Origin of the sequence: Paenibacillus antarcticus (genome assembly GCF_001637225.1) — a bacterium.
Taxonomy (GTDB): Bacteria; Bacillota; Bacilli; order Paenibacillales; family Paenibacillaceae; genus Paenibacillus_AQ; species Paenibacillus_AQ antarcticus.
Window position 1 is genome coordinate 1 of the sequence record NZ_LVJI01000016.1, and the last position, 230,686, is coordinate 230,686.

Here is a 230,686-nt window from a genome sequence, read left to right on the forward strand (position 1 = left end):
GTATAACAACTGGGGGATTGCTTTAAAGAATTTGGCTAAGAGCAAGGAAGGGAAGGAAGCAGAAAAACTGTATCAGCAAGCCTTTGAGAAATACGCAAAGGCCGTTGAAATCAAACCGGACAAGCACGAAGCGTATAACAACTGGGGGATTGCTTTAAGGGATTTGGCTAAGAGCAAGGAAGGGAAGGAAGCAGAAAAACTGTATCAGCAAGCCTCTGAGAAATACGCAAAGGCCGTTAAAATCAAACCGGACAAGCACGAAGCGTATTACAACTGGGGGATTGATTTGATGAATTGGGCTAAGAGTAAGGAAGGAAAGGAAGCAGAAAAACTGTATCAGCAAGCCTTTGAGAAATACGCAAAGGCCGTTGAAATCAAACCGGATAAGCACGAAGCGTATATCAATTGGGGGAATGCGTTAAGGGAAATGGCCAAGAGCAAGGATGGGGAGGAAGCGGGAGAGCTCAATCAGCAAGCATCTGAGAAATACCAAAAGGCAGCTGAAATAAAATCTAGTTAAGATCGAATTAGAAAAGAGTAATTTGGAGAGTAATTCGCAGAATAATATAAATATGTAGGTGAATCAAGATGAATATTTTCTTTGCCCCTGCCGATGAATTTAAAGGGCAATTAATTGGTATTGTCGTAGCTGTATTATTGTTTGGACTTATACCTGCTTATAGCATGCGAAAAAGAGAAGGATACTGGGAGCCTATTGGACTTGTCGTTGACTTTATGAAAGTGATTTTCTATGGTTTGCTTACCTTTCTTACACTTTACTTGCAATATGATGAAGCTACAAAATCATTTAGTTTAAGCCTGATTGATAGAAAACTATCTCTAGGTGAGATATTGGTAATACTATTGGCAGCATTTGAAGTCATAGCAAATATTATAAGTATAAGGATTGGGTTTGGAAATATATCCAAATCCAATACAAATCATATTATAAAAATATTAGAAGATATAGAAAAAGATAGAGAGGAAGAGAATTGTCAAAAAGTATTACAAATAGAAATGGAAATGGAAATGGAAATTAAAAGGAAACTTGAAGAAAAACAATATAAAGAAAAACTCATTGCAATTAGGAATGAAAGATTAAATAAAATTAAAGATAAAAAATACAAGTACATCTGAACTGTAAGAATATACATGGAGGGTATTGCCCCGTTCTTGAACTCGCCATTCGGTAAAATAAGGAGAGCTAGTAGGCTCTATGGAAGGATCGAAATAAGAAGTTAAATGTATCGGGCCATTCGGCCATCGGTCCGGTAGAAATTTTGGAAATAGTGAGAAAAAATATGGGGTCAAGGCTACAATGAAGCATTTCTTGAAAACTCAATTAGTAGCAGCACCGTACCTTGCTAGTATTGCATTTTTCTTTTATTTTACGGAGCAAAGACCAGGGAATCTAGTAATAGCAGGTTTATTTTTCTTTTTATTTGTTTCTATTATTTTAACCGCCTATGTATCTGAAGCGAGATGGATTACTATTGTATACTCATTAATAAATTTTATTATAGACACCTTTCTTTTATATTTTATCTGGTTATTCTTTCTTAGGGAAATTATAGATGGTAATAGCTCAGTTGGATTATTGATTATTATTACGTATCCTATAACCATTTTTGAACTTATATTCGGTGGTGTAATTGGTATTGCAATAAGTATGGATCTCATTGAGAAGAAAAATGAGAAACTAAACCTTAATTCAGAAGTGAATGAATAGTTAAGAATGAAAAAGTGCTGGAAGCCAAGCAGAAATCTCTGCCAACTCCCAACACTTTTCATTTCCCTCTTAATAATCACACAAACGCTCAGTGGTTCCTACTTCCACACTAAAAAACCGCAACAATTCGATCCAATATCCCCGTAATATCAAGAAAAACAACAATAATAACTAACGGAATAACGAACCTCATAATGAAAAACCATATATTAAATGCCGTAGCCCCTAACCGAGAATGCTGTAATAGCTCTTCCCGCAAGGTACTTTTCTTTATCTTAAGGGGTACGAAGATAGAGATTAATAACACGCCTAGTGGCATTAATATATTACTTACTAAGTAATCGGCGGAATCAAATAAATTCTTCGAGAAGATTAGAATATCACTAAAAACACTATAGGATAAGGCAGAGGGGATTCCCACCGCAAAGATTAGAACACCAACAATATATGCATGTTTCTTTCTCTTCCCATCTTGTCCTTTAACAGTAGAAGCTACAATGATTTCTAACATTGAGAACGCCGAAGTTAATGTGGCAAATAGGAATAATGCTAAGAAACATAATAAGAACACTTCTCCAAATATAATCTGATCAAACACAGCAGGCAATACAACGAACAACAACCCAGGTCCTTCAGCGGGTTCTAAACCTAGTGAGAATACAGCTGGGAAGATTGCTAATCCCGCCAATAAGGCGATCAATAAATTCATGGCGACGATTGAAATCGCCGGTTGGATTAAGCTTTCTTTTTTGGAAAGATATGAACTATAGGTAACCATTACAGATACTCCGACACTTAAAGCGAAGAAAGCTTGACCCATCGCATACAGAATATTCTGAGATGTGATACGCGAGAAATCAGGTGCTAGAAAGAATTTCACACCTTCCATCGCGTTATCGAGTGTAAGTGAGCGAATGATTAGTACAATGAATAGTACGAATAACGTGGGCATTAAGATTTTACTGACTTTTTCAATGCCATTCTGAATCCCTTTAGCCACAACTAATACGGTAACAGCCAGAAATACGAATTGAGCCCCAATTACCAGGATTGGATTGCCTATCGTTACGTTAAAGACCGATCCATAATCCGCGCCTTCACTAATGATTCCACCGAACAATCCTTTTACGAAATAGATAACGATCCAACCACCAATGACACTATAGAAAGACAATAGTAGGAAACAGGTGAACACCCCTAACTTTCCGATCCAATGCCACTGCGTATGAGGAGCTAGACTACGATAAGCGCTAATGGCTTCTTTTTGCGTGCTTCTACCAATAATGAACTCTGCTAATAACAAGGGGAAACCCATAAATAAAGAGAACATAATAAATAGAAGGAAGAATGCACCGCCCCCACTGATACCCGTAACATAAGGAAGCTTCCATATGGCGCCTACCCCTATTGCTGAACCTGCTGCTGATAAAATAAAACCGATTTTCGATGACCATTGCTCTGTCTCTGTTGTTTGCACGCTTATCAATCCAATCTATATTTATTATGTCTTCTATATAATGAAAAAGACAAAAAAGCCACATCTCTATCTTTAACGATAGGGACGTGGCTATTCACGCGGTACCACCCTAATTGGAAACAATACGTGTCTCCCACTTGGTTAAAATAACGGTTTAATCCGTTTCTATACTCATTTCAATTAAGATACAGTATAAAAAAAGCTCCAAGAATGAAATTCACCTAATCTTTGTATCAGTTCGCACCAACCACTGATTCTCTGTTCACAGGGAGACCGGCTTAATAATGTTCTTGTCGTCGCTCATTGCATATTCATAATAATAAACGAAATTATAGTATGCTAGCACCGTAGAGGTCAAGCTCTTTAATCATAGTAATATAATGGTAGTATCGAATGTCCGATTGAACGTCAGGAATGTGTAATTTTGAAAGTGTATTAGCCTAATATCGTTATAATCAATCTTTCCATGTTGTTGCGTTAAATAAGTATGGTAAGTTAGTTGAGAATATTAAAACCATATTTACCCAAAGGAGTGACTTGAGTGGATATTAATCTCCAAGAATGGATTGTAGAAGCAGATATGAGGAGCATGCAAGCGGCTATGGAATCAGGTGCTATAAGTTCGGAAGATTTAGTACAAGCATACTTAGATAGAATACATAAGTACGATACAGATATTAATTCAATATTAGAAATCAATCCAGATGCGATACAAATTGCGAGGGATTTAGATAAAGAACGCCAAGAAACGGGAAGTCGTGGGAAGTTACATGGTATTCCGATTCTATTGAAAGATAATTTGGACACAGGCGATAACATGCATACGAGTGCGGGTTCCTTAGCTTTAGCTGAATCTTTTGCTGCAAAGGATTCATTCGTGGCATCTAAGCTCCGAGCAGCAGGTGCGGTTATACTTGGGAAAGCAAATATGTCCGAATGGTCGAATTTTATGTCGAGTTCTATGCCAGCAGGCTACAGTTCACGAGGAGGACTCGTGCTCAATCCCTATGGGCCAGGTGAGGTATTCATTAGTGGATCGAGTTCGGGATCAGCGGCAGCTGTAGCATCGAACTTTGCAGCGGCGGCAATCGGTACGGAAACGGCTGGATCTATTGTGGGTCCTGCATGCCAAAGTTTCCTTGTAGGGATCAAGCCGACGGTGGGACTTGTTAGCAGAGCGGGGGTCATTCCTATTTCGGCGAGCCAAGATACGCCGGGACCCATTGCTAGGACCGTTACGGATGCGGCTATGATGTTAGGAGCATTAACGGGCATTGACGACAAAGATAATGAGACACGTTCGAGCGAAGGGCGTTCTTACGGCGACTATACCCCTTTCTTAGATGCTGACTTTATAAGGCAAGCAAGAATAGGTATTCCTAGACATTATTATATGCATTTAGACGAAGAAAGATTGGCTATAATGGAAGCAGCGATACTGACATTGAGAAATGCGGGTGCTACGATTGTAGATCCCGTTAGTCTTCACATAGAACATAACCATTGGAATAATGACGTAATCTGTTATGAATTTAAAACAGGTCTCGATCAATATTTATCGCAATTATCGGATTCCGTACCGGTTCACTCTTTGGAGGAACTAATCGAATATAATGAGAACCATGCCGAGGTTGCTTTGAAATATGGGCAGGATACGCTGATCAGGTCAGCAGCAACCACATTGACTGAGCAAGAGTATCGTCAGAAGAAACAAAAATATGATGCGCTAGCGCTTACTCAGGGTATAGATTATGTGTTAGAACAACACCATTTAGATGCATTAATGTTACCTGGAGATGTGGATGGGATGTATATCGCCGCACGATTGGGATATCCGTTGATTACGGTTCCGGCAGGGTATTCAACAACAGGAGTCGTTGATTCCGATGGTGATTCAACGAAGGGTCCTTTTGGCGTTGTATTTTCTGGCAAAGCATTTAGTGAACCTACGTTGATCCAAATTGCATACGGCTTCGAACAGACAACGAAGTATCGCTATCCACCTGAGCTTGGTTAGAATCTTATTCAAACCATACAGATAGTTAACCTTAATAATCCTAATAACTCTAATAACGAATGATAAAAGTAGCTTCAGTAACCCCGGAGCTACTTTTAATGGGTTGTTCCACGCCATTCACTAGGATAATAGTTGCCAATTACTAGATAAGCTATTAAGATAGGTTAAGGAATTTCGACTGAAGCTACCTTCTCTATATTCGCAATATGTAATATCTCCTATAACAACTCTTTTAGAAAGACTTTAAGGACATCCTTGTAATAAGTAAATGGATGAATGGAATACCGTTTTTTGAGTGCTAATCGATGTTGGTGCTTCCAATGTATTCCTTACTTTAATGAGTAAGGTATTTTTGAGTGCAATTTTAATGATGAGGTGAGACAGATGAGAAAGAAGTTAGTTGGAGTTATTGTATTAATTGCTGTATCCGCTTTAATGTTAGTAGGTTGTAATTCATCCAAGCCAGTTCCGTCTGAGGTTGGGAATAGCGTGAGTAGTCAAGAGAAAAAGGACGAGTTGGTGTTAGCTTTTGATTCTGAACCAGAGACAGGGTTTGACCCAACAACAGGCTGGGGGCGATATGGCTCACCACTATTCCAAAGTACTCTCTTAAAAAGAGATGACAAGCTTAATATTGTAAATGATCTTGCAACAAGTTATGAAGTAAGTCAGGATGGTAAGGTTTGGACAGTGAAACTCCGTGAAGATGTGAAGTTCTCGGATGGACAACCTTTAACGGCTGCGGATGTTGTCTTTACATATGAAACAGCGACTAACAATGGGTCAGTTGTTGATCTTAATAGTATGAGTAAAGTAGAAGCCTTAGATGATTACACCGTTAGATTTACGTTGAAAGAACCCCAATCCACCTTTGTTAATACCATTATAGGAACAGGTATAATCCCACAACATGCCTATGGTAAAGATTACGCTGAGAATCCGATAGGTTCTGGACCTTATCAACTCGTACAATGGGACAAGGGCCAACAGGTGATTATCAAAGCGAATCCGGAATATTATGATAAACAGTCGTATTTCAAGAAGATCACTTTTCTATTCTTAAACGAGGATGCATCGTTTGCTGCGGCACAAGCAGGAACCGTTGACCTTGCCTATATACCGGCTGCATTTAGTAAACAGAAGGTACCCGGTATGCGGTTAGAATCCATTCAGACCGTGGATAACAGAGGTATCGCATTTCCATTTGTGAAATCAGGAAGTGTTACGAAAGATGGCTTACCTATCGGTAATGATGTAACAGCAGATCCAGCGATTCGCCATGCTATTAATATCGCGGTAGATCGTCAAGCCCTTGTCGATGGGATCTTAGAAGGACAGGGAACGAAAGCTTATACTTCTGTAGATGGACTTCCTTGGTGGAATCCAGAGACTGTCATTGCAGATGGTGATATAGACGGTGCGAAGAAGGTATTAGAGAATGCCGGTTGGAAGGATACAGATGGGGATGGAATCGTTGAGAAGGGTAGCTTGAAGGCGGAGTTCACCTTGTATTATTTAGCGAATGATGCGATTAGACAATCTCTTGCGATTACGGTTGCTGATATGATGAAACCGTTAGGAATAAATATCAAAATTGAAGGTGGGAGCTGGGATATTCTTTCTCAGAAAATGCATGCCAATCCCGTTCTTCTAGGTTGGGGAAGCCATGATCCTCATGAAATATATAATATATATAGTACGGAGACGGCTGGAATTGAGTACTACAACACCGGTTTTTATTCGAATAAGACGGTCGATGGATATTTCGAACAAGCCCTTCAAGCAAGGACGGAAGCAGAAGCTAATGAGTTTTGGAAAAAGGCACAATGGGATGGTGTAACGGGTCTTAGTGCAAAAGGTGATGCTGCATGGGCTTGGTTGGTCAATATTAATCATTTGTATTTCGTGAAAGATGAACTTGATATCGGCGATCAAAGAATCCACGTTCATGGGCACGGGTGGCCTGCAACAGATAATATCGTGGAATGGAAATGGGCGGAATAATGTGCGTAAATGGATAGATCGTAAGCTTGTATTATTTATATTGTGGAAAGGATTACGGATGGCTACGTTATTAGTTGCCATCTGTTTTATATCCTTTTTGTTAGTGAAGAACTCTCCGATTGATCCCATTCAAGCCTACATCGGTGCGGATATGTTGAAGGTAGGGCCTGAGCAACGGGCCAAAATCGCTGAATATTGGGGAGTAGACCAGCCGATCATGGTGCAGTTCATGCATTGGGGTTCTGCTGTCCTGTCCGGTGATTTAGGAACCTCCATGATCTATCGTCGCCCGGTGATTGATGTTATTGGTGAACGATTCTTGAACTCCCTAGCTCTCATGTTATCCGCTTGGGTTGTATCAGGCGTGATTGGCTTTGTGATGGGTGTTGTCGCAGCTATGAAAAAAGGGACTTGGGTAGATCGTATCATCAAATGGTATTGCTTCACCTTAGCTTCTACGCCTACCTTCTGGATGGGGCTTCTTATCCTCATTGTATTTGCTGTGTGGCTGCAATGGTTCCCTGTTGGAATGGGGGTTCCAGCTGGCGTCTTGGCCGAAGATGTTACGCTCATGGATCGAATTCAGCATCTCATTCTGCCCGCTCTGACACTTAGTATTGTTGGTGTTGCCAATGTGGCTCTCCATACACGGCAAAAGATGATTGATGTTCTTGCAAGTGACTATGTTTTATTCGCTAGAGCAAGAGGAGAACAAGGATTTATGTTGTTTTGGAGACATGGATTACGCAATGTTGCATTGCCAGCAATTACGCTTCAGTTCGCAGCATTCAGTGAATTGTTTGGTGGAGCGGTATTGGCTGAGCAAGTATTCTCGTACCCTGGTCTTGGACAGGCTACGGTTGACGCAGGACTAAGAGGGGATGTTCCTCTATTACTCGGAATCGTAATCTTTACTACGATGTTTGTGTTTGTAGGGAATTTACTTGCTGATATTAGCTATCGTGTATTAGATCCGAGAACGAGGGAGGGGAGGAAGGCATGACATCAATCCTAAAGAAATTCCCTCTGAATCGTAAGCAATGGGCACTCATGAAGGTGTTGATCTCCGTTAGTGTTATTATCATTGTCATATTAGGTGGTTTATTTCTGGATGAGGGTAGAATTGTAACGAATCTTACGAATCGAAATTCGCCACCGTCCATAGATAACCTCTTTGGTACGGATTGGTTAGGAAGAGACATGTTCACACGTACGGTCATGGGACTCACTTTAAGTATAGGCGTCGGACTAATTGGGGCTATTGGAAGTGCGTTCATTGCGCTGATCTTAGGGATGGCGGCTGCTACAATGGGGAGAACGGCGGATCGTATTATTTCATGGCTGATTGATCTATTTCTGAGTGTCCCTCACCTCGTAACCCTAATTCTAATCGCTTTTACATTAGGGGGAGGGTTTAAAGGGATCGTGATTGGATTAACGTTAACCCATTGGCCAACGCTTGCTAGACTCATTCGGGCAGAAGTGATGCAAATAAGGTCTGCTGATTTTGTTCAGGTATCTCAAAGAATGGGGAAACCTAGATGGTGGATTGCTGTGCATCATATTCTTCCACATATCGTACCGCAATTTCTAATTGGTTTTATGCTACTGTTTCCCCATGTTATTTTGCATGAGGCGGCCGTTACGTTTATAGGATTAGGTCTGTCCCCGCATGAGCCCGCGATTGGAATTATTCTATCTGAATCGATGAAATACTTATCTTCAGGCATGTGGTGGCTGGCCTTCTTCCCAGGACTTTGTTTGCTAATGATTGTGAGAATGTTTGATTCTATTGGAGACAATCTAAGGTTGCTCACAGACCCTAATGGCAATCGCGATTAAGGAGTATACTGCGTTCGATAGGAAGAGGAGTTAACGAATGTCTATTCTTGAAGTGAAAAATTTATCAGTCTCATTTAAACAATATACAGCTGGACTTAAACAGACCAATCATAAGGTAATATCCAGTCTGAATGTAACCCTTGAGGCAGGTGAGATTCTTGCCGTTGTGGGTGCAAGTGGATCAGGGAAAAGTTTACTCGCACATGCGATTCTAGGAATACTCCCAAGCAATGCAAGTGTCAGTGGCGTGATTACATTTGAGGGAGAAGAGCTTACATCTGCTCGTCAAAAGGCGGTAAGAGGTAAGGAGATTGCACTTGTCCCTCAATCCGTGAACTTTCTAGATCCACTGATGCACGTTGGCAGTCAAGTCCGGACATCTGTGAAGAAAGGCGATGCCGTGAAAGCGCAACGGGCGGTCTTTGAACGCCTCCACCTGAGACAAGAGGTTGAACAGATGTATCCATTTCAACTTTCTGGAGGTATGGCAAGGAGGACACTACTATCGACGGCTATGGTAAGTGGAGTAAAGGTTATTATTGCGGATGAGCCTACACCAGGCCTTGATCCTGTTGTCATCAAGGAAGCACTAGATCAGTTTAGAGAGTTCGCAAACCAAGGTTGTGCAGTCATGTTAATCACGCATGATATTGAATCGGCGCTGCAAATTGCTGATAAAATTGCCGTGTTTTATGCAGGAACGACAGTTGAGATTGCAAAGGTGGAGGATTTCCTAGGGCAGAGTGAAGCTATAAGGCATCCATATAGTAAGGCTTTGTGGCGAGCATTGCCTCAGAATGATTTCATTCCTATTCCAGGATCGCAACCTCATCCTAGCGCATTACCAACGGGCTGTCTGTTTGCACCACGATGTGAAATGGCTACACCTGAATGTTGGGAGGCCCAACCGGACATACGGAATCTTAGGGATGGAATGGTGAGGTGTATTCATGCAACTTGAAGCAAAGGATATCGGGTTTCGATATGATGATGGACCGTGGTTATTTCGTGGTGTGAATTTATCGGTAGAACCAGGAGAAGTAGTGGGTATTACCGGCCCGAGTGGCCGAGGGAAAACAACCTTGTGCCGAATTCTATCGAGTTATGAGACCCCTTTGGAGGGAACAGTGACCTATAATGGTGCTCCGATCCCTAAGAAAGGGTATCATCCTGTCCAAATGGTCCTTCAGCATCCGGAGAAAGCGATTAATCCAAGGTGGAAAATGCATAAGATACTTCATGAAGGATATCATCCTGACGAAGAATTGTTAGCATTATTAGGAATTGAACAAGAGTGGTTAACACGCTGGCCCCATGAACTATCGGGGGGAGAGATGCAGCGCTTTTGTGTAGCCCGGGCGTTGGGACAGAATACTCGATTTCTCATTGCAGATGAAATGACAACGATGCTTGATGCCATCACACAAGCTCAAATCTGGCACGCTGTCAGTGAAATTGCTAAGAAGCGAGAGATGGGGATTATTGTTGTCACGCATGAGGTGAAGCTGATGCAAAGGCTTTGTCATCGCATCATTGACTTTAGTGGATAACAAAGAAGGCCGTAACGAGAATGTATTCTCGAACGGCCTTCTTTGTTTTTATTTATTGGAGAGTTACACGAGGGCTATAATACTAAATTACTCTGGATTTTCTTTATTATTGAGTTCATGTTGCGCTACTTTTTCATGGATTTCAGATTCCATGACTTGTACAAGATCGTCTTCAAGCTTTTGCTGAGGTTGAGGATGAAACCATTGGATGTCTCCCTTGTGAACAAAACCTTTGTATTCTGCTCCCTGCACTTGAAGAGAGAATTGCTGACGCTCATGTGCAGTATCTTCAAACATTGGTTTTATGGTAAGGCCTTGAATTTCTTTCGAAATTCCATAATGCCTCATTAATGAGTGTATGGTAGATTCAATCTTATCTACTTTAATCACACCAATCATTTGTTTCGGGTGAGGGTTAAGCCACAGAATCTCATCGTTATGAAAGTGTCCCTTGAATTCCTCGCCTTCAACCTTAAAAGTGAACGCAAGTCGTTCATGCACACGATTCTCAAACAATGTTTCAACCTCGAAATCCTCAAGTAAAGGATCAGCATTCTTATCTTCAGTCATATTGTATCTCCTCTCATGAAAGTATCTACTTAACCATCTTTTCGGTTATCGAACCATCATAACACGTAGCGATTCGGTTGTTCCTTGGCATAATAGGACAATATGAAATTTGTATTAATATTTACGTAAAGAACTTGGAGGACGATTATTCCACTTTTCGCTGATGATGGTATGACATTGGTTTAATATTCGCTCGATGGTCTGGGTAGCGTTCGCCTGAATTCGTAGGCTGAATCCAGGTATAGCTAAATTGGATATCCCAAATGAAAAATCTGCTTCTTCTGCTTGAATCATTTCATACAGCGCATCGAGGAGTACATTATCCATTTGGTCACTCACTGCAATCATAGAACCTAGATGTGTATAGCCTTCCATGAATCCAAGCCCAGTTATATTCTGTTGCTTCGGTACTAACTTGATGTGGTCAAATACGCCAAGTTTACCGTCCCAATAAATTTCTGTCACTAACTGAATGGTATCGTAACTGAATTTCTCTCCACTCGGAGACCATCCAGGCGTGAGAATATCTGTATACAGGAACGTTGCTCCACGCTCCATATGAACAATATTTCTCTGCTTATAGTGAGCATTCTCATAAGCGATCAACGGATCGGGGAGATATTCCAAATAGCTACCCTTTTTCAAGTTGATTTCGGCTTCTTGATACGCATAACTTGTTGGTGTTTTATATACTTTCGTCGCTGATTGTGTCGTTAAAGTAACTTTGGATCCTTCATCGGCTGATATTTCCATTTTGTATCGATCACCGTCTAAATAACCGCCACCAGGATTAAGAAGGTAATAGCAGACTTGTCCAGAATCATCAGCGTAAATCGGCCGCATCACTTTGAATGCACCTTGAAAGTACACGCGTTTTGCAACCGTTTTTCCTAGTCGATCCTCCAAGTCTAAAGATAAAGATCCAGTCCAATCTGTCATATTACTCTAACCCTTTTAGCAAAGCATGCTGCCTAATCCAGTCCATGACTTCGGACAGTCCCGTTTCATCCTTCAAGTTAGTGAAGAAGAAAGGTTTATTACCGCGGAATACTTTCGTGTCCTCCGCCATAACTTCGAGGCTGGCACCCACATAGGGAGCAAGGTCGGTCTTATTAATGATGAATAAGTCAGATTTAATCATACCTTGTCCACCTTTACGAGGGATTTTCTCCCCTTGTGCGACATCAATAATATAAATGGAGAAGTCAACAAGTTCAGGGCTGAACGTAGCTGCAAGATTATCGCCACCACTTTCAACAAAGATAAGTTCAACATCAGGGTGACGCTCAATCAATTGATCAATGGCCGCAAAGTTCATTGAAGCATCTTCACGAATGGCAGTGTGAGGACAACCCCCTGTTTCTACCCCAATGATCCGGTCCTCAGGAAGAACGCCGTTTTGAATGAGAAATTTCGCGTCTTCTTTCGTGTAAATATCGTTAGTGACAACTGCCATTTTAATTTCGTTCTCAAGATGGCGAGTCAATTTTTCTACAAGCATCGTTTTACCTGCGCCAACAGGTCCTCCAACACCGATTCTGATGGGATTCATGTAAACACTTCCTTATATGAAATTTCTGTAAATTAAGACATGAATATTCGTAGATGAACACGTTCGTGCTTCATTTGAGATAGCTCAATACCTGGAGACACCATTCCGAAATCATCATAGGAAAGTGCCATGATTGTCTCTACAGCTTGGGTTAATTCGGGTATAGATTGATGAGTAATGGTTTGACCTGCTGTTTGTCCAAGAGGGATGGCGCGTACTGCATTTTGGACTTGACTAGAAATAGCAGAGTACAAATAGTAGAGGATCGTATCTTGTTTACTTACATGAAGCCCATGAGCTACCATCGAGAACACAATAGCAGGGTGACCGAAAGCATTCTTACTTTTCACTTCTTCTCTATATTGAGAAAGTATAGGCAGACCGTATAGGGTCTCCGTCAGTTTAAGCATCCGATCCCCAATCATCTGAGTTCCTTCTCGGGTTTCTCTCGGCAAGTTCTGGACTGTTAATAGGCGATCGAGTCGCCAAATCTCCTGTATATTGTTATCTACGAGGGCTTCATACACGAGACGTGAGGCGAGCCCGTCTGAATAGACGAGCTGCTCATGCAAATACACTTTGAGCCAACCAAGAAATGTCTCCTGATTATGAACCTTATCTTCCTGAATATAACTCTCTAGTCCAAAAGAATGGCTAAATGACCCGATAGGAAAGTTAGAATCGCATAGCTGAAATAAAGAGAGGAGATTGTTATTCATGACTATGGCCGATATGACGGAATGCTTGTTTAACTTTTCGTTCCTCTCTCTTAAAAGGGATTCCAAGTTGTTGAAGTAATTCTTCAACTAAATAATCATATTGAACCAACATATCGTTATCTTCAAATTGCGCTGGAAGATGGCGATTACCAAGTTGATGAGCGATGGTTCCCATTTCTAGAATACTCCTTGGTTGAATGACTAGGAGATCATCTGATGTGACATCAATGATGATCATATTATGATCATCCATGTACAATACATCACCAGCTACCAGATCTCGATGATCACTTAAGCGTATGCCCAGTTCGTTGCCATGATCTGTTGTTACACGTTGGATGCGCTTCATTAAATGTGCGCTTTCTAGGTATACTTTTTCAATATGGCGTTTTTCAATTTCCGCTTTATCCATTTTATCTAAGTTGGTTACAATTTTATCAATAATCATGTTCTTTCACCTCAGAATAGGAAATATCGCTGGCCCATCGGTACGATATCGACCGGATCACATGTCAGCAATTCTCCATTTACTTTTACTTCATAAGTTTGTGGATCTACCGTAATATCAGGTGTTTCTGAATTTAATTTCATACTTTTCTTCGTTAATGTACGAATACCACCAACAGGCAGAATTATTTTCTCAAGTCCAAGTTTGTGGTGTACTCCAGCGTCAAAAGCTGCTTGCGAGATGAAGGTTGCAGAACTGCTTGCTAGCGCTTTGCCGAATTGAGCATACATAGGACGATAAATATATGGCTGTGGTGTTGGGATTGAAGCATTGCCGTCGCCCATTAATCCAATAACAGCAAGACCATTTTTAAGCACCATTTCTGGCTTTACGCCGAAAAACTTCGGATTCCATATGACTAAATCGGCCATTTTACCAACTTCGATAGAGCCTACATGTTCTGAGATGCCGTGCGTGATGGCTGGGTTTATCGTGTACTTGGCGATATAGCGCTTCGCACGGTTATTATCTGCATATTGGCTATCTCCTTCAAGGAGACCACGTTGTTTCTTCATCTTGTCAGCTACTTGCCATGTGCGCAGGACAACTTCGCCTACACGACCCATGGCTTGGGAATCCGAACTAACCATACTGAATACACCCATATCGTGAAGGATATCTTCAGCTGCGATGGTTTCTTTTCGAATTCTAGAATCGGCAAAAGCGATATCTTCGGGTACAGAAGGATTTAAATGATGACAAACCATAACCATATCAAGGTGTTCATCGATCGTATTAATCGTATAGGGTAGCGTGGGGTTCGTTGAAGAAGGCAGAATGTTCATATAACCAGCTGATTTGATTAAATCAGGTGCATGTCCACCGCCTGCGCCTTCCGTATGGTACATGTGAAGGACTCGATCTTTCACAGCAGCCATCGTATTTTCCATGAAGCCACTTTCATTTAATGTATCTGCGTGAAGGGCTACTTGAATGTCGTACTCATCTGCTACTTGCAGAGCGTAATCTAGGGATGATCCGGTAGCGCCCCAGTCTTCATGGACTTTTAGACCGATCACGCCAGCTCTGACTTGTTCGGCTAATGGTTCGATGGATGCAGCATGTCCTTTACCTGTAAATCCAATATTAATAGGCAAGCCTTCAGCGGCTTCAAGCATTCGGTGTATGTTCCATTCACCCGGAGTAACCGTCGTAGCTTTAGATCCCGCAGCAGGCCCTGTACCACCACCGATTAGTGTCGTCGTACCCGACGATAATGCGATTTCTACTTGCTTCGGGTTAATGAAATGTACATGGGTATCGATCGCTCCAGCGGTTACAATTAAGCCTTCTCCAGCAATGATTTCGGTTGCAGTACCAATGATAATATCGATGTTATCGGTAATGAGAGGGTTTCCACTTTTACCAATACCAAATATTTTACCATCTCGAATTGCGAGATCCGCTTTGCAAATGCCTGTGTAATCTAAAATAATGACATTGGTTATGACGGTGTCTGCTACACCTTCTTTACGGGTTGCAAGAGGGTGCTGACCCATGCCATCTCGGATCACTTTGCCTCCGCCAAATACAACTTCTTCACCATAAGAAGTGTGGTCTTTCTCAATTTGAATAAATATATCTGTATCCGCAAGGCGGATCGAATCACCTGTTGTTGGGCCATACATTTCAGCATATTGCTTTCGGGACATTCTAAAACTCATACGGAAACCTCACCTTCTAATTTTCCATCGACTTTATTATTGAACCCGTAAACACGGCGTTCTCCTGAAAAATTAATAAGCTGTATTTCCTTCCCGTCTCCGGGTTCAAAACGAACGGCCGCTCCAGCAGGGACATTGAGCCGTTTGCCGTAAGCTTCTTCTCGATTGAATTGAAGCGCTTCATTTACTTCATAAAAGTGAAAATGTGATCCGACCTGAATAGGACGGTCCCCTATGTTCGTAACGGAAATCGTAAATATTTCGCGGCCCTCATTACAAACAATGTCTTCGTCTTTTAAAATATATTCTCCTGGTATCATATAAGGCTCCTTTCTAGTTAGCGTATCGGGCTATGAACGGTCACTAATTTGGTTCCATCAGGAAAGGTGGCTTCTACTTGGATGTCATCAATCATTTCAGGAATCCCTTCCATGACATCATCTCGAGTCAGAATAGAAGCTCCGTACTCCATCAATTCGGCAACTCTTTTTCCGTCACGCGCACCTTCTATGATTTCATAAGTGATAAGGGCGACAGCTTCGGGGTGATTTAATTTCAAGCCCCTATCTTTCCGGCGCCTAGCTAGATCTGCTGCGACCACGATCATAAGCTTGTCAATTTCCCGCGGCAATAAATGCATAGTTACATCCTCCTAAATAATCACAAACGACAAGAACCCTCCATTCAGTGAGAAAGGAGGGTTCTTGATTTGAAAAATATATAAAATCTTTATATAATTTCTCCTAAAACCTGATAGATTAACTTTCCCCTAGAGTCACAGTTATTTAAGCCCAACTAAACTATTCTATCATAAATAGAAGCCAAGATGAAGATTATTACAATTATTTTTTTGGAATTTCGAGAAAAAATAAGGACTGCACGACGATATAATACCTTCGGATAGTCGCGCTTGAAATAAGTGCTTTAAACTAGTCAGAGCGGATTATGTTAAGATAGTTAAGACTCCCAATAAGACAACTAAAGACCATATTTTACTAGGGGTTGGCTTAAGTGGAACTTATAATAGGTACATATCGCAATCGACTTGAGCTAGTGTAGGATCGATTCAGTATTACCGAGAACTTGATTTCAGAATTCAAGAAAAGAATTGGACGATTGAATTAATAGACGCGTAAAGGAGCAACAGCTTAGATGATTAAGAATTTATACGAAACGCATTTACAAGTTAAGGATCTCAAAACCTCTATTTCATTCTTTGAGAAGCTAGGATTAGAGCGTGCGTTAGTCATCAGTGAAAGAAAAATGGCTTTCTTCTACATTGGGAAGGGTAGACAACTATTAGGGATTCGGGAAGTTCCAACCGGAGTTGAAGTGAGTAAACGGCATTTCGCTTTTGGTGTTGATCTGAGTGATTTAATGAAAGCTATGGAATGGCTTACGGAGAGAGGGATACAACCTTTAAACTCCGTGGGTAAAGAGGCTGTTGAGCCAGTCGTTCATACGTGGATGCCCGCAGCTGCTGTTTATTTCAATGACCCTGATGGAAATGAATTGGAATTTATATGTTTGCTAGAAGACGAACCACAGGATATTGGATATGTACCGTATCTAAGTGAATGGAATGAACTGAATAATAGTAATAAATAAAGAGAGATTAAAGATTATTGTAATCGAATAGAGCTTGACCAAGTGGGTAGCTCTAGTCCATAAAGGTGAGTACAACCCGCCAACGGGTAGTTGGACCTAAAGAGATGCAGGGCCATATCTTAGTAATAACTAATTAGCCCAGTATTGTAACAAGAGTGCGACAGCATGCAATTAGGGAGTATTCGATTACTGTAACTACCATGTACTGATTTATGGATTAGGGTGGGCAAGGGGATTTGTGGTTAATACTTGAAGATAATATATGACCTGACTTATGATAGGAGTACTATCTTAGGCTGGGTCATTTTTTAGAAGGAATCGAACATACGTTACATCTCAACTCACCACAATTTCCATATATAATTCATATAGGTCTTGATAGGGAGGAACCCATCGTGGAAGTGAATTCGAATAATATACAAGAGAGTGATTTGCCAATAGGATTGGCTAAACCAGCGTTACGTGCACTTGCTAATCGTGGTCTATCAAGATTGGAGCAGGTTGCGAAGCTTAGTGAAAAGGAACTTAAGGAACTACATGGCATAGGTCCGAATGCAATTAAACAAATTCGTCTCGCGCTAGATGTTAAAGGTCTTACTTTCTCAGATAAATAACAAATATTGAACTGGAAGATTAACTCGAAACGAGATAGGAGGCCCTATGAATAAGGAACTAGCACCGTCAGGAGAAGCCATTTATCGGGACTAGTGGATCTGAAGATAAAGAGTGTTTGTAAGGCATCCTTTTGAAGTTTTAAAAGGGAGGCGCCAAGTAATAGAAGACAGATTGCTCTAAGGAGCAGTATGTCTTTTTTTGTTGCCTGAACTTCTTACAATGTCATGGGATATTATGGAGTATAATAGAGGGGTAACACGCAATACTAAATCTAAGAGAGCAATATGCAGAGGTGTGAAATGCAACCACGTTCAGAGACTATAAAGAGTAAAAGTGAAAGTGAAATGAAAAGGGAAACTAACGTTAAAAGCGAAATTAAAAATAAAAAACAAAGTGAAAGGCATTATTTCGAGATATTCGTATGTGTCATTTCAGCTATTATTTTCGGTATGTTTTTTGCTATACAAATAATAAGTAGAGTAGATATAAGTGAATTTATCCAAACATTTGTGCAAGTGAACATTACCTCCACCTTATCTATTGCAGCATTAGTTGCAAGTGTGGGAGCTTTCAGATGGGAACATTATATAAAAGGACTTACTCATGCAGGACATAGGGATAAATATGAACGTCGTGAATATATTCTTGAACACGCAAAAAAACCATTGTATGGGGTAATAAAGCTAAATAGCATATTTATTATTGTGAACTTAATTACTTTGCAATCGGCATCAATTAAGTTGGAAGAGATTACACTTGCATGGTTTACAGTGCCTTTGTTAGTAATTAATTATAGTTTGATTGCTATATGTTTGATTATGGGACTTATTTTAATATATTCATCTATGCTTTATATGAAAGAGCTTATTTTTAAATGACGGACAGAACGTAATATATTATCTGTGGAATGGGATTAGGAGCAGAAATAATTGAACCGTCATTTGCTTAGTTTAGAGAATCCGAGATATGTTAACATGAAAATTAAGGGATTTATTTCTGATGAAGTCTGCTAGAAATATAACGAATTGAGAGGATCAATAAATGACCCTTATTGCTGTAATAGATTGAAGAAGAACTAGAACAATTTATAGAATTAGAATCGGATGATATAGATAAAAAGAAGAATTAGTAGTTGCCAAAATTATTATTATGGAGGGGAATCTTCTTTATGAAGATAAGAGTCCTTACACTATTATTTATGATTAATATGTTACTAGTATGGTCTTCAACTGCAATGGCGCAGCCAAATGTAGAAATTGAGTTGAATGGGACCAACGTTACATCTAAATTCTCACCGAGGGTAGTGGGTAATACTGTATTTGTTCCTGTACAATCTTTGAACTTCAATCCGGAACTGAAATTTGGATTCTTGGAGGGTGCGATTCCAAATCTGATTATTCTTGAAAGTAATAAATATACGATTTATTTAACCATCGGTAGCGCTACAATGAAGAAGAATGGTGAAACTATCGAATTGAAAAGTCCCCCGTTCTTTAAAGATGGAGTAACTTGGGTACCCCTGAGGGCTATAGCTGAAGGATTTGATTCAAAGGTAGTGTGGGATCAACAATCTAACGTGGTAGGTGTGATAACCAGCGGAGAATTTGAAAAATAATAATGAATATATCATTCGAATAACCATAAAATAAATGTATAGCTTAGAGATCAAACAAGAGGTGATAACAATGCAGGATATTACTCAATTAGTAACGGAGAATATATATGCTTTTATTATTATATTGTTTATATTCCCGATCATAATGATGGTATGTCTGCTTGTTATATTCAAAAAGCTATTTAGAAGGAAATCATAAATAGATAGGTATCTAAGGAATTAATGCCTGCCCCCTTAAGTAGCGGAGGTAGGTGTTTTTTCATTAGAATAGACGCGAAAGAAATTTCGAGATGGGTAGATATCGAACAATCCGAAATATTAGTGCTAATGCCTTCATATAAAGAAGGATTAAGTAGAATTGTAAGAGAAAACATGGAAGTGGATTATTTTGATGAAGGAATTATGTGAGATTATAAAGAACGGACAGAACTAGAAAAGAGGGAATCATGATGGGAATTCAAATTATTAATTTAGCAGATAGAATGGAATACTATGAAACTGTTTGCCAGTGGATTTGGAAGCAGTGGGCTAGTGACAAGCCAATCGAGAATGTTAGATATGCCGTATCACATAATTCTCAGACAGATCGTGTACCTATGACTTTTGTGGCGCTTGAAGGTGAAGAAGCTGTAGGAACAGTATCTTTTTGGATGAATGACCTATCCTTCAGACAGGATCTTTCCCCTTGGTTAGCATGCCTATATGTAAGCGAAGAGCATAGGGGTAAGGGAATACCAAGAGAACTGCAAAATCGTGTCATAGAAGAAGCGAAGAAATTAGGATATAACGAGTTGTATTTAATTACGACTCATGATGATTATTATGAAAGATCTGGATGGGATTTTATAGAGAGAGCACCGAAGCCTAGCGGAGATTTCACCAAAATATATCGGAAAGATCTAACAATATGACCATAAAGATCGTTGAGGTATCATCCAATCATGCAGATTTAGCCATCATTATAAAGAAGCTAGATGAATATCTGTTACAGAAATATCCAGCAGAAGAGATCTTCGGTGTTGATTTCTCTGAGCCCAAGGTAAATGACATTACTTTTATTGTTGCATATTTAAATGAGGTGCCAGTTGGTTGTGGAGCAATTAGAGAGATAGACAAGGAAAGTACGGAGTTGAAGAGATTTTTCGTGGAACAAGATTTTAGAAATAGAGGCATTGCATATGAGATATTAATGGAGCTCGAGCTTAGAGCTAAGACATTGGGATATACATGTATTAAATTAGAAGCGGGTGAACCGCAAACGGAAGCCTTATCATTTTATAGAAAGAATGGGTACTATCAAATAGATAGATTTGGAGAATATGTGGCTTGTGAATCCAGTATATGCTATGAAAAGAAATTGAAAGTATAAATCTCAATTGTATATAGGAGGTAACGATGACAAGAATTCTAATGATAAGTGATATTCATGGATGTTTGGATCCATTTAATGAATTGTTGGAATTTGTTAATTACCAATCGTCTAATGATCAATTGATTGTATTAGGTGATTATGTGGATAGAGGACCAAAGAGTAGGGAAACCGTCGATAGAGTAATAGACTTAGTCAAGAACCATCATGTGATTGCTTTACGTGGTAATCATGATCAGAGATTGGTTGATCTCATAAGAACAGATAACCCGATAGTGAAGTCGAAGTTTCTAGAACATGGAGGGTTACAGACCCTTCAAAGTTATTGTGATTTCATCAATAGTTCAATGGATGAGAGTCAATTTCAAGAAGCTATAGATTTTATCAGAAGCCACTTTATTACACATATTGATTTTCTTGAATCGTTACCTTTATATCATGAGGATAAAGAGCATATATATGTACATGCGGGTCTAAACCCTAAATATAATAATTGGAAGAGCAGTCAGCGCATGATTTCATGTATATTAAGTCGGAATTCCACCGCTGGAAGTCTACTGCTGACAAGACAGTTATCTTTGGACATACCAGAACGATTGAACTTCAGAAATCCGCAGACATCTGGTTTGATCAAGATAAGATTGGGATAGATGGCGGGTGTGCTTATGGATTGCAGTTGAATTGTCTGATATTTAAAGATGGATCTTATGAGTCAGAACATATTAAGAATTTGAAGTGAATAACAATAAATTACGGCTGAACAAGAGCCAAGAGATCAAAGGAAAGCGATTCATAGTGTAGATCAGCATTGTCGTCATTTCATATCATCTGAAAGGGGCATAGAATCAATCTCGCGTTGCTATTCGTAGCTATATGATTAGACAACTATCCTTTTGATTTGCTAACTACGTTAGAATTGATTATATTCTTATGCTTATAGCTGTTGGTCTGACAGTGTTCTCTGGATTCAACTATATTATAAGGAATTTCAAAGTACTTCGGTTGGGGAGGATGACATGACTACGTTAACACTTGTATGGTTATTCATCATTGCCTTTGTGCTTCATGATTTAGAGGAAATAATATGGGTTGAAGTGTGGATTAAGAAAAACAGAAATCATGTCATGAATACGGTGCCTAGAAGGATAAGAAAGAGGCTAGGAAAGCTACTTAATATTACGAGTGGCCAATTTGCAGTTGCTGTATTACTTGAGTTAATTCTATTTATTCCATTTACTTTTATAGCAGCAGAGCAAGGAAAGTTGTTTATCTTCTTATCTTTTAACACGTTGTTTTTAATACACGTATTTACGCATGTAGGGCAATCCATCTATATGAAGATGTATACGCCAGGGGTAGTAAGTGCTGTGCTCATTGTACTGCCTTATACGTTGTATCTGTTAAATAGATTGATTAATGAGGGGTTAGTAACATGGGGAGAGGTTTGGTTGAGTATACCTGTGGGAGTGATGTTGCTACCAATCGTCTTATTAGGTCATGAATTAGGAAGAAGGATTGTGAAATAAAATATAATAGGTATTCGGATAACAAAGGAATATCGCTACCTTTATTTTGTTTTCTGAATGTCTGAAGTATCCTCATGAAACAGTTAAACTACACATGAACCGGTCTAAGATAGAAACTTATCTGAGGTCGGGTCATGTTGTTAATAGGGCAAGTAAGATGAAATCATATAAGGGGTGACTTCTATGGCAAAAGTAATGCCAGGTAGATTTGCAGCTGAAATGGAGGGTCCGTTTGTAGTTTTTATTATCGGGATGAGAATTAATCGATTATTTGCGTTGCATAAATGGATTCCTGTAGCTTCAGCAATGGGGCCTATGATTAAAGAGTTATACCAGAATCCTGAGATTGGATTTATTAGTACAGAATTCCTTTTGAATTGGAGAGGAATCACACTTATACAATACTGGAGAACATACGAACAGCTTGAGACGTATGCAAGGGGCGGGACGCATCTTACAACATGGAAGAAATTCAATACATCTGTTGGAACAGATGGGACTGTAGGAATTTATCATGAGACATATAGAGTTCAACCTGAACAGTATGAAGCTGTTTATGTGAACATGCCTAAATCAGGATTAGCCAAAGCAGGAGTGATTGTACCAGCAGTTGGAACAAGAGAGACATCTAGAAGGAGAATGGGTGGGGATAATAATCCCGCTGTTCCGACGCCTACTAATCCAGAATAGGATTTGAATTTATAACATGGCTAGGACAAGCCGATAAAGTTAAAAACATCAGCAATCTTTGCGATTCCTAGTCGGTCACGAAAGGATGAGAAATATTCTAAAAGCGATAATATTCGACCTTGATGGTACCTTACTCAATCGTGATCTTTCATTAAAGAATTTCGTTGAACATCAATATGACCGTTATGACGCATTTCAACATGTAAAAAAAGAAGTGTGGGTTCAACGTTTTATTGAATTAGATGAAAGAGGTTATGTGTGGAAAGATCGTGTGTATCAATCTCTAATTGATGAATTTGAGGTCAAGTTAGACCGGCAAGTTCTATTGGATGATTATATTGAAGGCTTTCAGTACCATTGTGTTGGATTTCCTGGGATGGTTGAAATGCTGAATTACTTAAAAGAAAAGAATTTGAAATTGGGTGTGATCACAAATGGATATGAGAGATTTCAGGATAATAATATACAATCCTTGAAAATCAGTCATTATTTTGAAGTGATTCTGATATCAGAACGTGAAGGAATAAGAAAGCCGAATCCAGAAATATTCTTAAGGGCTGCGAATGAGCTTGGCGTGAAGCCTGAAGAGTCCATATATGTAGGAGATCACCCTAATAATGATATTGAAGCCTGCCTTAATGTGGGTATGAGATCAATTTGGAAAAAAGATGAATTGTATAATCAACCTATGGATTCAACATGGACGATTAAAGAGTTAAGTGAGATAAGAGATATTGTTGCGAGATTGGAACTCAAGAAATATGATTAAATATCAATTCGTTCTTGATGTTGCAGGAGTCATCGTAACCAATCTTTTGCCAACATATTGGGTGGAGATGTCTGCATTAGCGGGCGTTTCTTATGAGTTCTTACATAATCAATTTAAGCATGAAATACGCGAGTTACTTTGGACGGGAAAGATAAGTGAGGAAGCGTTTTGGGAATGGATAATTAGACAATGTCCATCGCTTGAAATCCATGAAGCCCAATCTATGTTGTATAAACACTTGAGGACTTTACCAGCATTCGATGATATTCCTTGTTGGAGTGAAGTAGCCGACATTCATCTTCTTAGTAATCATCGTAGAGAATGGCTAGATCCCTTGCTAGAACCTATACGACCCTATATCAAGAGCATTACAATATCAAGTTCAGTTGGATTGTGCAAACCAGATCCTGAGGTCTATACAATCGTTAATGCTAAATTGAACCCGGTGCTACAGGTGATGTACATAGATGATCAGAACAAGAATATGGAACCTGCCAAGGAACTCTCTTGGAATACATTAATCGCGGACACAGAAGGACGATGGATTGAAAAGGTAAAACGAATGTTATATTCCAATTAAAGGATTTTATATAGAATCTAGGGATCGGAGGGGCACCTTAGAATTTCTCGGATTTGACAAGAAGGGAGAGATAATCATGTCTAATATCATTCTAATTGGTCCAGTTGGAACAGGTAAGTCAACGTTAGCAGACATTTTATCGCAACAATTAGGACGTCCTCGATGTTGTGTGGATGATGTACGATGGAAATTTTATGAGGAACTAGGATATAGCAAGGATAAAGAAAGAGTCATTAGAAGTAACTTTGGTTTTGAAGGTGTCTATAAGTATTGGAAGCCTTTTGAAGCGCATGCTGTTGTGAGGATTGTTCAGGAATACAAAGATCATGTCATAGATTTCGGTGGTGGACATTCTGTATATGAAGATCCAACACTATTCTCGATCATAGAGCATGTATTACAAGATGAGAAGAACATATTCTTAATTTTACCTTCTCAAGATCAGGCTGAGTCACTAAGAATTCTAAATGAAAGAGAAAGCCTCGACATCAACACTCATTTTGTAGAGCATGAATCTAATTATATACTGGCTAAGCATATTATTTATACCAAAGATAAGACTCCTCATGAGAGTGCAGAAGAAATTATTTCACTTGTCTGCTAATGATCATAATATTTGAAAAGAGGTAGTCTCGTTATGGATACTGAAAAGGAAATCGAGAAAATTAAAGATAGATTAATGGTACTAGAAATGAAAGCAAGAAGTAGTAGAAATTATTATATAAGGTTTGCTGTTATTATTCTTATATGTGTTCTTGTATATTTCTTGGTAGGCGTTTATGGTATGAATTTTGGAAATATTCCCGAGTTAAAGTGGTAAATATCAATAAATCAAGTCATAAGGAGCGGGTTATATGTATAACACCATTATTTTGGATGTTGATGGGACATTAATAGACACAGAAAAAGCGGTACTCAAATCACTTCAGAAAATGCTAGCGATAGAATACAACATAACAAAGGAAGTTGAGGAATTAGAATTCGTATGGGGAATTCCAGGTTCTAGCTCATTACCCTTATTAGGTATAGAAGATACTGAAAAGGGAGATATTCTTTGGAATGTGTATATGAAGGAGTTCATGGACTCCATCAGTGTCTTCTCAGGAATCAGAGAATTGCTAAGCACACTTCATGAACGAAATATTCAAATCGGAATTGTAACATCAAAGACTAAGATTGAATTAGAAGATGACTTCATGCCTTTTGGCTTGATGAAATATCTATCTTTTGTCGTGTGCGCGGATGATACTGTATTACATAAGCCGAATCCAGAACCGATTCAGAAGTTTCTAGAGATTTCGGGTGCAGACCCAAGTAGCTCTATTTACATCGGAGATACGACATATGATTATCAATGTGCCAGAGATGCGGGGGTATCGTTTGGATTAGCTGTATGGGGTGCTAAGAAAAATCATGGAATCGATGCTAAACATTTGTTTAATCATCCTAATGAAGTGCTAGAATTTGTTACTGAATAAGTTGATAAAGCGATTACGTATTGATAATCAACAGATTACGGTAGGCGTGGGTTATTCTTGCTTGTCTCAAATGGCATCTTCTTCGGAATGATCTCTGGTTCTACTACTTCTAGGTATTATGAAGGGACAGGTAGTTAAGAATAACAATAATGTAGAAACCGTGATATCGCCAGAAAGTTAGTACCGGATAACAGTATCTACTCTTTTTTCTTGCATATGCATAAACAGTGATAAGTAAATTACCTAACGGGAGTTGTATAGGGTGGGGGGCTATTGTTACAATGGATATAAGAAGAGAAGGAGTGATCCGTATGGAGGAACAAATTCACGAGTCTACGTCACATGAGTCATGCGGCACCGATGGGAGAAAAAGTCACCATTCCGATAAAACAAAAAGTAATATCATTAGCAGGCTTAACCGGATTGAGGGTCAAATTCGTGGCGTTAAGGGATTGATCGAAAAGGATACCTATTGCGATGACGTTCTGAATCAGATTTCTTCGGTCCAGTCGGCCTTAAATGGTGTAGGAAAGCTACTTCTTGAACACCATATGAAGAGCTGTGTCATGGATCGTATCCAAGAAGGCGATGATGAAGTGATTGATGAACTGTTGAAGACGATTAATAAACTAATGAAATAAGTGATGAATGAAGGATTCGTAAGAATCCTTTTTTTTGTATGGAATTTAATATGGTAATCGAGGAAATAATACATCTAAGTATTGACACATTATAGGGTAGGGGGGTATACTAATATTAAGAAGTTAAACAAACGACTTTAGGTATGACCTGAATACGTCGATAATGGCAATCGGCTATAGATTAATCGATCATATTCGATATAGAAAATGAGGTGTGCATCATGGAAACAACCCAGTTAAAAACAGAGCAAACATCTTTAGATATTACAGGCATGACGTGTGCTGCTTGTGCTAATCGAATCGAAAAGGGTCTGAATAAATTGGATGGCGTAACAGAAGCAAATGTGAACTTTGCAATGGAACGCGCAACCGTAACATACGATCCAAGTAAGATCAAGGTTACGCAAATGGAACAGAATGTTCAGAAGCTCGGTTACGGTGTGGCGAAAGAAGTCGTTGATTTAGATCTCGTAGGTATGTTCTGTGCCGCTTGTGCGGTTAAGATTGAAAAAGTACTGAACAAAACGCCTGGTGTCACAAACGCCGTCGTTAACTTCGCGATGGAGACAGCCCGAGTGGAATACAACAAGTTGGATGTATCCATTACCGACATTCAACAGCGAGTAGAAAAGCTGGGTTACAAAGCGGTTACCAAGCAAGAAGATGGAGATCCTTCGGAACATCGAGAGAAAGCGATAAGTGCGCAAAAGCGTAAGTTGCTAATTTCTGCGATTCTTTCCCTGCCGTTACTATGGTCTATGGTCAGTCACTTTTCCTTCTTATCTTGGATCTGGATGCCAGATTTATTCATGAATCCTTGGTTCCAGCTAGCACTTGCGACACCTGTTCAATTCTACATCGGTAAGCAGTTCTACGTCGGGGCATATAAATCCCTTCGTAACAAAAGCGGTAATATGGATGTACTTATCTCGCTTGGAACGTCCGCGGCCTACTTCTATAGTCTCTACTTAACCATTGAATGGGCTTTGAATGGCGGAAGTATTCATCATGGTCCAGCGATGTACTACGAAACAAGTGCCGTGTTGATTACATTGGTCATTCTCGGCAAGTTGTTTGAGTCATTAGCCAAAGGTCGTACGTCTGAAGCGATCAAAACGCTGATGGGTCTGCAAGCGAAGACAGCGTTGGTCATCCGTGACGGGCAGGAAATAACGATCCCAGTCGAAGAAGTGCTCGCAGGTGATGTGGTGGTTGTGAAACCGGGTGAGAAGATTCCGGTGGATGGTGAAGTGCTTGAAGGAACTTCAGCTGTAGATGAGTCTATGCTGACGGGAGAGAGTATTCCTGTCGATAAGAAGGCAGGAGACAACGTTATTGGCGCTACGATTAATAAGAACGGTAGATTGAAAGTAAAAGCGACCAAGGTCGGTAAGGAAACGGCGCTTGCGCAGATTATTAAAGTCGTAGAAGAAGCACAAGGCTCGAAAGCTCCTATTCAACGTGTAGCTGATGTGATTTCTGGTATATTCGTTCCAATCGTAGTAGGGATAGCCGTCTTGGCTTTCGTCGTGTGGTTCTTCTGGGTCACACCTGGGGAGTTCGCAAATGCATTGGAAAAAGCAATTGCTATTCTGGTTATTGCCTGCCCATGTGCGCTTGGACTTGCGACACCTACATCCATTATGGCGGGATCGGGTCGTGCAGCTGAACTTGGGGTATTATTTAAAGGTGGGGAACATCTGGAATCCACACATAAGATTGATACCATCATTCTAGATAAAACGGGTACCGTTACTAATGGTAAACCAGTACTTACAGATGTCCTAGTTGAAAATAATATCGACGAAGGTACGTTCCTCCGCTTTGTTGGTGCTGCTGAGAAGGACTCAGAGCATCCACTAGCAGAAGCGATTGTATCTGGAATTGTAGCCAAAGGCATCGAGATTCCTGCAACGGAACAATTCGAAGCCATTCCAGGGTTCGGAATTCGTGCAGTCGTTGAAGGCAAGGAAGTTCTAGCAGGGACGCGCAAGCTGATGGCTAGATTCAACGTTCAAGTGGAGCACGCTTTAGAGCGTATGACGCAGATGGAGTTGGATGGTAAGACAGCGATGCTGATCGCGGTTGACGGTCAGTATGCTGGATTGGTTGCAGTTGCCGATACGATCAAAGAAACGTCCAAAGAGGCAGTTACTCGCTTGAAACAAATGGGCATCGAGGTCATTATGATTACAGGTGACAACGAACGCACAGCCATGGCAATCGCTAAAGAAGTAGGAATTGAGCACGTTCGGGCCGAAGTACTTCCAGAAGGCAAAGCTGAAGAAGTGAAGAAGCTACAAGCGCAAGGTAAGAAAGTAGCAATGGTTGGGGATGGCATCAATGATGCACCAGCACTAGCTATGGCGGATATCGGAATGGCTATCGGAACGGGAACGGATGTCGCGATGGAAGCGGCGGATGTAACCTTGATGCGTGGCGATTTGAACAGCATCCCAGATGCGATATACATGAGCCGCAAGACGATGACTAATATCCGACAGAACTTGTTCTGGGCACTTGGTTATAATACGTTAGGTATTCCAATTGCGGCACTTGGGCTATTAGCACCTTGGGTTGCGGGAGCAGCTATGGCACTGAGTTCCGTGTCCGTTGTGTTGAATGCACTTCGTCTTCAGCGGATGAAGGTTTAGGTAATAGACCATCAGAAGCTAATGAAATAACAATACAATTATATTAAAAATGAGAGTTCAAAAAGGAGAATGATTATTATGACAAACGTAACATTAAAAGTAGAAGGTATGTCTTGTGGACACTGTGTCAATTCCGTTGAAAGTGCTATGAAAACACTAGGTGCTACCGGAAAAGTAGATTTGAAAGACAAGTCTGTAGCTGTTTCCTATGACGAGAAGAAGTTGACACTAGAAGCTATAAAAGAAGCAATTGAAGAACAAGGATACGATGTAGTCTAGAAGGAAGTTAGATGTGTTAGATGGGAGAGTGAGTCCATTGGGCTTGAAAAAATTTGCCGTAACACCTGGATTTGAGGTGGGAGGTACCCTATTTAAACCTGAGCAACTGGCCATTCTAGGAGCAGTAGTTGGTGAGGATGCCAACATTGAAATGACGACGTTCAAGCAACTATACGTGGAGATGCAAGAAGAGCGTATAACCGAAGTGCAAGATGCACTCAGAGAAGTTGGCCTTCAGATTCATCCCGCGGGATTCTTCACTAAGAGCTTAATCGCTTGTAATTTCTGTAAGGGTGCCGAGGATGCCGGACTAGAAATAGCTAAAGTCTTAGACGAAGCTATTGCAGGTCATGAGGTACCCCATCCTTTAAAGATTGGATATGCAGGATGCGCACTTGGGACAAGTGAGCCCTTGATTAAGGATATTGCAGTCGTTAAAATGCGGGATACCTTCGATATCTATGTAGGTGGGGAATCCAAAGGCTTGAAGGCTAAATTAGCACAGAGACTCCTGTCTGGCATTACGGAAGAACAGCTTGTACCGATCGTCACGCAATTAATTGCACAATTTCAAGAATTGGGGAAAAAGAAAGAGAAGTATAGCAGATTTATTGATCGAATGACGATGGAGACACTGCGGGAAGGCTTTAGCGTTGCATAAATGCTCTTCAGTTAACCAATAGGATAATGCAATATATATAGATATTAGGCTGCCAGCATCATGGCAGTCTTTTTTCTCATCTAAAGAGAGTTATATGCAACAAATAAGGGGATTGTTCGTCTATATTTATAATGGTAATAACTGGAGGTGTTGGAGTGGGGCGCTTATGTTCATTGTTATTTGTACTATTATTAATAATTACAGGTTGTAGTAAGGACGTAAAGATAAATACAAATACAATGCCGCAATCATTACCCGCAGATTTCGATTTCATGGTTAGTTTTGGTTATGGAGAAGTGACTAAGAATGAAATTAATACCTATCAAGATACGGTTGTGAAAGATTTGGTAATAAACGGCACTGCAACGGCGAACATGACTTTTACTGTGGATGAGATGCGAATCATTTATGAGAAGATGAGAGAGATAAACATCATGGGTACGAAAGACTTAGTCCCAACTAACCAGAATTGCGGTAAAAAACCATTTAGTAAAGACCGTTGGAAAATTAGTGTGAATGGAGTAACTAAAGAACTTACTTGGTCAGAAGAATATTGTGACGTTACAAGCGATGCGCAAGAACTATTGGAATTGCGAACATTCATTCAAGATATAGTGGCGGATAAAGACGCTTATAAAGAATTACCCCAAGCAGAGGGTGGTTATGATTGATAGACCCATTCATCAATAACATTACGATTTAAAAAAGAAATGAGTTGATCACATGAAGAGCAAGGTTGTTTTAGCTGGAGGTACGGGCTTTATTGGACAATACTTAGAGGAGAAGTTCAATAATCTTGGCTATGACGTGAAGATCATTTCAAGACAAGTAGGTCATATTTCTTGGAATAATAATACGGAGATCGTAGAAGCTATAAATCATTCGGAGCTACTCATTAATCTTGCAGGGAAGTCAGTAGACTGCCGTTACAATGCAAAGAATAAGCAAGAGATTATGAAATCAAGAACAGAGACAACCAACATCCTTGGCAACGCCATATTAGCATGCGATAACCCACCAACACTATGGATCAATTCGAGTACAGCGACGATTTATAGACATGCTGAGGATCGGCCGATGACAGAGGACAATGGAGAGATTGGATCAGGGTTCTCCGTTGACGTAGCCAAAGCGTGGGAGAATGCACTCTTTTCTTTTGACTTACCTAGCACGAGAAAAGTTGCCTTAAGAATCGCTATTGTATTAGGTGAGAATGGTGGGGTTATGACGCCTTTCAAAAACCTCGTTCGATTTGGACTTGGAGGTCCTCAAGGGCCGGGTACTCAACGATTCAGTTGGATTCATATCGAAGATGTATATCAAATTATGCTCTTTCTTAAAGACCACGAGGAATTAAGCGGCGTATTTAATTGTTCTGCTCCTAATCCAGTCACCAATCGGGAGTTAATGAGTCATTTGCGACAGGTGATGAATGTGAAAGTAGGATTACCATCTCCTAAATGGCTGCTTGAATTGGGTTCAGTCATCATTAAGACAGAAACGGAATTGATTCTGAAGAGTCGATGGGTTATACCAGAGAGGTTGGAAAGGGAAGGCTATAAATTTAGATTTAGTACATTGGATACTGCGCTTCAACAGATATTAAAGAAATCATAATAACTACTACTTTTTGCAGTTCAGAAGAGTTAAATGTATGATCATACAGGGGCAGGTCAAATTGATTATAATTTGTCTGTCCCCTAATCTTTTGTTAAGGAGTATACCATGAACATACTAATTGCAGATGACGATCCGGACATGCTTAGAATCTTAGTCGCTTATTTTAAAAAAGGAGGGTTTCAAATATTCACTGCCCACGACGGAGAAGAAGCCCTGGATATTGGTATGAACCACAAAATAGATTTGGCGATACTCGATTGGATGATGCCCAAAGTGAGTGGTATCGAAGTATGCAAACAATTAAAGAAGCAGCAGTTCTCCAAAGTGTTGATGTTAACCGCAAAAGGCGAACAGGAAGATGAATTGAAGGCGCTAGAGATAGGGGCTGACGATTACGTACGCAAACCTTTTGTACCTCGTATCTTGATTCTAAGAGCCAAGAAACTACTCCATATAGAGGAAGATATCACGTTCGGGGGGTTGCGAGTAAATATGCCAGGCGGAAAGATCTATCGGGATGGATTGGATCTAGAAGTTACGAATAAGGAATTCCATTTGATGAAGTGCCTACTTGAACACAAAGGGCATATATTGAGCAGAAAAGTGTTACTGGATCAAGTATGGGGATTCGATTATATCGGAGAAGAAAGAACAGTGGATACCCATATTCGAAGACTTAGGGAGAAAGTGGGAGAAGGGTTAATTAAGACATACCGAGGCAGTGGATATAGTCTGGAAATTCCGCATGAGTAAGCTGAGTCGTAAGTTATTTTGGCGGATTGCATGCATGATGTGTTTGGTGTTTGCGGTCTCATTTTTAGTGAATACATTTTTTCTGCCAAAATATATTCTGTATCAGCAAAAGGTGAATTTAGCGCAACTGACTAACTTTATGAGCAACGAAACGGTAGAATCCCTCATCCAAACCGAGGGGGAGCTGGAACAGCAGTATAATGTAACGATTGTAAGTACAGAATTTGTGACTAATCCGAATGTTTTGAATGATATTATTCGAACTGAATTGAATAGGAAAGGTATTACGCTTGCGAAATTTTGGGTCATGGAAGAGAGTATTCAAGATCTTGAACATGGGAAGACGGTATACAATTTGTATAGTCAGAAGAAGCTTAACACCAGCTTTCTTGTCACGATCTTTGCAAAGGACAATACGGTCTTCGTCGTCGGGGACTCCATTGCACATACAGATCAGTCGATTCGAGCAGTTAATAAGTTCAATTTGTATATTGCCATAAGCACGATGTTCTTAACGCTTGGGTTAGCGTGGCTGATCGCCAGACAAATCATTCGTCCAATTAAAGAGTTGGCAAATAACGCCGAAGATATCTCCAATCTGAAGTTCCGTACAACGAACATTAAGACAGGTGATGAGATTGAACTGTTGGCGGCAAGCATTAATCGGATGAGCAACAAACTGGAGGAAGCACATTTAGCTCTGGAAGAGAAGAATCAGAACTTACGGAACTTTATTTCCGATATTTCTCATGAGTTAAAAACACCGATTGCTCTAATAAAAGCTTATTCCTCAGGCATTAGAGACGAAATGGACGACGGGACATTCCTAAGTGTTATTGATAAGAAAACCGATGAAATGTCCCAGTTAGTGGACAAGTTATTGCACTTAGCCAAGCTTCAGAATGAGATTTATGAGGTGGAACATTTTGATTTCAAAGCGTTACTTGGTGATGTGCTAGATAATTTGGAAGTGGCAATACAGAAAGAGCAGAAGATCATTCAGGTAGATGATAACCAACTTCATCATCCTATTGTTCGAGGAGATCAACAGAAGATCAGGATCGTTCTAGATAATTTCATAACCAATGCACTGAAATATGCCAGTGGGCCACAGATAGATATATCACTAATGAACGAAAGAGAACGGTTGGTATTCACCATTCGAAATGGCATTCGAACGTTGGATGAACAGGATGTGAATCACATATGGCAGCCTTTCTTCGTACTAGATCACTCAAGGAATAAGCAGCTTAGTGGATCGGGGTTGGGACTGTCCATCGTGCAAGTTATCTTGGATAAACATGAGGCGCCTCATGGAATTCATACAGAGGACCAAGAGATTTCATTTTATTTCTCCTTGGCTGTGGGACAGAATAATGGAGAAACGGATATGCGTCCTTGAGGGACGAGTATCCGTTTCTTTTTTGTTTGTCATATTGGCGTAACATAGATAGAATATGCTTATTTTCGAGGTGATTCACACAATGAAGCAGTTAAGAAAAAAAGATAGATGGTCAATCATAAGAAATAGTGTACTTATATCGACCATTCTAGCACTTGTTGCAGGATGCAGTACCAACGCAGCTGTACCTTTAGAAGAGAAAGAACAGAATAGTAGCCAAATTGAGAAAGTAGATATCAATGCATGGAAGATGGATTATTGGAATGAACAGCGAAAAGGCTCTAATTTCATGAATTCCACATCGTTACCAGACAATTACGCAGCAGCTAAGGAACAGGGAATCGAGTTTATTCGGCTAGCACCTGACAAGTGGGGCAAGGATCGAGATTTCTTGTTTAACGATAAATCAGATACCAAACCTAATGAAGAATTTCTGATGGGTAGCGCGGATAGCTATGAAGGCATCGTGGAAGAGGATTTCGCAAGACTCTTAGCAGATTTAGATGCAGCTGAAGCCAAAGGCATGAAGGTCATCTTAACCGTACTTAGCCTACCTGGAGATCGATGGAGGCAGTTTAACGGGCAGAAGAATGATGATCGCATATGGCAAGAGCGTGACTATCATAGTCAAGCAGCCCTTTTCTGGAGGGATCTTGCCACTCGATTGAAGAATCACCCTGCTATTATTGGCTACAATCTTATTAATGAGCCACACCCAGAGACAGCAACGGGCTTTAATGACTTCTGGACACAGGATTACACTGCTTGGTACAAGAAAGTAGAGAATACTTCAGCAGATTTAAATGTCCTCTATGATGCAATGATCACAGGGGTTAGGTCAGTTGATACGACGACACCGATTATTATTGATTCTGGACTCTATGCAACACCGTGGGCATTCAGTTATTTGAAACCGATTGATGATCCTAACGTGCTATACGCGTTCCATATGTATGAGCCGTATGAATTGACTAGCCAAAATAAGAATAAGGGATTCACTTACTCTTATCCGGGAATGGTAAAAGTTGGAAATGACGAGAAAGAAATGAAGTTTGATAAGCAAGCTCTTAAACAATTCATGGAACCCGTTGTGAAGTGGGCAACCGATAATAATATTCCTGCGAATCGGATTATAGCGTCAGAATTCGGAACGAATCGAATGGTCAAGGGGGCAGATCTATACATGAGTGATCTTATTTCTCTATTTGATGAACAGGGTTGGCACTGGTCATTCTACGCATTTCGCGAAGATACTTGGGATGGGATGGATTACGAATTTGGGAGTGAAAAGTTAAGTTACAAATACTGGGATGCGAGAGATAAAGGGGAGACTTACATTCCAGCAACATCGGACAATCCGATTTGGAATGCGATAAAGAAAGGCCTTGGTCATAGATTGTGAGAATGATCCTGATTGGATTATGCACGAACATCCTCTTTATCTTAGCAAACGGGTTCTATGCCACAGAGATTGAGCCGAAGGCGCTGTCCGTGACGCGAATCGAGATTGAGAATAAATACGTTCAGAAGTCATTTGATGGCAAGACGATCATTCAATTCTCGGACACGCACTTAGGTCCCGATTATTCAGTTGATCAGCTTCAATCGTTAGTTGATCGGATGAATATTCTTAAACCCGATATGGTGGTATTTACAGGTGATCTATTCGATAATTACGCAGAGTACGGTTCTGAGAATAGAAAGTTAGCCCAAAAGGTGTTAGCGAAGATAGAAGCTCCCCTTGGTAAATATGCTGTATATGGTAATCACGATAGAGGAGGGGGAGGGAGCCGAGTATACAAGGAGTACATGGAGGAAGCTGGGTTTATGGTACTCGTGAATGAGGTTCACACCATTACATCTGCTAACGGTGAAAGGCTGACCATAACTGGGCTTGACGATTTCTTGTTGGGCAGACCGATGATTGAAAGTACGCTTCAATCTCTCCGTCCTCAGGATTTCAATCTACTGCTCGTGCATCAACCTGATGTTTCTGACCGATTCACCGATTATCCGGTTGACCTACAGCTCTCCGGACATAGTCATGGCGGGCAAGTTCGTATCCCGTTCTTGAAACCACTGATTACAACGTCATTAGGTAATAAATATATTGAAGGATTGTATTCACTTGAAGGCAAGATCAGACCTCTGACGCTGTATGTGAATCGAGGAATCGGGACAACCCGATTGCCTATACGCTTATTCGAAAAACCTGAGTTGACCGTTATTCGATTGAAGAATCAATAGTAGATCCAGGGAGTCCCACGTTATGCGAAGCATGGCATAACGTGGGGTTTTCTTTTTGAGCATATAAAAAAGCATAAGTTGTGTCTACTTGATTAGAACAAATAGTTGCTGAATTGATTAATCAATTCAGAGCGATGGCGTTCTTTATTCGTCACGGCATAAACATAGCGGTCTATCAGGTTACCGGGGATGGGGCGCATTTGGAGCAGTCCGCGCTGAACCTCGCTATGGACGGCCATTCGGGATACGAAGGATACATGCGTTCCAAGTATAACCGCTTGTTTAATAGCTTCAAGGGAATCTAGCTCCAAATAAGAAGGTAGACGCTGTGCGTGGTTTTCTAGCCATGTATCTGTCATTCTTCGGGTGCTGGATTCTTTGCCATGAAGAACAAAGGATGCAGAGGTAATCAGTTCAGGTGTTACATTTTCTAGGAAGGCTATGGAATGAGTTGGAGCATAAATGAGCACCAATTCGTCTTTACATATTGCTTGAGCAAGCAATGCAGGAGCTGCGAATGGTTCGGTTGAGATAATGCCGATATCGATTTCATGACGTTCTAGCATATCATTTACGACGGGAGCGGTTTTGACAAATAGGGACATCTGGATTCCCGGATATTCCTTACCAAATCGATGTAACACAGCGGGAAGTACATAAGTAGCAGGAACATAACTAGCTCCGATACGGATACTCCCCCTACGGAGCGTGTCGAACTCCAAGACGACACGCTCCGCTTCGGCAGCGAGCGCATTGATTTTGACGGCATAATGGAGCAGGGCATAGCCCGCATCTGTCAGAATGATTCTACCCATTCGCGCTTCGAACAGTTTGACTCCGTAGTCGCGTTCCATGTTTTTCATATGAAAGGTGACGGTTGGTTGTTTTAATTCAAGGATGTCTGCGACAGATGTGATTTTCTTATGCTTTTCGAGCAACTCCACAATGCGTAATTTTAATAGATTCAGGTTCATCATCATAGCTCACTTTCGATGTTGTGTCTTATCTATAGATTCTATCTATAAATGTTAACAGTATTCATTGAAATAATTAATTGTACCTTTACATTCATTTAACACGGGTATTGTACTTCACAGCTAGACTAATAAATGTAAGTAAAGATTCAATACATAAAGCCAAAGCATACAAGGATGGTAATCATATGGATTTGAACATACGAGGGCTTGGTAAAGCCTTTGGTGGAACTATTGCCTTGCATCCAACGAATTTGACTGTACGTCAGGGAAGCTTTACGACACTACTAGGTCCTTCAGGCTGTGGGAAAACAACAATTCTGCGCATGATTGCAGGGTTAGAAACACCGGATATGGGTACGATCTCGATGGGGGAAGAGGTGATCTTTTCGGGGGCAAGTAAGAAGGTGGTACCGACACACCAACGTGGCTTCGGCATGGTATTTCAAGATTTTGCATTGTGGCCGCATATGACGGTATTCGAAAATGTTGCCTTTGGCCTTCGAGCGGGTAAGCGTACTTCAAGAATACGTGAAACCGTGATGGAAGCGTTGGACAAGGTTAAGTTGACAGGGATGCATGATAGATACCCTCACCAACTGTCTGGTGGACAGCAGCAACGTGTAGCTTTTGCACGCGCTGTTGCTATAACACCACGTCTTGTGTTGTTCGATGAACCGCTAAGTGCATTGGATGCCGTACTACGTGAAGACATGCGTGTGGAAATGATGTCATTGGTTCGTGATTTGGGGCTTACAGCTCTGTATGTCACACATGATCAGATTGAGGCGATGTCCATGTCTGATGAAGTGGTGGTTATGAATAGTGGTCGAATCTTACAATCAGGAACACCGGAAGAGGTTTATGGTGAACCTTCAGATGCCTTTGTTGCACGCTTTATCGGCAAATCGAACTGGCTTGTGCCAGACCACACGATGTTCCGTCCAGAGCACCTGTTATGGGATCGGACAGGAGAAGATTGCCACTCTTTTGTAGTAGAGATTACACATGTCAGCTACGTAGGAGAGCGATATGAATTCAGAGTCAAAGCGGAGGCGTATGGGGAGCAATGGACTGCTTATCACCATACTCGACTGGCTGTAGGTACGAAGACTGAGGTTTATTTACCGCATCATCGCCTTCATCACTTGAACGAATCTAAATAAAGGGAGAGATTAAATTATGAATAATTTCACGACGAATAAGACAGGATGGAACAAGGGAACGTCACTTACATTGGCTCTGGCACTAGGTTTAACGTTGGCAGGCTGCGGCACTAATTCTAATTCTAATTCTAATTCAACTGCCAAGGAGGCTTCGCCTTCAGCGAATAACAGCGTGACAAACACCCAAGCTGCCGATCAAAAGCTCGTTGTATATAGTGCGGGACCAGAAGGTCTCGCTTACAAGATAATTGAAGGATATGAAGCCCAAACAGGGGTGAAGGTCGAAATGTTCCAAGGAACAACAGGTAAAATTCTAGCTCGTATGGAGGCAGAGAAATCCAACCCAGTTGTTGACGTTGTGATTCTAGCATCACTACCTTCTGCACAAGGGTTGAAGAACGATGGGCTGACACTACCTTACCCGGAAGCCCACAATGCAGACAAGCTTAACCCTGATTGGTCAGATAAAGAAGGGAACTATTTCAGCAGTAGTGCTTCTGCTCTAGGTATTGCTTATAATACAAAGCTTGTTACAACACCGCCGACTTCTTGGGAAGACTTAACTAAGCCAGAATACAAGGGACAAATCAACATTCCTGATCCTTCGTTATCGGGTTCGGCGCTTGATTTCATAACAGGTTATCTCAGTGACAAAGGAGAGAGTGGCTGGTCCTTGTTCGAGCAATTTAATAATAACGACGTAGCTGTTGCAGGAGCCAATCAGGAAGCACTGGATCCAGTTATCACCGGTGCTAAAAGCATGGTAGTTGCTGCGGTTGACTACATGACATATAAAGCAAAAGCAAAGGGAGAACCGGTTGATATCGTGTATCCGAAGGAAGGTACAGTGATTAGTCCACGTCCCGCAGCGATTATGAAATCAACCAAGCATGAAGAGAATGCTAAATCGTTCATTGACTATCTACTATCAGATGAAGCCCAGAAGCTGGTATCCAATGCGGCCCTCCTCCCAGGTCGTACAGATATTAAGGCTGAGAATCGTGCCAATCTAGATGAGATTCCGCTACTCAAAGCTGATTGGGTATGGATGAATGAAAATGGAGCAGATGTGACGGATAAGTTCACGAAACTATTTAAATAATCATGAGAAACTCTTCATCTTTGCGACACATTCGAGCATGGTCGATTGCCCTAGCTTTACTTGTACTGACGATAATGATTGTTGTCCCTTTAGTTGAAATATTTATTCAAAGCGTATATCGGGATGGGGAGCTGCAGTGGGCAGCACCGTTGCGTACTTTGGCCGATGCTGAGCTCATCAAAGTTCTACTTGGCTCAATCTGGCTAGGGATTTGCGTTATAGCAGGTACAACCATACTCGCACTACCCCTCGCTTGGATCATGGTGAATACCCGGCTTGCTCGGTGGCGCTGGCTAGATATCGTCTTTTTGATCCCCTTCATGACACCACCTTATATTGGGTCTATGGGTTGGATTCTGTTTATGCAAAAGAACGGGTATCTGGAGCAACTTGTACCTGGGCTTGCATCAGTGACACCGGTCTTCTTCACCTTTGGAGGCATGGTCACGATTATGAGTCTACACTTGTTCCCATTTCTGTACTTGCTACTGCGAGGAGCGCTTGAGCGGATAGGCGGTAGCCTTGAAGAAGCGGGAGCTGTGCTTGGCGCGCCTTTCACATATAGGTTTCGGCGTATCATTGCACCGTTATTGCTCTCTGCGTACGGAATGGGAGCTATGCTCATCTTCGTTAAAACGATCGCCGAGTTCGGAACGCCCGTCACGTTCGGAAAACGTATTGGGTATGAAGTAATGACCTCGGAGATTCACAAATATATATCTAGCTGGCCGATTGATTTTGGCAAGGCGACATCGCTAGCCTCCGTGCTACTTACGGCATGTTTGCTGATTTGGTATGCGCAGTCGGTTCTAAGCCGACGATTCACTTATAGTTTAGTAGGTGGTAAGGGGATGCGTCGTTCTTCCTTGCATTCACAAGGCCGAGGGACATGGATTTATGTTATCTTTGTCACGTTAGTGTTACTTCTGTCTATTGGGGTACCCTATTTCTCAATCATTGCAGCTTCAACCATGAAGCTGCGGGGAGTAGGACTTGCTTGGAATAACTTTACGCAGGATTATTACAAGGAATTACTGACCTGGGGTTCTACGAGCATGAGATCGCTGATGAACAGTGTGCTACTATCACTAGCGGCTTCAACAATTGCCGTAATACTTGGCACTTGGTTTGCTATTGTCATTGGGAGATCACGTACCCGTATGGAGAGAACGACGGACTTATTCAGTCTATTACCGAATACGGTGCCGGGAATTGTTATGGTCGTTGGATTGATTCTGCTGTGGAACTCACCGTGGATGCCGATTCCGCTGTACAACACATATGGTATGGTCATTTTGACGTATATCATTTTGTTTGTTCCATATACCGTGCAATATGTAAAAAGCGCCTTTGGCCAGATTGACCCCTCGTTGTTTCAAGCGGGACAAGTATTTGGCGGGAAACCACACTATGTTTTTCGCCGCGTATTGCTGCCCTTAATAGTACCCGGTATGATGGCTGGATGGATGATGACATTCACCATCGCCTCGCGGGAATTAGTGGGTTCGCTATTAATTTTGCCACCGTCCGTTCAAACCTCAGCAACGTATATATTTGCTCAATTTGAACAAGGGCAAGTATCCTTGGGCATGGCGATGGCCGTCGTATCTGTAGGGCTCACCACCATGATGCTTGTAATTATTGAGAGCCTGGGCTCCAAAAGAAAGTGGAATGCTTGATGATAAAACTAAAGGTTTGGGGTGGAGCGGGCGAACATGGCCGCTCCTGTTATGTCTTCTCCGGAGAACAGAACCGGATTATGTTGGACTGTGGTGTCAAAAAAGAGGGGGTAGGGATTTACCCGCTTATTGATGCCGATGAAGTATCACAGTTAACCGCTGTTTTTTTGTCACATGCACATGAGGATCATTCCATAGGACTTCCGTTATTATATAAACATGGATACAAGGGAGATATATGGACAACAAGGGCAACTTCGGAACAACTCGGAAGCTATTTCGAAAGTTGGCGTAGATATGTGAACAGACGCGGGGGAGAGCTTCCGTACGAAGAGAAGCATATAGAAGTGATGACGTACCGTTATCTTGAGGATTATGCTTTACCTGATGAATGGTTCGAACTGAGTAAGGACTTGAGAATAAAGTGGGGAAGAAGCGGGCATCTTGCTGGTTCTGTATGGTTATTGCTAGAGATGGAGGAACGTAAGGTATTCTTCTCCGGGGACTACAGTCGTGAGTCCCAATTGTTGGGCGTGGATTCACCTAAAAGTTCAATAGTCGATATGTCTATAATTGATAATGCATATGGTATGGAGGCCGACCCACAGCAAGTAAAGCTGGATCAACTTACACAGGCAGCAAAGCGTATTCTTGGTGCAGGGGGTCACTTGCTATTGCCGGTTCCGGCGCTTGGCCGAGGTCAGGAATTACTCATTTGGTCGTCAGAACTATTTTCCGAATACAGAATAATAGTAGAACAAGAGATTTGGCTTGGACTTGAGCGAATGAGAAAATGGTCAGAATGGCTCCGTTCAGGGGCTCTACAGCGGATTGAAGAACTATTGAATAGCAACAAAGTGGTTATTCCGATCGATGATCAGGAACGTATTTCTTTGTTGGAAAGTGACATGCCTAGCATAATATTTACCGGGGACGGGATGATGGAATCTCCACGAGCGCGTTGGTATTATAATCAATTATCACATTCGGAGAAACATGCAGTTATTTTGACAGGTCATACGGCACGAGGTTCATTTGGAAGGAAAGTATTAAATAAAGGAACGCTACCATCGGGATGCAGTGTGCAGCACATATGCTATAAAGTTCATCAAGGTCTACCCGATGTGAGCATGATGTTGAATGAAGTACCAAGCAATCAAGCGGTTTTGGTGCATGCGCCTAAAGAAGAAACTGATCTTGTGGTCGCGAGATTGCTTGCTGAAGGACATAAGGGTTTGTATTCATTACAACCAGGTACAGAAATGAACTTACGTTAGAAGCACGCTAACCCGCATATAAATGCGGGTTTTTTGACATATACGAAACCGTCAGGATTTTCTTAGTATTAGAGAGAACTAAACAAGGGATTAACGTATTACTACCGAATTATGAATGTACTACTTGTAAGATAATAGAGAGAATTCTCTTATGGAATCAACCAAAATAGAAAGGATGATGATAATGTCGAATCTATTACTTGAATTAGCCAAACCAGAAGGTGGAATGCTTCGCCCTGAAATGCTAGAACAGCTAACAATTGTTTCCGGAGAAATAGTTGCTTGTGATCCTCTCATATCTCATAGCAATCCCTTTGAACAAACGATCCAGCCGGGTACGTATTCGGTCGTAGCATGGTGGCATGAGGAAGAAGAACGTATCGCTGCAGCTGAACTGAAATTGTCTGATGGACGACCCATTCGGTGGGAGATGGCTGTAAGACCAGGACAGAACGTGAACGAACTGAAGGATGGAAGCATATACGGATATCCGGTGGATACGGGGCTAGGATGCTTCGCGGATGTAGAGGCGATCCATAAGCTCGAGGAAATGGAAGCTAGATTGCAACGAGAACTCGGAGATGACTTTATCAGTCTATATGACAACCTAATCGATGATGTGTTGAGCGAACATGAGGATAATTGGGGAAGTGTGATCGTATGTGAGAATACCGGACTTAATGTAGTTATGTTCAGTTCTGGTTACGGCGATGGCTTCTATGCTTCTTATTGGGGATTTGATGCTGACGACAACGTAGTCTGTCTTCTTACGGATTTCAATGTACTCATGTAATCGTAATACGGGGTAGTAATATACTGAATTTATGATTTAGAGGGTGGTGTAGTGGAGATGAGATTAATCGAAGCTTACAAGCCATGAGCAATAGAAAGGAATGAGTCTGCAAATAAGTGAACTTTACAAGACACCTTTTGGTGTCCTATAATTAATAAGACAACAAAAGGTGTCTTATTGGTTATTGTGATTATAATCAGTGACATTACAGGAAATATTAATGAAAAGGTGGGGGTGATTTTGACCGAAAAGGGCCAAGTAAGGGATGTTTATGATGCTGTTGCCGATCCAACAAGGCGCAAATTACTTCGAATGTTGGCAGATGTTGAAGAATTACCCCTACATGAAATAACGGTTCATTTTCAAATGGGTCGTACAGCAGTTTCTAAGCATTTGGCTATTCTTAAAGAAGCTGATCTCGTAATTACTCGTAAGGTTGGTAGAGAAACGAGATATCGGTTGAATGTCGCTCCGCTCCAAGAAATTCAAGATTGGGTATCTTTTTACGAAGGATTCTGGAAACAAAGAATTGTGAAATTAAATCTATTATTGGAGGAAAAACAATGAAATCAGATGTATCATTAGATTTTCAATTTACAAGTTCAATCGAGCAGGTGTGGAATGCTTTAACTGATTCGGATACGCTTGCGAAATGGATATGGAAAAATGACTTTAAACCAATCGTAGGACATAAGTTTCAATTCCGGGCTGAGCCAAATGAATGGTGGGATGGAATTGTAGATAGTGAAGTGCTCGAAGTAGACGAGCCTCATACAGTATCTTACACTTGGGTAAGTGCCGGGGAAAGCACTACGGTTACATGGACTTTGAAAAAAGGTTCAGATGGAACTACCCATCTACATTTCGATCAAACTGGATTTAGTGAAGAAACCAAAGCCCGCGAAGGAGCCATCGAAGGAGCTAAATATGCTTGGACGAACATGGGTGGTCAGCTCGAAAAAGTGTTAGCGGAATTGTAAATTATTAATATAAATCTTCTCATACAAATATACCATTCTTCAAATAGGGTGCAATTCTGTAGTAAGAATTGTGCTCTTTATTTATGAGAAGGGCGCTCTTTTGGAACACGGATAGCATCATTATTAATGGGATGGAGGAATATGAGTTTGTTGATTCGAAAAAACAATAAATTCATTTGAAGTTTTGCTAACATGGCAATGCTATATAAAGAGGATGGAGAGGATACCACTATGAAAATAAATCAATTAATTGCGAACAATATTAATAAATTAGATGCAGTACTACCCGTAGATAAGTCGCTAGGAATTGCTGGTTTGTCTGGATCTGGTAAAACAACGTTTTCCCAAACCATTGGTGAAGAATCCAAGAAGCGTCTCGTTTCCTTATTGCCAAAGGCTGAATATCAGTATTTATTTCCTAATATTATGGAAACCAATTTCAGTGCCATCAAGATGGAAGAAATGCCACTGGTACTTTTTCTGGGAAGATCATCGATTTCTTCTAATCCGCGTTCAACTATTGGTACACATACTGGCGTGTTTACAGAGATTCGTGTTGCTTTTGCCGAAAAATATAATCTTTCTCCGGAAGTTTTCTCATTTAATAATGAATTAGGTTGGTGTGCAGATTGTAAAGGTCGCGGAACGACTAAAAACATCGAATGTAAAAAATGTAAGGGTAGTCGCTATAATCAAGAAATTGAACAATATAAAATCGAATTATATGATAAAGCACAGCGAATTTCCGATATCAATGACCTAAGTATTGAATCCATTCTCTCATTAGCTGAGGTTCTACATATTAGTGAAGCGAAGCAGAATATTCTCCAGAATATAATCAATATGAATATTGGTTACTTAACCTTAAATCGCATTATGGGCACATTGTCAGGTGGGGAATTAACACGACTTTACTTGGCGGAATTTATGTCTTCAAGTGAAAATACAATTATTATAATTGATGAAATCTCCGTGGGTCTTGATCACCAGACATTATTGAAAATTTTGGAACAGATTAAACATTTGGGCTATAAGAATCAAATATGGGTCATTGATCATTCTGACACGGTACTCGACACAACAGACGAGCAATTGTTCTTTGGACCAGGTAGTGGTAAATACGGTGGGAAAATTGTTGAAGAATCACCACGTCCTGGGCCAATCAGCTGGGAACGAAATCAGGCAGCGCCAACAGAATACTATCAATTTCATGATCTTTACTGTCGTAATATCCAAATAGCCGAAATTCAGATTCCTCACAATAGACTTGTAACGTTTACGGGTGAGTCTGGATGTGGTAAATCTACACTCGTCAATGAGTGTATGGCCAAAGATTTTCTGAATCGATATCCTAAAGATAAACTGGTAATCGTCGGGCAAGATCGAAACCAATCGATTACCAGTCGGTCAACTGTTGCGACTTTTCTTGATATTAAAAGAAAACTCACAAAATATAGTGAAGATATTGATGATATTTTTGAGCGTTCAATTGAAGATATTATTGATGAACTGCCAAATGAAGACATTGCTCATAAACGCTTGAGCCTATTGATCAAACTTGGACTTGGTTATTTGACGTTGGAAAGAAAAACACAGTCCTTATCGACTGGTGAATTTCAATGTGTCCATTTAGTTTCTGAGCTGTTTGGGGGATCAAGAAACCCACATACGCTTTTTATTTTTGACGAGCCTTCAAAAGGTTTATCACAAAATATTTTGAATCAGTTTATTGATAGTGTTAGGGTCATTCTACAGGATGAGTCTGTATCAATTATGATGATTGAGCATAATTCGTATATGCTGGAAAGCTCTGATTTTATCGTTGATTTTGGTAAAAGACAGCTTGCACCTGTGGAGCGCCTTAATGTTGTTAGTCATAATGATTATTATCGTCAAGAAAACAGTGCGGATAGTATGGCACCGTTGCATATTTCTTCAACACGAAAGTCACAACATGGAATTGACTACTTAAAAGAAAATCAGATTTCCTATTTTAAAAATGCGGAAAACGTCTATAAGGGTGGTATTCTAAAGAGCTTATCGTCCATGGCCCGTCTGATTTATGGTGAATACGAATCTGAAATAATAGCACCCGTCATCGCCATTGATATGGAAAGACATTTGTATAGTCAATATACTTTTCTCTATGAAATTGGTGGATTGATCAACCATATTGTGGCGGCGCATCCTACCAATAAAGATACGAATAGCTTCGATTTCTATCATCAAGACAATCATTGCCCATGCTGCAAGGGGCGCAGGATGATTGAACAATTTGATTTTGATATTGTTATTCAGGATAAAACCGTGCCATTCTGGGATGGATTGTTGCATCCAGATGCGATGGAGATTTTAAAATTCTATAAATTTGAAAAAATACAATTCATCTTTGATGAGATTAAGAATGAGCTCGGTCAGGATATAAGCAAAAGTTATAACGAGATGACAGAAGCAGAAAAGCATACCTTTTTATACGGGTATTGGGAGAAGTCATTCTATGATAAAGCAGGCAAGGCATCGAGGACTTGGGAAGGATTTAATCACATCATTGGGAACTATATGGTCATATCGAAATCGATTATTAAAGAGCATATAAAAGAATCGAAAAAAATGATTACCTGTCCAATCTGTGAAGGAACCGTACTAAATCATCATAAAAAGCTGAAATTTGGCGACACCGATATTCGTGAGATTATTGGACAGCCTCTTAATCAAGTCATAACAACCGTTGGAAAGTTACAGGTACTAGAAAAAATGAAGGTCATTGTAGGCGACGATATGGTTTTGACAGCGGATGTCTCTCTATTGCCTAGGGAAATACAAGTCGCTCTGAAAGTGCTTGAACTAGAGCTGGCAAGCTTTGCGCACTATGAAATGGTCTTGCAAAATGTCCTACCATTCTGGGGCAGTATAGCTCGTAGTATCGAATCCATTAGCATAAATAATCGAATTACCATCTGTGATTTTGCGAATATCACCGAAACAAGAGAAACGATTATTGATAAGTATTTCACCAATGGAAAATACAAAAAACTGACTTATGTCTATGAAGCGTTTGGTTACAAAAAAATTATCACCTTAATTAATAAGATTAAAGCAAGTCATCCATGTCCATTCTGTAAAGGGAAGAAAGTAATATCGGAAGATGGGCTTCATGATGGTGTGTATAAATTAACGATACCTTGTGTTAGTTGTTATGCAAGTGGCATCAACGATGAAGGACGCATGGAAATCGTCGAAGGCGTAGACGTGCAAAGATGGCTAACGGGCAAAGTAAGTGAGGTTGCTAGTGAAAGCTTAAATCTTGAGGCTGTCGCAGATATTCCAATTTTTAATCGTATTCGTGAGCTAAACAAACAAGAAATGATGGCAATTCACCAATTTCTTGAGCAAAATAATTAAATTAGAAAACTCATTTGCAGTAATGAATTGTAGATGAGTTTTTGTTTTATTCTGAAGCGAAGATTAACTTAAATATGAATTTGAACAATTAGTAGATAACAATTGATTATAGTTTTATTTTACTTATGAAATAGATTATATATGTGATACCCTTATTTGTAGTTATAGTAAAAATATACCATCGCTTCAATAGGTATGTATCGAAAGGGGTATTACTTTGGGGGAATCGTTTCAGATGTTAGGTGAGATTGAAATACGAAATTTTCAAGAAGGTGACATGCCGTTACTTGGCGAGTTGTACAACTCAGTAACTTCTAGAGAGAATGCTACCTTTTGGTGGGTAGGCGACCCGGATAATTGGGTTAATGTATTTTGTGCTTTTGAACAAGGGGAAATGGTGGCTAAGGGGCAAGTGAGTATTATCAATATTGTTCCGTCGAGTCGTTCTGCTGACAGCAAACATGAAATTTTTCTTAATTTAAAGACCATCCCAGAAAGAGAAGCTGATCTCAATCTATTAGAACAACTCTACCCCTATCTATATTCACGTGCCATTGAGTTAGGAGAGTCTTTGCCGCAAGAATACGAAACATTACTGTGTGTAGGTAACGATTCGTCAGAGATTGCCAATAGTCAATTCTTCATTCAGCAGAAGAGTTTCAGGCATAAGGAAAGCTTATTCACAATGGAACGTGATCTTAAGCAGCCTATGATAGAGTTATCAATAAGCGATGGTCTTCAATGTACACCTTGGACAATGGATTCTTCTCAAGAAGAAAGTGAGTATTTAGAGTTAGAAGCAGAGATTTGGCCAGATACACCACTAGGAATGGAAAGACTCTCACAATACAAACAAAATCCACTGTGGACAGCGATAGTTGTGCGTGAAGTAGATACGATTGTGGGTAGCTTAATGGCATGGCGGGAAGAAGATAAAGGAGTTATAGAAGATGTCTTCGTACGTGAACCATGGAGAAATACTGGCATTGCGAAATATATGCTGACACAAGCGCTGACCTATTTAAGAGGAAATGGGCTAGAATCTGCTGAATTAATGGTATTAACTACGAATAACTCTGCGTTGTCACTATACGGATCGGTTGGATTTAAGAGGGTCAAAGAGGAAGCAAGATATTGTGTAGAGCTTAGTAGATAGATTGTTTAACAAGGATTGCTTAATGATCTAAGGTGCATGCTAGCCTCAGAAAACTTGTCTGTGCAGTCCATCAGGAGGTATAGCTATGATAACAGAATTAAATAAACATGAATTTTATACAATAAAACATCTCACCGACCCGTGTAACAATATTGAAGTGAGAGCTGTGGTCAATGGAAATAGTCCTGGTTGGGTCTACGTGGATCATAGAATAAGGCCTACGGCTGCATTATTATGGATTCAGGGTCAGGAAGGTTTCCACATTATTGGAAATGAACACAGTGAGTCTTTTCGGATAGGGCTGGAAGCATATATGACACAATATATTGAACCCAGACTACAGGAGCTTGGTGTGAATTGGGTCGAGATCAGTGGTGAAACGGATTCATGGGCTGATACAATCCAAGAGATTTTCACTACCCGCGACATTTCTAGTGATATTCAGCATGTGTTTACCCTTAAGGGAAATAGTGACGCTTGTGAGTACATAGAAGATAAGATTATGATTCGAAGAATAGATGAGAACTTATTGAATTCTAGGAGATTGGATAATCATTCATTCTTAGAAGAGAAAATTAATCGCTTTTGGAATTCCATAGATACTTTCTTACCAGTAGGGTTTGGCTATATTGTGGAGCATAATAACAACGTCTTGAGTGCATGCCTCTCTTCATTTGTGGACAAAGAGACTCATGCTATCGATATAGAGACTTTAGAAGGATATAAAAGAAATAAATATGGCACAGCAGTAGCTAGAGCATTTATTGATGAATGCAAACAAAGAGGGATATCTCCGTATTGGGATTGTTCTCCGGAAAATATGGGATCAATATCGGTAGCTAGAAGTCTTGGATTGACACCTTGTTTTGACTATAAGATATTCTGGTATGAATGCAGGACAATAATGCCCAAAACAACTTGATGTAACCGGTAGAGATCCATATTGCTTAATCGCGAATAAGGATCTCTATTTCTCTTATTCTTATGCTGTTGCCATAGGAATTAAATTTCCTCACGACTTCGGTAACTTGGACTCTGATATCACAATAGTCTGTGAAATTTGCTTCTCCCAGTCGAATACCTTCTGTAGAGAAGAATGAATAATTACCATTTGATCATACATAAGTGTGATATCAGTAGCTGCTGTAACAGCGTCACCTTGTTTCACACTAACTCTATAACTACTCTCCGCTGCCGAATAGATTTTTTTTGCTGCAGTAATCGTCTTATTCTCAGCTGTAATCTTCTTTTTGAAATTCCGTACAGGAACTAGGGAATCTTTAACTATCTTCACTTTACTTGCACGTTGCTTCTTCGCACTTGAGAGCGCTGCTTTCTTTGCTTTAATATCGGCACGCGCGACTTCCACTGAAGTACGTATCTTATTGCGTTGTAGATCGAGAAGATCAGCTATTTTCTTATTTTTTTGTTCTTTGGCGGCAGTAGCCTGTTTACTTAGTCCTGTGTATCGTTCTAATAGTGGAGAGTGCTCCCGTAAGGCCTGATTATATTTTATTTGTAGTTTTTTTATCCATTCCACATCTATGGCGTTGATTTTTATATTCAAGAGCTTCAAAACATCATTATTCTTTGTACGTTGTTCTTGAATATGTTGAGTTACTGATAGTGTGGTTCCTTTGAGCGTTGTAACATTATCGTAAACGATATCGACATGTGCCAACGCAGTATCCCAACGATCAGCTGCACTTACCTGAGGTACATTTACTTGTAATGCAGTCCATACACAGAAAATCATAATCAACCTACACCAATGAGCTCTTCTACTTACATCCTTCATTAATGACTTCAACCCCCATCTACAAGAATAGTAACGCAAACACAAAAAAGCACCTCTCAAGAAAGGCTGTTACGCCTGATCTTGCGAGGTGCTTCGCTCGCTACAATGTTTAATTTCCATTCAACATACCCCACAATATGTAAGTTGTCAACAATTAATCGAACATACGTTTGATTCCTCATATCTCACCTGGTATACCATACATCTCCTAAATAGGGTTTAACATTAGAACATGCCCATCTTGCATATGCTTTAACTAATGCTTAATTGGGAGGGGAACGAATGTCAGACCGATTTGTCGCGCAGTCTTTAGATGAAGTCAGCTTTTGGTCCAGAATTATGAAAGAACATTCATTTTTTTTAGGGTTGGGTTTCCGTTGTGAGGATACCGTACTTAAGAAAGAAGCAGATCATTTCTATCGCGTGTTTGAAGACATTGAAAGGCGGGTACACTGCTTCACCCTTGATGTGGATCCCAATACGATTAAAGAATTTAATAAAGAAGTACATTCCGCGGTGTGTCACATTTGGGCATTCAAAAGAAAAGTCCTCGGCTTAATACTGAATTGTAAACTGCCTGGTCAAACGAACTTTCCCCTTCTGGTCGATCATGTGAGTAGGGAAGCTAATTACTTTCGCAATCGCTTAGAAGAGCTAAATAGAGGTCAATTAGAACCACTATATGATTCAATTATTGATGAGAATGTATTCTTCCTGAGAATTATGGGCGAACATGCCCAGTTTATTGGACACTTATTAGATCCATCGGAACGCAAGCTTGTTGAGCAAGCCCGAGATTTTAGTAATGATTTTGACCAGTTACTAGTCCAAGCGAGGGATATTGACTCGATGAGACCTCAATCTCAGACGGTTCCTATATTAGATCAGTTTCTGGATCAAAATAGAGTATCTGTTAAGTCATTACGAGATTTCAAGAAAACCGCTCGTGATCTAATAGATCAATGTAAGATTAAGAGCATTATTCATCCCCTACTTGCGGATCATGTGTTCCGTGAGGCAGAAAGATTCCTGGAGATTATTGATATGTTCGAGAACTCGCTAAAAGGGAAAGGGAGGACAAATGAGATTATTCATCATTAAATAAGCCGATGTTAAAAAGACTTTTAGACCCTTGATCATAGGGTTGAAAGTCTTTTTTTGTTATAGTTAGAGTAGGATACACTTATAGTTAAAGTTACTTGCTTAAAGGAGCACGATGGAAATGAAACGTATCACGATTCTAATAGCGGATGATGAGGCGGAGATTGCGAATCTCATTGCGTTACATTTGGAAAAAGAGGGCTACCATATTATCAAAGTATATGATGGGCGAGAAGCCATTCAAGCTATCCAATCACACACGATTGATTTAGCGATATTAGACATTATGATGCCAGGAATCGATGGTTACGAAGTGACCCGTCAGATTCGAGAAAAGTATCACATGCCCATTATTTTTTTGAGTGCCAAAACGTCTGATCTAGATAAGATCACGGGACTGGTCATGGGGGCCGATGATTATATGACCAAGCCTTTTAACCCCATGGAATTGGTTGCCCGTGTGAATGCTCAGCTACGACGTTCTATGCAGTTGAATACATCGACAACAGAGGAGCAATCCATCTTGGAAGTCGGGGGATTAACGATTGATCCTGAACAACGCACGGTTACGTTATATGGTGAAGACATTATTTTAACACCGAAAGAATTCGATATTCTGTATCTACTTGCCGGTCATTCGAGGAAAGTATTCAGCGCAGAGAATATATTCGAACACGTGTGGGGCGAAGCCTACTTTGAAAGTGGGAATACGGTCATGGTGCATATTCGCACCCTACGGAAGAAGCTTGGAGAAGATAAGACTAAAAACAAATGGATTAAAACCATTTGGGGGGTTGGATATACATTCAATGGCTAACATGATACGAAGTTTTCGATCTAAAATGATCGTATTATTAGGGTTGAGTATGTTGTTTTCTGGTACGATCACTTTTATAATCTATAAAGCTCTCCAGCGTTATTATGTGAAGGTTCGGTTGGAAGATCCATTAGCTCAAGTTCGCCAAGTCATAAATAACTTTGGGGATCTCAATTTCTTTTTGATCCTATTCATTCCACTTGCGATTCTATTTTTCTTTTTTCTCACGAAGCCCTACGCAACCTATTTCAAGGAAATTTCTACAGGAATTCATTGTCTCGCCAATGGTGACTTTAATAATCGTGTTCAAATATCATCGAATGATGAGTTCAAAGATATTGCAGAAGACATAAATTTGGCAAGTCAAAAGCTACAAGAAGCGGTTGTACGAGGGGATTTTGCAGAGAGTAGTAAGGATCAGTTAGTCTTAAATTTAGCACATGATTTACGTACGCCATTGACTTCAGTGTTAGGTTATCTAGATCTGATTCTTCAAGATGATCAGTTAACAACAGAACAGGTTAAACATTATTCGACGATTGCTTTCACCAAATCTCAGCGGTTAGAGAAACTCATTGATTCACTATTTGAGATCACTAGAATGAACTACGGGATGATTTCCATTGATAAGCAATCCATCGATCTAAGCGAGCTACTCCACCAATTGAACGAGGAATTATATCCTGTCTTTGAGAGGAATAATCTAATCGCTAGATTAAATGTGACTGCAAATGTAAATATTTTGGGCGATGGAGAGTTATTGGCACGTGTATTTGAGAATCTATTGACCAATGCCACCCGATATGGAAAGGACGGGCAGTTTGTAGATATGAACTGTCACCTCGAGGGGGGAGATGTCGTGGTTCAAGTGATCAATTATGGTAATTGTATTCCTGAGAAAGAGCTACCTCATATCTTTGAGATGTTTTATACCGGTGATCAAGCCAGAACGCATCAAGAAGGTGGCACGGGTCTGGGTTTGCTTATTGCGAAGAATATTGTGGAGCAACATGACGGAATCATATCCGTTCAAAGTAGTGTGATTCGTACTATGTTTGAGGTGAGATTACCACAATGAGGGAATAAATTTAAGAAAAACTTTATATTTGCCCGACTTCTTTTTAAACAAGGTCCTTTATTCTTAATGAATGGATGGTTAAGGAGGAACTTAATATGAAGAAGTGGGCTTTTTTACTTGTTATTGTACTTTTACTATTTGGGTTTGAAGTCATGAAGCAGGAGCCAGAAGTGGCGAGCAATAATCAATCGCTAGAAGAAGATCTTGCTCCAGATAAGATAGATCAAGATAACAATCATTCGATAGAAGTTGGAATGGATCATATCTACCAGGGCGATCTCTTGTTAGTGAATAGTCAGTATCCTGTACATCCAATGGGTGTAACACCCGATGTGGTGAATTTGTTTCAGAATAAGGAACTCGTACAAGGATATGGGTTGTTAGATAATACGATTCAATTGTCGCGACGTGTGGTGCAACAATTCAAAGTGATGATCGATAAGGCAGCTCGAGATGGCGTACGTCATTTCTTAATAAGTAGTGGTTATCGAGGTGACGAAGATCAGAATCGGCTTTATGAAGAAATGGGTGCAGATTACGCCTTACCAGCGGGCTATAGCGAACATAACGTAGGATTATCCCTTGATATTGGATCTACTAAAATGGCAATGAATCAAGCGGATGAAGGACAATGGTTACAGAAACACGCCTCTACATATGGGTTTATTTTACGATATCCCAAGAACAAATCAGCAATCACAGGCATTCAGTATGAACCTTGGCATTACCGCTATGTGGGATTACCACACAGTGTGATTATGCAGGAGAAGAACTTTACGTTGGAACAATATTTGGATTTCCTGAAAGAACAAAAAACCTATACTACGAGTATAGATCATAAAGAATATGAGATTTCCTATTATCCTATTGTTAAGAATACGATGATACTCATGCCGACGGATCGTCGTTATGAGGTATCGGGTAACAATATAGATGGCGTCATTGTAACATTATATCCCTGATGAACATGGACATATCTCAAGAAGGTGAGCGTGCGGTATGAAACTAACGAAATTAATCAATGGCATCATGGTACCGATACTATTCGCTGGGTATATGTATGTATTAATCAAAGTTATCTTATTTAAATTTGGGACAATGGATGTGAACTTTTTAAGGGGTCAAATGCAGAGGAATCTACGAAACCCGGAGAATATGATTGAACGATTGCAATCAGGCAATTTAAGTCCGATGAAGGAAATATCCAGAAATATGTATCATTTATCGGGCCATGGTCTAATCAATTTGGTTGGAAATATTGCATTATTCATACCGTTTGGTATTTTTCTTCTACTTATGTCTACAAGAATGACATTCATACGCGTATTTCTTCTATCACTTGGTTTAAGTTTAAGTTTGGAGTGCGCACAAGTCCTATTTGAAATAGGAACTTTTGATGTAGATGATCTTATACTAAACGTGTCGGGTGGGTTAATTGGTTTTGTAATTTTTAAAGTTTGTCTCAAGTGTAAGGGTGGAAGAAAAATAAAGAATAGGTAGTCTCATAGTGAAGCTACCTATTCTTTATTTCCATTCATATGCTATCTAGATTTGAGAAACGAGCTGGGGCGTAAACAAGTATTTATATTATTTATATTTTAAAAATACCAATTGTTTTAATTTGTTGTAAGATACACTGATTTCTTTGTTAGTAGTAATGATGTCCCATTTATTTATCTTGTTGTAATTAACGCCATTTATCTGTTTCGTTTTTGGTAAGTATCTGGCCATTGGTATCTACCTGATTAGTAGGGAATTTCCCGAAATACGTAGATTTAGGTAGGAAACTAATAGCTTCATTACCTTTGTATATATAATTATCGGGGACCTGTAAATGATCAAGGAATACAATATATTCTTCTCCTTCATCCATAATCTGATACCCACCAAAAGATAAGTAATTAGATCCAAAAAAATAGAAGAGAAAGACTCGCATATCCTAGTTAGGATACTGCGAGTCTTTCTCTTTCGTTTCCTAATAATAATTCTGAGTAAAGAAATCTATCTCTTTGACTCAGCGAATTGCAACATAATTCTCATATTCCTATTTTGCTCTAGATGAAATATAAACCATACATATAAGGTAATGCTATCGTCTGTAGCTTGGTATCTGCTGGTTGCTCTATCGTTGAATGGGGATCGAACAAGAGCGACACTAGCTCGGTATTACCACCAATAACGGATGATCCATGTGGTGTATGTAACTCATAACATCCATCTGGAAGAACGGAGATTGTGATGTTGTCGGGATGAGACTTACCATAACCAGATTGAGCAATCAATGCTTCCCCATCGATAACAAGGACCGTTCCAACATTACTTTGTCGCTCAACAGAGGTATTGGCAGCTTGAAGAAGATTGGCAAGTTCAATATCTTGCCACGGTAATGTTACGCTTAGGGAAGTTAGTTGGAACTGAGTGAGAGCATTAGACAGAAGTGCTGCTACAGCAGAGGGTAACCCGGCTTGTTCTATAAGCATGCCAACGCTATTTGTAGAGTCGTTTCTCGGTACAGCGAATACAGCAACGCCAACGATCTCTTGTTCCGATGTTCTCGCAATAAGGATATGCTGATCCATTTTGTGAATATTGGCCAGGGGACTTGCACCAATGAATTGGGCAATATCTGAGAGACCCCATTGAATACCAGCGGTCTTATGTATCATTAAGGAATGGACAGCAAACATATCCTTGGGTTCCATTTCAGAGAATGACCAATGAGATGTATCAATCTTAAGTTGTTCTGCAGTCAGAGCTTCAAGTATATATTTATTGGATTTACCAAACGTTACACTACCTGCTCTAGTGTATAAAGAGCGATCTCCAGAGATGAACATCAATGAAGCACTTGAATCTTTGGCGTGTTGCTGACAAAGAGTAAATAACTCGCCTGCAAGTCCTTGTCCTCGATATGCTGGGTCTGTACAGACCGCACCGATCGAATACGCATGTAGATGTACATCACCAGATTGAATAATGAAGGGAACCATTCCGATGAAGGATACAATCTTTCCTTGATCATTGAAGGCAGCATAAGAATGGCTCACACCCGGACGAAATAAGGTTGGAAAGGAGAATTCCATAAACCGCTCTCCGTTTGTACTAAATACTTCTTCTGCTAATAGCGCGGCTTCTTTTAGTTCTTTTTCTTTAATGAGTCGGAATTCCATGACTAAATGCCTCCTGTTGCATAACGTGATAAATTATCCGTTCTGTGGAAGCGGATATGGTAATTAGTATAACTCTAATGAGTGGTATTTGTTAGTTTTATGAAATACAAGGAGAAATTTCGCTATTTATAGTGGAATTTTGTATTGTAAATACTAGTAATATAGGAGACAATTGTATTTGAATAATATTGTTAAAGACGATACCAACCGTCAACGAGGTGTGATTCCATTTGACCATTAATATGATCAAGCTCCTATATGTACCCTTAATCTGTGTTCTTATTAGTATATCTTCTGTATTACTGGGTAAGTCGCCGAATGTTATAGTCACAGTGATAACAGCTGTACTGCTAATTCTAAGTGTCATGTTGGATCGCAAATATACTTGGCTTAAATATATTCAATTTATTCTGTTAGGAGCATTCCATTATTCTAGTCATTTAAATTGGTGCATTTTATTGTATTTCATAACGACTATCAACGTGATAGAGCATAAGGTAAGACATCGAGATACCACGCTAGTTGCACTCTTGTTCATCCTCCAATACACACTCATAAGGCTTTCCTATGTTCCCATTACGACCTACAATATGTTAGTTTCTATTTACGATGTGATCACATCATTAGTCACTGTTCTATTCTTTCATGTCATCTTACGTAGTGAATCCGAGAAGAGGCGATTGGTGAAGAAGAACGAATATCTTATCAACTATGACACTCTTACAGGGTTTAATAATTACTCTGGGTATATCAAAACAGTCCAACATCATATTGAACTTAACAAAGAATTTCAATTTGTGCTGTTTGATATTAGCCATGTTGCAGCTAAAAATTTTGAAGAAATCCTAGTAAGTTTCTCTCGTACGCTGAAAGAGTATTTCCCGAATCACCTCGGTGCATGCCGATATGCTGGAGATAACTTTGGAATCATGTTATCGGCTAGAGAGAATTTTGACGTTCTAAAGATATGCGAGAAATCCGGAATTAAGGTGACGAGTAGCATCACGCGCTTCCCAGAGGAAGGAAGTAACTTCCAAGATTTATTCCAAATAGGCGAAGAAAGAATTCTTGAAATGAAGCAAGGGAATCGCCATAAACGGGAAGAAGATCAGCTACGTTCAGAAAAAATGCAGATGGTTGGGCAATTAGCAGCTGGTATGGCACACGAAATCCGTAATCCGTTAACATCCATTCAAGGATTTATCCAGCTATCTAAGAAATCGGGGTATAATATTGAGCCATGGTATGACGTTATTATGAGCGAAATCACAAGGGTTGGTGAACTAACAGTAGAGTTCTTGCAATTCTCCAAGCCTCATGAAAGTCAGATGAAGGTTGAAGTGCTGGCTAAATGCATGGCAAAAGTGTATTCATTGTGTGAATCAGAGGTTACATCATACGGTCATATCCTCGAAATGGAGTCTTCAGACGAAGGTATTATGTTATTAATGGATCGGGACAAGATTACACAAGTGTTAATCAATCTGATTCGTAACGCCTTTCAGGCTATGGAACAAGCTGGTCATATCCAATTCATACTGAGCAGAGAAGGGGAGATGGCCGTAATTCAAGTCCGTGATAACGGAAAGGGCATCCCACAAAGCGAAATCAACAAGATATTTGACCCTTTTTATACAACTAAGGAAGAAGGAACGGGCTTAGGGCTATCCTTATGCAGTAAAATTATTGAAGATCATGATGGTTTCATTTCAGTAGAAAGTGAAGTGGGTTCGGGAACAGTGTTTACTGTGAAATTACCGATGTATCCGGCTAATAATTGATCCGTGGAGGTTACGTTATGATGAATTCATACATACTACGTCCGTCCTTTTGGGGTAGAGAAGTCAAACATAGATACATTCACAACGATTCTGCATCATTAGTTGTTATTTTTCCTGGAAAGAATTATTCCTGTGAGTTACCTCTCCTTTATTATGCGAGCCAAAGTGCTATTGAGCATAACCACGATATATTACTACTAGAATACGGCTACCAAAGTGCAAGAGTGGAATTGGAATTTGAAGCATTGAGTGTCCTTGTTGATGAGTGTACACAAGCAATTATCCAGATCATGGCAAGCTATGATAACCTGATTTTTGTTAGTAAAAGTCTAGGGACGATTGTGGCGGGGCAAGTGGCTGAAGCGATAGACAATAAAGGAATTAGACATGTTTATTTAACACCATTGGATGAAACAGTTCCATATATTCAGCATGCTAGGGGTATTGTTGTTTACGGAACGCAAGATCGATTATTTAGCAAGCAGAGTATCCAAGCTATAGAAGGACTTAATAACATAGAAGTTCACGCTATTGAAGAGGGAACACATGCCTTAGAAGTGGGCACGGTTAGAGGTTCGTTAATTATAATGAATGCAATCGTGGACATATATGATTCTTTTTTTCAGAGTGAATGATAGCGAGAGTAAATATTAAGGGAGATCACGATGAAGAAATATACCCAGGTGCAGTAAAAAATAGCTACAACATAAAACCTAAGGGAGATATTAATCTACCATAGGTTTTTTATGACTTTATTTTGTCGAAGCCCATTCTTCTGCACGAGAAAGTGCATGATTCGGTTCTCACAAATGCAAGGATATAACGAGATTGTATATATTGGAGGAGCCGAAATATGGTTGTATACACTTAACTATTTATATGTAGTACCAATAGGTGGTACTGTTGTAATGGTGTAGCAACATTTCAACATCTATCTCGTCTTAAATGGCAGGGGGTGTTGAATATACGAAGTATACTTCTGCCCAGTTGACAGCAATTGTAATGATCGTTAGTGTGCTGGCCGGGATCCTGTACGTTCTATGGCATCTGTAGCGTGCAAGGAAGTAGACTCTTTTCCAAGACTAATGATGCAATTTCAAGTAGGATATTAAGAAGCTTGTATTCCTAGTGAATACAAGCTTCCGCAAATGATTAACCATGAAGGAGTAGTGACAATGAAAATTGAAGAGATTAGATTATATGCTGAACGTTTAGATGCCTTGAAAGAATTCTATTCCGTCCATCTAGAATTTCCAATCATCGATTCTTCGAATACATCGATTACCTTTTCAGTAGGATCATCTCGGCTTACATTTGTACAAAGTGATTGTGTAGCTACTCCCTTTTACCATTTTGCTTTTAACATCGTAGAGACTAAGAACGAATTGGCAATCGAATGGTTAAAGAGCAAAGGAATTAACATTAATCAAGTCGATGACCATGATGAAAGTTATTTTGAATCTTGGAATTGTCATTCTATTTATTTCTATGATCCTGCAGGCAATATCGTAGAATTCATTGCAAGACATAATCAAGAACATGAATCAGATTCGGAATTTAGTACGAAAGATATTATAAATATAAGTGAGATCGGCCTCCCATCGGAAGATGTCATAGAGCTCTCAACATATATTCAAGAAGAGTATAATGAGCAAATTTATCTTTCAGGAAGTCCTACATTTACACCCATAGGTGATGAAGAAGGTTTAGTGATATTATCTTCTCTTCAACGTATTTGGTTAGGATCTAATAAGGAATCTGAGATATTCCCTGTAGAGATTGTGATTAATAAAGGGGAATCGGGAACGAAGCAATTATTACAATATCCATACAAAGTAACAACAATATAACGATCAAATCGCGAAGTCATCACAAAAGGTATAGTTACAATATGAACGCTACACATAAGCAATGTAACCGCTTTTTTATTATTGACGTCTGTTCTATAAAAGATTAGAATGCAATGTAAGAACGTGCCATAGGCTATATGCAACAGGAGTGAATTCTAAGTATGACCACGATTTATGATATCGCTAAGAAGACAGGGTATTCACCTACCACAGTCTCGAAAGTATTCAATAACTACACAGATGTAAAGGATCAGACGCGTCAGACGATTTTGCAAGCAGCCAAAGAACTCGGTTATTGGCCTAATGCTCATGCACGAACGCTGACAACGAAGAAGTCTTGGACCATTGGTGTGTTATTTGTTGAATCCTCTGGCATTGGTATGCAGCACCCTTTCTTTAGTGCAGTTATCGAAAGCTTCAAGCAAGTGGCAGTAGCTAAGGGATACGCACTTATGTTTATTTCTAAAGATGTAGGTGGTAAGCAGAGCGGGTATCTGGAGAATTGCAAAATTCGTGGTGTCGACGGGGTAGTCGTCATTCTATCCGATTATGAAGATCCTTATTTCAAAGAACTTCTGGATAGTGACATACCGTGCGTCGTCTTGGACTATGAAACATCGCAAGCTCATACCTTGTACTCAGACAACTTTGAAGGAAGTCTTCTAGCTGTGGAGTATTTATATTCACTTGGACACCGCAAGATCGCTCATATTTCTGGAGGAATAAATACATTCGCTGGCTCTAAGCGCGTGCAGGGATATGAATTAGCAATGACCCGTCTGAATCTAGAGACAAAAGAGTCTTATATCGTCGACAGCGCATATTATTCCATTGAGAGCGGATATGCCGCAATGATGCAGATCTTAGATCTGCAAGAACGTCCAACTGCTGTGTTTGTAGCGGGTGACCATTTAGCACTTGGCGCTATGAGAGCCGCTAGGGAACGAGGACTTCGTATTCCTAACGACCTATCTATTGTAGGATTTGATAATATTGAGCTATCTCAATATATTACACCTGCTTTAACAACCATTGCACAAGATACAGCGCTTATGGGGAGTAAAGCCGCAGATATATTGATTCAGTCTATTGATGATCCTTCACAGGTTCTGGAATCAGTGGTGTTACCTGTAAGGCTGATCGTTAGGGATTCATGTAGCAGTGTGACCAACACAACATAAGAACCAACACAATGAGCAGTAATTTCTTTTTTTTATCTTATTTCGAAACCGGTTTCGAACTATATTAAATAAGGAGTTGTTCACAAATGAAACAAGTGAAAATGATCGTCACAGCTAAGGATTCAGGAGAACGTTTAAGCGATAAGGGGAGTCTGTCTTTTCTAACTCGGGATGCGGGAGTTGTGGCAGATATTGAACTTGATCCAAATACAACGTATCAAAGTATCTTTGGATTTGGCGGCGCATTCACAGAAGCTGCTGCATATACCTTGTCTCGTGTAAGCGATGAGAAACGAGCTGAGGTCATTCGTAGTTATTTCGATCCTACCGAAGGATTGGGCTATAACATAGGGAGAGTACATATTCATAGCTGTGATTTCGCCCTTGGTAACTATACGTATGTGGAAGATAACGATACAGCATTAGCGACCTTTGATATAGCGCATGATCATAAGTGGGTGTTACCGCTAATTCAGGATGCGATGAAGGTAAAAGGTGGCGAGTTCACCATGCTAGCTTCGCCTTGGAGTCCTCCGGCTTGGATGAAGACAAATGGGGAAATGAATAATGGGGGCCAATTGAAACCGGAATACGCAGCAGTATGGGCACGTTATTACACTAAATTTATTGAAGCTTATGGCAAGGAAGGCGTTCCAATCTGGGGGATTACGGTACAGAATGAGCCAGCTGCCGTGCAAGTATGGGATTCTTGTATTTACAGTGCCGAAGAGGAACGTGATTTCATTAAAGATCATTTGGGTCCAATCATGCACCAAGAGGGTCATGAAGATGTGAAAATCTTAATCTGGGATCATAATCGTGACATCATCGTAGAAAGAGCATCCGTTGTTCTATCTGATCCAGAAGCAGCTAAGTACGTGTGGGGTACAGGAGTACACTGGTACGTAAGTGAAGAATTTGAGAAGGTGGGTCAGGTGCATGATTTGTTCCCTGATAAGCATCTACTATTCACAGAGGGATGCCAAGAAGGTGGCGTGAAGTTAGGTGAATGGTTCACAGGTGAGAGATACGGTAGAAATATGATTGGTGATTTGAATAACTGGATCGAGGGTTACTTGGATTGGAATATCGTACTGGACGAGACAGGTGGACCTAACCATGTAGGTAACTTATGCGATGCCCCAATCATAGCGGATACGTTGACGGACACTATCCATTACAATAGCTCTTATTATTACATTGGACATTTCAGTAAGTATATTGCTCAAGGTGCTGTACGTATTGGACAGAACTCCAAAGTAGATATCTTGCTCTCTACAGCGTTCTTAAATCCTGACGGTACGATAGTAGTGGTTGTCCAGAATGAGACGGATGAGGTACAAAAAGCAACGATCGGTCTAGGAGAAAGCATGTTGGTAGCTGAGTTACAACCGCATTCCATTGCAACTTACATTATGTCTAAATAGGAGTGGATCGATATGTCTAAATACTATTATGAGAACAATATGTTTGTAATTGAGCAATTCGACCAAGCTAAACCATTCTCAAGCTTCCTACCAGGTATGGCAGGATTGAAGGGCATTCCGATGTGGACGTTCTACGTCAATCGTGGTCAAGGGGTATGTAGCTTCGGGATTCGGGATAAGAATTCAGCGATCATGGAATTCTCACCTGCTAGTATTACTTACAAGAACGTTGCAGCTAATGGATTTCGGACGTTTGTCAAAATCCAAGGACAAGACAACATATACGAGCCGTTTCAAACAGCTCGTCCTGATACACAAGCTTCTCGCGTGATGAGAATTTCTCCGAATGGACTCACCATCGAAGAGACGCATGCAGCACATAGTCTTAAGACAGTCGTAAATTACTTCAATTTACCTAATGATGATTATGCCGGGTTAGTACGTCAGGTAGAAATTATTAATATTAGTGATAAATCTATTTCATTAGAACTGCTAGATGGAATGCCAGAAATTCTTCCATACGGTGTGGAGAACGGTGGGTTCAAAGAGATTGGTAATCTACTACGCAGTTGGATGGAAGTCTACAATCTAGAGAATGGCATACCGTTCTATCATGTGCGTTCCAGTACGGCAGATGAGGCGCAAGTTAGCGAAGTTACGAGTGGACATTTCTACTTATCCTTTACAGGAGAAGGGGAGAGAATCGCACCGATTGTAGACTTTGAAGTTGTATTTGGTGGAAATACATCCTTGATGTACCCGGATAACTTCGCCACTGCTTCGCTAGCGGAGCTTAATCAACAGCCACAATATCCGTTCAATAAGGTGCCATGTGGTTTCAGCGGGGTAGCGAAGAGCATTACACCAGGCGAGAGTCTAACTGTGAACACCATTATCGGTCATGTGAATGATATTGAGAAGATCAATGCCAAGGCAGATCGTTTATGCACGGCGGAATACATTACTCGTAAGCGGAAAGAGGCGGATAGCTTAGTTGAAGATTTGACGTCAGATATTGCGACGCATACGTCTTCTGAACTATTTGATGCCTACGCTAAGCAGTCTTATATGGATAATTTCCTTCGTGGAGGCTATCCGTTTATATTTGATAATGAGGGAGAAGGCTTTGTTGTCCATCTCTACTCACGCAAGCATGGCGACTTAGAGCGGGATTACAATTTCTTCTCATTGGCCCCGGAATATTACTCTCAAGGTAACGGTAACTTCCGGGATATGAATCAGAACCGCCGTAACGATGTGTTCTTTAACCCGAAGGTAGGTACTTTTAACATCAAAATGTTCTTCAGTCTGATGCAAGCAGACGGATATAATCCGCTTAGCGTTCAGGGATGTAGCTTTAACGTCGTGTTGGAGAATAGAAACAAGCTTAAGGAATTGCTCAGTAGCTCAATTGCAGATCATCATGAGGAATTAAGCGTGTTGTGTACTGGGAAATTCACGCCAGGGAAAGTTATTAATTACTTAGCTGATTATGCTGTACAACTTCATGTCAGTGAAGAACGTTTGCTAAGTGGCATACTGGCTCTTTCGCAGCAGAATATCGAAGCCGGTTTCGGTGAAGGATTCTGGTCAGACCATTGGACTTACAATATGGACTTAGTAGACGGCTACCTCGACATATTCCCGGATAAGAAGGAAGAGCTTCTCTTCGCAGATGAGACATATGCTTTTTACGATAGTGCTGCTTATGTTCAACCTCGATCTAAGAAATATGTTGTGCTTCATGACGAAGTTCGGCAGTATGATGCACTGATCGAGGATGATGATAAGTTAGAGCGTCTTGGACGGAGAATAAATGATACGAATTGGTTACAAATAGAGGGGGGCAAGGGCAAGATTTATCAGACCAATCTGTTTGTCAAAATCGTATCGTTAGCCTTAAATAAATTCGCTACGTTAGATCCGTATGGTATGGGTGTGGAAATGGAAGCTAACAAGCCAGGATGGAATGATGCGATGAACGGACTCCCGGGGTTGTTTGGCTCAGGTATGAGTGAGACATTTGAATTGAAGCGTATGGTGATTTTCTTGTTAGCAAGTGCGAAGGAATTCGGTGAGAAGTCTGTCCGCTTACCAGAAGAAATGGCTGGTTTGTTCCATGAGGTTCATCGTGCGGTCATACTCTATCAACAAAATAAGCTAGATTCATTCGCATATTGGGATATTGTAGCTTTCGCTCGGGAAGATTATCGTGATCGGGTTCGGTATGGAATTACTGGAGTAGAGCACGAAGTATCCTTGAACGTGATCGAAGAAGTATTCTCCGCATTTTTAGTTAAGCTAGATGAAGGCATTGCGAAGGCTATAGAACTAGGTGATGGCATTACGCCTACGTATTTCCGGTTTGAAGCCACGGCGTTTGAGAGAATAGTAGACGAGAATGGACAACCAGATTTGAATAGTGGCGGGCTTCCTAGAGCTAGAGTACTGCATTTTGAAGCGTCCGCATTACCGCATTTCCTTGAAGGCCCTACACGTTGGATGAAGACGTTGAATGATCCACAACAGGCCCAAGAACTCTATGACCGTATTAAGAAGACAGAGTTGTATGATAAGACGACCCAAATGTATCAAACGTCCGTTAGTCTCGACTCCGAAGGTCATGAAATTGGACGTATGCGTGCTTTTACACCAGGTTGGTTAGAACGAGAATCCAATTTCCTTCATATGACGTATAAATATTTGTTAGGACTATTGAAAGCGGGTCTTTATGAACAGTATTTCGAGGAATTAAAGACATCGCTAGTGCCTTTCCTTGATCCGGCTGTGTATGGACGCAGTACGCTAGAGAATTCCTCATTTATTGCTACGGGTGGGAATCCAGATCCTGCGGTACATGGAAGAGGGTTCGTAGCTAGATTGAGTGGATCTACAGCAGAATTCCTAAGTATGTGGAGGATGATGATGGCAGGTTCGAAGGTCTTCACTGTGAGTAATGGAGAATTAACCCTTACCCTTACTCCAGCATTACCAAGTTGGTTATTTGATGAGTCAGGAAAGGTATCCTTTACGTTCCTAGGAAGCACACAAGTGAGATATTACAATGCTCGTCGAGCAGATACATTTGGTAAGAATGCTGCCAAAATATCTAGGATGAAAGTGCTTAAACGTGATGGTAGTACTGTCGAATACGATGGGGCTGTCATAAGAGGCGTAGAGGCGTTAGCCGTACGTGATGGTGAAGCAGCATCCATAGAAATCTTTATGGATTAGCACGAGTAATCAGCAGATATAACTGAGATGTCGGATGACTATGATATGTCCTGGTAGCGTAAATTTTTTTGTACATGTAAGGCAAAGCCGTGATAAGCGGCTTTTTTTCCCATAATACGAACGTGCAGACAAGATGAAGTAAAAAAGACTAGTAGTTTGTTAGACATTTTTCAATGTGAAGGGGGAACTTGACACATGAGTGATTCTAAGGATATTGTAGATACAATAAGTCTGTAATTGAGGTGGAGCTATGAAATTTACAAAAGCAACGAATTATGCACTACACACCATGCTCATGCTCGTTGCCGCTTCTCCGGTTAAACCGATAGGCGTTCAGCAGTTGGCTGAAACCCAAGGTGTATCGCCAACCTATCTTTCCAAGATTTTAACAAGGCTCGTGAAAGCAGGAATGATCGAATCGGTATCAGGAGCTAACGGAGGTTATCGTTTATTCCGCAATAAAGAGGATATAACGTTTTTGGATATTATCCACGCCATAGAGGGCACCACTTCTTTATTTGAATGTAATTTTGTCCACGGAGACGAATGCTCGATTCAAGCTGTCATGAAGGAAGCAGAGGAGAAAATGGAGCTGCATCTCAGGAATACGAAGTTAATGGACTTAGCCCCAATGCAAACGAAAGTTTAATAAGAACCACTGTATGTTGTTATCTTCTTGAGTGTAGATTCCCATCCACTGAACGATTGGATCAATTCTTAATAGACCTAAACGAGCATGCCAATTATAAATTATCAATTGTTATTAATTAATAGTGAATGGGTATATTGCGATTATAAGAGAAAAGGCTGCCAGGTGGCAGCCTTTTCTCTTATTAATAGACAGTAATGTTGAAGTGGTCTCGCTACTATTTATTTCTCCATAGGAAATCTAAGCGTTACCGTGAATGATAGCATTTTCAATCAAAGGTTGAAGCATTAAGTTTGGCATATGATAGATGAGAATCGATTCATTAATGAACGAGCTGAATAGAAATTTTGATCAATGACATTGACCAACTGTTCGTACATTTCAAACGTACTGGTATACGTATGATTAATGTTTGAAAGAGCTTGACATGTTGACTCCATTTGGTCGCTAATCTTACCAGGGACTGTGCCTATAGTAAATGTCATTTTGCTTATGAATGCATTTCGTGCGGCACCGAAGCCATTGGAGGAAGCTGCAACGATAGACGGAGCTTCACAGTGGACGATATTGCTTCGTATTTATCTTCCAGAGGTTATGCTGTTTACAATCGTTGGGCATTGGAATGACTATTTCGGAGCTTTGGTGTATATTAATCAAGCTGCCAATTATCCTTTGCAAACCTATATCCAGCAGCTTAGCGTAGAAGTTCAGAATATAACAGATCCTGCTATATTGATGGAATTGGCCAAAATTTCTGATAAAATATTCAATGCAGCTAAGATAGTCGTGTCCACATTGCCATTACTTTTGATTTATCCTTTTATGCAGAAGTATTTCATATCAGGGATCGTAGTTGGATCTGTTAAGGAATAAGCTATTGATGAAAGAATAGAACATATTTAAAGTGCCGCTATGAAAGTTCATAGCGGCCTCGTATTTAAATTCAGTCATTGATATACATTGAATTTAGGCAGATATTAATCGCAGATGAGAGAGGTTTGAAAGACAATGAAAAAGACAAAAAAGACATGGTGGAAAGAAGCAATAGGTTATCAAGTGTATCCAAGAAGTTTTATGGATTCTAATGGAGACGGAATCGGCGATATACAAGGTATGATATCGAAGCTGGATTATATTAAGGATCTAGGAATTGATGTTATTTGGATTTGTCCGATGTATAAATCCCCGAATGATGATAATGGATATGATATTAGTGATTATCAAGACATCATGGATGAGTTCGGAACGATGGAAGATTTCGATACTTTACTATCGGAAGTTCATAAAAGAGAAATGAAGTTAATTATTGACCTTGTTATCAATCATACGAGTGATGAACATCCATGGTTTGTTGAATCACGCTCTTCGAAGGATAATCCAAAGCGGGACTGGTATATCTGGAAAGATGGCAAGCAAGGTGGGGAACCTAACAATTGGGAGAGCATTTTCAGTGGTTCAGCATGGAAACATGATGAAGTGACCGATCAATATTATCTTCATATTTTCTCTGAGAAACAGCCTGATCTGAACTGGAGTAATCAAGAGGTTAGACAATCGATTTACCAAATGATTAATTGGTGGTTAGATAAAGGAATTGACGGCTTCCGCGTAGATGCTATCAGCCATATTCATAAAGAAGAGGGCTTGCAGGATATGCTTAATCCAGAAGGTCTGAAATACGTTGCCTCCTTTGATAAACATATGAACGTGAAGGGAATACAACAATATTTACATGAATTGAAAGAGGAGACATTCTCTAAATACAATATTATGACGGTTGGGGAAGCCAATGGCGTGAGTACAGATGATCCTGAAGATTTGGTCGAATGGATCTGTGAGGAGAAAGGCAAATTTAATATGGTATTCCAATTCGAGCACATGGGGTTATGGGACCATACAGGCGAAGGCAGAAATCTTGATGTTGTAGGTTTGAAGAGAACATTAACGAAGTGGCAGAAATCGCTTGAGGGCATTGGTTGGAATGCATTGTTTATTGAGAATCATGACCAAGCTAGAAGAGTCTCTGTGTGGGGAAATGACGATAAGTATTGGTATGAAAGTGCAACGGCTCTTGCAGCCATGTATTTCTTTATGCAAGGAACTCCATTTATCTATCAAGGTCAAGAACTTGGGATGACGAACGTCCAGTTCCAGACGATTGAGGAATATGATGATGTTGCTGATCGGAATATGTACCTGTTGAAGAGAGAAGCAGGCGTTCCTCACGAAGAAATTATGAAGATCATTTGGGCCTCAAGCCGAGATAATTCAAGAACCCCTATGCAGTGGAATTCGGAAGACAATGCAGGCTTCACAACAGGCAAGCCTTGGATGGGTGTCAATCCTAACTATCGACACATTAATGTTCAAGATCAGCTTCAAGATGAAGGTTCCGTTCTGAATTTCTATAAAACAATGATCAAGATGAAGAAAGAAACTGATATTTTCACATATGGTATCTATGATCTTCTGTTACCGGAACATCCAACCGTATTTGCTTATACCCGTACATTAGACGATGAACAGGTGCTGGTCATCACGAACTTGTCTAATAATACCGTAGAACTGAATGAGAAAGATTGTAATCTAGCACATGCGAAGTTAATTCTCGCTAACCATGCAGATTGTGATAATAGCTTATCCTTGCGTCCTTATGAAGCAAGAGTATATCAAATACAATCATAGAATTGTGATATGGGAGGTTAATACGAATGAATATCAGATGAATACATCCATCTTGGATGACATGAAAATATTCGTACCCATCGAAGCTATTCACGCGGTCTCTTTCACGAATAAAGATGCTAATCATAATGTAGTTAAGGAGACCTGTGTATCCAAATCTACATTACGTGCCCAGCAAGATAAGCGGAATAACGAGTTGTTAAAGGATGTTGCTTTCGCAACGCCATTAAGTTTAGACCATCATGCAGTTATTAAGTTATAAAATAGAAGAATCAAATAAAGACGACTTTTCATTCAGCTCTGAATGGAAAGTCGTCTTTATTTGTATTGTTATCTATCTTCACCCGAAAAATGAGACCCTAAATACGAAATCTGAAGCCTTATGTCTGTGAGAAAAAGGACGTACTATAAAGATAATAAATGTAAGTGCTTTCAACATAGAGAAAAAGAATCAACATGGAGGTCGAAGTCATGGAAATGAAACCTACTATAAACAGAGAAATCGCTTCAAAAGGAAGGCTAGTAAACTCGCCCTCATCTAGGCGTAAATGGTTGAGGAAATTATACACCCAAAGGCATCTTCAGACCATGGCGTTACTTGGAGTCGTATGGATGATTATATTCAACTACATTCCAATGTATGGTGTGATCATTGCCTTTAAAGAATTCGATATCATAGGTACGATATCCGAGGCACCTTGGGTCGGGTTAGAGCATTTCAGAGCGTTTCTGGAAGATGAGAATCTAGTGAATGTCATCAAGAATACGCTAGGAATTAGTTTCATTAAGTTAATTGTAGGATTCCCATTACCTATTATTTTCGCTCTATTTCTGAATGAAATACGATCCGTTCGTTTCAAGAAATTTGTACAGACCATTTCTTACCTACCACACTTTCTCTCATGGGTTGTATTGGGAGGAATTCTAGCGACTTGGTTAGCAGACGTTGGAATTATTAATAACATATTACTCATGTTACATATTATCGATCAACCGATTACGTATTTGGCTGAACCTAGCTATTTCTGGACCATTATTATTAGCTCCGATATATGGAAGGAGTTAGGATGGTCTGCGATCATCTATCTGGCTGCGATTTCGAGTGTGTCTCCTGAAATGTATGAAGCAGCGACGATTGATGGTGCGGGACGTTTTCAGAAAATGTGGTATATTACACTACCGTCAATTAAATCTACAATTAGTATTCTATTCATACTGGCCGTCAGTGGTGTGCTTAACTCAAATTTCGATCAGATTCTAGTCTTACGTAACTCGCTTAATGACAGTGCAAGTAATGTTATTGATTACTATGTATATCAAACTGGATTAATCTCGGCTCGGTATTCGTATTCTGCTGCTATTGGATTGATTAAGTCAGTCATAGCAATGATTTTACTACTTGTTGCGAATGGAATAACTAAAAAACTCAACGATACGTCATTGTTTTAGATAAGGAGGCTCATACACTATGTTTACTCTTCAACGCAGAACGAAAGGTGAGACCCTTTTTGATCTAATCAACACGATCGGTATGGTTCTTATCTGTTTCGTCACTTTATATCCAATATGGTATGTCTTAGTAAATGCTTTCAACAATGGTTCGGACGCCATGCGAGGTGGAATCTACTGGTGGCCGAGAATGTTCAGTCTGGAAAATTTCATAGCAGTATTCGAAAGCCCGGGGATTATGACCGCGATGGGAGTTACGGTAGCTAAGACAGCGATCGGAACTGTGGTGCATGTATTTTTTACGGCGATGGTCGCATATGCCTTTTCAAGAAAGGGACTTATTGGTGGGAAAATATATATTCTAATTGGTACAGTTACGCTATTCTTCGCAGGCTCATTAATCCCATACTTCTTACTGATTAGAAATATTCATTTACTAGATAATTTCCTTGTATATATCATTCCTGCCATGTTCAGTTTCTTCGATCTTATCATCTTTATGACGTTCTTTCGTGAAATTCCAGAAGAACTGGAGGAAGCGGCTAGAATTGATGGAGCGAATGATTGGACCATCTTTATGAGAGTGGTTCTTCCTGTATCGATGCCTGTTCTTGCGACGATTGCATTATTCCATGGTGTATTTCAGTGGAACGATTATTTCACAGGCATGATTTTTATTAACAATACAGATCTTCAGCCTATTCAGACTTATTTATATCGCGTTGTCGCACAATCGAGTTCTAGTCAAATGGTCGCTGCGGTACAAGGAAGTTCTGGAGCGAAGACAGTAACATCCCAATCGATCAAACTCGCGACCATGGTCGTCACTACACTTCCTATTGTGTTCGTATATCCTTTCTTACAAAAGTACTTTGTTAAAGGTATGATGATTGGTTCGATCAAAGGGTAATCCATAATTTCTAGATATTCCTCCTCGCCACCCATTGGTGGTAAGGGTTGTAATATGAAGTGTGATATACTAACGATCATCGAAAAGGGGTAAAGAAAATGAACATGAAGTATTTGAAGCGTAGCTTACTAATGACTGCAGCATTGGTCGTAGTAGTCTCTACAACTGCCTGTTCCTCCGGTACTAATAACGAGAAGAACAAAGCTGCTAACAAAGTAGAAGACAAGCCAGCTGTGACGTTAACTGCAGATCAACCAGGTTGGAAAGAAGACATTTCTCCAATTACATTTGATTGGTATCTAAACTTCTCTTGGTTTGCGAACAAGTGGGGTGTAGACCCAACGTCGCAATACATTACGAAAAAGACAGGCGTAGATATTAACTTTATCGTTCCTGCAGGTAATGAAAATGAGAAGTTGAATACATTAATCGCATCTGGGAATCTTCCCGATTTCATCACACTGGATAAAGGTGAAGGTGCCATCCAAAAAATGATTGACGGTGAATTGGTACTTCCGTTGAATAAACTAGCTGATGAGTATGATCCATACTTCTTTACATCATCAGATGCAGCTAAATTATCATGGTATACAAAGCCTGATGGTAATGTTTATGCGTATCCAAACGCATCTTCTTCTCCGAAAGATTATGAAAAATATGGGGATACGTACATCTCAAACCAAACATTCCTCGTACGTAAAGACATGTATGAAGCTCTTGGTAGTCCAGAAATGAGAACACCAGAAGGATTTCTGAAAGCGCTACAATTGGCGAAAGATAAATTTGGCACGGTAAACGGACAACCATTAATTCCGCTTGGATTACATGAATTTACTGAAAATGGCAACGCTTCGCTGGAATGGTTTATCCAGAATTTGCTAGCCATTCCAAAAGCTAAGGATGGCCAAATATATGATCGCTCTACGGATCCTGAATATGTGAAATGGCTTAAAACAATACGTCAAGCGAATCAAGAAGGACTACTATCTAAAGACGTCTTTATTGACAAACGTCCGCAAATGGAAGAGAAACTTGCTCAAGGTCGTTATTTCGCATTGATCTATCAAGGTAAAGATATGGAGGCACAATTAAGTTCACTGTATGCGAAAGATCCAAATTCGGTCTATATCGCTGTTGATGGACCAGCTAACTCTAATTTAGATACACCAACATTGGACGGTCCTGGTATTTCAGGTTGGACAGTAACCTTGATTTCTAAGAATGTAAAAGACAAAGCGCGTGCTATTCGTTTCATGAGTTATTTGAACAGTGAAGAAGGAAATAAGGACTTATTCTTAGGTGAAAAAGGGTTCAGTTATGATACAATTGATGGGGTAGATCAGTATAAACCTGAGCAATTAGCACTGCTAAATTCAGACCGGTCTGCATTTGATAAACAGAATGGGTCATCCTTCACATTCTGGATGCTGATGAATACGAACATCACAGATCAATGGGCACCGAAAGCCGTAGAACCCTTCAAATCCATACAAGATTGGACAAGAGGGAAGACGGTGAGTGCATCCGAGTTCGAGTTATTGAATCCGACAGGGAATTCTCCAGAAGGTATCATTAATACGAAGCTTGCACTGCAGTTTGGTAAAACACTTCCTAAGCTACTGATGTCCAGTTCCGATGCTGAGTTCGATACCATTTGGAATGAGTATCAAGAAAAACGTAAAAAAGATGGATTGGATAAAGTGACTGCATTCCAACAAGCGCAATATGAGCAGAATCTGAAGAAACTACAAGAATTCATGAAATAATCATATAGATCTTAGAGCCCCGAACCCGTAATTGAGGGGGTTCGGGGCTGTTTCAAGGAGAATAGGAGTGCTTTAGGAAATGAAGTGGACACCGAAGTATTTACAATCATTGATATATTGGTGGGATCGTAGATCGTTACAGAGTCGCCTCATGTCAGCGTATATCTTAATTATTTTGGTGCCTAGTCTATTTGTCTCTATCCGTTCATTCAATTCGATCAATGAAACCTATATTAAAGATACGATAAGTAAGAATAATAATTTACTTGAAATGGAGAAATTACAGATTCTGAATCAGATCGAATCGATGGAGCGGTCTGCTCAAATTGTTGATTCTGATAAAGATGTGAGAAATTATTTAACGAGTCAGATGGAACTCGAATTAGGTGAACTTGTTGAATTTAATATGAATACATTTGTTAATTTGAATCGAATCCAGTTTACTAATCCTAATATAGAGCACTTACGGTTATTCTCGTCTAGTAAGTATTTCCATGAAATTTGGCCTATCTTTTTTCGGGAGGATAGGATTAAGCAGGAACCATGGTATAAGGAGACAGTTGGACTCGGAAATCAATTAAAGTGGTACTTGCAAGACTATGACCTCGATGTGATGGAGGGTTCAAAACCAGAAAACAATCCTAAAGTCTCCTTACTTCGGGAGATCAGTGTCCCTACCGGTGTACATTCGGGCATTATTCAAGTGGATATGTTGTTATCTAAATTCTCACCGAGGACATTCTCGAAAATGCAGGATGATCAATCACAATTGTTTCTATTAGATGATGAATTGAAGCTGTTCACAAGACAGAATGATTCCTTCCTTGAAGATAATGAAGAAATGAATCAGGCGATTCAGGAGCGTTTTGTATCTCTCCAGCAAGGGGAAGTATGGGACACAGAGTACCGTGAGAACGGTAATTCATTCTTGTTCATCCAAGTTCCCCTTGAAAGTATGAACGCATATTTGCTAAATGTGGTCTCTATGGAGGGTGTATCGAAGGAGATTTCCGTTATCCGTAACAAGACAATTGGAACCAATGTGTTGTTTATCGTGTTATTCACGGTGATCGCATATATACTTAATTCTTTTATTCTGAAGAATTTAGTGAGACTTACTGAAGCGATGAAGAAAGCTCGTAGAGGTGAACTCTACACAGGAATTACGATTCGTGGTGGTGGAGAGATTGCGGAGTTAGCGCACCATTTCAATAAACTGATGTATAAGATCAACGAACTGGTTGCTGTGGCTGTTCGAAAGCAGGCATTGACCAAGGAAGCAGAACTACGAACGTTACATAATCAGATTGACTCTCACTTTCTCTATAATACGTTAGAGAATATTAAAATGTTGGCAGAAATAGATAACAATCGCACGATATCTGATGCGCTGACATCTCTTGGTGGGATGATGCGTTATAATTTCAAATGGTCGGGAGAGTATGTCAAATTAAAGGATGAGATTAGACATATTCAGAATTATATCGATGTCATGAACATTCGGTTTGAAGAACCCATTTCACTAGACTTAGATATTTCATCTCAATATATGGAGCTAGAGGTATTGAAAATGTCTCTTCAGCCTCTCATAGAGAACAGTGTCAAGCATGGGTGGTCAGATTCAATAAATGAAGGCGTAGACAAGAAAATCCGTATCGTAGTAGAGGACGTGGAGGATGATATCTGTATATCCATTACGGACAATGGCGATGGGATGAGTCAGGATCAACTGCTAGAACTAAATAAAGGAATACAAGAAGATAGATTTGATGATAAGAATATACTGGATCGAGACAAACAAGACCATATAAGAGCAGGAGCGGGTATCGGATTACACAATGTACATCAGAGAATGCGGATCTTTTATGGCAAGGACTATGGTTTGGTTATTACAAGTGTGGAAGGCGTGTATACGAAGGTACTAATAACTTTACCTAGAGTTCTGTTGACAGGAGGTAGTACTGATGAATCGAACGCTATTGATCGTAGACGATGAGAAGAATATTCGAGTTGGATTGAAGACGATGATTGAGCGAGAGTTCTCAGATAGGTATTGTATTCATATGGCGAGTAATGGACAGAGCGCATTGGATATTTACCGGGAGACACGTGCTGATATTGTGATCACGGATATACGGATGCCTATTATGGACGGCATTCGCCTTATAACCGAATTAGCCAACGTGAGCAGTGGGGAAGGACCAGCAGTTGTCATTCTAAGTGGATTTGATGATTTCGAATATGCCAAGACGGCCATCAAATATAAAGTGAAAGATTACTTATTAAAGCCAATTCGTCGGGAAGAATTGTTTGATCTTCTGAATCGTATGGAGAAGGACTTAACCAAACAAGAAGCAATCGATCGACAACGGGAAGAAGAGATTGAACTTTTCCATAAGGGGATTCGTGCTAGTCGTATCCAGCAATTGTTGTTGCAAGAGAGTCCATTGTCTGAAGAAGACGTGGAGGAATATAGTCGTACGATTAGATTTCAACAGTTCGAGAAGCCATATACAGTAGCTGTTGTGAATTTTCGATATGACGATGGATCTAGAATGTCCCCAAGTGAGACGGAGAGCTTGGTAGAACGGCTGTCGCATTCCTTGGAAGGGAATATTGAAGTCATGACTTCGGATTACGAAGGAAGACTCGTGCTTATCGGGAGCCCTAGAAGTTGGTTTGAAGAGTTATCGAAACAGGCGGAACTCAAAGGCTGGCATGGTCTGCGTATGGGAATCAGCAGCATTGAGGGCCATCAGTTAATGGATATTAGAACGCAATATATGGAAGCTATAACAGCATTGAAATATACTTTTTTGTATCCGCAGACCTATGCCATTGAATATGATGCGATCAAGGGGGAACGCCAAAGCTACGCTTATCCTCAGGAAGATATTCGTAAATTGGGGAACATGCTCGGGACAGATCATGAGAAAGAGATGCTCGTTCTGTTAGGTTCCATATTTCAGATCGAACATTTGAATCAGATGGACATCTCATATTTGGAGCGGGTCAGTCGATTGGTAAATGAGCAAGTACTCGATGAGGTGTTCCTTGTATACGGAGAGTCTTCCGTTGAAGTGCTTAAGTTATACAAGAAGGTGGGCAATATGTCTAACTTTCAGAGCTTTCATGATTACTATCGTAAGTTGGAACATCTACTGATCAGCGTGAATGCCTATGTTACACAGGTTCGATCAGCGTATACGGAACATGGAGATATGAAAGAAGCGGTAGCTTTTATAGAAGAGTTCTATTCCCGTGCGTTGAATATGGCGATGGTAAGCAATCATGTATCCTTGAATTACTCCTATTTTAGTGAGGCATTTAAAGCACATACGGGGGAGAATTTCGTTCTATATTTGAAAAAGGTACGGATTCGAAAGGCCAAGGAGTTATTGTTAAGCAGTCCGGTTAAGCTTTCAATGATAGGGGAATCCGTTGGGTTTGAGAATAGTAAGCAATTCTCTCGCGTGTTTAAAGAACTAGAAGGTGTTACTCCTCATGAGTACCGCATAAAGGTTCAAGCTGATGAACGACTCAAGGTGTGTGAATGAATATTTAATACCAAATAATGGGTGAATTAATTATTGTCGCCTAAAAGGAATACCATAACAAAGCTCCTATCCTACTTATCATAGGCTGGGAGCTTTGTTATGGTGATGAATAATTAGCTAGGTTAATAATATACACATTATTACATTAATGCATGGTTAGGGACACATATATAATCTAACATAATTGACCTAAGAAGAAGATCACACTATACTCTTAATATACCCATACGGGTATAAGTATTATTGAATACTAACATGTGTTTTGGATATTAATGATAGCCAAATAACTGGCAAGAATCATCGTGAACAAAGAACAATTATTCATTCTCGATGTTCGCAATGAGAGTGATCTCATGGACTGGAAAGTAGAAGGCGAGGGTATTGAAGCACTCAATATTCCTTATTTCGACTTGTTGGATGGCGTGAAGGGGGTATGAAGTCTTGGAGTGAACATTTGGAACCTGTTAGAATATGTGATCTCTCGGATGGGGGTTCAATTTATCAGTTCGTATGCATAGGTAAAGGGTGTCTTTCATCCATGATCATATCTAATGGAGAAGCAGCGATTGTTAGCGAAGAAAAGTGGACGCAACCTACTGGTTACCTCCAAAGGATGCAACGGAAGTTGTGTTCCATTATGCTATGCTTGAAGAGGGCCAGACCTTGACAGTTGGGAACACTAAGATTAACATACAACCGGTATACTCTCCGGGACATATGATTGGGAGTACATCATTGATCGTACATGATCGGTATCTATTAACTGGAGATATTTTGTTCATGGAGTCGATTTGTCGTTCGGATTTGGCAGGAAGTAACTAATCATTTACCGCCTCAACCGAATGCTTATCAAGAGATTCAGAAGATCAATATGGGTAAGATTCAACGGATTGATGAAGAACAACGTGAGATGGAAATTGGGCCGGATCGGTGTGCAATTCTTGACTAATCAGGGTAATGAGTAGTGTCGTAGACAATTTTCACTCCAAGGGAATGGTAGGTTTCTTCCTTATAGTGACCTTGTGAGCAAGTTTTTATTAAGTGTAAGTTCGTATTATCGCAGGTAAGTAATTCATTACACGTCGGGCATCGGCTTTCAAACAAGCTTTTTAATTTATTCAGCATAATAATCACCTAATTCATATGAATTTACTTGGTTTTATTATACCTTTACGCCTCCCTAATGTATAGGGATTAATTAGATTATTATTGCGAAGCTCAATGGATGTAACAGTCTATTGGGCTAGCGGTATGAGGGTGGGTCTATGGACATATTTCTTTCTATTATTATGATCATTCTTGGTTTTGTGGGTTCCTTCTTTTCTGGATTGTTGGGTATTGGTGGAGCTATCATTAATTATCCCTTGTTACTATTTATTCCTTCAAGTCTTGGTGTAGCTAACTTTACAGCACAAGAGGTATCCGGAATTAGTATGTTTCAGGTATTCTTTGCATCATTAGCGGGCGTTATAGCTTATAAAGCGAGAAGCAAGAAAAGTGAAGCAGCCTCATTAATCCATAAGGGACTCGTTCTCAATATGGGCGTTAGTATTTTGCTAGGAAGCCTTATCGGAGGATACGTTTCCAGATTTTTAGTTGGAGATGAGATTAACGTTATTTATGGTGTATTAGCGATTATTGCTGTTGTGCTTATGGTTATTCCGAATAAAGGCAAACAACAGGATGATTCGAGTGAAATAAGGTATAACAGAATGATTGCCATTGTAGCGGCATTTCTAACCGGTATTGTCTCGGGTATTGTTGGAGCAGGTGGAGCTTTTATTCTTATTCCGATTATGTTAACTGTGTTAAAAATCCCAACAAGAACGACAATAGCCTCTTCCCTTGCCATTGTATTTATTTCTGCCATAGGCGGTGTACTTGGTAAAATAACAGGAGGACATATTCCGATCATGCCAACGCTGTTTACGGTTATTGGTAGCATATTAGGTGCTCCACTTGGATCGCGGATCAGTGCAAGAATGAATGTGAAATATTTGCGATATGCTTTAATCGTTTTAATATCATTTACGGCCGTTAAAGTATGGATGTCGATTTTATAATGGACATGATATATCAGGAACTTAAATAAAGGAGAGAAATGAAATGGCCTTTAAAATACCGAGAGAAATCACGCCCGAGGCGCTCGCTGCACGTCTGAATAACGGCGAGTCCCTTATGATTATAGACGTAAGAGAACCACAAGAATGGATGGAAGGACATATTGCGGGTGCTACACATATTCAACTTGGACAACTGTTAGAAAGAAAACATGAGTTAGATCCAGCACAGGAAATGTTCATGGTCTGTAGAAGTGGAGGCCGGAGTGGCTTAGCATGTGAGATGTTAAGTGAGAGAGGTTTTAATGTCGTTAATATGACGGGCGGTCTTTTGGATTGGACAGGTGAACTAGTAGGAGTATGATTTACCCCGTCATCCTTGTCGTTGTTATGTGGTATGTATTTAACCGATTTGGAACGAGTAAGAAGGTAAGAAGTCTAAAGGATGCGGATTTCCGCAACGAGATGAAGAATAGTCCAACACCGATGTTGATCGATGTACGTGAACCCCATGAATTTCAAGGTGGGTATATTCCAGGGGCTAAGAATATTCCTCTCTCTCAGTTCGGCCAACGTCTTTCGGAAATTCCAAAGGACCGCCATTTACTCCTCTATTGCAGAAGTGGTATAAGAAGTGGTAAAGCCGGAGGTATTCTTATGAAAAAAGGGTATACCCAACTAACGCATTTACAAGGTGGCATCGGCACTTGGAAAGGGAAGATTTCGAAGTAATATAACACTATAAAAAGAACCCGAATCTGATATTTAGGGTTCTTTTTGCGTATGATGTTACCACTGTGAAACCATCGGTTTTTAGATAAAAAGTGATATAATCTAATCAAGGTATGTATTCGTGAATTTGAACCTCGATGACGTCGAAGGATGTATTTATAGCGTGTGAAGAGAAGTGCATTTTTTTATGCAAAAGACTAGGGAAGGAGGGGGAATTATTTCAATGATTGATAATGGGGAAGATGGAATTATTGTTGATGCTCAGATGTGTGAAGCATATCAAGCGGCTGAGCTTGTACTGGAAGGATATTCAGAAGTGAACAATGGTGTAGGCCAAGCCTACGCTATTCCTGTGTTGACGGTAGGAGCTCATCGCCTCAAGGCAGCTGAAGTCTCGCGGAGTATTAAGCCAGATGGGTCCCTTGTGCCTGTTCTTGATGGTTATATTTCGGTGGATACCCTAAGGCAAGCTGGGGTAGGTCCAATGGGCAGAACCATTCATGGGGCCGTATTGGACAGACCTTATCAACTCCTTCCGGTGGAGATTATTGCTCGTGGAAGTGAGAGGATGCAAGGTGCGTGGAATCGAGTTATCTTTCCTGATCTAGTGTGGCCCCACGGAGGAACATACCCAGTCTACGAACATTTGAAGTTTCTGGCGCAGTGGGGCTTGAATGGGGGTGCTCGGGGTGGAGCATTCAAACATGCAGACCAAATACGGATGTATATGAATGATACAATACATCGTTATCCGGACACGAAGATCCTTGTGGTAGGAAAAAAGATATTATTGGACAAGCTGAGGGAGAGTTGGATTGAGCTGGATGCGATGTGGCTTACTGCTGGTGGGAAAGAGCAGATGTTTCAAGAGATTCTCCCCAGTGGGATTATGATTGCGACACCTAATGTAGCGAAGCAACAACAAGTACAGACAATGTCTTTTGATATCATAATTATGCTTGAACCCGATGACTTAACGAAAAGTAGTACGACTCAAATATATAAGCAATTGAAGAAGATGAAGTCGCGTCTGAAGCTCGCAATCTATGCAGAAGAAGATTATATTTCACAATCTTATGTATCGACTACTCATATGAATTTGTTGAAGATCAATGAATATACGGTTTCTCAATACGTGATCTATAATCCTAAGAACCCGAGAAAAGAATTGCCAAGACCCTATCGGAGGATGGTACGGCCATCCATAATTACGCAATCCGCCTCGCTTCATATGACGGAGATGGAACTTGAAGGAGAGCGTGGTGAGAAGGGGACACCTATTCCCCGTAGAGAAGATAGGGGACAATCTATTCCATCAGGGTTAACGCCATGGCCAGTACCTGAACGACACGCCTCTGTTCATATGGAACAAGCGCAAAATACGCCGATCTTGTCTGAGGTAGTAGGCATTCCGGCATCGGTATCTGGGAGCGAACCGAAATCGCCGTTCGATCTTAAACTGCATTCTGAAATCGATTCTCTATTTCCACTACAGCCGAGATCAGCTAGGGGGCTTGATTCTTCTACTACCTTATTTCCTACCAGGGGAATTGTGGGAGACGCAAGTGAACATCGGTTTACCAAAAGAGCTAGATTGTTAGAGAATACAACGGAGTCATCTGCTGAGTTTGTACCTTTTATGAACTACTGGCCTACCTATGATAGCATGACAGCTTCGCAAACCAGATGGTATTTCTACTGGAGAGGTGAAGTGAGAGGGCAGCGTTATCCGGATACAGATCTTTCTTATCTGTTTCTATATGTGTATGAATTGATCAACGGGATCGGATGGAAGGAACCGCTGCAAGGTTATCACATGATGGTCGATGTGTGGATGGCTTATCGCGAACGTCATAGGAAACTGACGTCGCACTTATTAGAATGGATGACCGACTTCGCTTTGGTACATCAGCTTCCAATTTCTCTTCATGATGCATTCAGATATGCTCCACATGAACTTTCCGGTGATTTGTTAGAGATGGAATTGAAGTATAGTTTCGAGACAGAACCGCTCGATATTCCCTTATCTCTGTTGCTACGATTGTCCGATGTTGATGTATCCAAGAGCAAGTTCTATACCGAGGGCGGGGAACAATCCATGAAGGAATATGTCCCTAAGGTATTTGCGCTAGTGGATGCTTATTTAGCGAAACAACAAGGGTTGCGACTCATTGAGATGTTCTATCCGGGACCGATGCCGGAAAAGGAAAGACCTCTGTTTCAAAGTGCGATGTACGATGAATCTCAACATGGTCGATCGGTTGTGATACAGGTATCCAGGATTAGTGAACATGTACCTCTAAGGGAGTTCGCGACACAATTGATTCGTCTAACGGAGAATAAGCTTCGAGAGAAATTGAATTTCAAGGGAAGACTCCGTGGCATTGAATTAGAATCTGAGATTGAGACACTTGTGTCTCGTTACATGGATCGAATGTTCATGACAACGCCCGTGCAAGAGCGAACCGGACCGGCTGTTGTTATCGATGAAAGGAAACTTGCTCAGCTTCAGCAAGATTCGGAATTCGTTCGTGATATTCTTACTGTGAATCTAGAAGAAGTGGAAGATGCTGAGTTTGTTGTGAATCACGAAGATGAAGGCTCACAAGGGGCTGATGATGGGGATGAAGATACAGCCTTATGTCCAAATTTGTCGCAGCATAACTTACAAGGGATTGAAGAAGCTGAAGTTGACGGTCAGCCTCCTGAATCCTACATAACATGGGATGTCACCGGACTGCCAGAAGAGTGGGTGGAATTCGCGGACGCACTCAGTGCAATTCAACTCGAAGCTATATATGTACTGAAAGAGGGACACGATCTGTCAGGACTACAGAATATTGCCGATGAAGCGGGAACAATGCCAGAACTGTTACTAGATGATATTAACCAAATCGCTATGGATACCCTAGGTGATTTAATGATAGATGGTGAAGAATTGACGGAAGAATATGTGCCAATGTTGGCTCAATTAAAGAAGATAATTTCATGAGAAGAGTAAGAGGTGATAACCATGAGTGAATTGAAAATTCCCAAAAGAATGACGACAGCCCTTGTGAATTCTTTAACCGCAGGCGTGGTGCCCAGAATTGGGTTGGAGCATATCGCAGTAGGACGTAAGTTTGAAATTGAAGCTATTCTTCGGGATATGGATAACGTCTCTGAGGGCGGCGCAACATTCAAGCTGATTACAGGACGATATGGTAGTGGCAAAAGCTTTCTGTTACAAATGATACGCAATTATGCGATGGATCGAGAATTTGTAGTGGCAGATGCTGATCTGTCGCCAGAACGACGATTAGTTGGAACCAAGGGGCAAGGATTAGCGACGTACCGTGAGCTGATGACGCACCTCTCTACACGTACGCGTCCAGATGGAGGAGCACTCGAAGTTATTTTACAGAAGTGGATTGCCTCTATTCAGCAAGCTGCTATGAAGGAGCTAGGTCTTCGACCAAATGATCTTGCTTTGAATCAGGAAGTGGAGCTTCGAATATTTGCCATTACATCAGAAATGCAGAACATGGTACATGGGTTCGAATTCGCTAAGGTACTCGCAGCCTATTGGAACAGTTATAAGTTAGCAGACGATGAGGGAAAACAAGCTGCACTTCGTTGGTTACGTGGTGAATATGCGACCAAGACCGAGGCGCGTAAATCGATAGATGTTGGCGTAATTATCGATGATAGCAACTGGTACGACTATATGAAGTTATGGTCGGAATTCGTAGCTCGAATTGGATATAAGGGATTGCTCCTGTTCATTGATGAAGGGGTTAATCTATATAAAATAACCAATAGCATCTCTCGTCAAAGTAACTATGAGAAGTTACTCATGATGTTCAATGACACCATGCAAGGTAAAGCAGAACATCTTGGCATATTCTTGGGTGGTACGCCTCAGTTTGTAGAAGATCCAAGACGAGGATTGTTTAGCTACGAAGCGCTTAGATCTCGATTGGTTGAGGGACGTTATGGTGCAGAGGGCTTGAAGAATTACACAGGACCGATGCTTCGCTTGAACATGTTATCTCATGAAGAGATCTTAATTCTATTACAGAAGCTTAGTCAGATTCATGCAATGCACTATAGTTATGAGTCATCTTTAACCGATGCACAACTTGTACAATTTATGGAACTTGCAGTGGGTCGATTGGGGGCAGATGAACTTCTTACGACACGTGAAATTGTGAGAGATTTCATGGATTTACTCAATACACTTCATCAGAATCCAGAGAAGACATTCGGTGACCTTCTCGGGGAGCATCATGTAGCACCAGCTGCGGCTGATCCGGATGATGTGGATGACTTCCTTGCGGAGTTCGAGCTATGAGTAGCAATCCTTTCTATCGATTAGCTCCGTTCATTCAAGAATTTATATATCGCAAAAGATGGGATGAATTACGTGAAGCACAAGTAGAAGCTTGTCGTGTATTATTTGATACGGACAATCACTTACTTATTGCTTCGGGGACAGCTTCTGGCAAGACGGAAGCTGTCTTCTTTCCAGCATTGACGGAGTTACATGTTAGGCCGTCTACATCGGTGGGTATCCTGTATATTAGTCCACTGAAGGCGTTAATTAATGATCAATTTGAACGATTGAATGAACTGCTGAGAGAAGGCGGAATACCGGTATGGCATTGGCATGGCGATGTTCCTCAAGCTGAGAAAACGAAGCTTATGAAGAAACCTTCAGGTGTGCTACAAATTACGCCTGAATCTCTTGAAGGTCTCCTTATGAATAGACCGAATGCGATTCCAGCGTTATTTCATGATCTCAGGTACATTATCATTGATGAAGTGCATGCTTTCATGGGATCTGACCGAGGTATTCAAGTGTTATGTCAGCTCTCTAGAATTGAACGAATGGCCTACTGTAAGCCGCGTAGAATTGGTCTATCGGCCACGCTTAGTGACTATGATTCCGCAACCGAGTGGATTAGTGCAGGCACAGACAAAAAGACGGAGATTGTGTCTCCACAGGGTGGACGCAAGCTGAAGTTGAGTGTAGAGCATTTCTCATTTCCTGATGCACGTAATGAAGAAGAGGCAAAGATGTTGGAACATGCGAAGCAAGCGTATCACGACTACATATACGATCATACACATCATAAGAAAGCCCTAGTGTTCACTAATAGTCGTTCAGATGCGGAATTAATGACATTGGAGCTTCGACGCATCGCGCATAAGCGACACGAACCAGATGTATTCTATGTCCATCATGGAAGTATTTCCGCGATGTTACGTGAAGAAGCAGAAGCGGCACTCCGTACGGGATACGGACCAGCCGTTGCAGCAGCAACCTTGACGCTCGAGCTAGGAATCGATCTGGGTGAACTGGAAAGAGTGGTTCAACTTGGAGCACCTTACAGCAGTTCGAGCTTTGTCCAAAGACTAGGACGATCAGGACGTCGTGGTAATGCAGCATCGGAAATGTTATTCGTATGCCCTGAAGAAGAGGATGAAGAAGCAGAGTTGCCCGCACGGATGCCATGGATGTTACTGCGAGCGATTGCTGTTATCGAGTTATACGTTCGAGAGAAATGGGTTGAACCCCTACATGTTCGTCAAATGCCAATGGGACTGCTGTATCATCAGACGATGAGTACGCTTAAGAGCCTTGGTGAGGCAGCACCTGCAGATCTAGCAAGAGCGGTGCTCACGTTACCTTCTTTTAGAGAGATTCAGCCAGATGATTACAAGGTATTTCTAAATTATTTACTTCAGACGGACCACATTCAACGTACAGAAGTAGGTACCTTCATTATTGGATTGATGGGGGAGCGAATCGTGAATAACTTCCGCTTCTATGCCGTATTTAAAGATGATGACGAACATGTTGTATATAACGGAACGGAGGAGATTGGTTCCATTACAACGGTTCCGCCTCCTGGATATTGTTTCACATTGGCAGGTAAGCTATGGAAGGTTGAAGAGGTAGATACGAAACATCAGGCTGTCTATGTGAAATCTTCTCGCGGTAAGGTGGACACGCTCTGGTTGGGAGCGGGAGGAGATGTACATACCCGTGTTGTGCAGAAGATGCGTGAGATATTGGCGGACGATGGTATCTACTCCTACTTAGCACCCAATGCCGTGAATCGTCTCGAACGTGCTCGCCGCCTTGTGCGAGAAAGCGGGATGTTACGTAGTTCTGTCATGCCTGCTGGCGGCGATTCTTTCTTCATTATGCCTTGGGTAGGAAGCAAGCAGTTCCGAACCTTGGAACGATTAATTAAGAATAACCTAAAGGATAAGTTGGGCCTACGCTCCGTTGTCCCTATGGAGCCTTATTACATGGTCGTATCGGGAAAGGCCAATGCGCAGACTCTCCTTGACCATATTCTAGCGGAAACCTCTAACTGCGAGGATCCGATCACCCTTTTATCAACTGATGAAGCGCCGTATCTAGGGAAGTACGATGAGTTCATCCCGCCTGAATTGGTTCGAAGAGCTTTTGCAGTAGATGGTCTTGATGTTAAAGGACTGGCTAAGGAATTAGGGAAACATGAATACAGATCAGCATTAAATAATAACCCCATAAACGAGATCTAATGTGATCCCCTTTAAGAGACCCTCATAAATACCTCATGTTATCGTGGAGTAATGAGTGATTTTGGAGGGGTTATTTCTATGAGGAAAAAGTACATATACTTTTTCATAAATACAAGAAAGTTCAAAATGGTATCGGTGCAAGCATTTGTTGAGGAGATCTGAGTGGATACCCGGCATCCTAGTATGTTTGTATAAAATAAATGGGACAGATTTGATTTTGTCCATTGATTTAGTATGCCGATATCCGTACTCTACTTATAGAGAATGATTATCATTATCTATAACTATAAAACAAATAGAATAGTGGGGTAGAGAGATTATGAAGAAAGCAAGATATATGGTTGTAGTAATAGCACTAATTTCCCTAATGGGGGTTATGTTACTTGGATGCACTGGTGCTAGCAAGGATGACAATATAGCCAGTGAACCCTTGAATGGAAATAGTGCGGACATCAAAACGGATGCAGCGAAGGAGAGTTCAGATGTCTCAGAGAATGAAGTATCACGTTCGTACACTGACTATAGGGGGCATGTGGTGGATATCCCGACAGCACCACAGCGTGTCATATTTGCGGGTGAAACAACAGGTGATCTACTGGAGATAGGCATTCAGCCGATTGGCGCGCTCGGAGTCTCCGTTAAAGATACATTATATGAGAATGAGCTTACCCAAGTCGAGGATGTGGGGTTTCCCATTAATCTTGAGAAGGTTATTTCTCTAAATCCCGATCTGATTCTGGTTGCAGACACTGATGAGAAAGGCTATGAAAGTCTTTCAAAAATAGCCCCAACGATTATGTTTGATACATTTGCTTCGCTTGATGAACGAATGATCGAGTTGGGTGACATCTTTAGTAAACAGCAGGAGGCAACAGACTGGCTTAATATCTACAATGCAAAGGCAGAGGAAATCTGGAAGCAACTTTACGACAAGGTACTTAAGCCAGGAGAGACGGCATCTGTATTTACGTATTATCCTGGGGATCGGCTGTTCATTATGGCTCAAGCTGGCCTTCCACAGTTATTGTATGGCAAGGGTGGTATGAAACCGACGGATCCGATTCAAGAGGTTCTAGATGAAGGGGAAGGATTTAGACAAATCTCAGCAGAAGAGATTGGTAAATTTGCAGGAGACTATATTTTTATTCTCAATCCTATAGACCAAGAAGCAAAGAAATCAACAGAAGAAATGCTGGCAAGTCCGATTTGGAAGGGTCTTCCTGCAGTAAAGAACGGACATGTTTACCGTTTGGATATTAATAAAGCTAGTTCGGACGCCTTTACCCGTGATTATATGCTGAATGAGCTATCGAAATTACTGGGTAACTAAGAGAACAAGGGCTGAGATAAATAGATAAAGATAGCGTTCACTCTTAAGTAAGCTATTCAATCTTACGGTTGAAAAGCTTACCTTTTTTCTATACAATGAGAACTATTCTCATTTAAAGGAGCCGTTCAATATGAATAAGAATTCCATTCCTATATCAACAACCCAATCACTACTCTTTCATTTGGATGCAGTCAGATTGTGTCAGTTGCCTTCTGGAGGAGAAACGGCAAAGGAACGAACTTCATTACATACACTGATTGTTGTAACACAGGGTCAAGCGGGGGTCATGACAGACGATTATAGGCGGTTTCACTTGGTTCCGGGTAGGGCATTCTTAGTGTGTCCCCAAAGTGGATACCAGCTTCAGAATGAAACGGAATGTACCCTTATATATTACCGGCTGTCTTTTTCTGCTATACAGATGAGAGGAATGCATCCTCAATTATACGATGGCGAGCTAGTATCTAGGTTAGGGGAGCTGACTGCCCATCCACTGACTCGGATCCTACGTCTTGTGAAGTTGATGGAAGAAGCAGAGACAACCTCTGGCGTACTAGGAGATTACAAGCGACAGCTTTGCTTTCAAGAACTAATGGTGCTTCTTCTTCAGCATAACCTTCATCCTGAGAGCGTAAATGTAGATGGAACCAAGCTTGTTGAGGATACTCTTACCTATATTCATAGTCACTATATGGACCGTATAAGCGTCCGGCAACTTGCAGAACTAGCGGGGGTTATGTACCAACAGTATACTCGGATTTTTCAACAACTGACTGGTAAGAAACCACTGGATTATCTGAATGAGTTGCGGATTGAGAGATCTAAAGAGTGGTTGCGAAACTCAGATGCACCGCTGCGGGAGATTGCTCATCTGGTCGGCTTTCGGGATGAGTATTATTTCAACCGTCGCTTTCGCCAGATGACGGGTCAAGCGCCAAGACAGTATTCAAAGTCAACACTTGGACATGTCCACGTCCGGGACTGGCTTGGTTATAGTGTCGAGATTCCGCAGAATCCGAGACGAATCGTATATCACGGAGAGACATTTGGCGATTTAGTGGCACTTGGCGTTGATGCAGTAGGGGGTAGTGTATTCCTAGAAGAACGTATCCCGGTTGGAGAGCAAGTATGCAATGAGGTGGATGTCAGATTCTTAATCGATGTTGCTAAGCTTGGAAGGTTGGAGCCCGATTTAATTATTCTGGCGAGCAGTGATGAGGAACAGTACAACAAGGCGATAGGGATCGCTCCAACAGTAACATTTGATTCATTTGCGCCCCTTGAAGAACGGATGCACACGCTAGGAAATTTGTTGGGCATTCGTGTGGTTGCTGAACAATGGATGGAGAATTATAAGGAACGCACGGATCAGATGTGGATGCGGTTGAGTGAGGAGCTACGACCGGGTGAGAGTGCTTCGGTGTTCATTACTGATCGCGGTGGACGTTTTTTTGTAATGGGAACAATCGGACTTCCGGCTACGTTATATCATAAGTCGGGTTTTCAGGCGCCTTCCAGTATTGGGCAGCTACTTGACCGAGGAATGAGCTACATGGAAATTTCCATAGATGATCTGACCCTTTTCGCTGGAGATCGAATATTTATGGTTCTGACGAAGGAGGCTTCATCTCGACAGGCTGCCTATGAATTAGCTGAAAGTAAGGTGTGGAAAGGGCTACCCGCTGTACGAAATGGCCATGCTTACTGGGTAGAGGATTGTGAGTGGAATTATGGGGATGCCCTGACGAGTATTCACATTCTGGACATGCTTCCAGCCTTGCTCACAAGTTCTTCCTAAATATTCGTGATTTGAGAATTCAGCTCTTGCACTAGATACGACAGATCATATGGCAAGAAAAAGAGACATTAGAGCGTAATGCTCTAACGTCCCAAGATAATTTTTGTATCAAGTACCTATATACGATCATGGAGATCGTTTAGGCAATAATTTCACATATTTATCTGATAATTTCATAAGTGACAAGATATAATCATAGTCCTTACGGTAGGCACTCACATCTTGAACAGGTTGGAGTGTTTTTAGCGAGGTGGCTGTTCCATCCTCAAATCCAGTACCAGGAACGAACATGACATCGTTATTAAAGAAAGAACCTGTGGGTAAGTAATATCGCATTCCGACAACATTATGGTCCGTATTCAGAAGGTCGCGTCCGAATGCAGTGAACTTCTTATCCTCAAGGGATAGACCCAGGAGATTAGCCACTGTCGGCATAATATCAAGTTGTCCACCTGTAACTTCTACAACTTTACCTTCTTTTTGTTTGGGAACATGAATCAGGAATGGAATATTGAATCGACTGATCTGATTATCGTATGGAATACCTAGTTTGGCTGTTATCTCATCCCCAGCGATCTCTTTCGGGTTAAGACCAAAGTGATCTCCATAAACGACCAACATCGTGTTATCCCATAGGCCATTCTCTTTTAACTGATCGATAAGTGTTCCTAATGCATAATCAGTATAGTTCACAGCTGTCAAATAGTTACCGAGTTGCGATCCCTCCATATCGGCGGGCACCGTAATTCTTCGTTTATCTTCAGGAATAACAAAGGGAGCATGACTAGATGTTGTTACGAACTGTGCATAAAAAGGCTTCTTCTCAGAGGACGTCTCTGTAATTTTCTCAATACCAACACGATACATTTCTTCATCTGAAGCTCCGAAATCATTGAACATATCATTCACATAGTAGGGTTTGTCATAATAATGATCGAACCCAAGCCCCGGATATAATAAGTTTCGACTCCAAAAGGTTACATCATTAATATGAAAAGTTGCCGATGTATATTGCTGTTCATGTAATAGCCGTGAGAGGCTTGGTAGCTCCCTGTTTCCAAATCCGGCTGACATCGCTTCGGTTCCTGTTGGATAAATGGATGTGTTGGACATGAATTCAGCATCCGATGTATTACCTTGACCAATCTGCTGATAAAAGTATGGGAAATAGTAGCTTTCCTTCGCAAGTTGGTTAAGCACAGGTGTGACTTCTTGTTGTGCTAGATTGAGGTGAATCGGGAAATTCTGAAAAGCTTCCATTTGTACAACGATGACATTCATGCCTTTAGCAGAACCGAACTGAGTAGGTGGTACAGCGTTATTATTGCGATAAGGGTAGGTTGACTGTAGCACCTTCACTTCTGCTTTGGTTTCTTGTAAATTCCCACTAGCGATCATGTTGCTCTCTTGTTTACTCTTAAGTGCAGCAGCCACTTGATAATTTAGAAATCCAAGGTTCTCAGCTTGTACAAGTTCATTATCGATGTGCAGAGAACGGTTAATAACAAGACTTGAACAACCAATACTTAGTACTAATGTTAATGCTACAACGATGTTCCACTTTCTTGTTCCATCCTTGTGATTGCGAGTAGAACTCATGATATGACCTAAGGTGTACATACGATGACTCTTGCGACGGACAACGATGCTAACAAGTATAAATATTAGCCCGATGGCAAAATCTACAAAGAAGAGGAAATGGATGGGTTTGATCAAAGTAGTAATACTGGAACGAATTTGACCTACTTGTCCTATTTCTGTGAGTGTCGTATACGTTGGTACTGAACCAAAATGAATCTGATACAAAGTTGCAGCAAACAGCGTAAGCGAAACAATAAGATTAACACTCCAGAATACGCTTCGTTTTGCTTTGACGGGTGTGATGAGATCGAATAAACACATGACTACAAGAATGGACAATGTGTCGGCGATTATTCCTGCTCCCGTAACTTCTTTGAAAAAGAAAAAGCGAAGAAGACAAAATTTAGCTATTAATAGTAGCGTAATACCGATCAAAGTGGGTAGTTTGTTTGCTTTCCAATTCATGGACATTTCTTATTTCACTTCTTTTCTTTTATTGAAAAATTAATAATTAGTGTAACGTAAAAAACGAAAAAAGACAAAGAAATGGCAGTTATTAGTGATTAGGCAATCGACTGTTAATCTGTTAGATTTGTGGACATAATAACCAAGAGCTTCGCCTTCGCGAGAACTTTCTCCAGCGGCATTGCCATCAATGTGCATCAGGGTTTAATCATATATCACCATAAACAGGATATCACTTTAATCCATCTCAGTTTGAGATCGGTTTTATAATGTGTTATCATTTTAGTAACAGTATGCGAAAGGGGAGATGAGATATGATCAGAATACAACAGGTAATTCGTTTTTTTATGTTGCTTGGTATAGCTTTGGTTCTATCCTTCTCCTTTCCAGTGTCTTCTAATGAAGAGCGTACGAGTGAGAATGAAACATACCAGCGAACGATTTCTTCAGAAGTACATATGATTAGACCACTTCTTCGTCAAACCGCACCAGTGTACTCAAGGCTTACTATAGTCGCGCAATTATTACCCCTTTTATTCATGGTGTATTTTCTAACCATCCTACGAGTATTTTTATTATCAAATCCCTTTAAACGTTGTATTCCTTTATTATTACGTCGCTTATTTCTTGACCCCATTAAATACACCTCCACTTATGTGAGCAGAGCTAATTTGCCTGTGCTCTAATTTAATTCACCCTTTTATACGTAAGCCATTCCTAATAACAATTTTTATAATGTTATACTTATCCATGAACAAATAGAGACGGACACTGTTCTTTTTTAAGGAGCAATGTAATCGTTCTATTTAAATATTCAGAATAATTGGAGGTATTTTAATAATGAATGTACGCGAGATAGATTTACCAGGTATTGGGAAGAAATTTCATATTATGACACGTAGTGGGGATAAGTTAGTGGTCATTATTCATGATGATGGAAGAAGAGAAATGTATCATTTTGACTATGAGGATCCGGATGACAGTGTTTCTATGATTTCGATGGATGACGATGAGGCACGTGTGATTGCAGCGATTGTAGGTGGAATGACTTATGTCCCTAAAGCACTTGAGAAAGTGGATATGGCATTCGATGAACTAATTATTGAATGGTACAAAATTGACAGTAGCTATAAATCCATCGGTAAATCGATTGGTGAACTTGATGTGCGCCAGAATTCGGGAGCTATGATTATCGCCATTATTGAGAAAGATCACTCGAAGCACGTGAATCCAGGTCCAGAATTCGTGATTACGAAGGAGTCTACGCTGGTTGTTGTAGGAGAACGTGAACAGCAGAAGTTATTCAAACAAATTTTACTGAACGGAAGTGGTTGAATAGATGGATTATATTGTTTTTGAAGTAGGGTTGGCCATTGCTTTAATCGCTGCAGCGGGACTGATAGCGACCAAGATTAGATTTTCCGTTATACCCTTTTATATATTGATTGGTATGGCCGTTGGGCCTCACGCAATGAACTTTTGGCATTTTGATTTCCGATTCATAGAGAGCGCCCCCTTTATTGACCTTTTAGGTCGCATTGGGGTACTGTTCCTCTTGTTCTATTTGGGTATTGAATTCTCGATAGGGCGGTTGATCAAGTCAGGTAAGTCGATTGTGACGGGCGGATCGATATACATTGGAATTAACTTTACTTTGGGACTTATATTGGGATGGTTAGCGGGGTTTCCGATTTCGGAAATTCTCGTTATTGCAGGGATTACAACCATCTCCTCGAGTGCCATTGTAGCCAAAGTCCTTGTAGATCTGAAGCGTACAGCTAACGCAGAGACGGAAATGGTCCTTGGAATAACCATGTTTGAAGATGTATTTCTTGCTGTATATTTATCTATCCTCTCAGGAATTGTCCTCAGTGACTCCTCTAGTGTGTGGGGAGTACTATTGACCGCATCCATAGCCTTGGGATTCATGTTATTGATGATTATTATTGGACGAAAGGCGGTCCCACTGTTAAATAAGCTGCTCAATATTCGTTCTAATGAACTATTTGTCCTTGTTGTGTTTGGTTCATTATTTCTAGTGGCGGGCTTTGCAGAAACGATTCATGTAGCTGAAGCTATAGGAGCGTTACTCTTTGGACTTGTACTCGCGGATACGGACCATGCGAAACGCATTGAGCATCTTATTTTACCCTTTAGGGACTTTTTCGGAGCTATCTTCTTCTTTAGTTTTGGGCTATCCATTAATCCGTTAGAAATGTTTGGTGCGGTATGGTTATCTCTTGCAGCTGTTCTTCTAACGCTTGTTGGGAATTTCGTTGCAGGAATGATAGCAGGTAGAAATGCAGGATTGTCCACTAAGGCATCATTTAACATCGGATTCACAATCATGGGTCGTGGGGAATTCTCCATTATCATGGCTAACTTAGGAAAAGCAGGGGGCCTTATGCCCATACTACAGTCCTTTACAGCTCTGTATGTATTAATTATGGCCATCCTAGGGCCTTTGCTATCTAAAGAGTCTAAGCATATTTATAACTTCATGGATAACATATTCAAATTCAAAGATTCTAAGAGAAGAGATAAAGGTGAGGTTAAGGTGAAACCTAAGCTGCCAGAGGAAAGTGGAACGTAAACGTTTATAATCCACGCCTGAAATGCTGTCCAGAACCGTCTGTCATGATAGGTAAACTCTATTGCAGAGGAGGAGGATTTGCACTGAAACTACTTAGAGCTTCTTTAGAATCAACGCACTCATATGAGCGCGGTGAATTTAAACGCTGGTGTACTCGAATTTTGTTTGTTGTTATAGGTAGTGTGTTAGCCTCAGTAGGGTTGGAATTGTTCTTAATTCCAAATCAGATTATTGTCGGTGGGATGACAGGGATTTCTGCTCTATTCGCTCATATGACAGAGATGAGATTAGGATTATTTCTTCTTTTATTGAATGTACCCTTTATAGGTATGAACTACAGACACATTCGAAGAGAGTTTGTCATCCTGACGGTACTGGGATTGATCGTATTCTCATTAAGTGCCATCTTTCTTCATCATACTCCTGCATTGATCGAGCATCCATTATCGGCTGCAATGGTTGGGGGAGTCTCATTGGGACTTGGAGTGGGTACAGTTGTTCGATATGGCGGAGCATTGGATACGCTGGAACTTTCTGAACGTTCTCATTGGAGAAATGGATTACCTGTGGATAACATCATGATGTTGATTAATTGTATGGTGTTGAGCACCGCTGGTGTTATATTCGGATGGGATCAAGCGATGTATTCTGTTATTGCCTATCTTCTAGCGTACGAGATGATTCATATCACCATTAGAGGATTCGCATTATACAGGACGATGTATGTTCAGAGCGCCAGACATGACGAGATTGAACAGGTTCTTTCTTTGAGGCTTAGTCTTACGAATATATCGCCGAATGAGATGAATTCCGACCTTGAACACCGTAATAAGGTAGTCAAACCGTTAGAATATAAGGTTCATATAGCTGAAAAGGCACGATTTAGAGTTCTGGTGAGATCCATAGACCCAGAAGCAGATATTTCAAGTCATGATACAAGAACCACGCCAAATTATTTTAATAGAAAATAAATATCATTCTTATGAAAAATGCCAAAAAGCAGGAGTTGAAATTCTTGCTTTCTGGCATTTTTATTTTAATTTTTCTATGGTTACGATAGTGCGGATGCTGGATTATCCGTTCATCACACTACCACCGTTGGCTCCAAGAACTTGTCCGGTATAAATGCTACCGTCATCTGAGGCAAGGAATAGAACGGATCTTGCGATCTCCCGAGGGAATGCGAGTCTATTCAATAAATAACGTGCGTCATTCTTATCTTGGGTCTCCTCAAGAGAGGAACGGATATCGGTGAATGTACCACCTGGTGCTACGGCATTAACTAACACGTATGGAGCTAGTTCCCTTGCGAGCGATTTAGTAAATGCAGTAATGCCGCCTTTAGCTGCTGCATAATGTGCAAATTCAGCACCACCTTGGGTTACAAGGTCAGATGTAACGTTAATGATTCTCCCTGATTTCTGCTCCCACATTCGACGAGCTGCTTCACGAGAGGTATAGAAGGTACCATACATATGTATTTTGATCATTCTGTCCCATTGCTCGTCTGTCATTTCTCTGACGGATACTGCTTGGGCAATCCCAGCATTATTGACTAGAATATCAATTCTTCCGAACAGACTGTCCATCGCTGTGAATAAATCCTTTACCTGAACAGGGTCGCTGACATCTGCATGAAAAATTTCAGCCCGAACGCCGTAAGTTTCTGCTTGATTCTTAACATCCAGTGCTTCCTTATCGTCACCGAAATAGTTAATCATGACATGGATACCTGCTTTGGCAAATTCCAAAGCGACTGCCTTTCCGATGCCTCTACTAGAACCAGTGACTAAAGCGCATTTTACGGTTGATTCCATACCCATCTTGTTTAGTCTCTCCTTTGATAAAGATAAGTGATAGGGTTTTCATTAATAGGAACACAAAAGACAAAGAAAAAATGTTTAAGTTAATATATCAAATTAGATAATTTAAATCCATAGATTACCATGCATTAAGTGGGGTAATAAGGGATAATGTTACAAAATAGCAAACTAAATACACGTCGTTTATTATCAAGATGACGTGTATTTAGTCATATATTGTAAGAAAATAAGGTTTGCTTAATGTGTGTGAAATACCTTTAAGACATACGTTTACTTTCTTTTTGCAGCTTTTTGAATAAGCTGAATGACTTGATCTATCGTACTCGACTGATCATGTTTAGTCATGTTGTCTACGATCTGTTGGCGGTTATATAACAAGAGTTCTAGCGATTGAATGAAGGATTCATCGGTCAACTCCTCTTCCAATAGAACCTCAGCATATCCTGCTTTCTGAAAAGATTGTGCGTTTAATATTTGATCTCCTCGACTTGCTGCTCTTGATAGAGGAATCAATAACATGGGTTTGTGAAGGGCAAGAAATTCGAATATTGAATTGGAACCAGCCCTTGTTACGACAACATCAGCGGAAGCAATGACATCCGAGAGCTCATCTTGAATGTATTCGAACTGTTGATATCCATCGAGATGGATGGATGGGTCGATTTGGCCTTTCCCGCAGATATGTACCACTTGGTATTGTTTCAAGAGTTGGGGTAGATTGTTACGAATGGTCCCGTTTATTTTTTTGGAACCTAAGCTACCTCCCATTACGAGAATGATGGGTTTACTGTCAACGAACTTAAGTAGGCTTCGTCCACGGGTGGCATTGCCAGTACGAAGCTCATCACGAATAATAGCTCCAACATAAGTGGCTTTGTCACTCTTGATATGATCCAACGTTTCAGGGAATGTCACGCACACCTTAGTTGCAAGAGGAAGAGCAATTTTATTAGCGAGACCCGGCGTGATATCTGATTCATGAATAATGATAGGAACATTGTTTAATTTGGCGCCAATGACGACGGGAACAGAGACGAAGCCACCCTTTGAGAACACAACATCAGGTTTTATTTTTCGAATTAGGGAGTAAGCTTCAAATACTCCTTTGACGATGCGAAAGGGATCTTTGAAATTCTCAACACTCATATATCGTCGAAGTTTACCTGTTGAAATCCCGTGATAATCGACATGATCAACGTTCGAAATGAGCTCAGATTCAATACCCTTGATCGAGCCTATATATGAAACATCCCAGCCTGATGCAACAAACCTTGGAATGAGAGCTACATTCACAGTGACATGTCCTGCAGATCCGCCACCAGTAAATAAAATACGTTTGGACATTTGTTAAACCTCACAGTTGTTCTGGTCACTTTCGTGTCCCAGTTATTCTAACTTGCTTGTACATGGATTTAAAAGTAAGTAGCTATCGGTAACACTCAGATTTTCGCAATCACCCTTTATAGAGGGTTTACCTGAACCATGGCTTGTTTCCCGCTGAGTTGTATCCCCGTTTGTTTACTCCCAACGTCTACAACATCTTTTAGTAACCGTTCTAACAATTCCTTCGCTTTAGGACCTTCTTTACCTTGAATACGAACAACGAGTAGCACAGCTTTTCCTGTTTGTAAAAGCTTATGAGCCTGATTTTTCTTCGTATCATAATCATGATCTTCAATTTGAGGAGTTAAGCGTATTTCCTTTACCTTAGCATTTTGTTCTTGCTTGCCGCTCTTGGGCTTGGCTTTCTGTACTTCTTCCTTAGCAGTTCCAGCTTTCATTAATCGGCAGGGTGGTGGGCTACTAAAGAGGGATGTACAGATCAGGTCCACTTTGAGCTTTTTGGCCATGGATAGTGCCTCAACAGTGGAGATCACACCTAAGTCTTCTCCATGAATACCGGTCAAATGAACCTCGGAGGCTCTAATTTTTTCGTTTTTGATCATTCTTTACACACCTAGACTTTCACTTGGGATAATGACCCCATGTTAGCGTGTAGGAAGAGAAATATCAACCTCTGTATGTGAGAGGATGGACGTTTCTCACGAACAGTCATTTTAATGCATCTTAGACTCCAGACGCCGAGCAATAATAGAAAGGGTGTAATTCACAATAAAATATAGCGCAGCTGCAAGTATGAGTGCTGGAATAATATAATTGAAGTTTTGTCCTCCAAGAATTTGAACATTGTGCATGATTTCAGGCAGAGAGATGATAATGGCAAGCGACGTATCCTTAAGTAAGGAGATGAATTGACTAACCATGGGTGGAGACATCCGACGTAATCCTTGTGGGAGTATGATGTTCCAGAAGGTCTGCATATAACTGAGTCCAGAAGACCGTGAAGCTTCAATCTGTCCTTTATCAATGGAATTTAAGCCACTTCTTACAATCTCAGAGATCATGGCTCCCTCAAATAGAGTCAACCCCACGACAGTAGACCAGAAGGGGGACATGCTGATACCGATTTGCGGAAGTACAATCTTCATGAAAAAAATAATGAGTAATAGAGGTAAGTTACGTATGATATCAACGACAATGGCAGTCAGGCGCGCTACAACAGGAATTCGAGTGTATCTCAAGGTTCCTAACAGTGTCCCTAAAAGGAAACTTAGAATGATTGAAATAAAGGCTACTTCTAAGGTGATCAGAAAACCTTTCAGAATAAAAGTCAGATTAGGAATGGAGTACGCGCCTATAAAATCCATATATTACTCACTCCTTTTCCAATGAAATAGGCGTCATTTATTGTCAGCGATGTTAAAACGTCTTTCCATATAAAGAACGGCGTAGCTGAGTGGAACAGTAAGTACTAAGTAGAAGAGAGCCACAAATGTATACACCGTTAGAGGTAAGAATGTATCTGAATTAATGAGATCTGCATAATACATCAAATCCATTCCAGCGACGACAGCAAGGATAGATGAGTTCTTAACCAGATTAATGAACTGATTTCCTATAGCGGGAAGTACGATTTTAATCGCTTGTGGCAGAATGATATGGATCATCGTTTGAAGATAGGAAAGACCGGTAGCTCTGGCTGCTTCTGACTGACCTGTTGGGACTGCCTGAATACCTGCACGTATGGCTTCTGCAATGAAAGCTGCTGTATATACCGTCAGACCTAATGTACCTGATACAAATCCATCTAATGCGATGCCGAGTGATGGTAACCCTAAATAGAAGAAGAAAACCACGATCAAAAGCGGAATATTACGAATAACTTCTACATATGCCGTTCCGAACCAATTTAGAGGTTTAAATGGAGCAATTCGAAATATGGCAATGATGGCCCCCAGTATGAAGCTTCCAATGAGAGCAATGATGCTAACCTGAATAGTGTTTATGAATCCATCCATATAACGATCCCAATGGTCAAACACAAGTGTGACATCGAAGTTGCCCATAACTGGTCTTTAGATCCTCCATTTCCTCCGCGAAATAAAAAAAGGAAGAGAGGCGCGGAATAGCCACTCCTCCAATCTCATGAACGATTAGATTAACTATTCAGGTTTAACACCCATCCATTCTTCATACAGTTTGTCGTAAGTGCCGTCATCCTTTAGTTCTTTTAGTAAATCGTTAACCGTAGATACAAATTCACTATCACCTTTGCGAATAGCTATACCATAAGGCTCATCTGTGAAGGTACCACCAACGAGAACATAACCAGGGTCTTGTTTTTGCATACCAAGTAGAATGGCGTTATCTGTGGTGAGTGCGTCACCCTTACCTGCTTTTAGCGCTGTGAAAGCATCTTGATAATTCTCGAATTCAAGGACTTCTGTAGCAGGAGCCTTTTCGCGAATGTTAGTGGCGGAAGTAGATCCTTTCACTGCGAGTACTTTAGTGTCTTTTGTAAGACTTTCGAGTCCTTGAATAGCACTTCCTTTTTTAACGAGTAGGGATTGGCCTGCTTTGAAATAAACATCACTGAAATCGACTTGCTCTTTACGTTCCTCAGTGATTGTCATCGTAGCAATAATGAGGTCAATCTCTCCGTTCTGGAGTAGGGGAATACGAGTCTTGGAAGTGACTTCTTTAAGTTCAATCTTCGTTTCATCACCTAACACTTTTTTGGCTAGCGCCTTGGCGATATCAATATCGAATCCTTCTACTTTTCCTGTAGCAGGGTCTTTAAGTCCGAATAGCTTGGTATCATATTTAACCCCTACAATTACTTTTCCGCGGTCTTTGATCGCGCCTAGTGTGGTATCTTTCTTAGAACTACAACCTGTAAATACGACAGCAACAACTACGATTAGTATGAGAAGTAAATGAGACCTTAGCATTTTGTTCATCTTTAATGTTCCCCTTTCGAATCATAGGATAAGTTAATGGTTAATCAGTCGACTGAGAAAAAGACGTGCACGGTCTTCACGTGGACTTTCAAAAAAGTCTGAAGATGTAGCGACCTCTAGAATCTGACCTTCATCCATAAATACGACCCTATCAGCAACTTCACGTGCAAATCCCATTTCATGTGTAACAATCACCATAGTCATACCGTTATGAGCCAAAGACCTTATGACATCGAGAACTTCGCCAATCATTTCAGGATCAAGTGCAGAAGTAGGTTCGTCAAACAACATGATCTTGGGATTCATTACAAGTCCGCGAGCAATAGCAACACGTTGTTGTTGTCCACCTGACAGTTGGGAGGGGAAGTTGTCTGCCTTTTCTTCTATACCAACCCGTTTGAGGTAGTACATGGCTGTTTTTTTGGCATCTTCTTTTTTAAGGCGTTGAACTTTCATAGGCGCGAGAATAATATTATCGATGACTTTTTTGTGGGGATAAAGATTGAAGTGTTGAAACACAATACCTATATCACGACGAAATTGATTGATATTAACTTTCTTGTCGTGTAGAGGTGTCTCATTCACGGTCAATTCACCGTCTGATATGGTCTCTAGGCGATTAATGCAACGGAGTAGTGTACTTTTACCTGATCCTGATGGACCGATGATTACAACTACCTCTCCTTCTTGGATTTGAAGGTCAATGTTTTTAAGTACGTGAAAAGGTCCAAAGTACTTGTTAACTTTCTTGAATTGAATCACGGTCACGCCCCCTCGCCAATGAGAAAAGAATAAAAGAAGGTTTAGCGAATCTTGTTCATCATATGAGGAGAGAAATAATACAATGCCTTATTGTTATAAAACAATGATGGTTTGGATATAATAAATAGAGTGGTGGGAAATACGTTGTTAGATGCATATAATTTTTGTATCGAATATATAGGGCTTAATAATTGATTTCACCTCATCCTTGCGTTTAGTATTGGCCTGTGATACAATTACCTTAGTTAGAAAACAACAACAGCAAGAACACATTGATCGCTTTCACGTATTGAAAAGCGGATTCAGTAAAAATGGAACTCTTTTCAATGTGTGAAACTTTTTTATATGTAAGTGTAAAAAAAGATCAGCATTAAATTAACTTTTTGGAGGAATTACAAATGCAAACAGGTACAGTAAAATGGTTTAACGCAGACAAAGGTTTCGGTTTCATCGAAGTTGAAGGTGGAAGCGACGTTTTCGTTCACTTCTCCGCTATCACTGGCGACGGATTCAAAACTTTGGACGAAGGCCAACGCGTACAGTTCAACGTAGTTGAAGGAAACCGTGGACCACAAGCAGAAAACGTAGTTAAACTTTAATTAACTCAAGACTGCCCTTAACGTCTGTTAAGGGCGGTTTTTTCTATACTATGATATTTAAGAACGTAAAGGTATGATCTATCTTGCGGATGCCGCTATTCTAAGTTAGGTATCCGTCTATACTTGTTTGGTTTTTTAAAGTCTTAGAAGGAGGTTGAGTATGAACTATCGCAAAAAATCGTTAGAGGAAATTCCAGAGGAAGATACTTCGATTTGGTCCTGTACGGACGAGAGCTGTAAGGGATGGATGCGTGATAATTTCGCATTTGAACATGAACCGACTTGTCGGTTGTGCAATTCCCCTATGGTGAGGGCTAGCAAGATGCTTCCTATACTTAACAATTCCAATGGTGACTTGAAGGCAATCAAGAAGGGCGTTCAGATTGATTAAATAACATCTAGGAAGAACTTCCATCGGTGGATGTTGCCTTCTAATACAAATAGAAACAGACCGTAATCCTAAAGGACTACGGTCTGTTTCTATTTGTATTATGAAGTCTGTCTAATTAGACTTTAGTCTTTTCTCTTGTTGAGAGCCACAAATAAAGCTGCTATCGAAAAGGCTAAGGCTGCAAGAGAGAAGATCGTAGTAGCGATACCTACGCCTGAGGTGGAAGTAGTTGTATTTGTATTGGATGAATCCGGCATATCTGAATGGTCGTGATCATCTGCAACTGGAACTGTAGGTGTTGTTGTTCCAGAGGTCTCGTCATGACCTTCATTGCTATTGTTAGATGGTTCCTCGGATGCTGAAGCAGCTGCAATGACAGTGATAGAATGGGGTGATTCTGAACCTTCATCTCCAGTCCACTCTACAATATTTCCGTCTTTGTAGTATTGATAAGCGTCCCATGCTAAAGATGCATCCGCTTCTGGATTCTGAACTACGAAGTTAAAGGTTTGAAATTCGCCTGTAGCAATTCCGTTGCCTGTAGCGGTCCAAGTAATGGAACTGACTTTGCCTGAAGTATCTTTCGTTGTGCTAGTTTGCCAATCAGGTACAGGTTGATATTGTTTGAAATCTACGCCAGTCGGAATTTTTAACGTTACCTTTGTGGTTGGTATGTCTCTTTCAACGGGAATTTTAATAGTATAGGTTTCCCATGCACCTGGTGTAGATGCCGTAGGTTTAACGGTAACATGAGCGCTTGCGACACCAGCGAACATCATGATACATGTGGCAACTGAAATGAACATGACAGATAATTTAGATCTTTTAAACAAAGTAAATCCCTCTTCTCAATTATAGTGTGAAACGTCTTACTCGGTCCCGACCCTAATGTTAAATTCAGTATCTAAAGTATCCAGCGAATCAGTTAGGATATGAACTTGGATATTCCACCGACCAGCCATGCTGATGAGATCTTCGGCAGCAAAGGTGGAACCTGGTTGATATGGAATGAGGATTTCATATTTGTTCATATCCATATCAAGGGAAGTGAGCGTAAGTTTAATTTGTTGAATGTTAAGTACTTCTTTTTGATTAGCATCCTGTACTTGGATTTCAAATTGGTTCTTTCCGATTGTATTGGGACTAACCTGAAGTGAAATATTTTCCCCGGTCTCTAACGTATTACTCAGATCAACAGGACCTGGTGAAGACATGGCTGTCGGTAAATTACTAAGGAGTGCGGCAAGCACAAGTGTGATCACGCCGACGCTTAATTCGAACCATACCGTTCTGCCAATGGATTTATTGTGTCTACCACGTAACATGTTGAAGGCTGCGAACCCTAGCATAATGAGGACAAGACCACATTTGAGTAGCAACACTTGCCCATATATTGTGTTGAATAATGAATACATGGTTGGTACATATTTCAGGCTAGCATACGTTCCGCTTAGGATAAGGATCGTTACAAGTCCTGTTCCCCAATAAGAGAACGTGCGAATAACGCGGAAAATCATCCTTTTTCGTTCTTCGGGGGAAGAAGGAAGTGAGGCCTCACCTGGTAGAATAGCAGCTAGAGCAAGTAATGAACCTAACCAGATACAGCTAGCGGACAAGTGTAGGAAGTTCATCGATATAGATAGAACCTTTAATTCAGATGCAGCAGCATGACCTATAAATGACTTAGATAAAAGAATTCCGAGTCCTAGAAGTAGAGCTGCGAAGTGATACATGCCCCGTGAGTAACTTCTCGTTGAGGCGCGATTAGCAATATATATAACGCCTCCGAGGATAACGACCATAACCAATTGAATTAACCAGATTGTACTAAAGCTCGTTCGCATCATTTGTTCAATCCAAGGCGTCGTCCATAACTCCGACCATTGTAAACGCGCTTCGATCGTAGCTTGTAAGGGAAGACTTAAGAAAATGCTTGCAACTATACCCCCATAAGATATCCATAACATCATACGGCTACGCTTTGGCAATCGATGTTTGGCTTTGGCATTGGATGGATACATGAATAGATAGAAGCTGAGAATACCCATTAAGAAAGCCATGCTTAAGTAAAGTAACCACCGAATCACAATCAAATCTAATCCAGGATAATACCCTGTAGAGGTTGCTGTAGGAACATTAGTTGAACTACTAGTGCTGTTCCCAATTTGGAAAGGAATGTTCCCTTCTAGTGGATGACCATCCCCTGAAATGATCTTCCAGCCAATGATATATTGCCCATCTGGCAGATTGGGTTGGACACTTCCCTCAAGTATCTTCGGCTGATTGTCTACGATGTAGCTGTCATCAAGATCTACACGTTCTCCTTCTGAATTCGTAACCTGAATGGAATGAAATGCAGGCTGGATCGATTCATTGAATTGAAGTGTAATCTTGGAGGGCGAACCTACGATTATCTCGTTGGCTGAAGGCGTGGATTGTTGAAGATATGCATGTGCATATATAGATGAGGGAAATAGAAATATACATACAAATGAAAGGATCAATCCAAGTCCAAATGTCTTTTTAATCACGTGCAAATGTTTTCACCTACTGACTCTCTGTTGTAATAGATCTATTCTACCGTGCTGTTCTTTAAATTGTAATGACTCTAATGGGCTATAGAGCATAGTTAGCAAGGAAGATGGAGCATGAGGGAGGATATCTATGACTAAGGATGGTCAGAACCTCTCTTCAAAGTGTATCCTGTATTTCAAGGTGTGAGTCATCGTCAGCCAGTTTCCATAATTGCACATCATTCTTTATACTTAAAGTAGAACTTTTAACGCAGTTCAAAAACAAGTCAGGAGTGATTTCGTTAATGAACCATGCTATGTTGGAGCGTCGTAGTGAGATATTGAAGAAGAATATTCACCAAATGATTATGCAAGATAATCAGTATGGAATTAGTGATCAGCAGAATATGCTCATGCAGCATATGATTAAGGAGCTACATCAGACATCTCACGAAATGAATTTAACGGATAAAGATTGAGATGACAACATTTAAGCTAAGATGATGACATGAGAACATTAAATCATTAAATAACCCGCTAGTTCGAAAGTTATCGAACTAGCGGGTTATTCATATTTCAAGAGAAATAAGCCGAGATGATATGAACAGTAATATGGAGGTTAGAATTGTGAAATAGGGAATTCTGTCGTTCCAACGAATTTATTTTCAATGTAAGCGATGAATAGCTCTGTCAGAGTTGGATCGAATTGAGAACCAGCACATGCCCGAATTTCTGTAATAGCTTCAAATAATGTCTTCGTTTTCTGATAGGGTCTTTCTGATGTCATAGCATCGAAGGAATCGATAATGGTCAGCATGCGGCATAGCATTGGAATTTCCTCTCCCTTGAAACCATGGGGATATCCTTTGCCGTCGTAGTGTTCGTGATGGAGTTCGATTAAAGGGGATAAATCTTTGAACCGCTCTTGACTCAAAATGATTTGTTTACCCCATGTGACATGGCTTTTGATCATGTTCCATTCATCCGAAGTAAGTTTCTTGGTCATTTGAAGGAGCTCTCGAGGGAGTTCTATCTTACCAATATCATGAATGAGAGCTCCTAAGACGAATTTCCTATAATGTATAGCATCCAACTGTAGAATTTGGCTCATGTCGACGGCATATTGAAATACTCGCTTAGAGTGGGTATAGGTTGTAATATCTTTATACAAGAAAAGGCTTAGCTGTTGTTCGAGGTCTCTCACATCTTGAGAAATATCAATATCAGATTTTAGATTAGTTGTAGACCCATGGATGTAGACCGTGTTCTTTCCTTGATGTTTAGCTTGAGATAGTGCTTGAGTTGCGCGATCAACGAGATCTGATTTGTGATGTATATCTAGTTGTACTGTTGAAATACCTGCAGAGAAAGAGAGACAACTATGAGGAAATACCTCAACTCCCTCGAAATAAGTATCATTTAGGTTTTTGCGAAGGCGGTTTATAAAGAGAGAAGCTTGGTGTGAATCATAACCGGGCATAAGAATTGTGAATTCTTCATTTATACTTCGAGAGGCAATAGCATCGATCGCTTCCGACTCAACTCTAAGATTCTTTCCAACCAAGGCTAGCAGTTGGTCAGCTAAGAGATGACCATGATGATCCTTATATATTTTGAAATCATCGATGTGGATCATTGCAAGGGATAAGTTAGTAGTATTTAAGATGCAAATATGGAGTTCTTTTTCGAGAATACGCTCAAAAAAATTATGGTTATAAAGTCCTGTGTGAGTATCTTTAATTGCTCGCTCTTCAACTTGTAGATATAGGTTATACATTTTAATATAAGATCGCGAGAGAAGGATGCTAAGACCTGTAAACAATAATAGTCCTACAATGCCGTTATAGACAACCAATACAGTAAGGACGATAGATAGGATCAAGGTGCATATATATATCGTTAAGGATGCCTTGAACTGGTTCTTTAGTGTGTCTCGAAGACGATTACCGAAGTCCAGAAAGTAAAATATACTAATACATAAGATATTTACAGTGAAATACACCGTTAATGCGAGCGTATATGCAAATAGGTGCTTATTATCTAAGGCCCCTGTGGAACCTCCTGCCCAGTGATATATAGCCGAAGAACTGATGACCATATTGGAATAAATACAGAAATTAATTAGATGCTTTCTCAGCGCAACTTTTCTTTGGTAGATTGTAAAGACAAGTGCATTTAAGAATAGTACGGTTAGAGCAAATGAAACGTCGTAGATAAACATGCAAGCCAGATAAACTGCAGAGTCCATCGATTGTTTACTTCCGTCGGGTGGTAACTGAAATGTGAAAAAGTAAAGTACAAAAGAGGTACCGAGCATCGATGTTAATAATATCCACTCTGAGGATGAATACTCGAACAAAGAGGGCTTATATACTATGCCGAATAAGCTAATCCCAAGGAGGCATAGTAACATTGGGTAAATCTGACGCCATGTTATACCGTTGATCCGTAGTGAGGTAAACATGGATAACCTTCTTTCTTCTTTCTATAGAGAGATTATTGATGGGTTATGAAATTTAGTTGTGGTAATTTATCTATTTATGATTCGTCAAAAAAAAAAAAATTCCTTTATTTTATAACATTTTTATCATAAAAATTACCATAAATACAAAGGATTACGACAATCTATTAAGAAGCCTGTTGTTGTAGACCACAAGGGAAGTTGTGTCGTTGAAAGAAGCGTAGCAGGTGAACGTGATGTTATTGCCGAATTGTTGATAAATCGACTTGGGTATGATTGTGAGGCGGCTGGGGTAAAAGGGGGGGACGTCGATGGTATCATCAAATAAATCTGAAGAGCACAAGACAACGTTACAAATTACGGGTATGACATGCTCGGCATGTGCAACGCGGATTGAGAAGGGTCTTAGCAGAATGACGGGGATCTCTCAAGTGAATGTGAATCTTGCTTTGGAAACGGCTCATGTCGTGTATTTACCAAGCAACATAACGGTGAAAGAGATGACTAGTAAAGTGGAACAACTTGGATATAAAGCTTTACCGAAACAGAAAGCTCAAGATACAGCACAGCTTCGACAACAGGAAATTGATCGAAAAAAGTGGATGTGGTTGTTCGCCGCAACGCTTTCGCTTCCTTTATTGTGGGCTATGGTATCACATTTCTCATTTACATCATGGATTCCTGTTCCTTCCTTATTTATGAACCCGTGGTTCCAACTGATCTTAAGCACGCCAGTACAGTTTATTATTGGAGGGCAATTCTATGCGGGAGCCTATAAAGCACTTCGTAATGGTAGTGCCAATATGGATGTGTTGGTCGCCTTAGGTACATCGGCAGCTTACTTCTACAGTGTATATCTTACAATTCAGTCAATCAGTATGGAGATAATGGAACACAGGATTGAAATGTACTACGAGACAAGTAGTATGCTAATTACATTGATTCTGGTAGGGAAATGGTTTGAAGCATTGGCCAAAGGTCGTTCATCAGAGGCTATTAAGAGTCTGATGGGATTGCAGGCTAAGACCGCGTTAGTTGTGCGTAATGGAGAAGAAGTTAGCATTCCAATAGATGATGTTATGGTTGGTGATGTGATTATCGTTAAACCTGGAGACAAGATTCCCGTAGATGGACAAGTTATTCATGGGCAATCTTCTGTAGACGAGTCGATGCTTACAGGGGAGAGCATTCCTATAGAGAAACAGATTGGAGATAAGATAATAGGTGCAACACTGAACAAGAATGGTGTCCTTCACATCGAAGCCACGAAGATTGGTAAAGATACAACGCTAGCGCAGATCATCCACGTGGTAGAAGCAGCACAAGGTTCAAAAGCACCTATACAGCGGATTGCAGATGTGATTTCTGGCATTTTTGTACCTATTGTGGTAGGAATTGCGGTGATTACGTTCATTGTGTGGTATTTCGTTGTGGAGCCAAGCCAATTCGCTAGTGCCTTGGAAAAAGCCATTGCTGTACTCGTCATTGCTTGCCCATGTGCGCTTGGTCTTGCGACGCCAACGTCAATTATGGCGGGATCGGGTCGTGCTGCAGAACTCGGAATTCTGTTCAAGGGAGGAGAGTATTTGGAGTCTGCACAACGGATAGAAGTTGTTGTGTTAGATAAGACTGGTACCGTGACTAACGGCAAGCCTGTATTGACAAACGTTCTTCCCGTAGCGCCGATGACTGCAAGCTCATTACTCAGAATGACCGCTGCTGTTGAGAAGTACTCAGAGCATCCACTTGCGGATGCTATTGTGAGTGCGGCGATAGATCGAAGTAAAGGGTTACCACTTCCTGCTGCTAAACATTTTGAGAATATTCCTGGGTATGGTGTCATGGCATGGGTGGATGGTAGGAAGATGCTCATCGGTACACGTAAGCTAATGTCTGAGAATGGAATGGATATAGGTATTGCCCATGAAGATATGAATTACCTTGAAGAATCGGGAAAGACGGCCATGCTTGTTGCTGTTGATGGTAAATATGCAGGTATTGTAGCTGTTGCGGACACCATCAAAGAGACTTCTAGAGAAGCGGTTAAGCGATTGCAAGATATGGGGATTGATGTCATCATGATTACCGGTGACAACAAGCGTACGGCTAAAGCGATTGCCAAGCAGGCGGGTATCTTAAGCGTGTTAGCTGAGGTGCTTCCCGAAGGAAAAGCAGAGGAAGTGAAGAAGTTACAGCAGGCGGGCAAAGTCATTGCCATGGTTGGAGATGGGATTAATGACGCACCAGCCTTAGCTACGGCGGATATTGGTATGGCAGTCGGGACAGGAACTGACGTCGCTATGGAAGCTGCCAATGTTACGCTAATGAGAGGCGATCTGAACGCCGTTGCGGACGCTGTTATGATGAGCAGAAGAACAATGAGTAATATTAAGCAGAATTTGTTCTGGGCTCTAGCATACAATGCAATAGGTATTCCAATAGCTGCTTTGGGTTTCTTAGCTCCTTGGCTTGCCGGCGCAGCGATGGCGTTTAGCTCAGTCTCCGTCGTCCTTAATGCACTACGATTACAACGTATAAAGCTATGAAATATTTGAATTTATAAATTGAAAATCCATTTAAGGTGGGGATTTACACCATGTACAACTAACCTAGGGAAGGTAACTTTCTTAGGTTTCTTTTTATTTAAGGGATTGACAGTATGCCTATAATTGCATATCATATCTAAACAAACGTTTAATTTAAATAAGTGTTTAAATATGATGTATAGGAGATGATAACGATGGCTCACGCACTACAAGCTTATTTTAAGAAGCCACATACGATTATTGCAATTGTGATAGCTATTGCCTTTCAGTTAATCTTTAGCGCGATATGGATGACGGCTTATGATGGGGTGACTGAACGGGTTAATAACTTTAGAATCGCTTTAGTGAATCAGGATAAGACGACGGGGACAATGATAGAGAAACAACTTGTTGGTAAACTTCCCTTTAAAGTCTACCCTTGGATCAAGAAGAGGCACAAAGACAGTTAGATGGACGTGATATACAGATGATTGTTCAGATTCCAGAAAGTTTCAGCCAACAAGTGCAGACTTCAGGGGAAAAGGCTTCGCTAATCTATACAATTAACGAATCAAATGCGGCTTCAATTAAGAGTATTATGCAAACCGTAGCAACCACAATCACAGAAATGGTGAATCAGAATATATCCACACAGGGAACTCAAGCTGTGCTAGAACAGTTGCAAATGCCATCTGCCCAAGCGACTGGTACGGCACAATCACTCGTGGGGAAGGTAGAATCAGAAATGATCTATACTCATCCAGTCAATGGGATGAATAATCAGATGGTGCCATTAATGCTTGTATTGGCTTCCTTTGTTGGAAGTATGATTATGGGACAGAACTTACATCAGTCAACACTGTTACTGGCAGGTACGCTTTCCAAATGGAATAGCTTTCGTGCGCGGTTGGTAATCAATTTCATTTCGGCACCTTTGATTTCTTTCATAGGGTCAGTCATGGTATTGGTACTTGGGGGACAAATGGAGCATGGATTTCTAGCACTATGGATGTTCCAAATGCTATTAATATTAGCCTTCATGTTCTTTAGTCAAATGTTTATTAACGTGTTAGGCATGAGCGGGATGATCATAAATATTGTCATGATGTCTTTGCAGCTTGTGACCTCAGGTGCAATGGTACCACGACTCATGTTAAATACCTTTTATAAATGGCTAGGAGAGTTTTTACCTGCAACATATGGGGTTCAAGGGATAATGGCGCTTCAGTTCGGAGGACCTGGAATAGGTTCGAGTGTATGGGGACTTATTATTATTACTGTAATATGTTTGTTAGTTAGTTTACTGACTGTGGCACTTAAGAAAGAGAAAGTTGCTATGGTGATTCATCAAGAAGGAAATATTCCGGTATCTGTAGCAAGTCAACGCTAACTTGCACATGCAATTCTTAAGATTCATAATAAGAATTAGTAATCTTAAGGGGACGAACGAATGGAACATTCGGAACTAGACAATAAAATGCGTATTTTGTTATCAGCTAAGAAGCTGTTTGCAAAACAAGGATATGATGGGACGAGTGTCCGTCAGATATGTGAGGAAGCTAATGCCAACATTGCTCTTGTATCCTATCACTTTGGGGGTAAAGAGAAGGTATTTGAAGCTTTATTTCTAAATCTTTTTCCGGCTAAAAAGTTGTTGGAAATGAATGATTTGCTTCAAGACCCAGTGGAAGGTATGAGAACGATGATTCATGGGATAATTAAATTTACTATTGCAGATAAAGAGCTTAGCGATATTGTTCAACAGGAGATTATGCTCGAATCTAACCGGATGAGGATTGTGTTAGAGTTCGTGAATCCCATGTGGTCCAAGGTCAAGCAGTTATTGGAAAAGGGAAAAGAAGAAGGTGTCTTTCACTTTACTTCTTTGCCCCAAGCTCTGCTAATGGTAATCAATTTATCTCTTGCTCATAAGAAGACTTGTTTAATTGAAAAGTTCTTTCCAAATGATGATATTATACCAGATATTCTTGCGGAACAGACGGTTGAATTTATACTAAGAGGATTGGGAGCGGTAGAGAGATGAGCAATGTAAATACAGTAAATGAGACAGTTTCTCTATTAATGAATCATAGATCTGTTCGTCAATTTACAGATACGCAGGTCACAGAGGAACAGTTGAATACGATTATTTCCACGGCACAAAGGGCTTCAACTTCTAGTAATGTGCAAGCCTATAGTGTCATTGCTATAACGGAACCGGAACTTAAAGGCAAGCTAGCTGCATTTGCGGGAAATCAAGCGTATGTTGAGCAGTGTTCCGTATTCCTAGTCTGGTGTGCAGATTTACATCGCCTGAAGCAAGTAACGGCACCGCATTTAGGAGATAAACCTTCCTACGAAGACTCGATGGAAAACTTAATTGTGGCGACGATAGATGTGACTTTAGCGGCTCAGAATGCAGCAATTGCTGCGGAATCATTAGGGCTTGGAATTGTGTATATTGGCGGTATTCGTAACCAGATTGCAGAGGTCTCACAACTTCTTGGTTTACCTGAATTAGTGTATCCTGTATTCGGCATGTGTATTGGATATCCAGAACAAGAGAATGAGTTGAAACCACGATTACCCATTGAAGCGGTACTTCATAAGAACGGATATAACAAAGAACAAAGCGTAGAACAGGTGAAAGCTTATGATATGACTACGAAACAATATATGCTTGAAAGAACAGAGGGAAAGAACGATACTCCATGGTCACAAGTAATGGCTACTCGTTTGGCACTGCCACATCGATTACACATGAAGAAATTTCTGGAGAGTAAAGGGTTTATGAAAAAGTAGTTCATATGACCTCATGTTATTCCATAAAATAGTTTAGTATTGGAGTAGATCATCTCACGGGCTTCTACTACATTCATGTTGTGTATCTGGCTCCAAGCATGAATCACATCAGCAATCATACGGGGATGGGTCATTTGACCAGAGAAGGGCCCTTCGAAAGGCCAGGGACCATCCGTTTCCACCATGATTTGATGGATTGGATAGAGTCGAGCTAGCTCTTGAATCTCGGCTTCATATACAAGATCGGGTGTGAAAGAAATATAATATCCGTTATTTGCCATCCTCTTTATTGTGTCTCGTGAACCCTTGAACCAATGAAAATGTGCACGAGTTACGTTATAATGTTCAAGTAAGTTACACACGATATCGGCGTCTTCATAAACAGCATGGAGTACGATAGGCTTATTATGAATGGCAGCGAAAGAAATAAACTTCTCTAATAGGTCGATGTGGGGCAATAGATCAAATGGATGTCCGTGCTCTTTGGCTTCACAGTGAGCATAATAAGGAAGTCCCACTTCACCAACAGCAACCATATCCTGAAGATGGTTCTCCATCCATGAGAATAGTTGTGCAGTCTCCTGTAGGGATGGCAAGGGTTGTTCGGGATGAAAACCGAAGGCTGGGTGAACAATAGTAGGGTGTATTTTTGAGATTTCTAGGTTTCGTTTACTAGACGCTAAGTCCATAGATACAGCAATTACACCTGTGACGTTGTCATTGCACAACGATTCAAGGTGTAAGGGGTGCTGTTCAGTATAGGAATCAAGATGTATATGAGAATCAATGAGTGGCGTGTTTACTGAAAGATTCATGTTGATCGACTCTCCTATCTTGAATTTTTTTGATTAATTACAGAAGTATGGAATGGAGTCGGTCGTCTTTATGACAAATTTAATGGATCAAGTCATTGAATGGCTTCTGAATTTTACAGGCTTAGAGGGTATTGGGATCATCCTCCTTACGACAATGCTTGCAATTATTCAGGGCATATTAGGTCTGTTTCCATTTGCAACACTAATTGTGCTTCACATATCTATTCTAGGATTGGAAGTTGGATTATTGGCTAGTTGGTTAGTTGGCTCTGTGGCTGCCATTTTAGTGTTTACGATGTGTAGATATTTTTTCTACAATTGGTTCAACAGAAGATGGGGTAAACGTTTGGAACGTTATGAAAAGTGGCAACATGGTATGGATAAATACGGAGGATGGTCTATTATCTTTCTGCGTACGATACCTGTTATGCCTAACAACCTCATTTCCTTTATGTCTGCCTTATCCCCGATAAAGTCTTCCACGTATGCCTGGGCATCTATCGTAGGTACACTTTCACATATTTGGTTGTTCGGTATTATCAGCTCATCCATTATCATGCCAGATATGAATATTAAAGGGATGACGCTGTCGTATGTCCTGTTTTGTATTGTTCTTATTTCCATATTCATAGCTAATAACTATAAAAGCTTTGGAAAAAGCAGGGGATAAGGTTGTGTATCTACCGTAAAATCTGCATTTTACGTTGTTCTTCCTTCATTAACGCTGATAGTTCTCGTTTCAACCCTAAGAATGTAGGATCTTCAGTCATTGTCTCTTGACGTGGTCGAGAGAAAGGTACTTCAATCTCTTGTAGAACGGTACCGGGTCGACTTGAGAATACGTAAATTCGGTTGGAGAGGAGTAACGCTTCCTCTATATTATGTGTAATGAGTAGGATAGAGCGACGATTCTCTTCCCACATATCTAGTAGCCAGCGTTGCATATCACTTCTAGTAAGTGCATCTAGCGCACTGAAAGGCTCGTCTAAGCACATGAGTTCTTCAGGACTCAGTAATGCTCGTAGAAATGCAGCGCGCTGCTGCATACCACCAGATAACATATGAGGGTATGCTTTCTCAAATCCAGAGAGACCCACCTTCGCGATCCACTCTCGTGCATCCATACGTGCTTCCCTCTTGGAAATCCCCTTTACTTCCTGTGCGAGAATCACATTATCTTCAATGGTTCGCCACGGAAATAGAGCGGGTTGTTGAGGCATAAAGCTGATATGACCACGTTCTCCAGTTACTTCTTGTCCGTTCATCCATACTTCGCCGGAATCCGGTTGAACTAACCCTCCAATAATATGAAATAGCGTGCTCTTCCCACATCCAGAGGGACCTACAATAGATACAAATTCACCTTGTTCTACCCTAAGTGTTACCCCTTCAAGAACGGATAGTCCAAGACGTCGTCTGTTGAAACTTTTATGAATATTGGTAACTTGTAAGGCGGGAGATACAGAAGTAGCTACGCCGTCAGGGTTACGATCATGCTGTGTAGGTAATTCCAACAATGCTAACACACCCTTTATTATTTGATTGAATTCTTGGAGAAAAGGATCATTAGCTTACTGCCGTTGATTCCAGCGTGCGAACCATTTCTCGAGCAGGGCTATCATAGCGAACATGGTCAGACTAAGAACAACGATAATGGCTATTGCAATAAACATGCGGTCTGTACGGTAGCTAGATTTCTGAAGCATCATATAATAACCAATACCTTTATCGGAGCCAATCCATTCAGCAATGACTGCACCCATCACGCTATACGTTGCTGCAATCTTAATACCTGAGAAAAGTGAAGGTAGTGCATGTGGAAGTTCTAACTTAAGGAATATTTGCCTATTACTTGCACCGATCATACGCATATAGCTAAGCATAATTGGATCGGTTTGTCGTAACCCACCCATCATAGCGATAGCGACCGGAAAGAAACAAACAAGGGTAATCACGATCACCTTGGGTAGAAGGCCGAACCCAAACCAAATCATAAGTAGTGGAGCAAGAGCTATAGTAGGTACATTTTGACTGAGAATAAGTAGAGGATATAGGGCTGATTTAAGAAAAGGAATACGGTGCAACACAATGGCAATAAGAAGACCTACTGACGTTCCAATCGTGAAGCCTACACCTGTTAACCTCACTGTTGCTAAAGTGTGTTGCCACAATCCAGCCGACCCCGATATCGCTTCACGGGCAATATTTATCGGAGAGGGGAGAATCCATTTCTCAATCTCAAAGAGTGAGGTACATAGTTGCCATATCCCCAATAAAAAGAGGACCGCCACGAGGGGCGGCCAAATTTTGTTCCACCACAACCTCATGGACGATATTTCTCCGTTAATTTATCCATGCTGATACCCTTTGGATTGTGTGCTATTTTGATCTGAGAAATGACACTAGGGCTACCAGCTGCGACAAGAGCTTCATGCATATTCTTCACGATGTCTAATAGCTCACTAAGTTCGCCTTCCATAGTAGTCTCCAGTGGATGAACCTCGTGTTTCACGCCGGATTGTTGAATGACCTCGATAGCACGATCTACATAAGGAATGGAGTCTTCATTTCCAGGTGTCTTCGGAATAACTTGAATGCTCAATAGTGTGTTTGCCATAATTATATGTTCATCCTTTCAAGATGGGTTTGAGTGATTTGTTAATTTGCTAAAAAGTCATTGGTATAGGCTTGATTGATATCAATCTTTTTATCTAGAAGCTTATGGTTTAACATCCAATCCGTATAACCCTGCCATACTTCTTTCTTCTGCTCACCCCAACGAGGCGCATCATCAGTATAACGTGGACTAAGCCATTTCTGACTTGCTAGGACTAGATCTTTATCTAACTCAGGAACTGCTTTACTAAGGATACTCGCTGCTTCTTCTGGATTGTCAATAGCGAGCTGATACCCTTTAGCTGTTGCTTTAAGGAAGGCTCTTACGAGTTCTGGGTCATCCTTGATCTGCTTCTCATTCGTTACGATGACCGGGGTATAGTAATCAAGCTCAGGTGCGTAATCTTTCACATATAACATATCGAGTGGTTGTTTACGTAGTTCAGCTTCGATACCCGTCCAAGCATAGAATATCCAAGCGAAATCGATATCACGCTTAACCGCTGTGAAGAAATCAGCATCACCCATATTGATGATCTTAACCTTCTTAACATCGCCTTTTTCTTTCTCCATGATGGAACTCATCACGGCTTCTTCAACAGGAGAACCCCAACCGCCATACGTCTTGCCTTCGAAATCTGTAGGAGATTTAATATTCCGTTCTATTGGTGCTGCGAATCCGGAGGTATTATGCTGAATTACTGCTGCAATAGATACGAGAGGTACATCTTGTGTTCTTGCTTGCGTGACGCCCTCCTGATAACTAATTCCAAAAGGAACAGCTCCTGATGCGACCATTGTATCGGCTCCACCCTCACCGGGTTGGATGATCTCAACGTTGAGTCCTTCTGCTTCATAATAACCTTGATCCTGTGCTACATAGAGTCCGGTATGATTGGTATTAGGAGTCCAGTCCAACACCACCTTGATGTCTCGTAATTTCTTAGGTTCTGTTGAATTTACGTCTGTCGTCTTGTCGGCGGGCTGATTGCTAGGGTCTGTTGCTTGTGCATTCTTGTTACCTCCACAACCTGCTATTACGATTAATAGCACGCACATTAGAAGTAATGACATCTGATTTCTCTTTCTCATCGTCTCTCTCCTTTTCGTAGAACATGTCATTCGATAAGTTCTATTAGTATTCGACAAAAAAGCGCCCCGTAATCGGGACGCATGTGGGCGCAAGATAGATATGTACAGAAATCATATCGGTTACGTTCCTACGCTGGCATTACCCAGATCAGGTATAAGGGTCAGTGTCATGTGGGACACACTCTCAGCCGGCCATTATTCCAGCACCCCTGGTACTTATGAAGTTAGGGTATTTCTACATGAATTATAATCCAGTACTGTTGAGGTGTCTAGTAACAAAGATAATAATATTGAGAACGGTATTGTATTTCGGCATTTTTGTTACGGATTAAGCTTGTTCTTGATCATACTTACGCTGAACTCGGAACGCAGCTATGCTGAGGATACATAACCCGACAGTGAACATGGCAAGCATTCCGGCGGATTGGTTAACGACTAAGTGGTCCATGCTCCAGCCTGTGATTAGCGGAAGAATAGCGCCTCCGATGCCACCAGAAGCGATTAGAATGCTAGTCGTTGATTCCTCAGTACCAGGCATGAGCTTATTGGCAAACACTAATGTAATAGAGAATATCCCCGACATGAACAAACCAAGTAACGTAATAACCGCGAAAGCGGACCAGACATGGTTCGTTAAGGGGAAGAGACTTAACATCAATAGCGTAGCTAAGCTACTAAAAAGGACATAGGATTTATAATGAATTTTCTCAGCAAGATAACCCGCAAATAACCTGCCACATGACATTGCAATCCAAAAGAAAGTAACGCTAAGTGCGGCACCTGCTTTATCCATTCCCATCTTCTCTATGAGCATGGATGGCATGAAATTAGCTAAGCTCATTTCTACACCGACATAGAGAAAGAAGAAGAGTATAAATACGATTAGCGTTCGCATCTGATTCTTCGTATATACGACAGCCTTTTGCTTTCTTGAGGTTTGATCGCGTGCATTTAGCATGGCATCTAATGTTCCGAAGGAACCCCTTGCCCAGAATATAAACGTGATTAGGGCAAAGGCAGATACGACAAGAAACGACCATCGCCACCATCCCAATGAGATCATACCACTAGCGACCAATGGCATGAGCATAGCACCTATCCCGAAAAAAACTTCTAGTCTACTCATAGCTACTGCAGTCTTTTCAGTTATCGCTGCGATGATGATCGTTCCGATCACGGCCTCTATCATACCAAACCCGAATCCGGCAATGACACCGGTAACATACATCCATTCCCAAGGAGGGAGAGTTGTATATACTAGCTCAGCCGCAAATAACAGACCAATGGCGAGCATCAATCCCCCTCGTTTTCCAAGACGGCGGTTAATCGTTGATGAGAGCATCACACCTCCCAAAAAGCCCGCGAACTGTGCAAAGATTAGTGTACCTCCTTCGCTATACTCTCGATCATAATGCTCCAAGATGACAGGAAGTACTGAACCTAACACAACATGTGCTAATCCGATTAAGAAATAAGACAAACATCCAATCCATATTATCCGTTTCATTAAGATATATAACTCCTTCTTTGAGTGTAGTTCGTCTTTGTTGTGACGTTCCTATCATACTTCAACGATCACAAGGAGTCATTCATAAAAATAGTGGATTCGATAAACCATTCCCAACTGAATTTTATAAGTGGAGGTGGGTACACTTAAGTGGTATATGTTGTTTATCAAATAAATATGAGAAAGGAAATAATATTCATATGGAAAGAACCTTAACAGAGCAGGAAATATCGAAGGCCTTAGATCGTAATAAGCTATGTTCTCTAGCAACGATTGAGGGGAATAAACCAAAACAGAGATATATGGTGCTATATAATGAAGGGTTGAGCATTTATTTAGCGACCAACCGAAGAACACATAAGGTTGAGGAATTGGAAGATAATCCACACGTATCATTGCTGATTGGGTATGAGATCGGTGGAAGTAAAGAAGATATCGTTATTGAAGGAACTTGCTCCATCTGCACTGACGATAGATTAAAGGAGAAAGTGTGGAACGATGATCTGGAAAATTGGTTTAAAGGACCTGAAGATCCTGACTATGTCATTCTAGATATTCGACCTACACATATTCTTTATACGGAGAAGGATGGCCACCAAAGGGAATGGCTTGCATAGACCATAAGTGTAAGTCTGGGACAATGTCTCAGACTTTTTCTAGTGCAATAAATTTAACACCTAAAAACTGGTTGTCGTGGTATAATGAATTCAACATTTTTCGTCAATATATGCAAGGAGGATGTTCATGAGTTGCAGCGGATGTACCCTCATACAACCAATAGAAAATCAAGGAATCGTACGGATCAAGCCCGTTAATACAACACTTATGAATAGCTTACTAGAACAAGGAATGGGTGCGGAAGTTATCGCTGATTGTACGGTGGTACCTTACAGAAAGAAAGAGGAGATACTCAATCTGTTGCATTTTTTACGAATACTTCCAAAGAAAGACCGAACTTACATGAAAATCTCTATAACGGGACTAGGGGAATATGCTATGTATAGTCCATGGATCCCTGTAATTCAGATGGAGGCTAAGGTGGAAAATCAAAGTGTTATCGATATCATTAGACTTGAGAAATTCGCTAGCCATATGCAACCTATAGTAGATACGAATGAACAGATCATGGGGTTCGAATTTTTGCTGAGACCAGAACAAGGGGATCATTCTTTTCAACCGTATCAGTTATTTGAGGTAGCTCGAGAGACAGGATTACATTCGTTTCTTGATCGTGCAGCACAGATTACCGCCATCAAGACGAGTGCACTTTGGGTACCAAATGGTTTTAAAAGATTCATTAATTTCTTGCCTTCAACAATATATGATCCAAAGTATTGTCTGATTGAGACATTTGAGACGATTGATCGTTTGAATTTGGATCCTAAGGATTTTGTTTTTGAAGTTGTAGAGACGGAAAATATAGAGCATATACCACAATTGTTACGTATATTTGATCTTTATCGTGAGAAGGGTATATCTGTTGCATTAGATGATGTAGGTGCTGGCTACTCTACAGTGGAATTAATGTCAGATTTGAAGCCTGACTATGTCAAGATTGACCGTAGCCTCATTGATCACTGTGATCAAGATCCGATTAAGCAACGGGAAATTACTCGAATAACTGAAGCTGCATTTCAATTTAAGGGTCAGGTATTAGCTGAGGGAATAGAGCGATATGAAGATTTTCAATTTTGTAAAAATGCGGGTATAAATCTGGCCCAGGGTTATTTATTCGGAAAGCCTTCTGAGCGCCCACCACTTGATATGGTGATTTAGCAGATATTAGAATATATTGAATGATTAGAGACGACGAATACATAAATGGAGACCCCACACCTTTGGTTAGGTGTGGGGTCTTTTTTTTGTAGTGGATGACTATAGGCTAACTTTAATTTGACTCAGTCCGTTAACGGTATAATCATTTCCGTATACATTGACGTTAATGGAGGTTTCAGTCTCATTGCTGACAGTTACATCATGCTCACCAACAGTAACTTTAAGGCGTGAGTTCCGGAACATCACTTTGAAAGAAAATGATTTCCAATGGCCAGGGTTGAATGGATTCAAGCAAAGTGCACCATTCTTAACACGTAAGCCCCCAAAACCTTGTACAACAGACATCCATGTTCCTGCCATACTCGTTGTATGACAACCATCTTCGGTATCGTTGTTATAATTGTCTAGATCTAGACGAGAAGTACGTAGATACATTTCATAAGCCTTTTCTTTGTAACCCAACTCGCAAGCGAGAATGGAATGTACACATGGAGAAAGGGAAGACTCATGTACCGTAAGTGGTTCATAGAAATCAAAGTTACGTTTCACGGTAGCTAGATCGAATTGGTCTCTTAGTGTGAAAATCCCTTGTAATACATCCGCTTGTTTAATATATGCGGAACGAAGGATACGATCCCAAGACCATTGTTGATTCAATGGTAAATTGGAAGGGTCTAGTTCTTTCACTGGCGTTAGATCTTTATCTAAGAATCCATCTTGTTGTAAGAATATCTGACGTTCTTCATCATGAGGATAGTACATTTTGGCAATGATATCGCACCACTTGGACGTTTCATCTTCAGTAAGATTCATTTTATTAATAAGTTCGTCGTATAATGCCGGTTCATTCTTTTGTAGATCATTCAGAACTTCCAAGGTGTATTTCATGGTCCATACCGCGATACTATTCGTATACCAATTGTTATTGACGTTGTTCTCGTATTCATTCGGCCCAGTAACACCTAACATCATATATTGATCTTTAGCAGGGACATAATTGACACGTTCTTCCCAGAATCGTGATATTTCAGTAAGGACCTCAAGACCATATTGACCTAGGTAAGCTGTATCCCCAGTATAATTAACATAATTATAAATAGCATAAGCGATGGCACCGTTACGGTGGATTTCTTCAAAAGTAATTTCCCATTCGTTATGGCATTCTTCCCCGTTCATGGTCACCATAGGGTATAATGCGCCTTTGCTGAATCCGAGCTTGCGAGCATTTTCTTTTGCTTTCTCAAGGTGCTTGTAACGATAGATCAAGAGATTACGCGCAATGGATGCATCTGCTGTACTGAGATAGAAAGGAAGGCAATAGGCTTCAGTGTCCCAATACGTGCTTCCACCGTATTTCTCTCCTGTAAATCCTTTGGGTCCAATGTTAAGACGGTCATCTTCGCCAGTGTAGGTCTGATTAAGCTGGAAAATATTAAAACGAATCGCCTGCTGTGCAGCTACATCTCCTTCGATGACAATATCACTTTCACGCCATTTCACATCCCACGCAGTAAGATGTTCTTGCAGGAGTGCTTCGAACCCTAGCTCCATAGCAGATGTCAGATGTGTACGTCCTACGGTTATTAATTGATCACAATCATGATCACGGGAAGTTACATTTGCAACATATTTGTAGAGGACGACCTGATCATTCTCTTGTACCTCGAGTTGTAACTGATGAGCTACATATTTATCTTGATGGATCATTTCAGGTGTTACGGTAAGCGGTTCGCCGTTCTTAAGTAGGCTGTATGCCATGACCGATGTGATGTGGAAGTCAAGTTTCTTCGTCTTCATTGTTAGCGCAGCATCATCCGGCGTGACTTCTTTGAACACTTCTAACCAGAACTTCTCATCGTAGTTGGAGTCTTTGTTAGATACATCTCCATCTAAGTATGGAGTCAGCGAAAGTGAACCACTGAAATTAAGTGCCGTTACTGCGTAACGAATAGCTCCAATTTCTTTGTGAGCAATGCTAATAAAGCGCAAAGCTTCAATTTTTACGATTTTGCCTTCTGGCGTCTGCGCAATAAAGCTACGAGACAGTGTTCCTTCTTTCATATTAAGTACACGTACAAATTCTGTAACCTTGCATACGGCTAGATCAAGAGTTTCGCCATCAATAAGGACATTAATCCCAATCCAGTTGGTAGCGTTTAATACTTTGGCGAAGTATTCTGGATAGCCGTTCTTCCACCATCCTACACGTGTTTTATCCGGATAATATACACCGGCCATATAACTACCTTGAAGTGATGAGCCGCTATAGACTTCTTCAAAATTAGCCCGTTGTCCCATATAACCGTTACCAATACTAAATACACTTTCTGATATTTCATGATGATGAGGATCGAATCCTTCTTCAATAATGTTCCATGGATCCAGTTGTAGATATTGCTTCACATGAATCGTCTCCTTCAGAAGTTATGATTTAAGTATGTGTATATGATTAATGTTTGGTCATGATACGTTGTAATTTCTCAACAGACATTTCTTCAAGCGAAGATACGACATGTTCTGCGTGAATGAGTGTTCCTTGTGCTCCAATTCCGATACTACGCATGCCTGCACGAGTAGCTGCCTCAATACCAGCTTCAGCATCTTCGAACACAACACAATGTTCTGGAGATACTTGAACGCCTTTTGCACCCAGTATAAATACTTCAGGGTCAGGTTTGGCATTGGATGTTGTAGTTCCGTCAATAATGACATCGAAGTAAGGAACCAAGTGGGCATTGTTTAATATCATCATGGCATTTTTACTAGCGGAACCTAGTGCTACTTTAATCCCATGTTGTTTGAGCTCCTTAAGAAAGGAGAGGGATCCGGGTAAAATTTCTGACTCATCCATCGATGAAATGTAGTCTACGTACCATTTGTTCTTCTTTTCAGCGAGTGCAATCTTGCTTGTTTCATCGAGTTGAAGGTTGCCAACTTCAAGTAAGATTTCTAAGGAAGCCATACGGCTAACACCCTTCAGTCTTTCATTATCTTCCTCAGTAAATTCAAATCCTAATTCATCGGCGAGTCGTTTCCAGGCCAAAAAATGATATTTGGCAGTGTCAACGAGTACGCCGTCTAGATCGAATAAACATGCTTGTATAGGGGAGTTTGTAGAGTTCATAGGGGTTCCTCCTTATTTGTGCAAACGTTTGTACTGGCTTTAAAAATATATGAAGCAATGACTTGCTTCAGAGATATTACTTTAAAAAATATGCTGAAGCAAGTTCTTGCTTCAGAGATATTACTTCGTTCAATATAAATGAAGCAAGTTCTTGCTTCATTGGTAGTATGCCTAAATTTGGTGAGTTTGATCAACCATAGAGAACATAGAAGACTCCCGTACTACGAGTCGATGTGGGATAATGTGTCTTTTCTGAAATTGTGGCTCTCCCTGATGTTGAATCGATTGAATTAATGCCTGTGAAGCAGTGTACCCAAGATTATATATACCAATATCGATACTGCTTATTGGTGGATTAGAGAGTTCTGCAATGGATATATTATTAAAGCTGACAATACTTAGATCATCAGGAACTTTATATCCAAGCTCATGTAAACCGCGTAGTACACCGAATGATACAATATCATCTACCACAACTAATGCCGTAGGGCGTTCGGGTAAATTCATAAAGAATGACATAGCCCGATATCCACTTTCTTGAAGAAACTCTCCTTCAACAATCCAGTCCTTACGCATATCAATGCCACTTTCCTCAAGAGCTTTTTGATATCCCTTAAGTCGATCTACTGATAGAACGTGATTAGGTGGTCCGCTAACGAATCCAATTCGTTTATGTCCGAATGAAATCATATGCTTGGTAGCATCATAAGCTGCCTGAACATTATCATTATCCACAGATAGCAAGTTGGGATATTTATCGCTTCGCCCAATCAAGACGAAGGGGTGATGGTTACTTTGTAGAAATTCAACAACAGAGTCATCTTTACGCGAATAAAGCAGTATTGCTCCATCAACTCGTTTCCCATTAATTAAACGGGATACAACATCGATTTCCTCCTGTTCACTTCCTCCAGAACTAAGTACTACATCATAGCCAGAACGGTTAGCTTGTGTCACGATACCTCGGACTAACTCCATGAAAAATGAATTCAAGAATAACTCTTCAGCTGACTTAGGAAGAATCACGCAAATGCTATTTGTTGTTTTGGAAACTAAGCTCTGAGCCATGATATTAGGGTGATATCCCATTTCTTCTAGAATAATCTTTACTTTACGAGAAGTTTCACGACTAATCCTAGGGTGATTTGATAGCACGCGGGAAACCGTAGAGGGAGAGACGCCAGCTTTTTTAGCAACATCTTTAATCGTTACAGACATATTAACCTCCCGGATGATACCGTTTGCGTAAATCCTTAAATCAAACAAACGAATTATTTATTTTTACAATTGATATCTTAATCTAATGTTAACGGCTTGTAAATGACAAACCTTTCATGCTGAATCTGATTATAACAAAAATAGGAACCAATTGTTGGATTTAAAAATTAAAAAAAGAAGGAATAGCAAGATACAGCCTATATTATCTTCTCTAAATCAACGAATTATACAGAATACAGATATCATCCCATTTGGACTGTAAGGATTTCTCCGTTATGATAATATCCACAAAGTACCAAAATTTATAATAAAGGAGTAGTTGTTATGGATAATTGTAAATCAAACAGACATACCAAACGACTTAATATTGGATTAATCGGGATAATTCTTCTTGGGAATATACTGGCTGGCTGTAACAAAGATAATCTTAATGTAACACAACCAGAGGAGAACAAACAAAAAACTTCTTTACCCATGTCCACTTCACAGAATAAGTTTCCATCCAATTCGACATCTGTTGATCTGATTGATGAACAACCTTCAACGGTCTATTATGAGCTGTTTGTTCGTTCTTTTTATGATTCTAATGGGGATGGTATTGGAGATTTGCGTGGTGTAATTGAAAAGCTCGATTATTTGAATGATGGGAACCCATCTACGACGGATGATCTTGGTGTAGGTGGGATTTGGCTTATGCCGATTCAATCTTCGCCAAGCTATCACGGATATGATGTAACCGATTATAGAAGTATAAATCCTGAATACGGGACAATGGCAGATATGAAAACATTGGTTGATGAAGCACACAAACGTGGTATGAAGGTTATCATGGACCTGGTTGTTAATCATACAAGTAAGGAACATTTGTGGTTTAAGGAATCTGCAGAAAGCAAGCTTAGTCCTTATCGAGATTGGTATGTATGGGCAGAGGATCAGAAGCGCGAGCCTAATGGAACGAGTGCGGCATCGGGTGCTAACCCCTGGTACGAAATGAATGGTAATCACTATTTGGCGGGTTTCTGGGATGGCATGCCTGATCTTAATTTCGACAATGAAGCTGTACGAAGTGAAATGAAAGATGTGGGTCAATACTGGTTGAAATTAGGTCTGGATGGATTTCGACTCGATGCAGCAAAACATATCTTTGAAGATCTAATAACGGATAAAAACAAGGAGGTAGAAGCTAAGAATGTTGCTTGGTGGCAAGAATTTCGAAGTAGTATGAATGAAATTAATACTGAAGCCTACATCGTAGGAGAAGTATGGGAGAATTCGGTTACTTCAGTGGCTCCATACTTGGATAAAGCCTTTGATTCTGGATTTAATTTCAGTCTCGCTGAATCAATTATTAGCAGTGTGAAAAGTGAAAGAGACAGCAATATGGCATTTACGCTAGAGCGAACATATAAGCTATTCAATGCTAAATCTGAGGGGAATTTTATTGATGCCGTATTCTTGACGAACCACGATCAGAATCGTGTAATGAGTCAACTTGATAGGAATATGGAACATGCGAAGATGGCAGCTTCTATTCTTCTGACCTTACCAGGAAACCCATTTATATATTATGGTGAAGAGATTGGGATGTTAGGTGCAAAACCAGATGAACAAATTCGTGAACCGATGATCTGGTACAAGGATGGAGGGAAAGGCAAGGGCCAGACAACCTGGGAAGAACCTGTTCTCAACACTGGAGTACATATCGGAAGTGTTGAATCACAAATGAACGAGAAGGATTCTTTATTGGCTCATTATCAGGAGCTACTGAGATGGAGAAATGAAATTACAGCCATTCATGATGGGAATATTCAATATTATGATACAGGTAATATCCAGATTATATCTTATGTTCGGCATACGAACACTGAAGAAGTTCTTGTTGTGCATAATGTATCATCTGAGGAGCAGCAAATCGTACTTGAGGGAGAAGGAGAAGAGCATAAATACACTGATATTTTGAAATCAACGAACCGAAATACAAATATTAACTCTAATTTCTTACTAATATCCCCATATACATCAGTTGTTTTGAAGTAAATGGTAGCGATACTGTGTTATTTTGTAAAAAACGGAGATAAAGGGGTGAATACCTTTGGAATTGGTATAATATAACCATAATTAGACTGTGCAAACGTTTTTACAAAACAAAATCTATTGTGTATGATAAACCCATGAATTAAGCGCTTACATAACTTGTATTATGATTTACAACCAGATAATCACATATCAATACGGGAATCTAAGCGAATTTGTGAAATCGTTTGCGCATAATTCTTGAGTCAAGTAATTCAATGTTAAACCATTTACGAGAGGGGTTAATTTAAAGATGAGAATAAACAAAGTAATGACGTTAGGTGCGGCCTTAACTTTAGCTTTTTCAATTACAGCTTGTGGTTCTAATAACAACGCACAGACGAATAATGCAGAGCCTACACCAGCTCCAAGTACGGAAGTGGTTGCTACACCAGAGGAAGTTGTTGATCCAGGACTTCAACCAGAAGATGGTGCAACATTGATCGTATGGGAAAGTAGAGAAGAACGGGCGTTTACTGATGAAATAGCAAAGCAATTTGAAGAGAAATACAATGTTACTGTCAAAGTTGAAGAAGTACCTGCTACTGACCAAGTTACGAAGTTAACACAAGATGGACCTTCAGGGTTGGGTGCCGATATTGTCATGTTCCCACATGATAACCTAGGTAGAGCAGTAGTTGCAGGTTTGCTATTAGAGAATGATGTATTTGGAGAAGAAACGATTAAGAACAACACTGAGGCATCCATTCAAGGGGTAACGGTTGATGGCAAATTATACGGATACCCAAGAGCGGCTGAAACGTATGCTCTTTTCTATAATAAGGATCTAGTAAAGGAAGCACCGAAGTCATTTGATGATGTTATTGCCTTCAGTAAAACGTTCACAGATAAATCGAAGAACAGATACGGAATTATGTGGGAAACAGGCAATATGTATTTCAACTATCCGTTTATAGCCACTGACGGTGGATATATCTTTGGTGAAAAGGGTACGAAGAAAGATGACATCGGGATTAATAATGATGGTGCTATTGCCGGATTACAAACATTTGTGAAACTTAAAGAGGCACTTCCTATTAAGAGTGGTGATATCACGCCAGACATTAAACGTAGTTTGTTCAATGCAGGTGATGTAGCTATGGATATTACGGGGCCTTGGGAACTTGCTGGTTACAAAGAAGCACTAGGAGATAAGCTTGGAATCGCTCCAATACCAACGATTAATGGTAAGCCTGCTATTTCATTCTCGGGTATTAAAGCATTCTATGTAAACTCCTTCACACAATACCCAAATGCAGCTAAACTATTCGCTAATTTTGCATCTTCGAAGGAAGCACAATTGATTCTAAATGAAAAAGTAGGTTCAGTACCGACGAATTTAGAAGCATTAGAAGCAGATCAGATTAAGAATGATCCACTGGTAGCTGGATTTGCACTGCAAGTTATTAACTCTAACCCTATGCCCATTATTCCAGAAATGAATAATACATGGACTCCAGTTGGTGCTGCCTTGACTGAAATTTGGGATAACAATAAAGACCCTAAAGAAATGATGGATAAAGCAGCGCAACAAATTAAAGATCTGAATGATGGCGTAACGAAGTAATCGTTGGACTGTTCGAGGATTACAGTTAGAAATTACCCGCCGCAGGTTGCGGCGGGTAATTCCTTGGTTTTCCTAGGAAGGAGAGAGCACTATGGACCGACATCGAAACAAAGCAACCCTACTGTCGATTATAAGCATGGGACTGGGACAAATATATAACCGTCAGTTTATTAAAGGGATTATATTCCTGTTAATCGAAATCTCTGGAATCATATATTTCGGAAGTAATCTTTATAGATCTGTATGGGGTGTTGTTACATTAGGAGAGACGATAAGAAACACTACAGTCAAACCGCCCATTGTCGGGGATAATTCGATTATTATCTTAATTCAAAGTTTAATCACACTGCTATTTTTAGCGCTCTTCATCATTCTTTATATTATGAATATCAGAGATGCACGCCAAACTGCCGTAAGAAGAGAAGACGGAGTGCAGCCTAATAATTTCCGACAAACGATTAGGTATACGTTGGATTATAAATTTGCACAAGCATTTTTGACATTACCTGCTATAGGTATTCTATTTTTTACTATCTTGCCTATTATTTTTATGATCATGCTTGCCTTTACGAACTATTCTTCTCCGAACCATATTCCTCCGGCTAGATTAGTCGATTGGGTTGGTTTTAATACTTTTAAAGAATTGTTAACGCTCAAGACATGGAGTCATACGTTCTTCGGGGTTCTAATCTGGACGATCATCTGGGCGGTTCTTTCTACGGTTACCACTTATTTCGGAGGATTACTTGTTGCATTACTTATTAATCAACAAGGAATTAGATTTAAGGGGCTTTGGAGAACACTGCTAATTATTCCTTACGCCATTCCGCAACTCATCTCGCTACTTGTGATGAGAAATATGTTCAACGGTCAATTCGGACCTATTAACCAATATCTCGGCTATTTCGGCTTAGGAGGACTTCCTTGGTTGACTGATCCAATGTGGGCGAAGGTTACCGTTATTATTGTTAACATGTGGGTTGGTATTCCCGTCTCTATGATATTGATTATGGGGGTCTTAACAACGATTCCTCGGGATATGTATGAAGCTGCTGAGGTTGATGGTGCAAGTGGCTATCAGAAATTTCGAATTGTGACTTTGCCTATGGTACTCTTCTCAACTGCACCTATACTCATCATGCAGTTTGCAGGTAATATCAATAACTTTAACGCTATATTCCTACTTACGAGTGGGAATCCAGTCGTGGGTGATTACCAATATGCCGGGGCTACGGATCTACTTGTTACCTGGTTGTACAAATTAACACTGGATCAGAATAAGTATAATATGGCTTCTGCTATAGGAATCATTATTTTCCTAATTATCGCCTCGTTCTCGATTTATAACTATCGTAGAACGAAGTCATTCAAAGAGGAGGATATGATCCAATGAGTGGACGTAAAACAAAGAGAATAATTCGATTGTCGTTAAGTTATCTTACCCTCATCATCATGGTGATTGGTGCAATATATCCGGCATTGTGGGTTATCATGGGATCTGTTCGGCCTGGAAAGTCACTGTATAGCAAGACGCTAATCCCAGATCAGTTCACGCTAGATCATTACCGTGAGTTATTCACATCTAAAAGTTATTTGTTCGGACAATGGTATATGAATACGTTGAAAATTTCGATTGCATCCATGTTAATAGGGATTGTATTAACGCTATTAACCAGCTATGCAGTATCACGCTTTCGCTTCCGTGGACGGCAGACAGCGCTATCCATCGTATTGATTCTAGGAATGTTCCCGGGGTTCATGAGTATGATTGCCATCTTCCTATTGCTCAAAGAATTCCGTATGCTCGATACACATCTTGCCCTTATTATTGTATATGCAGCAGGTGCGCCTCTATTAGGGACCTTTGTTGCTAAGGGATTCTTGGATACAATTCCACGATCACTAGATGAGGCAGCGAGAATTGATGGTGCAAGTAACTTTAAGATATTCACGCGCATTATCCTTCCGCTATCTAGACCTATGATCACCTATATGGCCCTGACGCAATTTGTGGGTCCATGGGTAGACTTTATCTTTGCCAAGATGGTACTTCGCTCTAAGGAACAATGGACAGTAGCCGTAGGGTTGTATGAAATGGTGAGTTCGAATACGAATAGTAATTTCACGATATTTGCAGCAGGTGCAGTAATGATCGCTGTTCCAATTACAATTCTGTTCATGTTCCTTCAACGCCTTCTGGTGGAGGGGTTAACATCTGGAGCAAGTAAAGGTTAGGAGAACGAAGGAGTGACATGCCCTAATTTATATGATATGGCATATTCATCTTAGCTTTTAAACATATTTAGTATGACAACTGGGTACAACTCTGCATTAGGTAGGGTTGTACCGTTTTTTTTATAGTACAACATGATGAACGTTGAAAGGGGAATCATATCCTTGAGAAAAATACGTATTCTTCGGTTTAAATCAATTGGAATGAAATTGTTCGTGATATTGTTCTGTGGCATTGTTGCATTATCTACAATACTCGGTCTTTCATCCTATCAGTTATCTAAAGGAATCATTAAAGACGAAGTCTCCTTGGCGTCATCACAAGCTATTGTACAAGCTGCTGATAAACTCGATTTCTTATTCTTACAATACGAAGCGTTATCTAAACAGCTAGCTGTAGATTCAGATTTGAAACACGATTTAGAGACCATTAATCAAGCAGGGATTGGAACGTTAGAGAAGCGTAATTTAGAAGAGGGGATACGTAGCAAGCTTAGTTCTATTTCAGGGTCTGATAGTAGGCTTCTAGGTGTACGTTTAGTAAAAGAAAACTTAGTTGAAGTAGACTCATATAAATCTACGGGTATAAGTGGTGTCCGAAGCGATGATGATATTCAAGCGAAAATGAAAGAGATCGAGGAAGCGAAGGGTCAAATTGTATGGTTCCCGACAAGTCGGAAAGGATTTTTTAATTCGTATGCTGAACCCGCTCTCACCATGGGAAGATTGCTTCGAAATATGAATCATCCCGAGGCAGAATATATATTGTTATTTGAAATCAAGGAGAAGTCCATCGCAGAAATGCTATCAAATCTCCAAATTGGAGTGAGTGGTCAAGTTGAAGTCATAACAGACAGCAATAGAATTGTTCATGCGAAAGATAATAGTCTTCTAGAATTACAGTCTTTTATTCACATTAATAAGGAAAGTGCAGGAGGTGAAACAACATTTACAGCGGATGATGAGGAAGGCATAGAGCAGCTAGTTGTATACAAAACATTGAAAACAACCAAATGGACCATGATGGGTTATGCTCCTATTAGTGATTTCGTAAAAGGTACTAATCAGCTGCTGTATGTTACTTTGATCGTGATCCTCTTGTCAGTGATGTTTGCATTATTTATTGGATATTATGTCTTCTTGAATGTAGGTAGACCGCTTGCGAAATTGTGCAACTTAATGGAGGAGGGGGAGCGAGGTAATCTTCAGGTGCGTACCACTTTCCAAAGTGAGGATGAGATTGGTCGGTTAGGTTCCAGTTTTAATCAAATGATGCATCAGATAGGAATGCTTGTAGATCAGACAAATCGCTCGGCTCAAGAGGTATTGGAGACTGCGGATGAGTTAACGAAAGTCTCGAAGAGCACGTCTTTATCAGCTGGGGAGATTGCGGATGCCTCGCGAGAAATTGCTGTAGGAGCCTCTAATCTGGCTATGGAAGCCGAAAGTGAGAGTATGTTGGCAGAACATATCGCTGAGAAAATCCATAAAGTATCCACTTCAAATTATGCTATGGAACAATTAGCTCATCGCGTATTACAAGTAAGTGGACAAGGGTCGGATTATATGGATCAGTTAGTACATAAAACGGATGGTATCGTGGGTATGAACAGAGCGATTGTTAGTCAGGCAGAGGTACTGAAGAAAAGCACAGCCTCTATACAAAAAATATTGGAACTGATGAGTAACTTGACTCAGCAAACCAATATTCTATCAATGAATGCTACGATTGAGGCGGCCAGAGCTGGTGAAGCAGGACGAGGATTTATGGTGGTGGCGAATGAGATTAGAAATCTTGCAGACAGTTCGAAGCAATCCATACAAACGGTAGCTGAAATAACGGACGAGATCAGACGTGGAATTGAACACACCACAGCATCTTTAAATGCTGTTTCTCCTGTGATGGCTGAGCAATTGGTGTCGGTTAAGGAAGCGTCTACTATGTTTCAGAATGTGAAGCAAGAAATGGATGATTTTCTCACCGAGATTGATAACTCTTCCATTGCTGTTAAAGAGTTAATTGAATCGCAACGGCTTTTATCGGTGTCTATTACTTGTATTAGTGCAGTAGTCGAAGAGACGAGTGCTTCGACGGAGGAAGTGGCTTCTATGTCTTCGCAGCAGTATGTTGTCAGTGAAAAGTTGGTGGGTTTATCGAATAGACTTGAAGAGATGTCAGAGACATTTAAGCATGTATTGGTGAAATTTAAAACATGATGTGAATGCTTGCAATACCCAATTCGAGATTGAGACTGGATGACAAGTGGCTAAGGATTAATATCCTTAGCCGCTTTGTTGAAATATAAGAAAGTATAAGCTTCACTTGATACACTACTTCTTTATATTTAAGAAGAGACGGATATCCCTTCTTGGGGGGGATCCGTCTCTTCTTGTTTTATTAATACTAATAAGGGTTGTAGGATGCTACTCTTTAATAACTTTGTATATCATTGAGGTAAATGGAGATAATTCTACGTTCAGTGTACCGTTCTTAATATTATAGGCCTTACCCGTGTGAATATGCTCTAATTGAGTCTCCGCTAAAGACAGCTCGATGGACTGCTGCTTACTGTCGTTATTCATGAGAATAATAAATTTATCCTTCTCATCCTCACGTGAATATGCAAGTGTCGTACTTCCTGCTTGAGCAGACAGGAATGTGAGTGTACCTGTACGAAGAGCGCTATGGTCCAATCGCAACTTAATTAGTTCTTGGTAGAACGTGAATAGGTCATGATCTTGCTTCTCAGGGGCCCATTCCATACACTTACGGCAGTCTGGATCATGGGCGCCTGTTATGCCTATTTCATCACCGTAATAAATACATGGGGTGCCTGTATAGGTGAATAGGAATAGCACAGCTAGCTTCATTTTACGTTTGTCGTCTTTACATAGTGTGATTAGACGCGCTGTATCATGGCTGTCGAGTAGGTTGAAAGCAACTTCATTTGCTTGACGTGGGTAAAGGGCTACCTGCTTGCCAATGGCTTGTGAGAATTGTTCTGCATCTGTCGAACCTTCTATAAAGAAATCGAGTGTGGCATTAGTGAATGGATAATTCATGACAGCATCAAACTGATCACCTTGTAGCCAATTGGAGGAATCATGCCATATTTCCCCTAGAATATAAGCGTCTGGTTTTGCCTTCTTAATCACTTGTCTGAATTCTCTCCAGAACTGGTGATCCACTTCATTGGCTACATCTAGTCTCCATCCATCAATATCAACTTCTTTAATCCAATATTCTGCGACATGAAGAAGATAAGCTTTAACTTCTGGATTCTCCGTGTTGAGTTTCGGCATCAATGGTTCAAAAGCGAAAGTCTCATACGTTGGAATGCCTTCCTCAACACGAATTGGGAACTTGGAAATATGGAACCAATCCTTGTAACGTGAAGATTCTCCATTCTTCTGCACATCAACAAACGGTGCGAATGTTCTGCCAGAATGGTTAAATACGGCGTCCATAATGACTCGTATTCCATGCCCATGACAGAGGGCAACTAATTTCTTCAATAAGGTGATATCACCGAACTGGGAATCAATCTGAAGGTAATCTTCAGTATCGTATTTATGGTTGGTTGTTGCAGTGAATAATGGTGTGAAATAGAGAGCATTGATACCTAAATTACTAAGGTGATCGATGTGATCAATAACACCTTGTATATCCCCACCAAAGAAGTTATCACTTTGTGGAGTTCCTCCCCATGGTAACGTACCTGAAGGGTCAATACTTGAATCTCCATTGGCGAACCGTTCGGGGAATATTTGATAGAATACTGCGTCTTTGACCCAATCAGGGGTCTTGAACACATCGATCATATTGATATAAGGGAATTCGAACAATCGATTGGGATCGCTTGGTTGTTCATTCAAGAAAGCGAATTCCGTCATCCATAGCTTCTGATCGCCTTTATGCAGCAAGAATCCATATCTTAAGCGTCGGTATGGAGGAACAACCTCGCATTCCCAGTAATCAAATAATTCATCAGACGATAGGATCGACATTGGCACATACGTGAGCGTGCGGTCCCAAGCGTATTTATCTCCAGTTATTGCATCTATAGAAGTGATATCGTTTCTCTTGGTACGGATTCTAATATGTATCGTGTTCCCGTTATAAGCATAACACCAATTTTGTTTCGGGCGATGATAGATAGCTTCTAATAACATTATGATCTCCTCCTCCAATTTCCTCATACAAAAAAAGGTACAACACAAGACTAAGAAACAGCCGAGGTTGTACCTTTAGGTATAGGGTAGCATTGCCTTTTGGTTAGATAATAATTCATTTTAAGAAATAAGAAAGTATACGTTTCATTTGATATGACACTTCTTATATTTCCAAAGAGACGGTGTAATCCGTTCCTTCTTAATAATATCCTAAATATACCATAAAACACTTGAATTGTACATTGTTATAAGTGTGTACCTTCTAAAGATTAACTCTAATTCATGTTGTCATTTGACTGGATAATGTGCTTGTATTCCTTATACATGAACAATCGCCAACGAACAATCATTCCAAATGCTAATAGGAAGAATAAAGCGCCTGTCTGGGCAATAGAAACATACTGTTCAATAATTTGATGGAGCAACGTACGCACTATAAGTAATGCAAACAAGATAACAATGAAACTTCGAGAGCGCTCGGCATAGACTTGTCCGTCGACGATCTTGAAATGAGTGCTTCGGATGAGAGGGTAAGAGAACAGAAACCATCCTATCACAAAAGCACCTGCAGCCCACCACAAAGGAATATGCGTGAAAGGTGCAACAAACATGAGAAATCCTGTAGACATACCTAAAGGTGGAATAAGAATCTTCTTAATTGTGACTGGTGAACTGCTTGCTTTGAGTCTAATGAAAATGGTAAGTAACGCAATGAGGATAGTCCCAATCGTAGTACCGATTTGAAGATATGAGGGACTGATATGAGGCACATTGAGAACCCCTCTCTATAATTAGTATACTATTTACGAATGATCAATCCCGTTGTTCTTAATTTGATCATCTGTCAGTTACAAGTATTATAGCACATGGATTACGACATTCAATTTCAAATGAGTTTACATGGATAGAGAGTAAGGAATCATTCATTAAAAATGGAATTTCCAAAATTGGAAACTTGACATCCAAAAACTGTTATGCATATAATTACAGATGAGAGGGAGCGATGAAATGAATAGTGAATTCAATATTGCCGTCCATTGTTTAACCCTTCTTAGCTTAAAGAAAGACCACATGGCTAATAGTGATGAAATTGCTAAGAGTGTTTGTACGCATCCTGCGCGTGTCCGTAAAGTGCTCGGATTACTACGGAAACAAGGTTATGTAACTACCAAGGAAGGTGTTGGCGGAGGCTATCTATTGAATGCTGATAGTTCGAAGGTGACGCTTGGCGACTTGTATCGTCTTCTTGCACGTGGTTCACTACAACCAAGTTGGTGTTCCGGAGGTGGAGAGTCAGCTTGCGTGGTATCCGAACATATACAAGAGGTTATGGAACGGATTTATAGCGGTGGGGAATTGGCTCTTGAACGCCATTATGATAACATTACATTATTGGATGTTACACGTGATATTCAATCGGAGAATCAACCTTAACGTTAATAACTATTAAATGGATGAGTCCTGCGTATGCGCAGGGCTATTTTTGTATGCGTATTAATTCTCGTTGAACTTGTAGGGAGAATAAATTATATTTAAGATGAAACACATCTGAACAGCTAGGAATATGCTTACGAAGCGAGCTTTACTTCGTAAAGCTAAGATTATGCTTACGAAGCAAGCTTTACTTCGTAAAGCTAAGATAATGCTTACGAAGCGAGCCTTACTTCGTAAAGCTAAGATAATGCTTACGAAGCGAGCTTTACTTCGTAAAGCTTTTAGGAGGAATAGTCTCATGACCACTCAGAATGAAATTGTTTTTTTTACAGGAACACAAACGAAGGATACAGAGAAAGGTATTTTCCGTTGTGCTCTTAATAAACTGGACGGATCTATGCGAATTGTGAGTAGTACTGAAGGTATAGAAAATTCTACATACTTAGTTGTAAATTCAATAGGCGATCGTCTGTATGCTGTCAGTGAAAAATCTGAGGGCGAGATTTTTGTCTATGCTATTGATAATGAAACAGAAGAATTGCAGTTATTGGATCGGAAACCGACACATGGTGCTGACCCATGTTTCATAAGTTTATCCACAGATGGTCAATATGCATTCGTATCTAATTATTCTGGTGGTAATGTGAACGTATTCCGAATCGGGGATAATGGGACGATAGAAGAGTCATGTACGATTACTCATAGTGGACACAGTGTGAATCCAGATAGACAGGAATCCCCTCATCCTCATTCGATTTACCCAGATCCATCGGGGAGTTTCGTTATGGTGTGTGATCTAGGAATAGATCAGATCGTGATCTATCGTCTAGAGGGAGGACAGTTAGTGAAGCATCGTGAGGTGAACCTTCCACCGGGAGCGGGACCAAGGCACTTCGACTTTCATCCTACAGGTAAATGGGCATATGGTGTGAATGAGCTTAATAATGAAGTCACAGTATTTACGTATGATGATAAGAACGCAGACCTTCACACGATTCAGAGTATTTCGACACTTCCTGATGACTATAACGAAGGAGTCTCATATCCTGCTGATATACATGTATCGACTTGTGGACGTTTCTTATATGCCTCTAATCGAGGACATGACAGTATCGTACAGTACGATATAAATTTAGATACAGGTAAATTAACAGCTGTGGATTGGCAAAGTACACACGGCGAGTACCCTCGTAATTTTACGATTGTAGAAGATGAGTTTGTTCTCGTAGCGAATCATAAAACGGGTAATGTTGTCTCCTACTATGTGGATACAGAGACAGGACGCTTATCAACGACTGGATATATACTAGAGTTACCGATACCAATGTGTGTTCAATCTCTATAAATCAAACATGATCGTCCTGCTCGTTGAGAGAATATTATTCGTATGATTAAATGTTAACTTTAATATATTAACTATTTATGACGTAAAGAATGAATATAGCAGAGGCTATTCCTTTTACTAAAGGAGTAGCCTTATTTCAGTATAAAATTATTCTAACTTTAACAAAAAAAGGTTTGACACTTTATCTCCATTTAATTACAATACTCATATACCTTATTAAACAGGTCGGAATAATAAATAATATTTCTTACCGTACAGACGGAGGAAATCACTCGCTAATGTTGCAAACACAGTTTTATGTGACTGGTATGACAACAAGGGTAGGTGATTTTCCTACGTCTGTTTTGTGTTCTTGTTAGTAAGGTGAGAAGAAAAATGGGAGTGATAATGATTATGAAGAAGGCATTGAAGCAAGGGGTTCTATTGAGCGCGGTATTACTATTGACTACTATGATGGCTGCATGTGGAGATAAAGCAACAGAGAAAGAAAACGCTACTCCAGCTACTACAGATATAAAAGTGACAGAAAAACTGAAGGATGTTGAGCTATTGAACGTATCCTATGATCCAACACGTGAACTTTATGCAAGTTACAATAAAGCATTTGCTACGTATTGGGAGAAAGAAAAAGGACAGAAAGTTACTATTAAGCAATCCCACGGAGGTTCAGGTAAACAGAGTCGGGCTGTTATTGATGGGCTAGAAGCAGATGTGGTTACATTAGCACTGGGATATGATATTGATGCACTTCAAGAAGACGGTCTAATTAAAGAGGGTTGGGAAAGCAAATTTGAACTTAACAGTTCGCCATATACCTCAACAATTGTATTCCTAGTGAAGAAAGGAAACCCAAAAAACATTAAAGAATGGTCTGATTTAGTTAAAGATGGTGTGGAAGTGATAACTCCTAACCCTAAGACTTCAGGGGGGGCTCGTTGGAACTATCTTGCTGCTTGGGGATACGCACTGAAACAGAATGGAAATGATGAGGCGAAAGCTCAGGAATTTGTTAAGAATCTATTTACACATGTACCGGTTCTAGACACAGGAGCTCGTGGCTCAACAACAACATTTGTGGAACGTGGAATTGGTGATGTTCTTATTGCTTGGGAGAATGAAGCGATCCTTTCCGTGAAGGAATTAGGCCCAGATAAATTTGATATTGTCTACCCTTCCGTAAGTATTTTGGCTGAACCTCCAGTAGCTGTAGTTGACAAAGTGGTCGACAAACGGGGAACACGTGAAGTGTCAGAAGCTTACTTAAAGTATTTGTACTCGGAAGAAGGACAGACGATTGCCGCTGAGAATTTTTACCGACCTACGCTTGAGAGTGTAAAGACTACATTTAAAGATTCTTTCCCAGCAATTGAATTATTTACTTTAAAAGATGTATTCGGAACATGGAAAGAAACGCAAACGAAGCATTTCAAAGACGGCGGTGTATTTGATCAAATATACGTACCTGGAAAATAGACTAATCGTGGATAGCTGATCGACTCTTAGGTCGAAGGCACGGAAAGGATAGGATACAAGGATATGAGTCAAGTCAAAGTCAAAGGTATCCAACGTAAAGTCATTCCCGGATTCGGACTGACGATGGGGTTTAGCGTGTTCTATCTTAGTGTGGTTGTCCTTATTCCTTTGGCAGCGCTACTCTTTAATTCTACCGGACTCACTTGGGGCAAGTTCTGGCAAGTGGCGACCGATCCTCGGGTACTAGCATCTTATCGTGTCAGCTTCACAACGGCGGCAGCAGCTGCATTACTTGATGCAGTGTTGGGCCTACTTCTAGCATGGGTGCTAGTACGTTATAAATTCCCGGGTAAAGCATTGTTTGATGCTTTGATTGATCTTCCCTTCGCACTGCCTACGGCAGTAGCGGGGGTCTCGTTAACTGCGCTTTATGCACAGAATGGATGGATAGGTTCATTATTGGAGCCTCTAGGGATCAAAGTGGCATTTACTCCCATAGGGATAACACTAGCGTTGATGTTTATTGGTATTCCGTTCGTGGTTCGCACGGTGCAGCCAGTGTTAGAGGATATGGAGAGTGATGCGGAGGAAGCTGCTGCAACATTAGGCGCAGGACGTTTTCGTACATTCTGCAAAGTAATATTCCCTAATTTGTTACCACCACTGTTAACAGGGTTTGCTTTAGCATTTGCACGTGGCATAGGAGAGTACGGTTCTGTCGTCTTTATCTCTGGTAATATGCCGATGAGGACCGAGATTGCGCCGTTGTTGATCATGTCGAAGCTTGAACAATATGATTATGCGGGCGCTACTGCTGTAGCTATTATCCTATTGAGTATTTCTTTTCTTTTGTTACTTTTAATTAATTCACTTCAACGATGGGTGCGCCGAACCTCTCGCTAACAAAGGGAGTCATTGCAACCACTTTGTTAAAAGGAGGAAAGGTAGATGGCAGGAAAAGAACCGGTGATAGCATCACCTTCACTACAAGGGAGTATCTCAACAGCGGCAACCGAACCCAGATGGGCTAGATGGCTTCTGATCGGTACTGCGGGTTTGGTATTGCTGTGGTTAATCGTACTTCCACTTGTTATTGTATTAACAGAAGCTTTGAAAAAGGGTTGGTCGGTGTATGCTGCTGCGCTTACTGATCCAGATGCCATGTCAGCCTTAAAGCTAACATTACTTGTAGCGCTCATTACTGTACCTTTGAATACGGTGTTTGGTGTGGTCGCTGCATGGGCGGTAACTAAATTTAAGTTCCGTGGTAAAGGATTGTTAATTACCTTAATTGACTTACCTTTTGCCGTTTCACCTGTGATAGGGGGACTGATCTATGTCTTGGTATTTGGTGCTCATGGCTGGTTTGGACCGTGGCTTGACGCGCATAATATCAAAATCATATTTGCTGTACCTGGTATTGTTCTGGCCACACTATTCATTACCTTCCCCTTTGTAGCTAGAGAGTTGATACCTTTGATGGAAGATCAAGGTGTACAAGAAGAGGAAGCTGCGGTGACCTTAGGGGCACGTGGCTGGACTATCTTTTTCAAGGTGACATTGCCTAACATCAAATGGGGGCTGCTTTACGGTATTATTTTGTGTAATGCGAGAGCGATGGGGGAGTTCGGTGCGGTTTCTGTCGTGTCGGGACATATCAGAGGAGAGACAAATACGCTCCCCTTACATGTTGAAATTTTGTACAATGAATATCAATTCTCAGCTTCTTTTGCTGTTGCATCACTATTGCTTCTATTAGCCATGGTAACGCTAATTTTGAAGAGTTGGTTTACACGGAAAGATGCCCATTGACACTTCTTTCCAGTACGTGTTAATGTTAATCCATACTAATTCGGTTGGATAAGAATGAATTATACTAAGAGCTATTCTAAGTCTTGATACATTGACTTAATAACCTGGCGAAGGGGGCGACACTATGGCAAAACCACTTCAAGTGGACGAAGTTTGGTTGGGGCGTATTGCTGAGTTACTAAATAATATGGAATTTGGATCACTTCAGATCGTAGTACATGAGGGACAGATTGTACAGATGGAAAGAACGGAACGGAAGCGATTTGAGAATAAACCCTTGGGGATCGCCAAGTCTAGTTCTGCTCCTCGGCCAGGAACGCGAAATCTTAAGGAATCTAGTTCTAATTAATTGGTTATCATTGATAATAGCCCCACTGTTCAAGACGAACGTTTCTGCTAATAAGAAGCGTTCGTAGGGCAGTAGGGCTATTTCTTATGAATAGATATGAGGGTATGTGTAGACTTATCCGCGGTATTTGTTATTCTTCCGATTGGAACGTGTGGGTAGCTCAGATATGTCGTGATTCGGAGTCGTGGCAAGTGAGGATACGCTCACCTCTGTTATTAACGTTGGTGCAACTTCTACCACAAGATCGCGACCGGCATAAGGACGTTCCCGACGTGTGCGTTTGGTGGTGAGTGTAAAACCAGCGATAAAGAGGATAACTTGTACAGAAATAATATAAAGTGCCATATTCAAACCCAACAAGTGGAATAAGGCAACTGCAGCGATCAATACATAGAGACCTGTATAGAGTAGGTTAAGTGGAAGCCTACGAGTATACATGAATACAAGGTAAAGGGATGCCGTAGCAATAACGCAAGAGATAAAGCGAGCCCAAGCATGAATGACATTCGACTCAGGTAATCCAATAAGAGTCTGATATAGTTGTAAACCCCATACCAGAATAGCTACTAGAGCCACAAAGGGGAGAGCTGGTTTGAGCAATACCCAGAAGCTAAATCCCCAACTTGGTCGATCCCATTTGCGCAAAAGAGTACTTTGTTCCTCAATCCGCCGATTAACCTCACGTACCCACGTTTTGTGAAGCATTGATAAGCGAGACGGATCTCGTTCTCTTATGTAAGCGTCAATCTGTTCATGAAGATCGCTTGTGAGTATTGGTGCCGCCTTACACTCCTCTAAAAGAGAAACCAATTGAGATATTTCGTCCTGGCTGTGATTCTCACGCTCCATCATTTCACTGAGGGGGCCTGTAACACGGCTATATAACAACAAAGACTTCTGTAATCGCTCTAATTGTTCCCTGCGGGCTGTTTGTAGTTGTAGTGCTGTACGTATGTATAGCCATATAAATAGAACAACCGTTAAACCAGCTAATATAAATCCTTCTACAGAACTTGAGAGCGTGTTGATGAATGTCGTAACCATATGGAACAACCCGATGCCCCCTTCATTATTCTACCTCCACTATTGCATAAGGACACTAATATTTCAAGGTGATGAAGGGTTCAGATAACAGACCGTCTTAGCTAAAACCGTGGTCTTCTACGTGAACCAGTAACAGCTTCGATAAGCAACACAATTGCAGTGAGCCCATGCATGATCCATCCGACAATAGGAATAATGCCTACTAAGGAAGTGACTACACCGAGTCCATTACCAATAATAGATGCTCGATCCTTTAAGAGAGAGACAATTGCCACGATGTGTAAGAGCAATGCAAGTCCGAGTGGTAACCACCCATGAGAAAGAATATACGCACCTCCTATAAATGGAATAGCGAAAAAGGCTTCAAACGCAAATGTAATCCATTTCAAAAGTCTAGATGTGTTAGACATTTTTTTTATGACACCTACCGTTTCTTGTTTATGATGGTCGTATACCAATTCTACATTCATTGGCGTAGATAATAAACCCAATAGTATAAGTATAGGATTGAATTATACTTATATATACCCCAATCTTGATGTTTGGGAACACTATAGACAATTATGAACTTCTATAGTTCAAATTATATATATAGAATGAACTAAAGTATCTGCGTTCGCCTTTAGTTCATTCTATATAGATGGTAAGATAACAGAACGAATTATTAAACTCATGGCGCATCATAGGATATGCCTGAACAACATAGAAAGAAGGAATATGAAGTGGTAGATATTAAAGGACAAGATGTTAAAATTGTATTGTTTGGCGCTAATGGAAGGATAGGGGAGCTTATTATGAAAGAGGCGTTAGACCGTGGTTATCAGGTTACTGCCGTAGTACGTGATCAGACTCGTATGACAGAGCAATATGAGAATCTAAGTGTGGTAGAAGGAAATGTGATGAATGTAAATGAAGTTGCATCCATTTGTGAAGGTCATCAGGCAATCATAAGCGCAATGGGTACAACGCTTGGAGCGGAGGAGGAGTTAGCAGTTGTAGCTCATTCGATTGTTGAGGGTGCAAAGCGTTCGGGTGTATCCCGACTTATCATAGTAGGTGAAGCTGGAAGTCTTGAAGTAGCCTCTGGCGTAAAGTGGATGGATACGGATGAATATCCTATCGAATCTAAGCCACTTGCTAATGCTCATGCTAAGGCCTATGAAATATATAGTGAGTCTGACTTGGACTGGACGTATTGTAGCCCTCCAGCTCAGATTATCCCTGGACGTCGTACCGGGCAATTCCGTATTGGGACGGATAAGCTCATTCTAGATGAGAGTGATAGAAGTACTATATCAGCTGAGGATTACGCTGCTGCAATTATTGATGAAGTGGAAGATCCGTATTTCTTACGTGCTCGATTTACGGTAGCTTACTAAGTAGAGGTAAGTATTATCATTGCTGAATGTAAGGTTTTATAATGAAATAAACCGCATATACTGGAATGGTGACAGGTGGGCATTCGCGCTATTTTAGCGTGGAACGCAGGCTGATCGAACAACGTGTGATCATATTTAAACCTTAAGAGGGCATTTGCATTTGCAAATGCCCTCTTAAGGTATGAAGATCCAAATACATACTAGAGGAATAATCCAAGCGAGCATAAGGGAGGTGAGAGAATGTCTCCGTAATATGCTGGTGGCGAAGTAGAACAATAGGATCGTACCTAATCCGAGGAGCCCGGAAAGCCAAGAGGCACCGATCCCATTTACCGTTAGGGTGTAACCAACTATATATCCCCATATAGACAAAACAAATATATATATGGACCCGCTAAGAGGAGCCATAAGAGCACATAAAGCATCAAAAGTAATAGATGCCATCATAATTATACCGTACACCCATTGTTCAAGAGAGAACGGTGTTATGGAGATTGTGATGTAATCATGCGTGATCATATTGATTAGGTTTAATAATAAGAAGGCTATCCCTCCACAAGCTAGCTTATTTATAACGTAGTGCCCGATGTGTAAACGCCACATCATGGGGGAGTATTCTTTAGAATGCATCATTTCAATCCTTTCCTGGTACGTCCAGTAAATGTATCTAATCCATCCCTTCATTATAGTCATAAGCCTATTCGTATGTTCTAGGCATATGCCCAGTTATAAAAGACAGTTTACAAGGAATGGGGGCGCTTTATAGACATAAATAAAGCGCTTACACTATTAACAAATGTACGAAAACATGATATTATTAGAGCGTAAACAAAACCTTATAGCAAGCAAGACCTTGCTGTATTCCCAATGGGTGGATTTGTAACGGCAGGGCGAGGCTTGCAACCATTCAGGAGGTCGAAGGTTATGTATGAAGGATTTATTGAAATGCAACATGTTGTCACACGGGTTCAGTATTTAAGAAATGAAGGACAAGGACTTGAGGAGTATCATAGAATTGAGTTCGGATATGAACGTAATCATCTTCATACACCAGAGCTCATAGGGGCGAAAGAGGAGCCTTTATACATTTATGATACATCTAGAGTAAGAAGATGGTGGTATTAGTCTAGCGCATAAATAATAACATATAACATAATAGAATGATGAATTATATAAAAAAGGGGCACTACGGGAAAAGGCTATCTACCATGATTTGTGGTAAGTAGCCTTTTTAGGATTGAATGAAATGGGAATTGGACGCCATGGTTATTAATTACGTAACCTCCTTCATCATGCCATATGTGTATGCATTAGCCCATGTTAGCGTGAGAACAATGTTGAAATGAATAAGAAAATGATACATACGAGTAGTAGTCAAATTAATAAATCGGTGGAATGGACTGAGAATGGGAACAGAGGGTGTCTTCTTGGTCATAATAACTGACTAGAGACACCCCCCTCTGTTTGAGCGAGCAATGTTTATTTATTCATGTCTTTAACTTATTGTTGTGTAGTTGGAATTAATCGTTCCATTCCTCCCATATAAGGACGCAGTGCCTTAGGGATATAGATGGAACCATCCTCGTGTTGATGATTCTCTAGCAGTGGAATTAGAATACGTGGGGATGCGACAGCTGTATTATTGAGCGTATGGCAGAATTGTAGCTTACCATCAGCATCACGGTATCTAATGTTAGAACGACGCGCTTGGAAATCAAGCACATTGGAAGACGAATGTGTCTCTCCATAGCCTTGCCTACTAGGCATCCAGGTCTCGATGTCATATTGCTTATACGTTTTTTGCGACATATCTCCTGTACATACCGACATCACACGATAAGGAAGCTCTAATAACTGAAGGATTTCTTCCGCATGAGCTGTGATTTCTTGAAGTATCTGCTCTGAGATCTCAGCATTATTCTCACAAAGAACGACCTGTTCTACTTTTGCGAATTGATGAACTCGGTATAGTCCTCGAACATCCCTCCCAGCTGATCCGATTTCTTTACGGAAACAAGCTGACATCCCAGCTAGTCTAATCGGTTCTGTTACATCAATGATCTCATCGCTATAATACGATACCAAAGAAACTTCAGACGTACCGACTAGCCATTTATCTTCGCCCGTAATCTCAAAAGTCTGATCCGCTCCCGTTGGGAAAAAACCTGTTCTTGTGAGTGCCTCTGGCCGGACCATAACCGGCACATCCATAGCTGTGAATCCATAATTGGTGAGTAGATCCAGTGCTAATCGTTGTACGGCTAGATGTAAATATAGACCGGCCCCCTTGAGAAAATAGTTCCGGCTGCCTGCGGCTTTCACGCCACGTGGAATATCAATGAGATCATGGCGTTCACCTAGCTGAACGTGATCTAATGTCTCAAAGGCAAAGACTGGCGGAGTACCGACTCGTCTAATCTCGACATTGTCAGTATCATCTTGGCCCACAGGTGTGTCGGGAGATACAATGTTAGGAACCGACATCATCCGGCGCTCACATTCTTCATTAGCCTGAGTTAGTGCAGATTCATGCAAAGTTAACTGTTGATTGATTTGTCTTACCTGTTCTTTGAGAGGTTCAGTGGAGGTTGGCTGTCCTTGTTGGATGTTCGTAGCGATTGCGTGTGTCAGTCGATTACGATCAGCCCTTAAATCTTCAATCTGTTTCAGTAGATCGCGTCTCTTCTGATCCCAATGCAGTAAATCGGTGACCGACAATTCTAACCTTTTCTGTTGTGCTGTCCGTTGTACCAAGTCCGGATTGTCCCGGATAAATCGAATATCTAACATATCCCACGAGCTCCTTTGTCTAAAAAAATACAAAAAACGCCCTCATCCTTTGGGACGAGGAGCGCTTGCTCGCGGTGCCACCCAACTTGATCGAAGCAGCTATAGGCAGTCTTCGATCCTCTTGGTTCCGCGGTAACGGACGGATGCCGGTTAACTTAGGGAGAAGAAATACCTTCTCTGGTCGCCAACGCCTCACAGTTGGATTCTGATCATAGGCGCAATATCACTGTTCAATTCTTTGTCGTTTATTATAGCGTATACGAAGTGGAAGTTCAATATACAGTTCAGGGTAATGGGATATAGATAAGCAAATTTATAGCAAGGGGAAGGGTTGATTAAATGGACATTTAATCAATTGACAAATGTTGTAATACTTGTTACGATGATTTAAACACACTATCCAGATCGGATTTATAAATTATAAATATTAAATACTGAGATTCTTATGTAGAGTCTTATGAAAAGGAGAATAAAAACATGGCCAAAATTGTTATCATAAATGGAAATCCTTCGCTTACTTCGAGACTTGGTGCAGTTATTGATTACGTGGAACATATTCTTGGTGTCTCCGGTTTCGAAGTGAGTCGTATTGATGTAGCCCGGCTCCCGGCGGATGATCTCATTCATACGAAGTTTGAAAGCGAACATATTGTCAAAGCCAACGGGCTAGTGGTAGAAGCAGATGCTGTAATTATTGCAAGTCCAGTGTATAAGGCATCTTATACGGGTGTACTTAAGACATTCCTTGATCTTATTCCTCAAAAAGGTCTTGCTGGTAAAATTACGTTGCCTTTGTTTATGGGAGGGAGCCTTGCACATTTACTGGCTATTGATTATGCTCTAAAACCTGTTCTGTCTGCGCTAGGGGCACGTCACATACTAGGTGGAGTCTACACGGTAGATTCACAAGTGACTCGTACGGAAAAAGGCGGGATGGAGATTGCTGAAGAGTTACGGATACGTCTGCATGCTGAACTTGAAGAATTGGCAATCGAAACACGCTTGAGAAGCGAGCATAACAATAAAGTATACGAATTAAAGGTGTAGACCTGGTGATTAAATAGTGTGAAATGGAGTTGGAACTGGTTACAGTTTCGCTCTTTTTTTATATTAAAAGTTCTCATGTCTTTATTTTTTTGTGAAAAAAAAGAGACTAAATCGATTTTAATACGTTATTGTATCAAAGGAGTGATTACTTTGAAGAAACATTCTACAACAATGACAAAAGCTGTCGTCGTTGGGTCATTGATTCTAACCTGCTCTCTGTTATTTATGGCATCAGGTTGCTCAACAAGAAGTGATGAGGCCGCGGCTATAAAAATAGGCGAGAGCTTAAAGAAAATGCAATATGAGATTCAAGTTGCTGACATAGGAACAACCGTGGAGGATAGGATAAAGAAACAAGAGGAATTTAAGCCATTCTTAACGGAGCAAGGATATATAGTATTCACAGCTAATAGACAAAGCGAAATAGCGACAGGTTATGCCCTTAATAATAATTTGAATATAAAGGTTAAACAAATTGAATTCGAAAATATGAAACAGGACAATATGGAGAAGGATACATTCTCTTTTCGTTATAGTATAGACCTTGAACTTAGCCCATCAGAATTGACTTCATCTAAAGGCACAAGCGTGGTGACTCACACAGGACATATGTCAGTCGTTAAACAGGATAATGAATGGAAAATACTTAAAGATCTTGATAATGGGTTCATTGCGGACGAGTAATTGAAAATTATGGTTGGTGTAAGCAAAAAGGAGGTGGCTCATTAGAGCCCCTCCTTTTTGTGTATAAGAATACAATAATATATTGAACTTACAAATCATCGAATCCGTTATCATCGCCGACTTTACCGTAGTTACGGGATTTCGCTTCGAAGAAATCAGTCTTCGTTGAATTGAGGGCATCGTCTGAGAAAGGTTTAATCCAAGGCATACAGTTCACATCTACACCCACATAAGCTTTGTCCATACCCATGAGTGTAAGACGTTTGTTAGCTGTGTACTTAATATAATTCTCAAGCTCATTTAGATCAATTCCTGCGATCTGACTAAGCGTGTAATGTGCCCAGTTAATTTCTAATTGAACAGCTTCATCAATGGTTCTATACACATACGCGATGTTTTCTTTCGAGTTAAGTTCTGGGAAATCAACAAGCAACTGCTTAAATACTTCAGCAAAGAAATAGCAGTGTTGATTCTCATCGCGTTGGATATACGAGATCATCTGACTTGTTCCCATCATTTTTTGATCGCGAGCCAAGTTATAGAAGAAGGCAAATGTACTATAAAAGAAGATACCTTCAAGAATCAAATCTGCCACCATCGCATGGAAGAATGTCTGTGGATTCTGTTCATCACGGAAACTTTGATAAATATCAGCAATGAAACGATTGCGTTCAAGAAGAACCGGGTCCTTCTTCCAATATTCAAAAATTTCTTTCTGCTCTTGATCCGAAACAATGGATGAAAGTACATAGGAATAAGATTGATTATGAACAACTTCTTGTTGCCCAATAATCGCTGAGATAGCTTCTAGTGAAGAATCCGTAAAGTAACGTTTTACATCCCCTACAAACATCGTTTGCATAGAATCTAACACTGCAAGTAATGAAATATTAATCTTGAAGACGCGTTGTTCTTCAGGATCTAATCTTGCGAATTGTTGAGCATCTTTGGACATTGGAATTTCATCTGCAATCCAGTGATTTAATAACAGTACTTTATAAAGTTTATACATATGAGGCATACGAATATCATTCCAGTTTAGAATACCCGAACATTCACCTTCGATAATGCGTGTAGATTGATTGGGTGCTTCAGTATTGAAAATTTGTTGCAATTTCATATCTATTACTCCTTTATAAATAAGCTATCTTACCTATCCGCGAGAGCGAATAGGTAAGGGTAGTAAATGTTATAGGTTTTGATCTCCCGCATTTGCGAAGCAAATAGGAGGTTTAGAACTTGGTTTAGAACTTCCCCGCATTTGCGGAGCAAACAGGATCTGTAGCTCGGCGAAGCAAGAGCTACTCACTCCCACGAAGTTGAGCGGGTCCCCGAAATGCATTCGCAAAGCGAACAGGGGGACTAAGCGCTCCAAGCACGAAATGATCCACACGTATATGCTCCCAATCCCCTCACTCCACCAAAGAGTTTCGGGTGTCCAGAGGGCAGAGCCCTTGGGGCCCTCCTGAAAGCTTCCCTTGGGAAGCTCACTCCGGAAGCATAAGCTTGGTAAGGGAGGGTTTGGGAGGGATCGAAAAGGTCTTAGTGAAGAGATATTACGAACTGCAACTGTCACATTCCTCAATCGTCAATGCTCGGCTTCTTACATAATAAGTCGATTTCATTCCAGCTTTCCAAGCATGAATGTGTAAAGATAGGAAGTCCGTTGCTTTAATATCAGGACGAACATATAGGTTGAAGCTTTGACCTTGATCCACATGACGTTGGCGAGCAGCAGCCATGTCGATAGACCAATGTTGATCGATATTAAATGCTGTTTTATAGTACCAGATGGTCTTATCAGATAGATCTGGTGCAGGATTAGCAATTTTGTAAGTTGTTTTCTCTTCATAAGATAACAATTCATACAATGGATCGATGCTCGCAGTGGAGCCAGCGATAATGGATGTGGAACCATTTGGTGCAATAGCGAACATCCAAGCGTTCCGTACACCATTCTGTTGTACATCTTGTTGTAGTTCCTGCCACTGTGCAGTTGTTACAAAAGGTCCTTCAAGCTTACCGTCAGTATAACCACGTTGAGTGAAGTAAGTACCATTGTCCCAGTCAGATCCTTTGAATTTCGGATAATGACCTTTTTCTTTCGATAGCTCCATGCTCGAACGAACGAGTAAATAGTTAATTTTCTCATACAGATTATTGTTATACGTAACAGCTTCCTCAGATTCCCAACGAATGCCTTCGAGAGCTAGTAAGTGATGAAGTCCGAACGTTCCTAGACCAATAGCACGATATTGACTGTTTGTATATTGAGCTTGAAGCACTTCAATGTTATTAATGTCGATAACGTTATCAAGCATACGCACTTGAATAGGTACAAGTCGATCTAACACACCTGCTGGAACAGCACGAGCCAAGTGAATAGAGTTCAAGTTACATACGACGAAATCGCCAGGGATTTTGGAGATAATAATTCTTGTTTGTCCATCTTTCGTAACAAGTTCTTCTTTTTCCACAACCGTTGCGGATTGGTTCTGCATAATTTCAGTACATAGGTTGGAGGAATACACCATACCATGTGCACTATTTGGATTCGCACGGTTTACCGTATCGCGGTAGAACATATAAGGCGTACCCGTTTCAAGTTGTGATTTCATAACACGTTTCATGATATCAATAGCAGGGACTGTAATACGGGACAATAATGGATGATCAACAGCTTCTGCATATTTATCACTGAAAGCCCCTTGTCCAAGCTGTTCATCATAGAAATCTTCAAGTCCAAGTGGACGACCGTTGCTATCTGTCCAGCCCATGACTTTCTTAACTTCATGTGGACAGAATAGATTCCACATGCCGCGGTTCTCCACAGCACTCATGAACAAATCGGGAATACATATCCCGTGGAATACGTCATGCGCTCTCATGCGCTCGTCACCGTTGTTTAATTTGAGATCAAGGAATGCAAGGATATCTTTATGGAACACATCGATGTAGACTGCGATTGCACCTTTACGAGTACCTAGTTGATCTACGCTGACAGCCGTATTGTTTAACTGACGAATCCAAGGAATGATACCGGAACTTGTATTCTTATGTCCGCGGATATCTGATCCACGTGCTCTTACTTTACCTAGATAGACACCGATTCCACCGCCCATTTTACTAAGACGAGCTGTATCTGTGTTGGAGTCGAAGATACCTTCTAAGGAGTCATCTACGGTATCAATGAAACAACTGGAGAGTTGTCCAGCTACTTTTTTGCCGGCATTAGACATCGTCGGTGTAGCAGCAGTCATATATAGATTACTCATAGCCCAATAGGATTCCTTCACAAGCTCCATACGTCTCTCAGCAGGTTCTTTATGCATAAGGAACATGGCAATGATCATATATCTTTCCTGTGGAAGCTCCATGATGTGTCCATCGAAATCTGTTGTAAGGTAACGTTCTGTAAGGGTTAGAAGTCCGATGTAATCAAACAAAAGATCGCGCTTGTAGTCAATGAGTTCAGCGAGTTCTTCAATCTGCTCTTTTGTATAGTATTCAAGTAATTCTTCACGGTATATGCCTTTGTGCACCAAATCTGTAATCAGCGGGTAAAGTGCCCCATAAGGTTCATCTGCATAGGATTTATAACGGCGGTGATGAGCTGCTCTTTTATATAAAGAAGTAAGTAGGGAGCGTGCAGCTGCAAACTTCCAGTTAGGTTCTTCTTTCGTAACCAGTTCTAACGCAGACATGGTAAAAGCATTACTGATGTCTTCTCCTGTGACTTCATCTCTACGTAGCTTAGATAGTACCCCTCGGATTAATTGTTCCTTATCAAGCATGTCCAATCCTTCTAGAAGGCGATCGGTATAGATGGAGAGACGACTCTCATCAAAAGAGAGTTGGCGATTGTTCGGTTTTACTACGGAATGTGGCATAGGTTAGGCGTCTTCCTTTCAATATATGTTTTTCAATTGTGGATAATTAAATGTACAACATTGTGGCATCATCATGTCTTGAATTTTGCCTGAATATCTATAATACGCTGATTTGGACTCCCACGATAGGGGAGATGGGTATTTTTTAAAGATTCTTTTTAAGGACCAGCGATGACAACTTGGTACTTATGAAGAAAACGGTATTTTCGCGAAATCCGTGTAGGAGATATTATCGTACATCCCACTAACGTATCTGTAGTGGCATCCACTAAGAAAGATGACGGCATGTAGCCATCACCTTTCTTAGTGGATTCAAGATAGTGTAAGCTACTGGGATTCCCATCATACTTCAACTTAAGAGATAGCTTTGGCAACTAAAGGTAGCAAATTCGGTATTGGGATCTGTTGGATCATAATAGAATAAGTTGAAAGTAGCATCTATGATGGCGAAATTAAGCTATAAATTAGTGTAACCTTTTATGAAAATGCTTCGCAAACGACTTGACGACATAAGGATCTAAATCATGATCTCATTTGCTCAAGAAAACTCCACTATATTGAGAATTTTGCTGAAAATGAAATATTATTGCAACTAAGGCTTTGGCGGTGAAGGTTGAACACTACCGCTTCCTGTAATGAAGCCTCTAGATGGGATTTTGTCGAGTGGATTGAAGATATAATTTATATTTCTTTACGCGTATTGACCACGATCATGTAATATATATCTTTTTGATCTACTGATGTGAAGATTCGTCTTTCAGGTAATATGTAAAATATTGGGCACCTTTTGCTCTGCAAAAGATACGTAGCTTCTTAATAAGAGATGCTGGAATGCGACTCCGTGCGTGAACAGACAATACATGTCATCAGACAGAAAAAGCACTCCGTTGAGGTGATCAGGACATGTCATAATGTTTCCTGGTTACGTAACCGAAGTAAATAATAACAAATTCCTATTTCCACGTAGGATTTGTGATGAGTATGTTCAACAAGCAGATATTCGTCTGCAATATGCAGCTTAATCGTTAGCATATAGTGGCGGGAGCGTGTTGGATTTGCACCAATCTTCTCTTTTGAGATCCAAATATGCCGTAAGAACAGGATCACCTGTTTTCACTATATTTAGTAGTGCTATATAAATCTAACTCAATATATTGTGTTTGTAAACAGTTAATCATGAAAATTTAAATCAAAAAAAGTGTGAAACTTTTCCCAAGCCCGCTACGACTAACCTTTTGAGAGATTTCATAAGCAAAATGAATTTTTTGTGACTGCGTTTTGCGAATAATTTATGAATTGGGTAAGATAGATCAAGAAACGAAATGCTTACGATGAGAGTTTTGTACCAAAACTTGAAGTGAATGCTTACGAAGTGAGTTTTGTACCAAAACTTTAAGGAGGAAATGAAGATGGCCATAGCAGAGGTTACAATTATACCGATTGGAACACAGACGACAAGTCTAAGTGCTTATGTCGCGGACATGCAGCGGGTACTGCAAGAGCAAGAAGGAATAACATACCAACTGACTTCTATGAGCACCATTATTGAGGGACCTCTTGATTTGGTATGGAAGGCGATTGCTACTCTGCATGAATCTCCATTTATATCAGGGGCAAAACGGGTATCGACTTCTGTCAAATTGGATGATCAACGTGATGAAATCTCTTCTAGCGCGCAGAAATTACAGTCCGTTCAGGATAAATTAAAATAGGATATATGAGTTAAATAGGATGCGGTAACCCAATGTTTGGGATACCGTGTCTTTTTGTTTTCAGTGTGTTTTTAAAGGTATTTGTTAAGTAGGAGAGAATATACGAATTCAAGTGTATTGCATATATATAATTATACACGAGGATAGAGGTAGCCAATGATTAAGAAGTATTTAACAAAATATCCCTTGTGGTTTACGATTATCTGGATGTTAGTCGTTGTAACATACATTACCGTCATTCTGACTAATCAGAACATACTTATAATGATTGGTGGAGTATTAGTCTTATACACAGCCAATGGATTCAGAGCTTGGAAAAGCGAACGGAATTTAGCAATTGTATCATTCATATTTACGGTTGTATTTTCCTATATTCTATATAAATTTTTAATGCTATAAAGTAGAATATTATTTTTCTGGCCTCCTTAACAAAGGGGGCCTCTTAATGTTCAGATATTATCTAAGGTGAATTCATTTGAAATTCCCCGACTCAAGTCCAGTACATCCCAAGCCTGTGGACTGGTGTTTATAATTTCCTTATATTGTATAGTATACAATATAAGGGGTATTGAATTGGGGGCGTTATTAATTATGAGAAGAAACTATAAGCCAATGCTGCTTGCAGGATTTGTTTCACTAGTATTATTGTCTGGTTGTGCTAAGAATGCTAATGAAGTGATACAGACAAGTATTGATGAGGCAACACAAGCCATTGGCGCAATCGGGGAAACAGTATCATCCACAGCATCAGAATGGGGTGATCAGTTGAAAAGGACTGGTATCCATAAAGAGATAGTACTGTCGCAAAATATCGAAAGTTCCGTATCCATTCTCCATTTGGCAAATGAGGTAGGTAGTATTGAGGTAAAGGGGAGCTCTGAAGACAAAATTAAGGTGAAGGCTACAATCTGGTCACTAGATAAGTCATTACGTGATGACAAATACCAAGACATGATGGATAGTGCGGAAATTACTGCCGTAGTAAGTGGAGATCAGTTGAAGATTAGTACGCATTCAAAGGGTAATGAGAAGCTTGATCTCTGGAAGTGGGCCGAGAAAGAATATGGTTTCTCCAACTTTAGCATTGATTATGTGGTGGAAATCCCAAATTCGGTTAATGGCTTTGAAATCTCAAGTGAAGTGGGAGCAATTAATCTTAGTCATCTAAAAGGTAGTTATAATGTTCATAATGAAGTGGGAGCTATAAGTATTGAGGGTGCACATATCCAAGGGAAATCTAATGTAGGGTCTGAGACGGGTAGTATTAAACTAGCTATCGATCAAATGGAGGCTGATAGTAGACTTGAAGCTAAGACTGAGGTAGGCTCCATTCACGCTAATCTTGCTGAATCACTTCAAGTTAGCCTGGAGACAGAAAGCGAAATCGGATCGATTACAGGAGCTCCTAAAGGCGCAAGTGACATCAATGGAGGTGGTCCGTTACTTTCACTCTCCACCTCCGTAGGGTCAATAACGATAGAATAACCAACCATTACGAAGTCGTATATATAGACATATATAAATATAGACAAAGCCCCCCATTATTGGGGGGCTTTTTGTGAATTAGGAGATAAGAGATCAATAATTTTACGTAAAAACGAGATATAGGGAGCATGAATGAGCGGCGAGGAGATAGTTATTTTTGTAATCGCTACCATCGATCTAGATGCTTCTTATTTGGTTCTAGGAAGGGATTGAGTCACCTTTACACTATTTTAGGGCGGGTGTATGATTCATAACGAAATACAAATTGTTAATTTATTCAATTGTTAATTTCGCTGAGTTTTCGCTTTGTGGCGGAGAACGGGGGAACCAATAGTAGCCACTTTTTCTCGTGTGAGAGTCGAGAAATTAGAAGCTACAGGGGTGAATCCTGACAAGGACAATTAGGTCTTTGCTGGGTAGAGCGACTCTCACGGCTCGAATCCGACAGCTAACCTCGTAAGCAAAAGTTTGAGAGAGGAATGATGAAGTTTGTGATCGAACATAAATCGACTATAGAGCACGTCAGGCTTTGTAATTGTTAACATTTGATAATCGGTTATTTGAAATTTTATTAAAAGAATGTCTTGAACGCTGAATTCAGTGTGATTTCTGAAACGGGGGAACCAATCGGATATGTCTGCTGCGTAAACGCCGGACGTATCCATGGGGTGAATTTCTGAAGTGCTGTACCAGTATTTCAGAATAGGGCGACTTCCTCGCCCGAATCCGACAGCTAACCTCGTAAGCGTGCAGGGAGAGGCAGCAAACCGCCTTCTGGCTAGTCCGTGAGTTTAATTTGTCATGGACTTACTAAGAAGCTCTGGAAAAGCTACTTTTCACTGAGCTTCTTTTTTGTTGCCTTTAAACGTATAGGAGGATCTATTTTATGGAAGATGCGATCATTTTGGTTATCGCTCCCAATGAGGACGGACGGAAATTCGTAGACCAATTAATGTATAGAAAGAAATCATTTGCGATATTAACTAACAACCGTGCGGAAGAAAAAATGTATCAAAAAATGGGTGTTAAGAATGTTGTACGTATCGATACATTTATGACCAAGAAATGGATCGTCCCACAGATAGCAGTAGACAAAATTTATATTTTCGAAAGTAGTCTTAACTTAAGTTGCCGTTACCTTCAGATTTGCCGTCCGTGGACGTCTCAAGAGATATACATTGTAACCCGCTTTTGGAGTCCTCGAGGGATCTATAGAGGTATGGGTGCGGATCACGTCGTATACACAAAAAATGGAGATGTCGAATTTCTACTTGAAAGATAAGACTAATCAAAATTCGTATGAGAAAGGGGCATTTCCATAATGATGGATGTCTACATGGTCATCACGTTAATCGTTGCATTCGGCTTATTATTACTGTTCACGCATTGGTGCGGAACATTGGTCGATAGAGGGGGCGGGAAACAATGATTGTTGTACTTGCATTGACCATTGTCATCTTCGTCTATCTAATATATGCGCTTATCAACCCTGAGAAATTCTAATAACGCTTAATTAAATAGAATGAACTAATCAGAAAATTCATCCCTATAAGGAGGATATAAAGCATGGAATTACTACAAATGGGAATTGTGATTGTTGTACTGCTGTTGCTGGTGAAGCCAGTCGGTACTTATATGTTTCATGTATTCTCCAATGAACCCAACCGAACGGATAAGGTATTCGGTTCAACTGAAAATGTAATCTTTAAGATCATCGGATTAAGAAATCGTGACAGTATGAACTGGAAAAAGTATGTACTGAGTTTTATTGCTACGAATGCGGTGTTAATCGCCATCAGTTATTTGCTGCTACGCTTCCAAGGAATGCTACCAGGAAATCCGAGTGGCATTGAGAATATGGAAGCATCACTCGCTCTTAACACGATCATCAGTTTTATGACAAATACCAATCTACAGCATTATAGCGGTGAGAGTGGTTTGACTTACTTAACGCAAATGGCTTTTGTTACGATGATGATGTTCACATCGGCAGCGTCAGGTGCTGCGATTGCGGTCGCATTTATTCGCGGGATTACCCGTCGTGGAGAAGGTTTAGGTAACTTTTTTCAGGATTTCACTAAAGCTATTATTCGTATCTTCTTACCCCTAGCACTTATCGTTACCATCGCATTGGTTGGTTTAAAAGTACCTCAAACGTTTGACCCGACAGCAACAGTAAGAACGCTTGAAGGCGTCGAACAACAAATCACGATGGGTCCTATTGCTTCACTAGAAGCCATTAAACACCTTGGAACCAATGGTGGTGGATTCTTTGGAGCCAACTCATCTCATCCTTTTGAGAATCCAAGTCCTCTAACGAATGTTATCGAAATATTAAGTATGTGGTTGTTAGCAGCTTCCCTACCCTATATGTTTGGTTTGTTTGCAAAAAACAAGAAGCAAGGATGGGTCATTTTCTCATCCATGATGATTCTGTTCTTGATATTCCTAAGCATCAGTTATTCGTCTGAGAAAGCTGGGAACCCGGCGATTAATTCGCTAGGCATTGAATCATCTCAAGGTAGTATGGAAGGAAAAGAAGTTCGATTCGGCATAGCACAATCGGCACTGTTCTCTACCGTTACAACGGCTGCCACAACGGGATCGGTCAATAATATGCATGATACATTAACTCCACTAGGTGGGCTTGCAGCTCTTTCTGAAATGATGCTTAACGTCGTGTTTGGCGGTAAGGGTGTCGGGCTAGTTAACATGCTGATGTACGCCATACTTGGAGTCTTTATATGCGGGCTTATGGTCGGACGAACGCCAGAATTCTTAGGCCGTAAGATTGAGGCCAGGGAAATGAAATTGATTGCGCTCGTTATTCTGGTGCATCCGTTCATTATCTTAGTACCTACGGCGCTCTCATTTATGACTGCTTCGGGCTATGACTCGATAAGTAATCCAGGGTTCCATGGCTTAACCCAGTCCTTATATGAATACACTTCATCTGCGGCTAACAACGGATCAGGATTCGAAGGACTAGCGGATAATAATGTGTTCTGGAACGTATCGACAGGACTCGTGATGTTCTTTGGACGGTACATGTCCATCATCGCAATGCTAGCAGTGGCTGGTTCACTCAATGCTAAGAAACCGGTAGCGGAGACAATCGGTACATTCCGTACGGATAACAAGCTATTTATTGGAATATTGATCGGTGTTGTACTGTTGATCGGGGCACTAACGTTCCTTCCGGTCATTGTCTTAGGTCCTGTGGCCGAATTTTTAACACTCCATTAGAACGAGGTGCTTGAACGATGAGTAATATACGCAAGAGCATGTTCAATGGTGAAATAGCCAAACATGCTGTTAAAGAGAGTTTTATTAAATTGAATCCGATGTTTATGATAAAGAATCCCGTGATGTTTGTTGTTGAGGTTGGAACATTTGTTGTCCTGATGATGGTTCTATTTCCAAGTTATTTCGCAACGGAAGATCAGTTAGGATTTAATATCAGCGTGTTCCTGATCCTGTTATTTACGGTCTTGTTCGCTAACTTCGCTGAATCATTGGCGGAAGGACGTGGGAAGGCGCAAGCAGATTCTCTGAAAAAAGGTAAACAGGAGATTAAAGCGAATAAACGTGTAGGTTTGGAGATTAAGATTGTTAATTCTACGGAGTTACGTAAAGGTGATGTTGTTATTGTCTCCAGTGGGGAGATGATTCCTGGAGACGGTGAAGTCATTGAAGGATTAGCATCCGTGGATGAATCGGCCATAACCGGTGAATCGGCTCCTGTGATAAAGGAAGCAGGGGGAGATTTCAACTCCGTTACGGGTGGTACACGGGTAGTCAGTGATGAAATTGTAGTTCGAATTACTGCTGATCCAGGCGAGTCCTTTATCGATAAGATGATCTCGCTTGTAGAGGGTGCTCAGCGCCAGAAGACACCAAATGAAATAGCACTTAATACGTTGCTTACTTGTTTGACATTAATATTCCTCATTGTAGTGGTGACGCTGGCTCCTATCGCCAAACATTTCGAAATTGATCTACCGATTCCAGTTCTTATCTCATTGTTGGTATGTCTGATACCGACGACGATTGGGGGCTTATTATCCGCCATCGGTATTGCGGGTATGGATCGGGTGACTCAATTCAATGTGTTGGCGATGTCAGGAAAAGCTGTTGAAGCTTCAGGTGATATTAATACGATGATTCTAGATAAGACAGGAACGATTACGTTTGGTAATCGGATGGCAAGTGAATTTATACCTGTAGGTAAGATGTCTAAGAAAGAATTGGGTTATTGGGCATCCATAAGTTCGTTGAAGGATGAGACACCTGAGGGACGATCAGTTCTTGAGCTCATGAGAAAACTTGATTATACCATTGAGGATACAATTGCAACAGGTGGAGAATTCGTAGAATTCAAAGCACAGACTCGAATGAGCGGTATAGATCTCAAAGACGGACGTCATGTACGTAAAGGAGCTGTTGACTCTGTAAGGAAATGGGTCGAATCTCAAGGCGGACTCATCCCTGCAGATCTAGAAGACAAGGCGAACGTGATTGCTTCTGACGGAGGAACGCCTCTAGCAGTAGCAGTAGATGGTGTCATTTATGGATTGATTTACTTAAAAGATACCGTAAAACCAGGTATGAAAGAGCGGTTTGACCAATTAAGACAGATGGGGATCAAAACCATCATGTGTACGGGAGATAACCCGCTAACTGCAGCGACCATTGCTCGTGAAGCAGGCGTTGACAGTTTCATTGCGGAAAGTACCCCGGAAGATAAAATCGAAGTCATTCGTCGTGAACAAAGCGAAGGTAAATTGGTTGCCATGACAGGAGATGGAACGAATGATGCTCCAGCTCTCGCCCAAGCTGACGTAGGACTTGCGATGAACAGCGGAACGACGGCTGCAAAGGAAGCAGCTAATATGGTCGATCTGGACTCTGATCCTTCCAAAATCATTGAAGTCGTTGCGATCGGTAAACAGTTATTGATGACACGAGGAGCCTTAACAACCTTTAGTATTGCGAACGATGTAGCTAAATATTTTGCCATTATCCCAGCGATGTTTATGGTTGCTATTCCAGAAATGAATGTGCTTAATGTGATGGGCTTAGGTTCGCCACTCTCTGCAATACTTTCAGCACTCATCTTCAACGCTGTGATTATTCCACTGCTCATTCCGCTTGCCATGAAAGGAGTTAAATATAAACCCATGGGCGCAAGTAAGTTGTTAAGTCGGAATTTAATCATCTATGGTGTTGGTGGGGTTATTGCACCGTTTATCGGGATTAAAGCCATTGACCTGATTGTACACTTATGGATTTAAGCCTAAGGAATAAGATGGCATGCGTTAAATGCCATAGACTATAATAGGGGAAGGCAGGAAATAGCAATGAACAATAAAGAATCATCCCATAAAAAGAATTCAATGATAGGTATCGCAATACGTATCAGTCTAGTAATGATCGTACTTTGCGGCATCATTTATCCCACGGTTAGTACAGGGGTAGCGCAAGTGATTTTCCCTAACCAAGCGAATGGTAGTATGGTGAAAGATGGAGAGGGGAAAGTGATCGGTTCCGAACTGATTGGACAGACGTTTACTAATCCTGCATTCTTCCAAGGTCGTATATCAAGCATTGAGAATAATGGGGCAGGTTCTGGTTCCAACAACTATGCACCGTCTAATCCAGAATTAGTGAAACGGATCCAACAATCGATGGTTGCTTGGGAAGCTGCTAACCCCGATGTTCCTTTAGAGCAGCTACCGATTGATTTAGTAACGAACTCAGGTTCAGGACTAGATCCACATATTTCACCAGCCTCAGCCAAAGCGCAAATTCCAAGAATCAGCAAGTTGACTGGATTAGATCAAGCTGTGCTTCAGGAATTGGTGGATAGCCATACGAAAGAACGTGACTTGGGTGTGTTCGGGGAGCCAAGAGTCAACGTATTGTTGTTAAACATTGATTTGGGAGGGAAAGTTAATAAATAGTAGAGATGATCGATTGCCAAGTCGGACGCGTCTGATCTTGGCAATCGATCAAATTAAATAGTTGTTCATTTATACCTACATAAAAGCCAAGGTATTTCGGATTTCATCTGCTTGTTGCGGCTCTTTTTTTTAACGTAAAACGAGTGCGTTCCTTGCAGAAGGACGGCGTAGCTGTTTTCTACTTGATTGTAGAAATTTAGTAAAGGATGAAGCGACGATGGAAACCTTCAAAAGAAAAACACCCGAAGAAATCCTTTTGTCTATCTATAAGTTGCATCGCGGTCGATTAGAAATTCTCATTGGAGCTGTGAGTGGTTCAGGGAAAACGTATCATATGCTAAGAGAAGGACAACTTCTTAAGCAGCAAGGGATAGATGTAGTTATATGTGCCGTTACAACTTCTCAGAGATCTGAGACAGTAGAACAACTTGCAGATCTAGAACGTGTACCGAGTATTCATTGGATTAAGAATGGAATAGAACAAAAGGATTTAAACCTAGATGTTCTGCTAGAACGAAATCCAGAAGTGGTTCTAGTGGACGCGATTGCTCATCGAAATAGACCGCAGGCACGCTTTATGACAAGACTTGAAGATATTCAGTACTTACTTAGTCAGGGAATTAGTGTTATTACCACGGCAAATATATATGATCTAGAAGGTGTTCGAGAAGTAGCTAGTAGAATGACGGGTATTGAAGTGAAAGAAACCGTACCGGCTAATACGCTTTCCTTAGCAGATGAAGTTCGATTGATTGATGTAACACCAGAAACACTAATGAGTAGGATTGCGACAGGGAAATTTCAACTTAGTCAAGCGGAAACAGATCTTGTTTTCAAAAGAGGTAATTTAGCGATACTGCGCGAACTCGCTCTACGTCATGTCGCTGAAGGTGTTAATGATTCACTGGAGAAGCATAATGATGAGATAGGGAATTTTGGACCAACAGGTGTAACTGAAAAAATTCTAGTATCAGCTCAATATCATTGGAATAGTTCGATCTATGTTCGACGCGGGCAACAAATTGCTAAAAGGCTAAATGGAGACTTGTCCGTGATCACCTTTTGGAATCCACAAGATAAGATGAGCAGAGAAGCCGAAACGTTTAAAAGATCGCTTGTGAAATTAGTAAAAAAAGTGAATGGTGAATTTGAGGAGCTTCCTTTCAGTTCGAGAAGGGGGCTTCCTAATATATTAGTTAAGTATGCAATGGAGCATCGGACGACACGGATCGTGTTGGGTCATTCGAAGCAAACGCTCTGGCAGGAATGTTGGCAAGGTTCAATCATTCATGACATCCTAAAAAAGACTCGGAATGTGGATGTGTTTGTTATTGCAGATCGAGCGGCGCATGAGGGAGAACGTATCCTGCCAACCAAGCTGAAGGGTCCTGAAGAAAGCTCGTTGTATCGGCGCTTAAGCTCTGAAGAAGTAGAGCAGCAAATTGAAAGAATTAAACGAGGACAATTTAAAGTATATATTGGGTCTGCACCTGGTGTTGGTAAGACATACACCATGCTTCGAGAAGGAAATGATTTAGAGAGGATTGGAACGAATGTGACGATCGGTCTTCTTGAAACACATGGTCGTAAAGAGACGGGTGCTCAGGTAGGATCGCTTGGAACGATCCTCAGGAAAATCATAGATTATCGAGGTACGCGACTAGAGGAAATGGACACAGAGGAAATTATTCGACAAGCTCCAGATGTTGTCCTCGTGGATGAGTTAGCGCATACTAACGTTCCCGGGAGTAAGAATAAGAAAAGGTTCGAAGATGTCATTGAGATTCTGAACGCAGGTATTTCTGTCATTTCCACAATGAATGTACAGCATTTAGAAAGTCTGAATGATGCTGTAGAGCAAATTACAGGCGTTCGTGTAAGGGAAACAGTACCCGATTATATTTTACATTTAGCGGATGAAGTGCAGTTAATTGATGTAGCACCTCAGTCTCTTCAGCAAAGAATAAGGGAAGGGAAGGTTTACGCACTCGATAAGGTTGAACAATCACTCAGTAATTTCTTTAAGACAGGTAACCTGATTGCTTTGCGTGAGCTTGCGTTAAGAGAGATCGCAGACGATGTAGATGAGCGATTGGAATCTTGGCAACGAACAAGTTCATTAAGAGGACCTTGGCGGAGGAAAGAAGTAATATACGTGTGTGTAGAATTAACAGCTCATGCGGAAAGCTTAATACGACGAGGGTTTCGAATTGCGCATCGCCTCAAAGCAACCTGGTACGTAACCTATGTTCAGCTAGAGGATTCAGAAACGAAAGATGAAGATTCAGTACGCATTGAGGCATTAGAGAAGCTAACGGAACGTTTAGGCGGTCACTTTAATATACTACAAGCGAGACGTCGCAGTCATATTGCAAGGGTACTCATTACCCAAGCAAACGAACACAAAGTGACTCAGATTATCGTAGGTCAATCTAAGCTACGATTCATTCAGGTAATAAGGAAAGGTTCTGTTGTGAAACGACTACTGCGTGCAGCGCGGCATGTAGATGTGCTTGTCGTAGCGAGATTCTAATTGAATATTTCAACTAACGTTATGTATTCATTTTGCGTGGTTTACAATAACTTATATAAGGGAGGGAGTAGGAAAGAAACTCTCCTTCTCCCATTGAGATGATTACTAGCAACAACAGTGTCTGTGATGATGACGATGATGACGTCTTTTAGCTTTCACTAAAAGTCTTTGACCAGGTCTTAGAACGACTTCGATCGTTCTGTGGTGTCTATGACGTCTATGGTGTCTATGTCCACACATGAATATCACCTCCTTTACTAGTAGATCAGCTAATGGCTGGCTATGTATTTTATAATTACGTGCTTTGAAGTAACTCTTTAAAGAGAGGGAGAAGGATGGGAACTCTCCTTCTCTCCTATTGATATGATTACTAACAACAGTGTCTGTGATGATGGCGATGACAACGTCTTTTAGCCTTAACCAAAAGTCTTTGACCAGGTCTTAGAACGACTTCGATCGTTCTGTGGCGTCTATGGTGTCTATGTCCACACATGAGTATCACCTCCTTTACTAGTAGGTCAGTTATCACAGTGTGAAATTAGAGCATTTTGTGAGTGACTTTTACTAACAACAGTGTCTGTGATGATGGCGATGATGTCTTTTAACTCTAACTAGAAGTTTTTGTCCAGGTCTTAGAACGATCTTGATTGTTCTGTGGTGTCTATGACGTCTATGGTGTCTATGTCCACACATGAGGATCACCTCCCTTACTAGTACACTATATTAATCAATTGTTGTTCTCGTGTGGGTTTCTAATGAAGATGGGGGAATGAGATTAACAGAATTGTCTATGGTGATGTCTTATGTGGTGACGCTTTCTAGCTGCTACAATCAGAACTTTACGACCCGCAGGAACACCGATGACGATAAGTTTCTGATGTCATAATAAGATGTATCACCTCCTTACATCGTCAATATATTAACCAATCGGACTTATCGTGTGGGTTTCTAATAAAGATAGGACAATAGCCATTTTCAGAAGATACAGATCGCTATAAAACACAAAAAAAACCACCGATTATCACATGCCTGAAAGCTGTGAAATCGGTGGTTTTTTGCAATTCTCATGAAATTTTATCTTAGAATCCTTTATATTGAGGTTCTTCGTTCTCTAATTGCTGTACACGTGTTTCAACTTGCTGCACGATTTGTTGTGCTTGTTCAGCTGCATTCGTAAATGTTGTTTTTGCTTCTTGATTTTGCGTCTCGATAGCGAATTGTTCAAGGCTGGCTTGAGCACCTTTTAAAGAAGCTAAGCATGTTTTTACTTGAGAAGCAACGGTCATCTGTTTCACCTCCTTATCATTATTTTTTACGTAAGGAAGTAGGAAGTAACGAATCATATCTTATCCGGTTTTCGCTAAAGCCATACATCATTTTATTGAACTAAAAAATATGTTGAATTTGGTTAAAAAGACACCTTAGAGGACATCTTACTGTGTAATAACTTTGAAAACGAACAGGAAAGAGGTATGTCAATATGCAGGAGTGGTTAATTGTTTCTTTACGTACCATCTTAACTATTGTCGTTCTTTTCTTTATGACAAAACTTCTTGGTAAAAGGCAGGTATCCCAGCTTTCCTTATTTGAGTACATAACTGGTATTACAATAGGTAGCCTTGCTGCGACGATTCCTATTGAAATGGATGGTACCTGGCACTTAGGACTTATCTCTTTAGTTGTGTGGGTGGCATTTTCTTTAGGGATCGAATTTCTAACGATTAAAAGTAAAATGGCCAGAAATGTGTTAGATGGTAAATCAACCATACTCATTAAAGATGGCAAGGTACTTGAGGAAAATTTAAAAAAAGAGCGACTTACGACAGATGAGTTATTGGAACAGCTAAGAAGTAAGGATGTGTTCAGATTAGCGGACGTAGAATTTGCTGTGATGGAGTCGAGCGGTGAAGTCAACGTTCTCTTAACAAGAGAAAATCAACCACTTACACCTGTTCATTTGGGGATAAAGGTTGCACCGGAACAAGAAACGCAGGCCGTCATTATGGACGGGAATATCATGGACGAGCCATTAGCAACCATTGGTCTAAACCGGCAATGGATAGATACAGAGTTAGAGAAAATTGGTGTTGCCGTTGAGAATGTATTTCTTGGTCAGGTTGATTCCTATGGGCAGTTATTCGTAGATCTTTACGATGATCAGATTATTGTGCCGAAATCGCAAAATAAGGCAACGTTATTTGCAACTTTGAAGAAGTGTGAAGCCGATCTAGAAATGTTCAGTCTGTCTACCGACAATCAGCAAGCCAAGCAAATGTATGAACAATGCTCAATCAGTATGGAGCAAGTCATCAAGGATGTTAGACCGGCGCTTACTCGTTAGCAAATCAAAGTAACTCATGTTACTGAGAAATGAAATGGAGGCAATATTATGGCGAATAAAAAGAAAAAGGAAAAATTAACCCCTACTCAACAGGAATATCAGGAACTAGCTCAGAGAATTCAACCACCAAGACCGGTCTTAAAAAACTGTATACGCGCCTTTATTGCTGGTGGAGTGCTTTGTATCATTGGCCAAGCGATTCAAGAAATGTTTGTTCATTGGGCCGGTTTTACGGAAAAAACAGCTGCAGATCCTACGGTGGCCGTTATGATTCTCATATCTGTTATATTGACGAGCTTCGGCGTATACGACAAATTGGCACAATGGTCAGGAGCTGGAACAGCAGTGCCCGTGACAGGATTTGCGAATTCCATGGCTTCTGCTGCGATCGAATATCGAAGCGAAGGTATCGTTCTAGGTGTTGGGGGACAAATGTTCAAGATTGCGGGTCCGGTTATCGTGTTTGGAACCGTAGCTGCCTTTGTTGTGGGCATCTTGACATGGATCATTCAAGGTGGAGGAGGATCATGACATGCTAAAGGGACATCAAAGCTGGGTGTTTGAGAACAAGCCAGTGATCCTTGGTACCGCAACGGTGGTGGGCCCATTTGAAGGAAGGGGACCGCTAGCCAAAGATTTTAGCATCATTCATGGGGATTCCATGTTAGAAGAGAAGAGTTGGGAAAAAGCCGAAAAGGTGTTGATCGAGGAAGCCGCTAAGCTTGCTATAGAGAATGCTGGATTAACGAAGGAACAAGTTCAATTTTATATTGGTGGCGATTTGATGAATCAGATCATCAGTAGCAGTTTTGCTGCACGAACATTATCTATCCCATTCCTTGGTGTGTTTGGTGCATGCTCAACATCGATGGAGAGCTTGGCACTCGCTGCAATGATCGTTAATTCCAAATCAGCTCATTATGCTCTTGCTGGAACATGTAGTCATAATGCAAGCGTGGAGAAGCAATTCCGTTACCCAACGGAATACGGATCACAGAAACCACCAACCGCTCAATATACCGTAACCGGTGCAGGGGCTGCCATTGTATCGGATAAGGGGGAAGGACCTGTTGTGACCTCTGCTACGATTGGAAGGGTAATCGATATGGGAATCACGGATCCATTTAATATGGGTGCTGCCATGGCTCCTGCTGCTGTAGATACGATGGAAGCCCACTTTCGTGACTTAAACATTCAACCGGGTCATTACGATTTAATCGTTACGGGTGACTTGTCCAAAGTTGGATATGAGATCGCTTGTGAATTGCTGAAGAAGCATAAGATTCCAATGCAACAGACTGAGTATAAAGACTGCGGGATGATGATTTACGACTATGACACACAGATGGTTCAATCGGGTGCAAGCGGGTGTGGTTGTTCGGCAGTTGTTACCTATGGACATTTAATCAATCGGATGCGTAAAGGAGAAATCAAACGGATGCTCGTTGTTGCAACTGGAGCACTTCTATCTCCGCTGAGCTTTCAACAAGGGGAAACGATCCCCTGTATAGCTCATGCGGTATCGATCGAAGCAGGGAGGGATATGTAATGATTTTTTTATGGGCTTTTCTGGTTGGTGGTGCTATATGTGTCTTTGGGCAGATTTGCTTCGATGTATTTAAGCTAGATCCTGCACATACAATGACCTTGTTGGTCGTATTAGGAGCTGTACTGGATGGGATAGGGTGGTATGAGCCACTTATTGAATTTGCTGGTGCGGGAGCTTCTGTACCGATTACGAGCTTCGGTAACGCACTCGTACATGGGGCTATTACGGAATTGAAAGAGGATGGAGTAATCGGCATTATAACCGGGATTTTTAAAGTAACAAGTGCAGGAATATCAGCAGCAATTATCTTCTCTTTCATTGCTGCATTATTTGTAAGACCAAAAGGTTAATTATGATGAACGTTGTGTTAGAGAGGATGTCCTCTATTCACAGCGTTTTTTATATTTTAATTTTTCAATGTACATATGCTAGTCGCAATGCCCCCGGAAACAATCGAAATAACCGAATAGAAGAACGTCTCCCAAGATATCAGTAATCCTCCAATTCCAATAATAAGTCCATCGGTTAGAAGAATAATAATCCCTACATTTAGATGAATATATTTAGAGAATAGATTTGCAAGTAAATCCGTTCCGCCAGTGCTTGTCTCGAAACGTAACATGAGACCTAATCCAGTTCCAAGCAGGAACCCTCCGAACATAGAACTTGTTAGAGGTCCTAATTCAATATAGTAGAGAAAATAGTACTGAAACGGTGCTAGCAACTCTATAAATAGTGATGACACAAGCATGCCAGTTATACTGTTATAAAAGAATTCACGATTTCGCACCCATGCCACGATAAAGATAGGTATACTGCACAATAGGATAACCAGTCCAATTCTGAATCCCAAAATATAATTTATGATCAATGCAATGCCAATAATTCCGCCATCTAATACTTTATAGGGAACGAGGTAGAAGTCTGTACCGATAGCGATCAATAAACTTCCCAGTACAATAATCGCGTATTTGTGAAATGATTTCATATACACAGCTCCCTAAAAAACGCCCTAAACAACATGTCTTATATATATGATTGTTTTATCTAATTCATGATATTAGCCCACTAAATAGATAAAACGATCTGTTTAGCGGGCTATTTGTATTACTAGGCTTGAATAGAATAATAATGGAGGTAATCGTCATGTGCATATGGTGTAAATGTATTGTATGATTAATAAATCGTATACTAAGTGTAGAAAATAGAATCTCTAACGTTGTGAGAGGAAGTGGATTTGTGCAAGGGAACGCTGCTTTACTAAAAGATGCTACGAAAGTGTTAGCTCAGACTAGTCGAACGTTTATTATTCCAATTAGCCATCTAGGACCCGGACTCCGAGAAGCAGTTACAGCAGGATACCTAAGTATGAGAGCTATTGATGAGATTGAAGATCACGAGACACTTCCTAAGGAAGACAAGATTTCACTATTACAATCGATTTCTACATTATTAAATAAGACGTTTACTGATGAAGATTTCGCATCATTATTTGCACCCTATGAGAAGGATCTCCCTGAAGTTAGTCTTCGAATGACAGATTGGATCAAATTAGCTCCACTACAAACAAAAGAAATGATATGTCGTTATACTGCGACCATGTCGCATGGAATGGCTAAATGGACGATCAAGAACTGGAATATTCAGAATAAAGAAGATTTAGATGACTATACCTATTATGTGGCTGGATTAGTTGGGATTATGTTGTCTGACTTATGGACTTTGTATGGAGAAAGTGACGTAAGTAAGGACCAAAGTGTTGCATTTGGACGAGGATTACAGCTAGTCAATATTATAAGTAATCGTTCCGAGGATTCAGAGCGTGGCGTGAACTTTCATCCACCGGGATGGAGTTTTGAGGAAATGCTGGATTATGCTCGTCAGAACTTGAAGATTGCTGAATCCTATACGAGTCGTATTAAGTTAGACCCCATTTATAATTTTTGCAAGATTCCCCTTGCACTTGCAACTGGAACATTAGATGCTATCGTAGCGGGCAAGTCAAAGCTTAACCGTATATCTGTGCTCAAGATTGTGAGTGGAGCTGTCCGATAAGTATTTAAGGACGAATTGTTACACGCGTGTTTATAGGGGCTAGAGGAGAAAGAGCAAGGACGTCACTATTATACATTCGAATACATCCATGGGATACTTCTCTTCCAATAGAGGAAGGGTCGTCAGTACCATGAATTCCATAATGGGGTTTGGACAGACCCATCCATAACGCGCCAAATGGACCACCTGGATTTAGCTGCTTGTTGATAATAGTGAATTCACCAGCAGGGGTCCTTGTCAGCATTTTTCCAATCCCTACGGGGAAGGACCTGATAACACGGTCACCGTCGAGCAAATAGAGATTTCGATCGGAGAGATCTACTATGATTCGATTATTTGGCATATGAATGATCACAACTCCTTTTAGTATTAGGATATGTGATATCTGTGTTGGGTGTGAACAGTAAGAAGAAGGGGCTATGTCATCCTTAATAAGGATGACATAGCCCCTTCTTCTTAAATATTTGTTTACCAATTAAAAAAGCACCCGGAATATGGATTCAGAGTGCTTTCGCTTGCAGCATGACAAGCTATATATTTAATCCCGTTAGCCATGATGTTTCGGCTACAGTCGGTCCCTTTAGCAGTTGGGTTACAGAATAATTGACTTCTAACACAACAAAAGCCCTACCTCTCTTTTGTCCTTACGGCTCCAATGACCGTGCCAGTGTGAATCAGAAACGTCTTTAAAACTCTACTCAATTTGGGTTTTAACAAAATAGAAATTTCAACTTCATTAGGTGAAGGGTTATTCTTCGTGCGAGGAACGCTTAGGGGATTAAATTATTTTTAACACTTTACATATCATAACATATTTAAGTTCAGATATCAACCTATTTTCGCAACTCGTTAGTTCAATTCTTTGCTGACGAGGGTATGCCTATCCAATACATAGAAAATATATCACAGTTCTCTTCTTAATTCGGCTCATTTTCGCAATGAATTATATTTAAAATTGTAGTTAAAAGATATGATATATATCATAAATAGCACGAATATTGCGATATTGCTTCTCTAAATTGATCGTTTTATGACAATCGCAAAATACTACCAATTTTATGCAATTTCGATTGAAGCAATTCCAGAAGATAGGTATAATTAAAGCGTCTAAGATTTAGACAATTAAAATATAAGGGAGTTATCCCATGAAACGCGGAGACTTACTAATCATTGCTATCATTGCTGCTGTTGCGTTATTTTTCCTAGTTCCCAGATGGTTACCTGGAGATGAAAGTGAAAACAATCACAATAAATTGCTCACGGCTGACATTACTTTAAATGGTAAATTGTATAAGACTGTTGAGTTGACCAAAGAGGAGCAAATCATCGAGATAAAATCGGAACGTGGGACGAATGTTGTCAGAGTACATGATTATGGTGTCGAGATGTATGATACGGATTGTCCGGATAAAGTATGCCTTACTTTTGGATTTATTAAGAAATCGAACCAGAGCATTATTTGTTTGCCCCATCGCGTGATGGTTGAAATAAACGGAGTGCAAGATCTAGGAGATGAGCCGGATGCCATTATCAACTGAAGAATCTACCCGAATGTTGAAAAGAACGGTTATTATCGCTATCTTTGCTGCGGTAGCTGTCGTTCTAAGTATCGTAGAATCCATTATTCCTGTTAATTTACAAATACCAGGTGCCAAGTTAGGGCTTGCCAATATCATGATACTGACCTGTTTATATTTTTTACGAGGTCGGGATGCCCTGATGCTAGTCATACTCAAGACGATTATTACGGCCTTTATCTTCGGAACTTTCTCAAGTATGTTGTTTAGCCTTTTTGGATCGTTGTTTAGTTTTGCTGTGATGTTCTTAGTTATGAAATTAGGTCGTAGTCAAGTCAGTCTGATTGGCGTAAGTATTGTAGGTGGTGTGGGACATAACTTTGGACAAATCACAGCAGCATCGATCGTGTTCCAAAGCTCGAATATTTACTATTATATGCCGCTACTGTTGATAACAGGGTTGGTAACAGGGATATTGGTCGGTATTGCTGTTAAATATTTAGTGCCTTCTTTAACTAAGCTTTCTTTGTTTGAGGAATTTCAGAATAACAGTTAGGAAGAGGGAGACGACATGTTTCAACGTGAGTTAATAGGACCTCATTATACGTCGAATGCATTTGAAGAGAGCGTAAGAAATCCTAGTGTTAATTCAAGTAAATGTTCCCCAGCTATCGAACTTGTCGGGGTAAGTTATGGATACGCAAAGAAGGACCTACCGGTTATCAATGATATAACTTTTAGTATTCCACAAGGGCAATGGGTGGCACTTGTCGGAGCGAATGGTTGTGGTAAATCAACTCTTGTGAAGCTCATGAATGCTCTTCTTCCCAAAGGTGAGGGAACTATTAAGGTGAAGGGTTTAGAACTACAATCAGATACGATCGGAGAGATCCGCAAGACGATAGGTATGGTGTTTCAGAATCCAGACAATCAATTTATCGGAGCTACGGTGGAAGATGATATTGTATTTGGTCTTGAGGGCCAATGTCTTTCTATAGAAGTGATGGAGGAAAGAGTCAAGTCCTATGCGGCGAAGCTAGGCATCGCTGATCTACTAGACAAGCATCCAAGTGAGCTGTCGGGAGGTCAAAAGCAACGTGTAGCCATTGCATCTATTTTAAGTATGGAGCCTGAGGTAGTTATCTTTGATGAAGCATCATCCATGTTGGATGAGAAGACACGAAATGATCTGTTAAATATTCTGTCGGATATGCATAAGAGTGGGAGGTACACCATTATCTCGATCACACATGATGCGCAAGAGATAGCTGCATCTGAGCGAGTGCTCGTATTGCAAGAAGGTAAACTTATTGCCGACCGAACACCAACTGAACTCTTTCAAGATGAGAAAATACTTGAGATGAGTCATGTCATCGCACCCTTCGCCTTTCAACTAACGACAGAGTTGCACAAGTATGGTTTGGATATTTCGATTCCCAATTGCGAAAAGGAACTTACGGAGGCACTATGGCCATTACATTTGAGAAAGTAAATTATGAGTACGATGCCAACAGCATGTGGGGCCAAGCGGCACTACAAGGGGTTAATTTACATCTGGAATCAGGTGTGTTGGCAGGTATTGCTGGAGCCACTGGTTCTGGCAAGTCTACACTACTACAGATGTTCAATGGGATATTGAAACCAACTTCAGGGACTGTACGGGTGCTTGACATTACGCTGAGAGGTGGAGAAAAGGCGCCTAAGCTTCATCAATTGCGCAAAAGAGTAGGGCTAGTCTTTCAATTTCCTGAACAGCAGTTATTTGAAGACACGGTCGAAAAGGACTTATGCTTCGGTCCAATTAATTTCGGGTGTAGCATGGATGAAGCCAAAGACCGAGCGCGTAGCGCGATGGAGAAGATGGGGTTGGATGTAAGCTTGCTTTCACGTAATCCATTTCAACTGAGTGGAGGACAAATGCGTAAGGTAGCCATTGCTTCCGTATTAGCCATGGACCCTGAAATATTAGTGCTCGATGAACCAACAGCGACGCTTGATCCTGTGAGTAGAGCAGAATTAATTCAATTGTTACATCGACTATGTCGCGAAGAAGGAAGGACGGTCATTATTGTGACACATCGTATGGATGAGTTACTTCCTTTTGCAAATCAGTGGGTTATTCTACATGAAGGTAGAACGGTATTTCAAGGGACGGTTAAGGCCTTAATCGAACAAGCTGATCAAATGGAGGCCTATGGTATTGTCATACCGCAGTCTATACGTTATTGGCGAGCGATATCTGAGAAATTCGGTTTAAGTGGTGAGGATCCTTGCTTGAGTGCAGAGGCGATGTCTAAGCGAATTGCACAATTGGTCAACTCAGAGGACGTTTAAAGAGAAGAGGGATCGAGATGAGCGAGAAATTGCTAATCGGCCGAACGATTGATACAGGCTCATGGGTACATCGTATTGATCCTCGGGCAAAAATGGTAGCGATGATGTTGTATGTTGTGATAATAATATTGTCTAATACATGGTTAGAGATGGCTTGTGTTGCTGGGTTTTCCTTTGCTATTATCGCGTTAACTCGTATTCATATTAAATATTTCATTAGGGCTGCTAAGCCATTATGGGTATTAATGCTATTTATATTTATTGTTCAGTGTATAAAGGTAGACGACAAGAATGGTGCAATTTTGTTGAGTATTGGTTCGTGGAATCTATATGTTGAAGGTTTCAAATTAGGATTGTTCTCTGTGCTAAGAATGGTGTTTCTAGTATCCTTTACAGCTATTCTAACCTTTACGACGACACCGGGTCGTCTTAACCAAGGGTTAGAGGGCGTGCTGAAGCCATTAAAGGCTATACGTGTATCACCTGATCGCTTCACCTTAATGGTTAGCATTGCACTTCGGTTTATTCCTTCAATTCTTGAGGAAGCCCAGATTATACTCAAGGCACAAGCCTCTCGTGGCGCGGATGTAAGAGAACTTCCTTGGAAAGAGAAAGGGAAGATGCTTGTTTCACTACTGGTTCCTGTTACGGTTGGTGCATTCAGAAGGGCCGAAGATTTGGTTCATTCTATGGAATCTCGTGGATTCCGTATGGGAGAACCACGTACGAAGTATCACCGACTGGTATGGAGAAGTCGAGATACGATATTTATAGGTTTCTTCATTGTTATGCTCATTGCAATGGTGTGGATGTCGGGTTATGGAACTGGAGAGTTGTGGACGTTGTAAAGAGTTAACTACTTCATGGTGGGGGCGATTGTTATGGCACGTTTCTTTAATGGAAAAGAAATAGAACTACTTGCACCGGTTGGCACTTTTGAAATATTCAAGGAAGTAATACAAGCACCTTGCGATGCAGTGTACTTGGGTGGACCGAGTCTGAACATGCGTATGATGCGTAAAGGATACAACTTCTCATTAGAAGAGATTGTTCAAGCGACTGAGATAGCACATGAATTACATAAAAAGGTATATGTTACGGTGAATAACCTACTCAGTGAGGATGATGTAGAAGAAGCCAAAGAGTATCTGCGCTTTCTCGAAGGAGCACATGTCGATGCGCTGATTGTGCAGGACTATGCCGTAGTGATGCTGATCCAAGAGATGGGACTGAATCTCCATGTTCATGCCTCGGTTATGATGAATGTCCATAATTTAGAAACCGTTCGTTTGCTACAAGAACTTGGTGTGACTCGTGTAGTCACATCAAGAGAAATGGATCTGCAAACAGCACGATATATTTGGAGCCAAAGTGGAATGGAACTAGAGTATTTCATCCATGGAGATATGTGTGTAGCGCATGGGGCTAACTGTCACTTCAGTTCTGCCGTATTCGGGATGAGTGGTAGTCGAGGTAAGTGTATGAAGCCATGCCGCTGGGAATACCGTGTGAAAAAAGATGGAAATATCTATCCAGCGGATTATCCTCTTGCTGTGAAAGATATGTATATGTACGAGAATATCCCTGAGTTGATTGAGTCCGGTATTTGTTCGTTCAAAATCGAAGGACGGATGCGGGATGTAAACTTCATCTTGTTATTGATCAACAGTTATGGGGAGGCCATTGATCGTTATATTGAAGATCCCATCGGATTTGATCGTACAGTAGATAGTGACAAGTTACACGAGAATCGTAAACGGGATTTCTCCACCGCCTATGCCTTCGGCAAACCAGGATTGTCTAATATGAATCGGAGGTACGAAGGTACAGGCAAGTTCTATAGCACAGGAAAAGTGTTCAGTACACCAACAGCTGAACGTTCATTGACGATAGGACGTGTGGCAGAACTAAAGGAGAGACTGGTACAAGTACAACGCATAGAACAATTTGCTCGTCCGGAGTTAAGTGTTCGAGTGAACAATATAGACCAGGCACGAATGGCGATAGAAGAAGGCGTTGATCACCTGTACCTTTCAGGTGATGTGTATCTACCAGATGTACCCTTCACGAAGAAGAATATCATCGAACTAAGTGCTATCAAAGGTGCAACCAAGTTATATCTCGGGTTGCCTCGTATGATGACGGAGCTCCATTTTGAACAATACGGCGAATTACTCTCTCGAGAACCGTTAGGAATTGACGGTATAGTCGTGACAAATAGTGGCGCTATTCACGCGTTTGCGGATAAGGGTTATCCAATGGTAGGCGATACGAGCTTGAATATATATAATCACTTAAGCGCTGAGATGTATGCTGGTCTAGGGATTCAGAGATTGACGATATCACCTGAGATGACAGCAGATCACTTTACAGGACTACTTGAGCACTCTACCTTACCTTTGGAAGCTGTGGTGCATGGATCTCCAACGGTTATGTATATGGAACATGATCTTTATGCAAATACGGAGGTACAAGAATCCGTTGGAGAAGAAAATAATCATTATGTCGATAATTCGATCCTAGTGCTGATGACAGATAAGGGCGAGAATCCGGTATATCGTGATCAACATGGTCGGAATCATCTGACAATGGCCAAAGAAATCTGTTATCTTCCCTTGGTGAAAGAATTAGCGGAGGCAGGATTGTCTCACTTTCGAATTGAGGGAGCCACCTACTCTGTGAGTCAGTTACGTGCCATAATTTGCGCTTATCAGGCAGCCATTATGGAGCAAACCTCTACAGGTGAACTGTTTGAACAACTTCATCCCGTGTATGCCGGATATACACTAGGTTCATTGCATTTTAATTGATACAACGACATTCTACTGGCATAGACGAGAGGGAGAATTCATATGAAATCGATGACAGAACACTATATTGGACCCGAAGGGATCAAGGCAAAGCGAGCATCATACTTTTATCCCTGTACTCAGCATTTCTATCAGAACCCGCCTCAGATCGTGACAGGATCAATGCAGCATCTGTACGACGAGAAAGGGAAGGAATATACGGACTTTTTTGCAGGTGTCTCTGTTGTAGCCTGCGGACATTGTAATCCTGCCATTACGGGTGCAACAATGAGTCAGATTGGGAAGCTACAGCACACGACTACGATATATTTAACACAGCCAATTGTAGACTTGGCAGAACGTCTTGCTGAGTTATTACCTGGAGCATTACGACGGACTTTTTTTGTTAACAGTGGTACTGAAGCTAATGAAGGAGCACTTCTATTAGCAAGGATGCACACGGGGCGTAAAGGCTTTATCGCTCTTGAGCAAGGTCTACATGGTCGAAGTAATCTGACGATGAGTGTGACGGGGTTGTCTATGTGGCGTACGGATCCTTTTTTAGAGGAAGAAGTGTACTTCATACCACGTCCCTATCGCACAGGAGTAACTCCTGAAGAGGCTGCTCAAGATTCCCTTAAGGCACTTGATAAGGTGCTTGAGGAACAAGGACACACAATTGCAGCTTTGATCATTGAGCCTATTCAAGGAAATGGAGGCATCATAGTACCGCCAGAAGGGTATTTACAGGAAGTGAAAACACGTCTGGAAAGGTATGGCGTGCTCATGATCGCTGATGAAATTCAGACGGGGTTTGGACGAACGGGTCGGATGTTTGCAATAGAACATTTTGACGTCGTACCAGATATCATTTCAATGGCGAAGGCTTTAGGGAATGGTGTTCCTATTGGTGCTTTTGCCACTACAGATCATATTGCAGCATCTTTAAATCGGCCATCAGCTTCTACATTTGGTGGGAATCCTGTATCTTCCGTTACGGGAATAGCTGTTTTAGACTACATCTGTAAAGAGAGACTCGTTGAACGTTCTGAAGAGCTTGGTCACATACTCATGCAAGGATTAGAACAGCTCATGATAAGTCATAGAGCGGTGATATCAGAGGTTCGTGGTAAAGGATTGATGATTGGGGTGGAGTTATTAGCTTCTAATCCAGATATTGGAGCCATTTTAACGGATCAAGTAATCGAGGGAATGAAGGAACAGGGTTTCTTGATCGGGAAGAATGGAATAGATCGTAATGTATTGGCATTCCAACCTCCCTTGGTCATTGAAGATAAGGACATACGGAAGATGCTCAGGGTGCTAGAGGTAGTGTTAGCGAGATTGGAACTGCCCGAGGAGATAGAAGTAGGGGTAGGAAGGGATCCTCGCTGAGGATGAATGGTGGATTGCATATGACGACTAGAGCACTATTTCATAAAGGTAAACAATTTGGTGAATTGGTTATGTTCTCACATACATTATTTTCATTGCCTTTCGCTGTGATTTCCATGGTATGGGCTGCAGGTGGTTGGCCGTCGTGGTGGATTATGATCTGGGGATTAATTGCCCTTATTGGTGCGCGTAACGGAGCTAATGCTTTCAATAGACTCGCAGACCGTAAGTTCGATGAACAGAACCCGCGCACCGCATCAAGGCATCTTCCACAGAGATTACTTGGGACGCGTGAAGTTATTATTTTTGTAATTATCAATTATCTTATATTTGTGATCGCAGCCTCTATGCTAAATCCATTGTGTATGATCTTGTCCCCGGTGGGTATTCTCCTCATCACGTTATATTCATATACGAAGCGGTTCACATGGCTCAGCCATCTTTACCTTGGATTTGTGATCGCATCTGCACCAATTGGTGCGTGGTTTGCGGTGACAGGAGAGTTCGCGTTCACACCCTTTGTGCTCGGAACCGTTGTAATGCTCTGGATTGCGGGCTTCGATGTTATCTATGGTACGCAAGATATCGAGTTCGACCGTAAGCATGGATTGTGGTCCATTCCTAGCTTCTTCGGTCTGAAAACGGCACTATGGATGGCTAAAGGCATGCACATGGTCATGCTTATTCTGTTATTATTTCTTTACTATTTCAGAGATTTGAGTTGGATGTATCTTATCGGATTAGGTATTGCGGCTATATTGCTCATGACGGAACATGGTATTATCAAACCTCACCAACCTAAATTAATGAAGATTGCGGCTTATAATCTTAATCAAGTGATAAGTATGGTGATCGTAGTCTGTACGTTAATGGATTACTTTCTAATTGCTTAAATTAGTTAACTACGATAGCGGAAGAAGCATAAGACCCTCTCTACATCATTTGAACATGATGAGGGAGGGTCTTATGCTTCTAGAAGATCGAGTAGATCTTATCTTAATGATCACGTCCTGCGAAATAATCGAGTAAAGATTGAAGATCTTGATACGCTGGGAAAGAAGATAACTGATCAATGATGTCTTGTGCCTTATTCAAATAATCATGACTAAGCTGTTCTGTTTGTTGTAGTGCTCCAGATGAACGAATGATATTAATAGCTTCATTGATCTCCCTTGGAGTGGAACCGCTATGAATCGCACGAATAGTGGCCGCAAGCTCAGGTCTTTGCAAGGCGTAGATGACAGGTAACGTAACTTGTCCTTGGATGAGATCACTTCCAGAAGGCTTGCCAAGGATATCCGGTGTCTGCGTAAAGTCTAATAAATCATCTTGGATTTGAAATGACATTCCTATATGCTCGCCGAATGTGTAAAGGAGGTCGGCAAGTTCAGGATCAGCTTCCGTAGATAAAGCGCCAACTCGTAAACAAGTTGCCATTAATTGAGCTGTTTTATTCCTCGATTTCTCTAAATATTGCTCTAGGGTTAGATCATAATCGTACCTATGCTCAAGTTGCTCATACTCACCGAGACACAGTTGGGCTGTGGCAACGGCTGATAAATCATGAATATAACGGTCTTTATTAGAGGAATAACCAGATAGGAGTTCAATCACACGGGCAGACATGTAACTACCAATATGAACGGCCTCAGATACTCCCGTTATCGTATGCATGGCGCTTTGGCCCCGTCGCATATCTGATCGGTCAATAATGTCGTCATGGATCAGAGAAGATGCGTGAATGAATTCAACAGCAGCAGCCAATTGGAGTTGTAATTTCCCTGTTGGAAGGGTACCAAACCGACTCCCTACAATAACCATCAAAGGGCGTAGTCTTTTGCCTCCAGATCGAATAAGTGCAAGGATACTTTTTGATATAACAGAGGATGATGGAACGTCTCTATCTAATCTAACGATATCCTCAATGGTCTTGTTGATACGTCGTAAATTGATATTCAGAGTCTCATGTAGTTGCATGTTGTTAACCTACCTGTTCTACGGTTGTGGTATAGGTATCCCGTCTGAATTCAAGATCTAAGAACTGTTCCAAGCAGGTGGCTAACAACTGAACTCCGGAATGTCCTTCAGCACCTCGGATCTGCCATTTTTTGATGTGGGGCGCTAGGTATGATATCAGATCGATTTCTTCAAACTGGACGGCTAATTGAATATATAGACTGTATAAATAATCACCATCTAGCACCTTGCGGGTTAGATTCGGATCAGATGGATTGCAGTCTTTATGACGGCTTGTGGCAAGCGAAAGGATAGTATAGAGTGCGAGAAGATGTACTTTACGCTCATAAGCTAAGTCGTAACTATTCAATAAGGACTCCGTATCCAGTATTTCTGTACGATCGATGTCCAACGTAATTCCAGCCTTCGGAGAACACTCAGCTTGGAGTAGTTGAAAGGTTTCATTCATAAGTTGTGTGTGCATATGCTTCACCCCTTGGATCGGTTTTCATACCTTCAAGACCATATAAAATAAGGAGAGTAATGTGCGATTTGCACATTACTCTAATGTATATCTATAGAATGAACACAAGTTTCTGTCTCTAGTTCATTCTATTTAGCTTTGATAACTAGGAATGATGTAACATCAATCTGTGAATAAGTACCATCGTCTAACGAGCGGAATCTTCTTCCATTGTTTCTTCAGCCAAGGAAGGACGTAGTAGTCAAGACCAAATACGCTTCCTGAACCGCCAATTGTAGCAATTGCAGCCGTTACGTACCAGAGCATTTCATAAGGTGCCATACCTGATGTCCAGATCATAACGCCCATACCGATCGTCGCGATTGAAGATACTGCAGTGAATAGACCGAGAATGAGAAGTGCTCCAAAAGTGATTTCTGCAAGTACCATAGCTGTTTGGAATACTTGAGCCAATACAGTATAGCCACCATCTGAGCTATAGAAGAATAAGTCCATAAAGACATTCATAACGCTAGTAATGAAACCAGGTACAGGAAGTGCCGTTAAAGTCTCACCTGTCGTTGCTACGGCAGAAGCTGCGGCTTGAGCATCGACGGTCTGAGCAACAGCAGTTACAGCTTCACTTGCAGCTGAGGTAACATCAGCAATAGGAGATGCAGGGATTAAGAAAATACGTGATGGTTCATCCCATATCTTACCGATCTTCTCCCAACCCTCATGAAGCCACATGTAACCTAAATAGATACGTAGTGGAACTAGCCAGAAGTTTGGTGAACGTTTGGAGAAGTGGCCTCCTAAGAAGCTTCTGCGATTCTCCACATGAAAGAATTCATGCATCATGTAAGTCCATACTTTATTAAAGCCAGCAACGGTTGATAAATAGAATAGATTAATAAAGTGCTTAGACATCATAGCCATAAATCCAGTAAGCATGAACATCTTATTAGGAAGTCCTACGTTTGCTACACCATAACGGCTTCCGATCGAAACCATCGTGCCATGAAAGGCAGGTTTGTAAGATTTCTTCGCTTTACCAGTCACATCTGCATGAATGTTATGAGCAATCAGTGGAGCAGCGTGCTCCGCATTCTCAACCATTTGAGGAACTGGACGAGTCTCACCTTCAGGAATGAAGAAAATATTATCTCCGACAACATATACATTCTCATGATCTAAGCTTTGTAATTTGTCATTGGTTTCAATACGTCTGCGTCCTTGTTGCTTCACATCCAATGAGCCTACAAGATCAGAGCCTTCAACACCGGCTGTCCATACAATGGTGTTAGCTGCAATTTCAGTATCGCCCAGCTTGACGGCAGTAGGATCAACACCTGTAATTTTGGCGTTTGTAATGATTTCAACACCCATTTTACGGAGATGATTCTCTGATTTAGCGATCAACTTATCGGGTAGAATAGGTAGAATCTTAGATGCCATATCTGCAACGACTAAGCGAACATCTTGAGCATCAATATAGAACTCCTTGCATAACTCATCGCGGAACTCAGCCATTTCACCGATCAATTCCACACCCGTAAAACCTGCACCTACAACAACGAAGGAAAGCTTTGTCTTACGGATAACTGGATCTTTTTCTTTTGCCGCTTCACTAAACATGTCGCGAATTTGTTTCTTCAATCGAACTGCATCTTCGAAGGACCATAATGTAAATGCATTTTCTTCTGCACCAGGAATACCGAAGAAGGTTGGTTTACTACCTGTACCGATGACTAGGTAATCATATTCATATGTTGCCTTGTCAGATATTAAGGTTTTACCCTCAAAATCAATTTTGCTAATGTCATCAAGGACAACATCCACTTTCTGATTGGCAAAAATCTTCTTGAGGTCAATCTTAACTGCATCTTCTGGGGTACGATTAGCTGCTACCTCATGAAGTTCTGTTAAGAGTGTGTGATACGGATTACGATCGATCAATTGAATTTGAACGTCGTTATTTTTCTTGAATTTGTTAGCTAATTTCTTGGCGGTGAGAACACCGCCGTAACCTCCGCCCAAAAGGACAATTTTCTTCATTGATAGTTCACCTCGTTATGATGTCGGATTTATTTCAACACTTCATGATACCAATAATAACCAATGTCAAACAGTAATTATTTGGCAGACGCTAGTGCCTTTTGTGACAACGTAACAAAGTCTGATACATGAATAGTTACACCAGAAATAGCATCTGTTTTACCTTCTGCATTCATAGTGATCGCTGCTGGATCTTGTTTCTCAATCAAGAAGGCTTGGGCTGCTTGAGCTTCTTCGTGCCATTCAGCAACAGATCCGCCATTAGCTTTCATACCGTATTTACCTTCAATAGAATTCGCTTGTTTATCTTCGCCAGCTTCATTTACACCACTGAAGAATGCATAAATAATTTTTCCGTTAGCAATGGTTAGATCAGTAGTACTTTTCCAACCTGATGTGGCATCAAAAGCATCTGCTTCAGCATGATATGATCCGTCTTTATATGAACCTGGTGCAGCCGGTCCAGCATCCAACGCTTTCTTCGCCAAGGTAGTTAAATCGCCGACGTGAATAGATACGCCAGAAATAGCATCCGTTTTACCTTCTGCATCCAATGTGATTGCAGCAGGATCTTGTTTCTCGATTAAGAATTTCTCAGCTAGCGCAGCTTGTTCATACCAATCGGCTTGTGCTTTACCTTTTTCTTTCATACCGTACTTACCAGCTTTATCTAGTGTCTTCTTGTCAGGACCGCCTTTGGAACTAACAAAGTTCCAGTCTGCCATTGCGATTTTACCATCTTTAACGCTTAGCACAATATAAGGTTTCCATCCACTTTCTGCATCGAAGTCTCCTTCAGCATAATAAGCGCCATCTGTGAACTGACCTTGTGTTGCTGCTGGTGCAGTAGTTTCAGTAGTTGGCTCAGTCGTTGTTGGTTCAGCTGCCTTATTATTGTTACCGCATGCTGCGAGTACGCCGACTAACATCAGACTGCACAATAGGATAGACCATTTCTTTTTCATTTGAATTTCCCCCATATTAATTAAATTTAATATATTAAAATGTGAACCATTAGAACAAAGGAACACATTTTGCTATTCAAAATAATGAAATGATAACATTTATTTGTTGAGGCGAATTAAATTATCCAATATCTATAATGAAATGGTACCATGATCTTCCTCTCAATTTATGTGAAAAAAATCACACTTATGGCTAAAATATCACTAATTTTAAATACTTTTTCCTCTGTTTTGTCCATAACACATCAAATAATGTATTATTTTGGAATAAAAGGAGGAAAAAATATAAAAATATTAGATATTATTAGGAATCGAGGGTTTCGTATTTAGTTCAATTTATCTAATTATCTAACTGTAACGCTCATAGCGTTTGCTGCGGACTATTTTATGGACCTTTACACTAGATAAGATGAGAATAAATACGGCTTCACCCAAAAGAATTGCACCAAGCGCATCGTAAATCACATGCTGCTTTATCATAAAAGTAGACATGATAATCGTTAGTGAACACATCGAGAAAATAACTTTTGTGCGGAATCGTATTTTACTTGAGTTCCAAGAGGCCCGCATTACGAGGAAAGAGTAAAGGGAGTGAATGCTCGGGAAACAGTTGAATGGTTTATCATTTCCATAGATCCAATTTAGCATCTGATGATCCCAGCTAAGGCCGGTAACAATTGGGCGAGGTACAGTTGTTTGAAAATAGAAATATATTAAATAGCATACGGCTACGCTAATGTTCATAGAAAGAAGTGTTCGGAAATAAAGTTGACGATCCTTCCAACACAAATAAGCCATGGCCAGAAAAATATAAGGATACCATCCTAAATATGGAATGCTCATGGCTGGAACTAAAGGAATCAGATTATCGATAGGCGAGGAAAGGACAAGAGAGTTGTGCGTAATTGAATTTAGAACGTTGTAGATTAGACCCATAATCCCGAGTGAACCAAGGAGACTGAGAGACAGTATATATGATTTATTTAGCAACGATGACAAGTGGAGATCCCCTTTTTCTGTGATAATAGCAACATTAAGAACAAAGGTAATTATACCTCTCTATTTCTAAAATTCAAAAGGTAGAGTCTGAAAGATTTTTATTCATATATGAGCCTGTGAAGGTTAGTTCATTTTCTGGAAATGTTTGATTGGATGGGAGACTATATTAGGTTGTTATTCTTCGTTATTTTGCAATTTATTTAGGGGTTTTGTAAGCGCACACAACGAATGCATAAATAAGATTGACAGATGAGTACTTGCGTGTAGAATGGGGACAAAAGAAAGATTTGTAGAGGAGTGCATCCAGATTCGTATGGCTTATAAGAGAAGGCGGAGACTTTCGCTTTGTTTATTGCAACAACAGAGGGAATTTCCACTGTTATTTTCCAAATGCTACTAGGAGGCCCCTTTCTCACAGGATATCTATTGTACTTAGGTGCAGATTCAAGCGTAATAGGATTTGTCCTGTCGATTACAACCTTAGTCAACATCCTGCAAGTATTTATCGCATTTATGGTTCAGAAATTACAGAGTCGTAAATGGACACTCGTTATATTTATCGCACTTCAGAGGATACTTTGGGGTTCTACAGGACTCATTCCGTTTATATTGGACAAAGAATGGTGGGTACCGGTCTTTATTATTCTTTACGCTTCAGCATTTTTGGCGAATAACGTAATCAACGTATTATGGACCTCACTCCTTAGTGATATGGTGCCCGATGGGGTAAGGGGAAGATATTTTGGGATTCGTAATACCATTTTGAATGCTTTGGGAAGCGTCATGATTTTTATGGGCGGCAGAATATTAGATACTCACTCTGAAAGTACAGGGTTCCTAATATTGTTTATCCTTGCATGGATTTTTGGGCTTTTGAATATTGTTACATTCTTTTTCTATCCCGATCTGCCCTTCGAACGATCAACAGAGAGCAAGATGATGCCTATGATAAAGAAGCCGCTTCGAGATGCATCATTTATGAAATCTACTATTTTTTTAGCATCTTGGTTATTTCTGCAAACGTTAGTAGTACCACTATATTCTTATGTCATGCTCGATTTATTACATATTAACTACCAGACCGTATCATTATTAACGGTGGTTCAGACTATTGCTATGATGTCGAGTTTCTATATTTGGGGCAACTTAAATGCTAGATATAGCAATAAAACATTACTGTTCTGGACTTTACCAATCATTGCTGGATCTTGTCTTGCTTGGGGAATGCTGTCGTTCCTTCCTGTACTACTCGTATTGATGATCTCGCATGTTTTGTTAGGGATAGGTGTAGGGGGATTCAATCAATTAGTATTCAACTTTACAATCGGGGATACACCGAAGAGTGAACGTCCGATGTTCATAGCCATGTTTGCTGCAATAACGGGTGTTACATCTTTCTTAGGACCTATGATTGGTGGTCAATTATTTATAGTAATGAGGGTATTCCCAGACTGGGTTCAGCAGTATGGTTTCCAGAGCGTTGTAGGATTTGTTATGCTAATTGTAGCTTTGACATTCGGTCGCCGAATACTCAGAGAGGAATGATTATGCTTCCGAGGTAGTTATTATCGAAGTATACCGATGAAGTAACGCTCTAATAACTTAAGATTATGCTTCCGAGGTAGTTATTATCGAAGTATACCGATGAAGTAACGCTCTAATAACTTTTAGGAGGTTTCTATGGAGTTTCAGGCCATTGTATTAGGTGCTACAGGATTAGTGGGTGGATTCGTAGTTAATGAACTGTTGAATCGAGCAGAGTATGATGTTGTAAAGGTACTGGTGAGGAGACCTCTAGGGATACAACATCCGAAGCTTAAGGAAATAATAATAGATTGGGATAAGTTAGAGCAACATCAGGATTTGTTCGAGGACGTACTTGATGTATTTTGTTGTTTGGGTACTACAATCAAGAAGGCAGGATCTCAAGAAAAATTTCGGGAGGTGGATTTCAACTATCCTCTAGTTGCAGCCCAATTAGCACACGCAGCAGGAGTTCGCCAATTCCTACTTGTATCGGCTATGGGGGCCGATCCTATGTCCAAGTTGTTCTATAATCGTATCAAAGGTGAGGTAGAGGATGCCATTTCTAAGGTGGGGCTTCCAGCAGTTCACTTATTTAGACCATCGCTAATACTTGGAGAACGTGACAATAAGCGTATGGCTGAGGCAATAAGTGCAAAACTTATGACATCTCTCGACTTTCTTTTTCATGGGAAGGCGGCTAAATATCGAGCAATACCGGCAGAGGTGGTCGCACGCGCCATGGTAAATATCGCATTGACGGGTCCAACGGGTGTGCATATTTATCCTAATGATGTTATTTATGCCGTGGGACTGGTACAATAATGCGTATAAAGTGATGTTTTAATTCGAATATGAATAGAATGAAAGGAGACATAAACAATGGGAAAAGAAGTAATTTCAACAGAATCTGCTCCGGGAGCTATCGGGCCATATAGCCAAGCGATCGAAGCGGGGGGATTCATTTTTACATCAGGTCAATTGGGTCTTAACCCAGAGACTGGACAATTTGGAGAGGGTATTGAGGGGCAAACCCGTCAATCCCTTACTAACTTACAAGCGATTCTAGAAGCAGCAGGAGTTGGGATGGATCAAGTTGTGAAGACAACGGTCTTCCTCAAAGATATGAATGACTTCGTTGCTATGAATGAAGTCTATAGCTCATTCTTCTCACAACCGTTCCCAGCACGTAGTGCTGTAGAGGTAGCTCGTCTACCTAAAGACGCTCTAGTTGAGATCGAAGCCGTAGTGTTAAAGAAATAGTATGGATTATACAAAAAGCTGAATTGCGCGAATCCATCGCATAATTCAGCTTTTTGTGTTTGTTAAATGGTTCATATAAATAAAAAAGAGTGAATACTAATCTCTTCAGCGGCGAAAGTTCATGCCCTTGTTTATCCGTTTCCGGACAAATAATAGATATATCGCATAAAGGAATAGGATACCAGCTAGTATGTATGCAACAGTGAATACATACTCAACGTTTGTTTGTTTCACTGCAATGGCGACGTAGGCCCATACAAATACTAAAGGGAATGCGCTATCTCGATAAGGGTAGCTCGCTAGGATAGCGATTAGTGCTCCAGCACAGAGCATAATGATGGCCCAAGTTGTGTCATCAAGTCCAAACCCACCCCAGTTATTTTTGGTAAGGGATATCGAAATATTTAATATTGTCGCAACGCTAATCCATCCTAAATATAGGCTGAAGGGTAGTTTGATGAACCAAAATTCCCCTTGTGTAGGATACGAAATACGTCGCGTGCGTGTATACAAGATCATAAGTGACATTAACAGGAATAACATGGCTATGACGGATATTTCGATATAGAGATACTGCCATAGAAAGAGCCATACAATATTAAAAATACAGCTGATGATGAACCATATGCCAATGCTTTGTACAGATTCTCTGCTCTCATTATTCCTTCTGAGCTGATAGTAGATAAATCCGCTTAAGAGGATGTAAATGACAGACCAGATGGTAAAAGCGTATCCAGCTGGCGTCAACAAAGTAGGATACATGTCGGATACATCACTTGTTCTTCTTCCACCAATAAGGGTGGTATTGGCGAGTACATTCACGCCGATCATTGCTAGAAATGCAATGAGATTCCACCACTTATAAGGATTTCTTTTCAGCATATATATAACCTCCTTGTTAAATAACATCGGTTCGTTGAAGTTAAGTGTCTTCTTTAAGATATACCCATTTTTATTATAAAAGTACTCAACTTGTCCTGCTTTTTTTTTGATCAAGCAAAGGAATGGGAAAGACGGGTCTGGGTAAGACAGCCTAGAGGTTTAAAAAAGTATTTAAGAGTTAATCGTAGTTCGGTTGTTATTGTTTGTATCTATATGGTATGATAAACAGTGGTAAATGGAGTTAAATTACATTCACAAATGAAAATAAGTCGTTCCCAGTTTTGTGTCTAAAGTCCACAAACCCACCTTTGGAGAGTAAACTTGGGTGGGTTTTTTTACATTATTAGTCAGGTAATAAAAAGTAGCATTTTGTAATTAGATCTGAGGAAAAAGGGAATAATTTGGTTTGAGTTCCAAAAGTGAAAAGGTTTTTAAATGTTCCCTTTTTGTATAAGATGTAATTAAAATATGTGAGCAGTGAAACGACAGGAGACAACGATGAATCAACCGCTATATGGCGTATGGTTAGGCGAAGTGTTTTTTTGTTTTTCCGGTGAAGTATCTGAACCAAAGGTAGATGCTTGGAGCCGTGTAGTTAAACAGTTTGAATGGAAGGGTGGAGTACGTCCATTTGCCAATGCTGTTCTTAGGTTGGCAGAACTACGGTATCCTTCTTCTACTGCGAACCCTAAAGCGAGCAACAGAAGGGGAGAAAGACGCCAACTCATGGGCCGAACATTAGAGGGTCTTGCACTTTCTCCACAGGATGCATTCTTTATGCTCCTTGCATGGGATGACGAAACTTGCTTAGCGAGAGGTATACAACCAGGCCCTGAAATGAGCTATTGGGTGAAGGTGGCAAGGTTCGCATTGGAGCTGATGCTTCATGGTCGGATATCTCCTGGAACGGCGCCCCTTGTCACAACGGGTACACGTAGACGGACGGGCGAACAGGTCGTAACATCTCGTTGGAAACCTAAATTAAGGGATAAACACGAAGCAGAGATCTTCTTACAACTTGCTGCTTCGATGCCACCACTTGCATTTGGTGTGCCTGCATTCGGGGGCTTTGAAACCAAAGAAGAAGCTGGTGCTGCAGTGTTGCATTCCTTCTTAAGTGCCGTTATTCATACGGAAATTAAAGATGTGATACAAGGATTAGAAGCAAAGCTTTCTCGATACATGGCTAATTATCGAAGAGGATATTCACCACTTTCTGAATTGTGGTGGGATGGCCTCTTGACGGTAAGTCGTGATATTTCCGTACAAGGATCTCCTGATGAAATTGAAGAACTAACGAAAACGGCTTCCCGTATTGGAGGTACCTCTATTCCTGTGATCGGAAGCGAGGAGGAGCAAGCTCGGCAGATTGGCCGCCTGAATTTAGGACTACGTATGGAGCCTAGACTTCTAGAGGAAGAACAGCGATGGTATGTATCCTTTTGGGCAGAAATTCAAGACGATTATGGAACTTGGCTACCTGCAAACTATATATGGGGTAGAAAGGAAACGGACTTAGAAGTGCGGGGGAGACATTACGAAGCGGTTCAGGAACAACTTCTAATGGCTCTTGGTGAAGCAGCATTAGTGTCATTTGAAATTAGTGATACTCTGAATGCACCTGCACCGATTGGAATGGAACTTACGCCGGAACAACTCTTTACATTTGTTCGTGAATCTGTTCCGCTACTCACTGCAGCTGGGGTTACTGTTCAGTTGCCTTCACGCTGGAGTAAGGAGAAACGACGTGTGGGGCTGTCTTTAAAAATGGTGCAGCCACCTGAAACAGAGAACAGAGTGGGGATACCGGTCGCATTGGGTATGGATCACTTAGTCTCATTTGAAGTGGAAGCGGCGCTCGGTGGCATAACACTTACACTTGAAGAAATGACTAAATTGGCAGAGTCTGATGTTCCATATGCAGAGTTCCGTGGCGAATGGATTGAAGTTGACCTGAAAGAGATTCGTCAGGTTATGAGATATATTAAGAAGCATGAGAAAGGCCAGATGGAAATATCCGACTGGATGCATTTAACTGCTGAAGATGGCGAAGAGCGGATGTGGAAGGGCCTTACCGTGATGGGAATGGAAACGGTGGGTATGTTATCTTCCCTTCTCGAAGGTACTAGTTCGCGCAAAGTGCCTATTCGCCCAATACCTGAATCTCTTCATGGTGTGTTACGTCCATATCAAGAACGGGGTTATCAATGGCTCTCTGCCATGAGGGATCTAGGATTTGGTGTATGTCTAGCAGATGATATGGGGCTAGGTAAGACAGTTCAGGTTATCACGTGTCTTCTTGAGCGCATGGCTGAGCATACCAATCCTATACTTATTGTCTGTCCTACATCATTACTTGGGAATTGGCAGCGAGAACTTCAGCGTTTCGCGCCGGATTTATCTATATATATCCATCATGGGAATCGACGTTTACATGGAGAAGAATTCATTAACAAGGCCGCAGAATATGATGTTATTCTAACGACGTATCATTTATGTGGTAGAGATGGCGTAGATCTGGCGCAGGTATCATGGGCAACCATTGTATTGGATGAAGCGCAATACATTAAGAACTATCGGACGAAGCAGGCTCAAAGCGTGATGAAATTGTCTTCTCCTCATCGCATTGCGATGACGGGTACGCCTGTAGAGAATCGATTGGGTGAACTGTGGTCCATTTTTCAATTTCTTAACCCTGGCTATTTAGGAACCTCATCCTCATTTAGACATCGGTATACGGGAGATGATGAACAGGGGCGCTTACAGGAACTACATCGATTAGTGGCACCTTTCATGTTGCGCCGTCTGAAGAGTGATCCGGATATCGCGAAGGATTTACCTGAGAAGATTGAACTTAAATCTTACTGTACGTTAACAGATGTACAAGGTGCGATGTATCAGGCTGTTGTTGATCAAATGTTGGTGCAAATTGAGCAGGAGACGGGGATTGCTAGAAAGGGCTTAGTCTTATCTTCACTTACGAAGCTGAAGCAGATTTGTGATCATCCGCAACTTCTCGGTAAAGAAGATAGTCGGGGCACTAAGCAGGAGGCTTCCGGTAAAATGGAGCGATTGCTCGAGCTGCTTGATAGTATAGAGGAGATTGGTGAATCGGCCCTTATTTTCACTCAATACGTAGCTATGGGACAACTGCTTGTTTCACGTCTTGCTGCAAGGTACGGTAAAGTTCCATCATTCCTGCATGGAGGAGTACCGAAACAGGAACGAGATGAAATGGTAAGCTCCTTCCAAGAAGAAGAAGGGTCTGCATTCTTTGTGCTCTCGTTAAAGGCAGGTGGAGTAGGATTAAACCTGACCCGTGCCAATCACGTACTACATTATGATCGATGGTGGAATCCTGCTGTTGAGAATCAAGCGACGGACCGTGTATTCCGCATTGGACAACATAAGAATGTACAAGTGCACAAGCTTATCTGTCAAGGTACTTTGGAAGAGCGAATTGATGAACTGATTGAGAATAAAAAGGCACTGTCTGAACAAGTGGTAGGTTCGGGTGAAACATGGTTAACAGAGATGTCGGATGCGGATCTGAAAGATCTTATCGCACTGCAAGGCGAAGACTGGATGTAACTCTAATGAGCTTGTAAGGGTTGCTCTAATATGTGATAAAGCTCAGGAGGGATACATTTGACAGAGATGGCAGAGGTCATACTGGATGTCCGTCCAGGCTTGTTGATAGGGAAGGTTACCAGGTCCCTGGAAGAATTAACGGGAATGAAGACACATGAAGTGAACATACCTGTAGAGGTGTGTTCACCACTCATTCAACAAGAGATTCTTATAGAATTACAGAATACAGCTCATGATCTGTACCTACTCTTAAAGGGGCAGACTCCAGTGTGGCTTGATGATTTGTTGCCTTCATCTACGGATATAATGATGATGAACGAAGCGACATGTCATTGTGGGGATTCTAATTGCCAAGAGATAATAACGGTGCGTGAATATGCAGAGCAACAGTTGTCTTCTGATCCGGTTATGAAATTAACGCTCATGGGGTTACCTCGTAAAGAGTTATTGCCTGGGATATTTGGTGCATGGTCATCTGCGATCATTCCCAAAGCAAAGGAATTTGCCGGGGTCGAAGCAACTTTGACAGAGGAAAAGGGAAAAAGCGGACCCTCCCCAGGGGAATGGCTTGCAGAGGCCGCAGAGCAAGGGCGTCTTCATGAACCGGGTCCACTCTTCCGGGATGTTACTCTCAAGCTTACGCCACCTGTGGATGGAGAGAATCAACTCGATGATTGGACTCCGCTATTAAAAGGATCGCTTGGGGTTCAAAAGGCACTGAAAATGATTATGAAAAAGACATCAGATATCGCGGAGAAACGTCGCCGTCAATTTATTGGGGAGTAATGGTCGATGCGAGTTTCCTTCATGTGATATATGATATTAGTAATAAAGCCTCACATAAAGGAGAATCATCAATGAAATCACAGACATGGGGAAAGAGACATTGGATGCGTGTTCTTGGTCCAATGATTGTATTGTCGGGAATACTTGTAGGGTGTGGCTCTGATACAGGAGGGTCTGCTCAACAAGAAGGACAAGCATTACAGGGTCCAGCTGGTCAAGGGGATCAGTTGGAAGTTGTTGAGGGACAAGCTAACGATTCTATTATGGCAATGCGAAGTGAGAATTCACTCCAAGCAACCATTCAAGAGCAAGACGGACGATCTATCGTAACCAATCCTGAAGCAGTAACTGTTATTGTGAACAAACAGCGTAGTCTTCCTGATGGTTACGAGCCTAAAGATCTTGTAGAACCAAATGTTAAATTTTCCTTTGATGGAGCGAATGAGAAACGATTTATGCGTAAGGAAGCAGCGGAGGCATTAGAGAAGCTATTTGCTAGAGCAGAATCAGAAAATATCGAGTTACGTGCAGTATCTGGATACCGATCTTATGCTCGACAAAAGGTTATTTTTGCGAATAATGTTCGTACTAAGGGAGAGAAGGAAGCCGCTCGTGTTAGTTCTGTACCAGGAAATAGCGAACATCAAACGGGTCTGTCGATAGATGTATCCAGTCCGAGTGTTGATAATACATTAGAGCAATCCTTTGGTGAAACAACGGAGGGTAAGTGGTTAGCGGAACACGCACCTGAGTACGGATTCGTTATCCGTTATCCTGAAGGTGCTGAAGATAAGACCGGTTATATATATGAACCGTGGCATATCCGATACGTAGGTACTGACGTAGCACCAGATCTTGCCAAGAGTGAATTAACGGTCGAAGAATATTTCGATAATGCATTTATTAAGCTGTAAGATAGGTATTGTATATACGATAAACAGAAGGCTGCATTCCTACTATTAGGATGCAGCCTTCTGTTTATGTAGTTAGTTAATATCCAAAGTCCGATTATTGGGATAATAGCGTTGGCCCTGAATTTGCTATACCAGAAAGGATTTCTTTCTGAATTCTAAGCATTTTCTTATCAAGGGCATAGGCGGCTTCAGAAGCCTCTTTCAACTCGGTGTGTACATGAGCAGGTACTTGCTTGTCATACTTATAGAATAATATATGTTCCATACTCGCCCAGAAATCCATGGCTAAGGTGCGCATCTGAATCTCCACTTTCATCCACCTTGTTCCTTCTAATAGGATGAGAGGCACGGCTAGGATGATGTGAAGACTTTGGTATCCATTCGGTTTGGGATCATTAATATAATCCTTTACCTCTAGCACCTGAATGTCGCTACGCTGTTTGAAGTGCTCTAATAAGAGATAAATATCTTTGACGAAAGCACATACAATTCGCATGCCAGCAATATCGTGGATGAGGTTTAGCATATTATCTACAGTAAGGTCACAACCCTTACGTTTCATTTTGTCTAAAATACTCTTAGGTTCTTTAATTCGTACTTTAATATGTTCAATAGGACTATAACCATTGATTTGTTTCAGTTCTGTCTTGATGACTTTAATCTTATTCTGTAATTCTTCTAGCGCGAGTTGATATAACATCGGAACATTATTCCACTCATTGAGCTGGAGTAAAAGTTCGTCGGCTAATTCCCTGGTTCCCATATCCTTTAGATGAATTGGGTTTATCATAAGTTGACTACCTTCATGTTCTTTCAATGGGTGATCTCCTATACTTCGTAATATGGTGATGATTCTATTTTAACTGAAAAAGAGGGTTGGAAGCAAAAAATGGTTAGTGAGTGGTTAAGAATAATACTGAAGTAAGCTAAGACTGAAATAAGCAGCCTCCAAATATGGAAGGCTGTTTATTTGGATTGGAAAACCTTTAGTTGGATAAGCAACTTAAGAGTTTCTTGTTTTGTTTATAGTTGAGAGTATCAACTAAGTATGATGGAAGGGCGAAACTACGAACTGAAATACATTAAAAAATAATAGGGCCATTAGTTCTATTCACATGGAATTTTTTATAGTAAAATAAAATGTGATAATATGACAAATTAAGTATTAATATACAAGATAATGGACATGAAGCATCGATGCTAAATCAATAAGATGATAATAGAGTTGCAGATCTACATAGGACAAACTTGTCACTACCCAATTAAAGACACATGCATCTGAAGGAGTGAGTGCATATTGAGAAGATCCTTTGTTGATTCCCAGTTCCTTTGGAAGTGGCTCTTCTTCGCAGGCACTTTACTGCTTGCTTTTGGAAGCGCTTCGCGGCATCCGCAACTGATTTACGGCATCGAGTTTACCTTTACCAATATTCTTCTATTGATGTTGGTACGACTCTTCGGAATTCGAATTGTTCTACCGGTAGCCGTGCTGGTTTATGCTGCTGCCATATTCATCTATCATGAGCCTTCTTATATTGCTATATTTCTACTTGAAGTTTGCTGGATCGGGGTATGGCAGATTAGAAGACCAGGTTACCTATTGGGTCCAGATGCTCTATTCTGGTTATGTCTGGGTGCCCCAATTACGCTATTCGCTTGCTGGTTATCCGGATCTCTATCGTTAATTGAATGTATTCTTCTATATTCAATTACAGCATCCAATGGTCTATTTAATACCTTGATCGCCGAAATACTTGTTAATTATGTGCCGTTTGGCCGCTGGTTTGGTCCTATCAAGAATAACAAGCCTCTTATGATTACCTTTCGCCGGGTTTTGTTCCATTTGTCTATTACGCTTATCGCCCTTCCATTTCTTATGAATATGATCATTAACGGAAGGGATGCATTCGATGTATCCACTCGCACGACGCTTCAAACGGCTAGTAATACGGCGAATAGCATAAAGGGAGAACTGGATCAATGGAAACAGGAGAACGTGTTGGGCGTTCAGTTGGAGGGGCTAATCCAGATTGGATATTTACAGGAAATGATCAAACGCAATACAACACAGAAGCTGTTCGATATCACCATTATGAATCAACATCATAAAGTTCTGGCTACGAACAGTAAGGATGTAGTTCTTGCTCCTGAGCAGAATCAATCTGCTATTCCTACTGTGGATAACTTCTTGATTGAGGTACCTGCTCAATCCATAGTTCTACTTCCAACCCAACATTGGCGTAATGCTCGTTATGTTCATACCGTCTCTTTGGAACGAATTCCATTGATTATTTCGGTTAGCGTTCCTGTCAAAGCATATCAGGAACAGATCTTCCGGGAATATATTTATCAATTAATGTACATGCTCGGCAATGTCACGATCGCAGCCCTGCTTGCATGGGTTATTAACTGGTGGCTAGGCCGAAGCCTGATGCAGCTCGCCAGATCGACGACTAATCTGCCAGCGAGATTGAAGCAGATGGTCCCTCTGGAGTGGCCAAACAGTGGAATTCTGGAAATTGATTCACTCACTCATAATTTCAAGGATATGTCCCAGAATCTGCTTCATATGTTTCAAGATGCCTTGCGGATGAACCAACGTCTTCAATCTTCCGAGAAAAAGCTACATCAGTTAGCATATTATGATAGCTTGACCACGTTGCCAAATCGGTTGCAGTTCCATCAAGTATTAAGCGGCTTACTCTCAGAAGATGGTGGCCATAACGAACGAATCGCTGTCATGTTTATGGATCTGAACCGCTTTAAACAAATCAATGATACACTCGGACATGCAGTAGGAGATATTCTCCTGCAGAAAGTAGCAGAACGCTTTAAAATGATTGCAAATGAAAGTTGCAAAGTTTTCCGTTTGGGTGGTGATGAATTCGTGTTTGTCATGCGCTACGGGATAAATAATGCACCCGATGATTTCGCGAAACAGATCTGCAACTGTTTTGAAGCACCCTTTGAGCTGGATGATTCATCCGTCTACACAACGATCAGTATTGGTATCAGCTTATATCCTGAACATGGAACTTCTATGGGAGATATTCTAAAGAAGGCAGATATGGCGATGTATGTCGCCAAGGAACAAGGAGCGAGCAGTTATCATTTCTTTAGCCAAACGCTAGAAGACTCGCTCAATGAGAAGATGTACTTGGAGAATGGTCTGCGGAATGCGTTGCATGATGAAGAGTTCTTCCTAGTGTACCAACCACTAGTTAGTCCAGCATCGGGGAAAACGACCGGAATAGAGACATTAATTCGTTGGCGGCATCCGAAATCTGGAATTATTTCTCCTGATAAATTTATTCCGCTTGCTGAGACATCTGGCTTAATTGTAGACATTGACCTCTGGGTATTGCGAGAAGCGTGTAGGCAGGCAAAGGACTGGCAAGACCGAGGTTTTCCTAAGATCCCTATGTCTGTCAATCTGTCCGCCAAACAATTTTACCGGACGGGTCTGTTTGAGGATATTCGCACGATCCTAGAGGAAACAGGGCTGAACGCCCATTACCTTAACCTCGAAATCACGGAGAGTGTATTTATCAAGCATATGGATCCTGTCATTGATACATTGACTCAATTGCGAAACATGGGAATCCAAATCTCTATTGATGATTTCGGTACTGGCTATTCTTCACTAAGTCAATTACAGAGGCTACCGATTTCCGTAGTCAAACTTGACCGCACATTTATTCAAGACGTGGAGCAAAGCGAGATGAAATCATCCGTCGTCAAAGCAGTGATCGAGCTTGCCCATAGTATGGGTCTGAAAGTCGTGGCGGAAGGTATTGAGACTGAGCAAGAACGTAATTTTTTTACTCGCTTGGCATGTGATGAACTCCAGGGGTTCTATTTCAGTAAACCGTTAGAGGCAAGCCTTTTTGAACAATATTTAATTATCGAATACCGTTAGTAATTCAATGGAAGGAGCCCAATTATGAGAAGAACAATATTTGTCATATTTATATCGTTTGTTCTTTTCGCTGTAACATCGACAGGATGTAACTACCGCGAAGAAGTTCCTTCTGTGGAGCTTCCGGCTTTATCCTCTTCGGGTAACTTGTCTACAGATCCAGTGGAATTGGAAATATGGAGTTACTACAGTGGTTGGGAGCCAGCTATCAAATTTTTTGAGAAAAAGTACCCAAATGTATCCGTGAAAGTGAGAATATTCGAGTCTGATGCGTATGTATCTGCCTATCAACAAGCCATTATAGACGGTGTGACGCCTGACATTATGGTGAGTGACAGTGAGCAGTTCGGGCATTTTACAGCAATTAATGGATTGGAGGACCTATTGGATTATGGTGCCGACAAATACCGTGCGAACTTCAGTGAACACTTGTGGACAAGCAACCTTTCTTATAATGAAACAAAATTAATTGGTTTTCCAGTATCTACTTCGCCGATGATGACATATTATCGGGCGGATATTATGGAGCAGTATGGGTTCCCGACTGATCCCGAACAACTCGGAAAATTCATGGAACTACCTAAAAACTGGATGGAAATTGCGAAGGCCTTGAAGAAAGATGAAATATATATTACCCAATGGCCAACTGAGGTTGTTCAAATTTTCGATAGTACTCAAGGTTTATTTGATGCTCATTTTAATTTTTCACGTAATAATGACAACTTCCTTAATGCCATCAATATCGCAAAACAAGTCAATGATAATGCTTTCGCAGCCTCAATGGATGTATGGACACTTTCTGGGGCACAGGCAGTTAAAGATGGAAAGATTGCTATGTTGTACTTAGGGACTTGGGGGGCCGCACAAATTGAAGCATGGGCACCCGAATCAGCAGGCAAATGGAGAGAAACCCGTCTCCCCTTTAATCAATATGGTTGGGCGAATAGTACCAATCTAATGATGCCTTCGGCCTCCAGAAATAAAGAATGGGCATGGAAGTTTATTGAATTTATTGTAACGGAGTGGAGTGAACAGGTAGAGGGGGTTAGCGTACCTGCTTATATTCCAGCACGCAGTAATTCTAAGAAGTTAGCTAGAGAGAGCGATTTCTATGGTGGGCAGAAGCTGTATAGCTTACACGAAAGCTTGGTCCAAAAGATGAAAGAATTTAAATCAACTCCTATTGATGTGCAAGCGCGGAAAATCTGGAGAGATCAGATTAATATTGGCATCGAGCGTAACAAGGGTGCAGAAGTGATACTGAATCAAACGGAACATACCTTGTTCACAAATTTAAGTGAGGAAATTACCATTCTGAAAAATAATTATCCGGGGCTTCTGAAAGCAGTTGTTGATTAGTAGATTAAAAGCAGCTGATCCTCTAACAGAGGAACGAGCTGCTTTTTGGGTTATATATTATTTTATTCCAAATGCTTCTTTCAGGAACCGTGACGGTTCTGCAGTTTTGCCATGGTACTGAAGGGGTGAAGTAATATAGAGATGTTCCTTCGCCCGAGTTACAGCTACATACGCTAGACGTCGCTCTTCCTCAAGCGCTGCTTTAGCAAGGCTGGATTCAAGCTTCTGTGGATTGGTTACTTTCATTTCTTGAGTAACTTGATCCTTCAATGCGGTGCTGTGAGGGAGAATCCCTTCACTTGCTCCGATCCAATATACGTGTCGGAATTCCATTCCTTTGGCACGATGAATCGTTAATAGTTGTACAGCATCACCGGCATCTCCATCACGCATAGCTTCCATTTGCTGATGACGAAGTGTTAATTCATCTGCATGAGCTATGAATTGCTCAACTGTACCAAACTGTGCAGCTGCGCTCTCAAGTTCATCCAGACTATCAATCATGGTTTCTTTATATTGCGTATGAAGCAGGGGGTCCCCGGCTTCCAAATATTTATCATAAAAGAGTCTTCGCATTTCTTGAATGGCGTAGATAGGTTTCAATGTCGTAAGCTTCTTAATCAATCGAATTCTTTCTTTGACGGCGTCTTGCTGGAATGGTTTAAGACGATCCCAACGCGTTAGATGAATAAGAGGATACTTCTTTGGTTGTCTCTTCTCTTGTTCATCTAGATAGCTCATACCATCTTCACGTGGGATATAAAGAGGCCCGAGCGTACTTTGAAAGGCCTCTTTACAACGCGGATTCAAAGATAGTCTGAGGTGGTCCATGACCGTCTTAATTAAGGTCTGATCATAGAATACGGTGTTATTCCCATATTGGACAAAGGGAATTCCTCGAAGCAATAGCTGCTCTAACATGGCGCGGCTACTGCCGGCGGTACGATGAAGGATAGCGATGTCTGAGTATGAGACCTTCCCAAGTTGTACTTGTTCCTCTAAATGGCCTGCTACGAAAGCAGCCTCTTCCTCGGCATTGGCAGGAGAAGCATAGTGGGGCGGTAATCCAACAGATCCAGCGGCAACGAGTTGCTTCGGACGTCGGAACTCATTATGAGCAATAAGTGCGGTGCCTAAACCCAGAATACGACTATCACTTCGATAGTTGATCGGCAGGGCAATAATGGTGGCATCAGGGTATACTTTATCGAAATCCAGAATAGATTCTTGACGTGCACCATTAAATGAGTAAATGGTCTGGTCATCATCTCCTACAACCATTAGATTACGGTGTCCCGCGGATAACTTCTGTACCATATCGTATTGGACGGAATTTGTATCTTGGAATTCATCCACCATCATATAAGCGAATCGTGATTGGAGCTTTGTTAATTGCTGTGGGTCGTTTAATAACGCAGACGTATGTAACAGGATATCGTCGAAGTCCCATTGATTACGGCCCTGTTTCCATTCTTCATATGCGAGTAGAATATTCTTAATCTTCTTTTCTTCTTCTGTGTTATCTGGAAGATCAGACGGCCACTCGCCACTCATTTTCCAAGAAGATAACGCGGCTAGGAGCGTCTCTGGTTGATATGTTTCTCCTGCCTTTAGACGACGCAAAAGTATTTTCATTATCGTATGTCTGGTCGTAAAGTCGCTAAGAATTTGTTCGTGATGTCCAGACTGACGTAACAAGGCAAGCCCGAAGGAATGGAATGTTCGGGCTTGGACAGCTCGAACTGCACTAGCTTTAATACTAGGAATACGAGCAATTCGTTCTTTAATTTCAGATGCTGCTTTACTTGTAAAAGTCACTAATAGAATTTGGGAAGCAGGAACTCCCCGTACAGCAATTAAATAACCAGTGCGTGCGGCTAAGACAGTAGTCTTCCCACAACCAGCTCCTGCAAGTGTGAGTAAAGGGCCCTGACCGTGGCGCACAGCTTGAATCTGTGGACCGTTTAGATGAATGCCTTCTTTCTCGAGGGCACGGAAGTAGAACGAATCATCGATAGATGAGTGAACGAGTTCTTTGCTTGTCGTTGTTGGAGCAGACGCAGTCTGTGGTAATGGTGTGGATAAGGGCACACCGGCCGGATGTGATTGAAATCTAGTGGTTGGTTGTTGCAATTTCGGCCTTCCTTTCGATAACTGTGAGAGATTTCCCTTTTCACAATCCCTATATAAATTTGGTATGATAGAGTTAGCTATAATTCTCGTCAAGAAAAGAACCAATATTAATATTATAACGCTAATGGCAAGGGTGAAGACAGGCATTCCTTTTTCTGACAGTAATAAGCATAATCCCAGCTCTACATCATAGGGCTATTATAGGCAATAAACGATGAGAAAATGAATGTAATTTAACAGGTGAAGGAGAAATTTAATTATGGATATTATGAAACGTATCAAGAATAGCGCTAATCGCGCAACGGGTAAGGCTCAGAGCATAGTAGAAGTGAACAAAATAAAAGGTCAGATTATTGAGATTGAGGATAAGATGGATGTCCATTTCTTAAGCATGGGAAAAGTGTTCTATGAAGGCTATCAAGCTGAAGATATGAGAGTTGCGGAGACAGAGATGGTGAAGTTGTCGAGAGCTTGTGATAACCTGAGGGAAGAAATTGATGGCCTACGCGAACGTATTGCAGAGTTAAAGAATGAAAGATTATGTCAATGTGGTCATGTTGTGGCATTAGATGTTAACTTTTGCCCCCATTGTGGCACAAAATTGTCGGAAAATGAGTCGAAGCATCGGAAGGGAAATAGTACTTATACAGAGAAGAAATCAATACTACCTGAAGATCTGGAAATATTAGACCCTGGATACCCTGATCCTGTTGAACAAGAGGAACATGTGGAGAGTGTGGACAATGAGCCTCCGGATATTGAAAAAGAGCGCAGACAAGCTGAAGAGTTAGAGCGTGAGCGAGAGAGACAACTAGAGCTTGACCGCCGTATTCGTCATTGGAACAACGATAAGAATGACGAAATGGCTGTGGAGGACGAAGTAGTAGCAACAGAGGGAACATTCAATTGTCAGATCTGTGCAGTAGACTTACAATTAGGATCAAAGTGGTGCCCACGATGTGGTGCAGAACAGATTTAACTTTAGTTCAATCTATATCATAATCTAACAAATGGTTTCGTAAAATGGAACACGTTCATGCAGCATGGGAGGACAGGAGAATGGAACAGTTGTTACATCATCTTCGAAATCTAGGATTTACGGAGATGGAAGCCAAAGTGATGGTTGAATTGGCTGGAAGGGGTCCTTCATCTGGGTATGAGGTGGCCAAAAGATTGGGTGTTTCTCGCTCTAATGTGTATACTACATTACAACGTCTATCCCAACAGGGCTTTCTACATAGTAGTCAGGGGGAACCTGTTCGGTACAGTATGCTTAAGACAGAAGAATTAACGCATATGATCTCAGGTCAAATGCGGGAATCGCTGTCATTTGTTGAGAGTCAAATGCCAAGGGATGTAATGGACCAGCCTCCTTTTTATTCTGTTGAAGGAGATGAGAAGATACTAGAGGCACTGACTCATGAATTAGAGCGTGCAGAGCGCGAAATTGTCATTGATGTATGTCATGAAGAAGCAACCCTTTTACGCAATGAATTAGAACGTGCTGAGAGCAGGGGTGTGAAGTTACTTTGGTCTACGGATGGTGGAGAAACTTCTTTAAGTCGCCATATGTTATGGCCGGGTTGGGATTCATCCTATAAGGAGCCATCAGAGAGCACGGGACGCAAATTCTCATTCGTTATTGATCGTACTTGGTGTATGCTTGGCACGCGTGGAGAGAACTGTTCTTCTGTGGCTATGGTAACCCTTCATCCGGTCATGACGGAGTTACTGCTTAGCCATTTCACACAGGAGATGGTCTTATATGAAATGGAGAGTGACATGGGTAACGAACTAACAGATCGTTACGGCTCACATTATGAACAAATTTATAACAAGTATGTCGGGACGGATTCAATCACGGCGAATAGCGACAATGACAAAGGTAATAATGACAATGACGATAATAGTGATAATGTAGTATTAGAACCTGAAGAAGCTGAGGACATTGATTAAAAAAATGACAACAAGGTCAAGGAGGAATATCACATGAAGGAATGTCTCGTTCATTTTCAAGTGAAACATAAAGAGGAATTAAAGCATCTACGGGGGTTAATCTTTCTTAATGAGAATCAACAACCGGGTAATGAACAACTAATTGAGATGTTTAAGGATATGGCTTATATAGTCGTACTTTCTGATCCCAATTCATTAGTGTTTAAGCCCGTTGACCCTTCAGCTGATTACGAGTCGATTAGAATTACTGAATTGGATATGGGTGAAGAAAAGTACACAGAAGATAGAGACCTCAAAACCATTCTCAGCAATTTCTTATAGAATTATTTAAATGAAGCAGTAAGCATTTTCCTCTTTATTTTGTACGGTGTTATGCGTTATACTTTCCAAGTTACATTTATATGATTCTCGTATAGGTGCAGGGATAGGCCTGCATGTCTCTACCCGATCACCGAAATGATTGGACTACGGGTTAATAATATATTGTCTGCTCCATCATTGTGATCAGTTTATTTGACTGTGAAGCACGGATTGGTGTGGTATATTTGTTAATCTAAGGCCCTTGATTCTCTGCTGAAAGCTAGCAGTGGCGAAGGGGCTTTTATTTTTTTGTGTGTTGATATGAATATATAAAATTAATTTAAGGGGGATATTAGGATGCAATTATTGAGAAACAAAGTCATAGCCGAAGGCATCGTCTTGAGTAATAAGGTATTAAAAGTGGATTCATTCTTGAATCACCAGATGGATCCGGTATTGATGAAAGAAGTGGGCAAGGAGTTCACACGCCGATTTAAAGATGAGGCCATTACTAGGGTTCTAACGATTGAGTCTTCTGGTATAGCGCCAGGGATTATGACGGCACTTGAGCTAGATGTACCGCTAATTTTTGCACGTAAACAGAAATCACTTACGCTCAAACACGACATTTATGTAGAGAAGGTATTCTCCTTTACGAAGCAAGAGACCAATGAAATTACAGTAGCTAAGAAATTCATAGATCCTAATGATCGTGTATTAATTATTGATGATTTCTTAGCGAATGGTGAAGCAGCATTTGGACTAGCCCGGATCGTTGAGCAGGCAGGTGCAAAGGTCGTAGGAATCGGTATCGTTATAGAGAAATCATTCCAGCCTGGACGTCAGCTTCTATTAGATGCAGGATATCGTGTTGAATCACTTGTACGTGTTGCGGCACTAGAGAATGAGACCGTGACTTTTGTGGAAGAAGATTCTAGCGAAGCTTAAACATATAGCAATCACATATTTGATTTATTATTGTCTAGGGGGAAGTACAGTCAGATGCAACAGCATGAACAAGGGCACGATCCTATTTTTCAGAAGAATAGAAATCCACTTCAAACATTCTCACTAGGTCTTCAGCATGTGTTGGCCATGTATGCAGGTGCAGTCATTGTTCCTCTTATTGTGGCAGGGCAACTGGGACTTTCATCAGAACAATTAACCTATCTCATTTGCATTGATTTGCTTGCCTGTGGTGTGGCGACATTGTTGCAAGTATGGGGGAATAAATACTTCGGTATTGGACTTCCTGTGATGTTAGGCTGTGCTTTTCAAGCAGTATCCCCTATGATTGCTATCGGACTTGAGTATGGGGTCTCTGCTATCTATGGTGCGATTATTGCTTCAGGTATATTTATTCTCTTATTCTCAGGTTTATTCGGGAAGTTAATAGCTATATTCCCACCTGTTGTAACAGGTTCTGTTGTGACCATTATTGGCGTGACGCTTATTCCAGTAGCTTTAACGGATCTCGGTGGTGGGGATGTTTCAGCGGCTAACTTCGGAAGTCCCCTGAATCTGTCTCTTGGATTTGGTGTGCTGTTGTTTATTATTCTAATGAACCGTTTCACGAAGGGATTTATTCGATCTATATCTGTTCTAATTGGTTTAGTCGTAGGTACGTTAGCGGCAGCGATGTTCGGTCATGTTGATATGACACCGCTTAGAGAAGCAAGCTGGTTCCATGGTATACAGCCATTTTACTTCGGTAAACCCACCTTTCATCCATCGGCCATATTGACGATGATGCTAGTATCTATCGTGAGTATTGCAGAATCTACAGGTGTCTTTATGGCACTGGGTAAAATTGTTGATAAAGATCTGACTTCTAAGGATCTGACTCGTGGTTATCGTGCTGAGGGTTTAGCCATTATACTTGGGGGATTGTTTAATTCATTCCCGTATACGACGTATTCTCAAAATGTAGGGCTCGTACAAATGAGTCGTGTCAAGACACGTGACGTCATCGTTGTAGCGGGTGGAATTCTGATCGTTATTGGGTTTGTCCCTAAGATCGCTGCACTGACACAATTAGTTCCTCCGTCTGTATTGGGTGGTGCTATGGTTGCTTTATTCGGACTCGTTGTATCGTCAGGTATTCGTATGCTAGGCGATCAAGTCGACCTGAATAGATATGAGAATTTATTCATCATTGCATGTTCTGTCGGTATGGGACTAGGTGTTACAGTAGTGCCAGACCTATTTGCTCAATTACCAAGCTGGGCTCGTATTCTTGTGGACAATGGTATCGTTGCAGGTAGTGTAACAGCCATTGCGATGAATCTTATTTTTAACGGATTAAAAGGTGCTGAAGCAGGTAAATCCGCATAATTAAATGAATAGGGGCTTATCCTAGAAGATCTAACTATAGACCTTCTGAGATAATCCTCTTTTTGTAATGAAAAATAGGACCATTCCTGAAGAAGCGATCTTCTCCTTGGATGGTCCATTTAAATATGTATGATATGAATTCAATCGGGTTTCACTTCGGTTGTGGGAGCATCAACTGTAAGGCCCTAGGGCATAGAATAGAATCGTAAGAAAGATGAGCTATATTCTCACCGTCACCAAGGGCTAACCTTGGCAGCTCGTTATCGATGGAAATTACCCGACCGCGCAACATGGTGACAAATGGAAGGGATACATGCTTTCCCGTAAGTACTCTAGGGAATAGACATAATAGTTGTAAACGCGTGCAACCGTGAACGACACAGATGTCTAATTGACCATCATTGGGTAAGGCTTGTGGTGCTATCTTGAACCCGCCACCATAGGAGGGGACATTCGAGATTGCCGTCATCCATGTGAATTCATAAGTGGTGGTATCATTGTCGCAGGTAACACTGACTCTTCCTGGTCTAAACGTAAGCAAGGTATGTAGAATTCCAATAATATAAGCGACTCTGCCAGCTCTAAATGTATTACACCATTTCTTATAGGAGCTACGGTTAACGTTCTCAGCAACCTGAGCATCGAAGCCAATGGCAAGTGCTGTTAGTGTCAGCGTTCCCGAAGTTGATATGAGATCTATTGCCTGTGATTGACCTGTAAGTAAAACATCAAGTGCACCAACTGTGTCGAAGGGAATACCGAAGCTGCGAGCTGTATCATTACCAGAACCTGCTGGAATAACGGCTAATGGGATACCAGTTTCTTTTAGGATTGGCAAAATACTATGGATCGTGCCATCACCACCAATAATTGCTACGGCTTGCCAAGGTTGCGGTTGCTGCAGCATTTCTGTAAGTAAGCAGGAGGCTTGATCGGAACTTTCTGTGAATATATAGTGATATTGAATCTGACGTGACTGAAGAATGGAACGTACTTTAAGCCAAGTGCGGAACCCGTTTCCATTGCCAGACTTTTTATTTATTACGAATAGATACATCTCTTCTCCTCCAAGTAATGGATATATCTATTCTAAAAAGAAAAGCCCTAAAAGAAAACTGTAAAATATGGTAATTCTAAAAGTGTCGTAACTGACTTTCAGCAATGTCACCTATCAAGGGGATTTTAAACCATCGTCCTTGAAAAGCATTTACCACTAATATCACCCACATGACTAGAGTAAGGATAGATAACAATGATGCGATAAGTGGGCCAATCACCGGGATGAAACCTACGATGACATGTACGACCATCATCCCACAAAAGAATATAACGGACTGCAACGCATGAAACATAACAAATTGACTACGGCGTTCTACAACTAAGAAGACAATGCCTCCAACAAAAGAAAATAAGTAACATAACGCAGCAGCAATATGCTCAGGTAAACCAGAAGAAGATTTGAATGGGGACATGAGTAGACCACGCTCCTTATTAGCTAAACCAAGTATCCTTATTACCCTATGTATAAGCTAGACATGTTATGAAGATGTTATTTCTAAAGAAGTTAATAATAATTAGTCAGCAGATGCCAGAGGTGAAATAACATCATGCAGCATATCATGTTTAATAAGAAAAATATTGAGGGTGATATAATAGTTATAGCAATCCACAAAGCTCAAAAAAGAATAAAGGAATCATTTTACCCAAGATATTGGGAAGTATGATATAATGTGGATGAGTGATTCAGCTACACTGGTTCTGGGTAAGTATATTGTTAGATGCCTGGCGGTGATCGAAGAGCTTTCTATCCACCTCATAATGCATGTTACTTCACGATGTTTTAAGGAAGATCTTTTCGGCATTCTCTAAACCCTAGCTTTTCATTCAGCGTTTTGGGAGGGAACAATTATGGCAACGAAAGGTCATAACGAAGTCAAGGAAAGTCTGCGGGAAATGACAAGAATTTTCCGGCCTAAGGATCCTAAGAAATTTGTCAAGGATTACGTCCGGAAATATCATATTATGGGAGGATATGAAGAGGAATTGACCTCTGTGGTTGAACATGAATTGGGACGTATGAATTCATCCGTTTCATAATACAATGAATTGAACATAATGGAAGACCTCTATAGACTGTTTTCTGCGGTTATGAACCGTGGAATACGGTTTTTTTGTGTCTAAATTGATTGGATATTACTAGGGAATTCGTTCAATCTAATATATTTAAAAGTCACAATTTAGCCAAATATACAAAGAATAGGTTCTGAGTAGGGTGCATTTACTAGAGACACTTCTTAATGTTTAAGCTATCTTTGATGTTTGAAATCGATTACAAATGCCTGTGGAATGCAGTTTTTTTGATATTTGAACATTTTGTGAACTAAGCGCCAATGATTGACAAAGTACTACCTTAAACTTATATTAAAATAGGTGATTATTTTAATTGACAGGTTCATTTTTTGAGCAAAATGAAGGCTTTTTTAAGTGATAATGTTTTGAAAAATATGTAAAAATGCAACAGAAGTGGGGTAGATAATTAATGAGACGGTGGCAGGTTATGAAACGACTTCTTCCAATGCTAGCAATTTTTTCTTTGTTCTTGGCAGGATGTGGCCGCGAAGATTTGTCGGTATTAAGACCGCAAGGGCCTGTGGCACAAGGTCAGTACGATTTAATTAAGCTTTCAATCTCGATTATGTTAGTTGTGTTAGTGATTGTATTTGCAATTTCAGCGTATGTAATCATTAAATTCAGAAGAAGACCTGAACATACGGAGATGCCAGAACAGGTTGAAGGTAATTTCAAGTTAGAAGTTATTTGGACGGTTATTCCATTGATATTGGTTCTTGTTCTTGCAGTACCTACAGTAAAAGAGGTATTTGCATTTGGAGAAGATCATGCGAATGATAAGAATGCTATCCAAGTAAAGGTTAATGCACATCAATATTGGTGGGAATTTGAATATCCTCAGTTTGGGATTACTACAGCTCAGGATTTGATCATTCCAACAAATAAGAAAATTGCATTTGAATTAAAGACTTCAGATGTCATTCACTCTTTCTGGGTACCATCACTATCCGGGAAATTGGATACAAATCCAGATGGGACGCTTAACCGTTTCAGCTTCAGTGCTCCAAAAGAAGGGGTATATCGTGGTAAATGTGCAGAATTATGTGGACCTTCCCACGGATTCATGGAGTTCAAAGTGAAGTCCGTAAGTCCGGAATCATTTGAGACTTGGAAAGCAGCTATGAAGGCGCCGATGGTGGCTATTGAAGATAAGGCACTTGCTGAAACATTCAAGAACCAATGTCTAACTTGTCATGCAGTAGGTGATCAAGGAACCGCTGTTGGACCGAATCTTACTGGAGTTGGTTCACGAGAGTCGGTTGCAAGTATCTTGCTGAATTCTGAGACCAATGATGAAGGCAATCCTGTTCTAGAGAACATGAAAGAATGGCTTCATGATCCACAATTAGTAAAACCAGGTAATAAAATGCCTTCACCTAAAGATTTAGGACTTACCGATGCTGAAATTGATGGCATTGCAGAATACTTAGCCAATTACAAATTAGAATACTAATAACAGCAAGGACTCTAAAGGGGGTACACAACCTTGGCTCACGCTCATAGTGTTAAGCGTTACAAGGGCTTAATGGATTGGTTAACGACTGTCGACCACAAAAAAATCGCTATTCTTTATTTGTTGAGCGGGGGATTATTTTTTGCAATCGGCGGATTCGAAGCCATCTTAATTCGTCTTCAATTGATCAAACCAATGAATGACATGTTAGAAGCACAAACTTTTAATGAATTAATTACGATGCACGGTACAACGATGATTTTCCTAGGCGTTATGCCTATTGTGTTCGCTCTAATGAATGCTATCATTCCTCTTCAAATTGGTGCACGTGATGTCGCATTTCCATTTCTGAATTCTTTAGGTTTCTGGACATTCTTGTTCGGAGGAATCTTATTGAATCTTAGTTGGGTTATGGGTGGCGCGCCTGATGCCGGTTGGACATCGTACACGCCGTTATCTAGTACAATGTATAGTCCCTCGCATGGAGTGGATTTCTATACCGTAGGTTTACAGATTGCGGGACTGGGTACATTAATTGGGGGTCTTAACTTCCTAGCAACGATCATAACAATGAGAGCACCAGGCATGTCCTATATGCGTATGCCAATGTTTACATGGGCTTCATTCGTTACTTCAGCTATGATTTTGTTCGCTTTCCCAGCGATCACGGTTGGTCTAGTACTATTAACATTTGACCGAGTACTAGGTGCAAATTTCTTTAACGTTGATGGTGGAGGTAATCCGGTACTATGGCAACATATATTCTGGATATTTGGGCACCCAGAAGTATACATACTTATCTTACCAGCGTTCGGTATTATCTCAGAAGTTATTCCTACATTCGCACGTAAGCGGTTATTCGGATATAGTTCCATGGTATTCGCAACGATTTTGATCGCATTCTTAGGCTTCATGGTATGGGCGCATCATATGTTTACAACAGGGCTTGGACCTGTCGCGAACGCCTTGTTCTCTATATCTACGATGCTAATTGCGGTTCCGACGGGTATTAAAATCTTCAACTGGCTGTTCACGATGTGGGGCGGTCAAGTGAAATTTAATACAGCTAACCTTTTTGCAGTTGGTTTTATCCCAACATTTACGATGGGTGGGGTAACAGGTGTTATGTTGGCATCTGCTCCTGCAGACTTTCAGTTCCATGATACGTATTTCGTTGTAGCCCATTTCCACTATGTTATCGTGGGTGGTATGGTGTTCGGATTACTATCAGGACTTCATTATTGGTGGCCGAAAATGTTCGGACGTGTGCTTAATGAAACGCTTGGCAAATGGACCTTCTGGACCTTTGCGATCGGGTTCCATATGACATTCTTCGTACAACATTTCCTTGGACTTATGGGAATGCAACGTCGTGTGTTCACATACTTACCGAATCAAGGATTTGACACGATGAATCTCGTCAGTACCGTAGGTGCTTTCTTGATGGGCGTGGGTATCATTTTCTTCACGATTAATATTATTAAATCATTTATGCAGCCGAAAGGTTGTGCTAATGATCCTTGGGAAGATGGACGCACATTAGAATGGACGATTCCTTCTCCTCCGCCGGAATACAATTTCAAACAAATACCACTTGTACGTGGTCTTGATGCTTATTGGAAAGAAAAAGCGGCTGGAAACACAGAAATGACTCCTGCAGAGCCAATAGGACCAATTCATATGCCTTCACCTACTATTATTCCTTTTGTAATGTCTGTTGGTATTTTTATCGCAGGTCTTGGATTAATGTTCAGTGGAGAAGAGTTCTCTAGTTCATTTATGAGTTTTATATTTAATAACTGGATTGTGTGTGGATTAGGGCTTCTCATCACGTTCGGATCAATGTTGATGCGTTCTCTCTTTGATGATCATGGTTGGCACATTGAACCAGAGGAATTTGAAGAGGAGGGGTATAAACATGGCTAATGTACACACAGAACATGGAAATGGCCAATTGCCTCAATATCCTGAGAAGGCAACACTTGAAGGTCGTAACAAAATTCTTGCCTTCTGGTTATTTCTTGGTGGCGAAGCCGTACTCTTTGGTACTCTCTTCGCTACATTCCTTACACTTCGCAATCAGACGAATGAAGGGCCTACGGCAGCTGAACTTTTCAGTCTACCGTTAACGGCAGCTGCGACGTTTATCTTGCTAGTAAGTAGTTTGACCAGTGTATTTGCAATTCAGGCGTTGCATCGTCACAAGGTGAAAGAACTGATAACCTGGTTGATTGTTACAGTGCTTCTGGGTATTGGATTTCTAGCTCTTGAAATTTACGAATTCTATGAGTACATGCATTTAGAAAATTTCGGTATGACTACCAGCGCATTTAGTTCAGCGTTCTACACATTGGTCGGCTTTCACGGTGCTCACGTAGCTTTCGGTGTATTGTGGATCGGTGTTCTGATTGGACAGTTGTATAAAAAAGGATTAACAGTCGTGACGGCACCGAAGATTTACGTGTCCGCTATGTACTGGCACTTTATCGACGTAGTATGGGTATTTATCTTTACGGTCGTTTATTTGCTTGGAAAGGTGGGTTAAGTCATGACTGTAGATGAACAGAATAAGCACCAACTGGTTAATCAACGGCACCGTCATGAGGGCCCTCAGAAACATATTGTAGCGTTTATCTTCTCCATTGTGTTGACACTAATCGCTTTTGCAGCGGTAGGTGCAGGGGGAGTGAATCCAGCCTTTACCATTATCATATTGTTGGTAATGGCCGTCTTACAGGTGTTTGTACAGATGGGATACTGGATGCACTTGAAGGATAAAGGCCATATGATTCCGATCATATTCATGTTAGGTGGATTCTTTGTAGCAGGTACGGCTATTATTACTGCATTGTCTTGGATGTGGTGGTAAGATGAGAAGAGGTGGCTCATGCCACCTCTTCTTTTTGAATGGTTTATTGTCAATTGTGCGTATTTTGACATAAGAAACCGGTTAAGATAGGAGGTTATTAGATGCTAGGATTAGAATACTTTAGTGTTGCGGACTTATGGAGTCCATTATTTCTGGTATTCATGTTGCTTTTGGCTGTTGGGTATTTGCTTCTTGTAGGTCCACTTAGTGATAAGTTACAAGGTGCCAAGCCGGTATCATGGATGAAGAAAAGTATGTTTATCTCAGGTATGTTTATGCTCTATCTAGCTCAGGGTGGGCCTGTAAGTCTATTAGGCCACTTGATGTTCTCATTCCATATGTTAACAATGGCACTTTCGTATTTAGTGGCCCCTCCGTTAATTATGATGGGAATACCCGATTGGTTATGGCGAGCATTCTTGAAGGTGAATCCATTACGTAGTCTGAAATTTTTGGCCAAGCCGGTTGTTGCAGCTCTTTTATTCAATGGATTATTCTCTCTCTATCACATTCCAGCGATTCACGATTATGTCATGTTACATTTTAATGTGCATCGGTTGTATTACCTTGTATTATTCGTAACAGCTATGCTCATGTGGTGGACACTTCTTAACCCATTACCTGAGAGTCAAAAAGGGTCCAGCCTTGGCAAAATGGGATATATCTTTTTAAATATGGTATTATTGACTCCAGCATGTGGATTAATTATTTTTGCATCCCAGCCGATGTATGCTACATACAGTGATCCGAATACTTGGGCAAACGCGATGGGGTATTGCATTAGCGGAGATCCTATAGCGATGCTAGAGAAGTTCGGAGGTCCTACGTTCTTTAATATCATGTCTCCACTTGTTGATCAACAGGTTGGTGGTATTCTGATGAAGTTCATACAGGAAATTATTTTCGCTTCGATATTGGGTTACGTATTCTTTCACTGGTATAAGAAAGAGAATCGCGAAGACGATGATGTGATTCCGAATAGACAGAAGGATAGTACATTGAATCATCTGTAGGAAAGTGAGTGTTTGTAAGGTTAGATTGTGGGCTCTAAAATTCAGTATATTCAAAAAGTAACGTATTATATTAAAAGTAGCGAAGGTGACGGAATTGTCCTGAAGAAGCGTAAGCGTTCGCCTTTGCCCTCTGATTTCAACAGCTATAGAGGTGTACAATCAAGAAATCGGAGGGCAACAGCGATCGGAAGGACAATCCGTTATCGCAGCGGGCATGCTACACTAATGTTTTTTATAGGCTCGTGTTAAGCTAGTTTTTTACGAAGTATTTTCAAGAAGCGTTGCTACAAAAAAACTTTTAGGAGGATACACATGGATTTATATTTCTTGCTGCCAACGATAAGTACTACGTTCATAGTCATAAGTGCAGTATTAGTCGCCATTGGTTGGATTCTTATTATTAAGGGTAAGAAAGAAGCGCATAAGAAGGTCATGATTGCTGGAGCTATTGCAGCGTTAATCTTCTTCGTAATTTACTCATCACGCACGATATTCGTGGGTAATACAAATTGGGGCGGACCTGAAGACCTTGAGATTTATTATCGCGTATTCTTGATATTCCATATTACCCTTGCAACGGTTGCAGCGGTATTTGGACTTACGACACTCACACTCGGATTTAAATCCAAATTTGCGAAACACCGTAAATGGGGTAGGGTTACTTCGATTATGTGGTTCTTTACGGCGATTACGGGTGTAGCTGTATACTCACTTCTTTATCTTCTGTATCCAGGTGGCCATACAAAACCAATGTGGCAAGCTATTTTCGGTATATAGGAAGTCTCTCTGTTATAAGAGATATTATTATTCTAGGATAAGATCCGTCAGTATAACTGAGGGGTCTTTTTTTATGGAAAAAATATCAAATAATATCTTGACGTAAGAATGAGCACACATTATACTGTGTATAAAGATATATACAGTAAGCACACCGAGCACACCTACATAACAGTGTCAGACCACAATGATGGAGAATAATAATCTTTAAGAGCGAGGCGATGAGCGTGAACACTGTAATAAGAGATGCTTGGGTGATTTTTAAAAAGGATATAAAAATTGACAAGATGCTGTTGATCCTTTCAATCCTATTTATGGGTTATATCGGGATTACGATAAGTATGTTTATCGGGGGAGAGTATCAGAATGACAAACAATTTATTCCAATGGCAGACATCATGATGCTAATCATGACTCCAATGTTAGGGTTTTATTACTCAAAGAAATCTTTTAAATATATGACGGATGATTCATACACACAAATGTTGGTCTATCTACGAACATTGCCAATCTCGCCAAAAGTCATTATGTGCTATAGATATATTCAGATGGTAATCGCATTTACGATGAATAGCGTGATCGTCTTTAGTATCATATATGGCGTTAGCTATCAATTGAGATCGGAGATATCTATAGGAAATTACCTATGCTTCGCACTCACATGGATTGGATATGCGTTGGTAGTCACAGGGATTTATATTCATCTCGAATTCACCAATAGTGGAAGGAAATACTTCTGGTTAACCTTAGTGTTGATAGTGATTACGATTATTGTCGGCATCACTAACTGGTTACTAGGTGGAAATCTGCTGTTATATACAATGGAAATGAGCAAAGAGTGGGGATTACTATCGCCAGTCATGTGGGGTGCTTTAGTAGGTGGAATAATTAGCCTGACACTAATGGGTAAATTAACTTTTCGCAGATTACAATACAGAGATCTTCTGTAATTAGACGTATACGATTTCGAAATGAGGTGTGAAAGGTGTGGATTCCAATTCAAATAGACGAGAACAGTGCGGAGCCTTTATATTATCAGATAGAAACGCAACTAAGATCGCTTATCATAAATGGTCAGATCGAGGAGAATACACTTTTACCATCGATTAGGGAATTTGCTAGTGGGTTGAATTGCAGTGTTATTACGGTTCGAAGAGTATATCAGGATTTAGAGGGTGAAGGGTTACTCCGAACGAAACAAGGAACAGGAACTTTTGTTGCAAAGGTTGGAGACTCCAAAAGGGAAACATTCAAGCGAGAGTCTGTTGAGGATGCTTTGGGCAAAGCAGTTGACGCGGGGATATCCGTTCAGTGCAGTGAAGATGAGATAAAAAGATTGTTTCTAGATATAGTAACGCGTAAATATCATCCCGAGGTCGGAAAGGAGTAATCGTTATGGAGCAAATAGTCGTTCAAATGGTAGGTGTGAAGAAGAAGCGAAGAAATAAAATGATAGGTCCCCTTAATCTGTCTATTCCACAAGGATATGTCGTTGTCATCGTAGGAGAGAATGGGTCAGGAAAAAGCACAATGATCAATATGTTGATGCAGACGGTGATACCTGATGAAGGGGACATTACATGGTTCGGTCAGTCCTATCCTAATGGGATTCCGCCAGAGATTAAGCAACAAATTGGTTATGTATCAGAGAAGTCTAATATCGAAGAGGACCTTATGACGGCTGAGGAAGTCGCAAAATTCCGATCATATTGGTATAAAGATTGGGACGATATGCTGTTACAGAAATTGTTCAAGACGTTTAATATTCCTGTTAACACAAGGTTGAACAAAATGTCCAAGGGCGAGCGAAGAAAAGTTGAAATTTCCGTCGCTTTGGCATCCCATCCTAAGTTGTTACTGTTAGATGAACCTTCTTCTGGGCTTGATCCTTTTGCCTGGAAGAGAATGATTAATGAGCTTCAAGAATATATGGCACAGGGAGAATCGACGATTCTATTGTCTACCCATATTGTAGATGAGATTAGGAGACTTGCAGATTTCATCATCCTTGTTCATCAGGGTCGAATTCTCGGGATGGTTGAGAAAGATAGTCTTCTGGATAATTGGAAGGAAGTATGGATGAAAGGTGATATTAGCATGGTAGAAGATTTACCAGGCATTATATCTGCACATCAGGAGTCCATAGGGATGTTGCGCTTAATTACAACAGAGTGTAAGGAACTCGAGAATCTCTTGCAACAATCAGGAATACAAGTTATGAAGACACGTGGATTAGAGCTTGATGAAATATTGAGTCTATGGATTCAAAGAGATGAGGCTGTCATTGTGCAGTCTGAGAGGGGAGAATAACATGGAATCACTGAAGCTGGAAAAGGTAATCAAGCAATTTGGAGATAAGACCGCAGTAAATGAATTGTCTCTAGAAGTAGGGGTAGGTGAGATCTACGGACTTCTTGGAGCAAACGGTGCTGGAAAGACGACAACTATGCGTATGGTACTAGGACTTATATATCCCGATGGAGGAAGTATACGATACAATGGTAAACCCCATAGCGATGAACTTCGGCAAATCGTGGGCTATCTACCTGAAGAACGAGGGCTCTATCCGAAGGTTAAAGTGAGTGAGCAACTTAGTTATTTGGCTCAACTTCGAGGTATGTCGCGAAAGGATGCAGATAAGAGCATACGGTATTGGTTAGAGCGCTTTGAAGTCCCTGAATATTACGAGAAACGAATTGAAGAATTATCCAAGGGGAATCAACAAAAGATTGGGTTCATTGCTGCTGTTGTGCATAAGCCTCAGATCCTCATACTCGATGAAGCATTCAGTGGATTGGATCCTGTGAATGTGGAGTTATTAAAGGCAACGGTTAAGGAGCTACGTGATCAGGGAACCAGTATTCTTTTCTCGACACATCGAATGGAACACGTTGAAGAGTTATGCCGGAACATTACAATTATGCATCGTTCTAACCCGATTGTTCAGGGAAGTCTGAAGGAAATCAAAAGTAGATATCCACGCGAGCAGGTAGCTTTAGGAACGACAAGTGAAGTAACTGGACTCGAGAATATTCCCTGCGTAACTAAGGTAACTATTCAGGAACAAGGTGGGTATTTGATCAATATTTCCGATGTATCCGCCGCCCAACAGATATTGCAGATAGCGATGCAGCAGAGTGTTGTTGAGAAGTTCGAGTTAAAGGAACCCACATTGAATCAAATCTTTATTAAAGAGGTAGGTGAATCTCATGAATAAATTAGGTACTGTTATTGGATTTACATTTCGTAATAAGGTGAGGACTAAAGCGTTTCTCATAACAACTATTGTGTTAGCTATTATTATGTCTATTGCTATTAATATTCCTTATTTCATTCAGTTGTTCACTGGGGAAGATTTGAAGTCAGGTAGTACGAAGATAGGTCTGGTATATGCAGAGCAGGCTAATGTGGCTGAACAGCTAGATAGTTATTGGAAGGCACAGAACAATGATGAATTTACTTTCGTGAAATATGATACATCCGATGCAGCAAGTTTAAAGAAAGATATTGAAGCGGGTACAATTGACGGATATTTACAGTTCTCAGATGATCAGAAGACACTATTCCCGTCAGTTGTGTATTCTTCTGACGAAGATGATGGTCTGAATGCGGTCGCACAGGCAGAGCTTTCAGGTGCTTTACAGGCTGTTAAGATGCAGGTTATTGTACAGGATTCACTGACGCCTGAGCAAATTGCTGAACTAAAAACACCTGTACAATTTAATGCACAAAATATAAATGCAGATGCTTCTGCTCCAAAGGCTAATGAGAAAGATGAATCAAATCGTATGATGGAGTTCGGAGTGGTATATCTCCTGATTATTCTATTCTTCTTTACTTCTATGACTACAGGCAACATGATCGCCGCTGAAGTGACGACAGAGAAAAGCTCACGGATTATGGAAATTCTGATTACAAGTGTATCACCATTGACTCAAATGTTTGGAAAGATTATCGGGATGTTCTTGGTGGGCTTGACCCAAATTGCTGTATTTGTACTGGTGATCTTAGGAAATCTATTCATGCCACAGAATAAAGAAGTGCTTGCAGATTTCAACATAGATCTTTCACAGGTCAGTATAGATGTGTTAGTCTACGGGTTCACATTTTATGTCTTGGGATATTTCCTATACGCAGTATTGTTCGCAGCTGTCGGCTCTATCGTAAGCCGTACAGAAGACTTAGGTCAGGCTATCATGCCGATTACGATGTTGTCGCTTGCTGCATTCTACGTGGGAAGCTTCAGTATGGGAGCACCAAATACCATGTTGATGAAAGTAGCTTCATTCATCCCATTTCTATCGCCAACGACCATGATTGTACGAATTGGTATCGGTGAAATAGCAGTATGGGAAATATGGGTTTCGATACTGATTCTTGTGATCTCAATCTTGTTCTTCGGATGGTTATCCGCGAAGATTTATCGCACAGGTGTGCTTATGTACGGTAAGCGTCCAACGATTAAAGAGCTTCGTAAAGCGATGAAGGCTTATAAGATTTAGAGGTTGTGAAGTAAGAAAATAATAACTAAAAGGAGTGTTAATATTGAATAAAAACAATCAAACGTTAATGATGCTTGTAATTGGCCCTATGCTGATCTTAGGTAGTACAATGCATACAGATGGATCGATAGTGGAAGAGGTTGTGAAGGGTATACTAATGGGTATGGGCTTAGTGTTCACTCTTGTATATTTATATGATTTTGGAAAAAGAAGAAAGAAAATGGGCTGAATATTAGTCGAAAAAAGAAAGCTGCGGCATGTGCCACGGCTTCTTTTTTTGATTTTGTGTTTTGGATTAAGGATTTAATTAATAAAATTTAATAAAAAGATTAATATTATTTAACAACATTGATTTTATTTTCTGTTAGGATATGTGAAGCGTTGCAGTTATAGAGTAAATAACATAAGAATTTGCAGTGCATTTATTCTAATAGTGTTGTAATCAACAGAGGAGATTAACAATGAAATTAACCAAAGAGACAATAATAGGTATGGTATTAGGTAGTGCCTTAACGCTATCTTTAACAGCAGGAATTAATTACGTATCTGCTATCGGAGCCACCAAACAAATTGAAGCGAATTTCAACAATATTAAAGTTAATGTGGAAGGTAAAAAGTTGGATTTATCAGATGCAAAGGGAAATAAACTTGAACCATTTATTGTACAAGGTACTACCTACTTACCTGTTAGAGCAATTGCAGAAGGAATTGGTAAAAGTGTAGAATGGGACATGAAGACAAATACCATAAATATCAATCATAGGAAGCAAACCAATGATTTGAATTACATTGCAGCAGAGACGGTTAAGAATCAGGGATTAGAACAGCAGATCATTAAAGCACTTAAGATGGATGACAGTGAAGCCAAAGAAACCCGTTATTATTACAATTACATTGATCTAAATGGTGACGGAATTAAGGAAGTCTTCGTTCAATTAGTCGGACCATATACCAGTGGAACGGGTGGAGATATAGGACTTATTTTTCAGCAAAAAAATAATGGTTTTCATTTAGTACAGCAGTTCTCACTTATTCGTAATCCAATCATTATAAGTAATGAGAAGACAAATGGATGGAATAATATGATTCTTGAAGTTTCTGGTGGTGGAATTACAGCACAAAGAGTCGAGCTGAAGTTTAATGGAACAAAGTATCCAAACCCTAGTGATGGAATTGAACTGAAGAAGAATACAAAAGTTAAAGGTACAGGTATAATTAAGAATGATATTGCAGCTGATTGGGAGACTGGAAAAGCTTTGTATTTGAAATAAAAAAGTTATCAATTATAGGGACTGTCCTCGAGCATAAATAATGCTTGAAGAGGGTCCCTTTTGTTATAGATTGAAACTTTTGATATCGATTCTAGTGGACTCTACATAGCCATTTAATTCAGCCGTCACACGATAGGTAGGATAGAGTGCCAATACCTTATCCTTGTTTAAGGGCATAATATAACGGGTAATTTATTTGAACAACAACGACAAGCTAGAAATGAGGTAAAGAATAAATGAAAAAGAAACTGATTTTTCTTAGTGTCGCCACAGTTATTGCTTTAAGTGGTTGCGGAAGTGGAAATGATACAAGCCAACAGCCTGATTCGAACACGAATATGAATAATTCAAACACGATTAATACAGAGATAAATCATTCAGATATGAACCATGCTAGTTCTAATGAGGTTCCAAAAGGGTTAAAAGAAGCAAAGAACCCAACGTTTCCAGTTGGAAGTCAAGCGATTCTTCAAACAGATCACATGGCAGGTATGAAAGGTGCTAAAGCATCGGTTGTAGGTGCTTATGATACGACTGTCTATGTTGTTTCATATACTCCGACAAGTGGAGGGGAACCCGTAAAGAATCATAAATGGGTTATTCATGAAGAAATTAAAGATGCGGGCAACCAAGTATTGAAATCAGGAACAGAAGTTACCTTAGACGCGGACCATATGCCTGGTATGAAAGGTGCTACTGCTGTAATTGAATCAGCTGAAGATACTACCGTGTACATGGTTGATTATACTCCGACAACGGGTGGAGAAATCATGAAGAATCATAAATGGGTTACAGAAGATGAAATTTCAAATAAATAAAACTTGATCAAGGAGAATTGGACAATAGTTAGCACGAATTAAAGAGGAGTAACAACGTAAATATCGTGCTTTTCTGAGGAAGTTAAAGTCCAAGTCAAGAGACTTGGATTTTTTCTATTATGAACATTTCGTTATCAAGATTATCACAATTCTCTTTTGTGAAATAATAAATCTAACATGGAGGTTATAGTGATGAATACATTTGATGCTATTATTATTGGCTTTGGTAAAGGTGGAAAAACACTGGCAACTGAACTGGCAAATCGTAATTGGAGTGTTGCAGTAATTGAACGATCCAATAAAATGTATGGTGGAACCTGCATTAATATTGGGTGCATTCCATCTAAATCATTATCTTATCAATCCAAGAAAGAACATTATGAGCAAGCTGTTGATAATAAGGATGAGCTTATTACTTTTCTGCGTGAGAAGAACTATAACAATCTGGCTCAGAATGAAAATATTACGATATTCGATGGTGAGGCTTCATTCGTGTCGGATCACGAAGTACAAGTAAATAAAGGGAATGAAACCAAGAGGTTGACGTCTTATAAGATATTCATTAATACAGGTGCGGAAACAGTAATCCCGGATATTGATGGGCTTAGAAATAGTAATCATGTGTACACGAGCACTTCGATTATGGATTTAAAGAAACTACCTAAGAAGATAGCCATTATTGGTGGAGGCTACATAGGTTTGGAATTTGCTTCGATGTATAGTCAATTTGGTTCGGAAGTTACTGTCTTAGAGGATAGTTCTACATTTATGGGTCGCGAAGATCGAGATGTTGCAGATGCTGTTCATCAGACGATGACGAAGAAACATATTAACATTAAATTGGATGCTAAAGTTACTGGATTACAAGATACCGTGGATGGCACCATACTTTCATATGTTACACAGGATACAACCCATGAACTACATGTTGATGCAGTGCTGTTAGCTGTGGGAAGAAAACCAAATATTGAAAGCTTGAATCTCGAAGCAGCAGGCATCGAAGTGACAGACCGAGGAGCTATTAAAGTAGATAATAATCTAAGAACAACGGTTCCACATATATGGGCGCTTGGCGATGTGAAAGGTGGTCTACAGTTCACCTACATTTCTTTGGATGATTATCGAATTGTGAAAGATGATCTCTTTGGCAATCATAATCACAATATGAATGACCGCGACAATGTACCGTATAGTGTATTTATTGATCCCCCACTGGCCAGAGTTGGATTAAGCGAAGAGGAAGCTAGCAAACAGGGTTATGATATCAAGGTAGCTAAGCTTCCTGCTTCAGCCATTCCACGTGCACGTTTAATCAATGAAACAGATGGATTTCTAAAAGCGATTGTCGATGAACATACAAATAAGATTCTTGGTGCGACCTTGTTCTGTGCCGAGTCTAGCGAGATCATTAATATCTTGAGTTTGGCCATGAAAACGGGGCAAGATTATACGCTCCTCAGAGATCATATTTTTACTCATCCTACGATGAGCGAGGCTTTGAACGATCTGTTCGCTCAAATTAAAGAATAGCTCATTGCATAAGAAAAGCGTCCCAGCCAGGTGTAACCGGCTGTGGATGCTTCTTATTTCTTATTCGAGCAAATGCTCAATAGTGCTATTTCACGAGCTCAATAAACTTGCTTGCCGCATTGGAAAGTGGCATGTTGCGCATAATCATGAATCCCACTTGAGAAGGGGGCATCTTGATGTCGAGCTGAATTTCAAAGAGGGAACCCTCATCAAGTTCTTTGGAAATGAATTCTTTCGTGACGTAAGAGATTCCAAGGCCTTTGCTAGCTAACTCAATGAGAAGATCGACGCTTCCCACCTCAATTTCAGGTTTAATTTGATAACCGTAACTTGTGAATAGTTCGGTGATGGCCATGCGTACCCGGCTATTACGCGAGAATAGAATGATAGGGTACTGAAGTAGTCGTTCCAGTGAGAGTACCTTGCCCTTAAGCTCTGCATATCGAGGCCCTGCAACAAAGCAATCCTGCAACTCAATACCCTTCATCACTTCAATTTGAGAATCGACGATGGGCAGACGAGCAACGCCTAGATCAATTTTTCCTTCTTTCAAGAAGGCGATGGTTTCCGGTGTTGTCCCATGGTTCAGATGCAATTTGATGCTGGGATGCTTCTGATGATAGCTTTCTAAGTAAGGAAGGATATAATGCTTGAACAACGAATCGCTACCACCGATCCGTAACTCGCCGCTATCCAGATTTTTAAGTGAGGCCATTTTTTCTTCTGCTAAAGAGATTAGGATCTGAGACTTCTCGATATAAGAATAAAGGGTTACGCCTTCTGGTGTTAAGGTAACACCTTTGGAATTTCGGTAAAACAAGGTGAGGCCGAAACTTATCTCCAGTTGTTTGATGGCGTGGCTGACACTTGGCTGCGTGATGAACAATGATTTGGCGGCCATAGATAAGCTTCCTGTCTTTGCGGCCCAATAGAAAACTTTGTATAGTTCGTAATTGATCATAGACGTGGTCTATAGCTCCTGTAAAATATATTGATTACCTGTATAGGTGATATTCGTATTATAGTGTATTAAAGAAATAGAAACCAGAGCTAACAAAGAAGCTCTGTTGGAAGGAGCAATACCATTGGAGGCTACTACGTTTGTATTATTTGGAGCGACAGGGGATTTAGCAAAAAGAAAAATTTACCCTGCTTTGTTTAATTTGTTCATCGATCAGAAATTACCTCAATTCTTCTCTGTCATTGGTCTTGGAAGAAGAGAGTTATCCAATAAAGCATTTCAATCAAATGTAGAGCAATCACTTCGTATGTTTTCTAGACGGGAAGCGACAGACCCTATTATCGTAGAACAATTCTTAAGTGCATTCCGCTATAGTGTTCTCGATGTAGGACATAAAGAAGATTATCAGACACTACTTCAATTGATTGAACAGAAGGAAGAAGAGCTACAAGTTGCACCGAATCGCATGTTTTATTTGTCGGTAGGACCTGAATTCTTTGAGACGATTACTGCTAACATCCATGAAAGTGGACTTGGTACAACGAGTGGTTGGAGACGTCTGGTGATTGAGAAGCCTTTCGGCCATGATTTGCAGTCTGCTCGGGAATTGAATAAGAATCTAAGCAAAGCTTTTACAGAAGAAGAGATATTTAGAATCGATCATTATCTAGGCAAGCCGATGGTACAGAAACTTGAAGTATTGCAGAAGAGTAATCCGGTTCTTAAGGCATTATGGGATAATCGGTACATTGCTAACGTTCAAATCACAGCCAATGAAATCGTAGGTGTTGAAGAAAGAGCGGGCTATTACGATCATGTGGGTGCTGTAAGAGACATGTTCCAGAACCATATGTTGCAATTGCTCATGATGCTAACGATTCACCTTCCGAATAACAGTACTGTGGATAATGTTCGTTATAAGAAGAAGCTAGTGATGGATTCGCTAGAGACGTTAAGGAAAGAGGATGTTGGATCACACGTTATCCGCGGACAGTACGCGGCAGGAACGATTCAAGGCGAACCGGTGGTCGGTTATACATCGGAACCCAACATTGCCGCAACATCAAGAAACGACACATTTATCGCAGCTAAGCTGCAAATTGACGATTATTTCTGGCGGGGCGTTCCTTTTTACATCCGTACAGGCAAAAGAATGAAGGACAAATCAACACGAATCGTAATTGAATTCAAAGAACCGTTGAAGCAGTCCGGGGCAAATGATGATAATGCATTGCCTAATCTTCTTGTATTTGAAATCAGTCCGAATGAAGGTATTGTACTTCAATTGAATTCAAGAGATCCTCTACACAAAGGGGAGTTCAAGCCCTTGAATATCGATTTCCATGAGAGTCAAGGCAATGTGCCTGAAGCTTACGAGAACTTAATCTGCGACGCTTTGCAAGGTGATTCTACGTTCTTCGCACATTGGGATGAAGTCGAGTTGTCATGGCAATGGGTTCAACCTATCTTAGAGGCATACGAAGAGAACACAGTACCACTTCATCTTTATGAAGCTGGCACCTATGGCCCTGTAGAATCCGATGAGCTGCTGAAGCAAGACGGCTATCATTGGTGGTTCGACGAAAGTGAAGTAGCTGAAGTAAGAACAGAAGTCAGCGTATAGTAGGCATGTTCTTTCGAAGTTAGGTACACGTATACAAGTAATATAAATGATAACTATGGAAAACGGAGGTAATGACGATGAAATTTTTTATCGATACTGCAAACCTGGTAGATATCAAAAAGGCTTATAAAATTGGTGTATTATCCGGTGTTACGACAAACCCATCTTTAGTTGCTAAAGAAGGCGTGAAATTCGAAGATCGTATCGCTGAGATTTTACGAGAAGTACCTGAGGTGGAGTCGGTTTCAGCCGAAGTGACACCAGATGCAGAAACAGCTGAAGACATGATCGCGCAAGCGGATGAACTGATTAAAATTAATAACTATGACAAGAACATCACCATTAAGCTTCCGATGACGCTGGCAGGTTTAGAAGCATGCCGTTACCTAACGAAGAAGGGTGTAAAGACAAACGTAACGTTGATCTTCACCGTGAACCAAGCACTATTGGCTGCTCGCGCTGGCGCGACTTATGTCTCCCCGTTTCTTGGACGGTTGGATGATATTTCGGAAGATGGCGTTCTACTTGTCTCGAGAATCGCTGAATTGTTCCGTACGCATAAGTTGGATGCACAAATCATCGCAGCATCTGTCCGTCATCCCGATCATGTGACACGTGTAGCCATGGCTGGCGCGCATATCGCAACCATTCCCTTCTCAGTTATCGAACAAATCTCCAAGCATCCTCTAACGGATCAAGGTATGGAGAAATTCGCTGCCGATTGGGCAAATAAATAGCGTAACCTTAAATCACACTTTACTATACAGAAGTTAAAAGGAGAGTTATTCAAATGAAGAAACAACAAATTGGCGTCGTTGGTTTGGCTGTTATGGGTAAAAACCTAGCCATGAATATTGAAAGTAAAGGCTTCTCCGTTGCAGTGTACAATCGTTCTGCAGAAAAAACAAATGAACTATTGGCAGAAGCGCAAGGGAAGGATTTCGTAGGGACATACAATATCGAAGAGTTTGTTCAATCTTTAGAGATTCCACGTAAAATTCTTATCATGGTTAAAGCAGGTCAACCTACGGATGATACGATTAATCAGCTTGTACCATATCTTGATCAAGGAGATATTCTAATTGATGGCGGGAACGCTTATTTCCCTGATACACAGCGCAGAAATAAAGATCTTCAGGCGCAAGGATTCCGCTTCATCGGCGCGGGCGTCTCTGGTGGTGAAGAGGGAGCATTAAAGGGTCCTGCAATTATGCCAGGTGGACAAAAAGATGCGTATGAGTTGGTAGAGCCAATTCTAACAGCTATTTCAGCTAAAGTAGATGGTGAACCTTGCTCGACTTATATTGGTGGAGATGGTGCGGGTCATTATGTCAAAATGGTTCACAACGGTATTGAATACGGCGATATGCAATTAATCGGCGAAGCGTATCACCTACTTAAAGATGTACTGAACTTAAGTACAGCTGAGTTACACGATATTTTCACAGAATGGAATAACGGCGAACTTGATAGTTATTTAATTGAGATCACGGCTGATATTTTCAAAAAAGTAGATCCTGATACAGGTAAACCGATGGTAGATGTTATTCTCGATTCGGCTGGGCAAAAGGGAACGGGTAAATGGACAAGCCAAAGCTCCTTGGACTTGGGTGTGCCATTATCGATCATTACGGAGTCTGTATTTGCACGGTTTATCTCCGCAATGAAAGAAGAACGCGTAGCAGCAAGCAAATTATTGAGTGGTCCTGCGGTATCGAGCTACGACGGTGACCCTAAGGAATTCATTGAAGCTGTTCGTAAAGCGTTGTATACAAGTAAAATAGCTTCTTATGCACAAGGATTTGCACAAATGAGAGCTGCATCAGATGAGTATAAATGGGACTTGAACTATGGTCGCATTGCGATGATATTCCGCGGTGGCTGTATCATTCGTGCAAGATTCTTGCAAAATATTAAGGATGCTTATGATCGCAATCCAGATCTGAAGAACCTGCTCTTGGACGATTATTTCAGTCAGATCGTTGATAACTATCAAGAGGCTTGGAGAAATGTCATAGCTATTGGTATCAATAGAGGAATTCCGGTTCCTGCATTTGCTTCTGCGTTAGCTTATTATGATAGCTATCGATCAGAGAGACTTCCGGCTAATTTACTTCAAGCGCAAAGAGATTATTTCGGAGCACACACATTCCAACGTCTTGATAAAGAGGGAAGTTTCCATTTCCAATGGATGGACAATAACGAATAAGAAGTTATATAACGATATAAATAGGCACTCCTTGTGGCTAGTCATGAAATTATACATTTCATGACTAGCTAACATAGGAGTGCCTTTTATTTGTTTTCTCATTACATAGTTTAAGGTTCATGTAAGGTTTAAATTAAAAGGGTGTAAGGTGGGTGAATTATAATTGCTTTAATAGGACTTAACAGGAGGCAATTATGAAACCCATATTAAAAGCTATAAACGTGCAAAAAGTGTTTGGTGTCAAAGGTAACGTATATAAAGCGTTGGAAGATATTAATTTAGAGATTCAAGAAGGTGAGTTTGTTGGGATCATGGGTCCATCAGGTGCCGGCAAATCAACACTGCTTAATATATTATCAACCATTGATATGCCATCATCAGGCGATATTATAATCGATGATCAGAATATTATCCAGATGACAGAAGAACAATTGTCTGATTTCCGCCGAAATAAGCTAGGATTTATTTTTCAAGATTACAACTTACTTGATACGTTAACGGTAAAAGAAAATATTGTACTTCCACTTGCCTTGTCAAAGGTACCTGCGAAGGAAATCGAGGAACGAGTCAATGTAGTGGCTGATACATTTGGGATTGGAGAAATTCTAAATAAATATCCCTACCATATATCTGGCGGTCAGAAACAAAGAACAGCAGCTTCTCGAGCGATTGTTGCCAATCCGAGCTTGATTCTAGCTGATGAACCAACAGGTGCGTTAGATTCGAAATCGGCTACAGATTTACTTGAAAGTTTAAGCTCATTAAATGATAAGAACAAATCAACCATTATGATGGTCACTCACGATGTGTATGCAGCTAGCTTTGCTAAACGGGTTTTATTTATTAAAGATGGTCGGATTTTCACAGAAATTCATAAAGGACAGTTGTCACGCAAGGCGTTCTTTCGCACAATACTAGATATTCTCGCTTGGCTCGGAGGTTCTGATCATGACGTTATTTAGCATTGCAAGAAAGACGATTCGGCAAAATTTCAGCAATTATTTCCTCTATTTTGCATCGATGATATTTAGTATTGTGATTTACTTTGTATTCGTGTCATTAAAGTACGATCAGACGATTCAGGCTAGTTCTGACACATCACCCAAAATCAACTCTGTATTTAGCGGGGCGGCAGTTGTCTTAATTATTTTCGTAGCGGTTTTCATTTGGTATTCTAACTCTTTCTTTACACGGAAACGTAAAAAAGAAGTGGGACTGTACTCATTACTTGGTGTGCGGAAGAAGCAAATAGGTCGCATGCTCTTTTATGAAAACTTCATCATGGGATGTCTGGCCCTTATTGTCGGAATTCTGTTGGGGTCGGTCTTATCGAAGTTTTTTGTGACGATTCTAATGAAGATCATGGGGTATAACGCCATTGTGAATTTCACTATTTCACTAGAAGCGATCATAAATACGATTATTGTGTTTATGATCATTACGCTCATTACATCGTTTCATGGCTATCGATTGATTTACCGTTTCAAATTAATTGAACTATTTCAGGCAGATAAAGAAGGGGAGCAAGAACCGAGAACATCGTTTATTATAGCCTTGATCTCCATCTTATTGATCGGAATCGGTTATTGGCTCGCGTTACAGAACATGCTAGATTCAGCAATATGGCGAAAAATAGGGTTCCTAGTTACACCACTCATCATAATCATTACAGTGATTCTAGGTACGTATCTCTTATTTAGTAGTTTGACGGTGTATTTATTAAAGGTCTCAAGAAAGAACAAGAAGAAATATTGGAACGGAATTAACTTGATCGGGACATCGCAGCTTTTATTTAGAATTAAAGGTAATGCACGTACACTCACCATTATTGCAGTGCTTAGTGCAACGACATTAACAGCAGTTGGAGCAGCGTATAGTTTGTATTATAACAACAGAAGTAATGTGGAAATGGCTGATCCGAGCAGCATGATGTTTATTGCGGAAGACAACAACATAGATGAACAAGTAAATGGCATGATTACAAATAGTAAAGACCATGACCTAATCTACCACGAGGCGATTTCCACCCTTCAAGTAGATGCAGACGTAACGAATCTTAATAGTGAGTTCTATAGCAATGATATGATCTATACCGTGGTTTCAAACCGTGATTTCAATACAATAGCTAAATTGCAAGGAAGAAATGATGTGCTTTCACTACAAGCAAATGAAGCAGCTGTCTTAGACGCCATGTACTCAGAACAGATGTCGCCTGTATATGTCGGTGCAACGATTTCTTTAAAGGTAAATGATCGCGATGAGAATGTTACATTTAAGCATTTGAAGAAGTATAGTATTTTCAATTATCGCACTGCGGGTACTACGATTGTTGTCAGTGATGAATTATTTGCAGGATTAGCCAAAGAAATACAACCAGAAAATATGCTTATATATAAAATCACAAATGAAGATAATGCTGAGCATTTAACAAAGGGTGTTCAAGCAATCATGCCGGATGAAGCAAGGCTTTCTAGTTTCTATGCGGATTATACTGCGGGTCTAGAATCATCAGGATTATTGATTTTCATGGGCGGGTTCTTAGGGTTAGTATTCCTAACGGCAACAGGAAGCATCATCTATTTCAAACAATTAACAGAAGCGAACTCTGACAAAGAGCGCTATGAAATTTTGCATAAAATCGGTGTAAATAAAAAAGAAATTAGATTAGTTATTGCCAAACAAATGGCATTCATCTTTGGATTACCTTTGATTGCGGGAATAGCCCATTGTGCTGTGGCGTTAACGGCTTTATCACGATTGTTACAAATCAACTTAGTTATTCCAGTGATGATTTGTATGGCCGTATACACATGTATCTACATCGCTTACTACTTCTTGACAGTCAATGCTTATTACCAAACCGTAACGAAAACAAAATAAAGGTTAGTAAAGGGGAAAAATAATGAAAAAGTTAATCATATTTGTATCCGTAATCGTTGTGTTGGTCGTGGGGGCTTTCTTTTTTCTACAAAATGTTAATATAAACAGACTAGGCACAGACAATTATTATGTTCAAATTAAAGGTAAGGGTGAGAAATTTGAAAGCAAAGCAAATAATGGGGAGAAATTCGTGCATTATGAATACACTTTACCTGGATTTAATGAAGATGGCATAGAGAAAGTATTCACTTTTACAAGTAGTAAGCAACTTCGTGAGGAAGCCTACTTAAATTTGTTCGTGAAAGACGAGGAAGTTAAATCATATAAAGAGGTTAAACTTGGGGATATTTCGAGTTCGGCTCAGGAAAAGCTGAAATGAATCCATCCATACCTCAAAAACAAAGAATTGTTTCATTAGATATCATTCGTGGTCTAGCATTATTCGGCATCATGTTTATCAATGTAAGGGGATATATGCTTCTCATGGAAGGAACATTAATACCTGAGTACAGCGGTGCTAATAGCGTAATAGAAATACTGATAGCGATGTTTGTGGAAAAGAAGTTCTTTTCTATCTTTTCCTTTCTGTTTGGCGTAGGATTTTATATATTTGCTTCACGTGCGGAGAAGCGAGGCGATAGACCAAGATGGCGTTTTACAAGGCGATTGATGGCTCTCTTTGTAATCGGAATTATCCATGTACTGTTTTTCTGGGGATCCATCTTAGCTATTTATGCAGTGGTTGGTCTGCTGCTGCTTCCTTTCTATCATGCTCAAGTTGCTACGATCAGCAAATGGCTTGGGGTTATAATGGGTATTTACTTGCTTGCGCTCCTTACGAAGATTACATTGGGGGGAGCAGGGGCGTTAACAGGAGTGCTGGAATTTATTATTTCGGATGTTACATTAATTTTCATTATGTTTCTAGCAGGATTTCTGGCAGCAAAGGCAGACTGGATTCGTCGTATCAATGATTTGAGCAAACCAATGAGATGGATACAAATGAGTATGTTACCTATATGTATTGGTTCTTCGATTTGGATTTGGGTAGCTTTTCAAAGTGGCGCAGAGAATCTTCCTCAGATTATTGCTTTAGGGACAATTCCAATGGTCATATTATATGTAACAACCATGTTCTCGATATTGGAGAATGAGAAAGTCCAACGTTTCTTCAAGCCCGTGTCGCGTGTGGGTCAGATGGCACTTACTAATTATGTCGCGCAAAGCTTTATAGGATTAGCTATCATCTCACTCATGAATCTTGAAGTAGTATCGCCTATACATGCTGTCATCATTGCTATTCTTATATTTGCGTTACAATTACTGTATAGTACTGTATGGTTTAAATTCTTTAAGATGGGACCATTGGAGAGAGTATGGCGGTTCATGACATATGGGAAAAATGGAAGAGTCAGAATATAAGCAGTTATCCCTAGGAAAGACAACTGAGAATTTGGGGAAAGGGGACATGATATGTCATTAAAAAGTACGAAGGTATTAATTATAGATGATGAAGAAGACATCCTAAGAATATTGAAAACAGTGCTAACAAAAGAAGGGATAGATCATATCTATACTTCGACAACGGTGAGTGACGGATTTATGCAGTTCCAAGAAAACAAACCTGACATCGTGTTGCTAGATATTATGTTGCCCGATGGCGAAGGGTATGACGTGTGTAAACAAATTAGAAACATCTCGAACGTCCCCATTTTGTTC

The 230,686-nt window shown here is 40.6% G+C and carries 216 protein-coding genes, 2 pseudogenes, 5 riboswitches and 1 other annotated feature (1 of these 224 cut by a window edge); of the genes and pseudogenes, 164 read left to right on the forward strand and 54 right to left on the reverse strand.

Features of this window, described 5'->3' with window-relative positions:
* From PBAT_RS11510 to PBAT_RS11520, 3 genes are all read left to right on the forward strand, one after another.
* A partial coding sequence (locus tag PBAT_RS11510) for a hypothetical protein (RefSeq protein ID WP_211267828.1) occupies positions 1-520 on the forward strand: 520 nt, incomplete at its 5' end.
* 68 nt (positions 521-588) lie between these two features.
* Positions 589-1,137 carry a hypothetical protein gene (locus PBAT_RS11515; protein ID WP_068649667.1) on the forward strand — a complete coding sequence of 183 codons (549 nt, stop codon included), beginning with the start codon at positions 589-591 and terminating at the stop codon, positions 1,135-1,137.
* Between the two features lie 181 nt (positions 1,138-1,318).
* Positions 1,319-1,729, forward strand: coding sequence for a hypothetical protein (locus PBAT_RS11520; protein WP_068649672.1), 411 nt, complete (start codon positions 1,319-1,321; stop codon positions 1,727-1,729).
* Positions 1,730-1,838: 109 nt separating this feature from the next.
* On the opposite strand, the gene PBAT_RS11525 is transcribed toward PBAT_RS11520, so the two are convergent.
* The gene (locus PBAT_RS11525) at positions 1,839-3,206 is read right to left on the reverse strand and encodes a sodium-dependent transporter (RefSeq protein ID WP_068649674.1); all 1,368 of its coding nucleotides are present in this window, start codon (positions 3,204-3,206) and stop codon (positions 1,839-1,841) included.
* A 77-nt stretch (positions 3,207-3,283) separates the two neighbouring features.
* Positions 3,284-3,512 (reverse strand) — a binding site (T-box leader).
* Between the two features lie 235 nt (positions 3,513-3,747).
* On the opposite strand from PBAT_RS11525, the gene PBAT_RS11530 reads away from it, so the two are divergent.
* From PBAT_RS11530 to PBAT_RS11555, 6 genes are all read left to right on the forward strand, one after another.
* Entirely contained in the window at positions 3,748-5,223 is a 1,476-nt protein-coding gene (locus tag PBAT_RS11530) for an amidase family protein (RefSeq protein WP_068649677.1), read from the forward strand.
* A 384-nt stretch (positions 5,224-5,607) separates the two neighbouring features.
* The gene (locus PBAT_RS11535; RefSeq protein WP_068649679.1) at positions 5,608-7,227 is read left to right on the forward strand and encodes an ABC transporter substrate-binding protein; all 1,620 of its coding nucleotides are present in this window, start codon (positions 5,608-5,610) and stop codon (positions 7,225-7,227) included.
* A 1-nt stretch (position 7,228) separates the two neighbouring features.
* On the forward strand, positions 7,229-8,230 hold the full coding sequence (locus PBAT_RS11540) for an ABC transporter permease (protein ID WP_420848761.1): 1,002 nt from the start codon (positions 7,229-7,231) through the stop codon (positions 8,228-8,230).
* Complete coding sequence (locus PBAT_RS11545; RefSeq protein ID WP_068649681.1) at positions 8,227-9,069, forward strand: ABC transporter permease; 843 nt, start codon at positions 8,227-8,229, stop codon at positions 9,067-9,069. Before PBAT_RS11540 ends, PBAT_RS11545 begins: the two co-directional genes overlap by 4 nt.
* A 37-nt stretch (positions 9,070-9,106) precedes the next feature.
* Complete coding sequence (locus tag PBAT_RS11550) at positions 9,107-10,030, forward strand: ABC transporter ATP-binding protein (protein WP_068649683.1); 924 nt, start codon at positions 9,107-9,109, stop codon at positions 10,028-10,030.
* Positions 10,020-10,619 carry an ABC transporter ATP-binding protein gene (locus PBAT_RS11555; RefSeq protein WP_068649685.1) on the forward strand — a complete coding sequence of 200 codons (600 nt, stop codon included), beginning with the start codon at positions 10,020-10,022 and terminating at the stop codon, positions 10,617-10,619. Before PBAT_RS11550 ends, PBAT_RS11555 begins: the two co-directional genes overlap by 11 nt.
* 87 nt (positions 10,620-10,706) lie before the next feature.
* On the opposite strand, the gene PBAT_RS11560 is transcribed toward PBAT_RS11555, so the two are convergent.
* The 8 genes from PBAT_RS11560 to PBAT_RS11595 all read right to left on the reverse strand — a co-directional run bounded on the left by PBAT_RS11560 (position 10,707) and on the right by PBAT_RS11595 (position 16,272).
* Positions 10,707-11,189, reverse strand: coding sequence for a hypothetical protein (locus PBAT_RS11560; protein WP_068649687.1), 483 nt, complete (start codon positions 11,187-11,189; stop codon positions 10,707-10,709).
* 114 nt (positions 11,190-11,303) lie between these two features.
* Complete coding sequence (locus PBAT_RS11565) at positions 11,304-12,128, reverse strand: urease accessory protein UreD (protein ID WP_068649690.1); 825 nt, start codon at positions 12,126-12,128, stop codon at positions 11,304-11,306.
* 1 nt (position 12,129) lies between these two features.
* Entirely contained in the window at positions 12,130-12,741 is a 612-nt protein-coding gene (gene ureG / locus PBAT_RS11570; RefSeq protein ID WP_068649692.1) for an urease accessory protein UreG, read from the reverse strand.
* 32 nt (positions 12,742-12,773) lie between these two features.
* On the reverse strand, positions 12,774-13,460 hold the full coding sequence (locus PBAT_RS11575) for an urease accessory protein UreF (protein ID WP_068649694.1): 687 nt from the start codon (positions 13,458-13,460) through the stop codon (positions 12,774-12,776).
* Positions 13,453-13,908, reverse strand: coding sequence for an urease accessory protein UreE (gene ureE / locus PBAT_RS11580; protein ID WP_068649696.1), 456 nt, complete (start codon positions 13,906-13,908; stop codon positions 13,453-13,455). The genes PBAT_RS11575 and ureE overlap by 8 nt, the downstream gene beginning before the upstream one ends.
* Positions 13,909-13,919: 11 nt before the next feature.
* On the reverse strand, positions 13,920-15,632 hold the full coding sequence (gene ureC, locus PBAT_RS11585; RefSeq protein ID WP_068649698.1) for an urease subunit alpha: 1,713 nt from the start codon (positions 15,630-15,632) through the stop codon (positions 13,920-13,922).
* The gene (locus PBAT_RS11590) at positions 15,629-15,952 is read right to left on the reverse strand and encodes an urease subunit beta (protein WP_068649700.1); all 324 of its coding nucleotides are present in this window, start codon (positions 15,950-15,952) and stop codon (positions 15,629-15,631) included. The genes ureC and PBAT_RS11590 overlap by 4 nt, the downstream gene beginning before the upstream one ends.
* 17 nt (positions 15,953-15,969) lie before the next feature.
* Complete coding sequence (locus tag PBAT_RS11595; protein ID WP_036651925.1) at positions 15,970-16,272, reverse strand: urease subunit gamma; 303 nt, start codon at positions 16,270-16,272, stop codon at positions 15,970-15,972.
* Positions 16,273-16,784: 512 nt separating this feature from the next.
* Here PBAT_RS11595 and PBAT_RS11600 point away from each other — a divergent pair.
* The 25 genes from PBAT_RS11600 to PBAT_RS11720 all read left to right on the forward strand — a co-directional run bounded on the left by PBAT_RS11600 (position 16,785) and on the right by PBAT_RS11720 (position 36,139).
* Positions 16,785-17,240: a VOC family protein gene (locus PBAT_RS11600; RefSeq protein WP_068649702.1), complete on the forward strand. Its 456-nt coding sequence runs from the start codon at positions 16,785-16,787 to the stop codon at positions 17,238-17,240.
* A 395-nt stretch (positions 17,241-17,635) separates the two neighbouring features.
* Positions 17,636-17,854, forward strand: a complete 219-nt coding sequence (locus PBAT_RS11605) for a helix-hairpin-helix domain-containing protein (protein ID WP_246168317.1) — start codon at positions 17,636-17,638, stop codon at positions 17,852-17,854.
* A 300-nt stretch (positions 17,855-18,154) separates the two neighbouring features.
* Positions 18,155-18,733 (forward strand): hypothetical protein, encoded by a 579-nt coding sequence (locus PBAT_RS11610; RefSeq protein WP_149466246.1) that lies wholly within the window; start codon positions 18,155-18,157, stop codon positions 18,731-18,733.
* A 290-nt stretch (positions 18,734-19,023) separates the two neighbouring features.
* Positions 19,024-19,470 carry a copper amine oxidase N-terminal domain-containing protein gene (locus tag PBAT_RS11615; protein ID WP_068649708.1) on the forward strand — a complete coding sequence of 149 codons (447 nt, stop codon included), beginning with the start codon at positions 19,024-19,026 and terminating at the stop codon, positions 19,468-19,470.
* Positions 19,471-19,692: 222 nt separating this feature from the next.
* Positions 19,693-19,878 (forward strand): hypothetical protein, encoded by a 186-nt coding sequence (locus tag PBAT_RS25605; RefSeq protein WP_068649710.1) that lies wholly within the window; start codon positions 19,693-19,695, stop codon positions 19,876-19,878.
* 41 nt (positions 19,879-19,919) lie between these two features.
* Positions 19,920-20,381: a GNAT family N-acetyltransferase gene (locus PBAT_RS11625; RefSeq protein ID WP_068649712.1), complete on the forward strand. Its 462-nt coding sequence runs from the start codon at positions 19,920-19,922 to the stop codon at positions 20,379-20,381.
* Positions 20,378-20,839 (forward strand): GNAT family N-acetyltransferase, encoded by a 462-nt coding sequence (locus tag PBAT_RS11630; RefSeq protein ID WP_068649714.1) that lies wholly within the window; start codon positions 20,378-20,380, stop codon positions 20,837-20,839. The genes PBAT_RS11625 and PBAT_RS11630 overlap by 4 nt, the downstream gene beginning before the upstream one ends.
* Positions 20,840-20,865: 26 nt before the next feature.
* Positions 20,866-21,489 (forward strand): metallophosphoesterase family protein, encoded by a 624-nt coding sequence (locus PBAT_RS11635; RefSeq protein ID WP_246168315.1) that lies wholly within the window; start codon positions 20,866-20,868, stop codon positions 21,487-21,489.
* Between the two features lie 366 nt (positions 21,490-21,855).
* A complete protein-coding gene (locus PBAT_RS11640) occupies positions 21,856-22,365 on the forward strand; it encodes an HXXEE domain-containing protein (protein WP_068649716.1) in 510 nt (169 codons plus the stop codon).
* Between the two features lie 183 nt (positions 22,366-22,548).
* Positions 22,549-23,055, forward strand: a complete 507-nt coding sequence (locus tag PBAT_RS11645; protein ID WP_068649718.1) for a DUF4188 domain-containing protein — start codon at positions 22,549-22,551, stop codon at positions 23,053-23,055.
* An 85-nt stretch (positions 23,056-23,140) separates the two neighbouring features.
* Complete coding sequence (locus tag PBAT_RS11650) at positions 23,141-23,824, forward strand: HAD family hydrolase (RefSeq protein ID WP_246168314.1); 684 nt, start codon at positions 23,141-23,143, stop codon at positions 23,822-23,824.
* Positions 23,817-24,404, forward strand: a complete 588-nt coding sequence (locus PBAT_RS11655) for an HAD family hydrolase (protein ID WP_068649720.1) — start codon at positions 23,817-23,819, stop codon at positions 24,402-24,404. The genes PBAT_RS11650 and PBAT_RS11655 overlap by 8 nt, the downstream gene beginning before the upstream one ends.
* Positions 24,405-24,480: 76 nt before the next feature.
* A complete protein-coding gene (locus PBAT_RS11660; RefSeq protein ID WP_246168313.1) occupies positions 24,481-25,008 on the forward strand; it encodes a shikimate kinase in 528 nt (175 codons plus the stop codon).
* 33 nt (positions 25,009-25,041) lie between these two features.
* Positions 25,042-25,224 carry a hypothetical protein gene (locus tag PBAT_RS11665; RefSeq protein WP_068649723.1) on the forward strand — a complete coding sequence of 61 codons (183 nt, stop codon included), beginning with the start codon at positions 25,042-25,044 and terminating at the stop codon, positions 25,222-25,224.
* Positions 25,225-25,258: 34 nt separating this feature from the next.
* Complete coding sequence (locus tag PBAT_RS11670; RefSeq protein WP_068649725.1) at positions 25,259-25,882, forward strand: HAD family hydrolase; 624 nt, start codon at positions 25,259-25,261, stop codon at positions 25,880-25,882.
* 311 nt (positions 25,883-26,193) lie between these two features.
* Positions 26,194-26,523 (forward strand): metal-sensitive transcriptional regulator, encoded by a 330-nt coding sequence (locus PBAT_RS11675; RefSeq protein ID WP_068592645.1) that lies wholly within the window; start codon positions 26,194-26,196, stop codon positions 26,521-26,523.
* 221 nt (positions 26,524-26,744) lie between these two features.
* Positions 26,745-29,177 (forward strand): heavy metal translocating P-type ATPase, encoded by a 2,433-nt coding sequence (locus PBAT_RS11680; RefSeq protein WP_068649727.1) that lies wholly within the window; start codon positions 26,745-26,747, stop codon positions 29,175-29,177.
* Positions 29,178-29,255: 78 nt separating this feature from the next.
* Positions 29,256-29,456, forward strand: a complete 201-nt coding sequence (locus PBAT_RS11685) for a copper ion binding protein (RefSeq protein WP_068649729.1) — start codon at positions 29,256-29,258, stop codon at positions 29,454-29,456.
* A 37-nt stretch (positions 29,457-29,493) separates the two neighbouring features.
* The gene (locus tag PBAT_RS11690; protein ID WP_068650312.1) at positions 29,494-30,117 is read left to right on the forward strand and encodes an NAD(P)/FAD-dependent oxidoreductase; all 624 of its coding nucleotides are present in this window, start codon (positions 29,494-29,496) and stop codon (positions 30,115-30,117) included.
* A 239-nt stretch (positions 30,118-30,356) separates the two neighbouring features.
* On the forward strand, positions 30,357-30,788 hold the full coding sequence (locus tag PBAT_RS11695; protein ID WP_248912426.1) for a hypothetical protein: 432 nt from the start codon (positions 30,357-30,359) through the stop codon (positions 30,786-30,788).
* A 52-nt stretch (positions 30,789-30,840) separates the two neighbouring features.
* Positions 30,841-31,734 (forward strand): TIGR01777 family oxidoreductase, encoded by an 894-nt coding sequence (locus tag PBAT_RS11700; RefSeq protein ID WP_068649733.1) that lies wholly within the window; start codon positions 30,841-30,843, stop codon positions 31,732-31,734.
* A gap of 108 nt (positions 31,735-31,842) precedes the next feature.
* Entirely contained in the window at positions 31,843-32,490 is a 648-nt protein-coding gene (locus tag PBAT_RS11705; protein ID WP_068649735.1) for a response regulator transcription factor, read from the forward strand.
* Complete coding sequence (locus tag PBAT_RS11710; RefSeq protein WP_068649737.1) at positions 32,483-33,892, forward strand: sensor histidine kinase; 1,410 nt, start codon at positions 32,483-32,485, stop codon at positions 33,890-33,892. Before PBAT_RS11705 ends, PBAT_RS11710 begins: the two co-directional genes overlap by 8 nt.
* A 250-nt stretch (positions 33,893-34,142) precedes the next feature.
* Positions 34,143-35,294 (forward strand): glycoside hydrolase family 5 protein, encoded by a 1,152-nt coding sequence (locus tag PBAT_RS11715; protein WP_068650313.1) that lies wholly within the window; start codon positions 34,143-34,145, stop codon positions 35,292-35,294.
* A gap of 2 nt (positions 35,295-35,296) precedes the next feature.
* The gene (locus PBAT_RS11720) at positions 35,297-36,139 is read left to right on the forward strand and encodes a metallophosphoesterase (RefSeq protein ID WP_068649739.1); all 843 of its coding nucleotides are present in this window, start codon (positions 35,297-35,299) and stop codon (positions 36,137-36,139) included.
* Positions 36,140-36,231: 92 nt separating this feature from the next.
* On the opposite strand, the gene PBAT_RS11725 is transcribed toward PBAT_RS11720, so the two are convergent.
* A complete protein-coding gene (locus tag PBAT_RS11725) occupies positions 36,232-37,113 on the reverse strand; it encodes a LysR substrate-binding domain-containing protein (RefSeq protein WP_068650314.1) in 882 nt (293 codons plus the stop codon).
* A 188-nt stretch (positions 37,114-37,301) separates the two neighbouring features.
* Here PBAT_RS11725 and PBAT_RS11730 point away from each other — a divergent pair, with 188 nt between their 5' ends.
* From PBAT_RS11730 to PBAT_RS11775, 10 genes are all read left to right on the forward strand, one after another.
* A complete protein-coding gene (locus PBAT_RS11730; RefSeq protein ID WP_068649741.1) occupies positions 37,302-38,279 on the forward strand; it encodes an ABC transporter ATP-binding protein in 978 nt (325 codons plus the stop codon).
* Positions 38,280-38,295: 16 nt separating this feature from the next.
* Positions 38,296-39,381, forward strand: a complete 1,086-nt coding sequence (locus PBAT_RS11735; RefSeq protein ID WP_068649743.1) for an ABC transporter substrate-binding protein — start codon at positions 38,296-38,298, stop codon at positions 39,379-39,381.
* A gap of 2 nt (positions 39,382-39,383) precedes the next feature.
* Complete coding sequence (locus PBAT_RS11740; RefSeq protein WP_068649745.1) at positions 39,384-41,060, forward strand: ABC transporter permease; 1,677 nt, start codon at positions 39,384-39,386, stop codon at positions 41,058-41,060.
* Positions 41,060-42,337: an MBL fold metallo-hydrolase gene (locus PBAT_RS11745; protein ID WP_068649747.1), complete on the forward strand. Its 1,278-nt coding sequence runs from the start codon at positions 41,060-41,062 to the stop codon at positions 42,335-42,337. The genes PBAT_RS11740 and PBAT_RS11745 overlap by 1 nt, the downstream gene beginning before the upstream one ends.
* A 184-nt stretch (positions 42,338-42,521) precedes the next feature.
* On the forward strand, positions 42,522-43,130 hold the full coding sequence (locus PBAT_RS11750) for a DUF4241 domain-containing protein (protein WP_068649749.1): 609 nt from the start codon (positions 42,522-42,524) through the stop codon (positions 43,128-43,130).
* 240 nt (positions 43,131-43,370) lie between these two features.
* The gene (locus PBAT_RS11755) at positions 43,371-43,697 is read left to right on the forward strand and encodes an ArsR/SmtB family transcription factor (protein WP_068650317.1); all 327 of its coding nucleotides are present in this window, start codon (positions 43,371-43,373) and stop codon (positions 43,695-43,697) included.
* Positions 43,694-44,110: an SRPBCC family protein gene (locus PBAT_RS11760; protein ID WP_068649751.1), complete on the forward strand. Its 417-nt coding sequence runs from the start codon at positions 43,694-43,696 to the stop codon at positions 44,108-44,110. Before PBAT_RS11755 ends, PBAT_RS11760 begins: the two co-directional genes overlap by 4 nt.
* 231 nt (positions 44,111-44,341) lie before the next feature.
* Positions 44,342-47,512: an ATP-binding cassette domain-containing protein gene (locus tag PBAT_RS11765; RefSeq protein WP_068650319.1), complete on the forward strand. Its 3,171-nt coding sequence runs from the start codon at positions 44,342-44,344 to the stop codon at positions 47,510-47,512.
* A 277-nt stretch (positions 47,513-47,789) separates the two neighbouring features.
* Positions 47,790-48,668 carry a GNAT family N-acetyltransferase gene (locus PBAT_RS11770; RefSeq protein WP_084403045.1) on the forward strand — a complete coding sequence of 293 codons (879 nt, stop codon included), beginning with the start codon at positions 47,790-47,792 and terminating at the stop codon, positions 48,666-48,668.
* An 85-nt stretch (positions 48,669-48,753) separates the two neighbouring features.
* Positions 48,754-49,590: a GNAT family N-acetyltransferase gene (locus PBAT_RS11775; protein ID WP_068649755.1), complete on the forward strand. Its 837-nt coding sequence runs from the start codon at positions 48,754-48,756 to the stop codon at positions 49,588-49,590.
* A 90-nt stretch (positions 49,591-49,680) separates the two neighbouring features.
* On the opposite strand, the gene PBAT_RS11780 is transcribed toward PBAT_RS11775, so the two are convergent.
* Positions 49,681-50,466, reverse strand: a complete 786-nt coding sequence (locus tag PBAT_RS11780) for a hypothetical protein (RefSeq protein ID WP_068649757.1) — start codon at positions 50,464-50,466, stop codon at positions 49,681-49,683.
* 282 nt (positions 50,467-50,748) lie between these two features.
* On the opposite strand from PBAT_RS11780, the gene PBAT_RS11785 reads away from it, so the two are divergent.
* From PBAT_RS11785 to PBAT_RS11805, 5 genes are all read left to right on the forward strand, one after another.
* On the forward strand, positions 50,749-51,567 hold the full coding sequence (locus PBAT_RS11785) for a DUF2935 domain-containing protein (RefSeq protein ID WP_068649759.1): 819 nt from the start codon (positions 50,749-50,751) through the stop codon (positions 51,565-51,567).
* A gap of 121 nt (positions 51,568-51,688) precedes the next feature.
* Positions 51,689-52,384, forward strand: coding sequence for a response regulator transcription factor (locus PBAT_RS11790; RefSeq protein ID WP_068649761.1), 696 nt, complete (start codon positions 51,689-51,691; stop codon positions 52,382-52,384).
* On the forward strand, positions 52,377-53,462 hold the full coding sequence (locus PBAT_RS11795) for a sensor histidine kinase (RefSeq protein WP_068649763.1): 1,086 nt from the start codon (positions 52,377-52,379) through the stop codon (positions 53,460-53,462). The genes PBAT_RS11790 and PBAT_RS11795 overlap by 8 nt, the downstream gene beginning before the upstream one ends.
* 95 nt (positions 53,463-53,557) lie before the next feature.
* A complete protein-coding gene (locus PBAT_RS11800) occupies positions 53,558-54,424 on the forward strand; it encodes a M15 family metallopeptidase (RefSeq protein WP_068649765.1) in 867 nt (288 codons plus the stop codon).
* A 37-nt stretch (positions 54,425-54,461) separates the two neighbouring features.
* Positions 54,462-54,962: a VanZ family protein gene (locus tag PBAT_RS11805; protein WP_068649767.1), complete on the forward strand. Its 501-nt coding sequence runs from the start codon at positions 54,462-54,464 to the stop codon at positions 54,960-54,962.
* A gap of 187 nt (positions 54,963-55,149) precedes the next feature.
* On the opposite strand, the gene PBAT_RS11810 is transcribed toward PBAT_RS11805, so the two are convergent.
* Together PBAT_RS11810 and PBAT_RS11815 are read right to left on the reverse strand one after the other, a co-directional pair.
* The gene (locus PBAT_RS11810; RefSeq protein WP_068649769.1) at positions 55,150-55,335 is read right to left on the reverse strand and encodes a hypothetical protein; all 186 of its coding nucleotides are present in this window, start codon (positions 55,333-55,335) and stop codon (positions 55,150-55,152) included.
* A 181-nt stretch (positions 55,336-55,516) separates the two neighbouring features.
* Positions 55,517-56,632: a GNAT family N-acetyltransferase gene (locus PBAT_RS11815; RefSeq protein ID WP_068649771.1), complete on the reverse strand. Its 1,116-nt coding sequence runs from the start codon at positions 56,630-56,632 to the stop codon at positions 55,517-55,519.
* A 230-nt stretch (positions 56,633-56,862) separates the two neighbouring features.
* Here PBAT_RS11815 and PBAT_RS11820 point away from each other — a divergent pair, with 230 nt between their 5' ends.
* From PBAT_RS11820 to PBAT_RS11935, 25 genes and pseudogenes are all read left to right on the forward strand, one after another.
* A complete protein-coding gene (locus PBAT_RS11820) occupies positions 56,863-58,413 on the forward strand; it encodes an ATP-binding protein (RefSeq protein WP_068649773.1) in 1,551 nt (516 codons plus the stop codon).
* A gap of 17 nt (positions 58,414-58,430) precedes the next feature.
* Positions 58,431-59,048 carry an alpha/beta hydrolase gene (locus PBAT_RS11825; RefSeq protein WP_068649775.1) on the forward strand — a complete coding sequence of 206 codons (618 nt, stop codon included), beginning with the start codon at positions 58,431-58,433 and terminating at the stop codon, positions 59,046-59,048.
* 540 nt (positions 59,049-59,588) lie between these two features.
* Positions 59,589-60,263, forward strand: coding sequence for a VOC family protein (locus PBAT_RS11830; protein ID WP_068649777.1), 675 nt, complete (start codon positions 59,589-59,591; stop codon positions 60,261-60,263).
* Between the two features lie 161 nt (positions 60,264-60,424).
* The gene (locus tag PBAT_RS11835) at positions 60,425-61,444 is read left to right on the forward strand and encodes a LacI family DNA-binding transcriptional regulator (RefSeq protein ID WP_068649779.1); all 1,020 of its coding nucleotides are present in this window, start codon (positions 60,425-60,427) and stop codon (positions 61,442-61,444) included.
* An 86-nt stretch (positions 61,445-61,530) separates the two neighbouring features.
* Positions 61,531-62,871, forward strand: a complete 1,341-nt coding sequence (locus tag PBAT_RS11840) for a glycoside hydrolase family 30 protein (RefSeq protein WP_068649781.1) — start codon at positions 61,531-61,533, stop codon at positions 62,869-62,871.
* Positions 62,872-62,883: 12 nt separating this feature from the next.
* On the forward strand, positions 62,884-66,105 hold the full coding sequence (locus PBAT_RS11845; protein WP_068649783.1) for a cellobiose phosphorylase: 3,222 nt from the start codon (positions 62,884-62,886) through the stop codon (positions 66,103-66,105).
* A gap of 250 nt (positions 66,106-66,355) precedes the next feature.
* Positions 66,356-66,754: an Rrf2 family transcriptional regulator gene (locus tag PBAT_RS11850; RefSeq protein WP_068649785.1), complete on the forward strand. Its 399-nt coding sequence runs from the start codon at positions 66,356-66,358 to the stop codon at positions 66,752-66,754.
* Between the two features lie 17 nt (positions 66,755-66,771).
* A pseudogene (locus tag PBAT_RS24775) lies at positions 66,772-66,876 on the forward strand (Lrp/AsnC family transcriptional regulator); the annotation flags it as partial.
* A gap of 370 nt (positions 66,877-67,246) precedes the next feature.
* Positions 67,247-67,627 carry an ABC transporter permease subunit gene (locus PBAT_RS11855; RefSeq protein WP_068649787.1) on the forward strand — a complete coding sequence of 127 codons (381 nt, stop codon included), beginning with the start codon at positions 67,247-67,249 and terminating at the stop codon, positions 67,625-67,627.
* Positions 67,628-67,762: 135 nt separating this feature from the next.
* A complete protein-coding gene (locus tag PBAT_RS11860) occupies positions 67,763-69,439 on the forward strand; it encodes a glycoside hydrolase family 13 protein (RefSeq protein ID WP_068649789.1) in 1,677 nt (558 codons plus the stop codon).
* Positions 69,408-69,701: a hypothetical protein gene (locus PBAT_RS11865; RefSeq protein WP_169810112.1), complete on the forward strand. Its 294-nt coding sequence runs from the start codon at positions 69,408-69,410 to the stop codon at positions 69,699-69,701. The genes PBAT_RS11860 and PBAT_RS11865 overlap by 32 nt, the downstream gene beginning before the upstream one ends.
* 215 nt (positions 69,702-69,916) lie before the next feature.
* Positions 69,917-70,888, forward strand: a complete 972-nt coding sequence (locus tag PBAT_RS11870) for an ABC transporter permease (RefSeq protein ID WP_068650320.1) — start codon at positions 69,917-69,919, stop codon at positions 70,886-70,888.
* Positions 70,889-70,907: 19 nt separating this feature from the next.
* On the forward strand, positions 70,908-71,798 hold the full coding sequence (locus PBAT_RS11875; RefSeq protein ID WP_068649793.1) for a carbohydrate ABC transporter permease: 891 nt from the start codon (positions 70,908-70,910) through the stop codon (positions 71,796-71,798).
* Positions 71,799-71,896: 98 nt separating this feature from the next.
* Complete coding sequence (locus tag PBAT_RS11880) at positions 71,897-73,564, forward strand: type 2 periplasmic-binding domain-containing protein (protein WP_068649795.1); 1,668 nt, start codon at positions 71,897-71,899, stop codon at positions 73,562-73,564.
* Between the two features lie 79 nt (positions 73,565-73,643).
* The gene (locus tag PBAT_RS11885) at positions 73,644-75,560 is read left to right on the forward strand and encodes a cache domain-containing sensor histidine kinase (protein WP_068649797.1); all 1,917 of its coding nucleotides are present in this window, start codon (positions 73,644-73,646) and stop codon (positions 75,558-75,560) included.
* Positions 75,529-77,121, forward strand: a complete 1,593-nt coding sequence (locus PBAT_RS11890; RefSeq protein WP_068649799.1) for a response regulator — start codon at positions 75,529-75,531, stop codon at positions 77,119-77,121. Before PBAT_RS11885 ends, PBAT_RS11890 begins: the two co-directional genes overlap by 32 nt.
* 287 nt (positions 77,122-77,408) lie before the next feature.
* Positions 77,409-78,070, forward strand: a pseudogene (locus tag PBAT_RS11895) (hypothetical protein).
* Between the two features lie 316 nt (positions 78,071-78,386).
* A complete protein-coding gene (locus tag PBAT_RS11900) occupies positions 78,387-79,184 on the forward strand; it encodes a sulfite exporter TauE/SafE family protein (protein ID WP_068649802.1) in 798 nt (265 codons plus the stop codon).
* 43 nt (positions 79,185-79,227) lie between these two features.
* Positions 79,228-79,545, forward strand: coding sequence for a rhodanese-like domain-containing protein (locus PBAT_RS11905; protein ID WP_068649804.1), 318 nt, complete (start codon positions 79,228-79,230; stop codon positions 79,543-79,545).
* Positions 79,542-79,913: a rhodanese-like domain-containing protein gene (locus tag PBAT_RS11910; RefSeq protein WP_068649806.1), complete on the forward strand. Its 372-nt coding sequence runs from the start codon at positions 79,542-79,544 to the stop codon at positions 79,911-79,913. Before PBAT_RS11905 ends, PBAT_RS11910 begins: the two co-directional genes overlap by 4 nt.
* A 223-nt stretch (positions 79,914-80,136) precedes the next feature.
* Complete coding sequence (locus PBAT_RS11915; protein WP_068649808.1) at positions 80,137-82,905, forward strand: TerB N-terminal domain-containing protein; 2,769 nt, start codon at positions 80,137-80,139, stop codon at positions 82,903-82,905.
* Positions 82,906-82,926: 21 nt separating this feature from the next.
* Positions 82,927-84,246 carry an ATP-binding protein gene (locus tag PBAT_RS11920; RefSeq protein WP_068649810.1) on the forward strand — a complete coding sequence of 440 codons (1,320 nt, stop codon included), beginning with the start codon at positions 82,927-82,929 and terminating at the stop codon, positions 84,244-84,246.
* Positions 84,243-86,471: a DEAD/DEAH box helicase gene (locus tag PBAT_RS11925; protein ID WP_068649812.1), complete on the forward strand. Its 2,229-nt coding sequence runs from the start codon at positions 84,243-84,245 to the stop codon at positions 86,469-86,471. The genes PBAT_RS11920 and PBAT_RS11925 overlap by 4 nt, the downstream gene beginning before the upstream one ends.
* Positions 86,472-86,790: 319 nt before the next feature.
* Positions 86,791-87,801, forward strand: coding sequence for an ABC transporter substrate-binding protein (locus tag PBAT_RS11930; protein ID WP_068649814.1), 1,011 nt, complete (start codon positions 86,791-86,793; stop codon positions 87,799-87,801).
* A 130-nt stretch (positions 87,802-87,931) separates the two neighbouring features.
* Positions 87,932-89,599: an AraC family transcriptional regulator gene (locus tag PBAT_RS11935; RefSeq protein WP_068649816.1), complete on the forward strand. Its 1,668-nt coding sequence runs from the start codon at positions 87,932-87,934 to the stop codon at positions 89,597-89,599.
* Positions 89,600-89,725: 126 nt separating this feature from the next.
* Here the strand turns inward: PBAT_RS11935 and PBAT_RS11940 are convergent, their stop codons facing one another.
* Positions 89,726-91,645 (reverse strand): LTA synthase family protein, encoded by a 1,920-nt coding sequence (locus tag PBAT_RS11940; RefSeq protein WP_068650322.1) that lies wholly within the window; start codon positions 91,643-91,645, stop codon positions 89,726-89,728.
* A gap of 314 nt (positions 91,646-91,959) precedes the next feature.
* Here PBAT_RS11940 and PBAT_RS25275 point away from each other — a divergent pair, with 314 nt between their 5' ends.
* From PBAT_RS25275 to PBAT_RS11955, 4 genes are all read left to right on the forward strand, one after another.
* Positions 91,960-92,331: a hypothetical protein gene (locus PBAT_RS25275; protein ID WP_149466242.1), complete on the forward strand. Its 372-nt coding sequence runs from the start codon at positions 91,960-91,962 to the stop codon at positions 92,329-92,331.
* Positions 92,332-92,485: 154 nt separating this feature from the next.
* Positions 92,486-92,980 carry a cation:proton antiporter regulatory subunit gene (locus PBAT_RS11945; RefSeq protein WP_068649818.1) on the forward strand — a complete coding sequence of 165 codons (495 nt, stop codon included), beginning with the start codon at positions 92,486-92,488 and terminating at the stop codon, positions 92,978-92,980.
* Between the two features lie 4 nt (positions 92,981-92,984).
* Positions 92,985-94,238: a cation:proton antiporter gene (locus PBAT_RS11950; protein ID WP_068649820.1), complete on the forward strand. Its 1,254-nt coding sequence runs from the start codon at positions 92,985-92,987 to the stop codon at positions 94,236-94,238.
* A gap of 44 nt (positions 94,239-94,282) precedes the next feature.
* The gene (locus tag PBAT_RS11955) at positions 94,283-95,209 is read left to right on the forward strand and encodes a YitT family protein (RefSeq protein ID WP_084403001.1); all 927 of its coding nucleotides are present in this window, start codon (positions 94,283-94,285) and stop codon (positions 95,207-95,209) included.
* Between the two features lie 102 nt (positions 95,210-95,311).
* On the opposite strand, the gene PBAT_RS11960 is transcribed toward PBAT_RS11955, so the two are convergent.
* The 7 genes from PBAT_RS11960 to PBAT_RS11990 all read right to left on the reverse strand — a co-directional run bounded on the left by PBAT_RS11960 (position 95,312) and on the right by PBAT_RS11990 (position 101,208).
* Positions 95,312-96,061, reverse strand: coding sequence for an SDR family NAD(P)-dependent oxidoreductase (locus PBAT_RS11960; protein ID WP_084403003.1), 750 nt, complete (start codon positions 96,059-96,061; stop codon positions 95,312-95,314).
* Between the two features lie 270 nt (positions 96,062-96,331).
* Positions 96,332-97,405 (reverse strand): undecaprenyldiphospho-muramoylpentapeptide beta-N-acetylglucosaminyltransferase, encoded by a 1,074-nt coding sequence (locus PBAT_RS11965; protein ID WP_068649824.1) that lies wholly within the window; start codon positions 97,403-97,405, stop codon positions 96,332-96,334.
* A gap of 116 nt (positions 97,406-97,521) precedes the next feature.
* Positions 97,522-98,007: a translation initiation factor IF-3 gene (gene infC / locus PBAT_RS11970; protein WP_068649826.1), complete on the reverse strand. Its 486-nt coding sequence runs from the start codon at positions 98,005-98,007 to the stop codon at positions 97,522-97,524.
* A gap of 111 nt (positions 98,008-98,118) precedes the next feature.
* Complete coding sequence (locus PBAT_RS11975; protein ID WP_068649828.1) at positions 98,119-98,769, reverse strand: amino acid ABC transporter permease; 651 nt, start codon at positions 98,767-98,769, stop codon at positions 98,119-98,121.
* A gap of 33 nt (positions 98,770-98,802) precedes the next feature.
* On the reverse strand, positions 98,803-99,468 hold the full coding sequence (locus PBAT_RS11980; RefSeq protein WP_068649830.1) for an amino acid ABC transporter permease: 666 nt from the start codon (positions 99,466-99,468) through the stop codon (positions 98,803-98,805).
* A gap of 96 nt (positions 99,469-99,564) precedes the next feature.
* Entirely contained in the window at positions 99,565-100,362 is a 798-nt protein-coding gene (locus PBAT_RS11985; RefSeq protein WP_068649832.1) for an ABC transporter substrate-binding protein, read from the reverse strand.
* Between the two features lie 33 nt (positions 100,363-100,395).
* Positions 100,396-101,208 (reverse strand): amino acid ABC transporter ATP-binding protein, encoded by an 813-nt coding sequence (locus tag PBAT_RS11990; RefSeq protein WP_420848771.1) that lies wholly within the window; start codon positions 101,206-101,208, stop codon positions 100,396-100,398.
* Positions 101,209-101,522: 314 nt separating this feature from the next.
* Here PBAT_RS11990 and PBAT_RS11995 point away from each other — a divergent pair, with 314 nt between their 5' ends.
* Together PBAT_RS11995 and PBAT_RS12000 are read left to right on the forward strand one after the other, a co-directional pair.
* Positions 101,523-101,723: a cold-shock protein gene (locus PBAT_RS11995; RefSeq protein ID WP_036651712.1), complete on the forward strand. Its 201-nt coding sequence runs from the start codon at positions 101,523-101,525 to the stop codon at positions 101,721-101,723.
* Positions 101,724-101,883: 160 nt separating this feature from the next.
* Entirely contained in the window at positions 101,884-102,114 is a 231-nt protein-coding gene (locus tag PBAT_RS12000; RefSeq protein ID WP_068592044.1) for a cold-shock protein, read from the forward strand.
* 122 nt (positions 102,115-102,236) lie between these two features.
* Here PBAT_RS12000 and PBAT_RS12005 read toward each other — a convergent pair whose 3' ends face one another.
* Both PBAT_RS12005 and PBAT_RS12010 read right to left on the reverse strand, forming a co-directional pair.
* Positions 102,237-102,947, reverse strand: a complete 711-nt coding sequence (locus tag PBAT_RS12005) for a YcnI family copper-binding membrane protein (RefSeq protein ID WP_246168312.1) — start codon at positions 102,945-102,947, stop codon at positions 102,237-102,239.
* 36 nt (positions 102,948-102,983) lie between these two features.
* Positions 102,984-104,645, reverse strand: a complete 1,662-nt coding sequence (locus tag PBAT_RS12010; RefSeq protein WP_169810113.1) for a copper resistance CopC/CopD family protein — start codon at positions 104,643-104,645, stop codon at positions 102,984-102,986.
* 287 nt (positions 104,646-104,932) lie between these two features.
* On the opposite strand from PBAT_RS12010, the gene PBAT_RS25610 reads away from it, so the two are divergent.
* The gene (locus tag PBAT_RS25610) at positions 104,933-105,106 is read left to right on the forward strand and encodes a hypothetical protein (RefSeq protein WP_169810114.1); all 174 of its coding nucleotides are present in this window, start codon (positions 104,933-104,935) and stop codon (positions 105,104-105,106) included.
* Between the two features lie 140 nt (positions 105,107-105,246).
* Here PBAT_RS25610 and PBAT_RS12015 read toward each other — a convergent pair whose 3' ends face one another.
* Positions 105,247-107,091 (reverse strand): diguanylate cyclase, encoded by a 1,845-nt coding sequence (locus tag PBAT_RS12015; protein WP_068649838.1) that lies wholly within the window; start codon positions 107,089-107,091, stop codon positions 105,247-105,249.
* A gap of 308 nt (positions 107,092-107,399) precedes the next feature.
* Between PBAT_RS12015 and PBAT_RS12020 the strand changes: the two genes are divergently transcribed.
* The 5 genes from PBAT_RS12020 (at position 107,400) to nfsA (ending at position 112,415) form a co-directional block, all read left to right on the forward strand.
* Positions 107,400-109,634, forward strand: a complete 2,235-nt coding sequence (locus PBAT_RS12020; protein WP_068649840.1) for a heavy metal translocating P-type ATPase — start codon at positions 107,400-107,402, stop codon at positions 109,632-109,634.
* A gap of 194 nt (positions 109,635-109,828) precedes the next feature.
* Positions 109,829-110,083, forward strand: coding sequence for a YhgE/Pip domain-containing protein (locus PBAT_RS24785; RefSeq protein ID WP_084403007.1), 255 nt, complete (start codon positions 109,829-109,831; stop codon positions 110,081-110,083).
* On the forward strand, positions 110,053-111,003 hold the full coding sequence (locus PBAT_RS12025; RefSeq protein WP_149466241.1) for a YhgE/Pip domain-containing protein: 951 nt from the start codon (positions 110,053-110,055) through the stop codon (positions 111,001-111,003). The genes PBAT_RS24785 and PBAT_RS12025 overlap by 31 nt, the downstream gene beginning before the upstream one ends.
* Positions 111,004-111,063: 60 nt before the next feature.
* Positions 111,064-111,657: a TetR family transcriptional regulator gene (locus PBAT_RS12030; protein WP_068649842.1), complete on the forward strand. Its 594-nt coding sequence runs from the start codon at positions 111,064-111,066 to the stop codon at positions 111,655-111,657.
* Positions 111,654-112,415, forward strand: coding sequence for an oxygen-insensitive NADPH nitroreductase (gene nfsA, locus PBAT_RS12035; protein WP_068649844.1), 762 nt, complete (start codon positions 111,654-111,656; stop codon positions 112,413-112,415). Before PBAT_RS12030 ends, nfsA begins: the two co-directional genes overlap by 4 nt.
* An 11-nt stretch (positions 112,416-112,426) precedes the next feature.
* On the opposite strand, the gene PBAT_RS12040 is transcribed toward nfsA, so the two are convergent.
* Positions 112,427-113,230 carry a TatD family hydrolase gene (locus tag PBAT_RS12040; RefSeq protein ID WP_068649846.1) on the reverse strand — a complete coding sequence of 268 codons (804 nt, stop codon included), beginning with the start codon at positions 113,228-113,230 and terminating at the stop codon, positions 112,427-112,429.
* Positions 113,231-113,300: 70 nt separating this feature from the next.
* Here PBAT_RS12040 and PBAT_RS12045 point away from each other — a divergent pair, with 70 nt between their 5' ends.
* On the forward strand, positions 113,301-113,900 hold the full coding sequence (locus PBAT_RS12045; protein WP_068649848.1) for a TVP38/TMEM64 family protein: 600 nt from the start codon (positions 113,301-113,303) through the stop codon (positions 113,898-113,900).
* Between the two features lie 10 nt (positions 113,901-113,910).
* On the opposite strand, the gene PBAT_RS12050 is transcribed toward PBAT_RS12045, so the two are convergent.
* The 5 genes from PBAT_RS12050 to PBAT_RS12070 all read right to left on the reverse strand — a co-directional run bounded on the left by PBAT_RS12050 (position 113,911) and on the right by PBAT_RS12070 (position 118,445).
* On the reverse strand, positions 113,911-114,744 hold the full coding sequence (locus PBAT_RS12050; protein WP_246168712.1) for an ABC transporter ATP-binding protein: 834 nt from the start codon (positions 114,742-114,744) through the stop codon (positions 113,911-113,913).
* Between the two features lie 57 nt (positions 114,745-114,801).
* Positions 114,802-115,557 carry an ABC transporter permease gene (locus PBAT_RS12055; RefSeq protein ID WP_188016980.1) on the reverse strand — a complete coding sequence of 252 codons (756 nt, stop codon included), beginning with the start codon at positions 115,555-115,557 and terminating at the stop codon, positions 114,802-114,804.
* Positions 115,554-115,847, reverse strand: coding sequence for a thiamine-binding protein (locus tag PBAT_RS12060; protein WP_068649855.1), 294 nt, complete (start codon positions 115,845-115,847; stop codon positions 115,554-115,556). The genes PBAT_RS12055 and PBAT_RS12060 overlap by 4 nt, the downstream gene beginning before the upstream one ends.
* Positions 115,848-115,888: 41 nt before the next feature.
* Positions 115,889-116,938: an ABC transporter substrate-binding protein gene (locus PBAT_RS12065; protein ID WP_068649858.1), complete on the reverse strand. Its 1,050-nt coding sequence runs from the start codon at positions 116,936-116,938 to the stop codon at positions 115,889-115,891.
* Positions 116,939-117,046: 108 nt separating this feature from the next.
* A riboswitch (TPP riboswitch) is annotated at positions 117,047-117,159 on the reverse strand.
* Between the two features lie 107 nt (positions 117,160-117,266).
* Positions 117,267-118,445, reverse strand: a complete 1,179-nt coding sequence (locus tag PBAT_RS12070) for an MFS transporter (RefSeq protein ID WP_068649860.1) — start codon at positions 118,443-118,445, stop codon at positions 117,267-117,269.
* A 200-nt stretch (positions 118,446-118,645) separates the two neighbouring features.
* On the opposite strand from PBAT_RS12070, the gene PBAT_RS12075 reads away from it, so the two are divergent.
* Positions 118,646-119,062, forward strand: a complete 417-nt coding sequence (locus PBAT_RS12075) for a pyridoxamine 5'-phosphate oxidase family protein (RefSeq protein WP_068649862.1) — start codon at positions 118,646-118,648, stop codon at positions 119,060-119,062.
* A 127-nt stretch (positions 119,063-119,189) separates the two neighbouring features.
* Positions 119,190-120,221: an EAL domain-containing protein gene (locus PBAT_RS12080; protein ID WP_068649864.1), complete on the forward strand. Its 1,032-nt coding sequence runs from the start codon at positions 119,190-119,192 to the stop codon at positions 120,219-120,221.
* 99 nt (positions 120,222-120,320) lie between these two features.
* Here the strand turns inward: PBAT_RS12080 and PBAT_RS12085 are convergent, their stop codons facing one another.
* From PBAT_RS12085 to PBAT_RS12095, 3 genes are all read right to left on the reverse strand, one after another.
* The gene (locus PBAT_RS12085) at positions 120,321-122,624 is read right to left on the reverse strand and encodes a glycoside hydrolase family 65 protein (RefSeq protein WP_068649866.1); all 2,304 of its coding nucleotides are present in this window, start codon (positions 122,622-122,624) and stop codon (positions 120,321-120,323) included.
* A 46-nt stretch (positions 122,625-122,670) separates the two neighbouring features.
* A complete protein-coding gene (gene pgmB / locus PBAT_RS12090; protein WP_068649868.1) occupies positions 122,671-123,345 on the reverse strand; it encodes a beta-phosphoglucomutase in 675 nt (224 codons plus the stop codon).
* A gap of 171 nt (positions 123,346-123,516) precedes the next feature.
* Positions 123,517-124,563, reverse strand: a complete 1,047-nt coding sequence (locus tag PBAT_RS12095; RefSeq protein ID WP_068649870.1) for a LacI family DNA-binding transcriptional regulator — start codon at positions 124,561-124,563, stop codon at positions 123,517-123,519.
* Positions 124,564-124,887: 324 nt separating this feature from the next.
* Between PBAT_RS12095 and PBAT_RS12100 the strand changes: the two genes are divergently transcribed.
* From PBAT_RS12100 to PBAT_RS12120, 5 genes are all read left to right on the forward strand, one after another.
* Positions 124,888-126,600, forward strand: a complete 1,713-nt coding sequence (locus tag PBAT_RS12100) for an alpha-amylase family glycosyl hydrolase (protein ID WP_068649873.1) — start codon at positions 124,888-124,890, stop codon at positions 126,598-126,600.
* Between the two features lie 289 nt (positions 126,601-126,889).
* Complete coding sequence (locus PBAT_RS12105; protein WP_068649876.1) at positions 126,890-128,203, forward strand: sugar ABC transporter substrate-binding protein; 1,314 nt, start codon at positions 126,890-126,892, stop codon at positions 128,201-128,203.
* A 91-nt stretch (positions 128,204-128,294) separates the two neighbouring features.
* Positions 128,295-129,596: a carbohydrate ABC transporter permease gene (locus PBAT_RS12110; protein ID WP_068649878.1), complete on the forward strand. Its 1,302-nt coding sequence runs from the start codon at positions 128,295-128,297 to the stop codon at positions 129,594-129,596.
* Entirely contained in the window at positions 129,593-130,438 is an 846-nt protein-coding gene (locus PBAT_RS12115) for a sugar ABC transporter permease (RefSeq protein ID WP_068649880.1), read from the forward strand. The genes PBAT_RS12110 and PBAT_RS12115 overlap by 4 nt, the downstream gene beginning before the upstream one ends.
* Positions 130,439-130,600: 162 nt before the next feature.
* A complete protein-coding gene (locus PBAT_RS12120; RefSeq protein WP_246168311.1) occupies positions 130,601-132,652 on the forward strand; it encodes a methyl-accepting chemotaxis protein in 2,052 nt (683 codons plus the stop codon).
* Between the two features lie 207 nt (positions 132,653-132,859).
* Here PBAT_RS12120 and PBAT_RS12125 read toward each other — a convergent pair whose 3' ends face one another.
* A complete protein-coding gene (locus PBAT_RS12125; RefSeq protein WP_068649882.1) occupies positions 132,860-134,608 on the reverse strand; it encodes an alpha-glycosidase in 1,749 nt (582 codons plus the stop codon).
* 275 nt (positions 134,609-134,883) lie between these two features.
* Positions 134,884-135,378, reverse strand: coding sequence for a CcdC family protein (locus PBAT_RS12130; RefSeq protein WP_068649884.1), 495 nt, complete (start codon positions 135,376-135,378; stop codon positions 134,884-134,886).
* Between the two features lie 238 nt (positions 135,379-135,616).
* On the opposite strand from PBAT_RS12130, the gene PBAT_RS12135 reads away from it, so the two are divergent.
* The 6 genes from PBAT_RS12135 (at position 135,617) to PBAT_RS12160 (ending at position 141,021) form a co-directional block, all read left to right on the forward strand.
* Positions 135,617-136,042, forward strand: a complete 426-nt coding sequence (locus PBAT_RS12135) for an Rrf2 family transcriptional regulator (protein WP_068596288.1) — start codon at positions 135,617-135,619, stop codon at positions 136,040-136,042.
* A 130-nt stretch (positions 136,043-136,172) separates the two neighbouring features.
* Complete coding sequence (locus tag PBAT_RS12140) at positions 136,173-137,387, forward strand: lactonase family protein (protein ID WP_246168310.1); 1,215 nt, start codon at positions 136,173-136,175, stop codon at positions 137,385-137,387.
* A 393-nt stretch (positions 137,388-137,780) separates the two neighbouring features.
* Positions 137,781-138,860 carry a sulfate ABC transporter substrate-binding protein gene (locus PBAT_RS12145; protein WP_068650331.1) on the forward strand — a complete coding sequence of 360 codons (1,080 nt, stop codon included), beginning with the start codon at positions 137,781-137,783 and terminating at the stop codon, positions 138,858-138,860.
* 63 nt (positions 138,861-138,923) lie between these two features.
* Complete coding sequence (cysT, locus tag PBAT_RS12150) at positions 138,924-139,763, forward strand: sulfate ABC transporter permease subunit CysT (protein ID WP_068649887.1); 840 nt, start codon at positions 138,924-138,926, stop codon at positions 139,761-139,763.
* A gap of 45 nt (positions 139,764-139,808) precedes the next feature.
* Positions 139,809-140,672 (forward strand): sulfate ABC transporter permease subunit CysW, encoded by an 864-nt coding sequence (gene cysW, locus PBAT_RS12155; protein ID WP_068649889.1) that lies wholly within the window; start codon positions 139,809-139,811, stop codon positions 140,670-140,672.
* A 124-nt stretch (positions 140,673-140,796) separates the two neighbouring features.
* Complete coding sequence (locus PBAT_RS12160; RefSeq protein WP_068649891.1) at positions 140,797-141,021, forward strand: YezD family protein; 225 nt, start codon at positions 140,797-140,799, stop codon at positions 141,019-141,021.
* Between the two features lie 114 nt (positions 141,022-141,135).
* Here the strand turns inward: PBAT_RS12160 and PBAT_RS12165 are convergent, their stop codons facing one another.
* Positions 141,136-142,074 carry a hypothetical protein gene (locus PBAT_RS12165; RefSeq protein WP_068649893.1) on the reverse strand — a complete coding sequence of 313 codons (939 nt, stop codon included), beginning with the start codon at positions 142,072-142,074 and terminating at the stop codon, positions 141,136-141,138.
* A 92-nt stretch (positions 142,075-142,166) separates the two neighbouring features.
* Positions 142,167-142,475 carry a hypothetical protein gene (locus tag PBAT_RS12170; RefSeq protein ID WP_068649895.1) on the reverse strand — a complete coding sequence of 103 codons (309 nt, stop codon included), beginning with the start codon at positions 142,473-142,475 and terminating at the stop codon, positions 142,167-142,169.
* A gap of 279 nt (positions 142,476-142,754) precedes the next feature.
* Here PBAT_RS12170 and PBAT_RS12175 point away from each other — a divergent pair, with 279 nt between their 5' ends.
* Both PBAT_RS12175 and PBAT_RS12185 read left to right on the forward strand, forming a co-directional pair.
* A complete protein-coding gene (locus PBAT_RS12175) occupies positions 142,755-143,444 on the forward strand; it encodes an NAD(P)-dependent oxidoreductase (RefSeq protein WP_068649896.1) in 690 nt (229 codons plus the stop codon).
* Between the two features lie 924 nt (positions 143,445-144,368).
* Entirely contained in the window at positions 144,369-144,569 is a 201-nt protein-coding gene (locus PBAT_RS12185; protein ID WP_068649900.1) for a hypothetical protein, read from the forward strand.
* Positions 144,570-144,944: 375 nt separating this feature from the next.
* On the opposite strand, the gene serS is transcribed toward PBAT_RS12185, so the two are convergent.
* Entirely contained in the window at positions 144,945-146,234 is a 1,290-nt protein-coding gene (serS, locus tag PBAT_RS12190; protein ID WP_068649903.1) for a serine--tRNA ligase, read from the reverse strand.
* A gap of 74 nt (positions 146,235-146,308) precedes the next feature.
* Here serS and PBAT_RS26235 point away from each other — a divergent pair, with 74 nt between their 5' ends.
* From PBAT_RS26235 to PBAT_RS12200, 3 genes are all read left to right on the forward strand, one after another.
* Positions 146,309-146,443 carry a hypothetical protein gene (locus PBAT_RS26235; RefSeq protein ID WP_276326560.1) on the forward strand — a complete coding sequence of 45 codons (135 nt, stop codon included), beginning with the start codon at positions 146,309-146,311 and terminating at the stop codon, positions 146,441-146,443.
* A 268-nt stretch (positions 146,444-146,711) separates the two neighbouring features.
* Entirely contained in the window at positions 146,712-147,281 is a 570-nt protein-coding gene (gene ssuE, locus PBAT_RS12195) for an NADPH-dependent FMN reductase (protein WP_068649904.1), read from the forward strand.
* A 150-nt stretch (positions 147,282-147,431) separates the two neighbouring features.
* Positions 147,432-147,965: a hypothetical protein gene (locus tag PBAT_RS12200; RefSeq protein WP_068649907.1), complete on the forward strand. Its 534-nt coding sequence runs from the start codon at positions 147,432-147,434 to the stop codon at positions 147,963-147,965.
* Positions 147,966-148,053: 88 nt separating this feature from the next.
* On the opposite strand, the gene PBAT_RS12205 is transcribed toward PBAT_RS12200, so the two are convergent.
* Entirely contained in the window at positions 148,054-149,085 is a 1,032-nt protein-coding gene (locus PBAT_RS12205; protein ID WP_068591977.1) for a ribonucleotide-diphosphate reductase subunit beta, read from the reverse strand.
* Between the two features lie 436 nt (positions 149,086-149,521).
* Positions 149,522-151,855, reverse strand: coding sequence for a ribonucleoside-diphosphate reductase subunit alpha (locus tag PBAT_RS12210; RefSeq protein ID WP_068649908.1), 2,334 nt, complete (start codon positions 151,853-151,855; stop codon positions 149,522-149,524).
* 974 nt (positions 151,856-152,829) lie between these two features.
* Positions 152,830-152,981: riboswitch (cobalamin riboswitch) on the reverse strand.
* A gap of 283 nt (positions 152,982-153,264) precedes the next feature.
* Between PBAT_RS12210 and PBAT_RS12215 the strand changes: the two genes are divergently transcribed.
* The 9 genes from PBAT_RS12215 (at position 153,265) to PBAT_RS12250 (ending at position 163,548) form a co-directional block, all read left to right on the forward strand.
* Positions 153,265-153,567 (forward strand): MTH1187 family thiamine-binding protein, encoded by a 303-nt coding sequence (locus PBAT_RS12215; RefSeq protein WP_068649910.1) that lies wholly within the window; start codon positions 153,265-153,267, stop codon positions 153,565-153,567.
* A 156-nt stretch (positions 153,568-153,723) separates the two neighbouring features.
* Positions 153,724-153,966: a hypothetical protein gene (locus PBAT_RS12220; protein ID WP_068649912.1), complete on the forward strand. Its 243-nt coding sequence runs from the start codon at positions 153,724-153,726 to the stop codon at positions 153,964-153,966.
* A gap of 192 nt (positions 153,967-154,158) precedes the next feature.
* On the forward strand, positions 154,159-155,052 hold the full coding sequence (locus tag PBAT_RS12225; protein ID WP_068649914.1) for a DUF4097 family beta strand repeat-containing protein: 894 nt from the start codon (positions 154,159-154,161) through the stop codon (positions 155,050-155,052).
* A 281-nt stretch (positions 155,053-155,333) separates the two neighbouring features.
* A riboswitch (cyclic di-AMP (ydaO/yuaA leader) is annotated at positions 155,334-155,530 on the forward strand.
* A gap of 101 nt (positions 155,531-155,631) precedes the next feature.
* Positions 155,632-155,816: riboswitch (cyclic di-AMP (ydaO/yuaA leader) on the forward strand.
* A 122-nt stretch (positions 155,817-155,938) separates the two neighbouring features.
* Positions 155,939-156,334, forward strand: coding sequence for a hypothetical protein (locus PBAT_RS12230; RefSeq protein ID WP_068649916.1), 396 nt, complete (start codon positions 155,939-155,941; stop codon positions 156,332-156,334).
* A gap of 143 nt (positions 156,335-156,477) precedes the next feature.
* The gene (gene kdpF, locus PBAT_RS26385; RefSeq protein ID WP_084403049.1) at positions 156,478-156,555 is read left to right on the forward strand and encodes a K(+)-transporting ATPase subunit F; all 78 of its coding nucleotides are present in this window, start codon (positions 156,478-156,480) and stop codon (positions 156,553-156,555) included.
* A gap of 63 nt (positions 156,556-156,618) precedes the next feature.
* Entirely contained in the window at positions 156,619-158,298 is a 1,680-nt protein-coding gene (gene kdpA, locus PBAT_RS12235; RefSeq protein WP_068649918.1) for a potassium-transporting ATPase subunit KdpA, read from the forward strand.
* A gap of 17 nt (positions 158,299-158,315) precedes the next feature.
* Positions 158,316-160,346 (forward strand): potassium-transporting ATPase subunit KdpB, encoded by a 2,031-nt coding sequence (kdpB, locus tag PBAT_RS12240; RefSeq protein ID WP_068649920.1) that lies wholly within the window; start codon positions 158,316-158,318, stop codon positions 160,344-160,346.
* A 66-nt stretch (positions 160,347-160,412) separates the two neighbouring features.
* Positions 160,413-161,015 carry a potassium-transporting ATPase subunit KdpC gene (gene kdpC / locus PBAT_RS12245; RefSeq protein ID WP_068649922.1) on the forward strand — a complete coding sequence of 201 codons (603 nt, stop codon included), beginning with the start codon at positions 160,413-160,415 and terminating at the stop codon, positions 161,013-161,015.
* A 217-nt stretch (positions 161,016-161,232) separates the two neighbouring features.
* Entirely contained in the window at positions 161,233-163,548 is a 2,316-nt protein-coding gene (locus PBAT_RS12250; RefSeq protein WP_068649924.1) for a universal stress protein, read from the forward strand.
* Between the two features lie 1,079 nt (positions 163,549-164,627).
* Here PBAT_RS12250 and PBAT_RS12255 read toward each other — a convergent pair.
* Positions 164,628-164,834, reverse strand: a complete 207-nt coding sequence (locus PBAT_RS12255; protein ID WP_068528964.1) for a DUF1657 domain-containing protein — start codon at positions 164,832-164,834, stop codon at positions 164,628-164,630.
* A 194-nt stretch (positions 164,835-165,028) separates the two neighbouring features.
* Here PBAT_RS12255 and PBAT_RS12260 point away from each other — a divergent pair, with 194 nt between their 5' ends.
* The 4 genes from PBAT_RS12260 to spoVAE are packed head-to-tail and all read left to right on the forward strand — an operon-like array spanning position 165,029 to position 167,788.
* Positions 165,029-165,889: a DUF421 domain-containing protein gene (locus PBAT_RS12260; RefSeq protein ID WP_068649925.1), complete on the forward strand. Its 861-nt coding sequence runs from the start codon at positions 165,029-165,031 to the stop codon at positions 165,887-165,889.
* A 48-nt stretch (positions 165,890-165,937) separates the two neighbouring features.
* Positions 165,938-166,420, forward strand: coding sequence for a stage V sporulation protein AC (spoVAC, locus tag PBAT_RS12265; protein WP_068649927.1), 483 nt, complete (start codon positions 165,938-165,940; stop codon positions 166,418-166,420).
* A gap of 1 nt (position 166,421) precedes the next feature.
* Positions 166,422-167,438, forward strand: coding sequence for a stage V sporulation protein AD (gene spoVAD, locus PBAT_RS12270; protein ID WP_068649929.1), 1,017 nt, complete (start codon positions 166,422-166,424; stop codon positions 167,436-167,438).
* On the forward strand, positions 167,438-167,788 hold the full coding sequence (gene spoVAE, locus PBAT_RS12275) for a stage V sporulation protein AE (protein ID WP_068649932.1): 351 nt from the start codon (positions 167,438-167,440) through the stop codon (positions 167,786-167,788). The genes spoVAD and spoVAE overlap by 1 nt, the downstream gene beginning before the upstream one ends.
* A gap of 56 nt (positions 167,789-167,844) precedes the next feature.
* Here spoVAE and PBAT_RS12280 read toward each other — a convergent pair whose 3' ends face one another.
* Entirely contained in the window at positions 167,845-168,426 is a 582-nt protein-coding gene (locus tag PBAT_RS12280; protein WP_068649933.1) for a YitT family protein, read from the reverse strand.
* A 251-nt stretch (positions 168,427-168,677) separates the two neighbouring features.
* On the opposite strand from PBAT_RS12280, the gene PBAT_RS12285 reads away from it, so the two are divergent.
* Positions 168,678-169,493 (forward strand): squalene/phytoene synthase family protein, encoded by an 816-nt coding sequence (locus tag PBAT_RS12285; protein WP_068649934.1) that lies wholly within the window; start codon positions 168,678-168,680, stop codon positions 169,491-169,493.
* A 4-nt stretch (positions 169,494-169,497) separates the two neighbouring features.
* Here PBAT_RS12285 and PBAT_RS12290 read toward each other — a convergent pair whose 3' ends face one another.
* The gene (locus tag PBAT_RS12290) at positions 169,498-169,836 is read right to left on the reverse strand and encodes a L,D-transpeptidase (protein ID WP_068528983.1); all 339 of its coding nucleotides are present in this window, start codon (positions 169,834-169,836) and stop codon (positions 169,498-169,500) included.
* Positions 169,837-170,638: 802 nt separating this feature from the next.
* Between PBAT_RS12290 and PBAT_RS12295 the strand changes: the two genes are divergently transcribed.
* From PBAT_RS12295 to PBAT_RS12330, 8 genes are read left to right on the forward strand one after another with little or no spacing between them, the layout of a single operon-like run.
* The gene (locus tag PBAT_RS12295; protein ID WP_068649935.1) at positions 170,639-171,031 is read left to right on the forward strand and encodes a NusG domain II-containing protein; all 393 of its coding nucleotides are present in this window, start codon (positions 170,639-170,641) and stop codon (positions 171,029-171,031) included.
* Positions 171,015-171,566 carry a Gx transporter family protein gene (locus PBAT_RS12300; protein ID WP_068649937.1) on the forward strand — a complete coding sequence of 184 codons (552 nt, stop codon included), beginning with the start codon at positions 171,015-171,017 and terminating at the stop codon, positions 171,564-171,566. The genes PBAT_RS12295 and PBAT_RS12300 overlap by 17 nt, the downstream gene beginning before the upstream one ends.
* Positions 171,567-171,581: 15 nt before the next feature.
* A complete protein-coding gene (locus tag PBAT_RS12305) occupies positions 171,582-172,502 on the forward strand; it encodes an ATP-binding cassette domain-containing protein (RefSeq protein ID WP_084403013.1) in 921 nt (306 codons plus the stop codon).
* The gene (locus tag PBAT_RS12310) at positions 172,478-173,344 is read left to right on the forward strand and encodes an energy-coupling factor transporter ATPase (RefSeq protein WP_068649939.1); all 867 of its coding nucleotides are present in this window, start codon (positions 172,478-172,480) and stop codon (positions 173,342-173,344) included. Before PBAT_RS12305 ends, PBAT_RS12310 begins: the two co-directional genes overlap by 25 nt.
* Before the next feature lie 17 nt (positions 173,345-173,361).
* Positions 173,362-174,192 (forward strand): energy-coupling factor transporter transmembrane component T family protein, encoded by an 831-nt coding sequence (locus PBAT_RS12315; protein WP_068649941.1) that lies wholly within the window; start codon positions 173,362-173,364, stop codon positions 174,190-174,192.
* Between the two features lie 33 nt (positions 174,193-174,225).
* Positions 174,226-176,154 (forward strand): peptidase U32 family protein, encoded by a 1,929-nt coding sequence (locus PBAT_RS12320; RefSeq protein ID WP_068649943.1) that lies wholly within the window; start codon positions 174,226-174,228, stop codon positions 176,152-176,154.
* Between the two features lie 42 nt (positions 176,155-176,196).
* A complete protein-coding gene (locus PBAT_RS12325) occupies positions 176,197-177,528 on the forward strand; it encodes an aspartate aminotransferase family protein (RefSeq protein ID WP_420848764.1) in 1,332 nt (443 codons plus the stop codon).
* A 20-nt stretch (positions 177,529-177,548) separates the two neighbouring features.
* A complete protein-coding gene (locus tag PBAT_RS12330) occupies positions 177,549-178,421 on the forward strand; it encodes a UbiA-like polyprenyltransferase (protein ID WP_068650334.1) in 873 nt (290 codons plus the stop codon).
* Positions 178,422-178,524: 103 nt separating this feature from the next.
* Here PBAT_RS12330 and PBAT_RS12335 read toward each other — a convergent pair whose 3' ends face one another.
* The 5 genes from PBAT_RS12335 to PBAT_RS12355 form a co-directional block, all read right to left on the reverse strand.
* The gene (locus tag PBAT_RS12335; RefSeq protein ID WP_068649945.1) at positions 178,525-179,505 is read right to left on the reverse strand and encodes a polyprenyl synthetase family protein; all 981 of its coding nucleotides are present in this window, start codon (positions 179,503-179,505) and stop codon (positions 178,525-178,527) included.
* Between the two features lie 4 nt (positions 179,506-179,509).
* The gene (locus tag PBAT_RS12340) at positions 179,510-179,968 is read right to left on the reverse strand and encodes a hypothetical protein (RefSeq protein ID WP_068649947.1); all 459 of its coding nucleotides are present in this window, start codon (positions 179,966-179,968) and stop codon (positions 179,510-179,512) included.
* 162 nt (positions 179,969-180,130) lie between these two features.
* On the reverse strand, positions 180,131-182,005 hold the full coding sequence (locus PBAT_RS12345; RefSeq protein WP_068649949.1) for an FAD-dependent oxidoreductase: 1,875 nt from the start codon (positions 182,003-182,005) through the stop codon (positions 180,131-180,133).
* 77 nt (positions 182,006-182,082) lie between these two features.
* Positions 182,083-182,970, reverse strand: coding sequence for an FMN-binding protein (locus PBAT_RS12350; protein WP_068649951.1), 888 nt, complete (start codon positions 182,968-182,970; stop codon positions 182,083-182,085).
* A gap of 348 nt (positions 182,971-183,318) precedes the next feature.
* Complete coding sequence (locus PBAT_RS12355; protein WP_084403015.1) at positions 183,319-183,969, reverse strand: phosphatase PAP2 family protein; 651 nt, start codon at positions 183,967-183,969, stop codon at positions 183,319-183,321.
* Between the two features lie 390 nt (positions 183,970-184,359).
* Here PBAT_RS12355 and PBAT_RS12360 point away from each other — a divergent pair, with 390 nt between their 5' ends.
* The 3 genes from PBAT_RS12360 (at position 184,360) to PBAT_RS12370 (ending at position 186,756) form a co-directional block, all read left to right on the forward strand.
* Entirely contained in the window at positions 184,360-185,514 is a 1,155-nt protein-coding gene (locus tag PBAT_RS12360; RefSeq protein ID WP_188017007.1) for an MFS transporter, read from the forward strand.
* 135 nt (positions 185,515-185,649) lie between these two features.
* A complete protein-coding gene (locus PBAT_RS12365; RefSeq protein ID WP_068649953.1) occupies positions 185,650-186,318 on the forward strand; it encodes an oxidoreductase in 669 nt (222 codons plus the stop codon).
* 57 nt (positions 186,319-186,375) lie between these two features.
* The gene (locus tag PBAT_RS12370) at positions 186,376-186,756 is read left to right on the forward strand and encodes a RidA family protein (protein WP_068649955.1); all 381 of its coding nucleotides are present in this window, start codon (positions 186,376-186,378) and stop codon (positions 186,754-186,756) included.
* Positions 186,757-186,861: 105 nt separating this feature from the next.
* Here PBAT_RS12370 and PBAT_RS12375 read toward each other — a convergent pair whose 3' ends face one another.
* Positions 186,862-187,638 carry a tryptophan-rich sensory protein gene (locus tag PBAT_RS12375; RefSeq protein ID WP_068649957.1) on the reverse strand — a complete coding sequence of 259 codons (777 nt, stop codon included), beginning with the start codon at positions 187,636-187,638 and terminating at the stop codon, positions 186,862-186,864.
* Between the two features lie 498 nt (positions 187,639-188,136).
* Between PBAT_RS12375 and PBAT_RS12380 the strand changes: the two genes are divergently transcribed.
* The 3 genes from PBAT_RS12380 (at position 188,137) to PBAT_RS12390 (ending at position 192,929) form a co-directional block, all read left to right on the forward strand.
* Complete coding sequence (locus PBAT_RS12380) at positions 188,137-191,229, forward strand: DEAD/DEAH box helicase (RefSeq protein ID WP_068649959.1); 3,093 nt, start codon at positions 188,137-188,139, stop codon at positions 191,227-191,229.
* A 57-nt stretch (positions 191,230-191,286) separates the two neighbouring features.
* On the forward strand, positions 191,287-192,015 hold the full coding sequence (locus PBAT_RS12385) for a hypothetical protein (RefSeq protein WP_084403017.1): 729 nt from the start codon (positions 191,287-191,289) through the stop codon (positions 192,013-192,015).
* 71 nt (positions 192,016-192,086) lie between these two features.
* Positions 192,087-192,929: a M15 family metallopeptidase gene (locus PBAT_RS12390; RefSeq protein ID WP_068650339.1), complete on the forward strand. Its 843-nt coding sequence runs from the start codon at positions 192,087-192,089 to the stop codon at positions 192,927-192,929.
* A 94-nt stretch (positions 192,930-193,023) separates the two neighbouring features.
* Here PBAT_RS12390 and PBAT_RS12395 read toward each other — a convergent pair whose 3' ends face one another.
* Positions 193,024-193,692, reverse strand: coding sequence for a GTP pyrophosphokinase (locus PBAT_RS12395; RefSeq protein ID WP_246168697.1), 669 nt, complete (start codon positions 193,690-193,692; stop codon positions 193,024-193,026).
* A 534-nt stretch (positions 193,693-194,226) separates the two neighbouring features.
* Between PBAT_RS12395 and PBAT_RS12400 the strand changes: the two genes are divergently transcribed.
* Positions 194,227-196,848 carry a putative bifunctional diguanylate cyclase/phosphodiesterase gene (locus PBAT_RS12400; RefSeq protein ID WP_068649961.1) on the forward strand — a complete coding sequence of 874 codons (2,622 nt, stop codon included), beginning with the start codon at positions 194,227-194,229 and terminating at the stop codon, positions 196,846-196,848.
* A gap of 24 nt (positions 196,849-196,872) precedes the next feature.
* A complete protein-coding gene (locus tag PBAT_RS12405) occupies positions 196,873-198,207 on the forward strand; it encodes an ABC transporter substrate-binding protein (protein ID WP_068649964.1) in 1,335 nt (444 codons plus the stop codon).
* A gap of 57 nt (positions 198,208-198,264) precedes the next feature.
* Here PBAT_RS12405 and PBAT_RS12410 read toward each other — a convergent pair whose 3' ends face one another.
* Positions 198,265-200,340, reverse strand: coding sequence for an ATP-dependent helicase (locus PBAT_RS12410; RefSeq protein ID WP_068649966.1), 2,076 nt, complete (start codon positions 200,338-200,340; stop codon positions 198,265-198,267).
* Between the two features lie 259 nt (positions 200,341-200,599).
* Here PBAT_RS12410 and PBAT_RS12415 point away from each other — a divergent pair, with 259 nt between their 5' ends.
* From PBAT_RS12415 to PBAT_RS12435, 5 genes are all read left to right on the forward strand, one after another.
* Positions 200,600-201,319 carry a zinc ribbon domain-containing protein gene (locus tag PBAT_RS12415; RefSeq protein WP_068649968.1) on the forward strand — a complete coding sequence of 240 codons (720 nt, stop codon included), beginning with the start codon at positions 200,600-200,602 and terminating at the stop codon, positions 201,317-201,319.
* An 80-nt stretch (positions 201,320-201,399) separates the two neighbouring features.
* Positions 201,400-202,296 carry a TrmB family transcriptional regulator gene (locus PBAT_RS12420; RefSeq protein WP_068649970.1) on the forward strand — a complete coding sequence of 299 codons (897 nt, stop codon included), beginning with the start codon at positions 201,400-201,402 and terminating at the stop codon, positions 202,294-202,296.
* Positions 202,297-202,329: 33 nt separating this feature from the next.
* Entirely contained in the window at positions 202,330-202,617 is a 288-nt protein-coding gene (locus tag PBAT_RS12425; protein ID WP_068649972.1) for a hypothetical protein, read from the forward strand.
* Between the two features lie 67 nt (positions 202,618-202,684).
* Positions 202,685-202,784: riboswitch (purine riboswitch) on the forward strand.
* A gap of 169 nt (positions 202,785-202,953) precedes the next feature.
* On the forward strand, positions 202,954-203,544 hold the full coding sequence (locus PBAT_RS12430; RefSeq protein ID WP_068649974.1) for a xanthine phosphoribosyltransferase: 591 nt from the start codon (positions 202,954-202,956) through the stop codon (positions 203,542-203,544).
* A gap of 54 nt (positions 203,545-203,598) precedes the next feature.
* A complete protein-coding gene (locus tag PBAT_RS12435) occupies positions 203,599-204,930 on the forward strand; it encodes a nucleobase:cation symporter-2 family protein (protein ID WP_068649976.1) in 1,332 nt (443 codons plus the stop codon).
* A 151-nt stretch (positions 204,931-205,081) separates the two neighbouring features.
* Here PBAT_RS12435 and PBAT_RS12440 read toward each other — a convergent pair whose 3' ends face one another.
* Positions 205,082-205,987, reverse strand: a complete 906-nt coding sequence (locus PBAT_RS12440; RefSeq protein WP_068649977.1) for a diacylglycerol/lipid kinase family protein — start codon at positions 205,985-205,987, stop codon at positions 205,082-205,084.
* A 76-nt stretch (positions 205,988-206,063) separates the two neighbouring features.
* Positions 206,064-206,402: a DUF4870 domain-containing protein gene (locus PBAT_RS12445; protein ID WP_068649979.1), complete on the reverse strand. Its 339-nt coding sequence runs from the start codon at positions 206,400-206,402 to the stop codon at positions 206,064-206,066.
* Between the two features lie 436 nt (positions 206,403-206,838).
* Here PBAT_RS12445 and PBAT_RS12450 point away from each other — a divergent pair, with 436 nt between their 5' ends.
* From PBAT_RS12450 to PBAT_RS12525, 16 genes are all read left to right on the forward strand, one after another.
* Entirely contained in the window at positions 206,839-207,027 is a 189-nt protein-coding gene (locus PBAT_RS12450; protein ID WP_068529070.1) for a hypothetical protein, read from the forward strand.
* Between the two features lie 442 nt (positions 207,028-207,469).
* Positions 207,470-208,513, forward strand: coding sequence for a cytochrome c oxidase subunit II (gene coxB, locus PBAT_RS12455; protein ID WP_068649981.1), 1,044 nt, complete (start codon positions 207,470-207,472; stop codon positions 208,511-208,513).
* 72 nt (positions 208,514-208,585) lie between these two features.
* Complete coding sequence (gene ctaD / locus PBAT_RS12460; protein WP_420848772.1) at positions 208,586-210,439, forward strand: cytochrome c oxidase subunit I; 1,854 nt, start codon at positions 208,586-208,588, stop codon at positions 210,437-210,439.
* Complete coding sequence (locus tag PBAT_RS12465) at positions 210,432-211,058, forward strand: cytochrome (ubi)quinol oxidase subunit III (RefSeq protein WP_068649986.1); 627 nt, start codon at positions 210,432-210,434, stop codon at positions 211,056-211,058. Before ctaD ends, PBAT_RS12465 begins: the two co-directional genes overlap by 8 nt.
* A 3-nt stretch (positions 211,059-211,061) precedes the next feature.
* Positions 211,062-211,382 (forward strand): cytochrome C oxidase subunit IV family protein, encoded by a 321-nt coding sequence (locus PBAT_RS12470; protein ID WP_068596391.1) that lies wholly within the window; start codon positions 211,062-211,064, stop codon positions 211,380-211,382.
* A gap of 101 nt (positions 211,383-211,483) precedes the next feature.
* Positions 211,484-212,395 (forward strand): cytochrome c oxidase assembly factor CtaG, encoded by a 912-nt coding sequence (gene ctaG / locus PBAT_RS12475; protein WP_068649988.1) that lies wholly within the window; start codon positions 211,484-211,486, stop codon positions 212,393-212,395.
* A 312-nt stretch (positions 212,396-212,707) separates the two neighbouring features.
* Complete coding sequence (locus PBAT_RS12480; RefSeq protein ID WP_068649990.1) at positions 212,708-213,172, forward strand: DUF420 domain-containing protein; 465 nt, start codon at positions 212,708-212,710, stop codon at positions 213,170-213,172.
* Positions 213,173-213,399: 227 nt separating this feature from the next.
* Entirely contained in the window at positions 213,400-214,122 is a 723-nt protein-coding gene (locus tag PBAT_RS12485) for an ABC-2 transporter permease (RefSeq protein WP_149466240.1), read from the forward strand.
* A gap of 35 nt (positions 214,123-214,157) precedes the next feature.
* Positions 214,158-214,562: a GntR family transcriptional regulator gene (locus PBAT_RS12490; RefSeq protein ID WP_068649994.1), complete on the forward strand. Its 405-nt coding sequence runs from the start codon at positions 214,158-214,160 to the stop codon at positions 214,560-214,562.
* Positions 214,563-214,567: 5 nt separating this feature from the next.
* Entirely contained in the window at positions 214,568-215,482 is a 915-nt protein-coding gene (locus PBAT_RS12495) for an ATP-binding cassette domain-containing protein (protein ID WP_068649996.1), read from the forward strand.
* Position 215,483: 1 nt separating this feature from the next.
* Positions 215,484-216,389 (forward strand): ABC transporter ATP-binding protein, encoded by a 906-nt coding sequence (locus PBAT_RS12500; protein WP_068649998.1) that lies wholly within the window; start codon positions 215,484-215,486, stop codon positions 216,387-216,389.
* Positions 216,382-217,674: an ABC transporter permease gene (locus PBAT_RS12505; protein WP_068650000.1), complete on the forward strand. Its 1,293-nt coding sequence runs from the start codon at positions 216,382-216,384 to the stop codon at positions 217,672-217,674. The genes PBAT_RS12500 and PBAT_RS12505 overlap by 8 nt, the downstream gene beginning before the upstream one ends.
* A 43-nt stretch (positions 217,675-217,717) precedes the next feature.
* Positions 217,718-217,903, forward strand: a complete 186-nt coding sequence (locus PBAT_RS12510; protein ID WP_068650002.1) for a hypothetical protein — start codon at positions 217,718-217,720, stop codon at positions 217,901-217,903.
* A 232-nt stretch (positions 217,904-218,135) separates the two neighbouring features.
* The gene (locus PBAT_RS12515) at positions 218,136-218,945 is read left to right on the forward strand and encodes a stalk domain-containing protein (RefSeq protein ID WP_068650005.1); all 810 of its coding nucleotides are present in this window, start codon (positions 218,136-218,138) and stop codon (positions 218,943-218,945) included.
* Positions 218,946-219,181: 236 nt separating this feature from the next.
* Positions 219,182-219,763, forward strand: coding sequence for a YdhK family protein (locus PBAT_RS12520; RefSeq protein WP_068650007.1), 582 nt, complete (start codon positions 219,182-219,184; stop codon positions 219,761-219,763).
* A gap of 192 nt (positions 219,764-219,955) precedes the next feature.
* Positions 219,956-221,293, forward strand: coding sequence for an FAD-dependent oxidoreductase (locus PBAT_RS12525; protein ID WP_068650009.1), 1,338 nt, complete (start codon positions 219,956-219,958; stop codon positions 221,291-221,293).
* Between the two features lie 85 nt (positions 221,294-221,378).
* Here the strand turns inward: PBAT_RS12525 and PBAT_RS12530 are convergent, their stop codons facing one another.
* Entirely contained in the window at positions 221,379-222,254 is an 876-nt protein-coding gene (locus PBAT_RS12530; protein ID WP_068650011.1) for a LysR family transcriptional regulator, read from the reverse strand.
* A 124-nt stretch (positions 222,255-222,378) separates the two neighbouring features.
* On the opposite strand from PBAT_RS12530, the gene zwf reads away from it, so the two are divergent.
* From zwf to PBAT_RS12570, 8 genes are all read left to right on the forward strand, one after another.
* Positions 222,379-223,878, forward strand: a complete 1,500-nt coding sequence (gene zwf / locus PBAT_RS12535; RefSeq protein WP_068650013.1) for a glucose-6-phosphate dehydrogenase — start codon at positions 222,379-222,381, stop codon at positions 223,876-223,878.
* A 77-nt stretch (positions 223,879-223,955) separates the two neighbouring features.
* Positions 223,956-224,615 carry a fructose-6-phosphate aldolase gene (gene fsa / locus PBAT_RS12540; protein WP_068650015.1) on the forward strand — a complete coding sequence of 220 codons (660 nt, stop codon included), beginning with the start codon at positions 223,956-223,958 and terminating at the stop codon, positions 224,613-224,615.
* A gap of 53 nt (positions 224,616-224,668) precedes the next feature.
* Positions 224,669-226,087, forward strand: coding sequence for an NADP-dependent phosphogluconate dehydrogenase (gene gndA, locus PBAT_RS12545; RefSeq protein WP_068650017.1), 1,419 nt, complete (start codon positions 224,669-224,671; stop codon positions 226,085-226,087).
* 194 nt (positions 226,088-226,281) lie between these two features.
* Entirely contained in the window at positions 226,282-227,049 is a 768-nt protein-coding gene (locus tag PBAT_RS12550; RefSeq protein ID WP_068650019.1) for an ABC transporter ATP-binding protein, read from the forward strand.
* The gene (locus tag PBAT_RS12555) at positions 227,036-228,967 is read left to right on the forward strand and encodes an ABC transporter permease (protein WP_068650021.1); all 1,932 of its coding nucleotides are present in this window, start codon (positions 227,036-227,038) and stop codon (positions 228,965-228,967) included. Before PBAT_RS12550 ends, PBAT_RS12555 begins: the two co-directional genes overlap by 14 nt.
* A 22-nt stretch (positions 228,968-228,989) precedes the next feature.
* Entirely contained in the window at positions 228,990-229,346 is a 357-nt protein-coding gene (locus tag PBAT_RS12560; RefSeq protein WP_068650023.1) for a YxeA family protein, read from the forward strand.
* Positions 229,343-230,389 (forward strand): DUF418 domain-containing protein, encoded by a 1,047-nt coding sequence (locus tag PBAT_RS12565; protein ID WP_068650025.1) that lies wholly within the window; start codon positions 229,343-229,345, stop codon positions 230,387-230,389. Before PBAT_RS12560 ends, PBAT_RS12565 begins: the two co-directional genes overlap by 4 nt.
* A 51-nt stretch (positions 230,390-230,440) precedes the next feature.
* Positions 230,441-230,686 carry the beginning of a response regulator transcription factor gene (locus tag PBAT_RS12570; protein WP_068650027.1) on the forward strand. The gene runs 462 nt beyond the window's last position, so only the first 246 of its 708 coding nucleotides appear in the window; it begins with the start codon at positions 230,441-230,443; its stop codon lies off the right edge, out of view.

What these genes read in the sequence shown, in the direction of transcription:
- PBAT_RS11515 (WP_068649667.1), top strand. Translation starts at nt 589, where the DNA reads ATGAATATTTTCTTTGCCCCTGCCGATGAATTTAAAGGGCAATTAATT.
- PBAT_RS11520 (WP_068649672.1), top strand. Translation starts at nt 1,319, where the DNA reads ATGAAGCATTTCTTGAAAACTCAATTAGTAGCAGCACCGTACCTTGCT.
- PBAT_RS11535 (WP_068649679.1), top strand. Translation starts at nt 5,608, where the DNA reads ATGAGAAAGAAGTTAGTTGGAGTTATTGTATTAATTGCTGTATCCGCT.
- PBAT_RS11545 (WP_068649681.1), top strand. Translation starts at nt 8,227, where the DNA reads ATGACATCAATCCTAAAGAAATTCCCTCTGAATCGTAAGCAATGGGCA.
- PBAT_RS11550 (WP_068649683.1), top strand. Translation starts at nt 9,107, where the DNA reads ATGTCTATTCTTGAAGTGAAAAATTTATCAGTCTCATTTAAACAATAT.
- PBAT_RS11555 (WP_068649685.1), top strand. Translation starts at nt 10,020, where the DNA reads ATGCAACTTGAAGCAAAGGATATCGGGTTTCGATATGATGATGGACCG.
- PBAT_RS11560 (WP_068649687.1), bottom strand. Translation starts at nt 11,189, where the DNA reads ATGACTGAAGATAAGAATGCTGATCCTTTACTTGAGGATTTCGAGGTT.
- PBAT_RS11565 (WP_068649690.1), bottom strand. Translation starts at nt 12,128, where the DNA reads ATGACAGATTGGACTGGATCTTTATCTTTAGACTTGGAGGATCGACTA.
- ureG (WP_068649692.1), bottom strand. Translation starts at nt 12,741, where the DNA reads ATGAATCCCATCAGAATCGGTGTTGGAGGACCTGTTGGCGCAGGTAAA.
- PBAT_RS11575 (WP_068649694.1), bottom strand. Translation starts at nt 13,460, where the DNA reads ATGAATAACAATCTCCTCTCTTTATTTCAGCTATGCGATTCTAACTTT.
- ureE (WP_068649696.1), bottom strand. Translation starts at nt 13,908, where the DNA reads ATGATTATTGATAAAATTGTAACCAACTTAGATAAAATGGATAAAGCG.
- ureC (WP_068649698.1), bottom strand. Translation starts at nt 15,632, where the DNA reads ATGAGTTTTAGAATGTCCCGAAAGCAATATGCTGAAATGTATGGCCCA.
- PBAT_RS11590 (WP_068649700.1), bottom strand. Translation starts at nt 15,952, where the DNA reads ATGATACCAGGAGAATATATTTTAAAAGACGAAGACATTGTTTGTAAT.
- PBAT_RS11595 (WP_036651925.1), bottom strand. Translation starts at nt 16,272, where the DNA reads ATGCATTTATTGCCGCGGGAAATTGACAAGCTTATGATCGTGGTCGCA.
- PBAT_RS11600 (WP_068649702.1), top strand. Translation starts at nt 16,785, where the DNA reads ATGATTAAGAATTTATACGAAACGCATTTACAAGTTAAGGATCTCAAA.
- PBAT_RS11610 (WP_149466246.1), top strand. Translation starts at nt 18,155, where the DNA reads ATGCAACCACGTTCAGAGACTATAAAGAGTAAAAGTGAAAGTGAAATG.
- PBAT_RS11615 (WP_068649708.1), top strand. Translation starts at nt 19,024, where the DNA reads ATGAAGATAAGAGTCCTTACACTATTATTTATGATTAATATGTTACTA.
- PBAT_RS25605 (WP_068649710.1), top strand. Translation starts at nt 19,693, where the DNA reads ATGCCTGCCCCCTTAAGTAGCGGAGGTAGGTGTTTTTTCATTAGAATA.
- PBAT_RS11625 (WP_068649712.1), top strand. Translation starts at nt 19,920, where the DNA reads ATGGGAATTCAAATTATTAATTTAGCAGATAGAATGGAATACTATGAA.
- PBAT_RS11630 (WP_068649714.1), top strand. Translation starts at nt 20,378, where the DNA reads ATGACCATAAAGATCGTTGAGGTATCATCCAATCATGCAGATTTAGCC.
- PBAT_RS11635 (WP_246168315.1), top strand. Translation starts at nt 20,866, where the DNA reads ATGACAAGAATTCTAATGATAAGTGATATTCATGGATGTTTGGATCCA.
- PBAT_RS11640 (WP_068649716.1), top strand. Translation starts at nt 21,856, where the DNA reads ATGACTACGTTAACACTTGTATGGTTATTCATCATTGCCTTTGTGCTT.
- PBAT_RS11645 (WP_068649718.1), top strand. Translation starts at nt 22,549, where the DNA reads ATGGCAAAAGTAATGCCAGGTAGATTTGCAGCTGAAATGGAGGGTCCG.
- PBAT_RS11650 (WP_246168314.1), top strand. Translation starts at nt 23,141, where the DNA reads ATGAGAAATATTCTAAAAGCGATAATATTCGACCTTGATGGTACCTTA.
- PBAT_RS11655 (WP_068649720.1), top strand. Translation starts at nt 23,817, where the DNA reads ATGATTAAATATCAATTCGTTCTTGATGTTGCAGGAGTCATCGTAACC.
- PBAT_RS11660 (WP_246168313.1), top strand. Translation starts at nt 24,481, where the DNA reads ATGTCTAATATCATTCTAATTGGTCCAGTTGGAACAGGTAAGTCAACG.
- PBAT_RS11665 (WP_068649723.1), top strand. Translation starts at nt 25,042, where the DNA reads ATGGATACTGAAAAGGAAATCGAGAAAATTAAAGATAGATTAATGGTA.
- PBAT_RS11670 (WP_068649725.1), top strand. Translation starts at nt 25,259, where the DNA reads ATGTATAACACCATTATTTTGGATGTTGATGGGACATTAATAGACACA.
- PBAT_RS11675 (WP_068592645.1), top strand. Translation starts at nt 26,194, where the DNA reads ATGGAGGAACAAATTCACGAGTCTACGTCACATGAGTCATGCGGCACC.
- PBAT_RS11680 (WP_068649727.1), top strand. Translation starts at nt 26,745, where the DNA reads ATGGAAACAACCCAGTTAAAAACAGAGCAAACATCTTTAGATATTACA.
- PBAT_RS11685 (WP_068649729.1), top strand. Translation starts at nt 29,256, where the DNA reads ATGACAAACGTAACATTAAAAGTAGAAGGTATGTCTTGTGGACACTGT.
- PBAT_RS11695 (WP_248912426.1), top strand. Translation starts at nt 30,357, where the DNA reads ATGCCGCAATCATTACCCGCAGATTTCGATTTCATGGTTAGTTTTGGT.
- PBAT_RS11700 (WP_068649733.1), top strand. Translation starts at nt 30,841, where the DNA reads ATGAAGAGCAAGGTTGTTTTAGCTGGAGGTACGGGCTTTATTGGACAA.
- PBAT_RS11705 (WP_068649735.1), top strand. Translation starts at nt 31,843, where the DNA reads ATGAACATACTAATTGCAGATGACGATCCGGACATGCTTAGAATCTTA.
- PBAT_RS11710 (WP_068649737.1), top strand. Translation starts at nt 32,483, where the DNA reads ATGAGTAAGCTGAGTCGTAAGTTATTTTGGCGGATTGCATGCATGATG.
- PBAT_RS11715 (WP_068650313.1), top strand. Translation starts at nt 34,143, where the DNA reads ATGGATTATTGGAATGAACAGCGAAAAGGCTCTAATTTCATGAATTCC.
- PBAT_RS11720 (WP_068649739.1), top strand. Translation starts at nt 35,297, where the DNA reads ATGATCCTGATTGGATTATGCACGAACATCCTCTTTATCTTAGCAAAC.
- PBAT_RS11725 (WP_068650314.1), bottom strand. Translation starts at nt 37,113, where the DNA reads ATGAACCTGAATCTATTAAAATTACGCATTGTGGAGTTGCTCGAAAAG.
- PBAT_RS11730 (WP_068649741.1), top strand. Translation starts at nt 37,302, where the DNA reads ATGGATTTGAACATACGAGGGCTTGGTAAAGCCTTTGGTGGAACTATT.
- PBAT_RS11735 (WP_068649743.1), top strand. Translation starts at nt 38,296, where the DNA reads ATGAATAATTTCACGACGAATAAGACAGGATGGAACAAGGGAACGTCA.
- PBAT_RS11740 (WP_068649745.1), top strand. Translation starts at nt 39,384, where the DNA reads ATGAGAAACTCTTCATCTTTGCGACACATTCGAGCATGGTCGATTGCC.
- PBAT_RS11745 (WP_068649747.1), top strand. Translation starts at nt 41,060, where the DNA reads ATGATAAAACTAAAGGTTTGGGGTGGAGCGGGCGAACATGGCCGCTCC.
- PBAT_RS11750 (WP_068649749.1), top strand. Translation starts at nt 42,522, where the DNA reads ATGTCGAATCTATTACTTGAATTAGCCAAACCAGAAGGTGGAATGCTT.
- PBAT_RS11760 (WP_068649751.1), top strand. Translation starts at nt 43,694, where the DNA reads ATGAAATCAGATGTATCATTAGATTTTCAATTTACAAGTTCAATCGAG.
- PBAT_RS11765 (WP_068650319.1), top strand. Translation starts at nt 44,342, where the DNA reads ATGAAAATAAATCAATTAATTGCGAACAATATTAATAAATTAGATGCA.
- PBAT_RS11770 (WP_084403045.1), top strand. Translation starts at nt 47,790, where the DNA reads ATGCCGTTACTTGGCGAGTTGTACAACTCAGTAACTTCTAGAGAGAAT.
- PBAT_RS11775 (WP_068649755.1), top strand. Translation starts at nt 48,754, where the DNA reads ATGATAACAGAATTAAATAAACATGAATTTTATACAATAAAACATCTC.
- PBAT_RS11780 (WP_068649757.1), bottom strand. Translation starts at nt 50,466, where the DNA reads ATGAAGGATGTAAGTAGAAGAGCTCATTGGTGTAGGTTGATTATGATT.
- PBAT_RS11785 (WP_068649759.1), top strand. Translation starts at nt 50,749, where the DNA reads ATGTCAGACCGATTTGTCGCGCAGTCTTTAGATGAAGTCAGCTTTTGG.
- PBAT_RS11790 (WP_068649761.1), top strand. Translation starts at nt 51,689, where the DNA reads ATGAAACGTATCACGATTCTAATAGCGGATGATGAGGCGGAGATTGCG.
- PBAT_RS11795 (WP_068649763.1), top strand. Translation starts at nt 52,377, where the DNA reads ATGGCTAACATGATACGAAGTTTTCGATCTAAAATGATCGTATTATTA.
- PBAT_RS11800 (WP_068649765.1), top strand. Translation starts at nt 53,558, where the DNA reads ATGAAGAAGTGGGCTTTTTTACTTGTTATTGTACTTTTACTATTTGGG.
- PBAT_RS11805 (WP_068649767.1), top strand. Translation starts at nt 54,462, where the DNA reads ATGAAACTAACGAAATTAATCAATGGCATCATGGTACCGATACTATTC.
- PBAT_RS11810 (WP_068649769.1), bottom strand. Translation starts at nt 55,335, where the DNA reads ATGGATGAAGGAGAAGAATATATTGTATTCCTTGATCATTTACAGGTC.
- PBAT_RS11815 (WP_068649771.1), bottom strand. Translation starts at nt 56,632, where the DNA reads ATGGAATTCCGACTCATTAAAGAAAAAGAACTAAAAGAAGCCGCGCTA.
- PBAT_RS11825 (WP_068649775.1), top strand. Translation starts at nt 58,431, where the DNA reads ATGATGAATTCATACATACTACGTCCGTCCTTTTGGGGTAGAGAAGTC.
- PBAT_RS11830 (WP_068649777.1), top strand. Translation starts at nt 59,589, where the DNA reads ATGAAAATTGAAGAGATTAGATTATATGCTGAACGTTTAGATGCCTTG.
- PBAT_RS11835 (WP_068649779.1), top strand. Translation starts at nt 60,425, where the DNA reads ATGACCACGATTTATGATATCGCTAAGAAGACAGGGTATTCACCTACC.
- PBAT_RS11840 (WP_068649781.1), top strand. Translation starts at nt 61,531, where the DNA reads ATGAAACAAGTGAAAATGATCGTCACAGCTAAGGATTCAGGAGAACGT.
- PBAT_RS11845 (WP_068649783.1), top strand. Translation starts at nt 62,884, where the DNA reads ATGTCTAAATACTATTATGAGAACAATATGTTTGTAATTGAGCAATTC.
- PBAT_RS11850 (WP_068649785.1), top strand. Translation starts at nt 66,356, where the DNA reads ATGAAATTTACAAAAGCAACGAATTATGCACTACACACCATGCTCATG.
- PBAT_RS11855 (WP_068649787.1), top strand. Translation starts at nt 67,247, where the DNA reads ATGAATGCATTTCGTGCGGCACCGAAGCCATTGGAGGAAGCTGCAACG.
- PBAT_RS11860 (WP_068649789.1), top strand. Translation starts at nt 67,763, where the DNA reads ATGAAAAAGACAAAAAAGACATGGTGGAAAGAAGCAATAGGTTATCAA.
- PBAT_RS11865 (WP_169810112.1), top strand. Translation starts at nt 69,408, where the DNA reads ATGAAGCAAGAGTATATCAAATACAATCATAGAATTGTGATATGGGAG.
- PBAT_RS11870 (WP_068650320.1), top strand. Translation starts at nt 69,917, where the DNA reads ATGAAACCTACTATAAACAGAGAAATCGCTTCAAAAGGAAGGCTAGTA.
- PBAT_RS11875 (WP_068649793.1), top strand. Translation starts at nt 70,908, where the DNA reads ATGTTTACTCTTCAACGCAGAACGAAAGGTGAGACCCTTTTTGATCTA.
- PBAT_RS11880 (WP_068649795.1), top strand. Translation starts at nt 71,897, where the DNA reads ATGAACATGAAGTATTTGAAGCGTAGCTTACTAATGACTGCAGCATTG.
- PBAT_RS11885 (WP_068649797.1), top strand. Translation starts at nt 73,644, where the DNA reads ATGAAGTGGACACCGAAGTATTTACAATCATTGATATATTGGTGGGAT.
- PBAT_RS11890 (WP_068649799.1), top strand. Translation starts at nt 75,529, where the DNA reads ATGAATCGAACGCTATTGATCGTAGACGATGAGAAGAATATTCGAGTT.
- PBAT_RS11900 (WP_068649802.1), top strand. Translation starts at nt 78,387, where the DNA reads ATGGACATATTTCTTTCTATTATTATGATCATTCTTGGTTTTGTGGGT.
- PBAT_RS11905 (WP_068649804.1), top strand. Translation starts at nt 79,228, where the DNA reads ATGGCCTTTAAAATACCGAGAGAAATCACGCCCGAGGCGCTCGCTGCA.
- PBAT_RS11910 (WP_068649806.1), top strand. Translation starts at nt 79,542, where the DNA reads ATGATTTACCCCGTCATCCTTGTCGTTGTTATGTGGTATGTATTTAAC.
- PBAT_RS11915 (WP_068649808.1), top strand. Translation starts at nt 80,137, where the DNA reads ATGATTGATAATGGGGAAGATGGAATTATTGTTGATGCTCAGATGTGT.
- PBAT_RS11920 (WP_068649810.1), top strand. Translation starts at nt 82,927, where the DNA reads ATGAGTGAATTGAAAATTCCCAAAAGAATGACGACAGCCCTTGTGAAT.
- PBAT_RS11925 (WP_068649812.1), top strand. Translation starts at nt 84,243, where the DNA reads ATGAGTAGCAATCCTTTCTATCGATTAGCTCCGTTCATTCAAGAATTT.
- PBAT_RS11930 (WP_068649814.1), top strand. Translation starts at nt 86,791, where the DNA reads ATGAAGAAAGCAAGATATATGGTTGTAGTAATAGCACTAATTTCCCTA.
- PBAT_RS11935 (WP_068649816.1), top strand. Translation starts at nt 87,932, where the DNA reads ATGAATAAGAATTCCATTCCTATATCAACAACCCAATCACTACTCTTT.
- PBAT_RS11940 (WP_068650322.1), bottom strand. Translation starts at nt 91,645, where the DNA reads ATGAATTGGAAAGCAAACAAACTACCCACTTTGATCGGTATTACGCTA.
- PBAT_RS25275 (WP_149466242.1), top strand. Translation starts at nt 91,960, where the DNA reads ATGATCAGAATACAACAGGTAATTCGTTTTTTTATGTTGCTTGGTATA.
- PBAT_RS11945 (WP_068649818.1), top strand. Translation starts at nt 92,486, where the DNA reads ATGAATGTACGCGAGATAGATTTACCAGGTATTGGGAAGAAATTTCAT.
- PBAT_RS11950 (WP_068649820.1), top strand. Translation starts at nt 92,985, where the DNA reads ATGGATTATATTGTTTTTGAAGTAGGGTTGGCCATTGCTTTAATCGCT.
- PBAT_RS11955 (WP_084403001.1), top strand. Translation starts at nt 94,283, where the DNA reads ATGATAGGTAAACTCTATTGCAGAGGAGGAGGATTTGCACTGAAACTA.
- PBAT_RS11960 (WP_084403003.1), bottom strand. Translation starts at nt 96,061, where the DNA reads ATGGGTATGGAATCAACCGTAAAATGCGCTTTAGTCACTGGTTCTAGT.
- PBAT_RS11965 (WP_068649824.1), bottom strand. Translation starts at nt 97,405, where the DNA reads ATGTCCAAACGTATTTTATTTACTGGTGGCGGATCTGCAGGACATGTC.
- infC (WP_068649826.1), bottom strand. Translation starts at nt 98,007, where the DNA reads ATGATCAAAAACGAAAAAATTAGAGCCTCCGAGGTTCATTTGACCGGT.
- PBAT_RS11975 (WP_068649828.1), bottom strand. Translation starts at nt 98,769, where the DNA reads ATGGATTTTATAGGCGCGTACTCCATTCCTAATCTGACTTTTATTCTG.
- PBAT_RS11980 (WP_068649830.1), bottom strand. Translation starts at nt 99,468, where the DNA reads ATGGGCAACTTCGATGTCACACTTGTGTTTGACCATTGGGATCGTTAT.
- PBAT_RS11985 (WP_068649832.1), bottom strand. Translation starts at nt 100,362, where the DNA reads ATGAACAAAATGCTAAGGTCTCATTTACTTCTCATACTAATCGTAGTT.
- PBAT_RS11995 (WP_036651712.1), top strand. Translation starts at nt 101,523, where the DNA reads ATGCAAACAGGTACAGTAAAATGGTTTAACGCAGACAAAGGTTTCGGT.
- PBAT_RS12000 (WP_068592044.1), top strand. Translation starts at nt 101,884, where the DNA reads ATGAACTATCGCAAAAAATCGTTAGAGGAAATTCCAGAGGAAGATACT.
- PBAT_RS25610 (WP_169810114.1), top strand. Translation starts at nt 104,933, where the DNA reads ATGAACCATGCTATGTTGGAGCGTCGTAGTGAGATATTGAAGAAGAAT.
- PBAT_RS12015 (WP_068649838.1), bottom strand. Translation starts at nt 107,091, where the DNA reads ATGTTTACCTCACTACGGATCAACGGTATAACATGGCGTCAGATTTAC.
- PBAT_RS12020 (WP_068649840.1), top strand. Translation starts at nt 107,400, where the DNA reads ATGGTATCATCAAATAAATCTGAAGAGCACAAGACAACGTTACAAATT.
- PBAT_RS24785 (WP_084403007.1), top strand. Translation starts at nt 109,829, where the DNA reads ATGGCTCACGCACTACAAGCTTATTTTAAGAAGCCACATACGATTATT.
- PBAT_RS12030 (WP_068649842.1), top strand. Translation starts at nt 111,064, where the DNA reads ATGGAACATTCGGAACTAGACAATAAAATGCGTATTTTGTTATCAGCT.
- nfsA (WP_068649844.1), top strand. Translation starts at nt 111,654, where the DNA reads ATGAGCAATGTAAATACAGTAAATGAGACAGTTTCTCTATTAATGAAT.
- PBAT_RS12040 (WP_068649846.1), bottom strand. Translation starts at nt 113,230, where the DNA reads ATGAATCTTTCAGTAAACACGCCACTCATTGATTCTCATATACATCTT.
- PBAT_RS12045 (WP_068649848.1), top strand. Translation starts at nt 113,301, where the DNA reads ATGACAAATTTAATGGATCAAGTCATTGAATGGCTTCTGAATTTTACA.
- PBAT_RS12055 (WP_188016980.1), bottom strand. Translation starts at nt 115,557, where the DNA reads ATGAGGTTGTGGTGGAACAAAATTTGGCCGCCCCTCGTGGCGGTCCTC.
- PBAT_RS12060 (WP_068649855.1), bottom strand. Translation starts at nt 115,847, where the DNA reads ATGGCAAACACACTATTGAGCATTCAAGTTATTCCGAAGACACCTGGA.
- PBAT_RS12065 (WP_068649858.1), bottom strand. Translation starts at nt 116,938, where the DNA reads ATGAGAAAGAGAAATCAGATGTCATTACTTCTAATGTGCGTGCTATTA.
- PBAT_RS12070 (WP_068649860.1), bottom strand. Translation starts at nt 118,445, where the DNA reads ATGAAACGGATAATATGGATTGGATGTTTGTCTTATTTCTTAATCGGA.
- PBAT_RS12075 (WP_068649862.1), top strand. Translation starts at nt 118,646, where the DNA reads ATGGAAAGAACCTTAACAGAGCAGGAAATATCGAAGGCCTTAGATCGT.
- PBAT_RS12080 (WP_068649864.1), top strand. Translation starts at nt 119,190, where the DNA reads ATGAGTTGCAGCGGATGTACCCTCATACAACCAATAGAAAATCAAGGA.
- pgmB (WP_068649868.1), bottom strand. Translation starts at nt 123,345, where the DNA reads ATGAACTCTACAAACTCCCCTATACAAGCATGTTTATTCGATCTAGAC.
- PBAT_RS12095 (WP_068649870.1), bottom strand. Translation starts at nt 124,563, where the DNA reads ATGTCTGTAACGATTAAAGATGTTGCTAAAAAAGCTGGCGTCTCTCCC.
- PBAT_RS12100 (WP_068649873.1), top strand. Translation starts at nt 124,888, where the DNA reads ATGGATAATTGTAAATCAAACAGACATACCAAACGACTTAATATTGGA.
- PBAT_RS12105 (WP_068649876.1), top strand. Translation starts at nt 126,890, where the DNA reads ATGAGAATAAACAAAGTAATGACGTTAGGTGCGGCCTTAACTTTAGCT.
- PBAT_RS12110 (WP_068649878.1), top strand. Translation starts at nt 128,295, where the DNA reads ATGGACCGACATCGAAACAAAGCAACCCTACTGTCGATTATAAGCATG.
- PBAT_RS12115 (WP_068649880.1), top strand. Translation starts at nt 129,593, where the DNA reads ATGAGTGGACGTAAAACAAAGAGAATAATTCGATTGTCGTTAAGTTAT.
- PBAT_RS12125 (WP_068649882.1), bottom strand. Translation starts at nt 134,608, where the DNA reads ATGTTATTAGAAGCTATCTATCATCGCCCGAAACAAAATTGGTGTTAT.
- PBAT_RS12135 (WP_068596288.1), top strand. Translation starts at nt 135,617, where the DNA reads ATGAATAGTGAATTCAATATTGCCGTCCATTGTTTAACCCTTCTTAGC.
- PBAT_RS12140 (WP_246168310.1), top strand. Translation starts at nt 136,173, where the DNA reads ATGCTTACGAAGCGAGCTTTACTTCGTAAAGCTAAGATTATGCTTACG.
- PBAT_RS12145 (WP_068650331.1), top strand. Translation starts at nt 137,781, where the DNA reads ATGAAGAAGGCATTGAAGCAAGGGGTTCTATTGAGCGCGGTATTACTA.
- cysT (WP_068649887.1), top strand. Translation starts at nt 138,924, where the DNA reads ATGAGTCAAGTCAAAGTCAAAGGTATCCAACGTAAAGTCATTCCCGGA.
- cysW (WP_068649889.1), top strand. Translation starts at nt 139,809, where the DNA reads ATGGCAGGAAAAGAACCGGTGATAGCATCACCTTCACTACAAGGGAGT.
- PBAT_RS12160 (WP_068649891.1), top strand. Translation starts at nt 140,797, where the DNA reads ATGGCAAAACCACTTCAAGTGGACGAAGTTTGGTTGGGGCGTATTGCT.
- PBAT_RS12170 (WP_068649895.1), bottom strand. Translation starts at nt 142,475, where the DNA reads ATGTCTAACACATCTAGACTTTTGAAATGGATTACATTTGCGTTTGAA.
- PBAT_RS12175 (WP_068649896.1), top strand. Translation starts at nt 142,755, where the DNA reads ATGCCTGAACAACATAGAAAGAAGGAATATGAAGTGGTAGATATTAAA.
- PBAT_RS12185 (WP_068649900.1), top strand. Translation starts at nt 144,369, where the DNA reads ATGTATGAAGGATTTATTGAAATGCAACATGTTGTCACACGGGTTCAG.
- serS (WP_068649903.1), bottom strand. Translation starts at nt 146,234, where the DNA reads ATGTTAGATATTCGATTTATCCGGGACAATCCGGACTTGGTACAACGG.
- ssuE (WP_068649904.1), top strand. Translation starts at nt 146,712, where the DNA reads ATGGCCAAAATTGTTATCATAAATGGAAATCCTTCGCTTACTTCGAGA.
- PBAT_RS12205 (WP_068591977.1), bottom strand. Translation starts at nt 149,085, where the DNA reads ATGAAATTGCAACAAATTTTCAATACTGAAGCACCCAATCAATCTACA.
- PBAT_RS12210 (WP_068649908.1), bottom strand. Translation starts at nt 151,855, where the DNA reads ATGCCACATTCCGTAGTAAAACCGAACAATCGCCAACTCTCTTTTGAT.
- PBAT_RS12215 (WP_068649910.1), top strand. Translation starts at nt 153,265, where the DNA reads ATGGCCATAGCAGAGGTTACAATTATACCGATTGGAACACAGACGACA.
- PBAT_RS12220 (WP_068649912.1), top strand. Translation starts at nt 153,724, where the DNA reads ATGATTAAGAAGTATTTAACAAAATATCCCTTGTGGTTTACGATTATC.
- PBAT_RS12225 (WP_068649914.1), top strand. Translation starts at nt 154,159, where the DNA reads ATGAGAAGAAACTATAAGCCAATGCTGCTTGCAGGATTTGTTTCACTA.
- PBAT_RS12230 (WP_068649916.1), top strand. Translation starts at nt 155,939, where the DNA reads ATGGAAGATGCGATCATTTTGGTTATCGCTCCCAATGAGGACGGACGG.
- kdpF (WP_084403049.1), top strand. Translation starts at nt 156,478, where the DNA reads ATGATTGTTGTACTTGCATTGACCATTGTCATCTTCGTCTATCTAATA.
- kdpA (WP_068649918.1), top strand. Translation starts at nt 156,619, where the DNA reads ATGGAATTACTACAAATGGGAATTGTGATTGTTGTACTGCTGTTGCTG.
- kdpB (WP_068649920.1), top strand. Translation starts at nt 158,316, where the DNA reads ATGAGTAATATACGCAAGAGCATGTTCAATGGTGAAATAGCCAAACAT.
- kdpC (WP_068649922.1), top strand. Translation starts at nt 160,413, where the DNA reads ATGAACAATAAAGAATCATCCCATAAAAAGAATTCAATGATAGGTATC.
- PBAT_RS12250 (WP_068649924.1), top strand. Translation starts at nt 161,233, where the DNA reads ATGGAAACCTTCAAAAGAAAAACACCCGAAGAAATCCTTTTGTCTATC.
- PBAT_RS12255 (WP_068528964.1), bottom strand. Translation starts at nt 164,834, where the DNA reads ATGACCGTTGCTTCTCAAGTAAAAACATGCTTAGCTTCTTTAAAAGGT.
- PBAT_RS12260 (WP_068649925.1), top strand. Translation starts at nt 165,029, where the DNA reads ATGCAGGAGTGGTTAATTGTTTCTTTACGTACCATCTTAACTATTGTC.
- spoVAC (WP_068649927.1), top strand. Translation starts at nt 165,938, where the DNA reads ATGGCGAATAAAAAGAAAAAGGAAAAATTAACCCCTACTCAACAGGAA.
- spoVAD (WP_068649929.1), top strand. Translation starts at nt 166,422, where the DNA reads ATGCTAAAGGGACATCAAAGCTGGGTGTTTGAGAACAAGCCAGTGATC.
- spoVAE (WP_068649932.1), top strand. Translation starts at nt 167,438, where the DNA reads ATGATTTTTTTATGGGCTTTTCTGGTTGGTGGTGCTATATGTGTCTTT.
- PBAT_RS12280 (WP_068649933.1), bottom strand. Translation starts at nt 168,426, where the DNA reads ATGAAATCATTTCACAAATACGCGATTATTGTACTGGGAAGTTTATTG.
- PBAT_RS12290 (WP_068528983.1), bottom strand. Translation starts at nt 169,836, where the DNA reads ATGCCAAATAATCGAATCATAGTAGATCTCTCCGATCGAAATCTCTAT.
- PBAT_RS12295 (WP_068649935.1), top strand. Translation starts at nt 170,639, where the DNA reads ATGAAACGCGGAGACTTACTAATCATTGCTATCATTGCTGCTGTTGCG.
- PBAT_RS12300 (WP_068649937.1), top strand. Translation starts at nt 171,015, where the DNA reads ATGCCATTATCAACTGAAGAATCTACCCGAATGTTGAAAAGAACGGTT.
- PBAT_RS12305 (WP_084403013.1), top strand. Translation starts at nt 171,582, where the DNA reads ATGTTTCAACGTGAGTTAATAGGACCTCATTATACGTCGAATGCATTT.
- PBAT_RS12310 (WP_068649939.1), top strand. Translation starts at nt 172,478, where the DNA reads ATGGCCATTACATTTGAGAAAGTAAATTATGAGTACGATGCCAACAGC.
- PBAT_RS12315 (WP_068649941.1), top strand. Translation starts at nt 173,362, where the DNA reads ATGAGCGAGAAATTGCTAATCGGCCGAACGATTGATACAGGCTCATGG.
- PBAT_RS12320 (WP_068649943.1), top strand. Translation starts at nt 174,226, where the DNA reads ATGGCACGTTTCTTTAATGGAAAAGAAATAGAACTACTTGCACCGGTT.
- PBAT_RS12325 (WP_420848764.1), top strand. Translation starts at nt 176,197, where the DNA reads ATGAAATCGATGACAGAACACTATATTGGACCCGAAGGGATCAAGGCA.
- PBAT_RS12330 (WP_068650334.1), top strand. Translation starts at nt 177,549, where the DNA reads ATGACGACTAGAGCACTATTTCATAAAGGTAAACAATTTGGTGAATTG.
- PBAT_RS12335 (WP_068649945.1), bottom strand. Translation starts at nt 179,505, where the DNA reads ATGCAACTACATGAGACTCTGAATATCAATTTACGACGTATCAACAAG.
- PBAT_RS12340 (WP_068649947.1), bottom strand. Translation starts at nt 179,968, where the DNA reads ATGCACACACAACTTATGAATGAAACCTTTCAACTACTCCAAGCTGAG.
- PBAT_RS12345 (WP_068649949.1), bottom strand. Translation starts at nt 182,005, where the DNA reads ATGAAGAAAATTGTCCTTTTGGGCGGAGGTTACGGCGGTGTTCTCACC.
- PBAT_RS12350 (WP_068649951.1), bottom strand. Translation starts at nt 182,970, where the DNA reads ATGAAAAAGAAATGGTCTATCCTATTGTGCAGTCTGATGTTAGTCGGC.
- PBAT_RS12360 (WP_188017007.1), top strand. Translation starts at nt 184,360, where the DNA reads ATGCTACTAGGAGGCCCCTTTCTCACAGGATATCTATTGTACTTAGGT.
- PBAT_RS12365 (WP_068649953.1), top strand. Translation starts at nt 185,650, where the DNA reads ATGGAGTTTCAGGCCATTGTATTAGGTGCTACAGGATTAGTGGGTGGA.
- PBAT_RS12370 (WP_068649955.1), top strand. Translation starts at nt 186,376, where the DNA reads ATGGGAAAAGAAGTAATTTCAACAGAATCTGCTCCGGGAGCTATCGGG.
- PBAT_RS12375 (WP_068649957.1), bottom strand. Translation starts at nt 187,638, where the DNA reads ATGCTGAAAAGAAATCCTTATAAGTGGTGGAATCTCATTGCATTTCTA.
- PBAT_RS12380 (WP_068649959.1), top strand. Translation starts at nt 188,137, where the DNA reads ATGAATCAACCGCTATATGGCGTATGGTTAGGCGAAGTGTTTTTTTGT.
- PBAT_RS12390 (WP_068650339.1), top strand. Translation starts at nt 192,087, where the DNA reads ATGAAATCACAGACATGGGGAAAGAGACATTGGATGCGTGTTCTTGGT.
- PBAT_RS12395 (WP_246168697.1), bottom strand. Translation starts at nt 193,692, where the DNA reads ATGGGAACCAGGGAATTAGCCGACGAACTTTTACTCCAGCTCAATGAG.
- PBAT_RS12405 (WP_068649964.1), top strand. Translation starts at nt 196,873, where the DNA reads ATGAGAAGAACAATATTTGTCATATTTATATCGTTTGTTCTTTTCGCT.
- PBAT_RS12415 (WP_068649968.1), top strand. Translation starts at nt 200,600, where the DNA reads ATGGATATTATGAAACGTATCAAGAATAGCGCTAATCGCGCAACGGGT.
- PBAT_RS12420 (WP_068649970.1), top strand. Translation starts at nt 201,400, where the DNA reads ATGGAACAGTTGTTACATCATCTTCGAAATCTAGGATTTACGGAGATG.
- PBAT_RS12425 (WP_068649972.1), top strand. Translation starts at nt 202,330, where the DNA reads ATGAAGGAATGTCTCGTTCATTTTCAAGTGAAACATAAAGAGGAATTA.
- PBAT_RS12430 (WP_068649974.1), top strand. Translation starts at nt 202,954, where the DNA reads ATGCAATTATTGAGAAACAAAGTCATAGCCGAAGGCATCGTCTTGAGT.
- PBAT_RS12435 (WP_068649976.1), top strand. Translation starts at nt 203,599, where the DNA reads ATGCAACAGCATGAACAAGGGCACGATCCTATTTTTCAGAAGAATAGA.
- PBAT_RS12440 (WP_068649977.1), bottom strand. Translation starts at nt 205,987, where the DNA reads ATGTATCTATTCGTAATAAATAAAAAGTCTGGCAATGGAAACGGGTTC.
- PBAT_RS12445 (WP_068649979.1), bottom strand. Translation starts at nt 206,402, where the DNA reads ATGTCCCCATTCAAATCTTCTTCTGGTTTACCTGAGCATATTGCTGCT.
- PBAT_RS12450 (WP_068529070.1), top strand. Translation starts at nt 206,839, where the DNA reads ATGGCAACGAAAGGTCATAACGAAGTCAAGGAAAGTCTGCGGGAAATG.
- coxB (WP_068649981.1), top strand. Translation starts at nt 207,470, where the DNA reads ATGAGACGGTGGCAGGTTATGAAACGACTTCTTCCAATGCTAGCAATT.
- ctaD (WP_420848772.1), top strand. Translation starts at nt 208,586, where the DNA reads ATGGATTGGTTAACGACTGTCGACCACAAAAAAATCGCTATTCTTTAT.
- PBAT_RS12465 (WP_068649986.1), top strand. Translation starts at nt 210,432, where the DNA reads ATGGCTAATGTACACACAGAACATGGAAATGGCCAATTGCCTCAATAT.
- PBAT_RS12470 (WP_068596391.1), top strand. Translation starts at nt 211,062, where the DNA reads ATGACTGTAGATGAACAGAATAAGCACCAACTGGTTAATCAACGGCAC.
- ctaG (WP_068649988.1), top strand. Translation starts at nt 211,484, where the DNA reads ATGCTAGGATTAGAATACTTTAGTGTTGCGGACTTATGGAGTCCATTA.
- PBAT_RS12480 (WP_068649990.1), top strand. Translation starts at nt 212,708, where the DNA reads ATGGATTTATATTTCTTGCTGCCAACGATAAGTACTACGTTCATAGTC.
- PBAT_RS12495 (WP_068649996.1), top strand. Translation starts at nt 214,568, where the DNA reads ATGGAGCAAATAGTCGTTCAAATGGTAGGTGTGAAGAAGAAGCGAAGA.
- PBAT_RS12500 (WP_068649998.1), top strand. Translation starts at nt 215,484, where the DNA reads ATGGAATCACTGAAGCTGGAAAAGGTAATCAAGCAATTTGGAGATAAG.
- PBAT_RS12505 (WP_068650000.1), top strand. Translation starts at nt 216,382, where the DNA reads ATGAATAAATTAGGTACTGTTATTGGATTTACATTTCGTAATAAGGTG.
- PBAT_RS12515 (WP_068650005.1), top strand. Translation starts at nt 218,136, where the DNA reads ATGAAATTAACCAAAGAGACAATAATAGGTATGGTATTAGGTAGTGCC.
- PBAT_RS12520 (WP_068650007.1), top strand. Translation starts at nt 219,182, where the DNA reads ATGAAAAAGAAACTGATTTTTCTTAGTGTCGCCACAGTTATTGCTTTA.
- PBAT_RS12525 (WP_068650009.1), top strand. Translation starts at nt 219,956, where the DNA reads ATGAATACATTTGATGCTATTATTATTGGCTTTGGTAAAGGTGGAAAA.
- PBAT_RS12530 (WP_068650011.1), bottom strand. Translation starts at nt 222,254, where the DNA reads ATGATCAATTACGAACTATACAAAGTTTTCTATTGGGCCGCAAAGACA.
- fsa (WP_068650015.1), top strand. Translation starts at nt 223,956, where the DNA reads ATGAAATTTTTTATCGATACTGCAAACCTGGTAGATATCAAAAAGGCT.
- gndA (WP_068650017.1), top strand. Translation starts at nt 224,669, where the DNA reads ATGAAGAAACAACAAATTGGCGTCGTTGGTTTGGCTGTTATGGGTAAA.
- PBAT_RS12550 (WP_068650019.1), top strand. Translation starts at nt 226,282, where the DNA reads ATGAAACCCATATTAAAAGCTATAAACGTGCAAAAAGTGTTTGGTGTC.
- PBAT_RS12555 (WP_068650021.1), top strand. Translation starts at nt 227,036, where the DNA reads ATGACGTTATTTAGCATTGCAAGAAAGACGATTCGGCAAAATTTCAGC.
- PBAT_RS12560 (WP_068650023.1), top strand. Translation starts at nt 228,990, where the DNA reads ATGAAAAAGTTAATCATATTTGTATCCGTAATCGTTGTGTTGGTCGTG.
- PBAT_RS12565 (WP_068650025.1), top strand. Translation starts at nt 229,343, where the DNA reads ATGAATCCATCCATACCTCAAAAACAAAGAATTGTTTCATTAGATATC.